This is a genomic window from Mesorhizobium sp. CAU 1732, assembly GCF_039888675.1.
Taxonomy (GTDB): domain Bacteria; phylum Pseudomonadota; class Alphaproteobacteria; order Rhizobiales; family Rhizobiaceae; genus Aerobium.
Window position 1 is genome coordinate 1 of the sequence record NZ_JBDQQR010000004.1, and the last position, 227,449, is coordinate 227,449.

Annotated in this window: 209 protein-coding genes and 15 pseudogenes (1 of these 224 cut by a window edge); 125 read left to right on the plus strand and 99 right to left on the minus strand. The window is 61.0% G+C overall.

Going from position 1 to position 227,449, the window contains the following annotated elements:
- Positions 1-263 (plus strand): annotated as a pseudogene (locus AAFN55_RS23755) (alpha/beta hydrolase); the annotation flags it as partial.
- A 79-nt stretch (positions 264-342) separates the two neighbouring features.
- Here AAFN55_RS23755 and AAFN55_RS23760 read toward each other — a convergent pair.
- Positions 343-996, minus strand: coding sequence for a glutathione S-transferase family protein (locus AAFN55_RS23760; protein WP_347801490.1), 654 nt, complete (start codon positions 994-996; stop codon positions 343-345).
- A gap of 222 nt (positions 997-1,218) precedes the next feature.
- Positions 1,219-2,103, minus strand: coding sequence for an NmrA family NAD(P)-binding protein (locus AAFN55_RS23765; protein ID WP_347801491.1), 885 nt, complete (start codon positions 2,101-2,103; stop codon positions 1,219-1,221).
- A gap of 87 nt (positions 2,104-2,190) precedes the next feature.
- Between AAFN55_RS23765 and AAFN55_RS23770 the strand changes: the two genes are divergently transcribed.
- Positions 2,191-3,123, plus strand: a complete 933-nt coding sequence (locus AAFN55_RS23770) for a LysR family transcriptional regulator (RefSeq protein ID WP_347801492.1) — start codon at positions 2,191-2,193, stop codon at positions 3,121-3,123.
- A gap of 403 nt (positions 3,124-3,526) precedes the next feature.
- Positions 3,527-4,609, plus strand: a complete 1,083-nt coding sequence (locus AAFN55_RS23775) for an NAD(P)-binding domain-containing protein (RefSeq protein WP_347801845.1) — start codon at positions 3,527-3,529, stop codon at positions 4,607-4,609.
- 339 nt (positions 4,610-4,948) lie between these two features.
- On the opposite strand, the pseudogene AAFN55_RS23780 reads toward AAFN55_RS23775, so the two are convergent.
- Positions 4,949-5,176: pseudogene (locus tag AAFN55_RS23780) on the minus strand (tyrosine-type recombinase/integrase); the annotation flags it as partial.
- Positions 5,177-5,915: 739 nt separating this feature from the next.
- The gene (locus tag AAFN55_RS23785) at positions 5,916-6,068 is read right to left on the minus strand and encodes a hypothetical protein (protein ID WP_347801493.1); all 153 of its coding nucleotides are present in this window, start codon (positions 6,066-6,068) and stop codon (positions 5,916-5,918) included.
- An 869-nt stretch (positions 6,069-6,937) separates the two neighbouring features.
- Here AAFN55_RS23785 and AAFN55_RS23790 point away from each other — a divergent pair.
- Positions 6,938-7,357 (plus strand): outer membrane beta-barrel protein, encoded by a 420-nt coding sequence (locus tag AAFN55_RS23790; protein WP_347801494.1) that lies wholly within the window; start codon positions 6,938-6,940, stop codon positions 7,355-7,357.
- 803 nt (positions 7,358-8,160) lie between these two features.
- On the opposite strand, the gene AAFN55_RS23795 is transcribed toward AAFN55_RS23790, so the two are convergent.
- On the minus strand, positions 8,161-8,583 hold the full coding sequence (locus AAFN55_RS23795) for a DUF983 domain-containing protein (RefSeq protein WP_347801495.1): 423 nt from the start codon (positions 8,581-8,583) through the stop codon (positions 8,161-8,163).
- Positions 8,584-8,739: 156 nt separating this feature from the next.
- On the opposite strand from AAFN55_RS23795, the pseudogene AAFN55_RS23800 reads away from it, so the two are divergent.
- A pseudogene (locus AAFN55_RS23800) lies at positions 8,740-8,931 on the plus strand (hypothetical protein); the annotation flags it as partial.
- 608 nt (positions 8,932-9,539) lie between these two features.
- Here the strand turns inward: AAFN55_RS23800 and AAFN55_RS23805 are convergent.
- The 6 genes from AAFN55_RS23805 to AAFN55_RS23830 form a co-directional block, all read right to left on the minus strand.
- A complete protein-coding gene (locus AAFN55_RS23805; RefSeq protein WP_347801496.1) occupies positions 9,540-9,839 on the minus strand; it encodes a hypothetical protein in 300 nt (99 codons plus the stop codon).
- Between the two features lie 177 nt (positions 9,840-10,016).
- Complete coding sequence (locus AAFN55_RS23810) at positions 10,017-10,583, minus strand: HdeD family acid-resistance protein (RefSeq protein ID WP_347801497.1); 567 nt, start codon at positions 10,581-10,583, stop codon at positions 10,017-10,019.
- A 110-nt stretch (positions 10,584-10,693) separates the two neighbouring features.
- Entirely contained in the window at positions 10,694-11,026 is a 333-nt protein-coding gene (locus tag AAFN55_RS23815; protein ID WP_347801498.1) for a hypothetical protein, read from the minus strand.
- Positions 11,027-11,049: 23 nt separating this feature from the next.
- Positions 11,050-11,760, minus strand: a complete 711-nt coding sequence (locus AAFN55_RS23820) for a L,D-transpeptidase (protein WP_347801499.1) — start codon at positions 11,758-11,760, stop codon at positions 11,050-11,052.
- Positions 11,745-12,713, minus strand: a complete 969-nt coding sequence (locus tag AAFN55_RS23825) for a glycine betaine ABC transporter substrate-binding protein (protein ID WP_347801500.1) — start codon at positions 12,711-12,713, stop codon at positions 11,745-11,747. The genes AAFN55_RS23820 and AAFN55_RS23825 overlap by 16 nt, the downstream gene beginning before the upstream one ends.
- Positions 12,714-13,133: 420 nt before the next feature.
- Positions 13,134-13,640, minus strand: coding sequence for a hypothetical protein (locus AAFN55_RS23830; protein WP_347801501.1), 507 nt, complete (start codon positions 13,638-13,640; stop codon positions 13,134-13,136).
- Positions 13,641-13,800: 160 nt separating this feature from the next.
- Between AAFN55_RS23830 and AAFN55_RS23835 the strand changes: the two genes are divergently transcribed.
- A complete protein-coding gene (locus AAFN55_RS23835; RefSeq protein ID WP_347801502.1) occupies positions 13,801-14,547 on the plus strand; it encodes an META domain-containing protein in 747 nt (248 codons plus the stop codon).
- A 23-nt stretch (positions 14,548-14,570) separates the two neighbouring features.
- Here the strand turns inward: AAFN55_RS23835 and AAFN55_RS23840 are convergent, their stop codons facing one another.
- The 3 genes from AAFN55_RS23840 to AAFN55_RS23850 form a co-directional block, all read right to left on the minus strand.
- On the minus strand, positions 14,571-15,458 hold the full coding sequence (locus tag AAFN55_RS23840) for an alpha/beta fold hydrolase (RefSeq protein ID WP_347801503.1): 888 nt from the start codon (positions 15,456-15,458) through the stop codon (positions 14,571-14,573).
- Between the two features lie 31 nt (positions 15,459-15,489).
- A complete protein-coding gene (locus AAFN55_RS23845; RefSeq protein WP_347801504.1) occupies positions 15,490-16,932 on the minus strand; it encodes an amidohydrolase family protein in 1,443 nt (480 codons plus the stop codon).
- Between the two features lie 86 nt (positions 16,933-17,018).
- Positions 17,019-18,209, minus strand: a complete 1,191-nt coding sequence (locus tag AAFN55_RS23850) for a succinylglutamate desuccinylase/aspartoacylase family protein (protein WP_347801505.1) — start codon at positions 18,207-18,209, stop codon at positions 17,019-17,021.
- Positions 18,210-18,411: 202 nt separating this feature from the next.
- Here AAFN55_RS23850 and AAFN55_RS23855 point away from each other — a divergent pair, with 202 nt between their 5' ends.
- The 6 genes from AAFN55_RS23855 (at position 18,412) to AAFN55_RS23880 (ending at position 25,744) form a co-directional block, all read left to right on the plus strand.
- On the plus strand, positions 18,412-19,842 hold the full coding sequence (locus AAFN55_RS23855) for a basic amino acid/polyamine antiporter (protein ID WP_347801506.1): 1,431 nt from the start codon (positions 18,412-18,414) through the stop codon (positions 19,840-19,842).
- Between the two features lie 225 nt (positions 19,843-20,067).
- Complete coding sequence (locus AAFN55_RS23860) at positions 20,068-21,501, plus strand: basic amino acid/polyamine antiporter (protein WP_347801507.1); 1,434 nt, start codon at positions 20,068-20,070, stop codon at positions 21,499-21,501.
- Positions 21,502-21,519: 18 nt separating this feature from the next.
- Complete coding sequence (gene arcA, locus AAFN55_RS23865; RefSeq protein ID WP_347801508.1) at positions 21,520-22,764, plus strand: arginine deiminase; 1,245 nt, start codon at positions 21,520-21,522, stop codon at positions 22,762-22,764.
- Positions 22,765-23,249: 485 nt separating this feature from the next.
- Positions 23,250-24,188, plus strand: a complete 939-nt coding sequence (locus AAFN55_RS23870; RefSeq protein WP_347801509.1) for an alpha/beta hydrolase — start codon at positions 23,250-23,252, stop codon at positions 24,186-24,188.
- A gap of 59 nt (positions 24,189-24,247) precedes the next feature.
- Positions 24,248-24,532: a YMGG-like glycine zipper-containing protein gene (locus AAFN55_RS23875; protein WP_347801510.1), complete on the plus strand. Its 285-nt coding sequence runs from the start codon at positions 24,248-24,250 to the stop codon at positions 24,530-24,532.
- Positions 24,533-24,703: 171 nt separating this feature from the next.
- Positions 24,704-25,744, plus strand: a complete 1,041-nt coding sequence (locus tag AAFN55_RS23880) for an AI-2E family transporter (RefSeq protein ID WP_347801511.1) — start codon at positions 24,704-24,706, stop codon at positions 25,742-25,744.
- Between the two features lie 16 nt (positions 25,745-25,760).
- Here AAFN55_RS23880 and AAFN55_RS23885 read toward each other — a convergent pair whose 3' ends face one another.
- From AAFN55_RS23885 to AAFN55_RS23900, 4 genes are all read right to left on the minus strand, one after another.
- Entirely contained in the window at positions 25,761-26,099 is a 339-nt protein-coding gene (locus AAFN55_RS23885) for a hypothetical protein (protein ID WP_347801512.1), read from the minus strand.
- A 107-nt stretch (positions 26,100-26,206) separates the two neighbouring features.
- Entirely contained in the window at positions 26,207-26,728 is a 522-nt protein-coding gene (locus AAFN55_RS23890) for a DUF1269 domain-containing protein (protein ID WP_347801513.1), read from the minus strand.
- Positions 26,729-26,848: 120 nt separating this feature from the next.
- On the minus strand, positions 26,849-28,492 hold the full coding sequence (locus AAFN55_RS23895) for an alpha/beta-hydrolase family protein (RefSeq protein WP_347801514.1): 1,644 nt from the start codon (positions 28,490-28,492) through the stop codon (positions 26,849-26,851).
- 51 nt (positions 28,493-28,543) lie between these two features.
- Positions 28,544-28,846, minus strand: a complete 303-nt coding sequence (locus tag AAFN55_RS23900) for a hypothetical protein (RefSeq protein WP_347801515.1) — start codon at positions 28,844-28,846, stop codon at positions 28,544-28,546.
- A 334-nt stretch (positions 28,847-29,180) separates the two neighbouring features.
- On the opposite strand from AAFN55_RS23900, the gene AAFN55_RS23905 reads away from it, so the two are divergent.
- The 3 genes from AAFN55_RS23905 (at position 29,181) to AAFN55_RS23915 (ending at position 32,712) form a co-directional block, all read left to right on the plus strand.
- Positions 29,181-30,272 (plus strand): helix-turn-helix domain-containing protein, encoded by a 1,092-nt coding sequence (locus tag AAFN55_RS23905; protein ID WP_347801516.1) that lies wholly within the window; start codon positions 29,181-29,183, stop codon positions 30,270-30,272.
- A gap of 323 nt (positions 30,273-30,595) precedes the next feature.
- Positions 30,596-31,666 (plus strand): AraC family transcriptional regulator, encoded by a 1,071-nt coding sequence (locus tag AAFN55_RS23910; RefSeq protein ID WP_347801517.1) that lies wholly within the window; start codon positions 30,596-30,598, stop codon positions 31,664-31,666.
- An 8-nt stretch (positions 31,667-31,674) separates the two neighbouring features.
- Positions 31,675-32,712, plus strand: coding sequence for a helix-turn-helix domain-containing protein (locus AAFN55_RS23915; RefSeq protein ID WP_347801518.1), 1,038 nt, complete (start codon positions 31,675-31,677; stop codon positions 32,710-32,712).
- Between the two features lie 52 nt (positions 32,713-32,764).
- On the opposite strand, the pseudogene AAFN55_RS23920 reads toward AAFN55_RS23915, so the two are convergent.
- The 5 genes and pseudogenes from AAFN55_RS23920 to AAFN55_RS23940 form a co-directional block, all read right to left on the minus strand.
- A pseudogene (locus AAFN55_RS23920) lies at positions 32,765-33,265 on the minus strand (conjugal transfer protein TrbE); the annotation flags it as partial.
- 6 nt (positions 33,266-33,271) lie between these two features.
- A pseudogene (locus AAFN55_RS23925) lies at positions 33,272-33,513 on the minus strand (conjugal transfer protein TrbD).
- Positions 33,506-33,856, minus strand: coding sequence for a TrbC/VirB2 family protein (locus AAFN55_RS23930; protein WP_347801846.1), 351 nt, complete (start codon positions 33,854-33,856; stop codon positions 33,506-33,508). The pseudogene AAFN55_RS23925 and the gene AAFN55_RS23930 overlap by 8 nt, the downstream one beginning before the upstream one ends.
- Before the next feature lie 35 nt (positions 33,857-33,891).
- Entirely contained in the window at positions 33,892-34,242 is a 351-nt protein-coding gene (locus AAFN55_RS23935) for an ATPase, T2SS/T4P/T4SS family (protein ID WP_347801519.1), read from the minus strand.
- 73 nt (positions 34,243-34,315) lie between these two features.
- Positions 34,316-34,681, minus strand: a complete 366-nt coding sequence (locus tag AAFN55_RS23940) for an ATPase, T2SS/T4P/T4SS family (protein ID WP_347801520.1) — start codon at positions 34,679-34,681, stop codon at positions 34,316-34,318.
- On the opposite strand from AAFN55_RS23940, the gene AAFN55_RS23945 reads away from it, so the two are divergent.
- The 4 genes from AAFN55_RS23945 (at position 34,637) to repC (AAFN55_RS23960) (ending at position 39,065) form a co-directional block, all read left to right on the plus strand.
- Positions 34,637-34,996, plus strand: a complete 360-nt coding sequence (locus tag AAFN55_RS23945; RefSeq protein WP_347801862.1) for a hypothetical protein — start codon at positions 34,637-34,639, stop codon at positions 34,994-34,996. The two genes, AAFN55_RS23940 and AAFN55_RS23945, sit on opposite strands and share 45 nt — an antisense overlap.
- Positions 34,997-35,295: 299 nt before the next feature.
- The gene (gene repA / locus AAFN55_RS23950) at positions 35,296-36,498 is read left to right on the plus strand and encodes a plasmid partitioning protein RepA (protein ID WP_347801847.1); all 1,203 of its coding nucleotides are present in this window, start codon (positions 35,296-35,298) and stop codon (positions 36,496-36,498) included.
- A gap of 79 nt (positions 36,499-36,577) precedes the next feature.
- Entirely contained in the window at positions 36,578-37,561 is a 984-nt protein-coding gene (gene repB / locus AAFN55_RS23955) for a plasmid partitioning protein RepB (RefSeq protein WP_347801521.1), read from the plus strand.
- 172 nt (positions 37,562-37,733) lie between these two features.
- The gene (repC, locus tag AAFN55_RS23960; protein WP_347801522.1) at positions 37,734-39,065 is read left to right on the plus strand and encodes a plasmid replication protein RepC; all 1,332 of its coding nucleotides are present in this window, start codon (positions 37,734-37,736) and stop codon (positions 39,063-39,065) included.
- Between the two features lie 215 nt (positions 39,066-39,280).
- On the opposite strand, the gene AAFN55_RS23965 is transcribed toward repC (AAFN55_RS23960), so the two are convergent.
- The 3 genes from AAFN55_RS23965 to AAFN55_RS23975 all read right to left on the minus strand — a co-directional run bounded on the left by AAFN55_RS23965 (position 39,281) and on the right by AAFN55_RS23975 (position 41,206).
- The gene (locus AAFN55_RS23965; protein WP_347801523.1) at positions 39,281-39,760 is read right to left on the minus strand and encodes a PIN domain-containing protein; all 480 of its coding nucleotides are present in this window, start codon (positions 39,758-39,760) and stop codon (positions 39,281-39,283) included.
- Complete coding sequence (locus AAFN55_RS23970; RefSeq protein WP_347801524.1) at positions 39,757-40,005, minus strand: type II toxin-antitoxin system Phd/YefM family antitoxin; 249 nt, start codon at positions 40,003-40,005, stop codon at positions 39,757-39,759. Before AAFN55_RS23970 ends, AAFN55_RS23965 begins: the two co-directional genes overlap by 4 nt.
- A gap of 112 nt (positions 40,006-40,117) precedes the next feature.
- Positions 40,118-41,206 carry a tyrosine-type recombinase/integrase gene (locus tag AAFN55_RS23975; RefSeq protein ID WP_347801848.1) on the minus strand — a complete coding sequence of 363 codons (1,089 nt, stop codon included), beginning with the start codon at positions 41,204-41,206 and terminating at the stop codon, positions 40,118-40,120.
- Positions 41,207-41,332: 126 nt separating this feature from the next.
- Between AAFN55_RS23975 and AAFN55_RS23980 the strand changes: the two genes are divergently transcribed.
- Both AAFN55_RS23980 and AAFN55_RS23985 read left to right on the plus strand, forming a co-directional pair.
- Complete coding sequence (locus AAFN55_RS23980; protein ID WP_347801525.1) at positions 41,333-42,286, plus strand: DUF1403 family protein; 954 nt, start codon at positions 41,333-41,335, stop codon at positions 42,284-42,286.
- Between the two features lie 2 nt (positions 42,287-42,288).
- Entirely contained in the window at positions 42,289-42,957 is a 669-nt protein-coding gene (locus tag AAFN55_RS23985) for an SMC-Scp complex subunit ScpB (RefSeq protein ID WP_347801526.1), read from the plus strand.
- Positions 42,958-43,024: 67 nt separating this feature from the next.
- Here the strand turns inward: AAFN55_RS23985 and AAFN55_RS23990 are convergent, their stop codons facing one another.
- Together AAFN55_RS23990 and istA are read right to left on the minus strand one after the other, a co-directional pair.
- Positions 43,025-45,115: a hypothetical protein gene (locus tag AAFN55_RS23990; RefSeq protein WP_347801527.1), complete on the minus strand. Its 2,091-nt coding sequence runs from the start codon at positions 45,113-45,115 to the stop codon at positions 43,025-43,027.
- A 428-nt stretch (positions 45,116-45,543) separates the two neighbouring features.
- Positions 45,544-47,064: an IS21 family transposase gene (gene istA / locus AAFN55_RS23995; protein ID WP_347801528.1), complete on the minus strand. Its 1,521-nt coding sequence runs from the start codon at positions 47,062-47,064 to the stop codon at positions 45,544-45,546.
- 112 nt (positions 47,065-47,176) lie between these two features.
- Here istA and AAFN55_RS24000 point away from each other — a divergent pair.
- Positions 47,177-47,638 (plus strand): annotated as a pseudogene (locus AAFN55_RS24000) (IS630 family transposase); the annotation flags it as partial.
- On the opposite strand, the gene AAFN55_RS24005 reads toward AAFN55_RS24000, so the two are convergent.
- Together AAFN55_RS24005 and AAFN55_RS24010 are read right to left on the minus strand one after the other, a co-directional pair.
- The gene (locus tag AAFN55_RS24005) at positions 47,589-48,203 is read right to left on the minus strand and encodes a hypothetical protein (RefSeq protein WP_347801529.1); all 615 of its coding nucleotides are present in this window, start codon (positions 48,201-48,203) and stop codon (positions 47,589-47,591) included. The pseudogene AAFN55_RS24000 and the gene AAFN55_RS24005 sit on opposite strands and share 50 nt — an antisense overlap.
- 13 nt (positions 48,204-48,216) lie before the next feature.
- Positions 48,217-48,471, minus strand: coding sequence for a hypothetical protein (locus AAFN55_RS24010; protein ID WP_347801530.1), 255 nt, complete (start codon positions 48,469-48,471; stop codon positions 48,217-48,219).
- Between the two features lie 102 nt (positions 48,472-48,573).
- On the opposite strand from AAFN55_RS24010, the gene AAFN55_RS24015 reads away from it, so the two are divergent.
- On the plus strand, positions 48,574-48,840 hold the full coding sequence (locus tag AAFN55_RS24015; RefSeq protein WP_347801849.1) for a DUF6118 family protein: 267 nt from the start codon (positions 48,574-48,576) through the stop codon (positions 48,838-48,840).
- A gap of 16 nt (positions 48,841-48,856) precedes the next feature.
- Here the strand turns inward: AAFN55_RS24015 and AAFN55_RS24020 are convergent, their stop codons facing one another.
- Positions 48,857-49,327, minus strand: a complete 471-nt coding sequence (locus tag AAFN55_RS24020; RefSeq protein ID WP_347801531.1) for a hypothetical protein — start codon at positions 49,325-49,327, stop codon at positions 48,857-48,859.
- A complete protein-coding gene (locus AAFN55_RS24025) occupies positions 49,306-53,952 on the minus strand; it encodes an RHS repeat-associated core domain-containing protein (RefSeq protein ID WP_347801532.1) in 4,647 nt (1,548 codons plus the stop codon). The genes AAFN55_RS24020 and AAFN55_RS24025 overlap by 22 nt, the downstream gene beginning before the upstream one ends.
- Positions 53,953-54,751: 799 nt before the next feature.
- Between AAFN55_RS24025 and AAFN55_RS24030 the strand changes: the two are divergent.
- The 7 genes and pseudogenes from AAFN55_RS24030 to AAFN55_RS24060 all read left to right on the plus strand — a co-directional run.
- A pseudogene (locus tag AAFN55_RS24030) lies at positions 54,752-55,627 on the plus strand (ATP-binding protein); the annotation flags it as partial.
- Positions 55,624-56,310, plus strand: a complete 687-nt coding sequence (locus tag AAFN55_RS24035) for a response regulator (RefSeq protein ID WP_347801533.1) — start codon at positions 55,624-55,626, stop codon at positions 56,308-56,310. The pseudogene AAFN55_RS24030 and the gene AAFN55_RS24035, both read left to right, overlap by 4 nt.
- A gap of 389 nt (positions 56,311-56,699) precedes the next feature.
- Positions 56,700-57,230 carry a sigma-70 family RNA polymerase sigma factor gene (locus AAFN55_RS24040; protein WP_347801534.1) on the plus strand — a complete coding sequence of 177 codons (531 nt, stop codon included), beginning with the start codon at positions 56,700-56,702 and terminating at the stop codon, positions 57,228-57,230.
- Positions 57,227-58,000 (plus strand): anti-sigma factor, encoded by a 774-nt coding sequence (locus tag AAFN55_RS24045; RefSeq protein ID WP_347801535.1) that lies wholly within the window; start codon positions 57,227-57,229, stop codon positions 57,998-58,000. Before AAFN55_RS24040 ends, AAFN55_RS24045 begins: the two co-directional genes overlap by 4 nt.
- A gap of 23 nt (positions 58,001-58,023) precedes the next feature.
- Entirely contained in the window at positions 58,024-58,740 is a 717-nt protein-coding gene (locus AAFN55_RS24050; RefSeq protein WP_347801536.1) for a Bax inhibitor-1/YccA family protein, read from the plus strand.
- Between the two features lie 35 nt (positions 58,741-58,775).
- On the plus strand, positions 58,776-59,342 hold the full coding sequence (locus AAFN55_RS24055) for a DUF2076 family protein (RefSeq protein ID WP_347801537.1): 567 nt from the start codon (positions 58,776-58,778) through the stop codon (positions 59,340-59,342).
- Positions 59,343-59,444: 102 nt separating this feature from the next.
- Positions 59,445-61,004, plus strand: a complete 1,560-nt coding sequence (locus AAFN55_RS24060; protein ID WP_347801538.1) for a TerC family protein — start codon at positions 59,445-59,447, stop codon at positions 61,002-61,004.
- Positions 61,005-61,112: 108 nt separating this feature from the next.
- Here AAFN55_RS24060 and AAFN55_RS24065 read toward each other — a convergent pair whose 3' ends face one another.
- The 6 genes from AAFN55_RS24065 to AAFN55_RS24090 form a co-directional block, all read right to left on the minus strand.
- Positions 61,113-62,900 carry an adenine deaminase C-terminal domain-containing protein gene (locus AAFN55_RS24065; protein WP_347801539.1) on the minus strand — a complete coding sequence of 596 codons (1,788 nt, stop codon included), beginning with the start codon at positions 62,898-62,900 and terminating at the stop codon, positions 61,113-61,115.
- A 15-nt stretch (positions 62,901-62,915) separates the two neighbouring features.
- Positions 62,916-63,926, minus strand: coding sequence for an ABC transporter ATP-binding protein (locus AAFN55_RS24070; RefSeq protein WP_347801540.1), 1,011 nt, complete (start codon positions 63,924-63,926; stop codon positions 62,916-62,918).
- The gene (locus tag AAFN55_RS24075) at positions 63,926-64,936 is read right to left on the minus strand and encodes an ABC transporter ATP-binding protein (protein ID WP_347801541.1); all 1,011 of its coding nucleotides are present in this window, start codon (positions 64,934-64,936) and stop codon (positions 63,926-63,928) included. Before AAFN55_RS24075 ends, AAFN55_RS24070 begins: the two co-directional genes overlap by 1 nt.
- Positions 64,933-65,835, minus strand: coding sequence for an ABC transporter permease (locus tag AAFN55_RS24080; RefSeq protein WP_347801542.1), 903 nt, complete (start codon positions 65,833-65,835; stop codon positions 64,933-64,935). The genes AAFN55_RS24075 and AAFN55_RS24080 overlap by 4 nt, the downstream gene beginning before the upstream one ends.
- On the minus strand, positions 65,832-66,812 hold the full coding sequence (locus AAFN55_RS24085) for an ABC transporter permease (RefSeq protein WP_347801543.1): 981 nt from the start codon (positions 66,810-66,812) through the stop codon (positions 65,832-65,834). Before AAFN55_RS24085 ends, AAFN55_RS24080 begins: the two co-directional genes overlap by 4 nt.
- Before the next feature lie 89 nt (positions 66,813-66,901).
- Positions 66,902-68,473, minus strand: coding sequence for an ABC transporter substrate-binding protein (locus AAFN55_RS24090; RefSeq protein WP_347801544.1), 1,572 nt, complete (start codon positions 68,471-68,473; stop codon positions 66,902-66,904).
- 320 nt (positions 68,474-68,793) lie between these two features.
- On the opposite strand from AAFN55_RS24090, the gene AAFN55_RS24095 reads away from it, so the two are divergent.
- Complete coding sequence (locus tag AAFN55_RS24095; RefSeq protein ID WP_347801545.1) at positions 68,794-69,471, plus strand: GntR family transcriptional regulator; 678 nt, start codon at positions 68,794-68,796, stop codon at positions 69,469-69,471.
- Between the two features lie 45 nt (positions 69,472-69,516).
- Here AAFN55_RS24095 and AAFN55_RS24100 read toward each other — a convergent pair whose 3' ends face one another.
- The 18 genes from AAFN55_RS24100 to phnD all read right to left on the minus strand — a co-directional run bounded on the left by AAFN55_RS24100 (position 69,517) and on the right by phnD (position 88,227).
- Positions 69,517-69,900: a cupin domain-containing protein gene (locus tag AAFN55_RS24100; protein ID WP_347801546.1), complete on the minus strand. Its 384-nt coding sequence runs from the start codon at positions 69,898-69,900 to the stop codon at positions 69,517-69,519.
- Between the two features lie 2 nt (positions 69,901-69,902).
- Positions 69,903-70,958 (minus strand): Gfo/Idh/MocA family oxidoreductase, encoded by a 1,056-nt coding sequence (locus AAFN55_RS24105; protein WP_347801547.1) that lies wholly within the window; start codon positions 70,956-70,958, stop codon positions 69,903-69,905.
- Positions 70,958-71,830 carry a TIM barrel protein gene (locus AAFN55_RS24110; RefSeq protein WP_347801548.1) on the minus strand — a complete coding sequence of 291 codons (873 nt, stop codon included), beginning with the start codon at positions 71,828-71,830 and terminating at the stop codon, positions 70,958-70,960. The genes AAFN55_RS24105 and AAFN55_RS24110 overlap by 1 nt, the downstream gene beginning before the upstream one ends.
- A gap of 30 nt (positions 71,831-71,860) precedes the next feature.
- The gene (locus AAFN55_RS24115) at positions 71,861-72,688 is read right to left on the minus strand and encodes a phosphoenolpyruvate hydrolase family protein (protein ID WP_347801549.1); all 828 of its coding nucleotides are present in this window, start codon (positions 72,686-72,688) and stop codon (positions 71,861-71,863) included.
- On the minus strand, positions 72,678-73,925 hold the full coding sequence (locus AAFN55_RS24120; RefSeq protein WP_347801550.1) for a Tm-1-like ATP-binding domain-containing protein: 1,248 nt from the start codon (positions 73,923-73,925) through the stop codon (positions 72,678-72,680). The genes AAFN55_RS24115 and AAFN55_RS24120 overlap by 11 nt, the downstream gene beginning before the upstream one ends.
- A gap of 22 nt (positions 73,926-73,947) precedes the next feature.
- The gene (locus AAFN55_RS24125) at positions 73,948-74,799 is read right to left on the minus strand and encodes a QueT transporter family protein (protein WP_347801551.1); all 852 of its coding nucleotides are present in this window, start codon (positions 74,797-74,799) and stop codon (positions 73,948-73,950) included.
- A 42-nt stretch (positions 74,800-74,841) separates the two neighbouring features.
- Entirely contained in the window at positions 74,842-75,621 is a 780-nt protein-coding gene (locus AAFN55_RS24130; protein WP_347801552.1) for an energy-coupling factor transporter transmembrane component T, read from the minus strand.
- Positions 75,618-77,348, minus strand: a complete 1,731-nt coding sequence (locus AAFN55_RS24135) for an energy-coupling factor transporter ATPase (RefSeq protein ID WP_347801553.1) — start codon at positions 77,346-77,348, stop codon at positions 75,618-75,620. Before AAFN55_RS24135 ends, AAFN55_RS24130 begins: the two co-directional genes overlap by 4 nt.
- A 114-nt stretch (positions 77,349-77,462) precedes the next feature.
- Positions 77,463-78,302, minus strand: a complete 840-nt coding sequence (locus AAFN55_RS24140; RefSeq protein WP_347801554.1) for an enoyl-CoA hydratase/isomerase family protein — start codon at positions 78,300-78,302, stop codon at positions 77,463-77,465.
- On the minus strand, positions 78,299-80,212 hold the full coding sequence (locus AAFN55_RS24145) for an AMP-binding protein (protein WP_347801555.1): 1,914 nt from the start codon (positions 80,210-80,212) through the stop codon (positions 78,299-78,301). The genes AAFN55_RS24140 and AAFN55_RS24145 overlap by 4 nt, the downstream gene beginning before the upstream one ends.
- The gene (locus AAFN55_RS24150; protein ID WP_347801556.1) at positions 80,124-80,990 is read right to left on the minus strand and encodes a TIM barrel protein; all 867 of its coding nucleotides are present in this window, start codon (positions 80,988-80,990) and stop codon (positions 80,124-80,126) included. The genes AAFN55_RS24145 and AAFN55_RS24150 overlap by 89 nt, the downstream gene beginning before the upstream one ends.
- Positions 80,991-81,026: 36 nt before the next feature.
- Positions 81,027-81,869, minus strand: a complete 843-nt coding sequence (locus AAFN55_RS24155) for an ABC transporter permease (RefSeq protein ID WP_347801557.1) — start codon at positions 81,867-81,869, stop codon at positions 81,027-81,029.
- Positions 81,869-82,678 carry an ABC transporter ATP-binding protein gene (locus AAFN55_RS24160; RefSeq protein ID WP_347801558.1) on the minus strand — a complete coding sequence of 270 codons (810 nt, stop codon included), beginning with the start codon at positions 82,676-82,678 and terminating at the stop codon, positions 81,869-81,871. Before AAFN55_RS24160 ends, AAFN55_RS24155 begins: the two co-directional genes overlap by 1 nt.
- A 7-nt stretch (positions 82,679-82,685) precedes the next feature.
- Positions 82,686-83,714, minus strand: a complete 1,029-nt coding sequence (locus AAFN55_RS24165; protein ID WP_347801559.1) for an ABC transporter substrate-binding protein — start codon at positions 83,712-83,714, stop codon at positions 82,686-82,688.
- A gap of 1,030 nt (positions 83,715-84,744) precedes the next feature.
- The gene (phnE, locus tag AAFN55_RS24170; protein ID WP_347801560.1) at positions 84,745-85,563 is read right to left on the minus strand and encodes a phosphonate ABC transporter, permease protein PhnE; all 819 of its coding nucleotides are present in this window, start codon (positions 85,561-85,563) and stop codon (positions 84,745-84,747) included.
- Positions 85,563-86,366: a phosphonate ABC transporter, permease protein PhnE gene (phnE, locus tag AAFN55_RS24175; protein WP_347801561.1), complete on the minus strand. Its 804-nt coding sequence runs from the start codon at positions 86,364-86,366 to the stop codon at positions 85,563-85,565. The genes phnE (AAFN55_RS24170) and phnE (AAFN55_RS24175) overlap by 1 nt, the downstream gene beginning before the upstream one ends.
- The gene (phnC, locus tag AAFN55_RS24180; RefSeq protein WP_347801850.1) at positions 86,366-87,193 is read right to left on the minus strand and encodes a phosphonate ABC transporter ATP-binding protein; all 828 of its coding nucleotides are present in this window, start codon (positions 87,191-87,193) and stop codon (positions 86,366-86,368) included. Before phnC ends, phnE (AAFN55_RS24175) begins: the two co-directional genes overlap by 1 nt.
- Positions 87,194-87,270: 77 nt before the next feature.
- Complete coding sequence (gene phnD, locus AAFN55_RS24185) at positions 87,271-88,227, minus strand: phosphate/phosphite/phosphonate ABC transporter substrate-binding protein (RefSeq protein ID WP_347801562.1); 957 nt, start codon at positions 88,225-88,227, stop codon at positions 87,271-87,273.
- Positions 88,228-88,382: 155 nt separating this feature from the next.
- Here phnD and AAFN55_RS24190 point away from each other — a divergent pair.
- Positions 88,383-88,463 (plus strand): annotated as a pseudogene (locus AAFN55_RS24190) (conjugal transfer protein TraH); the annotation flags it as partial.
- A 496-nt stretch (positions 88,464-88,959) separates the two neighbouring features.
- On the opposite strand, the gene AAFN55_RS24195 reads toward AAFN55_RS24190, so the two are convergent.
- The 3 genes from AAFN55_RS24195 to AAFN55_RS24205 all read right to left on the minus strand — a co-directional run bounded on the left by AAFN55_RS24195 (position 88,960) and on the right by AAFN55_RS24205 (position 95,127).
- A complete protein-coding gene (locus AAFN55_RS24195) occupies positions 88,960-94,038 on the minus strand; it encodes an autotransporter domain-containing protein (protein ID WP_347801563.1) in 5,079 nt (1,692 codons plus the stop codon).
- 355 nt (positions 94,039-94,393) lie between these two features.
- The gene (locus AAFN55_RS24200) at positions 94,394-94,585 is read right to left on the minus strand and encodes a hypothetical protein (RefSeq protein ID WP_347801564.1); all 192 of its coding nucleotides are present in this window, start codon (positions 94,583-94,585) and stop codon (positions 94,394-94,396) included.
- 86 nt (positions 94,586-94,671) lie between these two features.
- Entirely contained in the window at positions 94,672-95,127 is a 456-nt protein-coding gene (locus tag AAFN55_RS24205; RefSeq protein ID WP_347801565.1) for an SRPBCC domain-containing protein, read from the minus strand.
- A gap of 180 nt (positions 95,128-95,307) precedes the next feature.
- On the opposite strand from AAFN55_RS24205, the gene AAFN55_RS24210 reads away from it, so the two are divergent.
- The 4 genes from AAFN55_RS24210 to AAFN55_RS24225 all read left to right on the plus strand — a co-directional run bounded on the left by AAFN55_RS24210 (position 95,308) and on the right by AAFN55_RS24225 (position 97,964).
- A complete protein-coding gene (locus tag AAFN55_RS24210; RefSeq protein ID WP_347801566.1) occupies positions 95,308-96,249 on the plus strand; it encodes a helix-turn-helix domain-containing protein in 942 nt (313 codons plus the stop codon).
- Positions 96,250-96,359: 110 nt separating this feature from the next.
- Positions 96,360-96,980 (plus strand): glutathione S-transferase N-terminal domain-containing protein, encoded by a 621-nt coding sequence (locus tag AAFN55_RS24215; protein WP_347801567.1) that lies wholly within the window; start codon positions 96,360-96,362, stop codon positions 96,978-96,980.
- Between the two features lie 58 nt (positions 96,981-97,038).
- A complete protein-coding gene (locus tag AAFN55_RS24220; protein ID WP_347801568.1) occupies positions 97,039-97,413 on the plus strand; it encodes a hypothetical protein in 375 nt (124 codons plus the stop codon).
- 11 nt (positions 97,414-97,424) lie between these two features.
- Positions 97,425-97,964 carry a VOC family protein gene (locus tag AAFN55_RS24225; RefSeq protein ID WP_347801569.1) on the plus strand — a complete coding sequence of 180 codons (540 nt, stop codon included), beginning with the start codon at positions 97,425-97,427 and terminating at the stop codon, positions 97,962-97,964.
- 224 nt (positions 97,965-98,188) lie between these two features.
- Here the strand turns inward: AAFN55_RS24225 and AAFN55_RS24230 are convergent, their stop codons facing one another.
- Positions 98,189-103,885, minus strand: coding sequence for a putative Ig domain-containing protein (locus tag AAFN55_RS24230; protein WP_347801570.1), 5,697 nt, complete (start codon positions 103,883-103,885; stop codon positions 98,189-98,191).
- Between the two features lie 230 nt (positions 103,886-104,115).
- Between AAFN55_RS24230 and AAFN55_RS24235 the strand changes: the two genes are divergently transcribed.
- Positions 104,116-104,946, plus strand: coding sequence for a hypothetical protein (locus tag AAFN55_RS24235; RefSeq protein ID WP_347801571.1), 831 nt, complete (start codon positions 104,116-104,118; stop codon positions 104,944-104,946).
- 103 nt (positions 104,947-105,049) lie between these two features.
- Here AAFN55_RS24235 and AAFN55_RS24240 read toward each other — a convergent pair whose 3' ends face one another.
- On the minus strand, positions 105,050-105,580 hold the full coding sequence (locus tag AAFN55_RS24240; protein ID WP_347801572.1) for a hypothetical protein: 531 nt from the start codon (positions 105,578-105,580) through the stop codon (positions 105,050-105,052).
- Between AAFN55_RS24240 and AAFN55_RS24245 the strand changes: the two genes are divergently transcribed.
- On the plus strand, positions 105,573-105,908 hold the full coding sequence (locus AAFN55_RS24245; RefSeq protein ID WP_347801573.1) for a molybdopterin cofactor-binding domain-containing protein: 336 nt from the start codon (positions 105,573-105,575) through the stop codon (positions 105,906-105,908). The two genes, AAFN55_RS24240 and AAFN55_RS24245, sit on opposite strands and share 8 nt — an antisense overlap.
- On the opposite strand, the pseudogene AAFN55_RS24250 reads toward AAFN55_RS24245, so the two are convergent.
- A pseudogene (locus AAFN55_RS24250) lies at positions 105,883-106,020 on the minus strand (IS6 family transposase); the annotation flags it as partial. The gene AAFN55_RS24245 and the pseudogene AAFN55_RS24250 sit on opposite strands and share 26 nt — an antisense overlap.
- A 457-nt stretch (positions 106,021-106,477) precedes the next feature.
- Here AAFN55_RS24250 and AAFN55_RS24255 point away from each other — a divergent pair.
- The 9 genes from AAFN55_RS24255 to AAFN55_RS24295 all read left to right on the plus strand — a co-directional run bounded on the left by AAFN55_RS24255 (position 106,478) and on the right by AAFN55_RS24295 (position 115,022).
- Positions 106,478-107,278, plus strand: coding sequence for an IclR family transcriptional regulator (locus AAFN55_RS24255; protein ID WP_347801574.1), 801 nt, complete (start codon positions 106,478-106,480; stop codon positions 107,276-107,278).
- Complete coding sequence (locus AAFN55_RS24260) at positions 107,275-108,999, plus strand: hypothetical protein (RefSeq protein ID WP_347801575.1); 1,725 nt, start codon at positions 107,275-107,277, stop codon at positions 108,997-108,999. Before AAFN55_RS24255 ends, AAFN55_RS24260 begins: the two co-directional genes overlap by 4 nt.
- A 14-nt stretch (positions 109,000-109,013) precedes the next feature.
- Complete coding sequence (locus tag AAFN55_RS24265) at positions 109,014-109,730, plus strand: hypothetical protein (RefSeq protein WP_347801576.1); 717 nt, start codon at positions 109,014-109,016, stop codon at positions 109,728-109,730.
- Entirely contained in the window at positions 109,727-110,701 is a 975-nt protein-coding gene (locus AAFN55_RS24270) for a membrane dipeptidase (RefSeq protein ID WP_347801577.1), read from the plus strand. The genes AAFN55_RS24265 and AAFN55_RS24270 overlap by 4 nt, the downstream gene beginning before the upstream one ends.
- 17 nt (positions 110,702-110,718) lie before the next feature.
- Entirely contained in the window at positions 110,719-111,771 is a 1,053-nt protein-coding gene (locus AAFN55_RS24275) for a polyamine ABC transporter substrate-binding protein (protein ID WP_347801578.1), read from the plus strand.
- A 104-nt stretch (positions 111,772-111,875) separates the two neighbouring features.
- Positions 111,876-112,724 carry an ABC transporter permease gene (locus AAFN55_RS24280; RefSeq protein WP_347801579.1) on the plus strand — a complete coding sequence of 283 codons (849 nt, stop codon included), beginning with the start codon at positions 111,876-111,878 and terminating at the stop codon, positions 112,722-112,724.
- 2 nt (positions 112,725-112,726) lie between these two features.
- Positions 112,727-113,518 (plus strand): ABC transporter permease, encoded by a 792-nt coding sequence (locus tag AAFN55_RS24285; RefSeq protein WP_347801580.1) that lies wholly within the window; start codon positions 112,727-112,729, stop codon positions 113,516-113,518.
- A 23-nt stretch (positions 113,519-113,541) separates the two neighbouring features.
- Positions 113,542-114,606 carry an ABC transporter ATP-binding protein gene (locus tag AAFN55_RS24290; RefSeq protein WP_347801581.1) on the plus strand — a complete coding sequence of 355 codons (1,065 nt, stop codon included), beginning with the start codon at positions 113,542-113,544 and terminating at the stop codon, positions 114,604-114,606.
- A gap of 44 nt (positions 114,607-114,650) precedes the next feature.
- Complete coding sequence (locus tag AAFN55_RS24295; protein WP_347801582.1) at positions 114,651-115,022, plus strand: RidA family protein; 372 nt, start codon at positions 114,651-114,653, stop codon at positions 115,020-115,022.
- A gap of 389 nt (positions 115,023-115,411) precedes the next feature.
- Here the strand turns inward: AAFN55_RS24295 and AAFN55_RS24300 are convergent, their stop codons facing one another.
- The 3 genes from AAFN55_RS24300 to AAFN55_RS24310 form a co-directional block, all read right to left on the minus strand.
- The gene (locus AAFN55_RS24300) at positions 115,412-115,714 is read right to left on the minus strand and encodes an aldehyde dehydrogenase family protein (RefSeq protein ID WP_347801583.1); all 303 of its coding nucleotides are present in this window, start codon (positions 115,712-115,714) and stop codon (positions 115,412-115,414) included.
- A 554-nt stretch (positions 115,715-116,268) separates the two neighbouring features.
- Positions 116,269-116,670 carry a type II toxin-antitoxin system VapC family toxin gene (locus AAFN55_RS24305; protein WP_347801584.1) on the minus strand — a complete coding sequence of 134 codons (402 nt, stop codon included), beginning with the start codon at positions 116,668-116,670 and terminating at the stop codon, positions 116,269-116,271.
- Positions 116,667-116,921 (minus strand): antitoxin, encoded by a 255-nt coding sequence (locus AAFN55_RS24310; protein ID WP_347801585.1) that lies wholly within the window; start codon positions 116,919-116,921, stop codon positions 116,667-116,669. The genes AAFN55_RS24305 and AAFN55_RS24310 overlap by 4 nt, the downstream gene beginning before the upstream one ends.
- A gap of 505 nt (positions 116,922-117,426) precedes the next feature.
- Here AAFN55_RS24310 and repC (AAFN55_RS24315) point away from each other — a divergent pair.
- From repC (AAFN55_RS24315) to AAFN55_RS24330, 4 genes and pseudogenes are all read left to right on the plus strand, one after another.
- Positions 117,427-117,717, plus strand: coding sequence for a replication initiation protein RepC (gene repC / locus AAFN55_RS24315; protein ID WP_347801586.1), 291 nt, complete (start codon positions 117,427-117,429; stop codon positions 117,715-117,717).
- A gap of 140 nt (positions 117,718-117,857) precedes the next feature.
- Positions 117,858-118,106 (plus strand): plasmid stabilization protein, encoded by a 249-nt coding sequence (locus tag AAFN55_RS24320; RefSeq protein ID WP_347801587.1) that lies wholly within the window; start codon positions 117,858-117,860, stop codon positions 118,104-118,106.
- On the plus strand, positions 118,103-118,516 hold the full coding sequence (locus AAFN55_RS24325) for a type II toxin-antitoxin system VapC family toxin (RefSeq protein WP_347801588.1): 414 nt from the start codon (positions 118,103-118,105) through the stop codon (positions 118,514-118,516). Before AAFN55_RS24320 ends, AAFN55_RS24325 begins: the two co-directional genes overlap by 4 nt.
- Before the next feature lie 470 nt (positions 118,517-118,986).
- Positions 118,987-120,149 (plus strand): annotated as a pseudogene (locus tag AAFN55_RS24330) (IS3 family transposase).
- Positions 120,150-120,167: 18 nt separating this feature from the next.
- On the opposite strand, the gene AAFN55_RS24335 reads toward AAFN55_RS24330, so the two are convergent.
- Complete coding sequence (locus AAFN55_RS24335; protein ID WP_347801589.1) at positions 120,168-120,380, minus strand: hypothetical protein; 213 nt, start codon at positions 120,378-120,380, stop codon at positions 120,168-120,170.
- Between the two features lie 694 nt (positions 120,381-121,074).
- Between AAFN55_RS24335 and AAFN55_RS24340 the strand changes: the two genes are divergently transcribed.
- Positions 121,075-121,254 carry a hypothetical protein gene (locus tag AAFN55_RS24340; RefSeq protein ID WP_347801590.1) on the plus strand — a complete coding sequence of 60 codons (180 nt, stop codon included), beginning with the start codon at positions 121,075-121,077 and terminating at the stop codon, positions 121,252-121,254.
- Between the two features lie 681 nt (positions 121,255-121,935).
- Here the strand turns inward: AAFN55_RS24340 and AAFN55_RS24345 are convergent.
- On the minus strand, positions 121,936-122,139 hold the full coding sequence (locus tag AAFN55_RS24345; protein WP_347801591.1) for a hypothetical protein: 204 nt from the start codon (positions 122,137-122,139) through the stop codon (positions 121,936-121,938).
- A gap of 7 nt (positions 122,140-122,146) precedes the next feature.
- A complete protein-coding gene (locus AAFN55_RS24350) occupies positions 122,147-122,368 on the minus strand; it encodes a hypothetical protein (protein WP_347801592.1) in 222 nt (73 codons plus the stop codon).
- Positions 122,369-122,551: 183 nt separating this feature from the next.
- Between AAFN55_RS24350 and AAFN55_RS24355 the strand changes: the two genes are divergently transcribed.
- Positions 122,552-122,806 carry a hypothetical protein gene (locus tag AAFN55_RS24355; RefSeq protein ID WP_347801593.1) on the plus strand — a complete coding sequence of 85 codons (255 nt, stop codon included), beginning with the start codon at positions 122,552-122,554 and terminating at the stop codon, positions 122,804-122,806.
- Here AAFN55_RS24355 and AAFN55_RS24360 read toward each other — a convergent pair.
- Positions 122,803-123,297 carry a PAS domain-containing protein gene (locus AAFN55_RS24360; protein WP_347801594.1) on the minus strand — a complete coding sequence of 165 codons (495 nt, stop codon included), beginning with the start codon at positions 123,295-123,297 and terminating at the stop codon, positions 122,803-122,805. The genes AAFN55_RS24355 and AAFN55_RS24360 overlap by 4 nt on opposite strands.
- A gap of 289 nt (positions 123,298-123,586) precedes the next feature.
- Positions 123,587-123,862: a hypothetical protein gene (locus tag AAFN55_RS24365; RefSeq protein ID WP_347801595.1), complete on the minus strand. Its 276-nt coding sequence runs from the start codon at positions 123,860-123,862 to the stop codon at positions 123,587-123,589.
- 862 nt (positions 123,863-124,724) lie between these two features.
- Between AAFN55_RS24365 and AAFN55_RS24370 the strand changes: the two genes are divergently transcribed.
- On the plus strand, positions 124,725-125,045 hold the full coding sequence (locus AAFN55_RS24370; protein ID WP_347801596.1) for a helix-turn-helix transcriptional regulator: 321 nt from the start codon (positions 124,725-124,727) through the stop codon (positions 125,043-125,045).
- Positions 125,023-126,264 (plus strand): HipA domain-containing protein, encoded by a 1,242-nt coding sequence (locus AAFN55_RS24375; protein ID WP_347801597.1) that lies wholly within the window; start codon positions 125,023-125,025, stop codon positions 126,262-126,264. Before AAFN55_RS24370 ends, AAFN55_RS24375 begins: the two co-directional genes overlap by 23 nt.
- A gap of 286 nt (positions 126,265-126,550) precedes the next feature.
- Here AAFN55_RS24375 and AAFN55_RS24380 read toward each other — a convergent pair whose 3' ends face one another.
- Positions 126,551-126,781: a helix-turn-helix domain-containing protein gene (locus AAFN55_RS24380; protein WP_347801598.1), complete on the minus strand. Its 231-nt coding sequence runs from the start codon at positions 126,779-126,781 to the stop codon at positions 126,551-126,553.
- Between the two features lie 434 nt (positions 126,782-127,215).
- On the opposite strand from AAFN55_RS24380, the gene AAFN55_RS24385 reads away from it, so the two are divergent.
- The 5 genes from AAFN55_RS24385 to AAFN55_RS24405 all read left to right on the plus strand — a co-directional run bounded on the left by AAFN55_RS24385 (position 127,216) and on the right by AAFN55_RS24405 (position 131,984).
- Positions 127,216-128,154, plus strand: a complete 939-nt coding sequence (locus AAFN55_RS24385; RefSeq protein WP_347801599.1) for an ABC transporter substrate-binding protein — start codon at positions 127,216-127,218, stop codon at positions 128,152-128,154.
- A gap of 68 nt (positions 128,155-128,222) precedes the next feature.
- On the plus strand, positions 128,223-129,704 hold the full coding sequence (locus AAFN55_RS24390; protein WP_347801600.1) for an amidase: 1,482 nt from the start codon (positions 128,223-128,225) through the stop codon (positions 129,702-129,704).
- The gene (locus tag AAFN55_RS24395; protein WP_347801601.1) at positions 129,701-130,474 is read left to right on the plus strand and encodes an ABC transporter ATP-binding protein; all 774 of its coding nucleotides are present in this window, start codon (positions 129,701-129,703) and stop codon (positions 130,472-130,474) included. The genes AAFN55_RS24390 and AAFN55_RS24395 overlap by 4 nt, the downstream gene beginning before the upstream one ends.
- Entirely contained in the window at positions 130,471-131,226 is a 756-nt protein-coding gene (locus AAFN55_RS24400) for an ABC transporter permease subunit (RefSeq protein ID WP_347801602.1), read from the plus strand. The genes AAFN55_RS24395 and AAFN55_RS24400 overlap by 4 nt, the downstream gene beginning before the upstream one ends.
- Positions 131,223-131,984 (plus strand): ABC transporter permease, encoded by a 762-nt coding sequence (locus AAFN55_RS24405; protein ID WP_347801603.1) that lies wholly within the window; start codon positions 131,223-131,225, stop codon positions 131,982-131,984. Before AAFN55_RS24400 ends, AAFN55_RS24405 begins: the two co-directional genes overlap by 4 nt.
- Positions 131,985-132,360: 376 nt before the next feature.
- On the opposite strand, the pseudogene AAFN55_RS24410 reads toward AAFN55_RS24405, so the two are convergent.
- Positions 132,361-133,423 (minus strand): annotated as a pseudogene (locus tag AAFN55_RS24410) (transketolase); the annotation flags it as partial.
- A gap of 34 nt (positions 133,424-133,457) precedes the next feature.
- Here AAFN55_RS24410 and AAFN55_RS24415 point away from each other — a divergent pair.
- Complete coding sequence (locus tag AAFN55_RS24415) at positions 133,458-133,985, plus strand: hypothetical protein (RefSeq protein WP_347801604.1); 528 nt, start codon at positions 133,458-133,460, stop codon at positions 133,983-133,985.
- A 159-nt stretch (positions 133,986-134,144) separates the two neighbouring features.
- Here the strand turns inward: AAFN55_RS24415 and AAFN55_RS24420 are convergent.
- A pseudogene (locus AAFN55_RS24420) lies at positions 134,145-134,225 on the minus strand (alcohol dehydrogenase); the annotation flags it as partial.
- A gap of 330 nt (positions 134,226-134,555) precedes the next feature.
- A pseudogene (locus AAFN55_RS24425) lies at positions 134,556-134,825 on the minus strand (DUF2269 family protein); the annotation flags it as partial.
- Between the two features lie 107 nt (positions 134,826-134,932).
- Here AAFN55_RS24425 and AAFN55_RS24430 point away from each other — a divergent pair.
- On the plus strand, positions 134,933-135,235 hold the full coding sequence (locus tag AAFN55_RS24430; RefSeq protein WP_347801605.1) for a BrnT family toxin: 303 nt from the start codon (positions 134,933-134,935) through the stop codon (positions 135,233-135,235).
- Positions 135,219-135,497, plus strand: a complete 279-nt coding sequence (locus tag AAFN55_RS24435) for a BrnA antitoxin family protein (RefSeq protein ID WP_347801606.1) — start codon at positions 135,219-135,221, stop codon at positions 135,495-135,497. The genes AAFN55_RS24430 and AAFN55_RS24435 overlap by 17 nt, the downstream gene beginning before the upstream one ends.
- Positions 135,498-135,653: 156 nt before the next feature.
- On the opposite strand, the gene AAFN55_RS24440 is transcribed toward AAFN55_RS24435, so the two are convergent.
- Positions 135,654-137,615, minus strand: a complete 1,962-nt coding sequence (locus AAFN55_RS24440) for a GGDEF and EAL domain-containing protein (protein WP_347801851.1) — start codon at positions 137,613-137,615, stop codon at positions 135,654-135,656.
- Between the two features lie 272 nt (positions 137,616-137,887).
- Between AAFN55_RS24440 and AAFN55_RS24445 the strand changes: the two genes are divergently transcribed.
- Positions 137,888-138,928 carry a class I SAM-dependent methyltransferase gene (locus AAFN55_RS24445; protein ID WP_347801607.1) on the plus strand — a complete coding sequence of 347 codons (1,041 nt, stop codon included), beginning with the start codon at positions 137,888-137,890 and terminating at the stop codon, positions 138,926-138,928.
- A gap of 185 nt (positions 138,929-139,113) precedes the next feature.
- On the opposite strand, the gene AAFN55_RS24450 is transcribed toward AAFN55_RS24445, so the two are convergent.
- Entirely contained in the window at positions 139,114-140,244 is a 1,131-nt protein-coding gene (locus tag AAFN55_RS24450) for a Fic family protein (protein ID WP_347801608.1), read from the minus strand.
- A gap of 346 nt (positions 140,245-140,590) precedes the next feature.
- On the opposite strand from AAFN55_RS24450, the gene AAFN55_RS24455 reads away from it, so the two are divergent.
- The gene (locus AAFN55_RS24455) at positions 140,591-141,598 is read left to right on the plus strand and encodes an NADP-dependent oxidoreductase (protein ID WP_347801609.1); all 1,008 of its coding nucleotides are present in this window, start codon (positions 140,591-140,593) and stop codon (positions 141,596-141,598) included.
- Between the two features lie 20 nt (positions 141,599-141,618).
- On the opposite strand, the gene AAFN55_RS24460 is transcribed toward AAFN55_RS24455, so the two are convergent.
- Both AAFN55_RS24460 and AAFN55_RS24465 read right to left on the minus strand, forming a co-directional pair.
- Complete coding sequence (locus AAFN55_RS24460; protein WP_347801610.1) at positions 141,619-142,488, minus strand: hypothetical protein; 870 nt, start codon at positions 142,486-142,488, stop codon at positions 141,619-141,621.
- On the minus strand, positions 142,485-143,903 hold the full coding sequence (locus tag AAFN55_RS24465; RefSeq protein ID WP_347801611.1) for an FAD-linked oxidase C-terminal domain-containing protein: 1,419 nt from the start codon (positions 143,901-143,903) through the stop codon (positions 142,485-142,487). Before AAFN55_RS24465 ends, AAFN55_RS24460 begins: the two co-directional genes overlap by 4 nt.
- An 88-nt stretch (positions 143,904-143,991) precedes the next feature.
- Here AAFN55_RS24465 and AAFN55_RS24470 point away from each other — a divergent pair, with 88 nt between their 5' ends.
- From AAFN55_RS24470 to AAFN55_RS24510, 9 genes are all read left to right on the plus strand, one after another.
- Positions 143,992-144,459 (plus strand): MaoC/PaaZ C-terminal domain-containing protein, encoded by a 468-nt coding sequence (locus AAFN55_RS24470; protein ID WP_347801612.1) that lies wholly within the window; start codon positions 143,992-143,994, stop codon positions 144,457-144,459.
- Positions 144,456-145,238 carry a 3-ketoacyl-ACP reductase gene (locus tag AAFN55_RS24475; RefSeq protein WP_347801613.1) on the plus strand — a complete coding sequence of 261 codons (783 nt, stop codon included), beginning with the start codon at positions 144,456-144,458 and terminating at the stop codon, positions 145,236-145,238. Before AAFN55_RS24470 ends, AAFN55_RS24475 begins: the two co-directional genes overlap by 4 nt.
- 64 nt (positions 145,239-145,302) lie before the next feature.
- Positions 145,303-146,076, plus strand: a complete 774-nt coding sequence (locus AAFN55_RS24480; protein WP_347801614.1) for an SDR family NAD(P)-dependent oxidoreductase — start codon at positions 145,303-145,305, stop codon at positions 146,074-146,076.
- Positions 146,077-146,203: 127 nt separating this feature from the next.
- The gene (locus AAFN55_RS24485) at positions 146,204-147,058 is read left to right on the plus strand and encodes a branched-chain amino acid ABC transporter permease (RefSeq protein WP_347801615.1); all 855 of its coding nucleotides are present in this window, start codon (positions 146,204-146,206) and stop codon (positions 147,056-147,058) included.
- Positions 147,058-148,035: a branched-chain amino acid ABC transporter permease gene (locus tag AAFN55_RS24490; protein WP_347801616.1), complete on the plus strand. Its 978-nt coding sequence runs from the start codon at positions 147,058-147,060 to the stop codon at positions 148,033-148,035. The genes AAFN55_RS24485 and AAFN55_RS24490 overlap by 1 nt, the downstream gene beginning before the upstream one ends.
- Positions 148,032-148,793 carry an ABC transporter ATP-binding protein gene (locus AAFN55_RS24495; protein ID WP_347801617.1) on the plus strand — a complete coding sequence of 254 codons (762 nt, stop codon included), beginning with the start codon at positions 148,032-148,034 and terminating at the stop codon, positions 148,791-148,793. Before AAFN55_RS24490 ends, AAFN55_RS24495 begins: the two co-directional genes overlap by 4 nt.
- Positions 148,790-149,551 (plus strand): ABC transporter ATP-binding protein, encoded by a 762-nt coding sequence (locus tag AAFN55_RS24500; RefSeq protein WP_347801618.1) that lies wholly within the window; start codon positions 148,790-148,792, stop codon positions 149,549-149,551. The genes AAFN55_RS24495 and AAFN55_RS24500 overlap by 4 nt, the downstream gene beginning before the upstream one ends.
- Positions 149,552-149,588: 37 nt before the next feature.
- On the plus strand, positions 149,589-150,734 hold the full coding sequence (locus AAFN55_RS24505) for an ABC transporter substrate-binding protein (RefSeq protein WP_347801619.1): 1,146 nt from the start codon (positions 149,589-149,591) through the stop codon (positions 150,732-150,734).
- Between the two features lie 49 nt (positions 150,735-150,783).
- Positions 150,784-152,448, plus strand: a complete 1,665-nt coding sequence (locus AAFN55_RS24510; RefSeq protein ID WP_347801620.1) for an AMP-binding protein — start codon at positions 150,784-150,786, stop codon at positions 152,446-152,448.
- A 15-nt stretch (positions 152,449-152,463) separates the two neighbouring features.
- Here the strand turns inward: AAFN55_RS24510 and AAFN55_RS24515 are convergent, their stop codons facing one another.
- From AAFN55_RS24515 to AAFN55_RS24525, 3 genes are all read right to left on the minus strand, one after another.
- A complete protein-coding gene (locus AAFN55_RS24515) occupies positions 152,464-153,060 on the minus strand; it encodes a TetR/AcrR family transcriptional regulator (protein ID WP_347801621.1) in 597 nt (198 codons plus the stop codon).
- Between the two features lie 101 nt (positions 153,061-153,161).
- Positions 153,162-154,115: a dihydrodipicolinate synthase family protein gene (locus tag AAFN55_RS24520; RefSeq protein ID WP_347801622.1), complete on the minus strand. Its 954-nt coding sequence runs from the start codon at positions 154,113-154,115 to the stop codon at positions 153,162-153,164.
- Positions 154,116-154,127: 12 nt separating this feature from the next.
- Positions 154,128-154,415 (minus strand): DUF1330 domain-containing protein, encoded by a 288-nt coding sequence (locus AAFN55_RS24525; RefSeq protein WP_347801623.1) that lies wholly within the window; start codon positions 154,413-154,415, stop codon positions 154,128-154,130.
- 128 nt (positions 154,416-154,543) lie between these two features.
- On the opposite strand from AAFN55_RS24525, the gene AAFN55_RS24530 reads away from it, so the two are divergent.
- The 4 genes from AAFN55_RS24530 to AAFN55_RS24545 all read left to right on the plus strand — a co-directional run bounded on the left by AAFN55_RS24530 (position 154,544) and on the right by AAFN55_RS24545 (position 161,229).
- A complete protein-coding gene (locus AAFN55_RS24530) occupies positions 154,544-155,359 on the plus strand; it encodes an enoyl-CoA hydratase/isomerase family protein (RefSeq protein WP_347801624.1) in 816 nt (271 codons plus the stop codon).
- Positions 155,360-155,422: 63 nt separating this feature from the next.
- Complete coding sequence (locus tag AAFN55_RS24535; RefSeq protein ID WP_347801625.1) at positions 155,423-156,586, plus strand: acyl-CoA dehydrogenase family protein; 1,164 nt, start codon at positions 155,423-155,425, stop codon at positions 156,584-156,586.
- A 28-nt stretch (positions 156,587-156,614) separates the two neighbouring features.
- Positions 156,615-157,814, plus strand: a complete 1,200-nt coding sequence (locus AAFN55_RS24540; protein ID WP_347801626.1) for a CoA transferase — start codon at positions 156,615-156,617, stop codon at positions 157,812-157,814.
- A 13-nt stretch (positions 157,815-157,827) separates the two neighbouring features.
- Positions 157,828-161,229 (plus strand): indolepyruvate ferredoxin oxidoreductase family protein, encoded by a 3,402-nt coding sequence (locus AAFN55_RS24545; RefSeq protein ID WP_347801627.1) that lies wholly within the window; start codon positions 157,828-157,830, stop codon positions 161,227-161,229.
- 637 nt (positions 161,230-161,866) lie between these two features.
- Here AAFN55_RS24545 and AAFN55_RS24550 read toward each other — a convergent pair.
- The 3 genes from AAFN55_RS24550 to AAFN55_RS24560 are packed head-to-tail and all read right to left on the minus strand — an operon-like array spanning position 161,867 to position 164,743.
- Positions 161,867-162,271 (minus strand): response regulator, encoded by a 405-nt coding sequence (locus AAFN55_RS24550; RefSeq protein ID WP_347801628.1) that lies wholly within the window; start codon positions 162,269-162,271, stop codon positions 161,867-161,869.
- Positions 162,268-163,296 carry a sensor histidine kinase gene (locus tag AAFN55_RS24555; protein WP_347801629.1) on the minus strand — a complete coding sequence of 343 codons (1,029 nt, stop codon included), beginning with the start codon at positions 163,294-163,296 and terminating at the stop codon, positions 162,268-162,270. The genes AAFN55_RS24550 and AAFN55_RS24555 overlap by 4 nt, the downstream gene beginning before the upstream one ends.
- 7 nt (positions 163,297-163,303) lie before the next feature.
- Positions 163,304-164,743, minus strand: coding sequence for an ATPase domain-containing protein (locus AAFN55_RS24560; protein WP_347801630.1), 1,440 nt, complete (start codon positions 164,741-164,743; stop codon positions 163,304-163,306).
- A gap of 200 nt (positions 164,744-164,943) precedes the next feature.
- Here AAFN55_RS24560 and AAFN55_RS24565 point away from each other — a divergent pair, with 200 nt between their 5' ends.
- A complete protein-coding gene (locus AAFN55_RS24565; protein WP_347801631.1) occupies positions 164,944-165,981 on the plus strand; it encodes a hypothetical protein in 1,038 nt (345 codons plus the stop codon).
- A gap of 123 nt (positions 165,982-166,104) precedes the next feature.
- Here AAFN55_RS24565 and AAFN55_RS24570 read toward each other — a convergent pair whose 3' ends face one another.
- A complete protein-coding gene (locus AAFN55_RS24570) occupies positions 166,105-166,350 on the minus strand; it encodes a WGR domain-containing protein (RefSeq protein WP_347801632.1) in 246 nt (81 codons plus the stop codon).
- A gap of 467 nt (positions 166,351-166,817) precedes the next feature.
- Here AAFN55_RS24570 and AAFN55_RS24575 point away from each other — a divergent pair, with 467 nt between their 5' ends.
- From AAFN55_RS24575 to AAFN55_RS24650, 16 genes are all read left to right on the plus strand, one after another.
- The gene (locus AAFN55_RS24575; RefSeq protein ID WP_347801633.1) at positions 166,818-167,360 is read left to right on the plus strand and encodes a TRAP transporter small permease; all 543 of its coding nucleotides are present in this window, start codon (positions 166,818-166,820) and stop codon (positions 167,358-167,360) included.
- The gene (locus AAFN55_RS24580; protein ID WP_347801634.1) at positions 167,357-168,637 is read left to right on the plus strand and encodes a TRAP transporter large permease; all 1,281 of its coding nucleotides are present in this window, start codon (positions 167,357-167,359) and stop codon (positions 168,635-168,637) included. Before AAFN55_RS24575 ends, AAFN55_RS24580 begins: the two co-directional genes overlap by 4 nt.
- A 51-nt stretch (positions 168,638-168,688) precedes the next feature.
- Positions 168,689-169,651: a TRAP transporter substrate-binding protein gene (locus tag AAFN55_RS24585; protein ID WP_347801635.1), complete on the plus strand. Its 963-nt coding sequence runs from the start codon at positions 168,689-168,691 to the stop codon at positions 169,649-169,651.
- A gap of 60 nt (positions 169,652-169,711) precedes the next feature.
- Positions 169,712-170,665, plus strand: coding sequence for a DUF6282 family protein (locus AAFN55_RS24590; protein WP_347801636.1), 954 nt, complete (start codon positions 169,712-169,714; stop codon positions 170,663-170,665).
- The gene (locus tag AAFN55_RS24595) at positions 170,662-171,420 is read left to right on the plus strand and encodes an aldolase/citrate lyase family protein (RefSeq protein ID WP_347801637.1); all 759 of its coding nucleotides are present in this window, start codon (positions 170,662-170,664) and stop codon (positions 171,418-171,420) included. Before AAFN55_RS24590 ends, AAFN55_RS24595 begins: the two co-directional genes overlap by 4 nt.
- Positions 171,417-171,830: a DUF3830 family protein gene (locus tag AAFN55_RS24600; RefSeq protein ID WP_347801638.1), complete on the plus strand. Its 414-nt coding sequence runs from the start codon at positions 171,417-171,419 to the stop codon at positions 171,828-171,830. The genes AAFN55_RS24595 and AAFN55_RS24600 overlap by 4 nt, the downstream gene beginning before the upstream one ends.
- A 24-nt stretch (positions 171,831-171,854) precedes the next feature.
- Positions 171,855-173,264: a dihydropyrimidinase gene (gene hydA / locus AAFN55_RS24605; RefSeq protein ID WP_347801639.1), complete on the plus strand. Its 1,410-nt coding sequence runs from the start codon at positions 171,855-171,857 to the stop codon at positions 173,262-173,264.
- Between the two features lie 113 nt (positions 173,265-173,377).
- On the plus strand, positions 173,378-174,577 hold the full coding sequence (locus AAFN55_RS24610; protein WP_347801640.1) for a CaiB/BaiF CoA-transferase family protein: 1,200 nt from the start codon (positions 173,378-173,380) through the stop codon (positions 174,575-174,577).
- On the plus strand, positions 174,574-175,791 hold the full coding sequence (locus AAFN55_RS24615; protein WP_347801641.1) for a CaiB/BaiF CoA-transferase family protein: 1,218 nt from the start codon (positions 174,574-174,576) through the stop codon (positions 175,789-175,791). Before AAFN55_RS24610 ends, AAFN55_RS24615 begins: the two co-directional genes overlap by 4 nt.
- 3 nt (positions 175,792-175,794) lie before the next feature.
- Positions 175,795-176,958, plus strand: coding sequence for an acyl-CoA dehydrogenase family protein (locus AAFN55_RS24620; RefSeq protein WP_347801642.1), 1,164 nt, complete (start codon positions 175,795-175,797; stop codon positions 176,956-176,958).
- Positions 176,959-176,974: 16 nt separating this feature from the next.
- Entirely contained in the window at positions 176,975-177,388 is a 414-nt protein-coding gene (locus AAFN55_RS24625; RefSeq protein ID WP_347801643.1) for a hotdog domain-containing protein, read from the plus strand.
- A gap of 3 nt (positions 177,389-177,391) precedes the next feature.
- Entirely contained in the window at positions 177,392-177,823 is a 432-nt protein-coding gene (locus tag AAFN55_RS24630; RefSeq protein ID WP_347801644.1) for a MaoC family dehydratase, read from the plus strand.
- A 5-nt stretch (positions 177,824-177,828) separates the two neighbouring features.
- Entirely contained in the window at positions 177,829-178,755 is a 927-nt protein-coding gene (locus AAFN55_RS24635) for a dihydrodipicolinate synthase family protein (RefSeq protein WP_347801645.1), read from the plus strand.
- A 19-nt stretch (positions 178,756-178,774) separates the two neighbouring features.
- A complete protein-coding gene (locus AAFN55_RS24640) occupies positions 178,775-179,722 on the plus strand; it encodes a dihydrodipicolinate synthase family protein (protein WP_347801646.1) in 948 nt (315 codons plus the stop codon).
- Positions 179,722-180,024 (plus strand): hypothetical protein, encoded by a 303-nt coding sequence (locus tag AAFN55_RS24645; RefSeq protein ID WP_347801647.1) that lies wholly within the window; start codon positions 179,722-179,724, stop codon positions 180,022-180,024. The genes AAFN55_RS24640 and AAFN55_RS24645 overlap by 1 nt, the downstream gene beginning before the upstream one ends.
- Positions 180,025-180,103: 79 nt before the next feature.
- A complete protein-coding gene (locus tag AAFN55_RS24650; RefSeq protein ID WP_347801648.1) occupies positions 180,104-181,030 on the plus strand; it encodes a LysR substrate-binding domain-containing protein in 927 nt (308 codons plus the stop codon).
- 417 nt (positions 181,031-181,447) lie between these two features.
- On the opposite strand, the gene AAFN55_RS24655 is transcribed toward AAFN55_RS24650, so the two are convergent.
- The 5 genes from AAFN55_RS24655 to AAFN55_RS24675 all read right to left on the minus strand — a co-directional run bounded on the left by AAFN55_RS24655 (position 181,448) and on the right by AAFN55_RS24675 (position 187,434).
- The gene (locus AAFN55_RS24655; RefSeq protein WP_347801649.1) at positions 181,448-182,050 is read right to left on the minus strand and encodes a sarcosine oxidase subunit gamma family protein; all 603 of its coding nucleotides are present in this window, start codon (positions 182,048-182,050) and stop codon (positions 181,448-181,450) included.
- Positions 182,043-185,012: a sarcosine oxidase subunit alpha family protein gene (locus AAFN55_RS24660; protein WP_347801650.1), complete on the minus strand. Its 2,970-nt coding sequence runs from the start codon at positions 185,010-185,012 to the stop codon at positions 182,043-182,045. Before AAFN55_RS24660 ends, AAFN55_RS24655 begins: the two co-directional genes overlap by 8 nt.
- Positions 185,009-185,302, minus strand: coding sequence for a sarcosine oxidase subunit delta (locus tag AAFN55_RS24665; RefSeq protein WP_347801651.1), 294 nt, complete (start codon positions 185,300-185,302; stop codon positions 185,009-185,011). Before AAFN55_RS24665 ends, AAFN55_RS24660 begins: the two co-directional genes overlap by 4 nt.
- 12 nt (positions 185,303-185,314) lie before the next feature.
- The gene (locus AAFN55_RS24670; RefSeq protein ID WP_347801652.1) at positions 185,315-186,571 is read right to left on the minus strand and encodes a sarcosine oxidase subunit beta family protein; all 1,257 of its coding nucleotides are present in this window, start codon (positions 186,569-186,571) and stop codon (positions 185,315-185,317) included.
- A gap of 233 nt (positions 186,572-186,804) precedes the next feature.
- The gene (locus AAFN55_RS24675; RefSeq protein WP_347801653.1) at positions 186,805-187,434 is read right to left on the minus strand and encodes a TetR/AcrR family transcriptional regulator; all 630 of its coding nucleotides are present in this window, start codon (positions 187,432-187,434) and stop codon (positions 186,805-186,807) included.
- A gap of 494 nt (positions 187,435-187,928) precedes the next feature.
- Here AAFN55_RS24675 and AAFN55_RS24680 point away from each other — a divergent pair, with 494 nt between their 5' ends.
- From AAFN55_RS24680 to AAFN55_RS24715, 8 genes are all read left to right on the plus strand, one after another.
- Positions 187,929-189,623, plus strand: coding sequence for an ABC transporter substrate-binding protein (locus AAFN55_RS24680; protein ID WP_347801654.1), 1,695 nt, complete (start codon positions 187,929-187,931; stop codon positions 189,621-189,623).
- Positions 189,624-189,733: 110 nt separating this feature from the next.
- Positions 189,734-190,705 (plus strand): ABC transporter permease, encoded by a 972-nt coding sequence (locus tag AAFN55_RS24685; protein ID WP_347801655.1) that lies wholly within the window; start codon positions 189,734-189,736, stop codon positions 190,703-190,705.
- Positions 190,705-191,625 (plus strand): ABC transporter permease, encoded by a 921-nt coding sequence (locus tag AAFN55_RS24690; protein WP_347801852.1) that lies wholly within the window; start codon positions 190,705-190,707, stop codon positions 191,623-191,625. Before AAFN55_RS24685 ends, AAFN55_RS24690 begins: the two co-directional genes overlap by 1 nt.
- A 55-nt stretch (positions 191,626-191,680) precedes the next feature.
- Positions 191,681-192,616, plus strand: coding sequence for an ABC transporter ATP-binding protein (locus AAFN55_RS24695; RefSeq protein ID WP_347801853.1), 936 nt, complete (start codon positions 191,681-191,683; stop codon positions 192,614-192,616).
- The gene (locus AAFN55_RS24700) at positions 192,613-193,614 is read left to right on the plus strand and encodes an oligopeptide/dipeptide ABC transporter ATP-binding protein (protein WP_347801656.1); all 1,002 of its coding nucleotides are present in this window, start codon (positions 192,613-192,615) and stop codon (positions 193,612-193,614) included. The genes AAFN55_RS24695 and AAFN55_RS24700 overlap by 4 nt, the downstream gene beginning before the upstream one ends.
- Positions 193,615-193,770: 156 nt before the next feature.
- Complete coding sequence (locus AAFN55_RS24705) at positions 193,771-194,997, plus strand: amidohydrolase family protein (protein ID WP_347801657.1); 1,227 nt, start codon at positions 193,771-193,773, stop codon at positions 194,995-194,997.
- An 86-nt stretch (positions 194,998-195,083) separates the two neighbouring features.
- Positions 195,084-196,328 (plus strand): amidohydrolase family protein, encoded by a 1,245-nt coding sequence (locus AAFN55_RS24710; protein ID WP_347801658.1) that lies wholly within the window; start codon positions 195,084-195,086, stop codon positions 196,326-196,328.
- A 309-nt stretch (positions 196,329-196,637) separates the two neighbouring features.
- Positions 196,638-196,817, plus strand: coding sequence for a hypothetical protein (locus AAFN55_RS24715; RefSeq protein WP_347801659.1), 180 nt, complete (start codon positions 196,638-196,640; stop codon positions 196,815-196,817).
- Between the two features lie 351 nt (positions 196,818-197,168).
- On the opposite strand, the gene AAFN55_RS24720 is transcribed toward AAFN55_RS24715, so the two are convergent.
- Positions 197,169-197,342 carry an LPXTG cell wall anchor domain-containing protein gene (locus AAFN55_RS24720; protein ID WP_347801660.1) on the minus strand — a complete coding sequence of 58 codons (174 nt, stop codon included), beginning with the start codon at positions 197,340-197,342 and terminating at the stop codon, positions 197,169-197,171.
- A gap of 717 nt (positions 197,343-198,059) precedes the next feature.
- Between AAFN55_RS24720 and AAFN55_RS24725 the strand changes: the two genes are divergently transcribed.
- The 14 genes from AAFN55_RS24725 (at position 198,060) to AAFN55_RS24790 (ending at position 211,771) form a co-directional block, all read left to right on the plus strand.
- Positions 198,060-198,422, plus strand: coding sequence for a metalloregulator ArsR/SmtB family transcription factor (locus AAFN55_RS24725; protein WP_347801661.1), 363 nt, complete (start codon positions 198,060-198,062; stop codon positions 198,420-198,422).
- Positions 198,415-198,957 carry an arsenate reductase ArsC gene (locus AAFN55_RS24730; protein ID WP_347801662.1) on the plus strand — a complete coding sequence of 181 codons (543 nt, stop codon included), beginning with the start codon at positions 198,415-198,417 and terminating at the stop codon, positions 198,955-198,957. The genes AAFN55_RS24725 and AAFN55_RS24730 overlap by 8 nt, the downstream gene beginning before the upstream one ends.
- Before the next feature lie 7 nt (positions 198,958-198,964).
- The gene (gene arsC, locus AAFN55_RS24735; RefSeq protein ID WP_347801663.1) at positions 198,965-199,390 is read left to right on the plus strand and encodes an arsenate reductase (glutaredoxin); all 426 of its coding nucleotides are present in this window, start codon (positions 198,965-198,967) and stop codon (positions 199,388-199,390) included.
- A gap of 37 nt (positions 199,391-199,427) precedes the next feature.
- Positions 199,428-200,516 carry an ACR3 family arsenite efflux transporter gene (gene arsB, locus AAFN55_RS24740; protein WP_347801664.1) on the plus strand — a complete coding sequence of 363 codons (1,089 nt, stop codon included), beginning with the start codon at positions 199,428-199,430 and terminating at the stop codon, positions 200,514-200,516.
- 2 nt (positions 200,517-200,518) lie between these two features.
- Positions 200,519-201,229, plus strand: a complete 711-nt coding sequence (gene arsH, locus AAFN55_RS24745; RefSeq protein WP_347801854.1) for an arsenical resistance protein ArsH — start codon at positions 200,519-200,521, stop codon at positions 201,227-201,229.
- A complete protein-coding gene (locus tag AAFN55_RS24750; protein WP_347801665.1) occupies positions 201,229-202,446 on the plus strand; it encodes an MFS transporter in 1,218 nt (405 codons plus the stop codon). The genes arsH and AAFN55_RS24750 overlap by 1 nt, the downstream gene beginning before the upstream one ends.
- A gap of 253 nt (positions 202,447-202,699) precedes the next feature.
- On the plus strand, positions 202,700-203,569 hold the full coding sequence (locus AAFN55_RS24755; protein WP_347801666.1) for a LysR family transcriptional regulator: 870 nt from the start codon (positions 202,700-202,702) through the stop codon (positions 203,567-203,569).
- 225 nt (positions 203,570-203,794) lie between these two features.
- Positions 203,795-204,847 (plus strand): MaoC family dehydratase N-terminal domain-containing protein, encoded by a 1,053-nt coding sequence (locus tag AAFN55_RS24760; protein ID WP_347801667.1) that lies wholly within the window; start codon positions 203,795-203,797, stop codon positions 204,845-204,847.
- 2 nt (positions 204,848-204,849) lie between these two features.
- Positions 204,850-205,887 carry an adenosine deaminase gene (locus tag AAFN55_RS24765; RefSeq protein WP_347801668.1) on the plus strand — a complete coding sequence of 346 codons (1,038 nt, stop codon included), beginning with the start codon at positions 204,850-204,852 and terminating at the stop codon, positions 205,885-205,887.
- Between the two features lie 30 nt (positions 205,888-205,917).
- On the plus strand, positions 205,918-208,110 hold the full coding sequence (locus tag AAFN55_RS24770) for an acetate--CoA ligase family protein (protein WP_347801669.1): 2,193 nt from the start codon (positions 205,918-205,920) through the stop codon (positions 208,108-208,110).
- The gene (locus AAFN55_RS24775; protein WP_347801670.1) at positions 208,107-208,928 is read left to right on the plus strand and encodes an enoyl-CoA hydratase/isomerase family protein; all 822 of its coding nucleotides are present in this window, start codon (positions 208,107-208,109) and stop codon (positions 208,926-208,928) included. The genes AAFN55_RS24770 and AAFN55_RS24775 overlap by 4 nt, the downstream gene beginning before the upstream one ends.
- Positions 208,928-209,782 carry an ABC transporter permease gene (locus tag AAFN55_RS24780; RefSeq protein WP_347801671.1) on the plus strand — a complete coding sequence of 285 codons (855 nt, stop codon included), beginning with the start codon at positions 208,928-208,930 and terminating at the stop codon, positions 209,780-209,782. The genes AAFN55_RS24775 and AAFN55_RS24780 overlap by 1 nt, the downstream gene beginning before the upstream one ends.
- Positions 209,783-209,815: 33 nt before the next feature.
- The gene (locus AAFN55_RS24785; protein WP_347801672.1) at positions 209,816-210,898 is read left to right on the plus strand and encodes an ABC transporter substrate-binding protein; all 1,083 of its coding nucleotides are present in this window, start codon (positions 209,816-209,818) and stop codon (positions 210,896-210,898) included.
- A gap of 63 nt (positions 210,899-210,961) precedes the next feature.
- The gene (locus tag AAFN55_RS24790) at positions 210,962-211,771 is read left to right on the plus strand and encodes an ABC transporter ATP-binding protein (RefSeq protein WP_347801673.1); all 810 of its coding nucleotides are present in this window, start codon (positions 210,962-210,964) and stop codon (positions 211,769-211,771) included.
- A 302-nt stretch (positions 211,772-212,073) separates the two neighbouring features.
- Here the strand turns inward: AAFN55_RS24790 and AAFN55_RS24795 are convergent, their stop codons facing one another.
- From AAFN55_RS24795 to AAFN55_RS24805, 3 genes and pseudogenes are all read right to left on the minus strand, one after another.
- Positions 212,074-212,283, minus strand: coding sequence for a hypothetical protein (locus AAFN55_RS24795; protein ID WP_347801674.1), 210 nt, complete (start codon positions 212,281-212,283; stop codon positions 212,074-212,076).
- 238 nt (positions 212,284-212,521) lie between these two features.
- Positions 212,522-212,880, minus strand: a pseudogene (locus AAFN55_RS24800) (integrase); the annotation flags it as partial.
- Between the two features lie 2 nt (positions 212,881-212,882).
- Positions 212,883-213,206 (minus strand): annotated as a pseudogene (locus tag AAFN55_RS24805) (type II toxin-antitoxin system HipA family toxin); the annotation flags it as partial.
- Between the two features lie 195 nt (positions 213,207-213,401).
- Here AAFN55_RS24805 and AAFN55_RS24810 point away from each other — a divergent pair.
- Both AAFN55_RS24810 and AAFN55_RS24815 read left to right on the plus strand, forming a co-directional pair.
- Positions 213,402-215,372, plus strand: a complete 1,971-nt coding sequence (locus tag AAFN55_RS24810; RefSeq protein WP_347801675.1) for an FAD/NAD(P)-binding protein — start codon at positions 213,402-213,404, stop codon at positions 215,370-215,372.
- A 33-nt stretch (positions 215,373-215,405) separates the two neighbouring features.
- Positions 215,406-215,900 carry a hypothetical protein gene (locus AAFN55_RS24815; RefSeq protein WP_347801676.1) on the plus strand — a complete coding sequence of 165 codons (495 nt, stop codon included), beginning with the start codon at positions 215,406-215,408 and terminating at the stop codon, positions 215,898-215,900.
- Positions 215,901-216,142: 242 nt separating this feature from the next.
- Here AAFN55_RS24815 and AAFN55_RS24820 read toward each other — a convergent pair whose 3' ends face one another.
- The 3 genes from AAFN55_RS24820 to AAFN55_RS24830 all read right to left on the minus strand — a co-directional run bounded on the left by AAFN55_RS24820 (position 216,143) and on the right by AAFN55_RS24830 (position 219,238).
- The gene (locus tag AAFN55_RS24820) at positions 216,143-217,597 is read right to left on the minus strand and encodes an NAD-dependent succinate-semialdehyde dehydrogenase (protein WP_347801677.1); all 1,455 of its coding nucleotides are present in this window, start codon (positions 217,595-217,597) and stop codon (positions 216,143-216,145) included.
- 401 nt (positions 217,598-217,998) lie between these two features.
- Positions 217,999-218,490: a winged helix-turn-helix transcriptional regulator gene (locus AAFN55_RS24825; protein ID WP_347801678.1), complete on the minus strand. Its 492-nt coding sequence runs from the start codon at positions 218,488-218,490 to the stop codon at positions 217,999-218,001.
- Between the two features lie 25 nt (positions 218,491-218,515).
- On the minus strand, positions 218,516-219,238 hold the full coding sequence (locus AAFN55_RS24830; RefSeq protein WP_347801679.1) for a haloacid dehalogenase type II: 723 nt from the start codon (positions 219,236-219,238) through the stop codon (positions 218,516-218,518).
- Positions 219,239-219,611: 373 nt separating this feature from the next.
- Here AAFN55_RS24830 and gabT point away from each other — a divergent pair, with 373 nt between their 5' ends.
- Complete coding sequence (gene gabT, locus AAFN55_RS24835) at positions 219,612-220,892, plus strand: 4-aminobutyrate--2-oxoglutarate transaminase (protein WP_347801680.1); 1,281 nt, start codon at positions 219,612-219,614, stop codon at positions 220,890-220,892.
- Positions 220,893-221,498: 606 nt separating this feature from the next.
- Positions 221,499-221,693 (plus strand): hypothetical protein, encoded by a 195-nt coding sequence (locus AAFN55_RS24840; RefSeq protein WP_347801681.1) that lies wholly within the window; start codon positions 221,499-221,501, stop codon positions 221,691-221,693.
- A 328-nt stretch (positions 221,694-222,021) separates the two neighbouring features.
- Here the strand turns inward: AAFN55_RS24840 and AAFN55_RS24845 are convergent, their stop codons facing one another.
- Both AAFN55_RS24845 and AAFN55_RS24850 read right to left on the minus strand, forming a co-directional pair.
- Positions 222,022-222,705 carry a GntR family transcriptional regulator gene (locus AAFN55_RS24845; RefSeq protein ID WP_347801682.1) on the minus strand — a complete coding sequence of 228 codons (684 nt, stop codon included), beginning with the start codon at positions 222,703-222,705 and terminating at the stop codon, positions 222,022-222,024.
- A gap of 64 nt (positions 222,706-222,769) precedes the next feature.
- Positions 222,770-223,474 (minus strand): GntR family transcriptional regulator, encoded by a 705-nt coding sequence (locus AAFN55_RS24850; protein ID WP_347801683.1) that lies wholly within the window; start codon positions 223,472-223,474, stop codon positions 222,770-222,772.
- 147 nt (positions 223,475-223,621) lie between these two features.
- Here AAFN55_RS24850 and AAFN55_RS24855 point away from each other — a divergent pair, with 147 nt between their 5' ends.
- The 4 genes from AAFN55_RS24855 to araD form a co-directional block, all read left to right on the plus strand.
- The gene (locus tag AAFN55_RS24855) at positions 223,622-224,584 is read left to right on the plus strand and encodes a tripartite tricarboxylate transporter substrate binding protein (protein ID WP_347801684.1); all 963 of its coding nucleotides are present in this window, start codon (positions 223,622-223,624) and stop codon (positions 224,582-224,584) included.
- 67 nt (positions 224,585-224,651) lie between these two features.
- Positions 224,652-225,191, plus strand: a complete 540-nt coding sequence (locus AAFN55_RS24860) for a tripartite tricarboxylate transporter TctB family protein (RefSeq protein ID WP_347801685.1) — start codon at positions 224,652-224,654, stop codon at positions 225,189-225,191.
- A 15-nt stretch (positions 225,192-225,206) separates the two neighbouring features.
- A complete protein-coding gene (locus AAFN55_RS24865) occupies positions 225,207-226,712 on the plus strand; it encodes a tripartite tricarboxylate transporter permease (protein ID WP_347801686.1) in 1,506 nt (501 codons plus the stop codon).
- A gap of 52 nt (positions 226,713-226,764) precedes the next feature.
- Positions 226,765-227,449 carry the start of an L-arabinonate dehydratase gene (gene araD / locus AAFN55_RS24870; RefSeq protein ID WP_347801687.1) on the plus strand. 1,058 nt of this gene lie beyond the right edge of the window, so only the first 685 of its 1,743 coding nucleotides appear in the window; it begins with the start codon at positions 226,765-226,767; its stop codon lies off the right edge, out of view.

Sequence of the window (227,449 nt, forward strand, 5' to 3'; positions counted from 1 at the left end):
CCGATTACAGCTCTCACGCAGCCAGCTTCCCAGCCTGCAAAGCGTACCATCGCGACCATCAGCCTCGCGCGCTGCTGCTTTGGGGACGTCACGACCCCTATTACGATATCGCGGAGGTTGACGCATATGCTCGGAATCTCGAGCGGATCGACATGCATGTCTTCGACGGCACTCATCTGCTGCTGGAGACACATCACGAGGAATGCGCACGCATGATGCGCAATTTCATCGCCGATGTGACACGCGAGGAAGAAGTATCCTAGGTCCGCTTCTCATAAATTTCTGAGCGAAGCCGACCGTCGCCTTCTCACCCCGTTTTCGCCGTTTGCTCGTAGCGAATTCTCAGGCACCGGTTGGCTTGCTGGCGAAAACCGCCAATTGATCATCGAAGGCTCGCTTGTAGGCGGGCCGTGCTTGGCCACGGGCCATATAGGTCGACAGGTTTGGATAGTCCTCTAGTATGCCCTTTCCTTCCAGCCTGCGCAGTACCATCACCATCATGAGGTCACCGGCACTGAATCCGTTGTCGAGCCATTCGCCGTCGCCCAGCCGGATCGAAAGATCGTCCAGCCGGTTGCGGACCCGATTGTCCAGGAGCGGCAGGCGCGCCTCGTACCAGGTCTTGTCGCGCTCGAGATAAGATACCTGTTCCCGCTCGACGATCGGCGGTTCCACGGTGTTGAGCGCGGCGAACATCCATGCGATCGCGCGCATCCGGGCATTCGCATCGTCCGGCAGCAGGCCGACATGGTGCTCGGCGATATGCAGGATGATCGCGCCGGACTCGAACAGGGCGAGATCGCCCTCCTCATAAGTCGGGATCTGTCCGAAAGGATGAAGCCTGCGATGCGCGGGCTCCTTCATCGCGGAGAACGATACAAGGCGAACATCGTAGGCCTGGCCCACTTCTTCCAGTGCCCAACGAACCCGCATGTCGCGCGCGAGTCCCCGGCCTTGATCGGGAGAGCTTTCAAAGGCGGTGATGGCGGGGCGCATTCGAGGACTCCGGGTTGGTGGTGATGGGCCCATTTAGCTTGGCCGTCGCAGTTATGACGAACGGTGCCGGAAGAAGCCGACACGGTGCCGAAGAGTTTCCGGCGGCTGCTGGCCGAGAGGCTCGGCCCCGTCAGCAGATTGGCCGGAGCCCAACGGCCTGGAGACGGATTGCGGCAGGCAGCCAGAACGGCCGCCCGCCAGATTGGGCCACACGCGTGTCAATCATTGTCGATTCTGGCTTGCCTGGACGTTTTCGACAATACGTGCGACGCCCGTTTCCAGCGAGGTCGTGCCGCGCCTGTACTCGGCGGTGCCCTCGCGGGCGATGCGCCCGCTGGCAAGGCCGTCATACATGCCCAAGAGCGCCTCGGCGACTTGGGCTGGAACGCCGGCTTCGGCATAGACGTTGGCACGCTCCGGGCCGGGAATGAAGGCCGGCATGACCGGGCGGCCGAGCACCGTGGCGAACGCGTCTGCAACCTCGCGCGCGCTCCAGTCGTCCGGCCCGCCCAGTTCGATCACCCGTTTGCCGATCCACTCCTCGCCCAGAAGCGCTGCCGCCGTGCGGCCGACATCGATAGTGCTGACCATCGGAATCTTGAGGTCGGGATAGATGAAAGTCGGAAGGACGCCTTCGCCCAACGCCGCATCGGCCACCTCGCTCCAGGTCTCGACATAATAGCCGGGACGCAGAAAGGCGATCGCAGGGGCTGCATCGGCAAGCAAGGTCTCCATGCGGTGCAGCGTGGAGATGACGCCCGTTCCCGATGCGTGTTGCGCGCCGACGGAGGAAAGGACGATGGCCTTGCGCAGACCGGCATGCCGTGCGCCCTGAGCAAGCGCCGTGCCGATCATCTCGGTGCTGCGATAGGGATCGCCCGAGATCGGCGGCGGGTTGATGAGGAACGCGCCCGATGCGCCCTCCAGCGCAGCCGCAACGGTGTCTGCGTCTTCCATATCGGCGATGGCAACGTCGGCACCGCGTGCCCGCCACGCCTCGGCATGCTCGGCGCGGCGCAGCACCACACGCACGCGCCTGCCGCCTTCCAGCAAAGCCTTTGCGGTTTCGCCACCGGCGCGTCCATTCGCTCCGAATATGACATCCATGATCCTATCTCCTCTCGTTGTGATGATCGCGGTCGAAAGATAAGCGAGGCCATTCTATGCTTGAAATGCATGTGTTATATATTCAGTATGCGCCAGGTGAATTTACGTGCTGTCGATCTTAATCTTCTCACCGTGCTAGACGCGCTTCTCGAAGAGTGCAGCGTCACGCGCGCTGCCGTTCGTCTCGGCATGAGCCAGCCGGCCGTCAGCCGTGCGCTTGCGCGTTTGCGATCGCTGTTCGACGACGCGCTGCTGGTCGACGGACCGGGCGGCTATCTGTTGAGCGAACGTGCCGAGCAGATCGTACCGGTTCTGCGCCGGGCATTGGCGGGCATCGGCAACATGCTGGACGCTCCGGCCTTCGATCCGGCCACCGCGACAGGACGCCTGCGCCTGTCGACGCCGGACCTTTATGCCGCCGTCATCGGTCCCCCTCTGCTTGCCCATATCGGCCGAGAAGCCCCCGGACTGAATCTCGACATCGTCGCGCCGGGGCCGGCGATTATCGGTGACCTGGAAGAAGGCACGCTCGAAGCGGTGATCGGCGTCATCGACGATGCCCCGGCAGGAATACAGCGTCGCGGACTGTTCGACGACGGATATGTGACGCTTCTGCGGGCGGGACATCCGGCGGCCGATGATGCATTGACGCTGGGGCGTTTCCTCGAACTCGATCATATCGCGATCAGTGTCACCGGCGTTGGATCGACCCCGGTCGACGACGTTCTCGCCATGACCCGGCACAAAAGGCGCGTGAAGGTGACGGTGCCGAACTTCCTCGCGGCGGTCGAGATCGCGGCGCAATCCGACCTCGTGATGACCCTGCCGGAGAGCCTGGCTCGCATGGCTGCCGGGGTGAACCGCTTCGTCATGCGAACGCCGCCGGCCGATCCGGGCCGTTTTACGCTCAGCATGCTCTGGCACGCCCGTCATCAGGCCTCGCCGCGCCATGTCTGGCTGCGCGACGCGATCGTCCATGCTGCCGCTCAGGTGGAGCGAAAAGTCCCAAGTGGCGATTAGCGCAAGTCGGACGCATTGCCAGATAGCACTCGTTCTAAGATGCCATTTAAGAGGGCTACAGCGTAAACATAGTTCTCTGTATCGTCCGATCACCGCACCCCCCATCGGGTGAGATAGTAAGCCGCCGATTCTACGCTACAGCCGATATATCTTGAGCGCAGCGACGACGGCTTGCGACCCCGTTGCGGCCGTACCTGACGACGCAGCTGACCGGAAACAGGCCATTGATCGAGCTACAGTCTAGGCTGCCATGGCCAATGCGGATAAAGTTGGCTGAAAGCGATGTGTCATGCAGGTTAAGGCCGTATGACGCCCCTACAACATCTGCCAACGATTGGCTTGTCACAACGTATCCGGCCAATTTAAGGATTGCTCCTTGTCAACGGACGCTCCCCGTCACGCCATGGTGGCGGTCAAAGTCGACATTGCCGTCATCGGTGCCGGCCAGGCGGGGCTCTCTTCGGCATATCATCTCCGTCGGATCGGTCTCGAACCGGACCTGGATTTTGTGGTTTTCGACCAGGCGGCGGGCCCGGGTGGCGCTTGGCAGTTTCGCTGGCCCTCGCTGACGCTGGCGACCGTCAACCGGGTTCACGATCTTCCCGGTCTCAAGCTGGAGGAAGTCATCGAAGTTGCCCCCTCTGAGCAAGTCCAAGCCTCGGTTGCGGTGCCGCAATATTACCAGGCCTATGAGAAAGCCTTTGACCTGCGCATCCATCGCCCGGTGAAGGTCAAGGTCGTCTGCGACCGGGGAGAGCGGCTGCGTGTCGAGACCGATGCGGGCCTCTTTTCCGTGCGGGGAATCATTAACGCGACCGGAACCTGGACAACGCCCTACATCCCCGACATTCCCGGAAAGAACAGGTTCGCCGGAAGGCAGCTTCACACGAGGGACTACCGAACCGCTGAGGAGTTCAGGGGCAAGCATGTGGTGGTGGTCGGTGCCGGCATTTCTGCCCTCCAACTTCTCGACGAGACTTCCCGAGTCACGACCACGACATGGGTCACCCGCCGCGAGCCTGAGTTCCACAAAGGTCCGTTTACGCCGGAAGTGGGACGCGCAGCCGTTGCCTTGGTTGAAGAGCGTGTCAGGCAGGGCCTTCCTCCGACGTCGGTCGTATCGGTTACAGGTATTCCCATAACGCCGACCATCGAAGAGATGCGCCGGCGCGGCGTCCTGAACAGACGTCCGATGTTCACAAAGATCACGGAGAGCGGTGTGCGATGGGAAGACGGGAGCGAGGTCGCGGCCGACGTCATTCTATGGTGTACGGGGTTCCGCAGCTCGCTCGATCACCTTGCTCCATTGCAGTTTCGGGAAGAAGGCGGCGGTATCATCATGACTGGACGTCTGGCGACGCAGGTTGAAAAGGACCCTCGCATCCACCTGGTCGGTTACGGCCCGTCCTCATCGACGATCGGGGCAAACCGTGCGGGTGCAGCAGCGGCTCGCGAACTGGCCACATTACTGAAGCTGCCTTCGTAGCCCGTCCATTTCCAATGCTGTCGTCGCGCTGTATGGCCGAGATGAGGGCGCGTTGCGGTTGGAGTGCGTCGGCGACCTGAATGGCCGCTTTCCCAACTTCGGCGCCCAGAATCGGTCAGGCAGGAAGCCACCCCGATCTTGCCGCTCGTGGCGATCTAATCGGTCGCGCCTGAGCTGCGCGGTAGGTTTGACCCCATCTCCGCCATTTGCGGAAACGCAGCGGCTCCCTCAAAGCGGACACGCTTCGGCCAAGCTACTTTAGGTCGAGGTGTCAGAAAGCGGACGTTCATCGTTTGCCTGAAGGAGACGAAAGCCAACCGTTACGCTTCGGTTGCGGATGCCTTCGCGCCACCACAGCCGCAGCAGTTCCAGGAGCTGCGGCGAGAGCATTGCGTTGCGGTCCTTTCGGTCCTTGCCCTGCTCGACACGGAGCAGCATGTGGGTAGAGTCGACGTCATCGACCTTGAGGGGCGCGACCTCGGACACACGCAGGCCTGCGCCATAAGCAACGCCGAGCGCGGCCTTGTACTTGAGGCCCGGTGCGGCTTCGAGCAGTCGCGCCGCTTCCGTCGACCACGCTCCGTTCAAAGGCTGTCTATACTAAGCCATCTCAGGCTCCGGCGCCGCTCCCGCGAAGCGGGTTCGTGCTAGGGGCGCGCAAAGCAGCTATTCGAAGCCCCTCAAGCTGCTTCGCGAAGTCGTCGGGCGGAATAGTACATCTCGATCATGCGAAGAGAGGTGCGCGTGTTGATGTCTCGACTGTGAACGTCGGCTCTCTACGCAGCTACCAAGGCCCATAACGTTGCGACCATACGCACCGATCCTAGTGCATGTAGTAATGCACAAAACGTGCAACCTTACCGCGTAACCATGTTGCCACGGCAACAACGATCCCGAACGCACGAAAAACCGCCGGATGAGGTCGCGGAGGGCGTCGTGGCGCACATGCACTTGATGAAGCCGCCTGTCCCTCAACAAGGCCCGCACACGTGAAAGGCCGAGCTCCTAAAAGCAAAAAGCCTCGCCAGCCGAAGCCAGCGTCAACTCTGATCGGGGAGACGCCACCTGTCGGTGAGGGCCGACCTGGCGCCTCGTAGATCCGTGAGTGCTATCTGAATACCGCGAGTAACCTCATGGACGTCCTGCTCTCTGAAGCGAAGCACAAGGTCGCGTGCCGTTACCAGCAGAACTTCAATGTCGTCCAGTTTGGCCAGTTCGTCGCGATGGTATCTCGGCATGTTCGACTCCTTAGTCGTCGCGAGGAACCGCGCCGCGTGAGGAAATGTTCCTAAGCTATAACCAGGCATCAGCGGCCGGGCTTCATCCTGCGGAGCAATTCGGCCGGTTCCCTTACGCCGTTCTGGAAGAGGGAGATAAGTACGGCGGCACGATCTCCCACGTCGTGGGGCGTGTCCGTGTCGGATGCAAGTGCTGCAAGCACCTGTTCGAGCATAGCCATATCAGCGTCGTCCAAGACGCCTGTGGCTCTGGAGTGTATAGGCATGTAGGCCCCTGCAGTCATACATGCTTAAGTGCTTTGATTCACGATTTGCACGTGTCAACGCAAAAAAAGAACCCGCTACCTTTCAGCAGCGGGCAATCATTTTCCCAGTTCCTGCAAACATAAAGTCGTCCGCATCATCCACTTGAATGATGAACCAGCGCTTCCAGATGGTTACTGTTTAGCCCACATTCAGAGGCGAGGTGCAGCATGAACGTGACGGTAATACCGGCCAAGCGGCCAGGCAAATGCAGGCAGATTTTTTCGGAGATGTTAGATCGAGATGACATCACGGCGACAGAAGACGGACTCTCCATCTCGATAGTGGCGGACGGGTTGCATTCGGATGGTTCGACCTTTCGATATCAGCTAAACTTCAGCCGCCACGAGGTCACCTTGTTGGGACGAATCTGTTTCTTCGAGAGTGCGATCGAGAATATGGTTCCAGCGACGTCCCGGTGATTTCGAACCTCAAAGGCGGGAAGTAGACCCGCACCGTCCAGTTCAGATGGCGCTCGATTAAATTGGAGAGGTATTCAGGATCGACCGGATACTGCGCCGGTCCGGATGTGGCCACCCTCGGCATCGGAGTGGTGCGTTGGTAGACCTTGCGGCCTACCAGAAGTTCCAGGCCGGTTGTGAAGCTCGGGATCGAATGCCGCTCCCACTCGCTATCCCGGGACCAACGCCGCGTCGTCACGGGGCAGATGCGTCTGCGGAACACCTCGAACCCGACACCGTCCCACCATGCTCGATGGCTGAGACCAACGCGCGCGCCCTGATGGCAGTTCGGTTCCTGGGTGTTTGGCGCCGTCGCGGACATCGCCATGACCGGTATCGATAACTCCATCTCCGCAGGCATCGCCGGCGTTGGAACTGTGTCGGCTGAGTCCCAGCTTGACTACCTCGGCACCGTCCGCGCACGTGCAGGCTATGCCTTCGACCGCGCTCTGATCTATGCTCACGGTGGTTGGGCGTACGGAAAGACCGAGCAGACGCTTTCGCTGACCGACGAGTTCACCGGTGCTACGGACTCGATTTCGTCCAGCACTTCGCGCAGCGGGTGGACCGTGGGCGCGGGCGTTGAATTCGCAGTGACCGAAATGATCTCAGTCGGCACCGAATATGCTTACACAGATCTCGGGGGCAAGGATGTGTTCGCCGACGAACTCGCAGGTGCCGGCGCGTATGTGAGCGAAGATGTGCGCTTCCACACGGTCAAGGCCGCTTTGAACTTCCGCTTCTAATACCTCTGAGCCAAAACTCGGATCTCAAGGCCGGGCGCAATCCCGGTCTTGCACTCCAAGGTTACAAGAGCCACCCCACATAGACCGCGGCGGACCAATCGATTAGCGACGCTTCAGTGATGATGGCTTCGGCCGTCAAGGCGTCCGACCGTGCCGCGATAATTTTTTGTGTGGGATGATGGGAGCGGAGGTCGATGATCGTCGGACCAGAGCCCACACGCCACACGGCGACATTTGAAGAAGGGCCCGCGGCTGACCGGCCCTTCCCTCGGGCGCCCAGGTCTCTTTGCATTGACCGGTTAGCATCCAGACGTCGCCGACCGTTCTCGCGGTTGAAGGATCGAAATGCTCATTCACAACCGACGTACAGAGGGTCTGCGAACTGTTGGATGATGCCGCTATCAGGCCCGCCCCGGTTGACACTGACAGCCGGGAACTGCTGCGACCGGCGTTCTTTGGCCGACTACCCCCGCTCGACATCACGGAACATTTTGCCGAAGCGCCTGTTTGATCGAGGCTGTCGCGGCGTTCCTTTCGTAAGTCCGCAACAGTAAGGTCGGCGTTCCCTCCATGCCATGGCGCCGGCCTTATTGCTGCGCGCGGCGGAACCTCCAACCTCAGTCTGACGTTCAGGCGGCGCTGTCACGGCGAATCCCTGGACTTCGACGCCATCGCCGGTGCCCATTTAGAGCCCTTGGGTACCAGCCTTCTCGTGCAACACCGGCGTAATTGGAACTTTCAGATGGGGTCCACGTTCGCAGGTCTCTGTCGCTGAGGCGCGCGTAGGCAGATCAGCCGCTGCCTCAATCTTCGGATGCCCTGCGAGACGCGACTTTGTTTGCGTGCCACTCCCTATCGATCGATCCTTCTTCCGCCTTGTGAAAATATTGAGAACAGACAAGCCACCCCTTGAGAGGGCGCAGCAACGCCATGCAGCACAGTATCGTCAGCGGCACGGTCGTGATGACATGGACCCACAAGGGCAGTCCGAAACTTGTCTGGAACCAGGCGCCAAAGGCGAGTGCGGGGACAGCTGCGATGGTCATTGCGAAGAATGCCGGTCCATCGGCAGGATCTGCAAACGAGTAGTCCAAGCCGCATACCTCGCACCGAGGCGCGAGCTTTAGAAATCCATCAAATAAATGGCCCTGTTGACACTGGGGGCAGCGCCCCTGAATGCCCGTCAACATCGGGTTGTCGGTCGGCACATGAACTTGGTCCTGCATAGCCGTTCTCCTTCAAAGTGAGAATGGCGACTGCATCGGCACGTTCCAATGTGGCATTTCATCGTGCGACCATTTGGTTGCTGAACTCTTGTCCCCTTGGGCGGGAACATTCGAGGCCGGTGCAGGTAAGGGGTCATAGCAACCGAGGACACAAGCATGGAATCGAAAACCCCGGAAGACGGCAAGCCAGGAACAACCGATCAATCGCCCAGATGGGAAGGGCCGGAAGAGAGCCGACCCCGCGGATACCTACCAGCCACCGATGATCCGGTGACTGATCCAGGCGCTGACGGCGAGACCCTGCAAAACCCCGATCGCAAGAATGTCAGCGACGCGCTGGCGACACGAAACGAAGAGCAGGCGAAATCAGCGCCCCGCGATACAGAGTTTGCCGGGCACCCCGACTTCTCGCAGGATGCTGGGGCCAACAAACCACCGCGCGGCATTGGGAATAGCGAGCCTGTCGATGATGACGAAGAAAAAACCAGACACTCAGAGGGCGTGAACAAGCCTACTGACGGTCAGGAACATCCATCAACCCAACAGGCAAGCGGTGCAGGGCCAGCATTGGCGCGGCATTCCAAAGATGCGTAGACCGAAATGGGCGATGCCTCGATGATCCCCACCGGGCGTCGGTGCCCTCATGATCTTTGTCGCGGCCGGCATCGCTGCGGCATTTGTTCTGTTCCGAAGCCGATCATTGTCTCCACCACCCGCCAAAAACGACGAAGCAGATCAGCGCAAGAAGGAGCCCTATGCCGTCTTCTGTCCGAACGATTTCGCAGCCTTTGGCCATGAGCCGTGAAAGTCGACCGTCAAGGTGCCGGCCGGTCGTGCGAACGCGTGCATATCCAATGCGTGCCATGTGTCGCCTCAGGGTCAAAACTGAGGCTACAGCGTCACAAATGGTCGGCGTCAACTCTTATGTTACGGCGCGCGGCGTCACCTTTGGTGCGTCACGTGCGGGTATACCGTGATGTTTCGATCGAGCGGACTTGAGTGCCAGCCAGCCTGTGTGAAAGACCCTCAGCGAGCGCTGCTTGCGCGCTTCGCGGCATAGAGGGTACTGAAGCGGATTGAAGCGCGGAGTTGGGCAGGCCGCTGATACCATCGATCGTCACAATATCAGGACGAGCTGATTGCCTGAGGATCGGGAGGACGCCTTGCGTGAGCAGGAAGGTTCCGGTGACGGCCGCGTTGATGACCGACATCACCTGCTCGTTGGAATGATCCTGGTCCGAGGCCTCCAGCCACATCGCACCGTTGTTGACCAGGACGTCGATGCACGGCCATCGGCGCGCAAAAGCTCCATGGCCGAGGACACGGATTTCGGTTCCGCCAAATCAATTTGTACGATAGGCACATCCATTCCGTGGATCGTACCCGCCGTTGTGGAATGTCTTGACTCCATTCCTAGGGGTAGCGGCCCCGGTTTACCCCTGAGCTGTGCCTCGCCTGAAACCGATCCCGTATGTGATGTAGGACAGCCCCTGCATCATGAGGTCGACGGCGAGGAAAATGCCAAGCACCCACAAGCTGTTGATCGGCCAGCGCAGCATAATGACCAGGCCTACTACAAGCGTCACCACGCCGCCGGCGACGATCCAGCCCCAGCCGCTCGACCCGCGCTGCGTTAAGCCAGCAAATATACGCACCGCGCCCGCAGCGATGAGACTCACTGCTATCATGAGTGTGAGAATTGCCGTTGCAAACATCGGATTGTAGAAAGTAAGGACGCCTGCGGCAGCATAAAGGATGCCTGTCAGCAGCCACAGGGCAAAGCCGCCCCAGGTCCTGACGCCGAAAGCATGCACGATCTCGCCGATGCCACCCACGATCATCATCGCGCCGACCATCAGCACGCTGGCGAAAGTTGCAGTCAGCAGATTCGCCGACGCAAAGAGCCCCGCGCCGAGCACGACCACGCCGAGCACGACAAACCACAGTGATCTCTTACCCGCATGTCCCATACTCTCCGAAGTTTCCGACACCTGTGTCATGTTATCACCGCCGTCCGATCTTTCTTGTTGCTGGTCATTTTCATTCTGCCTGGAAAGCGACCTCGCCGGTTTTGGAGCCGCTACAACTCGACGTCCTCGGCGCCTGGTGTTCACCCGGTTCCTTGCTGCATCGACAGGACGTTGCCCCCGGCGTCGATAATGCAGGTCCTCGTAGAACCCGCGACGTTGAGGTCCACCTGGTAGGTTGTCGCGTCGATCCTGCGGGATGTCACGGGCAGCACATTTCCACCGCCACCACCCGCCGCGGCGGTGGCGCAAAGCAGTTGAATATCCGCGGGCGCAGTGTCCGCTGCCGTTCGCGCCATATGGTCCGGCGCTGGAGTGCTGGTGCTGCACGCGCCCAGCACCGTGGCGAGGGATAGCACGCCTGCACCAACAGCCCATCTCCCGAAGCGGCAACCACGGCGTTTTCGCATGTTCATCTGTTGCCTCTTCTCCATCACAGCTAAAGGCCCCTGTAGAGCGCCGCGCCCTGCATCAGGACGATGACCTTGGCGCCGACCTTGACGCGGGAATGCAGGTCGATGACGTCGTCGTTGACCATGCGGATGCAACCGGAAGAGACGCTCAGCCCCATCGTCCATGGCTCCGGCGTTCCGTGAATGCGGTAGATCGTGTCCTGATCGCCTTCGTAGAGGTAGAGGGCGCGCGCGCCGAGCGGATTGTCCGGCCCGCCGGGCTGGCCGCCGGCCCACTTTCTTGCATTGGGATCGCGGGCCACCATCTCTGCCGGCGGCGTCCATCGCGGCCATTCGGCGGTGCGGCCGACACGGACGATCCCGGCCCAGCCGAACCCCTCCCTGCCGACACCGATGCCGTATCGTATGGCTTGCTGCCCCGGCTGGACGAGGTAGAGGAAGTGCTGGTTCCCGTCGATGATGATCGTGCCCGGATCCTCTGCCGTCCTGAACGTCACGATTTGCCGCCGGAACGGCTCAGGGACTTGCTGGTGCTGACGATAATACTGGTATGCCCTGGTACGATCGTACTCGATCCAACTGCGTGTTTTTGGGTCGTAGACCTGCGTCTGCGCAGCCGCCTGTCCGGGCAGCAGATAGAACCCCAAGGCCAGCGTGAAGGCCAGCGCGCTGCGGGTAGTCCTGTGTCGGCGTTCCCGAGATAACGCGGTCAGATCACCGCTCACGGCTTTGCCCATGCTTCTACCCGCTCCGCGTTCCGCGCCACCCATTCTTCGGCAAATTCCTGCGGGCCTCGCCTCTCTACCTGAAGGGCGTAACTCATCGCGATCGCTTCATCCGGCTCGAAGGTAACCCGTTCCAGAAATGCGGCTATCCTCGGATGCCTTGCGCGCAGCGATGTGGCATAGGCGATATGGTAGTTGGCTGAATCCCAACCCACCGGCGCGCTCGACTTCGACAGCCACGCCGGATCGTCGGACGGCAGCACGATGTTCCATTTGGCGGGATCGTATAGCGGCTCTGTCAGCCTGACGATATCATGCAGCTCGAACACGGCATGTGGCGCATAGCACGCGAAAACCAGCGGCTGGTCAGTTGCCTGCGCGGCATCCACCGCCGCCATGCCTACGTCTTCGGGCATTTCAAGCAGCATGAGGTCCTTTGAATATCCGTAGCTGTTGGCGCGAACCCGTTCGATGCCGGTCGACGACCATGTCTGCGCGCCGATCCACATCTCGCCGCGGCCGTCGCCGTCCGTATCCAGAGCCGCCGTTTTCTGCGGATCGTTGAGATCGGATATATCCTTGATGCCGTATGTGTCGGCAGCAACACGGGTTGCACAGATGCCCTGCCATGCCGGAACGCCCATCGGGCTGATCGCGACCGTTCCGGCATCCGTCACGTAGCGCGTCACGAGATTGTCGAGGTTCGGCAGCCAAACCTCGGGATGAATGTCGACCTTGCCAGAATCCAGCCCCGCGAACGCGATCAGGGTGCCCATCTCAACCGCATCGGCCGCAACCCCGAATTCCTTGTCGATTGCCACTTTCAGTATGTGCGCGGTTGCCCGCCCCGACGACCAGTTGGGCATGGCTATGACAAGATCAGCAGCTTGTGCACCAGTATCAGTGAACGGAGACAGGGACACAGCGAATGCGACTGGACAAAGCAACCGCAAGATATGTCCCATCAGCAAGCTCCCCACGCTACAAGCACTCAATTGAATCAGGAATTTATCTTTCCTCCCCCGAGTTTAGTTGTGCGGCAAGCAAAGTCATTGACCTACAGTCCCGCATATTGGCAGTGCGTCCGAAATTCCTGAGCGTGAACCTCTCTGCGGCATCGTCAGTCCGTCGCTTGACCCTCGTCTGCAACAACTGCTCCGGAACGCTGGCGGGGTAGTATGGTCGAGGGTACCGGGAAAGATCGACGTCTCCACAAGAGGGACAGCTCGCCGAGGGCAAAACCCCGGGCGAGCGCATTGCCGCGACCCGCGGAGCAATGTAGCAGAAGGCGTGCTATTGCACCGGATAGAACGAGGGAGCCATACTGCGCGGCTGTGCCGAGAGCTTTCCAACACCTCAAAAGCGATAGAAGCAAGCGCTCTCGCTCAACCGCCGGTGCATGCGGTCGGCACGGCTCTGCCAACGCCCCACGATAGTCGCCCCTGTACAATAGTCAGCGTCAGACGACCGTTTGAAAAGGTCGTTCCTTCTGCCCCCATGGAGGATAGTTCGACTGCGATCGCGTCGTTGACAGATACCGACGCGCGATCGCCGAGGAGTTGCACTGCCAGACGCGTGCCGTCCTTGCACACGTAATTGCTGACGGGATAGGGGTTGCCCGCGCCGATAGACACGCCAGATGCGGAATGACCGAAACTTGTGAGCATCAGGGTGGTGATTGCCGCGATCGATAGTTTTCTCAGCACGATGATCCTCCAAACTGGCGCATTAGCGTAGATGAAACGCAGAAATACGTCTTCTCCGTAGCGCTCTGATATTTCGACCTTGAACCAACCTCGATAGATTCCGTTGGAACGAAGGAGGCGTATTGCACCGGTCAGAATCAGCGAGGAGATGTGGGAAGAATATTGCGTCCATGCCGAACTTATCAATGTGCCACGCGTCCCGAGACATGGACACCGGTTTATTTTTGCTCGATCGACCTGTGCTTTATCAAACTCGCTGTAGATTATCGGCCGAATAACCGCCCTATGCATTATCCCGACGGTGTCGGGCCAAAGTCCGAAAACGATCACTGGAGACGGGACCGCAATGGTGAATTTCGCAGGCCGGTTCGCTTGGCTGGTCAACTTTCATCGGGCGGCCGGGGTTGCTGTTTCTTTGTCGCTTGCAGGTCTGGCGACCATCGACGAGACCGAGGCCGCAACGTTGACCGCTCGCGGCAACGAACCGGCTTGGCATGTCGAGATCTCAGAGACAGCGATCACGTTTCGTGAGTTGAACGGCGAGAACTTTAAGATCGAGCCGGTGCCACAGGCTACAACGCCATCGCGCGGCATAACCATCTATTCGGCGACGGTCGACGGGCAACCTTTCTCGCTCACGATAGAAGACAAGATATGCGCGGACACCATGACCGGGATGCCCCACCCGAAGGCCGCTGCGATGGTTCTCGGCACCCGGTCGCTGTCGGGCTGCGCCGGCGAGCCGGCGTTTCTCCTTCATGGCGGCTGGAGTATCGAGGAGATCAACGGATCGACGATCGTCACGGAATCCGAGCCGTCGCTGGTCTTCGATCCGGACGGAAACATTAACGGCAACACATCCTGCAACAGGTTCCTCGGAAAGTTCACCCTCACCGGCGAGGGACTGACGATCTCGGAAACAGGCGCCTCTATGATGATGTGTGATCAACCGTTGATGGAGCAGGAACGAAGCTTGCTTGTCGCGTTGCAAGCGGTTCGTCGCTTCGAGGTCGTTGCTGCGGAGCGTGTCCACCTGCTTGGCGACGACAGCCGGACACTTGTGAGCATCCGCCGATTAGTAGCCAGCCCTTGACCGCCAAGCTGCGGTCCCGCTCGTCAACGCAGCATCGCCGCCAAGAGCTTACCCGCCGACAACACCGTCAACCCATGGTCGAATGCCCCCGTTTCGAGGAAGTTGAAAGTCTCCACGACCGCGACCGGGTTATTCATAATGAATGTATGGGTCGCATGCAGCACGATGTGATCATCCGCACCCTCAAGCCTAGTCGATTGAACCGTGACCTTTCCGTCATTGGGGCCGGACAGGATCGAGTTAAATACCGGGTTGACGGAGATGTCGCCGGCGATGATCCCGAGCGGATAGTCTGGCCCCGGCAGCGTTTTCGGCATCGCGTCCGCTTCGGTGCCGAGTTCCAGTCCGGCCGGTCCGTTGATCCACCTGAAAGGCGGCAGATCGCCAAACACATCGACGATCTCGGAACCTCCGTTGGGTGGAGCGAGCATCACCACCCTGCCCATCTGCCCCGGTCTGTCGCGAGCTAACCAGTACCGCAACAGAATTCCACCCATCGAGTGCGTCACGAAATGCACCTTGCGCGGCCCGCAGTCCTCGATCGCGCCGCCCACATAGTCGGCGAGATTCGCGATACTGGCTGTTGTCGAAGGATATGAGACGTTGACGACCTCGAAGCCTCGCCCCGTCAACGTCTTCTCTATGAGCCAGAACGAGCCGCTGCCACGAGCCAGTCCGTGCAGGAGCACGACACATTGACCGCCCCCCGGTTGACTAACCTGTGCCCAGGCGGGCTCCATCAAGAACTGCGTCGCAAACATGACCGCCGCCATGCCGGAGACCGCCCAGCGAAACTTACGCCACATCACGGCTGCGGGAATCGCCTGGCGCATCGAAGCCGGCGACAGCTCCCGCCACCCGCCACGGGAAATGACTTTGCAGCTTCCGCAAAGCCGGGCGTGGAAGGCCATGCGAACTGAAACACGGGTTTCCGTGGCGCCTTCACAGAGTGTTCTTGTGCAGCCGCCCATCCTTCATGATCACTACGAAGTTGTTCTGCGGATCCTCCAGCAAGCCGATATCGTCGAGCGGGTTGCCGCCGACGACAAGAAGGTCGGCAAACGCTCCCGCCTCGATTACGCCCAGCTTGCCCGGATAAGGATTGCGGAGGTTGGAAAGAGCCAGCAACTCGGCATTGCCCGAAGTCGCCATCTGGAGAGCCTCGGCATTGCTATACCAGTTCGCCAGATGCGTGAGCATGACATTCTGGCGTAGCGCCAGTTCCTGTGAGAAAAGCACGTCGGATCCCCAGGCTGTCTTGACCCCGTGCTTGCGGGCAAGGTCGTACAGCCGCGGCGTCCCGACGAATATCTGCTGGGCGCGCTCGACGCCCGGTCCGGTTTGCGAACCGGCATCCTCCATCGTCAGGAAGGGTTGTGTGCTGAGCCATGCGCCCCGTTCCGCCATAAGCACGGCGGTTTCCTCGTCGATGAGATGGGCATGCTCTATGCAGGCTACGCCGGCATGCAAAGCGCGCTGCACGGCGCGCGAGGAATAGGCGTGCACCGCAACGTAGGTGTTCCAATCCTGCGCGACCTCAACGCCTGCCCGCAGATCATCCTCGCTGAACGCCACCATGTCCAAGGGGCTGCGCGGCGACGATACGCCGCCGCCGCCGACAAGCTTTATCTGCGACGCGCCTTGAAGCAGTTGCTCGCGAACCCGCAACTTCAACTCGTCGATTCCGTCCACGATCGCGGACCCGCCCAGCAATTCGCCATCGCTGAGCCTTCCGCCGTCGCGCGGAATGTCGCCCGGCAAACGTAGGTCGGCGTGCCCTCCGGATGTCGTGATCATCGCGCCTGACGGATAGATGCGGGGACCGTCGATTATTCCGGTGTCGATAGCCTGTTTGAACGAGAAAACCGGCCCGCCGAGGTCGCGGATAGTGGTAAAGCCCCTCATCAGCGTCCGTTCAGCCTCGGCTGTGGACATGGCATAGATGATGCCGGGGTCACCGCTCACCAGAACGTTGATCGGGACCGCAGCGAAGATGGTGTGCCAGTGCATGTCGATCAGGCCAGGCATGACGACGCCATTGCCGCATGAGATGACGGTGGCGTCGGCGGGCGCGGGCGCATTGGTCAGGTCAATGTCGGCAATCCTGTTGTCCTCGACCAGGATCTGTGCGCCGTCCTTCAGTCCGCCGGACTTGCCGTCGAAAAGTCGTGCCTCGCGAAACAGGATCTTTGATGGCCGGGGGGTGGTTTGTGCGGACGAAGGTTTGACCAGGGCGCCTGTGATAGCGGCCGCTCCGATACCGGACAGAAAACCACGCCTCGACAGGTTGTCCAGACGGCGAGCAGCCTTCAGAAAATCGGGGTTAGAACAGCCGCAGCCGTTGCCATGAACAAGATGACCGTATTTTGCGCCAAGCCGTAACATGGTTCACCTTTTCCTTTAAATGGGCTGCGGGACGATCCAGAGACTGATCCGGCTTGTCCGGCCGTCGCAACAAGGCGGCCGGTCGCTCACTCAACCAGAACATCACCACCGACCGGATCTGCGCTGTCGAAGAGGATGAATACGATCGGCGTTCCCGGCTCCGCCGTCGCGTCCGTCCGCCTGGCTCCGACCTCGCCGGCACGATCGGCGGTATATTCGGCGACGACTTCCCCGAACGTGTTCGTCTGGACGGCAACCTTCTGGCCTGCGGTGACCTTCTCGTTGAGCTCGACCACGAGTTCGACAAAACCGCCCTGGGTGGCGATGATCGGAAACAAACCGTCGGCGACGAAGACCTCCGTATCCTTTCCGGTTCGGCCTATCGGGCCAGGAATGATGCCATGGTGCTTGAGGACATTCATCGTGCCTTCGACGAACCGGTCGATCATCTCATAGTCGAAGATGCGTGGATTGCCGATCTCAGGCGTCAGGGCGGGGATGCCGGCATCGATGAGCGCGTTGGCGAGCAGGCCGGGATAGGCCGGATTGTCGAAAATCTGGTCGATCGGAAAGAGCTCCGCCATCGCCCGCACTTCGGGCAAATCCATCCGCGCCAGATGGAAGGCCGTCGCGTCCATGCCGGTGGCAGCGGTGTGGAAATCCAATGCATAGTCGAGGTTAGGCCGCAGGAGCCTGTTGAAGACGAGGCCGGCATGCCGCGTCGGCGCGTCTGGAGCGTTCTCATTGCCGGGGAAGGCTCGGTTAATGTCGATGAGATCGATGCCGCGGCCCGAATTGGCCCACCTGCGGCCCATGCTCTCTATCGCCGGACGCGACAGGTCGAAAACCGCGACAACCGTCCCGGACATGGAAGCAGGATCGAGCGCCTTCATGACCATTTGCAGGGTGCGAATGGAACTCATCTCGTCGCCGTGCACGCCGCTGATCAGTCCCAGCCTCTTGCCGGGAGCTGCCCCCTTGGCGACCATGACGGACACATACCAGTGCTGGCCGCCCGGCATCTGCACGCCACGGAAATAGAAGCTGTGCGTCTTTCCCGGCTCCAGATCCGATACGTCCAGCGCGCTGATGACCTGCTTGCCGTCAATGATGTCGCCTGTGTAGACCGTCTCGTTCCCTCCGGCGTCTGCCGAACCTGACGATGTTGTCTGTGCGTTGGCTGATCCGCCGAGGAGCGCGACCGCGGCACCCGCAGTCGATGCCGATGCGATCATGAAGCTCCGGCGATCGAGCCCTGTCTCATTTATTGCCGTCATCACTGGACCCCATCGTCAGCTAGATCTGCCACCACGTCAGAGAGCAAAAAGCAGCAAATCCTCCCGGCAGCAACAGAGAAGCCATGGCGCCCCGGATATTGGGACGGAACGAATAGCAATGGGATTAGTGGCCAATCCCAAAGGTGCGAAGCACCCGATAAACCAGGAGTAATCGAGCTGCTGATTTCTGATGAGAATATCGATGAGAACCACCGTTCAAGCGAGTTTTTCGGTCTGGACCTTGATGGCGATGGTCGTAGGTTCCATGGTCGGTGCCGGTATCTTTTCACTCCCGCAAGCGTTTGGACGAGCTACGGGCCCCTTCGGCGCGATCATCGCGTGGTCAATCGCCGGCGTGGGCATGTTGATGCTCGCCTTCGTTTTCCAATCGTTGTCGCGTCGTCGGCCGGATCTCGACGCCGGCATCTATGCCTATGCCAAAGCTGGCTTCGGCGACTATCCCGGCTTCCTCTCGGCTCTGGGCTATTGGTCTGCAGCCTTGTTGGGCAACGTTTCGTATTTCCTGCTTATCAAGTCTACACTCGGCTTGTTCTTTCCAGTCTTCGGTGACGGCAACACGATACCCGCAGTGGCGACCTCCTCGATCCTGCTCTGGTCCATGCATTTCATTATCCTGCGCGGCATCAGGGAAGCGGCTATCGTCAACACCATCGTCACCGTCGCGAAGATCATCCCAATCCTGCTGTTCATCGTGTTCGTGGCCATCGGATTCGAGGCCGACCTGTTTGCAGAGAGCTTTTGGGGAGGCCAGGAAGCCACCTTTAGCGCCATCGCCAGCCAGGTGCGCGCCACCATGCTGGTGACCGTGTTCGTGTTCGTCGGCATCGAAGGCGCCAGCGTCTATTCGCGCTATGCCCGAAACCGAGCTGATATCGGCATAGCCACCATTGTCGGCTTTATAGGCGTCCTAGGGCTGATGGTGGCGATTACTCTGCTGTCGTATGGCGTTCTCGCCCGCGCCGACCTGGCAGATCTCAGAAACCCGTCGATGGCGGGGGTACTGGAGGCGGTCGTCGGTCCCTGGGGTGCCCTGTTCGTCGCCGCCGGCCTGATCATTTCGGTGGCAGGCGCGTATTTGTCCTGGGTTCTGCTCGCGGCCGAGATTCTCTACTCGGCGTCCAAATCCGAAACCATGCCACGGTTCCTGTCAAAGGAGAACCGCAACGGCGTACCAGCGAATGCCCTCTGGCTCACCAACATCGTCGTCCAGGCCTTTCTGATAGTCACACCGTTCGCGCAATACGCTTTCACGCTCGCGCTGGAGCTGACCAGCTCGATGATCCTTGTGCCGTATCTACTCGTGGCGGCCTACGCGTTCAAGCTGGCATGGTCTGGGGAAACATATGCCGACGATATCCGGAATCGACGTGGAGAATTCATCCGGGCTGGCATCGCTCTGATCTATACCGCCGGTCTGATCTACGCGGCTGGCGCGAAGCATCTGCTTCTTTCGGCCGCCATATATGGACCAGGCACGATCCTCTATTTCATCGCGCGCCGCGAACAGAACAAGACTGTTTTCACCTTCCCGGAGATGGCGCTGTTCGCGATCGCCGCGATCGGCGCAGGTGCCGCGATCTTGGGCATCGTCTACGGCAGCCTCAGCATCTGAGCCGCAATATCCTTCCTACACCCTGGGGAGAATTGCGCGTCGCGTTTTGTTTCTCCCCCGAACGGCCGATAGCCCGAGCCGTGCCCGCGACATTTGAACGGATTGCACAGTCATGGGATTCTGTACCGGTCACTGCATCTCGCAATCAGCGTTATAGTAATCTCCGAGACGATTGCTCAAGACCATAATTTTATTCAGGAAATAGCGTCGAAAGGCGGAGGGAACATGGCATCGAAAACTACCCAGAAACTGTCGCTGTTCGCTCTTACCAGCATGGTCGTGGGCTCGATGGTAGGCGCGGGAATCTTCAACCTTCCCGGCCGGTTCGGCGCCGCCACCGGTCCTTTCGGCGCGATCATCGCGTGGGCCATAGCCGGAACCGGCATGTATATGCTGGCGCGCGTCTTTCAGGCGCTCGCACAGAAGCGGCCCGACATCGACTCCGGCGTCTTCGCCTATGCCAAGGCCGGCTTCGGCAACTACATGGGGTTCCTTTCGGCCTTTGGATACTGGCTCGGGAGCTGTCTGGGCAACGTCTTCTACTGGGTTCTGATCGGATCGACCCTGGGCCGCTTCTTTCCTGGCATTTTCGGGGATGGCAGCAGCGCCATTGCAATCGTCGTGTCGCTGATCGGCATCTGGGCCTTCCACTTCCTGATTCTGCGCGGTGTCGAACAGGCAACGTTCATCAATACGATCGTCACCATCGCCAAGATTGTTCCGATCCTTGTCTTCATCCTTGTGCTGTTCTTCTACTTCAATGCCAGCCAGTTCGGCGAGAATTTCTTCGGTGGTGCTGATATGCCGCCAAAGACGCTGTTCGCGCAGGTGCGTGACACCATGCTGATCACCGTGTTCGTATTCCTCGGCATCGAAGGCGCGAGCGTCTATTCGCGCTTCGCCAAGGAGCGCTCCGACGTCGGCAAAGCGACGATCCTGGGTTTTGTCGGCGTCACCGGCCTGATGGTGGCGGTCACATTGCTACCCTACGCGGCCCTTCCGCAATCGGCGATCGCCGCCGTCCAACAGCCCTCGCTCGCCACGGTGTTGGAAGCCGTTGCCGGGCACTGGGGCGCTGTTTTCATCTCCATCGGTGTGCTCGTCTCGGTGCTGGGCGCCTATCTCGCCTGGTCGCTGATTTGTGCCGAAGTTCTTTTCGCAGCGGCGAAGTCGGAGGACATGCCGAGATTATTCGCGGCGCAGAATGGAAACAAGGTCCCGGCTAACGCCTTGTGGCTGACGAACATCGTCGTGTCGCTGTTTATCATCTCGACCTATTGGTCTCGCGACGCCTTCAACTTCATGCTCGATATGACGAGCGTCACGGCGCTGCTGCCGTATCTGCTTGTCGCCGGCTATGGAATCCTGCTGGCCCGGAGCGGGGTCGGCTACGAGACCACACCGGGGGAACGCGGCCGCGATCAGGTTTTTGCGTGGATAGCGGCCATCTACACGATCTTCATGTTCTTCGCCGCCGGGCTCAAATACGTCCTGCTTGTCGCCGTTCTCTTCGTTCCAGGAACGATCCTCTACGTCTGGGCGCGGCGGGAGCAGAAATTGCAATTGTTTACGATGCCCGAGCTCGTTGTCTTCGCGGTCACTGTTATCGCCGGACTGATCGGTTTTTACGGCCTGGTGACTGGCCTCATCACACCTTAAACGAAAGGCAAAGACGTCATGACACAAGACATCCCGTTCGGCGTTCATTCCGAGGTTGGCCAGTTGCGCAAAGTCATGGTGTGTGCGCCCGGCAGAGCCCACCAGCGACTAACCCCGAGCAATTGTGACGCCCTCTTGTTCGACGACGTGCTGTGGGTCGACAACGCGAGGCGCGACCATTTCGACTTCATGACCAAGATGCGTGATCGCGGCGTCGAGGTGGTTGAAATGCACAACCTGCTGGCTGAAACCGTTGCGCTTCCTGAGGCCAGGAAGTGGATTCTGGACAATCAAATCGTGCCGAACCAGATCGGGCTCGATCTGCTCGACGAGGTCCGCTCCTATCTCGAGGGACTTTCCAACCGCGAACTGGCCGAAACGTTGATCGGGGGTCTCTCGACCTACGAGTTTCCCGAGGCTATTGGGGGCGAACAGTTAGCGCTGATCCGCGACGCGGCGGGCGTCAACGAGTATTTGCTGCCGCCGCTGCCGAACACGCTCTACACTCGAGACACCACCTGCTGGATCTATGGCGGCGTGACGCTCAACTCGCTCTACTGGCCGGCCCGGCACGAAGAGACGATCCTCACCACAGCGATCTACAAATTCCACCCCGACTTCGCCGGCAAGGTCAATGTCTGGTGGGGCGACCCGACTGAGGACTGGGGGCTCGCCACGTTCGAAGGCGGCGACGTCATGCCGATCGGCAAGGGCAACGTGCTTATCGGCATGAGCGAACGGACGTCGCGCCAGGCCATCAGCCAGGTCGCGGCGGCCCTGTTCGAGAAGGGCGCGGCCGAACGCGTAATCGTCGCGGCGATGCCCAAATTGCGCGCCGCGATGCACCTCGACACCGTCTTCACCTTCGCCGATCGCGACTGCGTGCTGCTCTATCCCGATATCGTCAATGGCATTGATGCCTTCTCCTACCGCCCGGACGGCAATGGCGGCGTCGAACTGCATCAGGACAAGGGTACCTTCATCGAGACTGTACGCGATGCGCTTGGCCTCAAGAAGATGCGCGTGGTCGAGACAGGCGGCAACGACTACATGCGCGAGCGAACCCAGTGGGACAGTGGCGCCAATCTCGTCTGCGCCTCGCCAGGCGTTGTCTTCGCCTACGACCGCAACACTTACACCAACACGCTGCTGCGCAAGGAAGGCATTGAAGTCATCACGATCACCGGAGCGGAACTCGGGCGCGGCCGTGGCGGCGGCCACTGCATGACCTGCCCGATCATCCGCGATGCAGTCGACTACTGATCCTGTCCGGCGAGCGCCGCCGCCCGGCTCAATCGTTGTCGCATGACCGCACCCGCACATGCGCGGATCGGAAACCCGATCGGTTCGTCTCGTCTTTCAAACGGCAGGGGGATCCCTGCCTCGTCAGTTGGACGTGACCGGTTTGGAGGGCTGCGCGAAGGCTTTTTCGCGCGCTGCCATCGGGGGTGGCAGGTCGAATGATATGCTCACTAAGATGTTTGGCCGATCCTGGCGGCTGGCCTGGCGGCTTGCGCGTCGGCCTCGTCCGGTCTCCTGCGGCCCGTGCCTCCTGCCGGGCGCCGACAAGGTGGTCATGCTCGTTGCGACGACGCGCGGCCCGGACGAGAATCCGCGTCTCCTCTTCGGAAGGGGAACGGGGCGCTGACGCCTCTTACAGCCGCATCCTCGTGTCGATCTCTCGCGACACGGAGGTCGGCACGCTCCAGCTTCCGCGCACGCTCTCCGCCGACCCGGCTACGAGTTTCGTGGTCAATTCCGTTAGTCCGGTTTCTCGGGCCGATGTCTTCAAAGCGTTTCAGACGAGCAAGCCGGGAAAGCGGCAGGCCTTCGTCTTCGTGCACGGATATAACACGCCCTTCGACAGGGCTGTGTTCCGGTTCGCGCAACTGTCGATGCCAACGCCGTGCCAATCCTATTCTCCTGGCCGTCGCGTGGGCGCCTGCTCGATGGGGTTAAAACGCCCGCGGATCACATTGTTCGTTTCACAAAACGACAGGGCCCTTCGATTGTCCCGTTTGATCGCACGCGGTGGTACCCGGCTGGGTGCGATCGCCTTGTCACGGGAGGAGTATCGGCGTCAGCTTGTAGGCTTGTCAGACGTAACTGTCCTGGATCTCAGCGCCTTAAGCTCAGGCGACCGTATCGATCATGCGCTTTATGCCAACAGTCCGGCCGCCGTTCGGCTGATCGGCGATCGCCTTCTCCATGGCCAGGTATTCGATGACTGGGCCGCCGCAGATGCCGGGATGGCGCTCGACGCCATGGGGTCGGCGGGGATCATGAGCAACACGACGACGACCTTGCTTGTCATACCCATAGGAATGAAGGCCGCCGAGAGTATGGATATCTCCCCTCACCCTGTGCTGAAGAGTCTCTGCATCGCGGGTGCTGCGGCGTTCCTGACGCCAATCGCGACGACATGCAACATGCTCGTGATGGGCCCCGGGGATACATATTCGGTGACTACTGGAAGCTTGGACTGCCGCTCACAATCTGGTTCTCCGTTGTCGCGGTATTTTTCGTGCCGCTCGTCTGCGGTTCAGACTTCGCCGGACCACGATCGTTGGAAGCAGGCCGAGAGGCTGTGCGAGGAATTTTTCCTGCCCCAATCGGCAATGACAATGGTTTACATGGGACCTGCGGCACAGTTTTTGGACGCTCCGCCGATTGCAATAACTCTCTAAATCATAAAAACTCTCTAAGAATACAATATCTTACGCTTTTGCACTTTGGAGATAACAAGATGCGCAAATTTGTCCTCGCTGCTGGCGCGTGCACCCTACTCGTTGCCGGATGCACCTCGACCGAACAGCGCGTGGCCGGCACGGCCGCGATTGGAGCAGGCACGGGTGCGGTCATCGGCGGCCTCGCGGGAGGTAGCCGTGGCGCGCTTGTCGGGGCGGCAGTCGGTGGGGGGACTGGCGCCGTTGTCGGCGCCGCGACTGCCCAACGTGAATGCGCGGCACGCGACCGCTGGGGAAACCCGGTCCGTGACAACAGAGGGCGGCCGGTCATGGTCCGCTGCTGACAGACAAGCTGAAGTGCCGGCGAGAGCAGATGTCCCGACCCGGCACTTCGCCAGTTAAAAAGAAGGTTGTTAGGTATCCATCCGGCAATCACAACCTGTGCGATCAAGCGTGATTGCGAATCTTCAGTTGTTGAGGCTGTGGGGTGTGCTTCCGGTTCGGAAAGATTGTCGATGGCGTCACCAAAGGTTCTCGTACCTCTCTGGATCATGGCATTCGTCGCCCTTGTGTGGGTGCTTCAATCCGCTGCGGCGGTGATCGCACCTGTCGCCAGCGCTTTTTTCATCATAGCGATTGCCTGGCCTCTGCAATGTGGCCTTCAACGGTTTCTCCCGAAACTGGCCGCATTGGCCATCACGGTTTTTATCATAGCCTTCGCTTTCCTGGCATTCGCATCAATTACGAGTTGGGGCTTCGGCCGCGTCATCCGTTCGACGGTGGCGGACATCGGTCGCTTTCAGTTGCTCTACAGTCAGGTTGCCGCTTGGCTCGAAGGTCATGGCATCGAAATTGGAGGGCTGTGGGCGGAGCATGTCAATGCGGGTTCGATCCTGCGAACGCTCCAGAGCGTCACCCAGCGCCTGAACACCATGTTTTCGTTCTGGGTCGTGGTGATTGTCTACGTGTTGTTGGGTCTTTTGGACACGGAAACTGTCGGCAGAAACGCCCGTAAGGCGCTGAGCCCAGGGGCCGCCGCCGTATTAATCGACGGAAGCGCCATCACGGCCTCCAAATTGCGCCATTACATGCTGGTAAGGTCATTGATGAGCCTGGCGACAGGCCTAATGGTATGGGCGCTGGCAACCGCATTCGGCTTGCGATTCGCGGCCGAATGGGGCGCTATTGCGTTCGCGCTGAACTACATACCTTTCATCGGTCCGTTCATTGCGACGCTTCTGCCCACCATATATGCCCTTGCGCAATTCGGATCGCCGCAATCAGCCCTGCTGATTTTCGCCGGCCTCAATGTCATTCAGTTCATCATCGGCAGCTATATAGAGCCACGCGTCGCCGGCTATGCGCTGGCGATCACCCCATTCATCGTGTTGTTCTCGGTATTCTTCTGGGCGTTCATATGGGGTGCTTTCGGCGCCTTCATAGGCGTGCCGATCACCATCGCGATCCTGACTTATTGCGCGCAAGCGCCGTCGACCCGATGGATCGCCACGTTGCTGGGTTCTCCAGCTCCGTATTCTGAAGGGCAGCAAAGCTAACGATCCGCGGTGGTCGCTAGGAGCGCATCGCCCGATACGCAAAGCTGACGAGGCCGATCAAAACCGCGCCCCCGATCAGGCCCGCCACCCCGGCGCCGAACAGAATTTCGAGCGTGAGGCCGCTCGTGGCATACGATGCGGCATCGAGAATGCTTCCCACATAGCCGACAAAGTGGCCAAGCCCCGGAATCTGAGCGGCCAGCAGCGCCAAGACTATTCCGCCAACGGCACCGATCATCGCGATCGTTGTTCGCGGCAGATCAGTTGCGTGGCTTAGCCTGCCGACCGCCACGGCGCTTGCCGCGCCTACAACAGATTCTATCACAAGCACCAGAACGATCTCGACGCCGTTCATCTCACTAGCCTTGCCCAGCAGAAGATGAGGGTTCTTGCATGCTCTTCGCCCAAACGGCTTTGGCAGCGAAGAGGCATCCGGCGCGCCATCACGAACTGGCGCTCGCGCTATTCAGCAGGCGCTGCATCGGGTTCCGAAACGGCAGAAACACGCTGAAGTGCGTCCCGCAGGACTTGCTCCTTGGTTTCGTCAAGCGACGTCCTGAGTACATGACCGCCAAAGCCCTGGATTTCTTTCAGCACCTTGTCGGCGGTCATATTCTGTATGAGCACGAACAGCGCCGCGTTGCCGGGCTGGAGGTTGTTCGACAGATCCCGCATGAACTGGTCGTTGACGCCGACATCGGCCAAAGCGCCGCCGAGCGCACCGGATGCGGCGCCTACGGCCATGCCTATCAGAGGGTTCAGGAACAGGACTCCGACCAGCAAGCCCCAGAAGCTGCCCGATACGGCGCCGGATGCCGTCGTGTTCATAAGTTGATTGAGCTTGACCTTTCCGGTTTCGGTCTTCGTGGCAATTACCGCATCGCCGATTGTGATCAGGTATTCCTTCTGCAACTCCAGCAGCCGCTGACGGACCTCTTCGGCCTTCTGTTCGTCTGGATAAACGATGGCAATCAAGTCGGACATATGAACTCCTGAGCCGGGGCCTTTTCAACGACCCGAATTTACACGGCGATACGCATAATAAAATGAGACCGGAGTCCTGTGGATGTGCGTTGGGTGTCAATTTTCTGACAGGCGCCGGCCTTATCGACCGCTGCGATGAATGAGGTGTTCCTTGAGGCGTGCAACACGATCGGCGGCCCAGCCTTCCGGAGCAGTGACGTCGAGCCATGCGTCGACGTAGTGCTCTGGCGCAAAGACATGGCCGTATCCCATCGGGGCGGAATTTGCGACAGCCATGTCGAAAGCCAGTTGGAGCATTGTCACCACCGGAAACCATCGCAGTTGAGGTGAGACATCCGGCCCGCGCGGCGCGTACATCCAGACGGGGCGCCGATAGGCGTCCCGGTAGTCGAAGAAGGTGATGGCGTCGCTTGCATATTGCAGGTAGACGATGCGCACCGGTCCCCATGGCGCATCCGCAGGGACGCTCGAGCCGTTCTGGTTCATGAACCGGAACATCGATCCGTCGCCGAACCGCGGGAGCCACACTGGCGTCCCCAAATTTCTCGCCTCGGTTATCTGCCTCCAGACGCTGCTTTCAAAAGGCGGGCCGCTCCAAACGGCGCCCTGAATTGGGTCGCCTATGATTTCGAAGAAGTTCGCCGAGCGCTCCGAATTCATCGCACCAAGGCTGAGCCCATGAAGGTACAGCTTAGGGCGATGGTTCTTCGGAAGGCTTGTCCAGTAAGCGTATACGACGGAAAACAGCGCTCGTGCCGCTTCCGCTCCATAATCCGGTTCGATAATGAGAGATAGCGGGCTGGACAGATAAGAATACTGCATGGCCACGCTAGCCACATCGCCGTCGTGAAGATATTCGAGCGAGTCAATCGCGGACGGGTCCACCCAACCCGTTCCTGTCGGCGTGATCACGACCAGTATTGAACGATCGAAGCCGCCGACCCTTTTCAGTTCCTCGAGCGCCAGCTTGGCTCGCTGCCCGGCAGTCTCGCCCGCAGGGAGCCCGGCGTAGACCCGGATTGGAGAAAGTGCCGGCTTTTCGGTCAAAGCCCCGATCTGGGCTGCCGTCGGTCCGCTCGCAATAAACCGACGGCCTGTGCGACCGAGTTCATTCCATGAGAGCAGCGAAGCAGAGCTGCCCGTTACAAACGGCTCTGCCGGGCGTTCCTGCTCCGGTTCGAAAAGCCCGTCGAGCTCGGCATAAGTGGAATCGATCGCATGCAACGCGGTTTGCAAGAGGAAGCCGTTCGCGACCGTCCAGAACAGCACGATAGCGGCTGAAATCCCAATCACTCGTGCAACACGCGGCGGCATGAAACTTTCGGCGAGGTGCGACAACCGACGGACCACAATCGTGAAGAGGCGCGCAAGGAGTATGAGTGCGAGGAAGGAGACGATGGCAATCAGACATATCTCGATCGAATGCGCTCTCGTGACTGGCGCAAGTCCCATCATTGCGCGGATAGAGTTCTGCCATGCGCTCGACTGCCATAGAAATCCTGTGGCTATAGCGGTGCATATAAAGGCGGCCGAAATCTTGATTGCCCTGAGATATCGATCGCGCGGCTCCGGCAACTCCATGTATCGCCACAACCAGCGCCACGCGACACCGATGCCATAACCAGCAGCAAAGCATGCTCCCGAGAGCGCACCTTGAACCAGATATGTCCTAGGAATGAGGCTGGGCGTGAGCGAGGCGGCAAAAAACAGCGTGCCCAGCACGAGGCCGCCGGCAGAAAGAGACCTCAAGAACCGTCGAGGCATGTTAGCTGGACCGCCATGTTGTGATGCGAACTCCGCAGTGAGCGCATGCTATCAGCGGATGCGGCGGAAATCGACAACCCTGCCGGTTCGTGAACTGAGGGCCACCTCGAAATGCCCGGTGCCTCGACGCGCGTGATAGATGAAGAAGCGGCCACGGCAATCGATACGCCGAACGTTGCGCAAGCCACGATTTTGAAGCAGCCGCTGGCCTTGGGCACACGTGATCGCTCTGCCTCGATTGAGGTTGGAGCCAACCATTATGTCGACGGTGGCGGCGGGAGCCGGCGATGGTGCCACCAGCGGTATAGCGAGGCTGATCGCGATGCCAAAGACAAGTGTGTGCAGCTTACGCATATATTCCTCTACCTGGCTCCAGCGAGGCCTAATTTCAATAGGGCATCAGCCTCCTGGGCGAATGTCGTGTCAAGAAGCCATGAAGGGACTCTGCGGAATTTGGGACGGATGGCTTAGTCTGTGGATGCGGAGCCTGCCATGAAGGCAACCGGGTACGTTCCGCCATTACCGGCGAAGGAGATCTCAACGCTTTGTTAAGTACGTCATCTTTCTGAGTACGGTGCCGGCTGTCATGCTGTATATTGGGCTTGAACTACGGATGGAGGAAGGGCCCGGTCCGGCAAAGTGATCGCGTCCGGGATTTCTCAGGTAGGACACTCTGTGGGGCTCACGGATGTTCGAGGCACCAAATTGGTACGCGCGTAAATACAACTCCGTCGTGGCCCGCACTCTCGAGTCCGATCCCGATGCAGAATTCCGTATCCAGCAGATCGGTACGCAGCGCCATACATCGCGTCTGGTGACCATCGACTATAGCGACGCGTTCGTCCTCGACTTGCGGGACAAGGGTGGTATCGCGATGTCGGGAGCGATTAATGACGATGCGTTGACTGCGGTATTTCTTTGGGGAGAAAGTACCACTTTCAACGGGGAACGGAGCGAGATTCCGAGGTTGCGGGTCCTGGGTCCGGGAACGGCATTCAACCTAGAGATGCGCGGTCGCTATCGCCTCATGCGGATCGGTTTGCGTGGCTCCGCATTCGCTTCGTTGCGGACAGAATCCGCTTCTCACCAGAACCGGCCAAGCTGGTTGAGCCCAGGGATACACGAGCAGCGCCTGCCCCCGACAAAGGAACTGGAACTTCAGCAGAAGCTGCTTCGGACAGTCGCGTTCGCGGAAGCCGCCGCACAGCGCGCATGCGACCTTAGTGCAAGCTTAGGGGTTGCGGCGAACGAGGCGGGCGCTGCGCTCGCGCTGGTGCTCTCCGGCACCGCAGAGCTGCCCGCCCCTAACCTCGGTTCTGTCGATCGGCGCAATATCGTTGATGCCACGCTCACCATCCTCGAGGCAAACCCGCGCAATCCGGTATCGGTCAGTGCTATCTGCGGAATGCTGGGCATCAGCGAGCGGACGTTGGAGCGTGCCTTTCAGGAGCGTCTGGGAGTAAATCCTCGTGCCTACGAGCGGGAGCGCCGACTCCGGGCGGCGCACGGCCTCGTCCTTTTGGAAGGCGATCGGCTCTCGATTACCGACATCGCGATGAGCTTCGGCTTCTGGCATCTGGGCCGCTTCGCCGGAGCCTATGCGGCGCTCTTCGGATGCTCGCCGAGCGAGACACGGCGGCGTATCTGGGGCGCGCCGCAGGAAGAAGGACATTTCCGCTTGATCGCTGCCACGAACGGCGACCTTAAGCCTGTTTCCCAGCAGATCCGCGCCGGTACCGATCTCACTGGCAGCCATTTGGTCGTGTCGGAAAGTGGATAGCGATTGACTAGGCTTCAGGGGATTCTGACCGAGAGATAGGTCGAATCCAACGGCAGATGATCACCGCTGATACGCACAAGCGGAGAGTCAGAGTTCGGCCGGGCATGCCGGGAGAACAGAATAGTGCTCGATCAACATCTAGGCGCAGCCGCCATATTGGCCCGGAGCGGGGGTGGCCCGGTCATCCTGACTGCACGAAGCTCGAATGTTGGACCTGGAAGTCGGTCGGAGCCGAAAAGAAGCTTCCGACAGATAGTTGGAAGCGCACGATGTCATGATCGCTCGATATCGGTCTTCCCGACACGGGCGGGATAGGAACCGCCATGGACGCGCGGATACGCTCAGCCGGCATTCCCTCAAATCCATTCGCCGATCAGCCTCTCCGTTGTGCCATCGACATGAGCACTTCGTCGGTACAGGCCAGAGAACAATTCGACCTTTTCCGGAGCTGGCACGAGGGGGTTTTCAACCTCCAGCTTCTAAAGGCTGCCCAAGCTTCATTTCAGTTCCGCCAGCGGATATGGCAACTGGGCGATCTGACGCTGCTCTCCGCCAAATGTCCCGGCCCTGGCTACGTTATTAGATGGGAGCATCGAAAGAGGCCGCTTGTGAACCATTTGATGCTGCTTGTGCCGTTCAAAAGGTCTGCTGGTGGCACGATGCTGGCGGGAAAACCGGTTTTTAGTTGCCTGGCACTGCCTGAGGTCGGGTCGGGCAGCTACGATCTTGTCGTCGCGCTCTTTCTACCGCTCCCCCCGCAGGCAACCGATCCGCTAGGACTCAAAGTCGGTGATGCTGCATTGAGCTTCCTCGCGGACTACCTGCTCATGCTATATCGCTCTCTTCCCCATCTTAGAGATGGAGATATACCGCACATCGTCACGGCGACGAAAAGCCTTATTGCTGCGGCCCTTAGACCTTCCAACGACCCCCTATCGGCGGCAGAGGGGCCGATAGCTGCAGTTATCACCGCACGTATTGCCCGAATCTTCATGGAGAGGCTTGCAGACCGTGATTTGACGCCAGACAAGCTCTGCCGCGCGGTAGGCGTCTCACGGTCCCAGCTCTATCGAATATTCGAGCCGGCGGGAGGGGTTTCCAATTATATCCGTCGCAAGCGGCTGCTCAAGACGCACGACGCTCTGGCGGACAGTTCGAACAGCCGAACGATCTCCAGCATTGCCCAGGAATGGGGATTTGCCGATGCCTCGACCTACAGCCGGATGTTCAAATCGGAATTCGGGATGTCTCCCAAGGAGGCGCGCGAACTCGGTTGGCAGGGCATCGGGCACTCCGCCTGGCTGAGTGCAGATCAGCCGGTGAAAGATGTCGGTAGCCTGTGCAATCTTCTGATCAACAATTCCCTTGGGTTATCACTGTCTTCCAAGCGATGAGTCGTCTCATGCAGGATAATGCACAAACCGAGGAAGCAGCCAACGGGATCGGGGCCGCCGGGCCGCTGCGTTGTACCATCGATATCGATACCTCGTCGGCGCCGCCCGCCGAACAGTTCGATCTTTTCCAAAGTTGGCATTCGAGCCTTGCCGACGTCGAATTGCTTTGCGAGGAGTTCGATTCATTCCCCGCGCGGGAACGGGTGTGGCAACTGGGCAGCCTCGCCCTCGCTTTCATTGAATATCCCGGAACCGGCTATCGCCGGCGCTGTAGCAGCAAGAAGAACCCGGTCCTGGATCATTGGGTACTGTCCATACCGCACACAATCCCGCCGGAAGGCGGGCCGGCTCGGACAGGGCAATTGCGCTGGCACTGCCTAGCGGCAGCGCATCAGGATGAAGCCGAGGACGACGGCGTGCTTTGCCTTTTCTTTCCACGGAATTTCGCGTTTTCGCAGCCATTCACGCTCGACATCCGCCCGGAGATGGCGGCATTCCTCACCGATTACGTGCTGCTGTTGCACGGCTCCTTCCCTAACCGCGCCGAGAACGATGTGCCGTACATGGCATCCGCAACCACCAATCTGCTCGCCGCTTGCATCAAGCCATCCCGGGATTACTTTTTCGTGGCCCAAGGCCCGATCGATGCGGTCATCATGGCCCGCGCCAAGAAACTCGTCGCAGCAAGACTTGCTGACCGGGATCTGACCCCCGACAAGCTCTGTCAGGAACTTGGCATTTCACGCTCACGCCTCTATCGGATTTTCGAGCCGGTGGGAGGCGTGTCGCACTATATTCGGCGCCAGCGGCTGCTTAAGACGAGGGATGCTCTGGGTGACAGCACCGACGGAAGCCCGATCGCGAGCATCGCCGAAAGATGGGGCTTCATGGACCCTTCAACCTACAGCCGGACATTCAAAAAGGAATTTGGCATTTCACCCAAGGATGCACGCGCAGCCGGCTGGCTTGGCATCAACGATACATCTTCCGCGGGGCGACCGCACGATGTTCCAGTTTCGCTAAGCAGCATTCTGATGAACAGCTAGTTAGTCAATCGCCAATGCTAACCGCCATTCCGGCCACCTCGGCGTCGTGAGCATCGCGGATCGAGGTCCGGAAACTGCCCAGCACGGTATCGGCGTAGTCCGTGCCGTGGCTTTCATCGTCCGAATAGATGTAGCGGACCAGACCCGCCCGGCGCCGCTCCGGCGGCCGATAGGTGAGGATCAGCGCATGCTCGCTTGCGTAATGCCCCCTCTCCCGCTCGAAATGATCTCTGCGCTCTTTGTCGACCGCGCGCGTGACCGGATCGGGGAAGCGACACTCCTCCTCAGGCGGATAGGCGGTGCTTGGAACACGCACCGCCTCTACCTGGATCATCCAGCCAGAGCCGAGCCGCGCAAATATCGAGTTGACCTGTCGGACGACGTCGTTGCGTTCGAGATTGGTCGAGCTCTCGCTGTCCGGGCCGGCAAAATACCAGCCCGCCAACAGGCTCCCGTCCTTGAGCAACATGATGCCGTTGTCGACCACGCCGGCATAGGGAAGCAGGTCGGAAAATGAAGGACCCGCGTGGCGGAAGGAGCGAAGCGCGACCATACGTGCTCACACCTTTCGCCATGGCGTCGATGTCGGGCGATAGATCGGCCGGTAGCGGATGTGTCGGATATAGACTTTCCGCATCAGCGGATCTGCCTGGCCATCAAGCGCAGCGCTACCGATCCAGATATCACCGCAGCCAGGCCGCTCAGCAGTACCAATTCGCGATCCGCGCCCATCAGCAGGTTGGGCCGCGACAGGGCGCGCTGATTCATCGAGACGGCAAGAGGGGATGACGTCTCAGCCATGTCCCCTCCCCTCCTCCACAATTGAAGGTGTCGACGGGAGCGTGGCTTCTATGTTGCCGATCGATGCGCCCGACGCTTCGAACAACCCTGCAATACGGGTCGCGCCGAGCAGGATGCCGGCTACCAGCACCACATACATAAGCCGGCGCGCGAAGTCGTTGAGTTCGCCGCCGAAGATCAGCATGCCTCCGGCAACCGCGACGGCCGCCAAGGCGATGAACCCGGCCACCGGCCCGGTAATCGACTGCTGGATCTGCTGCAGCGGACCTTCCCCGGGCAAGCCACCTCCGCCACCCGCGACAGCGGGTTGGCTCGCCATCAAAACGAAGCAAACCGTAATCAGTGCGGTTGGCCCAGCACATTACGCGACATGAGGATTCACTCTTCCTGTATGACCCGCTCGATCTGATGTTCGCCATCGGCGAATCGCTCGACGTCGACGATGTCGCGCACGATGCGGCCATGGCCAGGCGGTGTGCGCTCGATCGAGACGACCAGATCGATTGCTTCGCCAATCACCTCGCGCATCGGCTGCTGGCTGACTTCTGGGGTCAGTTGCTCCAAACGGCGCAACGCCGACTTCGCATTGTTGGCGTGGATGGTGGTGAGCCCACCCGGATGTCCGGTATTCCATTCTTGATGAGCGTGAGCGCGGCGCCGTCGCGGACCTCCCCGACGACAATCCGGTCGGGGACGAAGGCGCATGGTCGATTTGAGAAGCCTGGCCATGTCGACACACTTGGAGGTGTGCAGCGCTACAGCGTTCTCGGCTGAGCACTGAGTTCGGCGGTATCCTCAAGGATCACCAGCCTCTGGTCTGTCGCCTCGTGTGCGATTTCCTGCAAGATCGCATTGGCAAGTGTGATCTTACCGGACCCGTTCCGCCGGAGACGACGATGTTGAAGCGGGACGAGACCGCATTTTGTATTGTACGCGCCTGCTCAGCGGTCATGATCCCGTCGCGGACATAGTCGGCAAGTGGAATGAGCCGGGACGCTCGCCGGCGGATCTTGACGGCTGGAGCGGCGACGACCGGAGGCAAAAGACCCTCAAACCGGTAGCCGTCGATCGGCAACTCGCCTGATACGATCGGTCGGTCGTCGTCGACCTCGGAGCCTAGAGCGTGAGCGACACTGCCGATGATGATCTCGGCCGCGCCCGATGTCATGGTCCCCGCAGAAATGATCCCTTATCCGAGCCGCTCGATGAACAGTCGACCGTCTGGGTTGAGCATGATCTCCACCACGCTCGTGTCGGCAAGCGCGGCGTAAATCTCTTTTCCGAACGACACTTCGAGTTTGCGCACGAGGCGACGTTGGAGCGACGGTCAGCCATCGCCCGCGCCGACCCGAACCGCTGCCGTTCGCACTGTACAAATCCGTGGAAGCTTGGCTCCCATAATCGTTTCGAGATCCCCTGGAAGAATGGAGGGAACATTTCAGCGAGGGCGGTTATCGTCACCTTATCGAATCTGACAGGGTGAGTCGGGTCTGACCCACACACGAGCGAGAGGTCGATGGGCGAAAAGAGCCATGCGGACGCCTGCACCCTGTCAAAACTGATAGGTACCAGGGGAAGCATGAAAACCAAGATAGCTTTGCTAACCATTTGAAAACGTTAGCGCTCGCCCTAGGATCTGGCTGGACGGTGCGAAAGTTGTCCACGCCGATTGAGATGCTGCTAACCAAAAAGAACTTGCGGGGCCAAAGGAATCGCCCATAGTAATCACGCTTTCTCGTTCGATGGGTGGGGAAAAGCGTTATTCAAAGAGTGGCTAGGGCAATTGTGACGCAAGTTACCGGCACAGACCTCGATTTTGACGAGGAGATTCTTGAGCAAGGGGAGTTGATCTCCGACAAGCTCAATATGCTCCGTCTGGAGCAGTATGCTCCGGACGGGGAGAAGGGATTACGCCTTTTTTCGCTCGGAGAGGTCGCTGAGTTTCTTGGCGTCACGCAAAACCACATCAAGAAACTGCACCTGGAGGGCAAAGGTCCCGCGCCACAAGTTTCTGCCTCAGGACGGCGATCCTATACGGCAGAACAGATGCTCGAGCTTCGACAGTTCCTCGACAAACACGGTCGTACGGACATCAGGCGCTATGTCCCTCGGCGCCGTGCCGGCGAGGAGCTGCAGGTGGTGTCGATCGTGAACTTCAAAGGTGGCAGCGGCAAGACGACGACTGCTGCGCATCTGGCGCAATTTCTCGCGCTCACCGGGCATCGAGTTCTCGCGATTGATCTCGACCCCCAGGCATCGCTCTCGGCACTCCACGGGATTCAGCCCGAGCTCGACAAGAACCCCTCACTCTTCGAAGCGATACGCTACGACGACAAGCGGCGCTCCATCAAGGAGATCATTCAGCCCACGAATTTCCCCGGCCTTGATATCGTTCCCGCGAATCTGGAGCTGCAGGAGTATGAATACGAGACCCCGTTAGCCGCTATCAACAAAAGCTCCCCTGAGGGGCGACTGTTCTTTACGCGCATCTCTCAGGCCCTCAGGGAGGTGGAAGACCGATACGACGTCGTTGTGATCGATTGCCCTCCTCAACTGGGGTATCTGACGTTAACCGCTCTCACCGCTTCAACATCGGTCCTTATCACTGTCCATCCTCAGATGCTGGATGTGATGTCCATGAGCCAGTTCCTGTTGATGCTCGGTGGAATCCTTCAGTCGATTAAGGGCGCGGGTGCCAGAGTGCGTTTGAAATGGTTCCGCTATCTGGTCACACGCTATGAACCAACAGATGGGCCGCAGTCTCAGATGGTAGGCTTCATGCAGGCGATGTTCGGGAAACGTGTCCTCGAAAACCAGATGCTGAAGTCCACGGCGGTTTCTGACGCTGGGATTACCAAACAGACACTCTATGAAGTGGAGCGCAGTCAATTCACACGCACCACCTACGATCGCGCCATCGAGTCACTCAACGCCGTCAACGCCGAGATTGTGTCGCTGATCCATAAGGCGTGGGGGCGGAAATGAGGACGGTTTTGACAGCCGTGCAAAACGGCAAAAAAACGAGAGAGGGCAAGCGCTTAGCGGCAGAAAGAGGGAGGCACCCATGGCTCGTAAACATCTGCTGACCTCAATTGGTGCAATGCCGTCCGAAGCGCGAGCACCGAAGCCCGCGGAAAGTCGGGCCGACTATGCCCGCAAGGGTGCGTCCCGATTGATGACCCAGTCGCTCGACGAAATAGCCGAGAACTCGATGCGGATTCTCGAAGGAGATGCAATTGTCTCGCTCGATCCGGACGTCCTCGACGAGTCTCCATTTTCGGACCGCGCCGGAGACGATCCCGATTTTCCGCAGTTCGTTGAAGCGATCCGGAAGGCGGGACAGTCCTCCCCTATTCTCGTTCGGCCGCACCCAGATCAGCCTGGGCGCTTCATCATTGTTTTCGGGCATCGGCGCACAAGGGCGGCGCGGCACCTCGGGATCAAAGTTCGCGCTGTCGTTAAGCCTCTCAATGACCTTGAGGAGCAGATCATCGCTCAAGGTCATGAGAACAACGCACGCCTGAACCAGACGTTCATCGAGAAGGCATTGTTCGCGAACCGCCTGCATCAGGCGGGCATTGGCAAGGACATCATCAAGGAGTCGCTCACAATCGATGACACGCTGCTGTCGCGGATGCTCTCTGTTGTCGAGCATGTCCCAGGCGATGTGCTCGATGCGCTCGTGCCGGCCACCGGCATTGGGCGAGATCGCTGGGAGGAACTCAAGAAGCTTGTTTTGAACCCGGAGATGGCAACGGGCGCGAGCGAAATCGTGCGGTCCGAAGAGTTCAAAGCGGAGCCGGTTGAAACGCGTTTTTCATCTCTCTGCGCATCGCTCAAGCAGCCAAAGAAGCGCAAGGCTATAGCTTCGACACCACAGCGACGAGAATGGTCTCTGGCCGGGAAAGCCGTGAAGGTGGCCGCAAAAGGTAGCGCTAGAGCCTTTACGCTCGAGCTGAAAGCAAAAGACGCACCAAAGTTCGGCGACTTCCTCTCCACCAACCTGGAGAGGCTGTACCAGGAGTTTTTGGAGTCAGAAGGAAACTAGACAAGGAGCAATCGCAAAAGAAAAAGGCCCCCGAAATGTGATCCGGAAGCCCTTCTCGAGTTTGAACACCTAGAGAATCGCATTTCCCCGAATCACAGTCAAGAGTCCTATAGGGACCGAAACGTCGATTTCGACGGGCTGGCTTCTTTTGCCTAGCGATAGGTGAAAGACAATGCAGGCACATACCACAACGACGCCCTTTGGGCGGCGACCGGTGTCGCTCGATCAGATTTTAAACCAAGCCGTGGCACGCGAGATGCCAAAGGATGCCGTCGTCCAGAAGTGGCAGGTGTTCCAGCATATCCGCGAAGCGAAGGATCTCCTGGGCGCCACCGATCGATCGCTGGCGATCCTCAACGCGCTCCTGTCCTTCCATCGTGAGACAGAGCTGTCGGCCGCAGGCGATCTGATCGTCTGGCCCTCAAACGAACTTCTCTCGGCCCGGGCAAACGGCATGCCGCCCACTACGCTGCGCCGCCACCTTGGTGTGCTCGTCGACTGCGGCCTGATCATTCGTAGGGATAGCCCGAATGGGAAGAGATATGCACGCAAAGGACAAGGTGGGCAGATCGAACAAGCCTTCGGTTTCGATCTGTCTCCGATCGTCGCACGCGCTGAAGAGTTCAAGGATCTTGCCAACACAGTGCAGACCGAGAAAAAGGCGTTTCGCGTCGCCAAGGAGCGTTTGACCATCTTGCGCCGGGACGTCGTCAAGATGATCGACGCTGGCATAGAGGAGAAAGTGCCTGCTAACTGGGGCAGGGTGCAGCAAGCCTACCAGGCGATCCTTGGACGTCTCCCTAGGACAGCCCCCCGTCAACTCGTCGAGGCGCTCTGCGACGAACTTCAGGACCTTTGGGCCGATATCCGCGATGCATTGGAATCTTTTGCGAAATCACAGAATCCGGCCGCCAATGAGTCCCATTCTGGTCGCCACATACAGAATTCAAACACAGAACCTACATCTGAATCTAACGAGGGCTTTCGAGAAAACAAAGAAGCGGGCGGCAGCGTCGCGGACACTCATAACGTCCGGAGCCTGCCGAGGCGGGATCTTCCACTGGGGATCGTGTTGGATGCATGTCCGGACCTGCACGAGTTGGCGAAGGGGGGCGCGATCCGAAACTGGCGCGATCTGCTGGCAACGACGGAAACCGCCCGGCCGATGCTGGGCATTAGTCCCAGCGCGTGGGCCGAAGCGCTTGAAGTGTTGGGTGAGCGCGACGCGGCCATCACTTTGGCGTCGATTTACCAGAGAAGCGGCCAGATTAACAACGCCGGCGGCTATCTACGGAGCCTGACGCAACGGGCGCGTGACGGGAAGTTCTCAACCTGGCCGATGGTGATGGCTTTGCTGCGGGCAAAGCTCGATGAGGGGAAATTGACGCGCTCGTCCGAACGCGAAATGGAAGCGGAGCACGCCGGCGATATCGGAGGCAGCGGCGCGGGGCTTCAGGTTTCAGCGGCGCTCTTGCGGAGCCTCGGAAAGGACGCGCAAAAGTGAGGTCTGGGTAAACAAGCTGGCCGTGCGAACGCCGGCGTTGGAAGCCGCAAATTGCCGGGATTGGTTCAGGTCCCTCGTACACGGGAGGGGCGCCAAAAAATGATGAAGAATCAATTCGGAGTAGGTGAGGGGCTGCAGCGCTTTTGCTGTCGATTTCTCAATGTGGTCGGGCGACAGCTGCGAACTCGCTGCTTGAGGGCTGCCGCGTAGAATCTTCAGCCCTCACAATGGAATCGGCTTTTCAGGGCCGCGACTGATTGGTCGGCAAGGTGTGCGACAATCGCCTCGCGAGCGGATGGCAGGGGAGGGGTGAAGTGACGTCGCAGCCTCAAACCGGCGCGTGCAGTTCCAGCGATGAGCGCGTCGGCCATCCCGGGATTATGCCCGGCCGAAACCGCCGCAGCTTCGAGCTGGCCGGAGATCGCGGAGACTGCCGCATCGATAGGAAGAATGCGATCCTCATAAGTGGAAACGAGACCGTCCATCCAACGCCGCAAATCTCTCGCCTTTGCCGTGGCACCCCTACGGTCAAGCAAGGTGATGCCGCGTTCGATCTCGTGAACCGTCACGACCGACAGAAAGAGCTCCGTCTTTGCATCGGCCTCATCGAGCCAGGAAAGAAACCTTACCGACGCCTCGCCCTGTGTCGGTGACAGCAGGGAAACGACATTGGTGTCGAGGATGTAACCGCTCAAAGGTCAACATCCCGCGCGGGGGATTGATTACGCTCAAACTCGCCGCCCGGAAACTGTTTCAAATAAGAGGCAAAGCTTGGACGTGCGGGCTTGAGTGTCCGTTGCGCGATCTCGGCCGCCGCAAATGGTACGAGAGCCGCGACCGGCTTGCCATGCCGCGTGATGGTCACGAACTCGCCCCGGATCGCTTGATCGACATAGGTCGAGAGCCCGGCCTTGGCGTCTTTTAGACTCACAGTTGACATTGGGTACACCGCAAAAGTGGTCACATGTGACCATATAGGAGTGTTCGGATTGAAGACGTGAACTCCAGCCATAGAATTCAGCCCTAAAGATCAGCTGGGGGCAGGGGAGGGGTCAGAGCCCCGACGCCTTGGTGAGGTTGGTCCGGAACCGATCGCGCCGGCGCTGATACTTGCGCGTCATCTCGGCCGAAGCGTGACCGAGCTGCTTTTGCACGTAGCGCTCCTCGATTTCGGCCGAGGAGGCGAGGCCGGCGCGCAGCGAGTGCCCGGCAAACAGCAGTACACGCTCTTCCTCCGGAAGATCGGACCGGACCCCGGCAGCCAGCACGGTCTGCTTGACCAGGCGAGCGACGTGCTTGCTGGACAGCCGCTCGACGTCGACAGTCTTGTTATCCTTGAATACACGGCGGAAGAGGGGGCCGCGCGCGATGCGACCGAAGCGGATCCAGGTCTCGAGCGCTGAGACAGGACAGGTGTGGTCGGAAGCGCCGCGGCCGACCTCGACCTCACGCCAGCCGGTTTTGCCGCGTAGCGTCACCAGCACGCCCTGATCGTGATAGATCTCGATCCAGCCGGCACCTTCGCTGTGATCATCGCGGACGACATCGAGGCCAACGATCTCGGAACGGCGCAGACCGCCGGCAAAGCCGAGCAGCAGGATGGCCCGGTCGCGCAAGCCCCTCAGATCGTGGCCGAGCGTGCTGACCATCGCCTTGACGTCGTCGCCGAGGACGGCCTCTTTCTGGCGGGGCGGTCTGGCGTGCTTGCGGCGGATGCCAGCGAGCACCGTGGCGATATGACGGTCGTCACGGTCCATGGGTTGGCCGCGCTGGGTGAAATTCCAGGCCAGACCGGAGAGACGCCGCTCGATCGTCGCGACCGACAGGGCAGGGAGCCCGTATTTCGGATCGCCAGCGGCGCAGGCGCTGATATAGAGGCCGATGACCTGACTGGAGGGCGGCATCGCCTCGAACCCTTCACGGCGGCACCAGGAGGTGAAATGCCGCCAGTCGCCGGCATAAGCCTCGCGGGTGTTTTCCGAGCTGGCGGCCTCGGCGTAGGCGGTCGCCGTCTCGACGAGGGCTTCGAGCCGCGCGCGGGGAGAGATGGTACCCATTTCCATGACCAGGTCGACGACGTCGGGGAGATCATCGGCACTCGAAACGTCGATTTTGGGGGTGTTTCCCGGGGAATTGTGCATGGTTTTGGAATCTATCAAGGTACGTCCAATAATGGAAGCTTATTGGACATAGGACGAGCACGACAGGCGCGGCGGTTTTTGTCGTCGACACTGGCACAAAGCGCCGCAGCGTGATACCGGTTTGGGATGAAGTCGGCCGCTGATTTGTTTCCCAACGACCTGCTTGGCGTGCCAAAGGTGCCGGCGTGGACGAGGCCGCACGGCGACATTCATCGCGATGTCGACGCGAGCTATCTGGCCGGGGCAGCGTTGAATTCGCTGGATATTCTGGTGCGCAGCGAGCCGGTCTGGGCTGGCGTATGGCGGCAGCGGTTGGCCCTGAAGTCCGCGGCGGCGGCGATGCGCCTGCACGGGCGGACGGAAGAGGAATCGGCGCTCCGCGACGCGCAGCTGTTTCGTGCCGCCGGCTATGATCCGGGACCTGCCGGAAAGGTGTTGTTGGCCTGGCGGCGACTTGCGGGCCGATCGACGACCTTGGACGAAGAAATTGTGCGATCCATCGCCGAACTGCTCGATCTCAAATGGGACGATGCCCTAGCTGAGGTCGTCGCCAATGCCGAGGATTTGGCATCGTCGTCCCGGCCGGCGCCTCTCGTGGCGGTCGAGCTTGCGGCCGGGCTCTATCGGGCGCGGCCCGATGCCGAGCTGCTGGCGTTATGGTTGGCTGATGCGATGCTGGCGAGAAGATTTCGCTGGACGGTAGCAGTGCCACTGCTCGTCGGGCAGGTGGCGTCGTCGCAGTTCAAGACCGGCGAGCCGCGCTGGCGAATCCGGCCGGATGGAGAAGGTTGGGGCAGGGCGGTGCTGCTCGCCTATTCGCAAGCGGCGGCCGAGGCCTGCGATCTCGCCGCCGATCTCGCCAGGCGGGCATCACGCCTCCTCGATGTCGCTCCGAAGCTTCGGGCCAAGGGCTCGGCCGAGGTCGTCAAACTGCTGCTCGATGACGATGCACTGCCAGCCTCGTGGTCGAGCACGAAACTGTCGGCGCGCGGGGCACGTCGGCTGTTCGAGCGGCTGCACGAGCTGCGCGCGGTGCGCGAGCTCGGCGGCCGGCCAACCTTCCGGCTCTACGGGTTGTGACGATGGCCAGGCGCGCGAAGCAATCCCAAAGCCTGGCTTTCGATCCAGAGCTCGCCGAGCTGCCGCCCGAAATCCGCTGGCGGGAATGGATGAACCGCATCGAGGCGGTGCTGTTCGCCGCACCGCAAGCGGTCGAGCGCCTGGCTCTGGCGCGCATCGTTGGCCGCCAGGCCAGTATCGATCTGCTCATTGACGACATCCGCGCCGAGCTTAAGGGCAAGCCCTATGATCTCGTCAGCGTTGCCGGCGGCTGGCAGCTGCGTACGCGGCCGGCCTATGCCGACGCGATCAACGCCTCGATGGTCTTGCCCGAGCGCCATATCGACTTTACCCAGACCGAGCTCATGGTGCTGGTGTCGATCGCCTATCATCAGCCGATCACGCGGGCAGGTGTGTCCGACATCATCGGCCGCGAGGCTACGCGCGACACCATTGCGGCGCTACGCGACAAGAACATGATCGCAGCCGGGCCGCGCAGTCCGACGCCGGGTGCGCCCTTCACCTACGTGACGACCAAGCGTTTCCTGGAGCATTTTGGGCTGGAGACGCTGCGCGTCCTGCCGGAGCTCGAAGCACTTCAGGATGCCGGCTTGCTGGCGGAGGGAGGGGGCGGGTCAGAACACAGGGTGTTTCCCGAGACCCTCGCTGGAGCGCCGGATGGGGTCGAGTAAGACCTTTCGCCTTAGAAGCCTGCGCTCACCAGACCTTGTCCCGAGGATTGGTCAAGTTGTGGACCGGTCACTTTCCGTGTAGGCCGCGTCGTGATGGGACGGTACGCGGTTGCATACGAGTTTTGAAGATCGCATCAACCTGGCGCGAGTGTTCGGCTAGCTTCGCATCTTCCTTCCACTTCCCCGCTAGGGGAAGCAGCGCGTCCACTGGTGCATTGGTTGCGTTGCTGTCCACGATGACATACCAGCGATCGCGCTTTTGATCGTATTTGTGCTTTTGGCCGATGGCCTCGGCGGCCGACCGACTGCTTCGGCTTAGATTACGGCAAGCGACATAAGTCAGACCGCCGGATTCCGTCGGAATAGAAAATGCCTTTAGTTGCTTGCCGGCTGCGACCTCGCCGCGGGTCGCTTCTATCGCCTTGGCGATGTCTGTGAGTGCTGCATAGGAGAAATCACAAAGCTCAATCACCACAGCCGCCAAAGGCGGCGGTGCAGTCTTCAGGCTCTTGAAGATTTCCGAGATAAACGGGATCTCCAGACGCTCGAGAATACTGACGGGTCGTTCTGGTCTGATGCCTACATCTTGGGGCGCCATAAAATCATCAACGATCGCGGCGAAATCCCGATCAAGCATCATGCCATCGTATTCCGGATCCACGGCGAGCTTATATTTTAGGTGATAGCCAAGAAAAATATACTCGCTGTCCGAGTGAATCTTGTCGAACGTATCTGAGCGGCATTTCAAATAATAGAGAAACTCGATCGGACTTGGCAGTATGCGCGTTGCACAATCGAGCACGCCTAGGTCCCATATCACAGGTGCAATCGTCTCGCTCCGCTTCAGCATGATGTTGGACAAAAAGGTCGCAGCGGGAAAAGCATCACCAAGAATGACTGCTGGGAAGGTCCGGACCGTCGGCGCGAACGTGAGCGTCTTGCCGCTCTTCGTCTTGCATTCCGCCCCTGCTTGAACCAGTTCTGCGAATTCATAGGCTTGGCGATACGGATCCTGAACCGCGCCCTGAAAATCGGCGGCAAGCGCTTCCTCGTCACCCGCCCTCGCCTTCAATGTGACCCGTTTGGACTTGGCCTGGACGATGATCACGAACTCACCATAGGCGACCAACACATCGGCCTCGCCCGCAGTCTTCTTCTTGCTGGGCTGGATCGACACGTTTTCGTGGACGTTGTCTGTGCCGAATACGGACCGCAAGAGATTGGCGGCCGTGCGCTCGACGAAGGCACCCCTATGTTCCGCCGCGGTGTTGCGATACTCCTTATCGGCAATCATCCAGTAGAACGGGCTTTCATAGATGCTTTCGAAAAGCCGGTAGGTATTCGGCGCGTAAAGGTGCTCGCCGAGATCGATCAGCGGTGCGAGATTGGCCTGGTTGACGAGGAAAGGACCGGTAAAGCCGAGATTGGCGCCCGTGACCGGCGTCGCAAATTTCGCGACAAAGGCGTTGCTCTTGTTGCTCCCGAATTTCCCGGCGAGCTCGCTTTTCGCAACGAGCAGACTGTTGGTCAGGTCCCCCTTGGTGATCTCCGCTCGTTCCGACTTCATAGCTACGGTCGCCGTCATCTGCCGCGAAGTCCGGTCCATGATGTAACGGGCGATTTCGACCATCGGTCGCGTCGACAGACCGCTATTCCGGATCAGCCATTCGAAATCGGCGCGATATCTGTCACGGCCGAAGCGTGCGAGCTGATGAAGATAGAAGCTGTCTGCGCCATAGTAGATCGCCTCGCGCGCGGCGACACCGAGCTTGCGTTCGAAGTCGGAAGGATCGTCGAGATTGGGGCGGGCATCCTCTATCAAACGATCGTGGAATTCCCGCAGCAGCGCATCTGCTCTGGCCGCGAAATCGTTGTCCTGAACAACAACCGCGTGCGTGCGGTCGGATGCAGATTGCACCATGAGCCCCATCAGCAGCATGAATTCGTTGTTGTTCAGCTTGGTCGGTGACCAGCGCTTTTCGCGATCATCTGCGACGGTGCCCGCCTTTACATCGATGGCGACGATCCAGTCCCGATAGAAGAGGGAGGAAAGCTCGTGCAGAGCGCCGTCGCTCTGCGCTAGATCTCGCAGATCGCTAAAAATGCTGTCCAGATCGCGCGGGTCTGGTCGCCTCATCTCGCCGGCTATCTCATTCATCGCGTCGGTACCCTCCCGTCCGTGCCTTCAATCAAGGCTTTAGCAAAATTAGACAGGATTAGCCCCTCCCGGCTCTGTGCCGGATCAGGCAGGTTGACGATGACACAGAAACTAAAGAAGGAGATTGACGAACGACGCGCGGTAGTCATGCGCCTAATCCACGCGGGATTTGCACATTTTCAGCTATGAACCAACATCCCACCTTATTGGGCGCGAGAGTTGCTGGAGTGCGCAGATTATCTATAGTTGAGCGTGCGTGGGTTGCCTGATTTCCAGGGGGAGGGGTATGGCTTCGGCTACAACGGCGCAGCTTGTCTTTATAAATATCGGCTGGATGGTGAACTATGCCGGCCCGTCCCCGGCGGATCCGACGCTCGGAAACTTCGGACACTTGAAGACGCACAGCGTCGGACATGAGGCGTGGAACTTCAAATTGCTGCGCGGGAAAGCCTACGGATATGTGCCCCGTAGCGCACGAATCCGACTGGAGCGACCGGCTCATGGGCAAGCCGAAGCGCATCCGGGATTTGCAGGGTTGCAGCGGGAGCCGGGTCACGGCTTCGAGCCAGAATATTGATGATCACCGAGGCGGAGCAGACGCCGTGATCGAGCGCTTCCTGACAGGCAGCCTCCACGGCCGTGAGGCCATCCCCTGGAACACAGCCGAGGATGGCGACCGTCTGTCGATCACCGTCATCGACGCTCTTCAACCGTTTGCGGACCTTCTCCATCGCGGCTGGCAGAACCCATTCCCGGAACGGAGCCCCATTGCGCAAAGCGCCGGGTTTGCGAGCCAGGACAGGCACATAGTGCCAAGGATCATAGACGGTGTCGCCACGGCCAAAGCTGCGTCGATGTTCGGCGACCGTTACCCCGTCCTGCTTGATGACGATATGATCAGCATAGGCATGGACTTCGACGGGCCGGCCGACGGTAGTCGACAGGACAGAGTATTTGTTGTTGTCGAAGCGGACCGTGCAGGTCTTCGATACCGACGCCGGCACGCAATGGAACCCGTCAAACGGACCGACATAGCGCACGAGGCTGTCGCGTTCGGCTTCGAACATCTGCCAGACTGTCTGCGCTGTCTGTTCAGGATGGCCGTGAGCCTTGGCATAGGCAACGCATTTATCGAGTAGCCAGACATTCAGTTCTTCCAGGCTTTTGACCCTGAGACGCGGTGTGAAGAAGCGCTCGCGCACGAGGCCCACCTGGTTCTCGACCTGGCCCTTCTCCCAGCCGGATGCAGGGGTGCAGGCGACCGGATGAACGAGGTAGTGGCTGCACATTTGCAGAAAGCGTCGATTGTATAGCCGTTCCTTGCCGACGAAGACTGCCTCCACCGCCGTCTTCATATTGTCGTAGATGCCACGCGTGCAGGTGCCTCGGAAGAACGCAAAAGCCTTGTCGTGTGCGTCGAACACCATCTCCTGGCTCTCGCGCATATAGGCTCTCGCGAACATCATCCGGCTGTGGCAGAGCCGGACGTGGGCCACCTTGACCGTCGTCGTCACCCCTTGGATCAGGACAATCTCGTGGCTCCAGTCGAACTGATAGGCCTCACCGGGTGCGTAGTAGAGCGGCACGTAGGCCTCGGCCATGACAGCGCCCCTGTCCTTTGACCAGCCCTTCGCATAGCGCCGAATTGCGTCGTAGCTGCCGTCGTAACCGAGTGCCCGAAGCTCCTCGTAAATCCGGATCAGCGTCAACCGCTCCCGAGACGGCTTGCCTTCGTTGGCCGACAGAAAGCGTTCGATCTCGCCTTTCCAGGCTCCGGTCTTCGGCAACGGCTGGCGTTCCCGCTCATAAGAGAAGTCCGTCTCATCGGAACGCAGTATCTTGCGGACCGTGTTGCGGGACACATGCAGCTCCCGGACGATCTTCTTCACCGACCAGCCCTGCACATGGAAGGCTCGGCGAACACGCGCAATCGTATCCACTCGCTTCAACTCCCCCTCCATCCGCCATCAAAAGACGGATGGTCAGACGAAACAGGAGGGGGGTCAAAATTGGACGCCGGTCACCCCGCCAGAGGGGTCAATATTCCACGCCGAAACACAGGCCAGACGCGGCACGCGGCCCCGCCAGCCGGCCGACCAGCGATACAGGAGCGCATATCTGTTCGGCGCGATCTGTCCGGCGCGTGGGGTCGGCGCCGCTCTCGCGTTGCCCTTTGCCGACACCGAGGCCATGCAGCTCCATATCGACGAAATCAGCGGCCACGTCGAAAAGGGCGCGCATGCCATGCTCGTCATGGATCGTGCCGGTTGGCACACTACCGCCAACCTCAGGATGCCGAACAACATCACGCCGATCTTCCTACCATCGCAGGCGCCGGAGCTGAACCCGGTTGAGATCGTCTGGCAATACCTGCGCCAGAACTGGCTCTCGAACAGCGTCTTCGATAGCTACGACGCCATAATCGATGCCGCGTGCGAGGCCTGGCAGAAACTGCTCGCCACTCCCGAAACAATCACATCAATCGGAATGCGTGAATGGGCACATGTCGGTCAAACCCAATGACTCTTGGTAGTACGCCACGCTGGAATGCATCTTCGAGAGCGCGATAGATACGCTCCCGGTGCACCCTTCCCCTTTCGTCGGACTGGCTGAGGACGAATGTCGACAGCACAAAAACGTCGGAAACCGCTTCGCCTACGATGCGTTCGAAGCGCTCCAAGTGTTGAGATGACCCGACGACCAATTGGTCAAAAGCGAAAGTCGTCTCCATCGAAACAGGGCCTAAAGGCTCGGCATTCGACGCCCGAGGCAGAACCGCCGTCCGGAGAGTCTCAGTCATCGCCGCTACCAGATCGGTGCTTGCCCCTTCCGGAATCTCTCCCGCCTTGAAAGCGTCGAGGTTGATTTCCAGGAACTTCTTCTCCATCACCGAACTGGTCGTCCGGACGCCGCGTAGCCATTCCCCTGGGCGTAGAGACTCGGAAACGAAATGGCTGACCCGCTGCGCCATCGTCTCGTCGGTCTCCGGCAACTCGCCGATTGGGAACGCAACGGCGTGTCCTTCATGGTCGAACCCGTGCGTGGGAACAATGGTGACATCCTTCCGTCGAAAGACGGAATGCCCCACCTTTTCTAACACTTCAGCGGGCTGAATCGAGCCCCATCTGCCAAAAGTCCGCTTCCAGCCGCGAAGCCTCGCCGAGCAGCGCGGCCAGTTTCGTGAACCGTCTGTCCGTCATGGTGCGTTCGGCGAGATCGTCGAGCTGCCGCCGTGGGCCGCCTGCGACACCCTGATAGGCTTCGCCTGCACATTCGCCGATCCACTCCCGATACGGATCATCGCCCAGGGCGTGTAGAGACGCAGGCCGAAGCACGGCGCAAAGCCAAACGTACAATTTCGCACTGATCTTGTTCTGACCCTAACTCCTTGAGATTTATATTGCTAACGGGGTCAACGCCGCTTCACACGCAGGATTTGTGCATGTGGTTCGGGTGGCATTGGCCTGCTCGCCGGCGTGCTCTTGCCGCGTATCCTGCCGTTCGCGGCCGACGCGCATGTTACGGCGATCGTCATGGGTCAGGATCGATGGAACGCCGGCGTCACAATGATGCGGACGGTCGACCCCGAAGGTTGGCGCGGCGTGGTCGATTCCTCGCAGCTCGTGCGCGACAACGCCGAGCCGATTGGCCAATGTGTCGAGGCAGCGCGCACGGCCGGCCAAGATCAGCGTTGCACGATGATCGTGAACGCCCCGGCGCGTTAAAAAATGATATCAAATATTACCAACTAACATGGTCAATCTTCTTTCTATAATTATACTGCACGGCTACTGCGCTAAAGTTGCATTTAGAAAACGATATATTATGGATTTCTCCAATTATATTATCGGTCAATTCGCTAACAATACATGTGTCAAAATTATTAACTACGGTGTGAAGACCTATTAATAGAAATTCATTATTTACCTCAATGTAGCTATGTCCGGTCAATTTATCCTTTCTAACATCATATCCAATAATTGGATAGCAGTTACCCCATTCGTTAGAGCGTTCGATAGCCATTTTTACAATTCCGCTGTACAAACCTGATGATATTGCGTCCCATTCATCATATATGTCAGGCTCAATCCATTTTATGCCGACTCGGCTTGCTATTGGAGCGACGGCCTGTAGTGCCTCGCGGAAAGAGGTTATTAGATTTTGGATAGAAATACTGCTTCTATCGCATTCTACTGGTTCAGTTTTTTCCATAATTCTAATTCCTGCGGCGTAGCAGGCCTCTTTGGACCAAAGCCAACACCGGGGGTTACATCCTTTGCGCGGTCTGGTGTGATATCAGCAACCACGTTCCCGTTCTTGTCGGTTACGAAAATGCGGCCTCCTGTTCCTTTTATTGCGCTGTTTGGCGGCCCTTTCAGGTCTTTTACTCGTCCACCACTACGGCCGCCGCCTTGTGTCGGGACATCGGGACGAGGGGTAGTCTCCGGCTGGGGATCGCCATCGCTATTTCCTTCAGTATTCAGGATGTTTGGCGGGAATGGCGGATTAAGGGCTCCAGGCGGAACGGGGCAATATGCTGGTGGTTCATTGGGGGCGGGAGGAGTGAGAGGTCCCGATGGAAAGGGCGCAGGTTCGAGAGGCCCCCACAGCAATGGTGGCAGGATGCGGGGTCCTAAGATGCGCAACGCAGGTCCCAAAAATGAAAACGGAGACAGGCCCTCCCGGTCCGTATTCATCAGCGGGCTATTGAGCGCATATACCCACCTGCTGGGGCCGTCCGGCATGCCGAGCGGATCGGGCTGGAGGTATCGACCTGTCGCGGGGTCATAATGCCGATGCCAGTTGTAATGCAGCCCGGATTCCAGCTGGAACCATTGCCCTGGAAACCGATAGTCCAAGCTGGCAGGCCCGGTGAGTGAATGAACCCCGCCGAAGGGAAGGTAGGTCGCTTCCCACACCTTGGCTTTCGCGTCGTCTGTCAACATGACAGGTCGGCCGAGATGGTCGGCATGAACGTGGTAGATCGCGGGTGAAGTGCCGCTATGATCGACCACCGCGAGCGGCCGCTCCTCCAGCCAGATATACTCACGCAGTACAGCACCGGCGGCGTCGTATTCGGCGATGATGTTGCCGTCGAGATCGTGCACGAAGTGCAGCGTTGTCGAGCTGCCCGCAAGCGTGCGCGTGGTCAGTCTCGACAGATAGTCATAGCCGTAGGTGCCTTCCGTGGTGGAATTGACGTCCACCCCCGCGAGCTGGCCGGCGTGGTTGTAGGTGAACGCCTTCGTGGTCGATGCCGGGATATTGTTTTCCGCGATGATGTTGCCGGCGGCATCGGAGGTGAACTCGCGCGTCAGAACGCTGTCGGTGGTTTCCTGAGCAAGCCGGTTGGAGTCCACGGGTATCCCGAAATTCTGGGCCGTCGTCGTGGCACCGTCGTAGAGGATGCGGTGGGTGATATTGCCCGTACCGTCGACGTAGAAAGTCAGGTCGCCCCAAGAGCCGCTCGCGTTCTGTAGAAAGCCGTTCTCTGTGTACCAGAAGGACTGGCTTTTCAGCGGATCGAGGTTGTCGGTGATCGAGGTGAGGTTGCGGTCATCGACATAGCCGAAAGAGTGACTGATATATTCGAGGGGAGCGGCCTCGTCAGCGACGATCCATGACGTGATCCTCCCGTCAAGGTCGAAGATGCGCCAGTCGGTGAGTTCGTTGCCGTGCAGCAGACCTTGCCGAGGCCCGAAGGGCGTGTAGCTGATCCACCATGCCAATCCCTCGGAAGATTCCGATGAGGAAGCTTGAGTATGCACGCTCTCAATGCTGCCGTTGGCGTCTCTACCGAACGTCACGATGCGCCCGGACGGATAGACCAACTCGACAAGATCGCTGGCATCGTTCCATTCGAATTCAAACGCGTAGTTCTGTACGCCGACCACTTTTTCTTGCTTGATGACGTGCCCGAGGGCGTCATAGATGTAAGAAATCGTCCCAACAGCATCGGTAACGCCCGTCAGACGGCCGATCCCTGAATTCCCGCCGGCCGTTGAGTCATAGGTGTATTCGATATTCAGCGCGGATTGGCCGGGATAGCTGACCTCCAGGAGGCGCCCGGCGGCATCGTAATCATACTCCGTCACGACGCTCCGGGCATCGGTCCTCTCAGTGACTTGTCCCTTTTCATTCCGATAGAGGACCGTGGCGCCGATATCGTTGCTCTGTTCCTGGATTGCCTCTCCCCAGCCGTTTCGGACATAGCTGGTGGTCACGTCATGAGGATCTGTGGTGGCAATCGCGTCGTCCGTGGCGCCATACGCCCAGGTCGTCTCGTCGTCGCGCTCGTCGGTGAATGAGACGATGCGATTGAGGCTGTCATAGGCAATGCCAACGGCATTGGTGTTCGGATCGGATACTGAAGTGAGATTGTTAACCTTGTCGTAGCCGTAGGCCCACACCGCCGGGCCGACGCCGATCACCTCCATTAACCTCCCCAATTCATCGAATGTGTTCTGCCGGCGGAAGATCAGGCTCGTGCTGGCTTCCTTGAACTCCTGCAGCGTGTTGTTGCCCATCGCGTCATAAGCGTAAACGATCGTCTCATCGAAGTTGTCGGTGATCTTCTCGACGCGGTTGTTGCCATCGTACTCGACTCCAAGAAAAGAGCCGTCGGGATCGGTGATCTTTGAGATGTTTCCGGCAAGATCGTACTCGACCAGGGTGACCGCTTCGATGCCTGCCGGATCGGCAGCGATCTCAGTCACACGGCCGAGAGCGTCGTATTGAAGATCGATGGCGATGCCATTGGCGTTCTCGATCGAGGTCGGATTGCCGCGATCGTTAATGGAAAGCACAGTCGTAACGTGCCCGACCTCGTTCGTGTAGGTGGCGAGATAACCGTCAGCATCATAAGTGTAAGACATCGTGTCGCCGCTCCCCGGCAACGGTCCATCGACGCTCGCTACCAACCCGCCCGTCGTATAGGTGTAGGTCCAGGTTCGGGTCTGTCCGTTTGTCGAATAGGGCACGGTGTGCGTTGTCGTGTCGGTCTCCGTCAGGGTGACCAACTGGCCCGAACCGTTGTAGGTACGCGTGGTCGTCAGTCCCGGCTGCACGATTGTAATCGGCACGTTCCATGTTGTGTGCCAGGTGATCGTGGTTTCCCGCTCTTCAGGAGTTCCAACGCCTTCGACGATAGTGGTCGGTCGGCCGCGATCATCGCGAGTGTATTGTGTGATTCTGCCTTCCTCATCGACTGTCTCGTCAACGAAACCATCGACACCATAGGCAACTTCCGCTTCGCTCGCCGGGCAGTTGGGAGTGGCCTCACCGTCGATCGTGACGAGCCGAATGTCGGATGCGCTCGATCCAACGCGCTCGAAGCTGTAGACGGTTTCGCGGCCGAGCGGGTTAGTCACGCGCCTCGTGATAAGCGAGCCGGACGCGCCGTACTCGATGGTATATTCGTTTTCGCCATCAGCCCCTTGAGTAAGGATTGCCCGACCGAGATCATCATACTCATAGGTGGCAATCCGAACATTGCGATGGTCGACAACGCCAGTCACCGCGAAGGTGTAGTCGGAATTCTCGTATAAATACGTGGTGGAATCGACCTCTGTGGAATTGCCGTCAAGGATCGACGCGCCAGTGAGGCGCTCGATCCTGCCCGTTGATGGCGGCGTGACGACCGGCGCAGGATCGTACTGATATTCGACGCTACTGCCGTCCGGGAAGGTGATCGAACGAACGGCCTCTGGAACGGGATCGGTGTTGGCCACTCCCGTCACGAAGGTGATGTAGAAGTCGTACCAGGTGAAACTTGCTGTCCTGCCGAACGTGTCTTCGATCTTGTCCAGCGATCCATCCGCGTTATAGGTCAGGGTCCATTCATAACCGTCGCGCCGGGCGATTTCGGTCGGTCGCCCGATACGGTAGCCCTGTGACGCAGCATTTACCTTGGAAAAGGTCTCAAGGGTCCATTTACGGTCATCTGGGCCAGTGACGATCCACTGGGTGGAGCTGTCATAAATATCCGTAAGCGCTGTTGGCAGGGGCCCGACGAACTCCAACTGATAGTCGTGCGATACCGCGCCACTCGCAGTTCTTGGCTCGAAGTCGCCACTTGTGTTCAGGATGAAATCGTATCCGGAGCCATCCGGCGCGACGATTGTAACATTGCCAGTCGGAGACGATGCCAGAGAACCCGAGAAAGTACCCAACTGCGCTTCCATGGCGAAATCGAACTGCCATCCGCGAGCAAGGCCGAGTGGATAGTCGCGGTAGCTGGTCGTGGCACCTACCGGGATGCTGCGGTAGTTTCGGCCGATCCGGAAGCGGCCATCCGCGCTCTCATAATCCAAGGCAGACATCACCTTGGCACCGGTGCCGAGGATGACCGGATTATTAGTTGTATCGTTTGAGTTGCCGCCGTTGTTGTAGCATACAGGTGGTCGCTCTGGGCGGAGGTCCTCTGGTTTGACGCAGCGCCCGATCGCTGTGCGCGTGTACCCGGATTCGCAGGAGAAAGAGACTGCAGCGGGTAAGACAGTCCAGCAATTCAGCAGTCCGCCTCCGGTCTCTTGCCGGCACAGATATTGGAAGCTGGTCCAACTGCATTCCTGGCTCGTCCACGAATTTCCGTACGGAAATGCTCCAATGAACCGGCTGTAGCCGTTATTCATACCCGCCCATTCCCACTGGGCACGACAGGCCTCTTCAGCCGATGGGTAGTAGACTCCATCCCAGCGCCATCCGAGCACCCCTTCGCCTTCCGCCTGAGCGGAAACCGGTGAAATTACAGCCACTGAAAGAGACGCAAGCGATACTAATAGCTTACGATTAGGCAATTTTAGATACGACTTAATTACCGAGAGAATACCGGTCATCTTGCAGCCTCCCTGACAAAAGACGGTATTTAATTTTGATATCAATGATAGATGTCTACTGTACTGGTACAGTGACCTCATTGCATAATGTCTGTCAACCGTGTTGAAACAATTTTGGCGGCTAAGGATACTAGCGCTCGGGATTCCTAGCACTACTTTGGCATGAACATGGCTTTCGGCGAATGTAGTGAGCGGAAACATCGAGGACATTGGAGCGGTGGTGATTGGGCAAAGCGTTCAATGATTGCTTACCGGACCGCTGGCAAGCTGGGCTGAGGCGGCGGTCCGGCGACCTCTTTTAAGGTCAGCGTGGAAGAAAGCGCAAAGGGTCATCAGGTTGTGCATTTGATGGAGATCAGCGGCCAGGCGCGACACGCTGGAAGACCAATCGCCGAAGTAGGTTTGCTGCTTGAGAGCCAAGGCGCGGTCAATTGGTACAATCCCCAAAAGGGACTTGGCTTCACTGCAATCGATAGCGGCGAGAAGGATGTCTTGTCCGTGCCGCGGCGCTGAACCGCTCAGGACTCAGCATGCTGGCGGAGGGACAAAGGAGTTCGTCGGGCAGGGCAGGAAAGGCCAGGAAGTCCGGAGCATTCGCCTCGTTAGACGGCGGAGTACCAGACGGGTTTTGAGATCATGCAAAGCGGAAACAGCGGCAAGATCGTCCTCGATTGGAACTCGTGACTGTCTTTTTTGGAGGTTGTTCAAAGGCAAACGCGTGAGGCTCTAGGAAAGCGCGGCTGGCGTTCTCCATCAAGTGCCAGCGGTCGGCCACCTGGATCGCCTTCGGCAGTGCCTGCCGATGCTGGCGCCGCACGGCATCGTCGGCGTGCTGGGCATCGACGTCAGTGGCGGCGCGCTCGATACAGCGGCCGAGCACACCCTGTTGGCGATCCTCGATCAGGCGGTCGTTGCCATCGACCGCTCGCGCCTGTCCAGGGAAAGCCTGGAAAAGAACGCGGCGCTGGAAGGCGGGCGTTTTCGCTCCGCGCTGCTGGCGTCGGTGTCGCATGATCTGAAGACACCGCTCGCCACCATCACGGGCGCCGTCACCAGCCTGCGCCAGCTCGGCGAGCGCATGAGCGCCAAGAGCCGCGACGACCTGCTGATCTCGATCGAGGAGGAGAGCGGCCGGCTGACCCGTTTCCTCGCCAACCTGCTCGACATGACGCGCATAGATTCGAAAACCGTCGAAGCGCGCCGCGACTGGGTCGATGTCGCCGATGTCGTGCGCTCCGCCGTCGACCAGGCGCGCAAGACGTTTCCGGGACTGAGCGTCGACATCAAGCTGGCCGATACGCTGCCATTGATCCGCGGCGACAGCGTGCTGCTCGGGCAGGTGCTGTTCAACCTGATCGACAATGCGCGCAAGTTTGGTGGGCCGGAGCCGGTGACGATCTACGCGCGGGTGGAGAAGGATGCGGTGATGATCTCGGTCGTCGATCTTGGCAAGGGAATCGCGGGCAAGGACTTGGAGCGGATCTTCGAGAAATTCTTCCGCCGCGCCCGCAGCGACGGTCGCGCCCCTGGCACCGGCCTAGGGCTAGCCATAGCGAAGGGTTTCGTCGAGGCGCTGGGCGGCTCGATCCGCGCGGAGAGCCCTGCGGTGAAGCGGCGCGGCACGCGCCTGGTCCTGCGCTTCCCCATCGAGCCGCAGCCCGAGCAGCCCAAATGACCGGCCCGCGCATCCTCGTCGTTGACGACGAGCCGCAGATCCAGCGGTTTTTGCGGCCCGCCCTGACGGCGGCGGGATATGAGGTCATCGAAGCGGCCGACGGCGCGACCGCGTTGAAGCTGCTTGCGACCGCCGCTCCGGATCTGGTGATCCTCGACCTCGGCCTGCCCGACATGGACGGGAAGGAGGTTGTCCGCAATCTGCGCGGCTGGAGTCCTGTGCCGGTGATCGTCCTCTCCGCGCGTGACCGCGAGACCGAGAAGATCGAGGCGCTGGATCTTGGCGCTGACGACTATATCGAGAAGCCCTTCGGTATCGGCGAGTTGACCGCGCGGATTCGCACCGCCCTTCGGCACCGGACGACCAGTGAAGGCGGCGAGACGCGGATTTCGGTCGACGGCCTCGCGATCGACGTGGTGAAACGGCGGATCACCCGGGACGGGGTGCCGGTCCACTTGACGCCGAAAGAATATGATCTGGTGCTGCTGCTGGCCAAGTATGCCGACCGAGTCGTCACCCACCGCACGCTGCTGACGAATGTTTGGGGACCGGCCCACGCCGACGACCTGCACTATCTGCGGGTCTTCATCGGGCAGGTGAGGTCGAAGATCGAACGCGACCCCACCGATCCCAGGATTATCCGTACGGAACCTGGCGTCGGCTACCGCTTTGCGACCCAGTGACCGCACGCGATCTCGACGGCAGACTTCGGACTTGCAGGACGTCTGGCAGAAGTGTTGTTGGCCGCCTCAAGGTCAGATCACGTCGATACCCGTGCCGCTCTGAAGGTCGGTTTCTGACAATCCAAGCCTCGAAACCGTCAGTCAGCAAACGTGAATATCCGGTGGGGACGGAAGGCGACCAACGCTCTGCCAGAGTAAGGTCGCCGAATATCACCTGGAGGTCAGCATGCAAGCCAACACCACAAAAGCCCCTGCCGAGCTCCTGAGGAGTGCGGTGCGACGCGGGATCGTCGAACCGGAAACCGCGTCATCACGGACCGGGAACAGATGTGTGGCAAAAAACGTGAACCCCTGGGGATGAAAATCCGACGCGGCTCCGTATAAGTGTCATGAACCCCCGGACATCCCGTTTCGACGTGCTCAGCCAGATTGGCGCGCTGCGGCGCTATGCGCGGTCGCTGACGCGTGATGCGTCGGATGCGGAGGATCTCGTGCATGATGCGCTCGTGCGCGCGTATGAGAAGCGTGCGACTTTCCGCGCTGGCGGCAACATACGCGCTTGGCTCCTGTCGATCCTGCACAACACGTTCGTCGACGGTGTCCGCAGCCGCAGGTCGGAGGCCGTTCGAGTCGCCGAGAGCGGCCGTCTTGCCGAAAGCGCCTTACCGGCGTCCCAGGACCATTCGGTTCGCCTGTCACAGGTACGCAACGCTTTCCTCGGACTTCCCGAGGAGCAGCGCGCCGGGCTCCACCTCGTGGCGATCGAAGGCCTGTCCTACCAAGAGGCAGCGAACACGCTCGGCATCCCGCTCGGCACCCTAATGTCGCGAATCGGGCGCGCCCGCGCCGCCTTGCGCGAGATGGAAGACGGCATGCCAGCGAAGGGCAGCCATCTCAGGATTGTGGGAGGTCCGGAATGAACGCAATCACCGATCCCATCACCGATGCCGATCTGGACAGCTATGTGGATGACCAGCTCCACGTCGCCCGCCGCATCGAAGTGGAGTCCTATCTGGCCGCTCGGCCGGTGACAGCCGCGCGCGTCATGGCAGATCTGCGCAACCGCGACGAGCTTCGGCTGGCGCTTGCAGGTACCGCCGCCGCGTTCCGACCCTCGATCGCTGACGCAGCCCGCCGGTTGGAGCGTGGCTTGTCGCGGGGGCGGGTGATCGGCTTGCTTCAGCGCGCCGCGGCTGTCGCCGTGTTCGTCTCGGCCGGCTGGCTGGCCAACGAGGCGGTCGGACCGCTCGGCATCAGCGAAGTCGTCGCATCGGCTCCTCCGCCGCCTTACGTCGAGGACGCGATGCGCGCCCATGGTACCAGCGTCCTGCGCGCGTCGATGGTATCACAGCCCGAGGTCAGCGACTACGATCCGGAGGAGATCCGCTCCGCGACCGCCATCGTCATGCCCGCTTTGCCCGGCGACTGGACGGTTAGGGACGTACAGATCTATCCGTCGCGCTTTGGACCGAGCGTCGAGATGGCGATCGAGACACGCGACATGGGGCTGTTGTCGCTCTTCGCGGTTAGGCCAGGAATGTTCGACGTGGTGCAGCCAACGCTTGCACCGGCCAGCGGCGTTTCGTCCGTCTACTTCCAGATAGGCGACGTCGCCTACGCGCTCGTCACGACCGGCGATGTCGAGGAACTCGACCGCATGGCCGACCGGCTCGCCGCAACCCTTTACTGATCCGCCAAACTAGGAGAACCGGGATGAACACCCCCAGCTATGGATATCGCGCGGGCTTCGGCCAGCAGAGCGCAGCACTTTTCGACGAAGGCCTGCGCCAGCACATGCTGCGCGTCTACAACTACATGGCGCTCGGCCTGGTGATGACGGGTGTCGTCGCGTTCACGGTCGCGTCCGTACCCGCACTCTACGTGCCGATCTTCTCGACCCCGCTGAAATGGGTCGTGATGCTCGCGCCGCTTGCCTTCGTCCTGTTGTTCTCGTTCCGCATCCAGTCGATGTCGGCGTCAGGCGCACAAGCGATGTTCTGGGCCTTCTGCGCGGTGATGGGCCTGTCGCTCGCCTCGGTGTTCCTGGTCTTCACCGGCACGTCGATCGCCCGGACATTCTTCATCGCCGCGACCATGTTCGCCGCGACCAGCCTTTACGGCTACACGACGAAAAGCGACCTGACGAAGTTTTCGTCCTTCCTGATCATGGGCCTGATCGGTGTCGTGATCGCCAGCGTGGTGAATTTATTCATTGGCTCGACCGCGTTGCAGTTCGCGATCTCGGTGATCGGCATCCTGGTCTTCCTCGGCCTGACCGCCTGGGACACGCAGACGATCAAGGAGCAGTATGCCGAGAATATCGACCAGGAATCCCGGCAAAAGATGGCCGTGTGGGGAGCGTTTTCGCTCTACCTGAATTTCATCAATATCTTCCAGCTGCTGCTCAATTTCACAGGCGAGCGCGAGTAGCGCGAACACGGTCGGGGCAGAAGAAGGATAATCTCATGGACAGGAACGACAGTCAGGCAATCGAGCAGCTTTTCGGCAAGCTCGCCGCCGTCGAGCAGCAGTCGGCACCGCGTGACGCGGAAGCCGAGACCTTCATCCGCGAGCGCGTCGCACGGCAACCGGGCGCGCCCTATTACATGGCGCAGACGATCGTCGTTCAGGAGCAGGCGCTGGAAGCGGCCCAAGCCCGCATCGAACAGCTTGAAGCGCAGACCGCGGAGGCTCCCCGCCAATCGGGAGGCCTGTTCGGCGGGCTCTTCGGCGACAGCCGGCCGCCCGCGCGCTCGGGCTCGGTTCCGCGCGTCGGACGGCCGGGCGGAGCCGCGCCACAGCAGCCGGTCCCTGCGGGCGCCCAGGCGCAGCGCGGCGGTGGCGGCTTTCTGGCGGGTGCCGCCCAGACAGCGATGGGCGTCGCCGGCGGCCTTCTGCTCGGCAATGCCATTGCCGGCATGCTGGGCGGTGGGGGCGAGGCGCAGGCTGCCGATGCCGGCGCGGATGATCCGCAGGTCGAGGATGCAGGGTTCGACGGTGGCGGCGTCGATTTCGGCGATATGGACTTCTGATCCTGCCAGACTGGGGGCCGCGCAGATGCGGCCCTTTCGATCTTTTACGAGACCTAACCAGCGAAGGCGGCAACCGAACCCGGTTTGCCCGATACCCAAAAGATGCTCTTTGAATGGATGGCCGACCCGGCCGCGTGGGCGGGGCTTGCGACCCTGATCGTACTCGAGATTGTTCTCGGCATCGACAATTTGGTCTTCATCGCGATCCTGGCCGACAAGCTGCCGCCGCATCAGCGCGAGAAGGCCCGTCTCATCGGCCTGTCGCTCGCGCTCATCATGCGCCTTGGCCTGCTGGCGTCGATCGCGTGGATCGTGACGCTCACCGCGCCGCTCTTCACACTGTTCTCCTTCGACTTCTCTGGACGCGATCTGATCCTGATTTTCGGCGGCGTGTTCCTCCTGTTCAAGGGAACCATGGAACTGCACGAGCGGCTCGAAGGGTCGATGGCCAAGAAGGAGGGCAAGGTCGCGCATGCGGTGTTCTGGCAGGTCATCGTCCAGATCGTCGTGCTCGACGCGGTGTTCTCGCTCGACAGCGTCATTACGGCCGTCGGCATGGTGGAGCATCTCTCGGTCATGATGATCGCGGTGATCATCGCGATCGGCGTGATGATGGTTTCGTCGAAGCCGCTGATGGCCTTCGTTTCGAAACACCCGACGGTGGTCATCCTGTGTCTCGGCTTCCTGATGATGATCGGCTTCTCGCTGATCATCGAGGGCTTCGGCTTCCACATCCCCAAGGGCTACCTCTACGCGGCGATCGGCTTCTCGGTGCTGATCGAGGCGTTCAACCAGGTCGCGCGACGCAACAAGGAAAAGCTGGTCACCACAGGCGATCTGCGCGACCGCACCGCCGATGCGGTCCTGCGGCTGCTGGGCGGCAAGCGCGGTGACATCGAGCTTGGCGAGACGGCGGACGCCATCGCGGAACGCGCGGAGGAGCAGGCGCTTTTCGCACCGGAGGAAAAGGAGATGATCCAGGGTGTTCTCGCTTTGGCGAACCGCCCCGCAGTCTCGATCATGACGCCGCGAACCGAGATCGACTGGCTCGATCTGGACGACGACCACGAGGTTCTGAAAGCCAAGATCCTCGATCTCGGCAATTCGCGCTTCTTGCTGGCCCGCGGCAGTCTCGATCAGTTCGTCGGTGTGGCTTTGGCCAAGGACCTTTTGCGGGACCTGCTTCAGGAAGGGCGCATCAATCTGGACACGTCGCTGCGTCAGCCGCTGGTGGTGCATGAGAGCGTCAGCGTCCTGCGCCTGATGGAGCAGTTGCGCAAATCGCCCGTGCAGATGGCGGTCGTCGTGGACGAATACGGCTCGCTGGAAGGCATTGCGACACCCACCGACATTCTGGAAGCCATCGCCGGCGATTTCCCCGACGAGGACGAGGAAGCGCTTGTGGCCCTTCAGTCCGAAGACGGGTCGTGGCTGGTCGATGGCTGGATCGACATTCGCAAGGCATCGAACCTTCTGGATGCCGATCTGGTCGATGAAACGAACCGCTATTCGACGCTGGCAGGTTACATTCTGTGGCGGCTCGGCCATTTGCCTCAGGCAGGCGAGAAGGTCGCCGCCGGAAGCCTGGAGTTCGAAGTGGTATCGATGAACGAGCGCAATATCGACAAGGTCAGGGTCCGCAGTTTGGCGGAGGCTGGATGACGATGTCAACTTGGCGCCTGCGTGCAGCTCCTGACCAATGAAATGGGTATTGACGCAAACCCTCCTTAAGACATCCCTCGGGCGACGGGGGATATGCCCGTCATACGTTCAATCCGGTTGAATCCACCCGTTGCCAAACGTTTCGCCTGTGGAGCCGTCGGTGACGCCCATATCGGTAACGTGAGGCCCTGGATTGCAGGCAAGGCTTGCGCCGAAGATCGATTTGAATGCCCTGCGCGGCGGTTGCCAGTCGGCTGCCTGCTCGGTGGCCCGGCGGACCAGACGCAATTCATCGGCAACCTCCGGCGCGGGTTTTTCCGAAAGCAGGCCGCACACAGGCAAGGCCATGGAGGCCGTCACCTGACCGTCCAGCGCCACGGCAACGCCGCCGCCGGTTTCGATCAGCCGGTTCGCCGCTAGGGCCATCGCCTCCCGATCGCGGCCATAGACGACAAGATTGTGGCTGTCATGGGAGACCGTCGTGGCGATCGCGCCCCTCCAGTGACCCCAGTTTTGAAGAAGGCCCAGTCCAGGCGTGGATGGTGCCTTGCCATGGCGGTGAATGACGGCCATCAGCAGCCCATCGTCGGCCAGACCCGCAATACCGTTCTCGATGGTGAGTTCGGCTTCGCCCCACTCAGTGAAGCGCGGCGTATGGACCGTTCGGAAGCGGGCCTTGCCGGACGCGTCGCCTTGTATGCGTAATTCGAAGTCCTGCGGCGTCAACCTGTCGATATGAACCGTGTCCGTCGGCGCTGCACGGCTGTCCGGCCTGATGTCCACGACCATCCGGCCCTTCGCCGCGACATGGGAGCCCGACGCAATAACGTCACCGATGGTGAGCGTGTCGAAATCATCGAAAATGACGATGTCGGCGCGCCTGCCCGGAGCGACCAGCCCAAGATCACGCCGCGCGATGCGCTGGGCCGCGTTCAGTGTCGCGGCCCGGACGGCCTCGAGCGGCGGCAAACCATAGCGTATCAGGCGCCGCAAGACGTCGATCATGCCGCCAACCTCGACGAGATCATCTGGGAACACGTCGTCGGTGCAGATCGTCAGCGTCTGTGGAACGTGCGGCAGAGACAGCAGCGTCTCTACCGCCGCGGGCAGGATGTGGTCGTGCGAGCCTCGAAGTTCTACGGTGAACCCAGCCTGGAGCTTTGCAAGCAGGTCTTCGCCGGATTCGATCTCATGATCGGATTCGATGCCCGCCGCGGCGAATGCCTGAAGATCTGCGCCTGCAAGGTCGCGGGCATGGCCACACACGAGCTTGCCGCTCGCAAGGCCTTCCTCCACGATACCGGTCATGCGGGCGCTGCGCTCAATGACGCCGCGCATGTCCATGATCTCAGCGACGCCGAAAATTCCCGGCCATGAAAGCATCTCGCGCATCTCGGCTGCATCGAACTCAGCACCGGACCGCTCGATACCCGGCGCGGACGGCACGCTGGACGGCGCCAGGACGAGAATGCGCAGCGGCAGATCGCGGCTGGCTTCGATCGCCCAGCGCACGCCGTCGAGCCCCAGCACGTTGCCGACCTCGTGGGGATCCCAGCAGATCGTCGTCGTGCCTTGCGGAACAACTGTTTCGGCATAGCGGCGGGGTGTGATCATCGAGCTTTCGATGTGCAGGTGCGTATCGATCAAACCGGGCGCGACCACTTTTCCGGTCGCATCGATACGACGCGACGCGTCAGCGCGCGTCCCGCTCTCATGGACGCTGCCGATCAATGGCCCGACCACGCCGACATCCGCACGGCGCAACACGCCAGTCGCCACATCTGCGACATGCCCGCCGGTGATGAGAAGATCGAACGGCTCCTGGCCACGCGCTGCGCGGACCGCGCGATCACGCAGCAGCCTGTTATTGAGGTCCGCGGACGGATGGTGGGTCATTTTTGATAGTCCTCGTCAAACACGGTGGCACGCCACGGCAACGTCATCGCCGATGCGTCGGTACTCAGGTGCTGAGGTGTGGCAGACATCGATCGCTGCTGGACAGCGCCCCCGGAACCGGCAACCGATCGACGGATCGGGCGACGATGCAGTCTCCCGGATCATCGACGGTTCCGATCGTTCGCGCGCACGGGGGTCGGCAACCGGCGTCGCGGCGACAAGCGCCTGCGTGTAGGGATGGAGCGGCCGTTTGATAACGGTCGTGGCCGGGCCTTCCTCGACGATGGCGCCGCGGTACATGACGAGCACCCGATCTGCCAGGCTGCGCACCACGCCGAGATCATGCGTGATGAACAGATATGCGACGGAAGCCTCGCGCTGGAGGTCGCGCATCAGCGAAAGAACCTTGGCGCGTACCGAGACGTCCAGCGCAGAAACGGGCTCGTCTGCGACGATCAATGTGGGGTCGGACGCCATGGCTCGCGCCAGGCCCACCCGCTGACGCTGTCCACCGGACAATTCATGCGGAAGACGATCCTGGAAAAGGGCCGGCGACAAGCCGACCCGGTCGAGTAGCTCGGCTGCACGGGCGCGTGCCGTGTTGCGCGGCAATCCGCAATTGTACAAAAGCGGCACCTGGATGCTCTGCAGGATCGTTCGGCGAGGATTGAGCGAAGCGCCGGAATCCTGAAACACCGCCTGGACATCGCGCCGGAACGTCGTCCGTTCGGCACGGGTAAAGTTCACTATATCCCGATCGCGATACCGCACGGCTCCATCATCCGCGTCGAGCAGGCCCAGCATGATGCGTCCGAGCGTGGATTTTCCGCTGCCGCTCTCGCCGACCAGAGCTACGAATTCACCCCGATTGATCGTCACGTCGACATTGTCGACGGCGCGGTTCACCACTTTGGGCCTCATCAGTCCCAACCCACTGCCGCTGAATGCCTTGGTGACCGCGCGGAGTTCAGCCAGCGGTGCTGCTGGCGCTTCGATATCGGGCACGGCATTTTCCTGTGATGCCATCATGCCAGCTCCCAGTTCCGCCATGCATCTCCGGCAGCCACATCGTCAGAAAGCCAGCAGGCGTCGGCGCTGCCGTTCTCGCGCACCATCAAAGCCGGTTCCCGGACGGTGCAGGGCTCGGCACGCGCGATAGGACAGCGCGGGTTGAAACGGCAACCAGATGGCCAGGCGCGGGGATTCGGCACTCTGCCGGGGATGGAGAACAGCGGCTCGGACCTGTCCGAAAACGGCAGCGTGCTTTTCATCAGCCCTTGCGTATAGGGATGACGCGGCGCGTCGAAGATGGAAAAGACATCGGCGCTCTCGACCATGCGTCCCGCATACATGACGTAGACCCTGTCGCAGCTCTCCGCGATCACGCCCAGATCGTGGGTGATCAAGAGAAGGCTGAGCCCCAGTTCGTCACGCAGTCTGATGAGGAGCCGCAGGATGCCCGCCTGAACCGTGACATCCAGCGCGGTTGTCGGTTCGTCGGCGATCAGCAGCGAGGGGTTCATGGCCAGGGCGGCCGCGATCAGAACGCGCTGCCGCATCCCACCGGACAGTTCGTGCGGATATTGCCGCGCCACCACTGCCGGATTCGGCAGCTCGGTCAGTTCCAGAAGCTCCCTGATCCGCGCATCGACGCCTTGCGTCTGGCCGTGAGCACGCAGGGTCTGGCCGATCTGGTGCCCGACACGCATCAGCGGGTCGAGAAAGCTCGACGGATCCTGGAAAATCATGCCGATCTCACGGCCGCGCAGATCACGGCGGCGATCGGTCGTCATGCTCCGGATATCGGTTCCTGCGAAGAGAATCTTCCCCGATGCGATGCGAATGGTGCGCGAGGGAAACAGGTCGAGGATCGAGAACGCGGTCATGGATTTGCCGCACCCGGATTCTCCGACGACGCCGACGATCTCGCCTCGCCCGACGGTAAAGGAGATGTCGTCGACGACGCGCAGGGGCGCGTCTCTCGAACCGAGTTCGACGCTTAGGTTTCGGACATCAAGCAACAGGTCGGGCGTCATGATCCATCCCTCAGCTTCGGGTTGAGGGCATCGTTCAATCCGTCACTGATCATGTTGAAGGAGAGGACGACGATAGCTATGGCGAGACCGGGGAAAAGTGACATCCACCACGCAAGGCGCAGATATTCCTGTGCCTGGTTGAGCATGGTTCCCCAGGATGGCATGTTCGGATCGCCGATCCCGAAAAAGCTCAGGCCGGCCTCGAGCAGGATCGCGGACGCGATCGCGAGGCCGGTCATCACGATGATCGTGGCGGCGACATTGGGCAGGATTTCACGGAATATGATTGCTCGCGAGCCCATGCCGGCGACGCGCGCCGCATCCACGAAGGTGGACTCGCGCAACGTCAGCACCGACGAACGCACGACGCGCGCTGTCTGCGGCCACGACAGAAAGCCGATGACCAGTACCAGCTTGAACAGGCCGGCACCGAACAGCGCCACGATGATCAGCGCGACGACGAAGCGCGGCAGGGTCTGGAAAAATTCGGAGACACGCATCAGCACCGCATCGGTCCAGCCACCGAAATAGCCGCTCAGTGCGCCGACGAGGACGCCGATGGTGAGTGCGCTCAGCGCCGCGAGCACGCCCACCGTCAAAGACACGCGCGCGCCATAGGCGAGCTGCGCCCAGATATCGCGCCCGAGATGATCGGTGCCCAGCCAGTGTCCGGCTGAAAGCGGCGGCAGCAGAGCGTCGGTGCCGCCGACATTGGGATCGTAGATGCTGATCCATGGCGCAAGGATGGCGACGCCGACCACCAGAACGATGGTCCAAAATGCGACGAGCGACCGTCTGGACCGGGCGAAACGTCTGACGAAAGCACGCCACGGATCGACCGCGACGACGAGACCCTCGCGATCGAGGGCGGACGGCGTATCGGGGGCAGGGGCTGTCATCGATACTGGATCCTGGGATCTATCAACCTGTAGACGATGTCGGTGACGAAGTTGGCCACGATCACGGTGCAGGAGATCAGCAGCAGGATGCCGATCATCACCGGATAGTCGCGCGCCGCTATGGACGTGTAGAGGAGGCGGCCGATTCCGGGCCATCCGAAGACCGTCTCGATGAGTGCCGCGCCAGCCAGCACGAAGCCCAGATTGTAGCCGATCACCGTGACGACAGGCGCGGCTGCGTTGCGCAGTGCGTGGACGTACAGAACTGTCCGTTCGCGCGCCCCACGCGCCCGCGCCGCCAGAATGTAGTCGGAACTTATGACTTCGATCAGGCTCGTGCGCGTCATCCTGGAAATCAGGGCGATGTAGCGGAACGACAGGGCAAACGCCGGGAGGGTCAGATAGTGCGCCTGGCTCAACAAGCCTGCGAGCCCCTCGGTCGGCGCCCGGAGCGAACCTGCGCCTTGCGACGGAAACCAGCCGAGCCCGACCGCAAAGACGAGGATGAGGAATTGCCCAAGCCAGAATTCGGGGATCGAATCGCCGGCGACGACGAAGCCCTGGATCGCGCCATCCGTCCTGTTGCCGTGATTGCGCGCCGCGATGGCGCCGAGCACGACGCCCACCACGCTGGCAAGCACCAGGGCCGTAAGGGTAAGCTTCAGGGTGGCGCCGAGCCGGTCGAGCACCAGATCCAGAACCGGCTGACGGTTGGTGAACGAAAAGCCGAGATTTCCCTGCAGCACTTGACCGACATAGATGACTAGTCGCTCCAGGAACGGTCGGTCGAGACCGAATTCGCGGCGAATTTCCTCGATATATTCAGGCGGCGCGGGATAGTCCCCGATCAGCACATTGATCGGATCGCCGGGCGCGAATTGAATGAGTGTGAAGTTGAACACCACGACCAGCAACAGGAGCGGGATCGCGAGGAAGACCCGCCTGATTGTGAAAGCAGCAAAGGAAGCGGACTTCATGGCCTGCAGCCGTCATGAGCGTTCAAGCGTGGCCTCCCCAATTCCGCTGTCGCATGCATGTTGCTGCTTCTTGGACGACCACTCCACGATCACTGTTTTACCCACACGTCGCCCCAGCGGGCCCGCGCGTCGATGGAGGTGAAGAGCCCCTGCAGCGATGGAGCGGCGAGATCGGCGCCTTGCCCTTCGAAAAGATTCAGGGACGGCAATTCCTGATCGAGGATGAGCTGTACGTCGCGATAGATTTCGCCGCGCTTTTCGCGGTCGAGTTCGGCGGTCGCTTCGTTGAGCAGTTCATCGACCTTGGGATTGGAGTAACCCGATCCGTTCGTGTTGATCGCGTTCTCGGTGTTGGTGAGATAGAGCCGATGGTAACCGATGGCCGGGTCGCCGCTGGAAAAATACGACAGGATCGCCATGTCGAAGTCACGCCGCTCATAAATACGCTGGACCAGAACTGTATTCTCGACAGGTTCCAGAATCGGCTGGAGCCCGACCGCCACCAATCCCTCGCGAATGAGCTGCGCCGTGGTTACGAGTTGCGGACGCGTTGCTTCGTAAAGCACGCGGACCTCGGTGCCGGGCTCGATTCCCGCCTCGGCCAGCAACTCCTTCGCCTTTTCAGGATCGAGGGGATAGAGCGTCGAATAGTTGACCTCTTCATTGAGCATCCAGCGGAAGCCATCGCTGAAAGCGCCGATCCCCGGCCGCCCGAAGCGGTTCATCACCTGCATTGCCATGCGTGAACGGTCGAGAGCGAAGGCCATGGCCTGGCGGGCTTCCTGCTTGTCGAACACGGGGCCGTTGAGGTTCATCATCGCGAGGTAGAAGGCCGGCAGGCTGCCGCCTTCGCGCACGGTGAATTGCCCGCTGTCCATCAGGCGCGGCAGGTCAGTCTTGGGAAGATAGTAGTCGGCTGCGAAATCGACCTCACCGGTCTCCATCGCGGCAACGCGCCCGGCAGGCTGGGGAATGATTTGATAGATGATGCGATCGAGATAGGGTTTCGGCGCATCCCAATAGTCGGGATTTCGGTCGAGCGTGATGCTCAGGCCGCGTTCCCACCCGGAAAACACGAATGGTCCCGTGCCGATAGGCCGGTCGTTGGCCGGGTTCGTCCTGATATCGGTGCCGGCATAGATGTGCTCGGGGATGATGGGCGCATCCATCACTGACAACTGCGTCAGGAATGGCGCATAAGGCTGTTTCAGCTTGAATATGACGGTGTTGTCGTCGGGAGCCTCGACTTGCAATTCCACACGGCGGATCATGTTCGCGGCACGCGGGTGGTATTGCGACAAAGCCTCGTCGAAGGTGAATTTGACGTCGGCGCTGGTCAGGTTCTCACCGTCATGCCACTTGACGCCGTCGCGCAGTGTAAACGTATAGGTTTGTCCGTCGCCGGAAATCGTCCACTCGGACGCGAGAGCCGGCTGAGGCATGGATTCACCGTCGAGCCAGACTAGACCTTCGTAGATCTTGGCCTTCACGTCTTCCGCTCCGTAACGTCCGCCTTCGGCGCCACTCAGCGAATCCGGGTCTGCGTCGAGGGCCATGATGACAGTGCCGCCGGGCGTGGGTTCCGCCGATTGCGCGCCAGCGTGGATGCAAGTCGCGGAAAGGACGGAGAGTGCCAGGAGGCTGCGGACCGATTTGAACATGGTAATTCTGTTCCCATTTTTGCCGGCGACAGCGCCGGAAACCGACATCAGGCGAAAGATGCCCAACCGCATCGCAGGTGGTCGCTTGCGCGCTGTTCCCTTTTCTTTTTATTTGGTATACCAAACACCAACCGAGAAGTAGGGTCAAGCGACTGAATGTAAAATCGTTCGGCCAAGCGCCAAAGACAGTCCTGCGCCGTAGTCTTCTGGGCTCATGGAGCGGTTGCAGCGCGCAACCATGACGGGCAAGATACATTCGGGCGTCTGGTATATTGTGTCCCTCTCGGTTATGGCTAAGCCTCAAATATGGAAATGCACAAATGACAGGCATCGATCACAACGCGATCGACATGACGATCCCCACTCAGACGATCAACCAGAGAGCATATGATCGTCTCTGCGGCCTTATTCTTTCCGGCCATCTCGGCTTCGGCGAGCGCCTCGACGAGCGCGTGCTCGCCGAACGCATGAAGATCAGCCGAACGCCAATCCGCGAGGCGATAGGCCGCCTCGCCACCGAAGGGATTGTTGAACGGCGGCCCTATCAGGGGAACTTCGTCCGCACCTTCACTTCCGAGCAGATCAAGGATCTGTATGAGGTTAGGATCGAATTGGAGAGCCTCGCTGTCCATCTTGCGGTGGCCCGTGCGACGCCTGCCGACGTTGACGAACTCGCTGATACGATCCGGCGGTGTCACGCCGCTTTCGACGCCGACGACCGGATCGCGTTCGAAAAGCTCGATCAGGAGTTTCACGAATCCATCGCCCGGTTTTCACGCAACGAGACGCTGATCGATTGTCTTGAGAATTTGCGTCTCCAGGTTCAGTTGGCCCGCCACTACGCCAATGATGCGCCCGACCTGCCGCAACGCACGATCGGCGAGCGCAACGCGGTTCTCCAGGCTTTCAGGGACAAGGATGGGGAGGCGGGGGCACGTCATATGCGCGAGCATATCGAGCATGCTCGCGCCGCGGTATCGACGCAGTTGCCGGAGTAAAAAAGGCGCCGTCCTCGGGGAACGGCGCCTTGATCGTGTCGGATATCAGGCGACTTCGCCCCCGGTTTCCATCGACACCGTGTCGCGATAGGCGCTTGAAAAGCAGATTCCCAGTTCCGCCACTTCGTCTCCGATATTTCGTGCGTTGTGGACGATACCGGGGGGGACGGTTATGGAGTCACCCTGCTGCATCTCGATCTCTTCGTTCTCCCAGGTATGGACGATGCGGCCGCGCACGACGGTGAGGACTTCCTCGCAATTGGGATGATAGTGACGGCCATTGGCCTTGCCAGGGTCGATGTAGCAAATCCCGACGGTGAGATTTTCCGAGTTCTTCCGATCCGCCGAAACCTGCCAGACCAGTTTCCCCCACGACGTGATATCCACATCGTGGTTCGACCACCGGCTTACCTTGTCTTCAATGCTCATTGTCAGATGTCCTGTTTGATAGAGACGCTGTCGCCCGCGGACAGAAGCGCGGCTTCGTACACACGGGTGAGTTTCAGCGCGAAGGCGAGTGAGCCGATCGTGGCGGGGCGCCCATCGAGGATCGAGTCGCAGAAATGCTGCAACTCGCCATGAAGACCCTGCGTGAAGACGGCTTTGTTTTCGAGGGTGTTCAGCCCGTCCTGCGCTTCCCAGACGATCGCACCGCCGGTCAGGCCGGGAGGCGCGAAGGAGGTCCCCGTCGCATATTTGAAATCGATGCCACGCTGGTAGCTGATGCGGCGCGAGTTCTCGATTTCGATCGATTGGGAATTGGCATAGATCGTGTAGCGCTCGAAGGGCTGAAACATGGGAGCGCCCTGGGCAAGATGCAGGTTGCTGACGGCGCCGCTCGTATGTTCGATGATCAGCGCTCCGCCCCCATGGCGACCACGGTGTGTGGTAACGCTCGCCACGTCGCCTCCGAGTTCCAGAAAGACCGCAAGCGGATGGCAGCCATTCGCAAGCCAGTTCGTCGCTTCGCGGTCGTCGAGAACCTTGCGTCCGTTCTCCGGAATGGACATCGGATACATGCCGACGATGCTGCGTAGCGGTCCGACGTCGTCCATGGCCAGCAATTCGACAGCCTTGCGCACCGCGGGCATGAAGGCTTTCTTGTATCCCACAACACAGACCCGATCGCCTTGGGCTGCGATCATCGTCTCGACCTCTTCCGCGACCATGGCGGCAGGCTTCTCCATCCAGACGTGCAGGCCCGCCTTGAAGGCGTCCACAGTCAAGGATGGATGCATCTGCGGGGAAACGCACAGGATGACGGCCTCGATATCCGCCTTCTCATACATCTCCTGAGCCGACGTGTAGCTCGACGTCGCGCCGTACTGCTTTGCGGTCTGCGCAGCGCGATCCGCATCGATGTCGGCGACAGCGACGAGTTCCAGAGGCAGATAGGTGAGGGTAGGGAAAATGTTGCGGTAGCTGTGCGAACCCGCGCCGACGATGCCGACACGGATGCGGCGCTGGGCATCTCTCTGATAGTCCATTATTCGACTCCGGGTACCTGGCTGCGAAGAAAATCGATGTCACGCTTGACGACGGTCGAGTAGTCGTAGTCCGGCTTGTTCTCGCCATGCTGCGTGGGGTTTATGCAGATCACCGGCGAGACACCGTCGGCGACGACCCGCTTGGTGATCTCGACGACCGGCCAGTGCGCGTCTTCCAGGGCGACGTTCCAGCGCAGCGCCTTGCTGTCGCCTTCGTGCTGGCCGCCTTTAACGTGGTAATATTGGATCAGCGGCTTCAGCGTTTCGTAAACCTCGACCGTCGGGAACACGCCCGTTGCCCACTGGTTCTGGACATCCCATGTCAGCGCCACGCTGTCTGAGCGATCGAGCTCCGCGAAGAACTCGACCATTTCGTCGGCTTGCGACAGCATGCATTTGAACGCTTCGTTCTCGATGGTCGGTCGCAATCCCGCATCGACGACGCGGTCGATCGCCTCGCGATAGACGTCGAATACCCAAGGATATTTGCTCTTGATGAGCTCGATGGAGTTTTCGCCTTCCTGACGCGAAGGGAGCTGCGCCGCGATGAGACGGAGCACCGTCGGCTGGAAAATCTTCCCCAGCTCGATCAGATGGGTGAGTTTGCCGAGGTGCTTCTCGCGGAAGAGTGCCTCGCCTTTTTCCACCTCTTCAAAGAACGTGCTGGTCGACATGCAGAAGACGTCGAGACCATTCTTGTCGATGGCCTCCTTGGCGCGTTTCGCGGTCTCGATGTCGAGCGCGGCGACCCAGTTGCCGTAGATGCCGTCACGCAGATCCAGCCAATGCAGGCCCCAGTCGCGATGGATTTGCAGGGCGCGATCGAAATCGGGATCCGCCATCGAATTCAGTATCGTCAATTGACTGGTCACTAAACTTCCTTTCCTTAATCGAACTCTTTGTCAGGCGAACGTAACCGCCTTGAATTCCCTCATGTTCTCGGTGATGGCGATCTCGGTCGGCAGGCGCTCCATGCTCGACGCGCCGAAAAAGCCGACAACGCCCTTCGTCCGCTGCAGCACGAAGGCTGAATCGGCAGGCGAGGCGATCGGGCCGCCATGGCAAAGGACGATCACATCATCGCGCACCGCATGTGCGGCGTCCCGGATCGCCTGTACGCGCTCGACGGATTCCTCAAGCGTCAGCGCCGTGTGCGCGCCGATCGAACCGGACGTCGTCAATCCCATATGGGCGACGATCACGTCGGCGCCCGCCCTGGTCATGGCGACCGCCTGATCAGGGTCGAAGACATAGGGCGAGGTCATCAGCCCGACCTGGTGCGCCATCGCGATCATCTCGATCTCGAGATCGAAGCCCATGCCGGTCTCCTCCAGGTTCTGACGGAACGTCCCGTCGATCAGGCCGACCGTCGGAAAATTCTGGACGCCCGTGAAACCGGCGTCAGCGATCTGCCGCAGAAACACGGGCATGCGCCGGAACGGGTCGGTGCCGCAGACGCCTGCGAGAACCGGCGTGTCCTTGACGATGGTCAGCACCTCGCCAGCCATCTCCATGACGATCGCATTGGCGTCGCCGTAAGGCATCAACCCTGCAAGCGATCCACGCCCAGCCATCCGGTAGCGGCCGGAATTGTAGATGATGATGAGGTCGGCGCCGCCTGCCTCCGCACATTTTGCGGAAAGGCCCGTTCCGGCACCCGCGCCCACGATGGGTCGCTTCTCGGCGATCTGCCGGCGCAGCCGACCGAGCGCGGTATTTCTATCGACCATTCTTGCTTCCTTCCAATGTCTTGATGGCGACTACCTCCTCCAGCGCATCGACGAGGGCGTCGGCAAAGGCTGGATCGTTGATGTCCATGTCGTATTCGCGAAGCGTGACTTCAGGCGCCAGATTGTCCTTCAGCGCTCCGATCAGGGCGGCGTCCGCCGCCGGATCGTGGAACGGCTGCCCCTCGGTCGCGATCAGCGAGATGCCTTTCAGAGGAACGAGCACGATCCGTGGGCCGCTGCCGTCCGAAAGCCGTTGGGCAAGCCGTTTGCCAAGTTCGGCACATTCCTGCGGCGTGGTGCGCATCAAGGTGATCGACGCATTGTGCTTGTAGAGATTACGGTCGCGAAACTTGTTGGGAACCGTGTCCCAGCCGCCGAAATTGACCATGTCGAGAGCGCCCAGGCTGACGACCTGCGGCACCCCAGCCTTTGCCGCTGCGGTCAGCCGGTCAGGCCCCGCGGAAAAGACGCCGCCGACAAGTTCGTCGGCCAGTTCCGTCGTCGTCACGTCGAGCACCGCCGTCAGCAAGTCGGCCGCGACGAGCGCCTCCATCGACTGACCTCCGGTTCCAGTGGCGTGGAAGACGAGGACTTCATAGCCCTTCTCTTCCAGCCGCTCGCGCGCTCTTTGCACGCACGGTGTCGTCACGCCGAACATGGTCGCGCCGATCAATGACTTTTGCTCGCCATCCTCCTGCTCGCCTTCATGATCCTGCGCAACCATGCCGGCGATGGCGCCGGCGGCATTGTCGAGGATGCGGCGGGAGATCTTGTTGATGCCGGCGATGTCCACCACCGAATACATCATGGTGATATCGGTCGCGCCAACATAGTCGCGCGTGTCACCCGACGCGACGGTCGAGACCATGAGTTTTGGCACGCCGACGGGCAGGCCGCGCATTGCCGCGGTGATCAACGTCGTACCGCCCGTTCCACCCAGACCCAGAATGCCGTCGAGCTTGCCGGCTTCATGAAGTCCGCGAATGATCTCCGTCGCTCCCTTGCTCATGATTTCGACGGCGGCACCCCGGTCGTTTCCCGCGATAAGCGCCGCGACATCACCACCTCCGGCCTTGGCGACTGCACCCCGTTCCACGTCGGGATCGAAGGGCGGCCGGCCCAGTACCCCGGCGTCGATAAGTGTCGTATCGATCCCCCGGCGCGACAATGCGCGCCGGAGAAAGTCGTATTCCACGCCCTTGGTATCAAGCGTACCCAGCAGGACTACATTGGGCATGTTCTTCTCCTCCATTTCCAATTCAGGCAGAGTTCGGGCGCGGCATTGCCGGTGCCGCATTCGCTGCCAGTCGATCCTCATGCTGCGCCGCCTCGATCTGGTTACGCGCACCGATCATGATGGCGCCCAGGATCTGGAGGATGATGAACGGTAAGGGGAGGAACCGGACGATCGGATCGCCGACATTCAGACCGGACATGAACAGCGACCAGAACAGCGCCGCGCCACCGCCCAGCGAACCGATGACGAGGAAGATCAGGCCGAGCTTAGGCATGAAGCCAGCCGAGACTTCCTCCGGCTTCATGATGTCGGTCCACAGCAGGCCCCACTTCTTGATCCGCGGCTGCAGAATCTTCAGAACGAAGGGGCCTCCGATGACTGGTGCCACGAGGTTGCTGATCAGGACGGCGGTCGCATAGGCATGCGGCGGCGCCAGCCGCAGCAGGAGGCAGACCCACCAGGTCAGCATCACGACAGTGCCGAACGCCTTCAGGACGGCGATGGTCTCGAAGCGAACCAGCTTTTGGAAGGAGTTCAGCGAGACATCCAGATCATTGGCCGGGCTCAGGACGCTCCACAGCTTGTAGGCCATGAACGCGGTCATGAAGTTCGAAACGAAGCCGCCGACAGCACCCGGGCTGAGGGTGCCGAAGAAATCGCCGATCAGATTGCCGATCGCCGCGCCCCAGGCGCCGGCGGGACCGAACATCAGTCCCAGCGCGATCGGCAGGACCCCGGCGATGCGGAACGAGACGTGGCCCGGAATAATTGGAATGCTTTGGAATGGGATCAGTACCGCCGCGTAGATCGCCGCGCAGAGTGCGGTCAGCACGATCATGTTCGTGTGACGCCACATTGTGAAGACTTCGGTCATTTCAATTGTCCCCTGTTTCGACTTTTTGATTTTGTATTGACGCTACCCATAGAAACCCTCGAGCCCTCCCAGGCCCGAGAAACGAAGCCAGAAAGCAATCGCCAGTACGAGCACGCTGACGGCGACAGTCACCGCATCGATCCGGCCAAAGCGCGGATTGAGGAAGAACGTGCGTTCGCCACCGGCGTTGAAGCCCTTCGATTCAAGCGCCATGGCGAAGATCTGTGTCGACCGGATGGACGACACGAAGATCGGAATGACGATCGGCGTGAACTTGCGGATGCGGGCGAATATGCTTCCCGAATCGACGTCGTGGCCGCGCGATCGCTGGGCCTGCGTGATGACCAATGCCGTGCCCAGGATCGTCGGCACGAGCCTCAGCGCGGTCGAGACCGCGAAGCTGATGCGGTAGGGCACTCCGAAGCGCACCAGAGCCAGCGCGATCTCCTCGTTGGAGGTAGTCGACAGGAAGACGAGACCGGCGATGATGAGGATGTTCAGTCTGAACGCCACGGACAGGCCGTAGAGGAGGCTTTCGCGCTCGACGATCCAGAAAAGCGGAGTCTCTCCGGGCGTCGAAACCGCGAACAAAGCTGCGGTAACCACCGCGATGATGACAAGGAGTTTCCAGAGGCGGCGAACATTCGCCCAGGCACCCGCGAGCGTGACGACGATCAGTTCGACGACGAGCACGCCGAACGTATAGACCGGATCGTCGAAGGCGAAGGCCAGGATGAAGCTGACCAGCAGGAGGATCACCTTCGTGCGCGGATCGAGACGGTGCATGAAGGTGTCGCGGTCGAGATAGAGGTAGACGTTCATCGCGCCGCTCCTCCCTCGGTCACCGCACGCATTTCCTCCACCGTCAGCACCGTGTGCCCCAGCCGATTGCCAAGCGAGACGATCGGGGGTGGACGCAGCGCCACGTCACTTAGGTCATGCTCCTGGGCGAAGACCTCTCGCGTCGCCCCGTCCTTGACGAGGCAGCCATCCTTCATGACCAGGACGCGATGGGCGAACTCGCACACCACCCACATGGCGTGGGTGACGATGATGATGGTCGAACCGGCCTCGTTGAGGCCCTTGATCATTTCCATCATTCCACGCTGCTCGTGATAGTCGAGGCCTGTCGTGGGCTCGTCGAGGATCAGAACCTCTGGCCGTATCGCCAGCACCGAGGCCACCGCGACCCGCTGGCGCTGCCCCTTGGTGAGCGCAAACGGGTCCTCGGCCTCGAACCCTTCGAGCCCCACGGAACGCAGCGCCTCGGTGACCCGCTCGGCGATGACGTCTTCGGCGAATTTGCGCTTGCGCAGGCCGAAGGCGATCTCGTCGAAGACCGTATCGGAAAATATCTGATGGTCCGGGTTCTGGAAGACGTAGCCGATGTGGGCGCCAAGCTCGAGCACGCTCGACGTGGCGGTATCGAGCCCGACAACGGCTACCTTCCCCTGTGACGGTCGAAGCAGGCCGTTCAGATGCTTGATCATCGTTGTCTTGCCGGAGCCGTTCTGACCAAGGACGGCGATGAACTCGCCGCGACGGATCGTGCAGGAGACGTCCTTTACCGCCACAAGGCCCGTATCGTAGCGATGCGACAATCCGGCGATCTCGACCACCGGCTCGCCATAGCTCTCCTGGCGGACATGCTCGAGCGTCAGACGTGCGCCCAGACGCGCAGCGTCGATTCGCAGGCTGCCCTTTTCGTATTCCGCCACGCCTGCCTCTACCGTCAGCGGCCGATCATCGGCTTCATAACCGAGACTTGAAAACAGATCCGGGATTTGCAGGGGCATCGCCCGGATGCGGCGGAACAGCTCGACCTTGCGCAGCACCTGCTCGGCAGGCCCGTCTTCAAGCACGCGACCGTCGCACATCAGGATCACGCGCGTCGCCATGAGTGCTTCCGGCGTTTCGTGCTCGACCACGACAAGCGTGACATTCTGGCTGCACAGCTTGTTGGCGATCTCGAACACTTCCTGCTTGCCGACAGGATCCAGGTCGGTGGTAGGCTCGTCGAGGCAGATGACGGAAGGGCTGGAAGCCAGCACGGAGGCGATGGCGAGACGCTGCTTCTGTCCGCCGGACAGCGTGGCGGGCTGGCGCTTCTCGAAGCCGGTCAGATGCACCTCATCGAGAGACTTGACCACCCGCCGCCTGATCTCGGCGCGGTCCATGCCGAAGTTCTCGGGAGCGAACGCCACCTCCAGCGTCACGTTGGTGGAAAAGAGCTGCGCCTCGAAATCCTGAAAGACCATGCCGACATGGCGCGCCATTGCGCCGACCGTGCTCTCAAGGGTCGAATTGCCGGCAATTTGAACGGTCCCATGCATCTGTCCGCGCGTCAGGTGTGGAATAAGGCCATTGAACGTCTGGCACAGCGTGCTCTTCCCGGCTCCCGACGGTCCCATGATGACCACGAACTCACCCGGTCTGATATCCAGCGTCAGATCATCGAGCGCCAGCTCGGCAGCGCCCCGATAACTGAAACTCAGATTGCTGATGCGGACAGCAACCTCCGGGTCGGGTTGCACTGCGTTTCCAGTCATGAAGCCTCCCAAAATCGTCGCGGCTAGTTCCCGTCATCTTATCGTTGGAAATATTGTATACCAGATACAACATAATGCAAATCCCATGATCCCGATTTCCCGGGAAAAATGAAATCAGCCTTTCCGGGTTTCGGTGGCCTGGGCGCGATCGAGATCTGCAAAAGGCTCTTCGCGGATTTTCAGGAACTGCGAGAGCGGCATTTCCTTCAGCATCCGCATCCAACGCCGCCCCTCATTGGTGGCGTGGAGTGTCGCGGTCGTCTCGCGATTGAAGTCGAAGGAGGTCTGGAACCCTGCGGCAAGCTGCTGATGGTTGAGCGCGGCCTTGGCGAATTTGATTGCCGGCAACGGCATGCGGGCCAATTTTCTCGCGAGCGCTTCCGTCACCCGCTTGAGGTCCTGGGCGGGCACGACGCTGTTCACGAGATGGATGCGATGAGCCTCCCGCGCATCGATCAGATCGCCCGTGTACATAAGCATGCGCGTGTGACGCATGGGCACCAGCCACGGCATCGCAAGCGAAGGCGGCGCAGATGCATGGCGCACTTCGGGTTCGCCAAAGCGCGCATCCTCGGCCGCGACCGCCAGATCACAGCACATCATCAACTCCAGCCCGCCCGCCAGCGCATACCCGTTTACGGCGGCGACGATGGGTATCGGTGCCTGCCAGATCGTCAGGAGCCTCTCGCAATTGGCGGCAATGTTGTCGCGCCAACCTTCCACGTCGAGTTCGAAATCGTCGGAATTGAGATCGTAGCCCGTGGTGAATGCGCGTCCGGACCCCGTGATGATCAGCGCATTGATGGCGGGATCGGCGACCGCCCGGCGGACAGCCGCATCCAGTTCATCGAGCAATTCGCCATCCATGGCGTTGAGCTTGTCCGGCCGGTTGAGCGTGATCGTGGCGAAGGCGTCGGTCGCATCGCGCTCGAACAGGATCGTGTTGTAGGTCATGGGGCTTTCCTGCGGTCTTGGGTGAGATCGATGACGCCGGTCCGCACCGGATCGGCGAAGAGGTCTGCTACGAGCGGCGTACGGTTCTGCAGCGCGAGCCGCATGTTTGCCTGCCCTTTGTCGTTGATTTCGCCCAGGGCCGGAGACAGAGGGCGGGCGTCGCAGATCGCCCGGGCTATCCGCGTGGTCGATGCGGGGGATGCCGCGTTGTGAGCGCGCAGCCCGCTGGTGATCCGGGTGAGCGCGGCAGAATCGTGCGATCCCATCACCACCAGTCCGAGGCGGTCGCCATCGGTGGTGACGAGGATGTCGGTGACGGCGTCCCCGAGGCGAGCCAGGAGTGCCAGGCGCAGCGGGCCGACCGAGACCCAGCTTCCATTCGAAAGCTTGAAATCATCCGCGACGCGCCCGTCGAAGATCAGCGAGATCACCGGGTCGCCACGGCGCGTCAGTTTCATCGCATCGCCCGTCCGAAAATAGCCCTGCGCATCAAACGCCGCCGTCGTCCGCTCGGGGTCCTTCCAGTAGCCCGGTGTCACGTTGGCTCCGCGGACGCGCAGTTCTGTCTTGTCGCCTTCGGGCACTAGCCGCAGATCGAGGCCGGGAAGCGGGAGACCGACGAGGTGCGGGTGGTCTATCTCGAAATGAACGAGGGAAACGGTCGAGCCTGTCTCGGTGGAGCCGTAGCCGGACACCAGCGCGACAGGGTGCGGTCGCGCGTCGTTAACCTCTGCGACGAGTTTCCGCAGCCGGTTCCAGATGTGCGGGCTAAGCCCCGCGCCGGCGAAGAAGATGACCCGCAGCCGCTCAAAGAAGCGGGCGCGAAACTGCGCGTCGCTTTCCAGCATTCCGACGATCGCGGCCAGACCTTTGGGCACGTTGAGATGAACGGTCGGCGCGATGTCGATGATGTTGCGGACGGTGCGCGCCACGCCCTGCGGGTCGGCGGGGTGTCCGTTGTCGATGTGGTAGGTCCCACCGTGCCAGATCGCCTTGTGGAGATTGTCGTTGCCGCCGAAGGTGTGGTGCCATGGCAGCCAGTCGAGGATCACCGGCGGGCCCTCGGTCAGCCACGGCCACACAAGCTCGTAGCCGATCTGGTTGGCGGAGATCATCCTGTGGGTGACCATCACCATCTTGGGCATTCCGGTGGAACCGGATGTCAGAAATATTGCGGCGAGGTCATCGAGGCCGATCGCCCGTTCGGCGACCGGCAGTCTCGACAGCCCGGTTTTCGCAAGAGCATCGAAGGACGGCGTGCCGAACACGCGGGTCTCGACCTCAGCAGCCCAAAGATCGGGCGAACAGCCATCGAGGCATGCTCGGGAAAGAACCAGAAGGCCCGGCCGCACGACACCGGCGATCTGTTTCAGCCGTTCGTGTGCGCCATGTCGAAAAAGGGCCGGTGAGAGGGGCACGAAAGGGACGCCGGCACGCAACGCAGCAAACCGCAACAGCGCCTGATCGACAGATGGTTCCCCGCCAATCAACAGGGGTCGGTCAGCGCCGAGCCCAAGACTCAGCAGCCCCTCGGCGATTGCTCCCGTCCTTTCCCAGGCTTGGCCGTAGGCAACACTGTTCCAGCCACTCGGCGAACGCTCGGCGATCATCGGATGGGCCGGGCGGCTTGAAGCCCATACGCGCATGCGAGCAGTCAGCAACTCAACATGATCGGGAAACGGGATCGGCGAGCGCAGTCCGATCTCACCATCGCTGAGGTGGCGGATGTCGAGGGCTGGGGGTGCGAACCCTGGAAGTCGGGACGGCAGGGCCCTTATGTCGTCCTGCCGTTCACCGACGCGTTGTGGCCATGTCCTCACGTTACGAGAGGCCGGTGACGCGGGCGCGCAGGAAATCGAGATCGCGCTTGGCGACGGCCCCGTAGTCGTAGCCGTCGACATAGTCGCCATGTTGCGGTGGGTTGAGGCAGATCACCGGCGAGACACCGTCGGCGACTACCTGCCGGGTGATCTCGACCACCGGCCAGCTCGCCTCCTCAAGGGCAACGTTCCACGCCAGCGTGCGGCCGTCATCGCCGGCCCGCCCGCCCTTGGCGTGATAGTAGCGCATCAGCGGCTTCAAGCGGTTATAGACTTCGAGCGATGGAAAGACACCGTTTGCCCAATGATTCTGGACGTCCCAGGTCAGGCCGACGTCTTTGCGGTCAAGCCGATTGAAGAAGTCGTGGAATTCGTCCGGGTCGGCGAGGAAGCAACCCTTCGCCTCGTTCTCGATGGTTGGCTGGAACCCGGCGTCGGCGATGCGATCGACCGCCTCGCGATACACATCGATGACCCATGGGTGACGATCGGAGATCGTCTCCATCGAACTGCGGCCGTCTTCGCGGCCACTCATCGACGCCGCCAGAACACGGATGATCTTCGGCTGGATGATGCGGGCCGCGGGAAGGATAGTCTGCAACTGCTCCAGATGGCGCTCGCGGAAATGCGCCTCGCCGTTTTCGATGTCATCGAGGAAGATGGCCGTCGAGAAGCAGTAGACCTTGAGCCCTGCCGCATCGATCTCGGCTTTCGCCTGCCGCGACTCCTCTTCGCTCAGGGCGAACAGCCGCTTTCCATAGATGGCGTCACGCAGGTCGAGCCATTCGATATTCCATTCGACATGCTTGCGCAGCGATGCCGTGAAGTCCTGATCGGCCATCGAACTCAGCATGGTTAGTTGCGACATCGGTTGTCTCCATTGACGGGCATTGATGAATGGGAGCTATTGGTTGGCGCGGTCGTTCCACTTGAGGAAGTGGCGTTCGAACAGGCTGACCACGCCGAAGAAGGCGGCCGAGAAGGTCGCCCCGACGATGATAGTCGCGTAGAGCAGGACGGAATCGTAGTTGTAGGTCGCCTCGATGATGAGCGCGCCTATGCCGCGCGTGCTGCCGATCCATTCCGCCACGATTGAGCCGATCACCGCTGACGGCGCCGTGATCTTCAAGGCCGCGAAGAGGTACGGCATCGCGTTTTTTAGCCGCAGCTTGGTGAACACCTCCCGCTCGGAGGCCGAGAGGATACGCATCAGCTCGAGTTGCTGGCTGGATACCGCGCGCAGGCCGCGCGTCATGTTCACCAGCGTCGGAAAGAAGCATATCAACGCGGCGATCGCGACCTTCGGCTCCATTCCATTCCCAAGGAGAAGCACGAGTATCGGTGCTTTGGCGACCGTCGGCACGGTGTTCATCATCACGGCGAGCGGAAAGAAAGCCTCCTCGGCAGTCGGGCGATAGACGAAGGTCGTTGCAACCGCGACGGCGGCGAGATTGCCGATCACATAACCGGCCAGCGCCTGCAACGCGGTTGGAGCGAGGTTCTCCATGAACATCGGAAAACGGGACCAGAGCGTGGCAAAGACTGCGCTCGGAGCCGGCGCGATGAAGTTCGGCACCTCGAAATATCGTACTCCCGCCTCCCAGATCAGCACCAGCACAAGGATGGTGACGACGGGCAGGACACGGCGGCGCATGGTCAGGCGGCGTGCTCTCGCACGGAAAAGATCGGCCGCCTGATCGTCGGATTCGAAAGCGGCTTGCGAGGGGCTTTGGGCTATATCGCTCATCAGCAGGTTTCCAGCACCTTGCGCAGATAGGCTGCGTGCTTGACGAATTGCGGCGTTTCCTTCGACGCCGCGTTGCGGGGCTCGGGAAGGTCGAGCGTCACCCGCTCGCGCGTCCTGCCCGGCCTCGCGGTGAGCAGAAGAACCTCACGGCCGAGAAAGGTCGCTTCGTAGATCGAGTGTGTCACGAAGACGACGGTCATCCCGGTCTGCTCCCATATCCGCAGCAACTCCTCGTTCAGCCGGTCGCGTGTTATCTCGTCCAGCGCGCCGAACGGCTCATCCATCAACAGAAGTTTCGGATCGCCGACGAGCGCACGCGCGATCGAGACGCGCTGGCGCATGCCGCCCGAAAGCTCGTGCGGATAGGATCCTTCCCAGCCGGCGAGGCCAACCATTTCGAGCAGTTCGCGGGGCGACCTTCCGGGACGACGGGCACCACCTCCAACTTCCAGCGGCAGCGACACGTTTTCCAGCACGGTCCGCCAGGGCAGAAGCGCGGAATCCTGAAACACGAAGCCGATGTCCCGGCCCTGACGGGCGGCGGATGGCGGTGCGCCCAGAACTTTGACAGACCCCGTATTGGGCTCGATCAAATCCGCCATCACTCTTAGCAGGGTCGACTTTCCGCAACCCGACGGACCGAGCAAGACCATGAAGCCGCCGTCTGCGATCTCGAGATTGATGTTGTCGAGGGCCGTCACCGTGCCGCGTTCCGTGGTGAAGCGGACGGAAACGCCGGCAATCTCGACTGCCTTGGCCGTCTCTGGTTGGGCGACGGGGCGAACGTCCTTTCTCGAAGCAGGCTGCATGGCCATTCTAGCCGAGCTTCGGACGAGCGTCCGCGGTCGCGTCCAGCACCGATGTGGTGATGATGTCGTCCAGGGCCGGCGTACCGGCCGTGAATTGGCCCAGGGAATCGTAGAGATCGATCTGCGACTGCCAGACCTCGGGATCGAAAGTGCCCCAGCCGTGCTCGCGGGTCCTGGCGTCGAACATGTAGTCCATGAGAAGCGGCATCGCGAGGAGTTCGTCCTCCCGCACTCCGCGCGAGTTCATCTCCAGATAGGTCTCGATCGCCGCGTCGCGATGTTCGTAAACATAGGCCCAGCCGCGCGCGACGGCGCGTACGAAGCGTGCGACCGTCTCGGGCCGGCGCTCCAGCGTGTTCAGATTGACGTAGTTCACGGATGCGTAGAGCTGCACCCCGCTGTCCCACAGCCGCAGGCTTTCGACGTCGCCGAGCTTGGAAATGGCCGTCGCCTGTGTGGCCCAGTTCGTGACCACGTCCACTTGACCGGTCATCAAGGGCGTCATGTCCGCGCCGATCGTGACGATCTCGACCTGATCCTCGGGAATGTCGTTCACCTTGAGGAGCGCGGATACGAGGATACGGCCCGTCTGGTTGACGCCGATCTTCTTGCCGACCATATCCTGCGGCGTCTTCACCGGGTTCTCGGCGCGCGAATAGAAGGTGTAGGGGTGCTCCTGAAGCTGTGAAAGCACGGCTTTCACCGGAATCTTCTGCGAGACCGCCGTCATCAGATTGGGGCTGGACGAGACGATGCCCATATCCGCCTGGCCAGCCGCAACGATTGCTATGCCATCCATGCTGGGGCCTCCCGGCAGCGTGTTCACCACCAGGCGCTCCTCTTCGAAATAGCCCAGCTTTTCGGCCATCATCTGGCCCATCTGGTTGTTGTTCAGAAGGAACGAGAGCTGAAAGTTGACGGTTTCGGTGGCGTCCTGCGTGCGGCCACGCGTGGTGATCAGCGTCGGCGCGGCGAGGCCCGCGGCAGCAACAAGGCCCGCTTTCAGGACGGATCGACGTTCAAGAGTCAATGGCATGCCGTTCTCCCTTCAGCACCACTTTGATCGACCGCGCAGAATATGCGGTATTTGGTATACCAACACATACGGACGCGCTTCGTCAAGCGCTTGACGCAGGGTAATCGCCAAGCGGATAGTTAAAGCGGCTGTCTTGATCTTCCCAATGTGTCTCAGCAGGGCGTCATGCCTGGAGTGGAGGGCCAGGAAGCGAGTTTCAAGATGAGGTTGGTGCGAGTAAGATTTTCAACTTTCGGCTTCCCCGCAGAGCGTTGCTCCGCAAAAATGACGTCAGCGCCCATCTCGATTTTGTTGCACAACGGTGATACACACGCCGCTTGAACCGCGGCCATGAGCTATTGATTTTGCAAGGTTTTTTCTGCGATCTGCCCCGTCCTCGCCTTGGCGCGGGTGCGGTTGTCGCTCATCGTGTCGGTGAGCCAGTTGACGAGCCCCGCGCCGGAATGATCGGCCATCACAAATGTTGCCCTCAATCTAGATTTCGACCCTGACCAAGAAGCTTGGCACGGCCCTGTATGTAATCCAGTTCCTTCAAACAGTCGTCGGGCGCTACGAGCAGGTCGGTGCAGAACTACGGATTGCGACAGCCGCTTTCGGGATCCTAGGCAGCTAACAGCTACGACCGAATGGGGACGTGATTGTTGAATCGATCCCGACGCGCGGCTGGAGAGTCGGGTCAACCGTCGGGCTGTTACAACACGATATTCTACGTGCTGCGAGCCGGCTGCCTATGGCGGCAATTGCCGAGAGAGTTTCCAGTTGGAACGCAGTCTATTACTATTCCGATCTGGTAACGCACCGGCGTCTGGGTTCGCCTGGGTCGAAAGCGTCACATTCTGGTCGACATACTGGGCCTGCCGCTCGCCAATCGCGTCGAGAGGCTGCCGATGTTTCGAATCGGCGCGCCGGAGCTCGACTGACCGCCGGACTGCAGACGATCTTTCCGCGATTACCACCGTCATCGCCGGTACCGGGTATGAGAGCGAGAAACTCGCCAGCGCCCTGCCAGAACAGTAAGGTTGGCGACCGCCTAGATTATTGCGCGCCTGATCCTCCCGGACACCCATTCCGAGACGACGACGGTCGCGAGGATCACTGCGAAGATCACCGTGATTTCCGACCATGCCAACCGCGCCAGTGACGATTCGAGCTGCACGCCGATGCCACCTGCGCCGACAAGCCCGAGGATGGTGGATTCGCGGATGTTGATGTCCCACCGGAAGACAGAGATGCCCGCAAAGGCCGGCATGATCTGCGGCACGATGGCGTAGTCCATCACCTGCATGCTCGACGCTCCCGTCGCGCGCACCGCTTCGACCTGGCTGTGATCCACCTCCTCGATCGCTTCATAGAGCAGCTTGCCGATGAAGCCGATGGAGCGCAACGCGATCGCTATAATGCCGGCCAGCAGTCCCGGTCCGATGATCGCGACCAGCAGCAGTGCCCAGATCAGCGAGTTGATAGAACGCGAGGCTACGATGACGAACAGCGCCAGCGGACGCGCGATCGTGCGGCTCGGCGTAGTACTGCTTGCGGCGAGAAACGCCACAGGAACGGCAATCGCGATGCCGAGCAACGTGCCCAGCGTGGCGATGTTCAGCGTATCCCACAGCGGCGCCCACAGGCGGTCGAGATAGGACCAGCGTGGCGGCCAGGCGCGTGACAAAAGATCCGCCGCCTGCCGCGGCGCATCCTCTACGAAGACCCACACCGTGTTGCGGTTCATCACCTGCCAGCACAGGACCGTCGCGACGACCAGCACGAGCGATCCGCCCCAGATGGCCCATTGCCGGCCGGTCGTCCTGCGCGTCCAGACCTGCCGGCCTTGATCGATCGTGGTGACCGGCATCACTGCACCCATCTGCGAAGCTGGCTGGAGACGTATTCGGAGACCATCACGATCCCAATGATGAGGATCAGGATGGCGCCGGCCGTGTCGTATTCGTAGCGATCCATCGCCGTGTTGAGCGTCGCACCGATGCCGCCTGCCCCGACAATGCCGATCACCGCGCTCTCGCGAAAATTGATGTCGAGGCGGTAGACGCTGAGGCCGATGAGGCGGGGCATGATCTGCGGCTGGATGCCGTAGTTCAGCACCTGCCACCAGCCCGCACCCGTCGCCCGCACGGCTTCGGCCTGCGCGGGGTCGATATCTTCGATCTCTTCGGCCAGCAGCTTGGCCAGAAAGCCGATCGTCGCGAAGGCGAGTGTGAGGAACCCCGCGAACGGCCCGAAGCCGAACATCGCGACAAACAGGATCGCCACGATGATCTCCTGAAAGGAGCGCGACAACGCGATGATCGCACGGCAGACCGCATAGACCGGCACCGGCGCGATGTTGCGCGCCGCACCGATACCGATCGGGATCGAGATCAGCACACCCGCGACCGTCGAGGTCAGCGACATCGTCAGGCTTTCCACCATGCCCTGCCAGATGTCGCGGCTGCGCGTGGTGAAGTCCGGGGTGAGAAAACCCTGGACGAAACGCAAGCCGCGCTCCAACCCCTCATAGATGCGGACCCAGTTGACCTCGATGCTGGAGATCGCCAGCACGAGATAGACGAGGATCACGCCGTAGAGCGCATAACGCAGCTTCGGGTCGGCGATAAGCAGTGGCGGGCGTCGCCAGCGCCGCGGAACGACGGCTGCCATCAGACCATGCCCGCCATGCGCTCGCGCGCCGACTCGAAAGCCGCCACCTGCTCGGGCTCGTCGTCGCTGGTGTTCGTTCCCGCCTTCCAGTCTTCCTCGCCGTAGATGCGTGTCAGTGCCGCATCGTCCAGCAATCCGGGTTCCGCGTCGAACACGACTTCGCCGGCCCGCAAGCCGATGATGCGATCGACGAACATGCGAGCCAGCGCTACGTCATGGATGTTGATGATCGCGGGAAGGCCGCGCTCGCGGCAGATTTCTAGGATCAGCCGCATGATCTGGCGCGACGTCTTGGGGTCGAGCGAGGCGGTCGGCTCATCGACCAGCAGAAGCTCCGGGTCCTGTTCAAGAGCCCGCGCAATGCCGACTCGCTGGCGCTGCCCGCCCGACAGGGCGTCCGCCCGCTTGTCGGCATGATCACCCAGGCCGACCCGGTCGAGCAGCGAAAACGCCTTGTCGACATCGGCCTGCGGGAAACGCCGCAGGAAGGAGCGCCAGAACGGCACGTAGCCCAGCCTGCCCGACAGAACGTTCTCCATCACCGTCAGGCGCTCGACCAGCGCATATTCCTGGAAGATCATGCCAATGCGCCGTCTCGACCGGCGCAGTTCGCCGCCGCCGGCACTCGTCAGGTTGCGATCGTTCAGAACCACGCTGCCCGATGTCGGCTCGACCAGCCGGTTCACACAGCGGATCAGTGTCGATTTTCCCGCACCCGACGGCCCGATCAGGCCGACGACCTGGCCACCAGCCACTTCGAAGGACACGCTCTTCAAGGCGTGATCACCGGTCTTGTAGCGTTTCGCGAGCCTCTCGATCCGCAGCATCGCCAGCCCTTTCCCGAAAATAGTGTCGAGCGGCCCGGCGAAGCCGGACCGCCCGCAAAGTGTCACGTGATGAAATGCTACTGGCAGTCGTAGGAGACGCCCGTCGCTTCATCGATCTGGCGGATGACCGACCAATGATCCTTGAAGCTGATCGGGATGAACTTCTCCTGCGGCGGCTCCGAGGTCTGGAATTCCTCGAGCAGCTTCGAGCCTTCCCAGTCGAAGGAGAAGAATGCTTCCTGGATTTTGTCCTGGAGCTCGGGCGTCAGATTGTAGACGACGCCGTAACCGGTGGTTGGAAAGGTTTCCGACTTGTAGATCGAGACGAGCTGGTCGGCCTTCACGACATCGCGTGCTAGCATGCGATTCAGGACCGAATTGGCGATCGAGGCGGCGGGATAGTCCTTGTTGGCGACGCCGAGGATCGAATTGTCATGCTTGCCCGAGAACACCGGTTCGAAATCGGTGTTGGCGGCCATGTTGAACTCGGCCTGCAGGATCGCGGACGGCGCCTTGAAGCCCGAATTGGACGTCTCCGACGTGAAGGCCAGCTTCTTGCCCTTGATGTCCTCGACCTTCTCGATGCCCGAACCCGGATAGGTGACGATTTCCATCTCGTAGCCGAAAGCGTCGCCGTCGTTGGCGGCCATCATAGCGAAGGGACGGAACCCAGCGCAGGCAACCGCGAGCGGATTGCCGCCCGTGTTGAAGCCCGCGATGTGAAGACGTCCGGCGCGCATCGCCTCGATCTGCGCGGCGTTGGACTGCACGGGGAAGAACTGTACGCCCTTGCCTGTCACGTCCTTCAGGTGATCGAGAAAGCCCGCCCAGACTTCCGCATAAACCGCGGGATCCTCAACCGGCGTATAGGCGAAGACGAGCGTTTCCGGGTCGATCTGCTGTGCCGCATCGGTCGGGATGTCGGCGATCATGTCGCCATCGGCGTCCTGATAACGGCTGTCCAGTTTGAACTCGGCATAGGCCGGAAACACGAACGCTGCCGAAAGTGCCAGCGCGGCGATGATCTTTTTCATGGTCGCTCCTGAGATATGAAATCCACAGGGCGCGCATAGCCGCCGCGCATATAGGTTTTATGACAAATGCGCTGCGCGGGGCTACTGAGCGTGATCCGACGCTGGCATTCCGAAGCGACCCGATTTGAAGCTCGATTTGGTGGCCCCCCCAGCGCACGGCAATGTTTGCCAAGGTCTTCAGGATCGTTACGAAATGGTATGGCAATTCCACGAGCAAAGTTGTTTTCCCGCAGATTTGCAGCAGTGCGGGGTGAGAACGAATGTCAGTTCCTCATCCTTCAACGGCCGGTAGCCATGGGCGAAGCCGACACAGCCGTAGCTGGGGAAAGCGGGAATGCCGCATCTGGATGCTTGGCATGCCAATCAGGACCAGGCTCCTTCATCATACGGCAACTGTCCGCTCCGGACCTCTCCCGTACGGTTATTGCTATTTGACCGAACCCCAGCCACCTGTTGGCTGATTGTATGCTTGGTAGATGGCTGGATCGGACATTGGCGCTCTCCAGACTGGTTCTGTTGATATGTTCCGCGGGATGTGGGAGCGCGATGCGGCATCCAATCGTGAGATGCAGAACCGATGGTAAACCGTCGGACCGAGGCGTCGCCGGCAAGCGCTGCGGCGAGGAAGCTGGCCTTGAGCTCGTTGTTCTTCCATATGGGCGCGTCGAGCGAATCGGCAGCTTCGGCGAAGATATCAACTTCAAGACGTCTGCGTGGCAGGTCTAGTCACTCTCAGAAGTTGACTGCGAGCGTCGCCTTGAATCCGTGATCGGATGCGCCACCGGCGAGTTGTCCAGTATAGGACAGGCCGAGTGTGGCATCGGGAGTGAGATTGAGGTCAAGCCCTGTCTCGATGACCGCGCTGTTCCGGGCGATCGGAACGCCGGCGATGGAAAAGGCGTCTCCGGCAGAGAGGGCATGGGTGCTATTGGGGGTGATGTCACCCAAGGCGTGACGCCAGCCGACCATGCCCTTGACCGTCGCACCCACGGTTCCGAGCGTAATGGCGTGTTCGGCGCGTAGGCCGAGCGTAGTGAAGGTGGTACTGGTGGTTTGGTTGACACTTGAGAGAGCCGCTGCGCCACCAGTTTCGGTGAAGCCATCGGTACGAAGGCTGACATGGGAGAGATTGGCGAAGGGCTCGAAACGGGTATCGCGAGCCTCAAAACCATAGCCCAGTTCGCCGAATGCCTGGAAAGTGCCAGCATTGTATCCGGCCGTAAGGCTATCGGTCAGACCGGGGATCGAGACCGAGCGATGGGTCTCGATGTCGTGCCATGTGTAGGCTGCACCCGTACGGAAGGCGACATTGCCCCATTCCGTTCCGCCATAAATGCCCAGATGATAATTGTCGCTCGATCCCGACGAAGCACGATCGTCGGCTTTGAAGCTGGAATGGCTATAGCCGGTCAATATACCCACGCGCCAATTTCCGACAAGACCGTCAGTGCCGATCAGCAGACCGCCGGTCAAACGGTCCAGGCTTGCGGCGTTGCCGTCGCTGTCGGTTGAGCCCCAAGAACCAAAGCCATGGCTCCAGAAGACTGGACCGGCATGATCGGCAGCGACCAGCATGGGCGTGTCTCCCGGACCGTAAGCCAGCACCGGCGCATAGGACGCGCCTGCTGTTGCAAACGCTGCGCGGATACGATCATTGGCGGCGTTGCGAATGACGCGGCTGTCTTCGATCAGCGCTGTATTTATGGATGCGTGTATCTCGCCTGACACCGCATCGAAGCTGGCGCGGATGAGATCGTCATCGTCGGCAAACTGGGCGATGGCGTCATAGACCGCGTGACCGGCAGCAAGGCCGATGCTCTCGATCCCCTCAGCCGCAGCGATCTGGTTGCGGGTCTGTGCGGCGGAAGCAAAGTCGCGTTCATTGCGCGACAGTTCCAGATCGACTGTGCCGGCTCCATAGTCGTAGACGAGCTGTGGCGTCAGGAAGGCGAAGTTCGAGGTGACGTCTTCGAACGCGCCTGACAATGTACCATCAGCCGACACAATCGTATGGGTTGAGCGGATATCGTAATTGCCGTTCGCGCCGATATGGGCGACTGCCCCGCCATTGAGCGTGGCGTTGCCGGTCACCGTCACCAGATCGCTTTCGCTGCCTTCCGGGTTGACCTCGACGACAAGGTGCGAGCCAGCCTCGAAGACAAGATTTCCATCGACCGTCAGCGTGCCGATCGAGTTGCCGGGCGAAAGCGTGCCGCCCGAAGCGACCGTCACCAGCGAGCGCGTGCCCGAACCGACGGTGCCAGAGCCGCCGAGCGTGCCACCAGCGAGCACATCGAGCGAGCCGCCAAGCGTGCCATTGCCAGCCGCGTCGCCCACCAGTAGCGTTCCTGCCTTGATGGCAGTGCTACCGGCAAAACCGGAACTATCGCCGGTCAGAAGCACCGTTCCCTCCCCATCGAGCGAGAACTGGCCGTTCCCCGAGATCTCCCCATGATAGGCAGCAGTGCCGCTATCGACGAAAGCGAAAGACGTCCCGGCTCCGCCAAGTTCCACATCGCCGCCGAACCGCGTCGCTTCCGTCGCTAGCCCGCCGTCCGCGATCGTCCAGTCGAGCGTTGAGACGCCGTCGAGCGTCAACGTACCCACACCTTGCTTGACCATCACCCCGTCAGTGCCATTGAGACCGACGATGTCGCCATCAAAGCTGGCGTCGGAGTCCTGATCGAACACGATCGTTGCCGCATTGGCGATGTCGCCCGAGATCGAGGCGGCCTCGCCGATCAGCGTTCCAGCCTCGACAAAACTATTGCCGTAGGCGTTCCGGCCCGACAGTGACAGCGAGCCATCACCGCGCTTGACGAGATTGCCCGGCCCAATAATGTCTTGTGACAGCGTGAAGGTGTTGCCCGCATCGGCAATGTCGAACCCGCCGCCCCCTTCTTCCATAGTGATGGCTCTGGCAGTCGATGTGTAGCCGGCTCCAGTCACACGCAGCGTGCCGCCATTGAAGGCCAACTCGCCCGATGCCGCACCAAGACTAGCATCCGAAGACACGGAAACGGCGCCGCCCAGGAGCTGCGTGCCGCCATGATAGGTATTATTGCCTTCGAGAACGAGCATGCCACCCTGTGTCTTGGTGAGGCCGTCCGCTCCGGTGATTGTCGTGGCAATTTCGGCTGTTTCGCCGGCCAGCACGCGGATCTCGGCATTGCCGTCGATATTGCCCGAACCATTCACCACGAGGGAGCCGGGACCTTCCAGCCGATAACCGCCATCGACAAATTGAAGACCTTTGAAGCTTTGAGCGCCAGCGACCGTGACAGTGCCGCCGCCAAAACCTCCGGGCTCATTCCTGAACACGGCATGATTGCCTGCCCAGGAGACTGGAACGGCGCTGCCGCCATTCAGCCATTGCGTGTTCGTCGCATTCCAAGTGCCGTCTCCGCCCTGCCAGTGCTGGAGCGTGTCGTCGCCAGGGGAAGCCACGAACAGGTCGATATTGCCACCACCGGCCTGGATTTCATAAGCGGCTGGCGCGGCAAGCCCTGGCGTGGTTCCGACCGTCAAGCCCGATCCAGACAGGTCGCCGCCATAGATCATCAGACGATAGTAGCCAAATCCCGCCACGCCATCGGCAGCGTCGTCACTTTGAGCAAGATTCAGCGTACCGTTGAGGGTGAGATCGCCGGCGACGGAGATGCTGTCACTCATGCCGGGAGAGCTAGAGGTCGCACCCGGACTGCCAAGTTCGTAGTTAAGGAGTGATCCCGCGGACAGGATAAGATCGCCGCTGATATTCAGCGTCCCGATCGAATTGCCAGGAGCAAGACTGCCGCCATCGGCAACCGTCGTCGTGCCGATAGTGCCTGATCCACCAAGCGTCGCGCCAGCGTTCACCGTCATTGTCCCGCCGAGGGTACCGTCAACCAGGACCGTGCCACCATGAACAGTGGTGTCGCCCGAGAAGCTCGAGCTATCGCCGATAAATATGGTGTTGCCAGCATAATGATTGAGGAACCCGGCACTGCCGCTGAGTTTGGTATCGAACGTGTAGGCGCTATCGGTGTGATTGAAGTTGAGGCTGGCGGCGTCTGTGTAAAACTGGATATGGGAAGCGGTCAGTGTCCCCGTTGCGACTGCATCTGTGGCGTCGACCGATGCGGCCCCGATATTGAGACTAGCAGAACCGGAGGTGTTCCCCACGCCTAACCAAACCGCCCCTGCATTCACAGTGCCGCCGTTCGATACGGTAACCGCCCCAGTGGACCCGTCTCCGAATCCGGCAACGACCAGCGGGCCGGCGATATCTGCGGTCGATCCCGCACCATCCACCAGGAGTACTCCAGACCCCAGTTGACCGTAATTGCCACCGCCGACGTTCATGAAAGTGGCCGAAGAAAGATGACCCCCGCCAAGGACGGACAATATTCCCTCACCACCAAAACCAACGGTTATGTCTGCCACCTCCAGGCTCGATCCACTACCGGTGACACGAACTTCGCCCCGAGACCCCGCAGCATCGCCGACATGAACCTTGTTGGCCGTCGATAGCGTACCGGCATTGGTCACGACCAGAGTGGCGTCATCGCCGGCGTTCTGACCGATCGTGCTTTGGCTAAGCGCGGAAGGGCGCTCAAGTGTGCCACCATCGATAATCAGGGCGCCGTCATGCACGGTGAAATCCCCGCCCAGAAGACCAGTCACGGTCAGCGTGCCGTTCGAAACTGTCGTGCCACCAGTGTGGGAGGCCGTTCCAGCCAGAGTTAGCGCACCGCCAGCCAGAGACAGACCCAGGCTGCCGGTTCCGCCGTCGTTGATCATGCCGGAAAATTTGGTCGGCCCGATATGAGAAGTATCCACCGTTAAGGTGCTGTCAGTGCTTCCGCCATTGGTAATCAAGCCGCTACCAGGCGTTTCACTGACAATAGCGCCGATGGTGGTGCTGTAGCCATTCAGGCGGAGCGTACCGCCCGTTCCGCCAGATATGTTGTCAAAACGAAAATCAGTTGTCGTCGTCAGCGCGTCGTCGGCGAGGAGGTTCAGCGAGCTGTCTTGATAGAACCGCTGCGTACCACCGCTGACAGCGCCGGAAACCGAGGCATTAAGGATGCTGTTGTCGTGGAAAGTTTGGTATCCGCCGCTGATAGCGTCGTTGGCCGAGGCGTCAAAAACGCTGCTGCCGTAGAAGTCTTGGGCTCCGCCGCTGACAGCTCCAATTGCCGACGCATCGAGTCTGCTGTCGGCATAGAAGAATTGAGTTCCGCCGCTGACGGCATCGGCGGCTGAAGCGTTGAGCACGCTGAGGCCGGCGAAAGACTGAATTCCGCCACTGACGGCATTGGCGGCCGATGCATTAAGGGTACTGGTGTTCCAGAAAGACTGGACTCCCCCGCTGATGGCGTTTGCCGCGGAAACTTTGAGCATGTTGGCGTTGTTGAAGGTCTGGTTGCCACCACTTATGGCATTCGCGGCTGAAGCGTTGAGCACGCTGTTGTCATAAAATTGCTGGGATCCGTCGCTGAGCGCATATGCAGTCGAGGCGTTAAGCATACTGGAGTCCCGGAACGTCTGGGTTCCACCGGTAATGGCGTTCGTCGCCGACGCGTTCAGTTCGCTGGTGTCGAAGAAGTACTGCGTTCCGCCACTGACGGCGTCTCCCGCGGAAGCGTCAAGCGTGCTGGAATCGTAAAATTGCTGGAATCCGCTTGAAAAAGGGCCGCTCGTCGTCTCTGTGCCGGTAAAAGCCTGGCCGAAGGCGGGCAAGGGCATAGTGGTGATGACAATGAGCGGGAGCGCTTGTCCAGTTCGCCCAGTGCCACCGAACGACCTGATAATACCGGAAGCTCTCATGGCCTTCTCCCCGCTCTCGGCCCTTAGAAACGTTCGGCTGATTGCTTGGATGCCAGCACACAAGGGTTCTTTTAGTACTATCGCTTTTTTGCCATACTGAACTGCCCAGTCAACTGAAGATTCCGTTGAGGGCTGGCTAAAAACTACTGCGTGCCGCCAACCGACCAGCTAAACCGGGACGGGAGGCATCAACGTTGCGTCCGAGGCTTTGCTTCCGGCCACATCAAGGAAACATCCGCAGCATCGAGCGAGCAGTTCGGCTGAAGCGGCTGGTAAACGGTATGGGCCAGCAGATCGCCCACTATCGGGAGCGCCGGCCTGGCGAACTTAAAACAATCCACTCGGCCTTTCAGGATCAATGAAACCGGAGAACGACGATAGCTGCAACCTCCTCGGGAAAAGGCGTGCCGTAGGTCATCGCCACCGCGCGGCCCATCGAGTGGCCGACGAGGACGGTCTTTCCAATCGCAGCGGGCCTACCGCAATTGTGGATCGCGAGCGCCTGCGAATCGGACGTGCCCGATAGGGGAACCCATACTACAGCCATTGACCGGCGCGGTCGAAGGCGAACACCTCGTATGTGCGTCAACGCCGGCAGCCGATTGGCCGATTGTTTCGTGCGGTTTCGCTTACTTAGTGGCCGCCGCCCAGGTATCGTCCCAGTGCTTCGAGCATGCCTTCCCAGCCGGAGCGATGGCCCGCAACGTCATCCTGGCCATCAAAATAGAGGCCTTGCTCCACAAGACTCATCCGTGTTCCGTGATCCGCTTCCTCGAATGTGACGGCGACCGTGCCGGCAAAGGTGAGCCGGCCGTCGCTGCTGAGAGACGTTGAATACACAATCCGCCTCCCAGCTTCGATTTCGAGGTAACGGTTCTCGTTGACATACTGCTGACCACCTATCGCCCCGAAGCGGCAGACATCCGTTTCTCCAACGGCAAACCGAAACTGGTCGAAATTCAGCTCCCAGCCCTCTCCCGGATCGCTCCATACCCGCTGGGCTTCCTCACTAGACCAGGCTGCGAAAACGGTATCCACCGGTCCGGCGAAATCCTTCGTGAGATCGATCGTTCCTTCGATAACGCTCATGTTCCGGTCCTTCCGTTCCAGTGTTTCAGATGGAACGACATTGGACCGGATCGACTGCTGAATTTAGCGGCAGACTCGACGGCTTCGGGGCATTTGTGCCAGATTTCGATGATGCCGATACGCCCGCGTCCTACAGAACCGCTTCGTGTTTCGATCCTCAGCCTGCCGGAAAGCGGGACGATGGCGGCCTTCGGCCTGCACGAGGTTCTCGGCGATACAGGGACAAATGACGAGGCGCTGTCCCGGCCGCTTCATCCGGCGTTGGTGGCGTACCATCGCCGACCATTCCGATCCAGCACCGGGTTGCGCGTGACGCCCGAAGGGGACCTGACCGGCGACTGTGCCGACGTCGTCATCGTCTGCGACATTCACCTGAACCGCGGCGAGACGCCTGAAGGACGATGGCGCGACGAGATCGCATGGGTACGCCGTCACATTGACCATGGAGCCGTGGTTTGCGCGACCTGCAGCGGTTCCGTGCTGCTTGCCGAAGCCGGCCTGCTGGATGGCGCCGAGGCCGCGTCGCACTGGTCCATGGCCGACCTGTTCCGCGACCGCTATCCAAGCGTCAGGTTCAGGCCGGAGCGGATCTTGTGCGACAGCGGCCGCGGTGGCCGGTTGATCACCACAGGCGGCGCGTCTTCGTGGCAGGATCTCGCGCTCTATCTGATCGGACGCTTCTGTGGTGCGGAGGAAGCGGCTCGCGTCGCACGCCTTTTCCTGCTCGGCGACCGCGGTTATGGTCAGTTACCGTTCGCTTCCATGGCGCGCCCGCGCCAGCATAGCGATGCCGTCATCTCGAAGATCCAGGCGTGGCTGGTCGATAACTACGCAACGACCAATCCGGTTTCCGTGATGGTCGGCCGGTCCGGTCTGTCGGAGCGCAGCTTCAAGCGTCGTTTCTCCGCAGCCACGGGGTATACGCCCGTCGAATATGTCCAGGCGCTGAGGATCGAGGAAGCCAAGCAGATGCTCGAGACAGAGAACTTGGCCATAGAGGACGTCTCCGCCGCGGTCGGTTATGAAGATCCGACATTCTTCCGCAAGCTGTTCAAGCGCCGCACGGGCGTAACGCCGGCGCAGTACCGCCAGCACAACCGCATTCGCGGCCTCTCCGCTTGATGGCCGTTTTGCCCCGAAAGCGGCGGAACTGCCTCTAACGCCATCGGGCCTGGTTTGTCACCGTCTTGGAGCGAAGGGCGCATGGCGCCCGGCTTCAACGGAGGCAAGCCATGGACTTCTACCACACCCCGACAAGCTGTTCGCAGGCCACGCATATCCTGCTGCGCGAGGCGAAGCTCGATTTCCGGCCGCACAAGGTCGATATCTTCAGCCGCACCCTGGAGGACGGCTCCGACTACACGCAGGTCAATCCGAATGGGTACGTGCCAGCGCTTGTGCTCGACGACGACATGTTGCTGACCGAGAACGTGGCAATCATCGACTGGATCGCCGGCCAGTCGCCGGCCCTTCTTCCTGACGGGAAGCTCGGACGAACCCGGCATTTGCAAATGCTCGCGTTCCTCTCGACGGAAGTGCACAAGCCGTTCATCCCGCTCTTCTTCCTTGAAGACGAGGCAGAGCAGGCCCGCTTGCGCGAGATTCTGGCCCAGCGCTTCTCCTGGATGGCCTCGAAGATGGAGGGCGATTACCTGTTCGGCTGCCGTTTCACCGGTGCGGACGCATTTCTCTACGTCATGCTCCGCTGGGCAGCGATGGTCGGGCTCGAAACCCCGCGCCGCTTCGAGGCATTTGTCGAGGCCGTCGAATGCCGCGGCTCCGTGAAAGCCGTTCTCGCGGCGGAGGGACTCCAGCCGCTTTGCGCCGCCGCGTCGCCATTACCTGCAACGTAATCGATCTGCGTCCCGAACCGGCGTCATATCCCGCCATATTCGAACACGGAGTGCCGCAATGACGATCAACAAAATCCTCGCTTTCGATGCTCTCACCTGCGCCCTGATGGCAATTGTCCTGGCGCTTTCGGCGGGCGCGCTGGCGCCGCTGCTGTCCCTGCCGCGCGATCTTCTCTTCTATGCGGGCTGCGTGCTGTTCCCGATCGCCATTTTCATGGCGGTCCTGGCGCGCCAAGACCGACCCTGGGCTGCCGGCGTGTGGCTGGTTATCGCGGGCAATGCCGCATGGGGGCTGGCCAGCCTCGCCGTCCTGTTGCTGACGGCCCCGAACATGCTGGGCGCCGGCTTTCTGGTGGCCCAGGCTTTGGTCGTGGCTGTGCTGGCCTTAGCCGAATTCAAGGCTGTTGGCCGCCCCGCGGCGGGCATGGCGTAGGCGACGACGAGATGTACAGCACCCTTCCTCGCCGGATATTTCTGGCAGCCGGCCTCGGCCTGTTCGTCGCTCGCCCTGCGCTCGGCCAGACACAAACGCACGCGAACCACGGAGTACCCGCAATGAAGATCCGCGACCTCTATCCGCTCATCACGACCCCGGCGCTCGCCGAGGCACGAGACTTCTATGTCACCCATTTCGGCTTCCAGGTGGCGTTCGAAGCCACCTGGTTCGTTTACCTCACCGGTTCGGGCGAGGACGGAACATGCGGGGCCACCCTGGCTTTCATGCACCCTGATCACCCGTCCAATCCTCCCGGTCCCGAAACCTTCAACGGCCTCGGCATGATCCTCACGGTCGAGACCAGCGATGCGGCAGCCTTGTTCGAGAGCCTGCAACGCGGCGGTGCGCCGATTGTTCATCCGCTGACCGACGAGGATTGGGGACAGCGCCGCTTCATGACGCGGGACCCCGCCGGCGTCCTGGTCGATGTGGTCGAGCAGATCGAACCAGCAGCCGGATTCTGGGATCCATATATGGTCCAGGATTGATTGACTGGCCCCGTCCCCCATATGTTTTTATAAGAGATGTCGCGAGTTGGGTGATTTCTTTGAGAACGCCACCGACCGAGGGTTTCCGGGCGAAGGAGCTTGGCAAGGTCGCGAATATCAGAACCCGAACATCGCGCCTTGCTCTCCGACGTTGCGGTGAGGAATACATCGAACAATTCAAGCTAGGCTTGAACGATCTCGCGCTCGCGAAGTAGCCGGTTTGTTCAGAACCGCACTCCAAGCTTGGCGCCAAGCGCGTGATCCTGGTTGTTTGAACCGCCGATGCTGGTGCGGTAGTCGAAGCCGAGATTCCAGTCGTTGTTGAACTGGAAGTCGAGCGAGAGGCCGAGCGTGACGTGGTCGCGGGCATCCGTATCGACCTCCACCGAATAGGGCAGGCCGCCCAGGTCGGAGTAGCCGAGGCTTGCGCGCGAAGATCCCTCGAAGTCGTGAGTGTACTCCGCCCGAACGCTCGGCGTCAGCGTGCCCCAATCCATCTGAAAGGCGTAGTTGGCCCGGATGCCGAGCACACCCGATAGGGTATCGATTGTCTGGTCGCCATAGGTGAGGCCAAAGGTTCCACCACCGGTCTCTGAGAAGCCGTCGAGCCAGGACCGCGAGAACTCAACCCGGCCATAGGGTGAGATCAGCCAGACCTCGTCGCGGAATTCATAGGCGGCCGTCAGCGAGCCGAAGAGTTGGGTGCCGTCACGGCTACCGGTCGCAAAGTCGCCATTTGCCGTGACATAGCGAGTGGAATCGAAGTTTATCCAGCTTCCTCCGATCAGGGCATCGATGAACAGATTGTCGGTCGGCTTATAGCTGCCATAGATCGCGCCACTATAGGCATCAGCTTCATTTGCGGTGCCGTTCTGGCCGATATCGGTGCGATCACGCCCGTAGCCGACACCGAAGCCCCCGATGACCTGTTCGGAGAAGCGATAGTCGAGGCCGCCCGAAACTCCGACCATGGTGTGCTGGAGATCCAGGCCACTATTGTCGCGCTCGCCGAAGTTGACAAAACCGCCCGACCAAATCGCGAACAGGCCGAGGTCCGGGCCGGCGAAGGACGAGTTCGATGAAGCTAGTCCCGCCGTGCCTCCAGCAGCGGGCCGGCTCCTGTCCGGCCCATAAGCGAGGACGCCCGGCATTGTGGCTGCTGCGCCGGCTCGGCCAGGACGCGCATTGAGTGCCGCGCCATGGCTGGCAGCGATCATCTGGTCGATCTGTTGCTGGGCAAAGTTCGAGGGGTTGGTCTGCGTGAAGCCGAGACGCACGTCCATGCTGGAGGCGCGGCGCTCGTCTTCATTGTGCAACTGCTCCAAACGGCGATGGAAGTTGATTATCTGGTTCTGCGCAAAGCGCCGGGCGGTGTCCGCCTGCGCATTGAGCAGACCGATCACTTCCGGATCCCGCGAAGGATCTGGTCGGATGATGACGGCGCGCGTCACCGTCACCGTATAGGTGCGGATGGTCGTTCCATCTTCGGCGGTTACAACAATCTGCACCGGATTGGGACCAACCGAGAGGGTGATCGGTTGACTGGCGGTGCCGGAGGTGATCGGCAGGCCATTGACGGTGATCGCGGCATTGGCATCGGCAGCCGTGGGCGTCACAGTAATCGTCTCGACCTCATTGCCGACGCTGGCGGTGTAGGACATCGTGCCTGCATTGAAGCCGGGCTGGAGAGAGCCGGCACCCGGCAGGAGGCCCGCCAGTTCGGCATTGGTGGAAGCCGGCGCAGCCCGGATGTCGAGCGTGTAGACGGCCGAGCCGGTGGCGCCGTTGGCGTCGGTGGCGGTGACGGTGAAGCTGGCGCCGCCGGCAGCCGTCGGCGTGCCCGAGAGCGTGCCGTCGGCCGTAAGCGTCAACCCGGCGGGAAGGGTGCCGGCCGTGAGCGCATAGCTGTAGGGCGATGCGCCCCCGCTCGCGGCGAGCGTCTGATTGTAGGCGGCGCCAATGGTCGCGCCCGGCAGCGCCCCAGCGGCGGGAGTGAGGTCAATGACAGCCGGCGCTGCGCGGTTGACCGTGATTGTGTAGGTCTGCGTGGTCGAGCCGTCCTGGGCGGTAACCACCACGACAATGGTTGTGACGCCGACGTTGAGTACGATCGCCGGGCTGGCGGTGCCCGAGGCGATGGTCTGACCATTGACAGCGATGGTCGCGGAGGGATCGGCGGCCGTTGGCGTCAGGGCGAGCGTCTCCACGCTGTTGGCGACCGCCAGCGTATAGGCGAGCGTGCCGGCGCTGAAGGCTGGCGACAGCGCGCTGATGCTCGGCGCCAGCCCCGACAGTTGAACGTTGGTTGAGCCGCCGCGCGTCCAGGGAGCCCCGGAGGTGAAGGCGGTGGCGAGGCTGTTCCCATTCCTATCGATGATGCTGCCCCCAGCGCCGACATCGAGGCGCAGCGAGCCGATGCCTGATAGTCCGGTGATCGACACTCTGTAGGTGATGTTGTTGTTGGTGGAGAGGCCCGAGATGGTCCCCGTCGCAGAGCCCGTGGTGGACAGGACCAGGTCCGATGCGGAGAAGCCGGTGACAGGCTCGGAGAACACCACTTCGAATGTCACCGACGTGGCGTCTGGGGCGGGACTGCCGGCAACGGCGGTTGAAAGCACGGTCGGCGCGGCGGCATCGATGATGGCGAGCGTATAGGCGGCTGAGCCCGTCGCGCCGATGGCATCGGTGGCGGTGACAATGAAGCTGGCGGTACCGGCATCGGTGGGCGTGCCCGACAGCGTGCCGTCAGCCGCAAGCGTCAGTCCCGCGGGGAGTGTTCCGGCAGTGATGGCGTAGCTGTAGGGTGCGGCACCGCCTGCGGCGGCCAGCATCTGGCTATAGGCCGTGCTCGCGGTGGCCGCCGGCAGCGCGCCAGCGGCGGGAGTGAACGCGAAGGTCGGGGCGGTGACGGTGATCGTCACCGTCGCAGCCAGGCTGGTGCCGAACGCATTGGTCGCTGTGTAAGTGAAGCTGTCGGTCCCCGAGAAACCAGCGTTGGACGTGTAGGTGATCGTCATGCCCGAGGCCGTTGCCGTGCCATGTGCGGCCGGGGTCGCGACAGCCACAGAGTCGGGCGTGCCGCCGGTGATGTTCAAGCTGATCGGATTGGCTGAACTGTTGGCTTTGACGGTCTCTGAAGCGGCGCCGGCGATCGGCGGTCCTGCGACGGAAAGCGTGTAGTCCTGCACCAGCGTTTCATTTGAGACACTCGTGAACTGGAGCGAGAAGCTGTACTCTCCCCCTTCTTGAGGGGTGCCCCCAATCATCACACGGGACCCGGTGACGCTCGCCGCCAGACCAGGCGGCAAGCGGCCGGAGGCTACAGTTATCGCGGTGATGCCCCCTGAGTCGGATGAAAAGCGGACTCCATAATTTGTGCCAACCATGCCGCCGGGCAACGTGCCAGACGACGGATTGACGGCGAATGCTGCACCGCTCTGCCGAACAAAAATGGTGTTCTCCAGCGAAGAATAAGTCGCACCATCAGCGTCAGTCAGAGTGACCTTGAAGGTGTAGACACCAAAGGTTGTCGGCGTGCCCGCGATCACGCCGGTTGCGGGATCAAGGGTCAGCCCGTTCGGCAAGACACCTGAGGAGATGCCATAGCTATAAGGTGTAGCGCCCCCCGACCCGATGAAGGTCAGGCTGTAGGGCATGCCCACCGTTGCACTCGGCATTCTTCCAGCGGTTGGCGAGAGCCCAAGCGTCGCATCAATGTGCAGGACGAAGGTGTTCGACCCGGCGGCCAGATGGGCGTCCGTGGCGGTGACAACAACATTGAAAGAGCCTGCGCTCGAAGGCGTTCCCGAGATTGCGCCACTGGCCGCATCGAGGATCAGGCCCGTTGGCAGCCCGGTCGCCGAATAGGTGTAGGGCGCAGTTCCCCCCGAAGCAGTTATGAGCGCGGAATAGGGAGCTCCGACCTGAGCGTTTCGGAGACTGGCCGGCGCCAGGGTGATCGTGGATGGCGCCACAGACATGCTGTAGGTCCGAGATCCGTTGATCGGGGTGCCGCCGGTGGAGTCCTGCGCAAAAACCACGAAGTGGATCATGCCCTCTTGCCGGGGCGTTCCCGAGATCAATCCATCCGGCCCGAGCGATAACCCCTCGGGCAGCGCGCCATAGAGGAGCGTGAATGTGTAAGGTGCGGTCCCACCGGTCGCCGATAATGCATGCGAATATGCCTGTCCCAGGATCGCATCTGGCACGGTTGGGGAGAGGCTCAGGCCGCCAGCGGCGATCACCAGCGAATAAACGGACGAGCCGGCATTGCTCGGGTCCACGGTGTCGGTCGCGGTAATGGTGAAGTTGAAGGCGGAAGCGACAGTCGGCATGCCCGAGAGAATACCGGTGGCGGGGTTCAGACTCAGTCCAGGGGGCAAATCGCCTGAGAGCGCATAGGTGTAATTGCCGCTGCCGCCCGAAGCAGTGAAAGACTGGCTGTAGGCGGTGCCGGCCCGGCCGCCGGGCAACGCACCGGACGACGGATCAACGGTGACTGCTGTACCGCTCTCCCGAACAGTTATGACGTAGGCGACCGTAGCCGTCGCGTTATTGGCATCGATCAGGGTGATATCGAAGGGATAAAGACCAGAGGTTATCGGGGTGCCCGCGATCGCGCCGGTTGCGGGATCAAGGGTCAAACCGTCCGGCAAGGCACCTGCGGAGAGGGAGTAGCTGTAGGGTGTAGCGCCTCCCGACCCGTTGATGGTCAGGCTATAGGGCGTGCCAACCGTTGCGCTTGGCATTGCGCCAGCGGGCGGAGAGACCGCAAGCGCCGCATCAACATGCAGGACGAAGCTATTCGACCCGCTGCTCAGATGAGCATCCGTGGCGGTGACAACAACATTGAAAGAGCCTGCGCTCGAAGGCGTTCCCGAGATTGCGCCACTGGCCGCATCGAGGATCAGGCCCGTTGGCAGCCCGGTCGCCGAATAGGTGTAGGGCGCAGTTCCCCCCGAAGCAGTTATGAGCGCGGAATAGGGAGCTCCGACCTGAGCGTTTCGGAGACTGGCCGGCGCCAGGGTGATCGTGGGTGGCGCCACAGACATGCTGTAGGTCCGAGATCCGTTGATCGGGGTGCCGCCGGTGGAGTCCTGCGCAAAAACCACGAAGTGGATCATGCCCTCTTGCCGGGGCGCTCCCGAGATCAATCCATCCGGCCCGAGCGATAACCCCTCGGGCAGCGCGCCATAGAGGAGCGTGAATGTGTAAGGTGCGGTCCCACCGGTCGCCGATAATGCATGCGAATATGCCTGCCCCAGGATTGCATCTGGCACGGTGGGAGAGAGGCTCAGGCTGGCTGGGGCGATCGTCAGAGAGTACGGAAATGATGCCACGTAGGGACCATCACCGATCGTCGAGTCCGTGACAATTACCGAGAACGTGTAGGACCCTGGCGAAAAAGGTGTTCCCGTCAGCAATCCGGTCGGCTCCATGGTGATGCCAGGCGGCAAGGTGCCGGAAACCGAAAAGCTGTAGGGCACGGTACCACCGAAGGCCGAAAGGCTCTGCGAATAGGCCGAACCCACGGTGCCCTCCGGAAGGCCGCTGGGGGACGCGAAAATGGTGGGTGGCCTAACGCTCAGCGTGTAGCCCCGCGTGTCGGAGGCGCCCACCGAGTCGGAGGCAAATACGCTGAAACTGAATATACCGCCTTCGGTTGGCGTCCCGGCGATCATCTCGTTGGCAAAGGTCATTCCCGCTGGGAGTCGGCCGGCAAGGGTGACGTGATAGGGCGCGGTTCCGCCCAGGATGAAAAATGACTGAGAATAGGGGGCGCCAACGGCCGCATCGGGAAGGCTGAAGGGTGCCAGGGTAACCTGTGCCCAGGCGGGGGCGACCAAGAGTGATGCGGCAATGAACAGGCCGACGAGACGGACAAGGACGCCTCGCGTGAGGGCAAACGCGCCGCCGGCCAACCGCGAAAATCCGGAAGGCCCTGCCTGCCCGCCCGATTTCGGACGGTCCGATGCCTGGGCTTGTGCCCCTGGGTTTGCTGAGGTCGTCAATCGCCTGCCTGATCTCGTAACGCGCTGAGGACAAGTTCCCCCTGGTTGATTGTTCTGGCCGGAAGGCTAAAGTGCAGCCACCCCAAACTTTGCCTGTTTTATCGATGAGGACTATGCCTTTAGGCGGAACCGCAAATGGCATGGACGCCCTGGCGATCAGGGCCGATGGTCGCTTTCACCAGGCCGTCGTCGACTATTGTGAGACGATGATCGAGCCTGCACCGGCTGGTTGGCCTGTGCGCAAGCTGCTTAATCAACTGGAGCGGTATTATTCAGCCTATATGCTGATCGGGCAGTATTACGGATGGCGCAACCATGGCGCTTCAGTGCCGAACCTGTCGCGACTGCAGGCGATCGCCGGGCAAAGCCCGCGCCAGACTGCGAGCTATTGTTTAACACTGCAGACACGTAAGCTTGTGTACATTGAGACGCTGGCAACCGACAGGCGACAAAAAATCCTCAGGCCCTCGGACAGCCTCGTTAGTGAGGTCGGACGATCATGCGCTGCGTTCGTCGCGTCGTATGACGCCATTGCGGGGAGCGCTTTGGCGTGTCCGGTCGCGCAAGAAGCGGACGTGCTGGGCGAGATGATCTATCTCTCGGCAGCACGCGTGCGCAGGTCTGGCACTGTGATCGCCGTATTTCCGAGGGTCCTGGCGCTATCGGGCTATGACTGCGGATATCCGATGTTGGTGGCCCTGATCCTGGCTCACTACCGGCTTAGATCAGGCAAAGAAGTGTTTTCGCTCACACACAGTGCGTTAGCGGAACGCTTCCAGATATCGGAATCCCATGTGGGCAACGTGCTTGGCTACATGCGTCAAGTGGGGGCGTTCGTACCGGCACGCGGACGAGATGATGACATCGTAGCGGAAGCGTTTGTCGAAGAGTTTGAGCGCTGGTGTGCAGCGGAGATGGCTCACTATGCCGACCTCGCCGCAAAGTCGGTGGCCGTAGAAGCCGGCGTCTAACAATTGGGGGCGCGGATGGTTTAGAACCTGACGATCAATAAGCGCTCAAGATGGGCTCGTTCGTTTGGTCTGCCCCCTGAAAAGCGGTCCTCCCTGAAGTAGGCTATTGAGCCGTAGAGAGGATTTTGGAATGCCAGAAGAAGCACAAACCCGAGGAGATCGGCGCGAAACTACGCCAGGTCGACCCGCTTCCTGTCGAGGAACACCAGAAGCAGCCCGAGTTCGGTTCCCTCAATCCGAAATCGAAACGATTTCGATCAATCAGCGCCCGTACCACATGCGCCGGAGCAGTCCGTCCCGGCGAATGAAATGGTGATAGAGAGCCGCGCCAACATGGGCAAGCAGCAGCGCGACCAGGAGGCCGCGCCGAGACCATGCGAATACGCGGCGGGTATTGAAGGAAGTTCGGCAGCTCTGTGTCCGCGCCGCTGAAGATGATCGGTCCCGCGCCACTGAGAACGATCATGCCGATGCCGCTGGCGACCATTCCAAGGATGACGATGTAGAGGGCGATGTGGACACCGCGCGCCAGCCGCTCTTGCCATGGCGGCGATCCTTTCACCGGCTCGGGCTTTCGGTCGAAGAAGCGCCGCGCAACCTTGCCCGCGCCGCCGATCACGAAGATATTGCTCATTGACCGGTCTTCTTTTCCAGAAAGGCGGCCAGAACATTCTGGACCTGCCACTGGCGCAACGATCGCCATCCATGAAGATGGCCGGGTGGTCGTGCAGGTGCCGCGCACGGAGATGGGGCAGGGCATCCATACCGGCCTTGCCATGGTGGTGGCCGAGGAACTGGACATCCCCTTTGACGAACGCATCAGCGTGGAGTTTCCCACCGAACCGCTGCCGGCCTATTCCAGCTTGTCCAGATCCCCCCGGAAACACTGCCAGAACCATAGCATATTTCAGGTCCAAACAGGATTTTTTACAGGTCGTGGATTGTCGAATGATCAACGCTGATCCCGCGCTCGGCCATCATTTCCTTCAAGTCCCGCGGGCTCAGATTATGGGCCAGATACCAGCGCAGGCTCAGCAGGATGACGGAGTGGCCGAAATGGCGGACTTTGAACATCAAACGAGCGCTACTCAATGAGCGTCGTCATGCACGAAGCCTCAATACCGAAAAGTTTACGACTGAGCCGGCCGCGGCGCCAGCGGCGACGTCAAGGGCGGTGCCCCTGATATGGCTCGCGTTCTCCGACATGAGAAACAGAGCGGCGTTGGCGATTTTCTCCCGCTCGACCCACGGTACGCCTTGCCGGGGTAAAAGCATTGGCGTGCGATTGGGCGCCCCGATGTCAAATTGAGGGCCCAATGTCCCGCACCTCTTGCATGCCATGCGCGCCGCCGAAGCGGTCAGGATCGCGTGTTGTCTGATCCTTATGAAGCGCATCTGTATCAATATATTGGCCGGAAATCACCCGAAACACCCCGCTTGCGCACAATCATATCAAAAAAATATCGCGTGCGTTTCCAAACGGATGCGACGAAACACGGCGCGGGCCCGGAGCGCTGGACATTGCCGCCGCTTGACTCATCGGACGATCGAAAGGAACATATTCATTATGGATACGGTATATTTAGATAGAATACACAACCAAACCGGCGTCAGAACCCTCAGTACGGTTCTCAAGACGATGGCCGTGCTCGATGTCCTGGCCGACAGCCCGCGCGGCATGAAGCTGCCGGAGGTGGCCGCCGCCATGCAGTTGTCGAGGCCCACCGCCTACCAGCGCCTGCTGACGCTGATACAGGCCGGCTGGGTCGAGCAGGACAAGGACATGCGCTATCGCCTGTCGATGCACTCGTGCCGCCTTGCCGCCGCAGCCCTCGAACATGCCGACCTCGGCGCACGCGCCAATGCTGTTCTCGAAGCGCTGGTTCAGAAGGTTCAGGAGACCGCCTCGCTTGCGGTGCTGGACCGTGGCCTGCCCTGTATCGTGGCGCGCGTCGAATCCGAAAGCCTGCTGCGCGCCGAGCAGAAGATCGGCACCACCATGTCGCTGGAAGGTTCGGCCTCCGGGCGCGTGTTGACGGCGTTTGCCGATGGCATGACGCTGGCGCGGCTGCGCGACAGCGGCGAGCCTCTCGCCGCGGAAGAGACCCTCGCGGCCACCCGCGCCGATGGCTACGCGGTCTCCAGCGGCTACACCCACACCGGCGTCATCGCCATCGCCGCGCCAATCTTCGACCTCAACGAGCGCTGCGTCGCGACGCTTTCGCTGGTCATGCCGCAGACCCGTTACCAGCTAGAAACCTTCAGGGCTCCGCTCATCGAGGCCGCAGAGGCGATCACTCGCATCCAACAGGGAAAACATCCGCATCCATGACCGCGACAGCAGAATTTCCGGTTTCGGGCAGCGCAGTTCCCGCGCCACGCCCCGGCTCGATCCTGATGACGCCCGCGCGCCTCGCGGCTATCCAGCCGAGCCGCGTCAGCGGCGCGCGTGCCTTCATGAACAAGATGGTTCGCGAGCGCTGGGATATTTCCGTCCAGCGTTTCGACATTGATAAGAGCGCCGCCGGCACCTTCGTCTATTCCATCAAGTCGCCTGACTGCGAATTCTCCTTCATCGGCTTTTCCTTCCCGCCCAGCCGCACCGCGCGCACCGGCCGCATCATCGGCCGCGCGTGGGACATGATGGGCACGCTCAACGAAGGCCCCGCGACGGAAGCCGACATCGAGTCCGCCCGCGTCGAACTGCCCAAGCTCTACAGCGGCCGCGCCACGCCCAATGCGCTGATCTGGTGCCGCTCCAACCGCTCGATGCGCGTGTTCGACCAGACGCTTGCAGCCCTCGCCGACGGCAACCAGCCAGAAATCTCCGCTTTGTCGGAAGTTTGCTACCTCATGCGCAACACCGGGCTCGATGGTAACGGCACGTTCGGCACGCGTTCCTTCCCGTCCCTCGGCGCCGATCATCCGCTTGGCGGCGTGTTGCAGGCGCAGCTTTTGACCGCCTATCTGATGCGCGAATATTCGTGCGATCTGGTCGAGCACCTTGCCAGTCTCAAATCCGACAAGGCGGTGAAGATCGACCCGACCACGCGCCGTTTCCTCGGTGTCGGCAATGGCTCGGCACTTGGCCTGATCTTCTTCATCCAGAAGCATCCGCGCCTCATCAATGCGCTGCTCACCGCGCGTGAGAACGCCATCGCCAAGGCGCGCGCCCTGGCGGTCGAAAAAGGCGACGACCGAGTCGCACAGCTCCTCGAGCTTGTGCAACGCGCTATCGTTTTCCGCCAGCAGGACAAGATGGTCTACGAGGCTTTCACCTCGAGCCAGCAGATTGCAGCAGACCTCCAACAGGTCGCGCAAGCCCTCGATGCGTTGCGCCAGACGGGCCTCGTCAACGGAGAGCGCGCCAGCTATCCGCTTGACGCACTGGCCCAGCACTTCGACGACACCTTAAGTCCGGAAGCCGGCGAGATCTTCCTGTCGCTGCTGGTCGAACTGGTGCCTGACATGGTCGATGACGCGATCCGGGCCATCGACGCGCCCGACGAGTTCACCGTTCAGGCGTCCGAGAAAGCCTGCGACCTGCTCACCCTCGTGCGTCGTGACTATGGCTGGGCGCTCGAGGCCGACATGGCTCATCCCCACGCCTATCGTTATGTCTGGTACAAGTCGGAGACCGCCGAGGAACCCCGCCGCGGGGCGCGCGACGAGGTGCCGGATGCGCTCGATCTCGGGCTCGACATCTGCGGTGGCGTCCAAAAACTCGCCGCGGATCTCGAAGCCTCGCCTGCCGATCTCACGCTCGCGCGCTTCCTCATGAAGCACCCGCAGCATCGCCATCTGGTTGCCCGTATCCAGAGCTTGCGCGGCCTCACCTATCACACGCCCCACGCTAACATTAACGCAGAGGCGTTCGTGCCCATCGACCTCGTGCGCCTGATGAATGTCGGCATCCATGGCATCGACAAGACGCGCGACTTCCTCAACCGCAATCTGCGTGGCGTGCTCTATCACGGCGCGCCGACGCCGCAGGACATCCGCGCCGGCTACACCGGCACCTGGTTCTACCCGGCCGAACCAGCCACCGCATGACGGACGACAAGACCATGACGACGCTTAGAATCATGCCGCGCGAGATGCGGCTCATGTCCGAACGCATCCTGTCGCTTACGGCGTTGCCTAAGGGCTTCTTCACGGCGGTGATCGACCATGTCATGTATTCGCAGAAGCTCGCGTTCGGCGGCTTCGCGATGCTCGAAACCCGCTTCGACGTGCTTGCCAAGGCAGACCCGGCGAAGATTGCCATCGCCAGCGAAACCGCCGGAACGCTCGAACTCGACGCCGCAGGCGAACATGCCTGGTTCGTGGTGCCGACGCTGCTCGACCTTGCCGGCGAGTTCGTCGCCCGCTTCGGCGAAGCCCGCATCACCGTTGCAAACGCCCTCGATCCGGCAGAGCTGAAGATCGCGCAAGCGCTGGCCGGCCGCACCGGCCTTGCCCTCACCGTGCGCGAAGGCGACGCGCCCGTTTTCACCGCGACCGCACAGCCGCTCACCGGCATCGTGGCGCAGGATGATCCGACGCTGTGGGCGCTGCTCTGCGACGGCGTTCAGATCGACGCCGAACTCTGGTGGCGTACCTATCACCACGCCAAGAAGGCGCTGGCCGCCGACACGGTCGTGTCGCGCCGCCATGCTGGTCCGATGATCGTCAACGAGGACGGCACCGTCATCGGCCGCAAGGACAATGACGACGAGACCGACATCTCGTTCCTCGCCGCGCCCGGCGCACAGAACACTCAGGGAGAAAACGCGAAGCCATGATCATCGACGGTTTACAGTGTGGTCATTTCGACCGAGAGGCGTTCCAATCGCTCAAGAAGGCTGGCGTGGGCGGCGTGGTCGTCACCTGCGGCTTCTGGGAGGGCGCGCTTGAATCGCTGGATTCGCTCGGCAAGTGGCGCGACCTCGTGCGCGAGAACGCCGACGTCGCCGAGATCGGCACCACCGCCAAGGACATCGCCCGCATCGGTGCGGAGGGCAAGGTCGCCGTCGTCCTCGGCTTCCAGAACGCGAACCTGTTCGAAGGCCGCATCCGTCTGGTCGAGATGTTCGCCGAGCTCGGCGTCCGCGTCGTCCAACTCACCTACAACAACCAGAACGAGCTTGGCGGTTCCTGCTACGAGGACGAGGATTCGGGCCTCGCCCGCTACGGCAAGCAGGTCATCCTTGAGATGAACCGCGCCGGCATCCTCGTCGATTGCAGCCATGTCGGCGATCGCACGACGCTCGATGCCATCAAGGTTTCGGAAAAGCCGATCGCCGTTACCCACGCCAATGCGCGCTCGCTGTTCAACCACAAGCGCAACAAGTCCGACGCCGTCATCAAGGCTCTGGGCGAGACCGGCGGCGTCATCGGCTGCGCGGCCTACCGCAACATCACCGGCGACGAGTACTGCAAGACCATCGAGGCGTGGTGCACCATGGTCGCCCGCACCGTGGACATCGCCGGCATCGATACCGTCGCCATCGGCACCGACCGCAGCCACAACTTCACCGCGCCCGACTATGCGTGGATGCGTCAGGGCCGCTGGACCCGCGGCGTCGAATACGGCGCAAGCGCTGCCGGCAAGCCGCTTAAGGCGCCGCCGCCGGACTGGTTCCAGACCGTCGAGGACATGAACGTGATCCCCAGAGGGCTGCGTGCCGTCGGCTTCTCGGAAGAGGAAGTCGACAAGATCACTCACAAGAACTGGCTGCGTCTCTACGAAGCCACGTTCGGCACCTCATCTTAAAAGAGGAGAACTGGGAAATGACGAAATTCACGATCAAGTCGCCATGCTTCATGGCACCGAACCGCCGCACCTTTCTGAAGGGCGTCGGTATCGCTGCGGCTTCCACGCTGGCAGCGCCCTACGTCGCTCGCGCACAGGACAATGTGATCTACATCAACACCTGGGGTGGCCCCTGGGAAGAAGCGGCACGCGCCAACCTGTTCGACCCGTTCACCGCCGCAACCGGCGTCGAGATCCGCACCGTTTCGCCGGTGTCGTTCGCAAAGCTCGCGCAGCAGGTCAACACCGGCGTCTACGAATTCGACATCACGACGCTCGGCGGGGCAGAACTCGTCCGCGCCAACTCGGCCGGCATCATCGAGGAGCTTGAAGCACCCTACGCGGGGGGCCTTTACCAGAACGGCATCGGCTCGCACGCCTTCGCTACCGTCATGGCATGGCGCACTGACAAGTTCAGCGAACCCCCGCAGAGCTGGGCCGATTTCTGGGATGTGGAGCGCTTCCCCGGCCCGCGTTCCCTCCAACGCTATCCCGCCCGCGTCCTGCCGCTGGCGCTGCTCGCCGATGGCGTTGCGGTCGAAAACCTCTACCCACTCGACCTCGACCGCGCGTTTGCCAAGCTCGACGAGATCAAGGACCACATCCGCGTCTGGTGGACGGCCGGCGCGCAGTCGACACAGATCCTGCGTGACGGCGAAGTCGACATGATCGGCATCTGGCATGGCCGCTTCTTCGAAGCCGAAGACGCCGACGCGCCGGTCGCCATGACCTGGAACCAGGGCGAAATCGACAGCGCCTACTGGGTCGTCGCCAAGGACTCGCCGAACATCGAGCGCGCGAAGGACTTCATCGCCTTCGCAACCAGCCCCGAGCCGCTGGCAAACTTCGTCAAAGCTGCCGATTATGGCCCGCTCAACCCGGCTGCCGGCGCGTTCATTTCGGAAGAGGAAGGCAAGCGCATGCCGACCTCGGAAGAAAACAGCAAGCTGGTCTTCACGCAGGACATCGCCAATCTCGGCGGCGACATCGAAGAGATCGCACAGCGCTTCGAGGAGTGGGTCGCAAGCTGATCCCTCCAGCCTGAAAGCCTCCCAAGGCTGGCCGCCGCGCCCTTCCCTTCTTTCCAGGTTGGGCGCGGCGGCTCACATTGTGAACCTGAAACCGGGAAACGGCGATGACGACCGGCCTCTCAAATCTCACGCAGAAGACGAACCTGTGGCCGTGGCTTCTGCTCACGCCGCTGGCGCTGTTCCTCACCGTCTTCTTCGTCGTGCCTTTGCTCGACGTGGCGATCATGAGCTTCACCCACCCGCGCCCGACGCTCGCCAATTACGAGCGTGCGCTGACCGGTGCGCTCTACCAGCGCGTCTTCATCAACACGTTCCTGACGGCAGGCTTCGTCACTTTATGCTGTCTGCTTGTCGGTTACCCGCTCGCCTATCTGATGTCGATCGGCAGCCAGCGCACCGCGATGCTGATCCTGCTTCTCGTGACGATGAGCTTCTGGACCAGCTTCCTCGTGCGCACCTATGCGTGGATGGTGCTGCTGGGTAACAATGGCCCGCTGATCTGGCTGATCCATACGATGGGCTTCGAGCAGACTCCGCAGCTTCTGTTCACGCGATTTTCCTCGACGCTTGCGATGGTCCACATCCTCGCGCCCTACATGATCATGAACATCTACTCGGTCATGCGGAAGATCGACCCGACGTTGATCCGCTCGGCGGAAAGTCTCGGCGCGCGCGGCTCGTCCTTGTTCCGGCACGTCTATCTGCCGCTGACCGCGCCCGGCATCGCCAATGGCTGCGTGCTCGTCTTCGTCATCTGCCTCGGCTTCTACGTCACGCCGGTTCTGCTCGGCAGCCCGCGCGAACAGATGATCACCGGCCTCATCGGCACGCAGGTGGACGAGTTCCTCGCCTTCGGCATGGGCTCCGCGCTGGCAATGGTGCTTCTGTTCGTCACCCTCGTGATCCTCGCGATCTACCACCGCCGCTTCGGTCTCGATAAGCTCTGGGGTTAGCCATGAACACTTTCATGAAATGGCTGGGCATCGCGGTCGTAATCTTCATCGCCGCGCCGCTTGTCATCGTCGTGCCGATGTCGTTCTCCACGGCACGCTCGTTGCAGTTCCCGCCACCCGGTTACTGGTTCGGCTACTACGAAGCCTACTTCTCCGATCCGCGCTGGCTGGTCCCGACCTGGAACAGCATCATCATCGCAACGGCAACGATGGTTCTGACCATGCTGCTGGTGGTCCCTGCGACCTTCGCGCTGGTGCGTCACCGCTTTCGTGGCCGCTCCATTGCCGACATCATGATGCTGATGCCGCTTGCAGTGCCGTCCATTGTCATGGCGATCGGCTACTATTCCTATTTCGGCCAGCTCGGCATCGTGCACACTCATCTCGGCGTCATCCTCGCCCACACCAGCCTTGCGGTTCCGATCGCCTTTCTGGTTCTGTCGGCAAACCTGAAGGGCTTCGACCGCACGCTGGAGCGCGCGGCCCTCAGCCTAGGCGCCAGCCCGACGCAGACCTTCATCCACGTCACGCTGCCGATCCTGCGCCCTGGCCTGATCATCAGTGCCCTATTTGCCTTCGTGCAGTCGTTCGATGAAACGGTCGTGGCGATCTTCATCTCCGGGCGCGGTGCCGAGACGCTGCCGCGCAAGATGTTCGACAGCATCCGGCAGGAAGCCGATCCGGTCATCGCGGTCATCTCGACGCTGCTGTTCGTCGCGGTCTTCATCGGCCTGACCGCCCCGCTGGCACTCGCCGCCATCCGCAAACGCCGGGACCGTGCGTGCCCCGCCTGAAACCGCCATTCACGGGAAAACCCATGAGCTACCTCGTACTCAACGGAATAACCAAGACCTACGGCCAGTTCTTCGCGCTGGAGGAAGTGAACCTCGGTATCGGCAAGGGCGAGTTCGTCACCTTCCTCGGCCCCTCCGGATCGGGCAAGACCACGACGCTGATGATCATCGCCGGCTTCGAGAAGGCCACCGCCGGCACGGTCGACATCGAAGGCCGCTCGTTGCATGGCCTCGCGCCGCACCAGCGCAACATCGGCATCGTCTTCCAGAATTACGGCCTGTTCCCGCACAAGACGGCGGCGGAAAACGTCTGGTTCCCGCTCCAGATGCGCGGCACCAAGCGCGGACCTGGCCTGAAGAAGGGCGAGGAGATGCTGGAACTGGTCGGCCTCAAGGACTTCGGCCATCGCTATCCGAAGGAGCTTTCGGGCGGTCAGCAGCAGCGGGTGGCGCTGGCGCGCGCGCTCGTCTTCGAGCCGTCTCTTCTGCTTCTCGACGAACCGCTCGGCGCGCTCGACAAGAACCTGCGCGAGCAGATGCAGATCGAGATCAAGCGCATCCAGCGCGCGCTGGGTGTGACGACGATCTTCGTCACCCACGACCAGACCGAGGCGATGTCGATGTCCGACCGCATCGTGGTGTTCGAGAAGGGCCGCATCCAGCAGGTCGCGACCCCGCTCGACATCTACCACAAGCCCGAGACCCGCTTCGTTGCTGGCTTCATCGGCGAGAGCAATCTCATCGACGCCGCCGTCACCGACCCCGCCGCCCGCAAGGCGAGCAGCGAGCACCTCGGTGAGGTCGAATACGCACAGTCGGAGCACGCGGTCGAAAAGGGCAAGCCAGTCACACTGATGATCCGCCCCGAGCACATCCGCCTGTCACGCAATCCGATCGAAGGCCGCCACAATGCGCGCATGAAGGTCGAGACCATTGTCAACTACGGCGACAACGCCCTCGTCATCGGCCGTGTCGGCACCCAGCCCATGCGCGTCCGTGTGCTCGGCGCCGATGTCGTCATCATCAAGGAAGCCGAAGATTGCTGCATCAGCTGGAAGCCTGAATCGATGTATCAGATAGCGAAGTGACAGCGCGCGCGAACACCCCCGTCACCGATCGAGGAGAAATAACCATGAACACCGTCACCGACCTGATCGAGCGCTTCGGCATCGGCAAGCGCGGCAGTTCTGCCGTCACCCACAACGGCACTGGCTATTTTGCCGTCACGCCACAGGCTCCGTATGACGGCTCGCTGAGTGCTGCCGATCAGGCGCGTCAGCTTCTCGACAAGGCTGACCTGCGCCTCGCCGAGATCGGCAGCGGCAAGGACAGGCTGCTGTTCGTCGCGATCATCCTGCCCGATATGGCGAACTACGGCGAGATGAACGCCGTGTGGGATGAGTGGGTCGCCGGCATCGCCCCACCCGCGCGCGCGTGCTTCAGCGGCGCGCTCGCCAGCCCCTACATGAAGGTCGAGATGATCATGGTCTGCGCGACGAACTGACAGGATAAGCCGCCCTGATAGACTGATCTCGGCAAGCGTCCGGCACGGGCCGGGAAGCATCGGCGCTCCAGCGGCAGCCTACGTGCACCACCACCGCTCCTCGTCTTGAAGCTCAAGCAGCAGGTCTTGAGCACACGCTCGGCTGCGTTCGCAGGCTGTCCAGCCGGAACTCCAGCGTGATCACGCTCTCCAAAGCGGTAGCGTGTGGAGACACGATGACGTCGATAACCGGCAGGTAGCACAAGCCGCATCGCACGCTGACCAGTCTCTCGCGTACTGAGCCTCCTTAGACAAAGGAGAAATCGAGTTCATTCCTGCTTCCACGGCACCCGCTCTCGATGCTGGAACCCGAAGGTGGAGGCAATCACTGCCTGCGATCGTGAGAACAGCTAGTCGGTGACGCCGATCACTGCTTTCACTTCTAGAAATTCCTCCAGGCCGTAGATTCCGAACTCGCTGCCATTGCCGGACTGCTTGTAACCACCAAAGGGCAGGTCGGGTGTCGCCGCCGTGCTGTTGCTGGCGTCAACATTGCTGACGCCGGATGCAAAACTGTGGACCCTGGACAAGCGTCTCTCCGTTCTGGCGGGAGAGTTCGATGTCGATTTCCGGTGGGCAGCGAGTTCGAAGCTGCTTGCTTCATGAATGACGACCACGACGGCCGGAGATCGGCGATGGCCAGAGGCGGCCATTTACGGGGGCGCAGGTAAGCGTGATTGCGCACGCCGGCCATCAACCTCCTGCCGGCAAGCGACGTCGGATCCGACTTTTCGCCGCGCGTTCGATCCAGGCCGCGTGGGCTGTGGGACGAGGTGATGGTCTCGGATCTCAAGTACTTCGACGGGTCCACGTGCGTTAGCGATGTCGGCATAATCTTTCCGTCGACCGAGTGCGGATCATGTCGCAACTAAGCCGGTGGACTTCGCAAAGGTCATGACGGGTTGGCAGCGCTGGTGAAGAATGAACCGCGCAAGGATCCATTCACCGGACGGACTTCGTCGTTGAAGCTGATTTACTGAGAGGGCAGGGGCATGGTGATGGCCTACAAGTGGCTTGAAGAACACACCTTCGCGGGGCCCGGCATTAAAGGACGGCTTGATAATACTGGGCCATGCTGAGTCCGAAGCGCTGTCTGCAGACCTCGACTGGCCGCGCGTCCGTGCTGTTAAAACGAGAGCCCCGGAGGTTATCGAGTTGCGGCGCCGATCACTGCATGACGACGGGGCCTTGTTTGGTGGGATGAACGTCACACCAGCCAGTTCTCCACGTCTAATGTGTCGATGCGGTTGAATTCTCCAACATTGGCGGTCACCAGAGTTGTGCTAAGCACGCACGCATGCGCGGCGATCAATAGATCGTTGTGGCCGATAGGTTTCCCCATTCTTTCGAGCTCGGCACGGATAGCACCATACTTTATGTCGGCCGCAGCTTCGAGCGGAAGCACCGGAATGACTGCAAGCACTTCTTCTACGCGCTCCTGAAGCTTGGCAGAGCCTTTCTTGGCACAACCATATCGCAGTTCGGACGCTACGATGATGCTGGTGCAGACGTTTTCATCGCCAACTATTTGCAGTCGTTGCATCGCTTGGCCTGCAGGATTGCGCACCATATCGCTGATAATGTTCGTGTCGAGCAGATAACGCTTCAAAAGATCTCCTCCGGCTCGGCCGGCTTGTCCTCGATCTCCAGAAAGTTCTCATCGAGCGGGCTCCACTTGGCAAGCAATTCCAGCAGCCCGGTACTCTGGGGGACCGGTTCGATAATGAGCTTGTCGCCCTCTCGACTGATCAACGCTCGCTCGCCTGGAAGTTCGAACTCGACCGGGATGCGGACGGCTTGGCTTCGGTTGTTACGAAAGAGGCGAACTTCCTTGGTAGTTGGTTGCTGTGGCTGGGCCATGGTTGGTTACTCTCATCAAGTGTATATGCTTGTATATGCCAAAATGGTCAGTGACGCAGCGTGGCAGCTGATTGACGTTTCACGGTCGGCGTCGGCGTAGAGATGGCCCGACGAGAAGTAGTTGTTTATGAGGGCGCTCTTCTGTTCCCATGCCCGAAGCTGACACGACGGACTATGGCGCCCTGGTCGCTGCCTACCGTCATGCCGGTGACAACTTCAAGCTTGGCGTCTCTCGGACGACCTGCGCGACCTGACGCTTGATGACGAGGGCGTCTTCCTGAACGTGGTCGGCAAGTTCTGATGGTCGCAACCCTCGGCTAGGGCGGAGGGTTTCTTCTTCATAAATGCGCGTGTGCCCGAACATGGCCTGGCTGGTGAAAGATGGCGGCGGCGAAATCCGGCAATGGCGGGATTTCTTGGCGGCGGCGGAAGTGGCCCGGCTGACATTGGGAGTCACCCCAGCGCCTGAGAGGAAGCGCGCATCGCTCTGGGCGAAACCCGCGCCGTGATCACGATTGCCGCGATTTACCAGAGGGTCGATCAGATCAAAAGCGCCGGTGGTTATCTGCGCAATCTGACCGACAAGGCTAAAACCGGGAAGTTCTCGGTGTGGCCGATGGTCATGGCGCTGCTGCGTGTGAAACTCGATGCCTCGAAGGCTGCCGGAGGTGGAGCAGGGGAGGGCGCTATGGATCTTGAAGCGGCTGGGAAGGTCGTGCGCACCGGGCGGCGGCTTGAGATCAGCGATACCCTGCGGCGCAGTCTCGATAAGCGCCAGACCCGTGCTCCTGAATGATCTGATCGCATCTGCTCATGACTGCATGCCCGAGCCGCTTCGTTCTACAGTCGATCGGAGCCGAATACACGAAGCCATCAATAGCCATCTTGATGGCTTGGAACGTAAAGTCTATATTTGAAGGGAGAAGGAGATGTCCCATGGCCGAACCACAACTCTCTGTCCGAAGCTCCAAGGCGCGTGATCTCGCTCACCGGCTGGCCCGGCGCGAGAACCGTTCGATCGCCGATATTGTCGAGCGAGCGCTCGAATCCTATGAGGTTCGCGAAGCGGGTCGCGAGCCGGCATCCACGTTCTATACCCGACTGGTGGCCCACTCCGGCACAGACCTAGATCTCGACGCGGTTATTCGCGAGCATCGTCGTCCTCATGAGGGCGTCGATCTTTGATCTTTCTCGATACCAACGTGATTTCCGAGACGCTGAAAAGAGCTCCCCACGAAGCGGTGCTGGCTTGGCTGGTGCGGCATGATGCCGAGATTGCCCTGCCGACGGTGGCAATCGCTGAAATTGCCTTTGGCATCCAGAAGATACGACCCGATCAGCGTGCCGAACGCCTCGAACAGGGGCTTTCGGATTGGCGTCGCCGTTTTGCCGGCCGGATCTTTGGGTTAACCGAAGAAGCGGCGTTAGGTTATGGGGAGATCATGGGGACTGCCATTCGCCGAGGCCGCGCAATGTCTGCCCCTGACGGCATGATAGCAGCGATCGCTCGCGTCAACGGTGGGCGCCTGGCTACCCGTAACCTTTCAGACTTCACGACAGTAGGCCTTGATCTGATATCTCCGTGGGATTTCTGACGCGCCGAGGGCGCCCAGGAGGGCAAGTGTCAGGGCAGGGGAGGGCTTTTCCTAGACCTCGATGCGACCACGATGCCGCTGATATTTCGGGTCAGCTCGGCGGAATGCGGTTTCGAAGAGGGTTTCCAGGCGTGCTGGCGTCGGCGAGGAAGCCCACGCGAGCGATGATGTCCGTCAGATTACCGTCTTGGTTGCCATTGGCCGTGTCGCCGATTTGGACGTGGTTTCCGGAGGATTTTGCGTAGTTTGAAAGCCTGCCGAAAGCGCGCCCGATAATGCAATTATCGGACGTTGTGGCTGCTCGACAGGCGCGGCGGTTTTTGCGCGGAACGATTGCCAAAAGCGCCGTAATGATTCATCGCCAGAAATCTTCCTCCCGCCACCAGGAGCCGCTCGGCGACGACTGGTCTGCCCCCTGAAAAGTGGTCCTCCCTGAAGTGGGCTGTTGAGCCGTTGGAGAGGACGTTGGAATGCCCCAGAAGAAGCACAGGCCCGAAGAGATCGTCGCGAAGCTGCGCCAGGTCGACGTGCTGTTGTCGCAAGGCCGATCAGTTGGCGAAGCGGTTCGCTCGATCAGCGTGACGCAGTTCACGTATTACCGGTGGCGAAAGGAATTTGGTGGCCTGAAGGGCGACCAGGTGAAGCGCCTCAAGGAGCTCGAGAAAGAGAACGACCGATTGCGCAAGGCGGTGTCGGACCTGACGCTCGAGAAGCTGATCCTGAAAGAGGCCGCCTCGGGAAACTACTAAGCCCCGCCCGCCGCCGCCGTTGCATCGACCATGTCATGGCGAAGTTCTCCGTCTCGGAGCGCTTTGCCTGCAAGGTGCTCGGCCAGCATCGCTCGACCCAGCGCAAGAAGCGCACAGGCAGGCCGGATGAAGAAGCGTTGACCGTTGATATCATCCGTCTTGCCTCACGCTATGGCCGCTATGGCTATCGTCGGATCGCGGCGATGCTGCGGTCCGAGGGCTAGACGGTGAACGCCAAGCGCGTCGAGCGTATCTGGCGGCGGGAGGGGCTGAAGGTTCCCCAGAAGCAACCGAAGAAGGGCCGCCTCTGGCTGAATGACGGATCGTGCGTCCGGCTTCGACCTGAGCACCATGTCTGGTCCTATGACTTCGTCGAGGGCCGAACGCACAATGGCAGGAAGTTCCGCATGCTCAACATCATCGACGAGTTCACCCGGGAATGCCTGGCAATCCGCATCGATCGCAAGCTCAACTCGACCGACGTCATCGACGCCCTGTCGGACCTGTTCATCCTGCGTGGTGTGCCCGGCCATGTTCGATCGGATATTGGTCCCGAGTTCGTTGCAAAAGCAGTGCGCGAATGGATCGTAGCTGTCGGCGCAAAGACTGCGTTCATCGAACCGGGAAGCCCTTGGGAGAACGGCTACTGCGAGAGCTTTAACTCGAAGCTGCGCGACGAACTGCTCAATGGTGAGATCTTCTACAGCCTGGCCGAGGCGAAGGTCATCATCGAGGCATGGCGGCGATACTATAACACCGAGCGGCCACACTCGTCGCTCGGATACAAACCACCGGCACCGGAGGCCATTCTCTGGCCTGCACCACACGGGGGATCAACTCCATCATCGGCCGTCCAGATGGCTGTTAAACCCGTCATGCATTAAGACTGAAACCGGACCACCTTATGGGGTCAGACCAAGCATCGCTATGACCTTATGGCATTCGCTTTCGTCGAGAATTTCCGCCCGGACGAGTTCACGTGCATGGGCGCGCGAGCCGGCAACGTCGAATTTGACGAGACGAAGGTGGCTTGCATCCGAGCGCGAATAGCGGGTGAGCGTGGGGTCGGGTGCGGATCTGAAGCGCCCTCCCCAAAGAGCTGTGGCCTGATCCATGACTTCACTCCCTGTTGTTCGCGTTATAGTGGCTTTTGCTGCGACAACAGGAAAATGAAAACATTTCCGAGCCATATTCGGCTTTGGAATTGGCCCGAGTGAAGCAGGGTCGCGCGCAGCACACGCGACGCATCTGCATTATGTGCCTCTGCAAAAATCGAGTTCGAAAGCGATGCCGAATTCGACTCCGACGACTGATCTCAGGACCGGAAACACCGTCAAATAGGCTGCGCAAACCGATTCCAGACGCGCAATAGTCCCGCAGACCGTGCGGCAACTCGTCTGGTGGCGAGCGATAGGTTTGAACATGGGGAATTCCGCGCGCGACGCCATGCATGCGCATATCAAGGGATCGTACGACCGGCTGTTCGAAGGTCCGATCTAGCCTATCCCGGCCTCAGCCTCTATCTGGAGCGAATCCTTGCTATACTCGGCGTCCGCGATGCAGTTCGCATCGTCACAGAATTGTGAGCTTTAGCCGGCGTGTTGGTCGCGGCCGAACTTTGATTCGAGCAGATAGACATATCCCACGACATGGTATGGCGCACGGGCGCCTCTAGGACGGGCCAGCACGCTGCAGCCCGCCAGCGGGCGAGTGCATCTGGCGACCGCCCACGCGCCAAAATATTTCGTCCTTTTTTATTCACCCCTCCTGAACCTCATCGATAATCGTGATGAAACGCAGGAGGTTCGAATGTCTTTGGAAGTCGCCGTCATCATCGCCTTCGCCGTCACGGTGGGAACAGCAGCAATGGGCGCTTGGCTAGCAGCCGGTGGAAACAGCGTGTCACGTCGCGTCGCTGTCGATCGGCTCACGCAGATCGCGTTGCTCGCTGCGACAACGCTCTTTGCCTTATTGGCAGCAACGGGTTGAGGAATGCGTTAGGCTCTCTCCCCAACCGGGGAGGTGCCGACGCCGCCCCATCGAGAGGCAGGATGCCATTCTGCCTCTCGATGTTCCGGACACAGCAACCGCATCACGCGATTACCCTCGGTATGGTGTCCCAATTTTTTGTTGGCCGTTCGTTGGTGATCTGGGCCGGCGCGGTAGATTAAAGTATGACCACTGATCGCCGTGGCCATTTTGTCAGATCGGAGTGATTAACGGCGCCAAATATCTGCGGGCCGCCGCCAACCGCACCTCCGGTGCGAGATGCCCCGTAGGTCCGGCTCACCGTGTCGCTGTTCCTGTGCCCGAGTTGCTCCGCCACCACGATCAAGCGGTCGGTCAATTGATCTTCCAAGTGGATAGCCTTTTTTTGTCTCGTCCTGATCATGAACTGCTCGGCGAACCAGGCGACGTTCGGGGCATTCGGACGCAGTAGTAAGTGTCCGCTTCATGAACCAGCAGGAAAGATGCTGACGGTTCACTGGCTAACACGCCCTGGAAAGCTGATCTCTTCGCCTCCAAAGCTTGCTCGTCAAAAACTTGCAACGTGTTGCCGCGGCCGAAAGCCACGCTTGTCGATGTGGGCGGAGCAATACCTTGCTCGATGATTTGAAAATCCTTGGTGGCTAACACCGACACACCTCAACAGAACGTTATCGACGCCGGCTAATGAACTCGATCTTGCTCAAACGCCTTCAAGAGCCGAGCCCTTGTCGCCTCGGAGAGCAGCACGCTCGACTTTGCCATCAAGTCGGCGATCAGCATGAGGCAGCGCTCGTAATCGTCGTCCATCAGTGCACGATTGACCTCGATGCGAAGACGCACCGCATCCTCACGGGCTCGCCGTTCCTCGACGTCGTCGTCTAACATTGAAGGCTCATGCCGCCAGATGTCCACGCCGTTTCGAACTCGCGTGCACTCTTCTCAATTGGTCGCAGGTTTCGATGTAAGCCATCTCGAGAAAGTAAGCCCTGATCGAGTCACGTCGCGCCTGAGCCATCTGAAGAAGCTCATTTAAAATTTCTGCCGAATAGGTCAGCTCTTCCGCGGCCGTGAGAACGACCTTCTTCGGCTGTTGTTTTTGAATCTGCGTTGACATTGGAAGCCCCACCCAATCTCTGTTGCCTAGTCCGATGATTGCAAAGAAGAGTTAAAAATGGTTAACGCATCGTTACATCGAATATGATGCAACGAGTTGTATTCATCGCTTCTTGTCCTTTTTCTCAATCGCTGGCACATTGCGCCCGGTGAGAATCGGCGAGATCGGTGGAGAAGCAGCAGGATGGACGAGCAGACGAAGTCCATTCCTCTCAGGATCATCATGAAATCTCTCGACGATGTTTCCGACGGTCTGGATGGACGCGGACACGAGCCCGCGATGATTCGAGAAGCCGTTAAACGCGCATCTGCTACACTTGTGGAGTGCTACGGTGCGGGCGCTGTGGAGCGCGCACGGCAGCTTTTGAAGTCCGCAGAAGACCCGTTGTTTGCGAAAATGGTTTTAGCCGAACTAGAGCGCAACCAGCGAGCCACCTAGTTATTGCGGATGACGGTGTCCAGTTCGGCAACGACGTCGTCGAGCACATATCCTTGCGCAGGGTCAGTGGCCCAGCTTCGTGCCTTTTTCACCAGGAGGCGCATCTGATTAAGCTTTTCACTTCGGCCGTCGCTGATCTCGTTCAGATCTACAATCCAGCCAGGAAAATAGAGCGGCTTGCCACCTGGCGCTTTGAAGCAGTGGCCGGAGGCAACGATCTCGCGCCATTCATTCCCGCTGGTTCGCACCCTGTAGTGCTCATGAAACCTGCCGCCAGTTGATGCCGCCACGTTGATCGCATCCTTGGCGCGCGCATAGTCGCCGGGATGTATCGCAGATAGGTATGCGTTGATCGATATGCCGTCCGCCACGACTTGTGGCTCAAGCCCAAAATACCGGGCCAATGTAGCATCGCCGTAAACGGTATCCTGCTCGACAGCCCACATCCACAGGCCAATTGGTGTTCGACCATTTCCGAGTCTGTATGCCATTTCAAATTCCCCGCCACTGAGGGGAGCATAAAATCATATGAATATTAGTAAAGGCGCAATCGGCGGTTTTTTGGTAAAATCCAGAATAGAATAGTTATTTATTATGGCGCCATATCAATTATATCTCTATATTTTTCAAAAGATAAGCGGCAGAAAATATATTATGTGAATTTATTTGGCTGAACCAGAAGTTATACTTAGGCGCAATGGTTCATCTCTTCTAGACTCGGCGAGCGTAGAATCATTGCCCGATCTAACGACGGCACCCGTGAAATCAGCGTGAAACCACTTAGGATGTCGCGAGGAGCGCCGCAAGAATCGCGGCAATGGTCATCGCCGCGCCTGCAACCGCCCAAGCGGCAGCGGACTGGACGATGATCGTGGGCTCCACGGGTGCAGGGCTGTAGTCTAATTTTGCGTCATGCGGGAATGGGGCAGTGTCCGCTTCGAGCCGTGCCAAAGTGATGTGATCGACCGTGCCGCTGTTTGCATCGAACGAGGCTATATGCGCTTGAGCAAGCCTCTCCAGGCCGAGCGCGACGTCTTCAGTCTTCCATCCATTCATTCTCAGCTGCAACACGAGCGCGTCATAGGTCGGCGTCAGCGCCTCATCGATCGCAGCGTCTCTGTCCGGATGATCCAGCGTCGTCGTCGTCGTCCTTATGCTCGCCTCAGAACCAAGCAGTTGGCCAACCGCGAAAAGGCACGAAGCGTCCCTTCGTCATATCGCGGAGCAAATCCAACATCGTCCCTTTACTCTGACCTACCACTAGCGAACAAAAACGCAACTTATAAGGTCGTCTTCATCAAGCACCTGTTCTGCGACGATGTATGGCGGCCATCATACCAGCACTTCGCGGCAGCATCCTCTTGCGAACGATTTCATGCTCCAGCGGCGAGTTGGCCTAACTTCTCGGGGAACGTGATCTCTCCCGCAGTTACCTTCATACGCTGCTCGCTTGGATTCGAGATGTGAATGTTCTCGGGCCGGATCATCGCCTCGATGGCAGATGTGCCGTCCAGTAAGGATCGTGGCTCGAACTGCAGACGCGTGTGACTCGGAAGCCCCACGACAGGCTGGCCGCCATTTGGCCCAGCCGCATGTGGGATTGCTTGTTCGGCATGAGCTCGCGGGCGTGCCAGCGCGGCAGAACCGGCACGCCCGTTCTCATTTCGGACGTTGCGACTGGGGAGGGACGATCAGAACACACTGTGCGTTTCCACGAACGACCCGGTCGCGTCGGTTCTAAGAGTTCAGTTCGTAAAGGGCGGTACAGGACAGTTGTAGAGACCGTCGCGGCGAATGACCCCCAAACAGATCTCTGTCGGCATCAATGATCTATTTGAGGATCATTTTCTTGCTATATGTCGTAGGTCGTGATATGCATCCGGATCAATTCGCTCGAAATGATCCGTAAGGGTATGTTATGGAGGCGCAGGCAGAAACTCCGCGGATGATTGGCGGCCATTTTCGGCGGGCGCGGTTGGCGGCGCGGCTGACTCAGGAAGAGGTCGCCGATCTGGCAGGCATATCGCGTCCACGCTACCGCGACATCGAAACAGGAGTGGCAGCGGCGCGCGCCACAACATTGGTGAATGTCGCAAGGGCGCTTGGGCTGGAGATGATGTTGATCCCACAGGCCATGGTACCTGCCATCGAGGCACTGTTGCGACCTGAGGCCGAGGACGATCGGCCGGCGTTCCTTCCGCAACCGGAGAGCGACGATGACAGCCGCTCGCACCGCTGAGACCATTCCATCGCTGGGCGTGTTCCTAAACAGCCTGAAGGTCGGCACGATCGTCAGGACACCGGGCGACTTCAACGCCTTCAGCTTCGAGCCAGATTATCGCGTGACAGGAGGTTGTCCGATTCTGAGTCTGTCCTTCCGTGCGGCGACGGGTGGATTGCGCAAGGATCCGCGTCCTGTCGCGGGGGCGTTGCCAGCGTTCTTTGCCAATCTGCTGCCGGAGGATAAGCTGCGCGAGGCGATGGAAAAGCACCACGCCGGTCATGTCCGTCCGGGGAATGATTTCGATCTGCTCGCTGCTCTTGGAGCAGATCTACCAGGCGCGGTGCGGGTACTGCCCAGTAACGGCGATCCGATTACCACGACGGCTGCGCCCCAAGGCAAGCCAAAAGCGCGCTTCTCGCTGGCAGGCGTTCAGATGAAGCTGTCAGTGATGAAGAACACCGGTAAGGGTGGCGGGTTGACCCTGCCGCTCGGCGATGACGAAGGCCAATATATTGCCAAGTTCCCTTCCACGGCCTTTCCGGGCGTGTCGGAGAACGAGTTCGCGAACCTCGCTCTTGCCGAGGCCATCGGCATGGACGTGCCCGAGCGGGAATTGGTAAGCCCGGACCAGTTCGAGGGCATCCCCCAGGAATTCGAGCCCCTGGCCGAAGGTCTGGTTCTGCTGGTTCGTCGCTTCGACCGCGAAACAGGCGGGCAGCGGATCCATATTGAGGATTTTGCACAGGTGTTCAGCATCTATCCCGCACGCAAATATGAGGGTGCGGCCTATCACGACATTGCTTCAGTGCTGAACGTGGCGATCTCACCAATTGCGGCTCTTGAATTCGTCCGGCGGCTGACCCTGTCTGTGGTCATGGGCAACGGCGACATGCACCTCAAAAACTGGTCGCTGATCTACCCAGGGGAGGGGAAGACGCCCGCCCTTGCGCCGATCTATGACGTGCTATCGACCGTCCCCTACATTCCTGCCGATGGTCTGGCGCTGTCGTTGGGTGGCGAACGGTCGTTCAAGGCGCTGACAGCCGCACGATGGAGGGCATTCGCCAGCCGGGCGCGGCTTCCCGAGCCGGCAGTTCTGAAAGCCGTCGCCGAGACGGTGAAGCGCATTGATGCCCATTGGTGGACTCTGCCCGAACGGGAGGTCGTGCCGCTCACCGTGCTGGAGCGGATCGACGCTCATGTGAAGGCCATGATGCCGATCCTGATAGCTTGACGGATTTAAGGCCTCGGTGGACATGGCGGCTTTCTTGCCGCGGCTAATGTTTTTGGGTGGTCGAGAAAGCTGACAATTCGTCATCTCACTACGACGGAGCAGCGGTCGTACCAACCCCCCTGAAAATGCTGAACTTCCGGACTGTAGGGGCTATGCGTGAGTCCGAATTCCCGAAGGGTACCGCGCAGAGATAGTTCCAAGTGCCGGATTTTGCGCCATTATTCGGAAATATGGGAGACGGTAGTGCCGCGCGTCGGGAGCGGTTTTTCGTGCCCGACCGTGATAATCACGCCCGATCACCCATGTGTTCAGTGAGTTGTTTGGACGCACTGCACTGCACCCTATTCTTTTCGTCCCATGCATCAAGCTCGTCCACTGGATAGAGCACCGCTTTGCCGACTTTGACGAACGACGGACCAAGACGCATGGCGCGCCAATTTCGAAGCGTCCCAGCCGAAATACCGCCGCGGTAGCGTTCAACCACTTCGTCAGTCGTAAGATATTTGCTGTCTGCCACTACCGCCTCCATCCGCCGCGACGGCTAAGGCCGTTACGCCGCGTCTTGCGTTGATCATGCGGTAGTCTGTCGAGGTTCGCTCCGGGGCTTTGTTTCACGCGCCCGAGCCTGGTACCTCACGCTTCCGCATGGACATACATGCAGCGCAATTCGGCGCGACGAAAGATGTCAGAGGCAGGTGTCGCAAAAACGGATACCGTAGAGGCCACTTGGGCGGGGTTGACTGCGCCGCCTTTCGACGACGGTGCTAGGTGCCGGACAGGTGCTACGCCACGACGGTATCACCATCGATCGCGGTTGACCGCTTCAATTTGTGATCTCAGTTCGCTCGGCTATTCCTTTAACGACGCACCCAGCCCACCTCCAACAGATGGCGTTTGACAAACAGCAGGGTCCCTTATATCCATGTTCCTGATATTAGGGGAGGAGAACCCATGTCTTACATGCTTCGTGGACTTCTTGTCGGTGCAGGCGTCGCCTTTGGCGCCGCCTCCGCATATGCCGATCCGATCCGGATCAACTTTGTTCCGACGACGGATGGGCTAACGCTCTATGTCGCCGCTGACCAGGGAATGTTCGAGGAGCGCGGGCTTGAGGTCGAACTGGCGCCGGCACCCAATCCCAGCGTCATGATCAGTGCGCTTGCCGCCGGATCCTCCGACATCGGTCACACGGTGGTCATCCCTGTGCTTGCTGCTTCGCAGGCAGGCATTGAACTTTCCATCGTGGCCGGCGCTTCCGGCTTTCCGAGTGTCAGTCCGCCGACTGTTGGCGTGATCGCGAAAGAAGGCAGCGACATCCAGTCGCCCAGGGACCTTGAAGGCAAGCCCATCGGTGTCGTTGGTCTGGAATCGTATCATCAGGTCATGGTTCAGCGTTGGATGGAAGAGAACGGTGCCGACTATTCATCTGTCCGCTTCGTCGAAATGGCCTTCCCGCAGATGCAGAACCTGCTGAACAGCGGCAATGTCGATGCCGTGGTGGCAGTTGATCCCTTCTACTCGCGCATGATCAACGAAGGCATCGGCTACACTTTCGGTGACTTTGTGGAGACCATGCCAGATGGTGTTCCGATCGTCGCCTTCGTCTCGCTGCGCGAGTGGGCGGAAGCCAACCCCGACAAGGTAACCGCCTTCCGCGAGGCGCTGAGCGAGGCGAACGAATTCATCCAGGCGAACGAGGACGAAGCACGGCGCAGCCTGGCCAAGTGGACCAACCTTCCCGAGCCTGTCGTGGCGACAGCGCGGTGGGGCAGTTATTATGCAGAGATTACCGAAGAAGGCGTCGGCTACTGGGTTGATCTGATGCGCGATCAGGGTTTGATCGGCGGCAGCATCGAGGCCGCGGACCTGATCCCTTCGGTGTTCCAGTAAAGCATCCAGCATCTCTGCGGCCGGCAGTCCGGTCCGCACACAGAACTCGCGCACAAGCTGAAGAAGCCATGAATCTCTACAGTTCGGCAAGTGAGCTGGCCCGTGCCGTACGCGCTCGCAAAATTGGCGCCCAGGAATTGCTTGATGCCTATCTTGTGCGTGTCGACAAGTTGAACCCTGAGCTGAATGCCATCGTGGTGCGCGTTGATGACGAGGCGCGCAAAGCGGCACGTGATGCCGAGAAGGCGGTCGCATCGGGCGATGCGCTGGGTCCCTTTCACGGCGTCCCGATGACCGTGAAGGAATCATTCAGTCTCGCTGGCACGCCCACGACCTATGGTTTGCCGCCCTTCAGGGACAACATTGCAGGTGAGGATGCCCTCGCGGTGAGGCGCCTGAAGACGGCCGGTGCCATTGTTTTCGGCAAAACCAACGTTCCGCCTGCGCTTGCCGACGCGCAAAGCGCAAACCCGATCTACGGGCGCACCAACAATCCCTGGGCGCTCGACAGGACGCCGGGGGGCTCGTCAGGCGGCTCGGCTGCCGCCCTTGCAGCGGGACTAACGGCGCTCGAACTCGGGAGCGATATCGCATCATCGCTGCGCAACCCGGCACATTATTGCGGTGTCTACGCCCACAAGCCGACCTACGGCCTCTGCTCGTCGGAAGGTCACTGGCTGCGTAGACGTCACGCGCTAGGTGACATCTCGGTTATCGGCCCAATGGCTCGGAGCGCCGAAGATCTGGAGACGGCTTTCGCCGTCATTGCCGATCACAGCCAAGGGCCGTCCGGGGCAACGATCCGGCCGCATGAAGTATCGATGGCATCTTTGCGTGGGCTGAAGGTCGCGGTTGTAACGAACGATGACTACGCGCCGGTCGATCGCTGCATTGAAAACGAGATATCGAAGCTTGCAGCTTTCCTTTGCGAGGAAGGCGCCGAGGTGGCGATCGACGCGCGGCCAGACCTCGAGAGCCAACGCGTTCACCTTGTCTACGAACTTCTGATGCGCGCGGCTATCTCGCAGGAAATCTCGGATGAGGAGGTCGCTGCCTTCGAAGCGGAGAAGCTCGACGACACACGGCCCACGAGCCAGCTTCGCTCGATATTCCTCGACGGCGTCAGCATGAGCCATCGCGCTTGGCTCAGGCTAAACGAAGAGCGCCAAGCCATGTACCACAAATGGCATGAATTCTTCACCGGATACGACGTGCTCCTGTCTCCCGTGCTCGCCACTCCCGCTTTCCCCCATGACGATCGGATCCCCGCCTGGCGCACTTTGACGGTGAACGGCGTGGAGACTGAGTTCGGGCGCCAGCTCTTTTGGGCTGGCTACACCGGCGCCTTCTACCTGCCGAGCACCGCTGTACCCATCGGGCTTTCCGATGGTGGCCTGCCGATCGGCATCCAGATCGTTGGTGATCGGCTCGATGATCTCAAATGCCTGCGGTTTGCCAGACTGCTGGAAGAGCGCTATCGCGCCTTCCAGTCGCCTCCCGGTTATCCACCGGAGTTGGCGACATTCAATCGGGAAGGGGCGAAGGGTTGAACGCGTTGCTGAGCTTTGAAGAGTCGGGCGTGACGTTCGGGGCAAAGCAAGTCCTGTCCGGCATCGACCTCGAGATCGCCGAAGGCGAATTTGTCTGTGTTGTGGGCGCTTCGGGTTGCGGCAAGACCACCATGCTTCGCCTCTTCGCCGGTCTTCTCGCGCCGACGCGGGGCAGGGTGTGCTATGATGGCAAGCCGTTGCTCGGGCCACGCCCTGAGATCGCGATCGTCTTTCAGGACTACGGCAAGGCGCTTCTGCCGTGGCGAACCGTATATGGAAATGTCGAGCTTGTGCTCGAGACTGCCGCCACGCCGCGCCGCGAGCGTCCGGCCATGATAGCGCATCTTCTGGATCTCATGGGTCTTTCTGACGACGGGGACAAGTTCCCCTCAGAGCTATCCGGTGGCATGCAGCAGCGGGTCCAGATAGCGCGTAGTCTGGCTCAAAAGCCGCAGGTGCTGTTGATGGACGAACCGTTCGGCGCGCTGGATGCGATGACCCGGCAAGGTCTCCAGGATGAACTGCAGCGCCTGATGATGAAGCAGCGCATGACCGTGTTCTTCGTCACGCACGACCTGGAGGAGGCGATCTATTTGGCCGACCGCGTCATCGCGTTACGTCGCAATCCCGGCCGGATAGGCAAGGTATTCGACATCAAGATCGCCCGTCCACGCGATCAGGTGGCGACCCTCGAGGATCCGGAATTCCTGCGAATCCGCCGCGAACTCTACGATTTCATCAAGGACGCTGAGCTCGAGCCGTCAGCATGAACTGGCGTGGCGCTATCTTACCCGTCAGCCTCATCGCGGCGGCTCAGCTCACGGCCTGGACCCGGGGGGTGGAGAGCGATGCCTTGGCGAGTCCGGGGCAGATATCGCTGGCGGCGCTGAGAGCCCTCGCCGACGGCTCACTTCTCACGGCCACGATTGAGACGCTGGCAGCGGCTCTGGCCGGGCTGGCGCTTGGCGGAGGGATCGGCGTGCTTTTCGGTATCTTCCTCGGATTGTGGCCATTGCTCAACCGTTTGATGGTCGTGTCGATCGAACTGGTGAGACCGGTACCCTCCGTTGCGATTATTCCGCTTTTCATGCTCGTCTTCGGCCTCGGTTTCCGTCTCGAGATCGCCGTCGTTGCTTTCAGCGTCCTTTGGACGGTGCTCGTCTTGACCCGCAGCGCAGTCGCCAATATCGAGCCGCGGCTGATCGAAGTTGCGTGCGTGTTGGGATTGAGCCCCATCCAGACGATTTGGAAGATTGTGCTGCCCTCTGCGCTTCCCCGCATCTTCGTGGCGCTGCGGCTGGCGGCAACGGTATCGCTGATCGTGGCGGTTACAGTCGAGGTGGCGGTCAACCCGCTAGGGCTCGGCTACGGAATGCAGATCGCCCAGCAAGCGCTAAGACCCGAGATCATGTTTGCCTATCTGATCTGGCTCATTCTCGTCGGCTGGACGTTCAACTTCGTGCTGCTGCGCCTTGAAGGCGGCGTCCTTCGCCGCCTCAATTACACGAGGAACACAAGATGAACCGGCGCGATTTGTCTCTCGGGCTGGGGAGTATCGCCGTTACGGCAATTCTTGTCGTGATATGGCATCTCGTCGCAGCGAACCGTCTCGTTGCCCCCGTTTTTTTGCCCGCGCCGGGAGCCGCGTTCGATGCGCTGATGCGGGGCTTTGAAACCGGCCGGTTGTCCTCGTCAACTTACTCGACTATTGAGCGGATTTTTCTCGGCTGGCTGCTCGCTTCTGTCCTCGGCATCGCGCTGGGCGCCTGGATAGGGTTGTCCAGCTTTGCCAGAACCTATGTGACGCCCACTCTGGAACTCCTGCGCCCGCTTCCTGCCTCGGCGGCAATTCCCGTTGCGATCACCTTTTTCGGCCTCTCTGATACGATGGTGCTGGTCTCCGTCGGCTTCGGCGCGTTGTGGCCGATGCTACTTGGGACGGCCTACGGAGTGGCTGCGGTCGATGTCAGACTGGTCGAGGTCAGCCGCGTGATGAGGCTTAGCAGATGGCACTATCTGCGCATGATCGCGCTGCCGAACGCAATGCCTGACATATTAGCGGGCATGCGCGTTGGTCTCGTCGTTGCGCTGATCATCACCGTCGTGGGCGAGATGCTGACGAGCCGGCCCGGGCTAGGACAGTTCGTGATGCTGGCCGCGCGCAGCTTTCGCTCCGCCGACCTTTATGCCGGGATCATCCTGCTCGGGTTGATCGGTCTGGTTTCAGCACTGGCGCTGGCGCAGCTTGAGGCCAGGCTGCTGCGCTGGCGGGGTCGATAAAGTCTGCATCGCGAGTCGACTTACCGCGTAGCAGAAGTAGTGCGCCGCGATCTCGTGTGGTGAGGGCGGACTCGTCAGAACTGGAATGAGCGAGATCTCCGCCTTTGTGCAAGGGCAGCATATTTATCTTATGCGTATACACGCAAAAGTAGCAAATGCCGCAAGACCCAGCATTTGGAATGCCGGATGCCAACGTGCCCGGAGGTTTGGAAATACGTGGCTCAGTCGCCGTCAAAGCCGGAGAGGGACTGAGCTTTGGCGATGTTCGAAAAAGGACCCAAGGGCTCGCGTTTCCTACCATCGCCTGAATACCGGCCGCTCATCGTCATGCACCTAGCAAAGGTCCGCGAGGGATCGTCCGGCCTTGGCGATATGGTTATCGCAAGCAAATATTGCGGATGGGTCTTTCTGACGACAAACTTTCAGCCGCAGCGACAATGCCGGGCGCGTCAATCTGATAATGGCGGTAGAGGTCGGCGATAGTGCCGGTCTGCCCGAAATGCTCTACGCCGAGCGATCGAGTGCGATGACCAACCACTGAACCCAGCCATGCGAGAGTGGCTGGATGGCCGTCGATGACGGTGACGATGCCGCAATGTGCCGGCAGTCTTGAAAGCAGTCGCTCGATATGGCTACGTGCATTGCCCGCACCGGCTTCACGCGCGCGTTGCGCAGTGCTCCAGCCAGCATTAAGCCGATCGGCGGATGTTATCGCGAGGAGACCGACATCGCGGCGATCTTCTCCCATCATTTCCACCGCCTCGATTGCTTCGGGCGCGACTGCGCCGGTGTATGCCACGATCACTTGCGGGTTCGGACCTGGTTCACGCATCCAGTAAGCGCCGTTGATGATGTCGGCTTCGAGGTGTGGAGGGATTTCGCGCTTCGGCTGTTCGACGCTGCGTGTCGACAGGCGCAAATACACCGAGCCGCCAGTGGAGTCGCGCAGCCAAGTCGAGCTATGGGGCAGGGGCTCACCGGCACGCTGCATGTATTCGAACGCCCATCGCATTAATATCGCGAGTTCGTCGACGAAGGCGGGCTCGAAGCTGGCAAGGCCATCTTGCGCCATGCCGATCAACGGTGTTGCAATCGATTGATGTGCGCCGCCTTCCGGTGCCAGGGTGATACCGGAAGGTGTCGCGACGATCATAAAACGCGCATCCTGATAGCAGGCGTAATTGAGTGCATCGAGGCCTCGCTTGATGAAAGGGTCGTATAGTGTTCCTACCGGTACCGCTCGCCGAACGAAGGGATGCGTTCGGCCTTGAACAGGTCGGCGGTCGTCTCTTTCGAGAAGAGGCCTCGCCGATTGACCCATGCCCCGAGATTTGTCGAGACGGTAACGTCCGCTCGGTGGTGACGGTGCGTTTGGCGAACTCATTATCGCACTTGGCAATCTCGTGCATGACAAGGCCGAAGCCTTGCTGGGGCGACATCACCGATTGGGGGCCGAGCTCGAGTTTGTCAGGCATGGATGTCCGCACTGTGGTCTCGGGTCATGTGCACATGACCGCGAGCGGGACCTACCGCGGCATCCCGTTCAGCAATTTCGCCGGCAATCCTTATTCGATCGAGCCGACGCTTCAAAGCCCATCCGGTAACCTTCGCAGATCGCTCGTCCCTGCGTTCCCTCTCGGGACACCGCCCACGTCACCTGATTGGAACGTGGGGGGAGACATCGAAATCGGCGTAACCGGTCCCGGTGCACTGAGCATCGAGGGCGGCGGCACGGTTACCACGACAGTTGGCGTTCTCGGTCTCACTTCGGCCTCCACCGGAACGGCGATGGTGACCGATCCTGGCTCCACCTGGTCGAACAGCGACGTTCTCATTGTCGGCGTTCAAGGCTCCGGCACGCTGATCATCGAGGAAGGCGGCGCAGTTAGTAATACTGATGCCTACATCGGTCATGCCTCGGTTGCGGGCACAGCGACGGTCACCGGTGCCGGGTCCGTCTGGGCGAACAGCGAAGCATGGACACTTTCCGGCAGACCGTAGAGAGACTTCGGCTTTGGAATAGCCGCATCCTGGGAAGTCTCACGTTTGTTTCTCTCGTCTTGGCCGGGACATTTTGCTGATTCCGGCTCATGCCGGTTGTCACGGTTCATAGACATCACTGTTCCTCCAGTTTGAATGGTAGAAGCGGGCATGTTACGGCTAAATCACCACCTTGATGCAGCCGTCCGTCTTGTCGCGAAAAGCCTTGTAAAGGTCAGGGCCGTCCTCCAGCGAGGCGCGCGGTAAGGGTCGCGCGGCCGAGACACTGGCGAGGTGGAACTGACGGTCATGGCGCTTCGTTCGACTTCAAATGTCGGCGCTCGCTTGCCGGCGACGCGACTGTGTCAAGTATTCCGGCCGGTTCACGTGCTTCGACTCCACGCCTTGGCGGATACTCCAGCAACAAAGGTACGATGTCGTCGACGGCACCCGGCCCGGGCGACCGATGCCGTCTTCCGAAGAACCTAGCCCACAGCCGCTGCAGCATGTTCGCACTCCCGGATAAGCGGGCGTCAAACCGGCGTCCGGCATAATTGTTCCTTGCCTCCTCACTGGGCTACTAGTCGGCACTTAGCCGAACCAGTCGATCCCCGGGCGCGTGATCATCAACCAGAAGATCGCAAGCACCGCTGCAAAAGCGGGAAAGCGGAAGATGAACCAAATGCGAAAGAGGAGGTTGTATCGCTCAGGCAACGCAATGTTTGCCGCAACTGCCGCGTTTGCGAGCCGACGCATCTCCATCTGGATCCAAACGACGGGCAGCCAGAACAGGCCCGTAACGATGTACAGCAGGATCGAAAGAACGATCCATCCTTCCCCCAGAGAGTAGCCGGCATGCCAGCAGGGCGACGCCGGTGAGCGCAAGCGCCGGCGGCTAGGTCGATCTGCGAGTGGACTTTCCTCTCTTCCTCCCTTGCAAGTTTTGTATATGCTGACAATATACAATCATGATTGCGTGGGACAGAATCGTTGGCTTCGACTGGGACGACGGCAACGCGCGCAAGAGCGCCGACAAGCACGATGTCAGCCAGATCGAAGCCGAGCAGGTGTTCGTCAACGAACCCCTGCTGACGGTTCCCGACGTGAAGCACAGCAGCGCCGAGCGGCGCATCCATGCCCTCGGGCGCACCGATGACGGGAGGCTGCTGCACATCACCTTCACGCTTCGGGAAGATGGGAAGAAACTGCGGGTGATTTCAGCCCGCGATATGAGCCGCAAGGAGCGGAGCTATTATGAACAGGGCATCTGACACGATACCGAAGTTCGCGAGCGAGGCTGAGGAACGGGCTTTCTGGGAAAGCCATGACTCCAGCCAGCACATCGATTGGAGCAAGGCCGAAAAGGTGCGGCTGCCGAATCTGAAGCCTTCGTCAACATCAATTTCGCTGCGATTGCCCAATACGCTTCTGGAGCGGATCAAGGTTGCGGCTGGCAAGCGTGATGTCCCGTATCAATCGCTTATCAAGGTCTGGCTTGCCGAGAAGCTCGATACGACCGGTCCGCAACGCTGACCGTAACATGTGAAAAGAGCCGCGTGCTTGGCAGATCTCCGCGATGGGGTTCCGTCCGTTCCTTGCTTCAAAATGACACGTTCTGCGCCAGCCTTGGAGACTGGCTAGCGCGGAGCATTCCACTTCTGGCCGGTCTCGTTTTTTTTAATAGTTACATCATTTCAAATGCGCTTCCGCAGTCGCTGGCGGTGCGAGGTGAAGCTGGTCGTGGCTCTCAGGCCGGCCGAGGTGATAGCCCTGCGCCATGTCGATGCCGAGACGTCTCAGAAGCGAAAGCTGCTCGGCCGTCTCGACCCCTTCGACGAGGATGGTATGCCCGCGATTTCGTATCAGGCGTACGATATCTTGAAACATGTCGTAGCCGCGTTCCGTCTCGCAATCGTGCAGGAAGGAACGATCGATCTTGACCGTATCGAAATCGATCCGCCTTAGCCATGACAGGCCCGCAAAGCCCGTTCCGAAGTCGTCGAGCCAAATATCGATGCCAAGGAGCTTCAGGTCGGAAATGCACCGCAGCACCTCAGGGTGGAACTCCATTTCCAACCCTTCGGTGATTTCAAAGGCGAGCCGGCTACCGGGCACGCCTGTCTCGCCCAGTATTGTCGCTACCGAGGCTGCGAAGCCCGGCATCTTCAATTGTACCGGCGAGACGTTGATGCTGACGATTCGCACGAGATCGTTGGCGACGATTTCTCGGCAGGCCGATCGGATCGCCCAGCGGCCGAGCTCGAGAATCGTGCCGGTCCGCTCGGCGACCGGAATAAATAGGGTCGGCGGTACGGCCGTGCCATCGAGCGTCTTCAGCCGCATCAACGTCTCGAGCGCGACTATGCGTCCGCTGCTCACATCGAGTATCGGCTGATATACGAGGGAGATGAGGTCGCGCTCGACCGCGATCTTGAGAAGGGCGGCGATATTGTCGCTTTCGTCGCTGCTCTGCGGGTCGCTCGGGTCGAACAGGTAGCTGCAATTGCGGCCGTTCGCCTTGGCGAGATAGAGAGCCCGATCAGCTTCGTGGATGATACGCTCGAGTTTGGCGTCGGTGTGCGCGCGTGAAATTGCCGCGCCGATACTGACGGTAACGGTGTCGATGCCGTCGCGTCGCTGTTGATGGCGAAGCGCACGTTCTTGCACGGCCAGCCGCAATTCTTCCGCCTGGGCCAGCGAATCCTCGGGCGAGGTGAGCAGCGCCAGCACGATGAACTCTTCGCCGCCGTAACGACCGAGCGTTGCGCCGGGCCGGATCGTCTCCCGCAGCGCCTCTGCCACTTCGATCAGGCAGGCGTCGCCCTCCTGGTGCCCGTAGCAGTCGTTGAAGCGCTTGAAGAAATCAACGTCGATCAGCATGGCGACGAAAGCTTGCCCATGCTGCTCCCAACCCGTCCACAGCGTACGCAGGCGGTCGTTGATCGCGCGGCGATTGTCGAGTCCCGTCAGGGGATCGGTGCGCGACAGCCGCAGCAGTTCCTTGCCGCGTTCGGCCGCTGCTGCTTGCTGGTTACGCGCTTCGAGTTCGTTGACGAAGACGTTGAAGCGCTCGTGATTGAGCCGCCAGTTCACATAAGACGTGAACAGGAAGCAGGAGACGTAGAAGACCCCGAAGGAGAGCTGATACGCCGGGCTTTCCGAAAAATAGCCGAGGATGACAAACAGCGAGGCCGCCAGCATCAGGCCGGAAACCAGCAATGAAAACCCGAACCGGAAGCTGAAGAAAAGATTGGCGCTCATCATGAAGATCGCGCCGAAGACGACATAGTGCGCGATGACGTCGGTCTCGCTCGTCGTGATCGCCGTAAACAGCCAGCCGAAATAGGCGACGACGAGAGCCGTAGCGCAGGTGACATCCATGCGCGCCGCCGAAACGTTGGTCCGAAACTCGTATTCGACAAGGACGAGCGTCGCCAGCCCGACCACAATGCGCACCGCTATGGTCAAGGCGGCGACGTCCGAGATCAGGATTGCATCGGTGATCGCAAAGCTGACATAGACCACAACCGCGACCCAAAGCCCATGCCGGATGGCCCGACGGCGAAGCTCTTCGCGGTCGATGTGGTAAAGCTTCTTCAAGCGCACCAGCGACGGGTCTGCAGAGCGCTTCTGCAAATCGCCAGCGAGCATATTGGGCCTTACCTTGCTCATGCGTCTTTCACCGCCCGCCATGGCTCCATTGCGGCGACACCGCATGGCACATGCGGCTCACAGAGCACGCGTGTTGAGGCAATCTTCGCGGCAGCACCAAAATATTCGGTTAAGGCGACTATCCCCCGCGTCGACGACGTTAGAAATTCGTTTAAGAAAATCAACAAAATTAAATTAAACAAGTTACAAATATTGCGGATGCGTCAGGTGGCGCATAGTGTTCCCGAACACGCGCCATTGAGTGGAGTTAAATGCAAGATAGACCAGTCTTCGACGGGGAAAGCCTCATCACGTCACAAGCCGTCGCGGCTGATATCGCCGCCCGGTATCCAAGCGATCAGCAAGAACGTCCCACCGATGCGATGGCTGAACTCGCGCTTGTCCTGCACACCGCGCGTCTGCGCTTCGAACAAGGCAAGGACCCGGTGCAGACGATGCGCTGGACGGTGGATGCGCTGCACAAGTTGCGTCGCCGGGTGGCCCCCGCCATCTGGCGCGAATTGATCCCGGTAGCGCAGCACCATCCGGTTGCGGACTACTTTCATCAGGACCCGTTCACGCGCTGGTCTTTCGAAAAGCCACGCGGCTATTCCGGAGACGCACAACTCCTCGATTTCATTTACCAACACGAGAGCGCACTGCAGTCTGCGGCCGACTCGACGCCGATCGGCAGCGCGCTCTATGACTACAGCAAGTACTATCCGTCTTGCGTGGCGGTTCGAGAACGCCGCGACAACCTCGCGCGGATGGTCGACCAGGTGGCCGCGGCGCGCGGGGGCGATGCTGAAATCCTGGCAATCGCATCGGGCCACCTCCGCGAAGCAGAACATTCTGTCGCGCTCAGAAGCGGTCAGATCAAGCGATGGGTTGCGCTCGACCAGGACCCGATGAGCGTCGGTTCCGTGGCCCGCGATTTCGTCGGCACGCCGGTCGATGCGATCGACGGATCGGTTCGCGGCCTCCTGACGGACGCCTACAAGCTTGGAACGTTCGACTTTATCTATGCTGCCGGACTCTACGACTATCTGACCGACCGCGTCGCCATTCGGCTGACGCGCCGTTGCATGGAAATGCTGAAGCCGGGCGGCACGATGCTGTTCGCCAATTTCTCGCCTGAAGTGACCGATGACGGTTACATGGAAACCTTCATGGACTGGACTCTGCTTTTGCGCTCCGAAGCGCAGATGTGGAAAATCATCAACGGCACGGTCGATCGCAACGCGGTCGACGCCGAAGTGTTCTTCGGCGAGAACCGCAACATTGTGTATGCCACGATCACGACGCCCGCATGAAATCTAATGGTGCATCCAGATGGATGCACTGAAACTCTTCGACTTCGACTTGAGGGCAAGTGCGGCCCGTTCGAGGAGGTTGCCTGTTATCGGGTCTGAAAAGTGGCCTGCGGTTTTCGGCTTATTCCGATGCTCAAACAAAGAGATAGATCGCCACTCGTGCGTCCGCAAGGATGCACGGCGATCTAGTTTTGCTGCACCACCTCGAAGCGGTCAGCAAGATTCAGAAAATACCGAGTGTGCCGGCGTTCGCCGATTCTTGTCAGAGCCTTTTTGGCAACGAGGTCCTGCAAATCCCTGGTTGCGGTGGCCCGCGACGTCTTGGTGATGGCGATATAGTTCTCGGCGCTGAGGCCACCTTTGAAGCCATCAATGCCTTCCCGGAACATGCGGGCGATCATCTTCTCCTGGCGCTCGTTGAACTGGCCGCGAAAACGCTCATAGAACTTCGCCTTAGCAACGGAAAACTCCACCCGCGTGAGCGTGACACGCTGCGCCTCCAGAATGGTTTCCGCAAAGTAGACGAGCCAGTCGGTGATCTTGTTATCCCGACTGCTGATTTCCAGCATCCGGTAATAGGTCTTGCGGTGGCGCTCAATCGTCCAGGCAAGTGAGATCAGGCTTGGCTCACCAAGATTTTGCGCGAGCGCCTTCTCCGAGAGAGCGCGGCCGATACGGCCATTGCCATCCTCGAAGGGATGGATGGATTCGAAATAGAGGTGCGCTATGCCGGCGCGGGTCAGGGCCGGCAAAGATACTTTTCCTTTCGGTGACGTATCGTTGAACCAGGTGATGAACGTATCCATCTCCGACCTGACGCGACTCGATGGCGGCGCTTCGAAATGCACCCTGGGTTCGTCCAGCCTGTTCGAGACGATCTGCATTGCATCGGCGTGCTCGCGGTAACGGCCGACCACCTCGACGCGACGTTCCCCCGTCATCAGCATCTTGTGCCAGTTGAACAGGGTTCTATCACTGAACGGATCGAAAAAATGGAGGTAGACATCCGCCATCATTTCGGCGATGCCGCGTTCCGCGGGCGGGATACGTTTGCCGTCGTTCCCGAGCCCGAGTTGCTGACGAAGGGATGACTGAACGCTGTCGCGATTCAGATACTCGCCTTCGATCGCGGATGTCTTGAGGGCTTCCTCGCTGATAAGATCAATGCGAAGCTGGTCCCGTTCATCGGGGCTGACGTGGCGGAATACACCAAGGAATTCGCCAGAGCGCAGCAGGAATTCGCGCTCCAGCGGTTCCAACGCCTGCGTATCATAGCTAAAATGCGGCCAGTCGGGCTGTTCCCAGTTCCACGTCATGAGCTATAGAGCGCCTTTCTATAGCTCATGATAGCGCATCACCATGAGTTATAGAAATGAAATCTATGCCTTAGCCGCCAAGAAATCCGCTTTGCTGAGGCAGCGAGCCGGACGAAGGAGCCAAGGTCGCGCTGTTCCTGCTCTCGGATCGTTCCAACGTTGCTCACGGGCGCAGGACTTCTGGCTGACCTTTGGCGGTGAGGGTGAATCGCAGCAATCTCCCGTCTTCGGGCCGATAGCCTCAATGCTTATGGCCAAGCAAGAGGACAGCGCATTCTTGATAGTGGTTGCAAATTGACTTTCATGCAAGTAAGCACTGCGCGATCCTTAGTTGTCGGAGATGATCATGAATAGGCAGTGGCAGCTTGCGCGGCGGCCCGTGGGCGATCCGTCTTCCGGCGATTTCCGGCTGGTTGAAACGGCAGTTCCCGAGCTTGCCGCATCCGGCTCGGTGCTTCTGCACAATCGCTATCTCTCGCTCGATCCCTATATGCGCTGGCGGATGAACGATGCGAAATCCTATGCGCCGCCGGTTGCCATCGGTGACGTGATGGTTGGTGCCACGATCGCGGAAGTCGTCCAATCGAATGATTCCGGTTTCGAGCCCGGCACGCTCGTGCTCGCCGGCGGAGGATGGCAGGACTACGCGGTTGCGAAGGCGGCGACGCTGCGCGCGATCGACACGTCGGTCGCCGATGCGCCCGCTTTCCTGAGTGTGCTCGGAAGTCCCGGCTTCACCGCCTATGCGGGCCTGATGAAGATCGGGATGCCGAAAGCCGGCGAGACAGTCGTTGTCGGGGCCGCCACCGGGCCGGTCGGATCGATGGTCGGCCAACTGGCCAAGCGCCTCGGATGCAGGACCGTCGCGATCGCCGGCGGGGGGGAGAAGTGCAAGCTTGCGATCGAGCATTTCGGTTTCGATGCGGCGGTCGATCACCGCGACCCTGATCTCGCCGCAGCACTTGCGACGGCGTGCCCGAATGGCATCGACGTCTATTTCGAGAATATCGGCGGGCGCGTCCTCGACACCGTCGTGCCGCTCCTGAACGACTTCGCGCGCGTGCCGGTCTGCGGGCTCGTGTCGCAATACAGCGACGAGGGGAGCTATCCGGACGAAACCCGTCTCGCCTTGCTGATGCGCGACGTTCTGGTGAAGCGTTTGACGCTGCGTGGCTTCATCGTCACGGATTTCGCGCAGTATCGCGACGAGTTCATCGAGCTTGCCGCTCCGCTCGTCGCCAAGGGTGAGATCGCGCGGCTCGAAGATGTGGTGGATGGACTTGAGAACGCACCCGATGCGTTTCTCGGCCTTCTCAAGGGCCGGAACCGGGGCAAGCTCGTCATCAAGCTCTGACCGGCGGCTAGCTCCGCGCTTCAGCGGTGGATGACCACATCGTCGGCCGGCGTCGCGCGCGCGTCCAGCAGGAAATCGCAGACGGCCGATATCTGCGCATCGAGCATCTCGCGACCGTAGACGGTGACGCATCCGCTCTCCTCGGCAACCTTCAGGAGCCGAGTGCGGTCGGGGTCCATGATCGCGTCCATGACCGCGATGTGCGCCGGGATGCGATCCAGTTCCAAGGGCATGCGCGTCTCGTCCAGCATGCCGACGGGTGACGCGTTGACCAGAACGTCGACCGCATCGAGATTGGGCAGGCCTTCCGAGACGATCGTCCGGGGAAACGCCGCGCGAAGTTTTGCCACGATGTCTGCGCTGCGCGTCGCGTCGGGCTCGTGGATGTACAGAATTGCTGGTTCCTGCCGGGCGATCGCGCCGGCGATCGCGGCACCCGCACCGCCGGCTCCCAGAAGCAGAATGCGTTTGCCCGACAGGGTGACGCCGCGCTTCAGTAAGGCCGACACGCAGCCCGCGCCATCGAACATCTCGCCGATCCACTGGTCGTCCAGGGATCGCGCGAGAACCGACACGCCATCGCTGAACTTGGCAAGCGGCCCGACGCGCTCCAGATGGCGGCGCGTGCGACCCTTGTGCGGCACGGTGATGACGAGGCCGTCCAGGTTTTCGAGTTTCAGCAGTTGCGGAAAGACGGCGTCGAAATCGTCGGGCTTGACGTGCAGTGGAAGGAGGATCGCGTTGATGCCGCGTCGGCGCAGCTCGAAGGTGACGGTTTCCGGCGACCTGACCTGTTCGATCGGATGGCCGAGGATGCCGTAAAGACGCGTGTGGCCATCGACGAAATCCACAGAACCGGCGCGCTGCGGCCTTGGGGTTATGATGTTCATGCCTCGGCCTCGAGCATTTTTCCTGGGTTCATGATGTCATGCGGGTCGATGGCGCGCTTGATGGTGCGCATAAGCTCCATCGTCTCGTCGCCATGTTCGCGGCGCAGATATTTGCGCTTTTCCTGGCCGATCCCGTGTTCGCCCGAACAGGTCCCGTCCATTGCGATGGCGCGTTCGACCATGCGCCCGACGAAGGCCTTCACCGTTTCGATCTCGCCCGCATCGCTCATGTCCACCAAGGGCTGGACGTGGAAATTCCCGTCGCCGACATGGCCGACGATCGGGGCTATCAGCCCGAGTTCGGTGATTTCGCGCTTCGTCTCCTCGACGCAGTCGGCAAGCCGCGAGATCGGCACGCAAACGTCTGTCGGTATTGGCCTCGCTCCCGGCCGCAGCCCAAGGCATGCCCAGTACGCATCGTGCCGCGCTTTCCAGAGAGCGGTGCGCTCTTCCAGTTTTTCGGACCATGCGAAGGGCCCGCCGCCGAACGCCTCGGCGATTTCGCCGAAGCGTTCGGACTGTTCGGCGACGCCGGCGGGCGTGCCGTGGAACTCGACCAGGAGCAGGGGGCTTTCCGCTAGGCCGAGCCCGGAATAACGATTGACGGCCTGCACCGTCAGCTCGTCCAGCAACTCGATGCGGGCGACCGGGATCGCGCTCTGGATCGTCGCGATGACCGCGTCGCATGCGCTGCGCACCGTCGGGAAAGCGCAGGTTCCCCCCACCACGGCTTCGGGAATCGGAGAGAGGCGAAGGACAAGCTCGGTGATGATGCCGAGCGTGCCTTCCGAGCCGACGAAGAGCCGTGTCAGATCGTAGCCCGCCGAGGATTTGCGGGCGCGCCGCGCGGTCCGAGCGATCTCGCCATTCGGCAGCACCGCCGTCAGCGCGACGACATTGTCGCGCATCGTTCCGTAGCGCACGGCGTTCGTGCCCGACGCGCGCGTTGCGGCCATGCCGCCGAGGGATGCGTCCGCGCCAGGATCGATTGGAAAGAACAGGCCGGTGTCGCGCAGATGCTCGTTCAGGGTCAGGCGGGTGACGCCGGGCTGGACGCGACAGTCCATGTCCTCGGCGTTGACCTCCACGATGGCATTCATGCGCGAGAGGTCGATCGATATACCGCCTTCCGGCGCATTGACGTGGCCCTCGAAGGACGAGCCCGCGCCGAAGGCGATCATCGGCACCCGATGGGCGCCGCAGATCCGCGCGATCTGCGCAACCTCTTCGGTCGAGTCTGGAAAGACCACCGCGTCGGGCAACTGGCTTACCATCCATGTCAACTGGCTGGAGTGCTGCCGGCGGACGGCCTCCGCCGTCGACAGCCGATCGCCGAACGAAGCCGCGAGTTCCGCTATCGCATCCGCGTAACCAAGGTCGCGCTGATGCTTCGCCTGATGTGTCGTCGTGTCCATCCGTGCTCCTCCACATCTTCCTCATATCGCATATTGACCTACATGCAAGTCAGGTTTATGCAGCCTTGGTCATTCGGGAGGAGAGACGATGCAGGACGCTGACTTTCACGTCGCCATTGGCGACACGGTGAGCTTTTCGAAGACCGTCAGCGAGAGCGACGTCTATCTGTTTGCGGGCATCACGGGAGACCTCTCGGATGTGCACTGTAATGAAGAGTTCATGAGCAAATCGGCCTTCGGCCGCCGCATCGCCCACGGCGTGCTGTCGATGGGGCTGATGTCCACGGCATCGACGCTGATGTTCACGCCGCACGTCAAAAAATATGTCGGCTACACGCCGGTGTCCCAAGGTTACGATCGCGTGCGCTTCATGGGGCCTGTGTTCTTCGGCGACACGGTCACGATCACCTACACGATCGCCAAGCTGGAGGGAGACCGCCGCCGTGTCCTGTCGGAGGTGACTGCCACCAACCAGCGCGGCGAGACGGTGGCCGGCGCGACGCACATCATGCGCTGGGTGCCGGTCGAAGCGCCCGCCAGGGAAGCCGCGCAATGACGGGGGCGCGCAGGATAGCACTGGTCACCGGAGGCAGACGCGGCATCGGCCGAGCCATCGCCTATGCGCTGGCCGACCGAGGTTTCGATGTCGTCATCAACGATCTCGAACGCGATGCATCTGCGGACGAAACGCTGGCCGGCATCGCGGAGCGGGGCGGCAAGGGCGCCTTCGTCACCGGCAGCGTTTCCGATATCGATGATCATGAACGGATCGTCTCCGAAGCGTGGGACGCGTTGGGGCCGATCGCGTGCCTCGTCAACAATGCGGGCGTGCAGACCGCCTATCGCGGCGACATGCTGGACGTTCCCGTCGAGAGCTTCGACCGCCTGATATCGGTGAATTTGCGTGGTTCCTATTTTCTCACGCAGCGGATCGCCAAGCGGATGATCGCGCAGCCGGTTACTGAACCGACGCGGCCGGATCGATCCGTCATCTTCATCTCGTCGGGCAACGCCGTCATCGCGACACAGGCCCAGGCCGACTACTGCATCTCGAAGTCGGGGATCGCGATGATGGCAACGCTCTACGCGCTGCGTCTGGCGGAGTACGGCATCGCCGTTCACGAGGTGCGGCCCGGCATCATCAAGACGGACATGACGGCGGACGTCTTCGAGAAGTACGACAACTGGGCGCGGTCCGGCGGGTTTCCGCTGGCACGCTGGGGCGAGCCGGAGGACGTCGGCAATACAGTCGGCGTGTTGGCTGCGGGGCTTCTGCCGTACTCGACCGGACACGCCTTCCATGTGGATGGCGGCATTCATATCAGGCGCACATAGGCGGCCCTAGCCGATCCCGTTCGCTTGGCTGCGAAGGATCGGCGCAGCTATGCCAGGAGGAAGAATGTACGGACTTGAAGGCCGGCGCGCGGTCGTGACCGGCGCAGCATACGGGATCGGACTGGCCATTGCATCGCGATTGGTCAAGGAAGGGTGCGCTGTCGCCCTTTGGGATATCGACGCGGCGAGCCTCGAGGCGGCGAGGGCAGACCTCGCGCGACAGGGCGCGCTGGTGACGACGCATCTGGTCGACGTGTCGGATCTCGGGCAGACGTCCCGGGCGCTCGATGCCACGATATCAGACTGGGGAGCAGCCCCCGACATCTTCGTGAACAATGCCGGCATCGGGCAGGTCGCGTCGATCCTCGACGCAACGCCGGAGGATTTCGAGCGCACGATGCAGGTCAATGTGCGCGGCACCTTCAATTGCTGCCATCTCGTCGCCCCGTTAATGTGCGATCGCGGCAACGGCAACATTGTCAACGTGGCGTCGTGGTTCGGGAAGTCGGGACGGCCGATGTCGCTCGCCTATTGCGCATCGAAATTCGCGATCATTGGCATGACCCAGTCGATGGGGCTCGACCTCGCCAAGACCGGTGTGCGCGTTAATGCCGTTTGCCCGGGCACGATCGCCGACACCCGCATGCGCGAGCAGGCGGACGAGGCGGCGCTCTCGAAAGGCCTGCTGCCTGCCGCGGACCGCGAGCACCTGATACCGCTGGGGCGGCTCGGGAAACCCGAGGATGTCGCGCGCGTCGTCGCTTTTCTGGTTTCGGAGGAGGCCGGTTATATGACGGGTCAATCAATCAATGTTACCGGCGGGTTGTGGATGAACTAGTCCGTCGCTCACGCATGGCGTCGCGGCGGGTCTTGACATAAGATGGCGTTTCGCACTTACTGACGTGTAAGTATGCAGATCATGCATCGACACGTGTTCGCAGCGAAACGGACACCGGGAGGAAATCGTGTTCGAACTGACGGAATACCTCATTCGAGGAGCGCTGCTTGGCGTCACCTACGGGCTTCTGGCCTTCCCGGTGAGCCTTCTTTTCTCGACGACCGGCTCGGTTGACGTCGCACTTGGCGCTTATGCCGTTTTGGCCGCCGCCGTCATGTTCGTGGTCGGCGGGCCAACGGGCGTCGTGCTGGCAATCGGCGCCGCGGTGTTCGCCTCGATGATCGTCGGCGTCATCTCCATGCGCCTGAACCGCCCCGGCGCGGTCGAGCATGTGATCGCGGTGCTCGGAACGTTCGGTCTCGCGACCTTCATCGAATCCTTCATCCTGACGTTCTTCGGCACGAGCCCGATGATCAGGCAGCCCTTCGCCACCTTCTGGGACATCGGCGGTATTCGCATCAGCCCGCAAATGGGCATCAACCTGGTCGTGTGTCTCGCCATCCTCTCGATCCTGTTCGTCGTCCTCCAGAAGACGCCGTTCGGCCGATCGATGCGGGCAAGCGCGGTCAACCCCATCGGGGCGGCGCTCAACGGCATTCCCGTGAAGCAGATCTGGTTCTCGACCTATGTGCTGGGCGGCCTGCTTGCTGGCGTTGCGGGCGTGCTCATCCTCTTCACGACCGGGGCCGACTACAGCACGGCCTTCACATTGACCATCTGGGGCTTCGGCTCGGCGATCATCTTCGGCATGCGCAGCCCGCTGCGCGGCTTTGCCGGTGGCCTGATCATCGGCATCGTCCAGGCGCTCAGCTCCGGCTACCTGCCCGGCGGCCTCGCCACCGGCGCGCCACTGGTCTTCATCTTCATCATTCTGTCGCTCGGCCGGATGAACCAGATTTCCGCAACGGGAGGGCGCGTCTGATGCGCAAGACACTACTGTCCCGCATGATGCCGGCACTCGTGCTGCTTGCCATCATTGTCGCGCTGACGCCCATCATCGGCGGCAGCCCCTTCTGGCTTGACAACTCCGTCCTCGTGGCGATCTTCGCGCTGCTCGCGCTCTCGGTCGGTATGGCCTACGGGCAGGCCGGTATCCTGTCGATGGCACCGGCGGCGTTCGGGGCGATCGGCGCGTTCGCGACGTCGATCATCACGGTGCGCTACGGACTGTCGCCGCTGGTCGGGCTGGTGCTTGCGCTGATCCTGCCGATGCTGCTCGCTTATCCGATGGCCCGCGCGATCACGCGGCTTTCGCCGTTGCCGCTCTCCATCGCAACCCTGCTCCTGAGCCTCGTTCTGGAGCTTGCAATCCGCGAGGGCGGCGACTTCACCGGCGGCTATATCGGCATCTCGGGCATCCCGACGCTCTGGTTCGCGGAAAGCCTCTTTTCGATGCACGTCCTGAGCTGGTTGCTCGTGATCGGCGTCATCGTGCTCTACGCCAACCTGACGGATTCGGCGATCGGCCGCGCGGTCAAGACCGCCCAACACGACCCGCTCCGCGCCACGGCCGACGGTGTGAACGTTCCGGCACTGCTCGCCGTCTACTTCGCGCTCTCGGCGTCGGTCGCCGGCCTGGCAGGCTGGCTCTATGCGCATCATCTGACCTATATGGGGCCGGATTCCATGACCATGCACGTGTCCATCCGCATCGTGTTGATGGCGGTCATCGGCGGGGCGTCCACCTTCCTCGGGCCGGTGCTCGGCGCGGCATTCCTGACGCTCATCACGCTCTATCTGCCGGCTGCGGAAACGCAGGGCATGATCTTCGGCGCGGTCCTGATCTTCGTCCTGCTGGTCGCCCCGAACGGCGTTCTGGGCACCAACTGGAAGAAGCTCCTTACACCCGCAGCAAAGCGCACGGAGCGACCTGCCGAAGCGCGTGGAGGTGTCGCATGACCATCGAAGTCAACGACGTCACGGTTCGCTTCGGCGGCGTCACGGCCCTCAAGGACGCGTCGCTGACGCTCGAAAAAGGGCGCATTCTGTCGATCGTCGGGCCGAACGGCTCCGGCAAGAGTACGATGTTCAACGCGATCACCGGGATGGTGAAGCCGACCGCCGGAACCGTGAAGGTGGACGGCGAGCGCATCGACGGGCTTCCCGCCTATCGCCGCATTGCGCTGGGTCTCGCGCGAACATTCCAGACGCCGCGCTTCGACCCGAAAGTGACCGTCGAGGAGGCCATCATGTGCGGCTTCTATCCGGTGCACAAAGCGAGCATCTTCGGGTCCATGCTGCGCAGTCCCTATGCTGCCGGCGAGGAAGAGCGCTTCCGCAGCCGGTGTGACGAGATCCTCTCCGATTTGCGCCTCTCGGACTATCGGTCGCTTCAGATGAGCGAGCTTCCGATGGGCCGTGTCCGTCTCGTGGAAGTGGCGCGCGCGGTCGCCAACGAGCCCAAATACATCCTGCTGGACGAGCCGGCGGCGGGTCTGGCGCGTGATGAGCAGCGGATGCTCGCCTACGAAGTCCGGCGGCTGGCAGAACGCGGCGTGGGCGTGCTTCTCGTCGAGCACAATTTCAATCTCATTCGGGAACTCGCCGAGCATGTCGTCGTCCTCAAGGACGGCAGTGTCCTGCTTGAGGGAACGCCCGAGGAGATCGCCAAGGACCGTGCCTTCGTTGAAGTCTATCTGGGGAGCGCCGGTCGATGACAGCCATGAGCAAGGTGGTGGATTTCGAGACGGATACGCGGCCGGTCGTCATGTCCTGCAAGGGCATATCGGCGCGCTACAGCCGCATCACGGTGGTGTCGGGTGTCGATCTGACGCTGCGGGCCGGCGAGATGCTGGCGGTGCTCGGTCCCAACGGAGCCGGGAAGAGCAGCATGCTCGGCTCGATCGCGGGCATCGTCAATGGTGGCGGCGACGTGATCGTCCGGGAGCGGAGCATCGGCAAGATGAGCGCGCATGCCAAGGCGGCCAACGGCATCGCCTTCGTGCCGGAGCAGCGTGGCAACATCTTCCCGACCATGTCCGTCCGCGAGAACATCGATGTCGGCCTACGGCTCCTGCCGCAGCAGGCGCGCGAGGAACAGCGCGAGTTCATTCTCAGCCTGTTCCCGATCCTGAAGCAGCGCGACCAGGCCATGGCCGGGGTGCTGTCGGGCGGCGAGCAGCAGATGCTGGCCATCGGGCTTGCGCTCGGCCGCAATCCCGATGTGCTCATCCTCGACGAACCGAGCCAGGGGCTGGCGCCGGCGGTGTTCGACATCCTCGAACGCGCCTTCGACATCCTGAAGTCGCGCGGCCTGGCATTGCTGCTGGCCGAGCAGAACGTTCCCTTCGCCGGCCGCGTCGCCGATCGCTACGTGATCCTGTCATACGGCCAGATCGTGCGCAGCGGCGGCAAGGAGGAACTTGAGAATCCGGAGGAGCTCGCGGACGCCTTCATGGGCACAGCGAACGGATAACGCCGCCTCGTCGGCATTGAAACCAAGGGAGAGTTGAATGAAGCGTATCCTACTCAGCGCATTGGCGGGCACCATGTCCGTCGCGATGCTGGCCTCCGGCGCGTTCGCGCAGGACGTTATCAAGGTCGGTGGTATCTTTTCGGTGACGGGTCCGGCCGCACCGTTCGGCGTGCCGGAGCGCGACATCGTCGAGATTCTGGCCGACAATCTCAACGAGCAGGGCGGTGTCGACGGCAAGAAGATCGAGATCATCTTCTGCGACGACCAGACCAACCCGACCGAATCCGCCCGCTGCGCGACGAAGCTGATCAGGCAGGATGGCGTCGTGGCCATCATCGGCTCGACGATCGGAACCGGCACGCTCGCGCTGATGCCCGTGGCGCAGCGCTCGCAGGTACCTGTGCTGGCGCCAGTCGGCACGATCAGCGTCACCGACAAGTCTCATGCCTTCTGGCCTTGGGTTTTCCGCATCGCACCGACCGACAAGGTCATCCTGTCCGGCATCATGGAGCGCGGCGTCTTCGGCCCCGGCCACAAGCGCTTCGCCGTGATGTACCAGGAAGACGCCTATGGCGAGGCCGGCATGCAGTATGCCCGCCAGCTCTCTGAGGAGCATGACATTGAAGTCGTCGCTGCCGTCGCGGCACCGCTCAACGCGATCGACCTGACGGCGGCCGCGACGAACATCCGCAACGCCAATCCGGATGTGATCCTGCTCCAGACATCCGCGCCCGCGCTGGGCGCCGCCTTTGTCCGCGCAGCCAAGCAGGTCGGCATCGAAGCGCCCATCGTCGGCTCGGGCTCGCTCAACCAGAAGCCGTTCATCGATGCCGCGGGCGACGCGGGCGAAGGTGTCCAGGTCGTCTCGATGGGCAACTGGAACGATCCGTCCGACAAGCAGAAGCAGCTCGGCGAGGTTCTTGCCGCGGCAGGCAAGGAGCCGAAGGGCTATGGCGAGCTTCTGGCCTCCACGGGCTTCATGGCGCTTGCAGAAGCGGTCCGCCGCATCGACGGAGACGTGACGGGTGCCGCCATTCGGGACGCGCTCGAGACGATCTGCGACTTCGACGGCACCTATATCGACGGCAAGCTCTGCTATTCGGACGAGCAGCACGAAGGCATCTCCGAAGACTCGCTGATCACGGTCGAGATCCGCGACGGCGCGTTCGTCACCGTGAAATGACAACGCAGGACGGGGCCGGCAAAACCGGCCCCGTCCGCCTGGATACCCGATGCAGCAAAGTTCCGCGTTCCGGCCTCCATTCGATCCATCGCAGTGGTCGCTCGACAGGGTTCTCGAGTGGCGGGTCCGGCTCACGCCGGACGCGCCATTTCTGGTTTTCGGCGATGAAGCGCCGATTGGCTTCGCCGCACACGCGGCACGGGTGGCGGGGCTGGCGCGGACCCTGCGCCACGCAGGGTTGCAAAAGGGAGACCGGATCGCGCTTCTGGCCGGCAATTCGACCGATCACATAGCCGTCTGGTTTGCCGCAAACCTGCTCGGCGCGGCCGATGCGCCGATCAATCCATCCTTTTCCGGGCGGACGCTCGAACAGGCGCTCGCACTCGTCGATGCGCGGATGATCGTGGCGGACGGCTCGCTTCTGCCTGTACTTGCGCGGTGTTCGCTTCAGTCGCTGAACCTTCAGCGGGTGTTCTGGATCGGAGCTGACCCAGAGACGGTACCGGACTTCGGTCCGATCATCTGCGAACGCCTTGTCGAAACCGTAGGCGGCGAAGACGTTGCGGCGTCGCTGTCGCCCGGCGACATCGCCTCGATCCTCTCGACTTCCGGCACGACGGGGCCGTCGAAGGGCGTCATGGTCACCCATGCGCAAGCCTATCTGACGGCGTTGCAGACGGTCGAAGGGCTGTGGGTCGAAAGCAGCGACGTCTATTATTGCGCCCATCCTCTCTTTCACATGTCGCCGCGCTTCTGCGCGATCTATGCCGCACTCCTGACCGGCGCGACCGTCCATCTTGATGCGCGCTTCACCGCATCCACATGGATCGACCGGATCAGGCAGACGGGTGCGACCGTCACCATCGGCCACGGCCCCCTGCTGGAGATGATCCATGCCGAGCCGGAGCGTGCCGACGATGCCCATACCAGGCTGACGCGTGTCGGAACCTCGCCTTTCCCCAAACACATCGCGCATGATTTCGAGCGGCGTTTTGGCGTGAAGGGTATCGAGACGTGGGGCATGACGGAGATCAACATTCCCTGCTGGCATCCCCGGGACGAGCCGTTGCGTCCGGGCTCTTGCGGCAAGATCCGCGAGGAATGGTACGAGTTTCAGGTCGTGGATCCGCAGACGGATGCCGAAGTGCCGTTCGGGACCATTGGCGAATTCGTGGTCAGGCCGAAACTTCCCTGGATCGTCAGCCCCGGCTATCTCAGCAATGCGGAGGCAACGCTGCGCGCTTGGCGGAATCTCTGGTTCCACACCGGCGACAGCGGCTACAGGGACGCGGAGGGCTGGGTCTGGTTCGCGGACCGGCTGGGCGATCGCATCCGCAGGCGTGCTGAAAACATTTCCTCCTACGACATCGAGGCGGCGGCCAATGCCCATCCATCGGTGCAGGAGAGTGCCGCGATCGGCGTGCCGTCGGAGTTCGCATCGGACGACGACATCAAGCTTTGCGTGTTGTGCCGGACGGGCGCGAGCCAAGACCCGCTGGACTTGCTCGCCCATCTGGCCCGCGAACTTCCGCACCACATGGTGCCGCGCTACATCGAATATCTCGACGAGATGCCACGCACACCGACGCAGAAGATCAGGAAGTCCGCTTTGCGCGCGGCTGGGCTGACCGATGCGACGTGGGATCGCAAGGCGGCAGGCGTGGACCTGCGGGCGCTGGTCGAGCAGCAGGCGGAAGTCCGGTACGGGCGGTAAGCCGCCGCAGCGGTCCTATTTGGTTCCGTAGGCGCGTTCGATGGTCGACAATGTCGCCTCCCAAAGATCGGCCAGCCTGCCGAAATTGCCGTGGTCGCGCGTCACGGAGCCGGCATAGTGGATGATGTTGACGAGCTGGATGACGAGCTGCTCCTGCGGCGCATCGGCAACCAGTTCGCCGGACTGGACAGCGCCGCGCACGCCGACCCGCACCAGCGTCTCGAACTCCCGCGTCACGTCCTGAAGCTTGGCGCGCATCTTGGGCGTCAGCGCGTCGCTGTCTGAGCGCAGCCGGATCATTAGGCTCCACGGCTCGCCCTTGTCCGAATTCGGATTGTAGTGCTGGTAGCGCTCGCGCGACATGCGGACGATCGCGTCGACCTTCTCGCGAAGCGTCATCGTCGCGTCGGTCCAGATGTCGCGATACCGGTCGAGCGTGCGGTTCGCATAATCTTCCAGAACCTCTTCGATCAGCCCGTCCTTGCTGCCGAAATGGTAATGAAGGTTCGCGCGCGTGGTGTTCAATATCTCGGAAATCTGGCGAAAGCTCACGCCACGATAGCCGTGCTTGACCAGAAGTTCCTCGGCGACAAGCCTGATGCGATTACGCATGTCGGGACCGCGACGTGTTTTCCATAAGCATTTGAATCGCTTCCACTAAGTCACGGTCCCACTTTTTCAGCTTTTGCGCTTTCGCGCAATCGTCACCGCACTCACGCGGCCTGCGTCAGCGCGCCCTCGTTCTCGATCCGCGCCGCCTTGAGGGCCTGGCGAATCTTCTCGATTTCGGCCTCGCTCAGTTTTTGCAGAGGCGGGCGCACGGCGGCGCTCGGCAGCCTCCCCAGAATCACCTGAGCTTCCTTCATCCGGTTATGCATATCCACGCCTGGCGTGCTGTAGAAGGCGTGCGTCGTGGGATAGATGCGCGCCGCGATTTCCTTTGCCTTGGCGAGGTCGTCCGCCTTGACCGCCTCGAAGAGCGCGACCTGCAAGTCCGCAATGGTGCTGCCCGCGCCTGATAGGAGCCCGTTGCACCCGGTCACGAGCGAGGACAGAAGCCAGGCGCTGTGCGTCGACAGCACATGGAAGGGGCGGGTGTCGGATTGCAGTTCGCGCACCGTCAGCTCGTGGCGGGCGGGGTCTCCGCATCCGTCCTTCATCGCGCGAACCGTGGGAACTTCCTCGATCAGGCGCGACAACACGTCGTGCGAATAGGTGAGCGGCGTGTTGACCGGGAACTGGAAGATGATCAGCGGCAGCTCGGTGACGTCGGCGATGCGCTTGTAGTGGTCGATGATCATCTCCGGGCGCGAGCCCAGGATGAAGACGTTCGACGGAAAGACGAGCAAAGCGGACGCCTGTTTGGCATGGGCCATGCGGGCGATCCGGACCGCTTCCGCTGCGCTGTCGGCGTAGATGCCGTTGACCAAAGGCAAGCGGTCGCCGACCTCCTCGAGCGCGAGATCGAGCAGCATTTCCTGCTCCTCGAAGGTGCAGGACGACACCTCCGACGCATGGCCGTTGACGGTGATGGCCGAGATGCCCCGAACGGAGCCCACGTCGTTGATGTGCTTGCGATAGCTCTTCTTGTCGATCGACAGATCGTCGTGAAGCGGCAGGAGACAGGCGGGAATGACACCTGAGCAGTCATAGGTCTGGCGTGGCATTGGGGTGTCCTCTCAAACGCCTTCGAGGGCGGTGATCTGGGCGATGGCCGCGCCGTCGCGTGCTTCGCGGGCCTTCAGATAAAGCGGTGAATCATAGAAGCGGCGCACGGTATCGACGGAGTCGAATTCGACGACGACGTAGCGGTTTGGGTCGCCATCGCCCTCGATCGTGTTCGGCTCGGCGCCGCGCACGAGGTAACGGCCGCCAAAGGCCTCGATCGCCTCCTTGGCAAGCGGTTTGTAGGATTCGTACTTCGCCGGGTCGGTGACCTGGATCTTTGCGACGACGATTGCGGGCATGCGATTTCACTCCTCCTCGACAGGCGCAGGCACGGGTTCGCCGACAACCGGCACCGGAGATGCTGCGCACAAAAACTTATTGACGTGCAAGTCAGTCTAAGTCAAGTTCCGTGCTAGGAGGACCCTTCATGACCGACCAGAAAATCCGGGTAGAGATCCGCGATCGCGTGGCGACGCTGTTCCTGAGCAATCCGCCGATGAACGTGGTGACGCTCGGGCTGACACGACAGATGAATGCCGCGTTGGCGGAACTCGCGGACAATCCCGAAGTTGGCGCGCTCGTGCTGACGGGGGAGGGCGACCGGGCGTTCTGTGCCGGGTCGGACATCAAGGAGTTTCCGGGGCTGGTCGCCGAACGCGCGATCGTCTCGAAGAAGCTCGGATACGAAAACGAGACCTACGGAAAGGTCGCGAATTTCCCAAAGCCCACCGTTGCCGCTATCGAGCGCCTTGCGCTGGGCGGCGGCCTGGAGCTCGCGGCAGGGTGCGATCTGGTCGTCGTGTCGGAAGACGTCCGGCTGGGTCTGCCGGAAGTGCTCCTGGGCGGGTTTCCGGGAAGCGGCGGCACCATTCGCGTGACGCGCCGCATCGGTCTCGGGCGTGCGAACGAGATGATGCTTCTGGGGGACATGATCGATGCGCGCACCGCGCTCGACTGGGGGCTGGCCAACCGCATCGCACCGAAAGGCGAGACGCTGACGATGGCGCGGGAGCTGGGTGCACGCCTCGCAAAGGGGCCGGCACAAGCCGCCTACGCCTGTAAGCAGGCGCTTCGGCTGGCCTGCGATCTGCCCGAGGACGAGGCGATCCGCCAGACGCTCGCGCTCAGCGAGGGGTTGTCGCGGACCAACGACTTTGCCGAGGGCGTCGGCGCCTTCATCGGCAAGAGGCAGGCGGCGTTTTCGGACCGCCTCGACCCGTCGGCCTTCGAGCCCGCTGCCTGACGCGTACCGGTTTTCGCGACATCGAATGAAATTCGCCCTTCGCAAGGGCAAGGGAGGAATGCAGTGATCGATTTTTCAGTACCCGGCGAAACCCAGATGGTTCTGGATTCGGTTCGGCGCTTCATCAAGGAAGAACTGGCTCCGCACGAGGCCGAAGTCGAAGAGATCCAGCAGGTACGTCCGGAGCTGGCGCGCGCGCTGCGTGACAAAGCCAAGGCGCTCGGCCTGTTTGCGATGGGCATGCCCGAGGATGTCGGTGGCGGCGGGTTGAGCGCGGTCGACATGTGCCTGTGCGAAGAGGAGTTCGGTTTCACCAAGGACGCGCTGGTGCGGCGCGCCTTCGGCGCCATCCCCGGATCGCTGGTCAATTGCGTCGGAGAGCAGCGCGAGAAGTACCTGTTTCCGGCAGTGCAGGGCGACATCAACATCGCGCTCGGCATGACCGAGCCGAATGCGGGTTCGGATGCCGCCGGCATCAAGACGAGCGCGCGCCGCGACGGCGACGATTTCATCCTCAACGGGTCGAAACATTTCATCAGCGATGCCGACGTGGCCGACGCCTTCATCATCACGGCCGTCACCGACCCGTCCAAGGGCGCGAAGGGCATCAGCGCGTTCCTGATCGACAAAGGTACGCCGGGCTTCACGGTCGGTCGGGTGCAATACATGATGGGCCTGCGCGCCACCAACCATAGCGAACTCGTGTTCGAGGATGTCCGCTTGCCCAAAGCGCAGTTGCTCGGGGCGGAGGGGACGGGGCTGTTCCAGGCGCTCTCCACCATCAACAAGGTGCGGCTCGGCATGGTGGGCGGCCGCAGCGTCGGCATGGCGCGCAAGCTGATGCAGATGTCGATCGACTACGCCAACGAGCGCAAGCAGTTCGGGCAGAAGATCGGCGATTTCCAGATGGTACAGGCCATGCTCGCCGACATGGCGACGGAGATCTTCGCCGCGCGGATGATGGTTTTGAACGCCGCATGGGAGACGGATCAGGGCATGGACCCGCGCGAGAAGGTCTCGATGGTCAAATACTACGCTTCCGAGATGCTGGGGCGCGTGGCCGACAAGGCCGTCCAGATATTCGGAGGCATGGGCTACTGCCGCGAGATGCCGCTGGAGCAACTGTATCGGGACGCGCGCGTCTACCGCATCTTCGACGGTGCATCCGACATTCACCGCGTGGTGATCGCACGCAGCCTGCTCAAGAACGGCCGCCAGTCGCTTTAGATCAAGCTGCGCCAAGGGAGGGCATTTGATGCTCCGAAAAATGAAAGTGCTCGGCTTCACGCATTTCGTGCAGGGGCCTGCGGCTGCGCAGTATCTCGCGGACATGGGTGCCGACGTCGTCAAGATCGAGCCGCTGAACGGCGCATTCGAGCGGGGATACGGTGCGGATTCCGTCTTCGTCGACGGGTTGAGCGCCAGCTTCTTTTCCGTCAATCGCAACAAGAAATCGATCTCGGTCGATCTGAAGAGCGCGCGCGGCAAGGAAGTGATCCATTCGCTTCTGAAGGATGCCGATGTCGTGCTGGAGAATTATCGTGGCGGCGTGCTCGACCGGCTCGGTTTCGGCTATGAGGCGGTCAAGGCCATCAAGCCCGACATCATCTACGCATCCGCTTCGGGCTGGGGCTCGTCGGGCCCGATGGCCGAAGCGCCGGGGCAGGACCTTCTGGTGCAGGCGCGTTGCGGCCTCGCATCCATCACCGGCGATCTCGAGACGTCGCCGACCGTGCCCGGCGTGCCGATCGTCGATCAGCATGGCGCGTCGTTGATGGCGATGGCGATCTGCGCGGCCTACATCAAGAAGCTGACGACAGGCGAAGGCACGCGGATCGAATCCAACCTGCTGAATGCGGGGCTCGACCTGCAATGCGAATCCATGGCCGCGTATTATTCCGGCAAGCGGACGGCAGACCGGTTCCGCCGCGATCCGCGTCTTGCATCCTGGTTCCTGCCTGCACCGTACGGCATCTTCAAGCTCGCGGACTGCCATGCGGTCATCAGCCTGGGCGGCGATATCGACAAGTTCGCCGGAGCGATCGGCCATCGCGACCTGATCGCGCTGGCGGGCGACCGGATGGGCAACCGCGACGCCTTCATGAAGGTGCTCGGCGAAGAGTTGGCCGGCTGGTCCTTCGACCGCCTGCATGAGGCATTGGCACCGCACGGCCTCTGGTACGAGCGCGTGCAGGATTATGACACGATCCGGCAGGATCCGCAGGTGCTGCACAATCGCTGTTTCCAGGAATTCAAGGTGGGAAGCGAAACCGCCACCGTGCTCGCCCACCCGGTTCGCTACGATGGTGACGTCCCGCCCTTGCGCCGGATGCCGCAGGAACTCGGCGCCGACACGCGCGAGGTTCTGACGGATGCGGGCTGGAGCGCCGACGCCATCGAGGCGCTGGTTCGCGAGGGCGCAGTCAACCCCGGCACAAAACGCCAGGCGGCGTGAGCGAAGGACGGCCATGAACATCGCATTGCGCGACGTCTCCCTGAAGGACCGCTACACGCAGGTCACAGGCACCCTGTTCCTCAGTGGAACGCAGGCGCTGGTGCGCCTGCTCATCGTGCAGCGCGAGCGGGACAAGAAGGCCGGTCTCAACACGGCCGGGTTCGTTTCGGGCTATCGTGGCTCTCCGCTCGGCGGCTTCGACATGGAGTTGTGGAAGTCACGCGACATCCTCAAGGCGTCGTCGGTCGTCTTCCAGCCCGGCGTCAACGAGGACCTCGCCGCCACCTCCGTCTGGGGCACGCAGCAGATCGACAGCCTGCCGGGCAAGACCGTCGATGGCGTCTTTGCCATGTGGTACGGCAAGGGTCCGGGCGTCGACCGCTCCGGCGATCCCTTCAAACACGGCAACTATGCCGGAACGACCGAGCATGGAGGCGTGCTGGTCGTCTTCGGCGACGACCATCCCGGCAAATCGTCGACGGTGGCGCATCAGAGCGAGCAGGCGCTCGCGGCCAATCTCATACCGGTTCTGTACCCGGCCAATGTGCAGGAAATCCTCGAATACGGTCTCCATGGATGGGCGCTGTCGCGTCACACAGGTCTCTGGGTCGGCCTGAAAACCGTCAACGAAACGGTCGAGACGACGGCGACGGTCGATATCTCCGACGACGATCCCCGGATCATGCAGCCCAACGCGTCGGAGAGCGGCGTCGATATCAGGCCGCAGCCGGATTACGGCCCGCAGCGCGACGAGTCGGTCGTGATCCGCCATCGACTGCCGCGCGTGCACGAGTTCGCGCGCGCCAACCGCATCGATGAGCGGCGTCTCGGCGCAAGCGGCGCGCGGCTGGGCCTCGTCACCGCCGGCAAGGCCTATACGGACCTGACCGACGCGCTGGCGATGCTGGAGATCGATGAGCAGCGCGCGGCGGCGCTTGGCCTCTCCGTCTACAAGATCGGGCTTGTCTGGCCGATCGAGCCCACCGGCCTCAAGGCGTTCGCGGAGGGATGCGAAGAACTCTTCTTCGTCGAGGAGAAACGCGCCTTCATCGAGGATCAGGCGGCACGCGTGCTTTTCAATGAAGCGACGCGTCCGCGCATCACCGGCAAATACGATCCGGATGGCTCGATGCTGATGCCGCAGGACGTCCAACTCGATCCGGCGACCATCGCGCGCGCGCTGGTGGGGCGCCTTTCGGCGCTGGGGCTGGCCGACGACGCGTTGCATGCCGCGTTGGCGAAAGCGACGGGCACGGCACCCGCGCAGCCTTCGGCCGACCAGCCCAGACGCTTGCCGTATTTCTGCTCCGGCTGCCCGCACAACACGTCCACGAAAGTGCCGGAAGGCTCGGTCGCGATGTCGGGCATCGGGTGTCATTCCATGGCGATGTGGATGAACCGCGACACGCTGAAGCCGGTCCAGATGGGCGCGGAAGGCGCGAACTGGATTGGCCTGTCCCATTTCACGAAGACGGGCCATGTCTTCCAGAATCTGGGCGACGGCACCTATTCGCATTCGGGGCTTCTGGCCATTCGTGCGGCGGTCCTGTCCGGTGTCAACATCACCTACAAGATCCTCGCGAATGACGCCGTCGCCATGACGGGCGGGCAGCCTATCGAAGGCGCGTTGACGACCGAGCAGATCGTGCGGCAGGTGCTCGCCGAGGACGTGGAGCGCGTGGTCGTCGTGACCGACGATCTCGACCGCACGGCGATTGCGATCGGCGGCGTCGATGTCCTGGATCGCCGGCAGTTGCAGCGTGTCCAGAAGGACCTTGCTCAAACGAAGGGAACGACGGTTCTCGTCTATGAACAGGTCTGCGCCGCGGAAAAGCGGCGGCGCCGCAAACGCAACCTCATGCCCGACCCGGCCACCCGCGTCTTCATCAACGAAGACGTCTGCGAAGGCTGCGGCGATTGCTCCGTCCAGTCAAATTGCGTCAGCATCCTCCCAAAAGAGACCGAGTTCGGCCGCAAGCGCAGGATCGATCAGTCCTCGTGCAACAAGGACTATTCCTGCGTCGAGGGCTTCTGTCCCTCCTTCGTGACGGTGGAGGGCGGGCGCCCCCGGAAGAATGCCGGCGCGATCGACCGGCAGCGTCTCGCGTCCATCCCGGAAAACGACGCCCCGGATTTCGATCAGTGCAACGTACTGATCACCGGCGTTGGCGGCACGGGCGTCGTGACGATCGGCAGCGTGTTGGCCATGGCCGCCAACCTGATCGGAAAGGGCGCCAACAGCTACAACATGACCGGCCTCGCCCAGAAGGGCGGCGCGGTCTTCAGCCATCTGCGCATCGCATCCTCCCCCGATGCGCTCACCGGATCCGTGGTCGCGCCTGCGAGCGCGGATCTGGTGCTTGGCTGCGATCTTGTGACGGCGGCGAGCGCGGATGGGCTGAAGGCCTGTTCGCCGTCACGGACACGCGCGCTTCTCTCCTCGACGCCGGCCCCGACCGCCGCCTTCCAGGCCGATCGCGATTACCGCATCGATGACGAGAAGCTTGTCGCGAAGATCGGCTCGACGACTGCCGAAACCATCACCATAGAAGCCGACCAGATCGCCGAGCGTCTGCTGGGCGACAAGATCGGCGCGAACATGTTCATGGTCGGCTACGCCTATCAGAAGGGCTGGCTGCCGCTGCCCATGGCCGCGCTTCGCAAGGCGATCGAATTGAACGGCGCGTCCGTCCAGTTTAATCTCGATGCACTGGATCTCGGCCGGCTGGCGGCCATCGATCCGGAATCCGTCGCGGGTGCCGAGCGGATTGAGCCGCGTCTGGATACCGTCGATGCGATCGTCGCCCACCGCACGGCTCATCTTGCGCGCTACCAGAATGCGGCATGGGCCAAACGCTACCAGGCGCTCGTCGCGCGGGTCGGCGAGGCGGAGCAGAGCGTGGCGCACGGGTCCGACGCACTCACCAAGGCGGTTGCGACCAACCTCGCGAAGCTGATGTCCTACAAGGACGAATACGAGGTCGCCCGGCTCTATGCCGACACGGCCTGGAAGGCGCGTCTCGACGGCACGCTCGAAGGGTACGGCAAGGTCTCGCTCTGGCTCGCGCCGCCCTTGCTCGCGCGTGTGGACGAGACGACGGGCCGTCCGAAGAAGATCAAATTCGGTCCCTGGATTTTCCCGGCGATGCGCCTGATGTCACGGTTCAAGGGTCTTCGCGGAACGTGGCTCGACCCGTTCGGTCGTACTCTCGAACGCAAGCACGAGCGCGCGCTGATCGCCGAATATGAGCGCGATCTGGAAACAATCCTGTCCCGGTTGCGTCCGGACAATCTGGAGGCCGCGATCGACCGCGCGTCCGTTCCGGATGCGATCCGTGGGTTCGGTCCGGTCAAGGAAGCCGCTATCGGCGTTGCCAAAGTGCGACGGGAAAAGCTGATGGAGCAGTTCTTGTAAAAGGAGCTGATGGGAGTTGGCACCCGAAAATTGCCGGGCATTCATGGTGGCATCATTGGTTCGTAGGAGTCCACGACTGCATGCCTCTATGATGATTGGGCCCTGAGCAGCGAACGCCGCGTCGAGCACCCCATCGATCCCTTCCGGTCAGAAGACGCTGTAGCCGTTGCCGCCCATATGCCCAATGGAAACCGCTTCCTGGCCGAAGGTCCGGCAGTTTTCGCCCGCGAACATCTGAGCGGCCCGCCGCCTATCCGAATTTCCGCGCGGACCTGCATCATCTGGCCGCCGTCTGCTCGACTGTGGCGATCTCCTGGGCTTTCGTTCTCCTGTTCGAGATTCCGACCTGGGGCGAGGCGTCGGGAATGACCTTAATCGCGGTGGCGGGCATTCTCATCGTTCGAGACGGACATCGGCAGTCCGGATGAAGCTGATCGGCGGGAATGACGGCTTTCCTTCGTCCAACCGAAACCAGGCAGACTCTAGGCCCGGTGGCCTATCCGGGGATGCTGCAACTCCTCGATAATACGGATCAGTCGAGGCCTTCCTAAGAAAGCGCGACCTGAGGAACCGAAGCATTCAAACCCCAGTGCGCCGGGATGGATTGCTACTTTTCTCTCAGCCGTCACCAGGGAGGCTATGCTCCCAGATAGCTTCTGAGCATTTCGAGCTTTTCCGCCAGATCATTTTCCAGCACGGGTTTGGAAACCGTTCCCAACACAACTCCGGAGTTTTCGGCGGCAACGTCGGTCTGCCCGGTGACAAAGATGCTGGCAACACCGCGCTCCTTCAGCCAAGCGGCCGCATCGGGCCCGGTGCGGCCGTCGGCGAGATCTATATCGATCAGCGCGGCATCGATCTCGAATGTATCGAACTGCGCCGTCAACTCGGCAAAGCTACTTGCCGAGCCTGCAAAAACGTGGCCCAAATCCTCGATCATCGCTTCGATGTGGAAAACGATGAGAGGGTTATCCTCAAGGTAGAAGACGCGGAGCGGAGTAAGCGACGAAGTCATATCTGCATAGGCCTCGTGGATTTTCATCGGAATCGGGAAAGCGGGCCCGCCACGATGCAGCGCAGTCCATTTGGGTCGAAGATGATTTCGGGAGGAGATCCAAAAATGCCCCGCAGAGCCGATCGGATATATCGCGTCCCGTAGCCGGGCTTCGATGGTTCTGCCACCAGTGGGCCGCCGGTTTCGATCCACCTGATCGTCAGCGCGGGCTCGCTTTCCGAGTCAACATCCCATTTTAAATGCACTCTGCCGCCCGGAACCGACAGTGCGCCGTATTTTAGGGCGTTCGTGGCCAGTTCGTGGAGGCATAGCGCGATCGTGGTGCCAGGGTCCCGCCCAACCTGGATTGACGGTCCTTCGGCGATGATGCGATCCTCGCCATCGCCGCAATATGGCGAGCATGTCCGCTTGATGATGTCGGCGAGATCCGCCGTTTCGCCCCCAGCCTCGAAGACGGCGGAATGCACGGCCGACAAGGCGTCGAGTCTTCCCGAAAAGTCGTCAACAAGCTTTTCGGTCGTGGTCGATGTTCGTTGCGTCATCCTGAAAATGGCCGTCACGCTCGCAAGGATATTCTTGACACGGTGGTTGAGTTCCCGGCGCAGTTCGGTCTCGCGTTCAATGTGATCCCTCACGTCGCGCTGACGCAGCCGTGAAAGCAATGCCGACTGGATGCCGCTCAGCAATTCCAGTGTCCCGACTGGCCGCTGGTAAAAGATTTGACGCGTGCGCGGCCATACGGAGCTGAGTTCTGTTCGCATTCTCGCCTGCGGCGCTGCGCGATCGAGAAGGACGATGATAGGCATCTCCGACCAATCCGGTTGTTCGGCGAGATGTTTCGCGATGATGGCCAAAACTGCCTCATTGAGTGCTTCATGTGTGACAACGAGCACCCCCGGTGTCTCGTTAAGACGAGAAGCAAGCTCCTCGGATCCGGCGGCCAGCCTCACCGTCACCTCATGTTCATCAAGGAGCGTCCGCAGATACTCGGCGTCCCTGCGATAGGGTGCCAGGATCAATACCCAATCCAATGTGCCGTCGACACCAGGCACCGTTAGCTCACGCCTCCGGCAGGGGGTTGTAAGCGACAACCGAAACGCCGGAGCTTTGGATGAAGAGCTCGCGAACGTCGAGATCGTGCGGGCCATGCCTCTTCTTCACGACCGTAATGCTGCGCCGCAGGCGCTCTCCATGTTCGATGATGCGGAGCAGTAGCACCGTATCGCCCAGGAAACTCACATCGACGTCGATGCCCACGTCCTCGCCGAGAAGGCCATGCTGCGCCACAATCAGCATGGTCAACACGCCGGCGCGGGCGAGATATTTGAGCAGCGACTGAATATCGCGAACCGCCTTCTCGCGATGCGGCAGCGAATTAAGATAGCCGGTAAAGCTGTCGATCACGACCACCCGGACCTTCTCGCTGCTGACGGCCTGCTGAACGATCTGACCGAACTCGCCCGGAGAGATTTCATTGGGATTGAAGTCGCGGATGATGAGCTGGCCGTCCTCATGGAACTGCCTCAAATCCATACCCAAGCCCTCGGATCGACGGAAGAAGGTTTCGATCCGTTCCTCGAACAGGAACAAGGCAACGCTTTCGCCGCGCTTCAGCGCCGCTGTCGCGTAGAGTGAGGCCATGGTCGATTTGCCCGTGCCGGCCTGGCCGATCACGAGCGTTGTCGTTCCTGACTCCTGTCCACCCCCGAACATTTTGTCGAGTTCGTCGACGCCTGATTTGATCAGCTGTGGCTTGACAGTTTCGGCAGCGGCACCCGGAATGAGCCGCGGGAAAACAACCACGCCTTCGCCCTCGTGGATCGCCATGTCGTGATAGCCGTCGGCGACGGGAACGCCGCGCATCTTGCTGACCTCGATGCGGCGGCGGATCGAGCCATATTCCTCGAGCGATTTGTCGAGGCAGATCACTCCGTGAGCGATACCTTCAACCTCCTCGCCTGCGTTCTGGGCGTTGCGAACCTTTGTGTCGAGGAGCAGAGCCACGACATTTCTCTTGGCAAGGAATGCCTTGAAGGCGATCAGTTCGCGACGAAAGCGCGGCGTGTCGCCGGTGATCAGTCGGATTTCGAGCAGTGAATCGTACACCAAGCGGCTTGGCTTGTGCTCCTCGATCGCGTCCTCGATCGCCTTGCGTGTTTCATCCAGCCGAAGCTCGGCCGTTTGAAAAATCGTCTGGTCTGCGGCGCCGTTAACCGCATCAGAAGCTGAAAGCTCCTCGACGCGGATGCCTTCCAGCGTCCAGCTGTGCGAGAAGGCAATCGCTTCGAGCTCGTCCCTCGTCTGGGAAAGGCTGACATAGATGCAACGCTCCCCGGCCTCCACACCGGCACGGAGGAACTGAAGCGCGGCAGTTGTCTTGCCGGACCCTGGCTCACCTTGGAGAATGTAAAGGTTGGAGGCTGGCAAACCGCCTCTGAGAATTTCGTCGAGTCCCCCGATTCCGGAACTCACGACTGCCTGCTTTTTGCCCCCAGCCACATGCGCCTCTTGGTTTAACCTGCATCAACTTGATCAATGAACGCATAGCTTCGCATTTCGTGCCATTGTCACCGCGCGAAATTGAAACTCGCAAGCGTCGCCATGGCGCGACAATGGCGATGATGATGATGGCAACGCCGATGACGAGATCAACGATCGGCCACGCTGTCCGCAAAAATGGGGTGGAGAGACAGGCCGGCATGCGACTCCTGCGAGACCTCTTTCGGCGCAAGCGACCAGTGTTGCCGGCGAGTGTTTCTTGGCTCGACGGGCCTGCCCCTGCTGAGGTGCTGTTTCTGGCTGACGGCACCAACCCCATCCACCGTCTGCTCGACGACTGGCGGCTGCCTCGGCATGAGACGCGGGCGGATGTGGCGGCGCGCGTCGGCGTATCGCCTGATCCGATCTATCATTGGGATGCGCTTGTGTTCCGGGAAGCTTTGCTCCTGCCCGGCGCGATGCAGCCCTGGACTGCCAGCGCCCACGATCGCATCCCGCCGCAATTTCCGATCAGCCGCTTCTCGGGCCTGGTCTGGTTCGAGGACGACGCTCATACAAACGTTCGTCGCGCCGCTGACTTCCTGACGGCCTCGCTCGGTCCCGCACCAATCGGGAAGCACTGGAATACGCTGGTTGCCACGTGGCGTTCCGGGCTGGCAGAGATTTCGCTAATTGCCTGGCCATCGCAATGGCAATCAAACAGACTTCCCAATCCGGCTGAGGACCGCGATCGCCGGCTGTGCTCGGCCTGCCATGTTCGAGTCGTTACCGGGTTCTGTCTTTCCTTGAGCGCGCAGGAGAAGACTTGGGTGCGTGGTTTTCGGCCGCTCAGGTTTGACGGTGAGGTGGGCGCCGCCCGCATGGCGAGGGCCGGAACCATGGCGCCGTCGGAGACGCAGCTCGAATACGCGCGCAATCCCGAACACCTTGTCGATGACCGGCAAGCCGAACTCGGCTTGTCCGCGGATGGACAGGCATTGATCGTGGTCTCGGACCAGCTCTTTGTTATCGCTTGTGACGCCGTTCTGCGTTTGGAGGTGGCGCGCCTGACGCCCGCCAAGGGCGGAGGCGGTTCGACGCTCTACGCGCGCTGCCGTTCGGAGGCTCCGGACATGGAGGGGCAATCCGTGTTTCTGGCACAATCTTCCAATCCCGACGGCCTGAATGCGTTCGCCCGCGATCTGGGTGTTCGACTTGGCTGCCCTGTCGAAGTCGGCCCCTACTATTCGGACTGCTGAAGCCTTGCGGAAGGCCCGCTTCCCAAGGCGTACACATTAGGCACTTTCACGTACACGTCAGCCATTCCCATCGCTCGTTCACGAAGCGCTGTGTGCGGGGCGATGCCCTTCGGGCGACGTGGCTCAGACATCCCTGTAACCGCGCCGCCGTTTCGTGCGCGCGAGACGTGTGAATGCTCCGTCCGCGTTCTCCGGCCGATCGAACGTCTCCATCATGGATTGGCCATTCGTCCCGATCCGGCCCCAGTTGCGTATCAGCGAAACGTCACCGAACAACGTCGGCTGGATCACGAGTGAATAGAACCGGCGCATGTTCTGCTCCGGGTCAATACGTTCCAGATGAACCGGATCGATTGTTTCGTTTTGCATGTTTGGAATCTCGCTTCCTGCGGAAGCAGCGTCCAACGACTTATTTGAATCGCTTGGCAGTGAAGGATTCATGCTGGTGATGGGTCATGCGCGCTAACTCTGTCGCGCGCTGCGAAAGCTTCCCTTGCCATGGCATGGCTTTGTCACGCTCCGCGCACGAAAGCCTCGCTTGCGGTTCTCAGATAATGGGGGCGTAAAAAAAGTTCAGCCGAGAAGCTCCCACTGACGATCTCAGCACAACCCATCTATTAGTAAAATAGATACCTACGGCATAAAAAATCATAGAAAATGGTAGTTTTGCTCGCTGAATGTGCTGGTACACTCTCATGCTTAGACGAGGGCGAACTAACAAGGCGGCCCCGTTATCCAGCCAAAAACCCAGCCCTTCCAGGAAGCCGGGGTGCAAAAACCAGGAGCCGTCAAGGGGGCGGCAACGAATGGGAAAACCTGACACCGACAGACTATCGGTGCTCGGCGACCATGCCGAGTATCGCGTCATTACAAGAGCGCTTGCGCTGTCACTGACTGCCTTGCGGCGGGTCGTTGATGCCGCCGCAATCTTCCTGCTAGGCGCGATGACGGTGCTGGTGCTTTCGCAGGTGCTTGGGCGCTATGTCTTCAATTACGCGATCTCCTGGTCTGAGGAGAGCGCGACCTTCGCGCAGGTGTGGTTGGTCATGCTGGGCGCCGGCATAGCGATGCGCAATCGTCAACATGTCGGCATCGACGTTGTTATTTCCAGATGTCCAGTGGCGCTACAGCGGATTGTCAAGGCTGGCGGTTTCGCTCTCGCAGCCTGGTTCCTGGTTGTCGTCATCATCGGCTCGATGAGCATGCTGACGATCGGCATGATGGTGAAGTCGCCGGCCCTGCAGCTTCCACTCGCCATTCCCTACATGGCGTTGCCGATCGGTATGGCCTACTTCCTGCTCGAGCTCGCGATCGCGACCCTGCCCGAAGTTTTCGATCCCAACCGCGCGCCCGGCGCAACGGCAGGAGATTTCCAGTGAGCTTCGCGTTCGGCGGCTTCGTACTGCTTATCTTCTCGGGGTTACCCATCGTTTTCGCGCTTGGCGTCGCGGGTCTGCTCGCCATCGTAATGCTGACGGACGTGCCCACGACCATTGTCGCCCAGCGCGTGTTCGGCGGCGTGAATTCCTTTTCCCTGATGGCAATCCCGTTCTTCGTGACAGCCGGGATTCTGATGGCCGAGGGTGGCATCGCGCGGCGCTTCGTGGATCTTGCGTCCGCGCTCGTTGGCTGGATCACAGGCAGCCTTTACATGATCGCGATTGTCACCAGCACGGGCCTGGCGGCGATTTCCGGCTCCGGTTCAGCGGACACCGCCGCGGTTGGTTCGATCTTGTCTCCAGAGATGCGCCGGCGCGGCTACGATCTCGATCTCGGGGCATCAATTATAGCGGCCGGTGGCGCGCTTGCGCCGATCCTGCCGCCCAGCATCATCATGGTGGTGATCGCCATCACGTCCAATCTGTCGATCGGCGCGATGTTTCTTGGTGGCATCGTCCCTGGCCTCATGATCGCTATCGGCCTGGCGATCGCCTGTTTCATCGTCGCAAAGCGCGGCGGACCGGTCTATCGCGACAGCGAGCCTTTTTCGCTTTCCCGTCTCGGCCGTGCATTTGTCGCTGCAATTCCAGGGCTGACTTTGCCTGTCGTCATCATCGGCGGCATCGTCGGCGGCGTCTTTACAGCGACCGAGGCGTCCAGTGTGGCTGTAATACTGACGCTAGTGATCTCACTCTTGGTCTACCGCGAATTGAAGCTGAAGGATCTGGCGCCACTCCTCATAAAGGCGATCAGTCTTTCAGCGGCGGTTCTCATTATCGTCGCCACCGCCAGCGTCTTCTCGTGGATCATCGCCACCCTTGGCGTTCCGCATCTGCTCGATACCTGGTTCCGCGGTGTGACTGAATCACCCGTAGTGTTCCTGTTGATCGTCAACCTGTTCCTGCTGGTCGTCGGCATGTTCATGGAGAGCATTTCCGCGATTCTGATCGTGCTGCCAGTGCTGATGCCGATCGCCCAGAGCTATGGCATCGATCCCGTCCAGTTTGGCGTCATGACAGGTCTGAACCTTGCGATCGGTCTGATCACGCCGCCTTACGGCATCTGCCTCTTCGTTGCGTCCATGGTTGCCGGGCGCAAGGTGGAGCAGGTGGTCACCAAGGTTTGGATACCGCTGATCCCGATGCTGTTCGTCCTGGCGCTGACGGCCTACGTCCCGGCCGTCGTGCTCACACTTCCAAGAGCCTTCTTCCCGTAAGGCCAAAGCATACCGACAAGTCTGCAATCACAAAAAAAGGGGAATACTGAAATGAAGAAATTCCTGTTTGCCGCGCTCGCTTCCATAGCGGCGGCAACCTGCCAGCCTGCCTTCGCGCAGGAGATCATCATCAAGGCCGGCCATACCAACGTCACCGACTCGATCCAGGACAAGGCCTTGCAGAAACTGCGCGAGCTCGTCGAGGACAAGACCGGCGGCAAGGCCACCATCGAGATTTTCCCGAACGGCCAGATCGGTGACGAGGGCCAACTCGTCGAAGGCACCTTGCTGGGCACGGTCCAGATGGCGATGACCTCCAACTCCTTGCTGTCCAACTTCGTGAGCGAACTGCGCGTTCTCGACATGCCATTCCTGTTCCCGGACGTGGAAACGCTGAGCGTGGCGCTGCAAGGCCCGGCTAAGGAGAAGTTGCGTGCGTCCGCCGCCGCGGCGGGCTTCCGCCTCATCGGCTCCTATTCCTCCGGTATCCGGCACCTGATGACCAAGAAGGACATCAATGAGATCGGCGATCTGGAGAATCTGAAGATCCGCACCATGCAGCAGCCGATGCATATCGAGGCGTTCCGCGCCTATGGCGCAAACCCCACCCCGATGGCCTATTCGGAACTCTACGGCGCTATGCAGTCGGGCATCGTCGACGGCGCGGAGGGCGCGACGTCCGACTACCGCGGGCAACGCTTCTACGAGGTCGCCAGCCACTTCTCGCTGGTGGGCTGGCTCAACCTGACGGCTCACATCTTCATGAGCGAGGCGACGTTCTCTGCGCTCCCGGCTGAGGTGCAGACTGCCCTTCTCGAAGCGGGTGAGGAATCCGCCGTCTGGCAGCACCAGTATGTGATCGAGCAGGAACAGCCGTTGCTGGCCGAATTGCGCGAAGAAGGGGTCTCCATAGTCGAGCCCGACACCACCGCCTTCCGCGATGCATCGCTGCCTCTCTACGATAAGTTCCTCGAGACCGAATCCCAGCGCGAACTGTTCGAACTGTTGCAGTAGGAGCGTCGGAGGCGGGGATCCTCCCGATCGCCGCCTCTCCCATTTTCCGGAGGAAACGTCGTGTTGCAGGAAGCCGTACCCGCGGCGGCCCGATCCGTGCCGGGCATGGGTCTGATCGTCGGAGCCGTCGACAGCCATGTCCACTGCTGTCCGCATATAAACCAGCGCACCGTCACCCTGTTCGACGCGGTCAGGCAGGCTTCCGCCGCGCGCATGACCGGACTTGGCCTGATGGATGTATTCGCCAACACCTCCGGTCTTGCCGCGCTCGCGAATCTCGAACTCGCCCATCTCGGCGTCGATGTTTTCGGCGGCGTTATTCTGGAGCCCTACGCCGGCGGTCTCTCACCGCGGGTGGTCCAGACCGCGCTCGGCATGGGATACGGTTCCGGTGGAGCGCGGTTCGTCTCGCTGCCCTGCCATCACACCGCTTTCGTGGCGCGCTCCGAGCGGCGCAGCCCCGCTTATGTTGAGACGTGTCTTTCCATTCCCGGAAGCGGCCCCCTGGGCGACCCTCTGCCCGAAATCATCGACTTATGCGTCGAGGCCGATGCGGTGTTCAATCTCGGGCATCTTTCCGGCCCGGAAATGGTTCGCGTTGCAGAACTGGCGGCCGCCCGAGGTTGCCGGAGCATGATAGCCCCCGCCGGTTATCTGACGCCGGATGAAGCGGAGGCGCTCGTGGCAACAGGCGCGGCGCTCGAATATTCGTTCTTCGTCTTCTCGCATGCGACGTCCATCGGACAGACGATGATCGATGCGGAACGGCATCGTTTCCCGCGCGCCGATTTCGATATGGCGACCGATATCGTCCGTCAGGTCGGCCCGCGCAATGTGATCATTTCCAGCGACAGCGGCGCGTTCGTCCTGCCGTCACCGGTCGAGGCGTTCCGCTGCTTTATCGCGATGTGGCAATCGAGCGGCTTCGACGCCGCAGCGCTCAAAACGATGAGTGCCGACAATCCCGCTCGCCTGTTCAAGGTTCGCCACGCATCCGACGGTGAGCGGCCATGACGGCTGAGATCGGCATCGCGGCCTGCGTGTTTCGCAGCGTCGAGATCCTCGCGGTCACCCGTCATGCGGGTTTCGATTTTTTGATCGCGGACATGGAACATGGAGCGATGTCTCTCGCCGAAGCCGCGTCGTTGTGCGTGGCCGGGCGCGAGGCGGGTTTCCCCGTCTATGTCCGCGTGCCCCGTTCTTCGTCCGATGACCTGACGCGGGCAGCCGACTGCGGTGCGCAGGCAATCATCGTGCCGCATGTCGACAGTGTCGAGGAGGCACGGCTGATTGTCGACAAATTGCGCTTTCCGCCGAGGGGCAACCGGTCCTTACCAAGCCCGGTGGCCTCGTCCGGGTTCAAGCCGGTGCCGGCACGCGATCTGATTGCCGGAGCGGAAGCCGGATTTCGCCTCTTTGCCATGGTCGAAAGCGCGCAGGCGCTTCACGATGTGGAGGCGATGGCCGCGCTCGACGGGCTCGACGGGCTGGTCATCGGTTCGCAGGACCTTGCGCAGGCGCTCGGCCATACAGGCGACCTTACTCACCCGGACGTGACCGCCGCGTTCGCTCGGGTGGCGAATGCGGCACGCGCGTCCGCAAAGGTGTTCGGCCTTATGGGCGTGCCCAAGGATCTGCTGGCTTCGCACGCCTTCGCGCTCGATGCCGGACTGATTGTCGTTACCAATGAAATCAATCTTCTGTTCGAGGCCGCCGAACAACGCGTCGCCGAGATCAGACATCTTATGGAAAGCGTAGACAGCCGATGACGAAGCTAAAGATCACCGTTGGCGGGGAGATGTTCGACGCGCGCCTGGAAGTGGAAAAAGCGCCGGCCACGTGCGCATCCTTTCTGTCGCAATTGCCCTTTATCGACCGCGCCATCCATGTGCGCTGGAGCGGGGAGGGGGTCTGGATTCCGCTCGGTGACCGCCAGTTTGATATCGGCTTCGAAAATGCGACCAGCTATCCGTCGCCGGGCGAGATCATCCTCTATCCTGGCGGCGTGAGCGAGACGGAAATTCTGCTCGCCTATGGCCGGGTCAATTTTGCCTCGATGGCCGGGCAGCTTGCCGGCAATCACTTTCTTACCATCACCGAGGGTCATGACCGGCTCCACGCCATGGGGCGGCGCGTGCTGTGGGAAGGCGCGCAGCCGATTTCCTTCGAGGTCGTCTAACCGGAATCGACAGGAGAAGCCAAAATGTCCGAACTCGATCTCGCCATCCGTGGCGGCACCATCGTTACGGCAAGCGACATGTACAAGGCCGATGTCGGCATCGCGGGCGGCCGGATCGTTGCGATTTCCGGCGAGCTGAAGGGCGCCCGTGAAGAGGTCGACGCCTCGGGCCTGTGGGTGCTTCCAGGCGGCATCGACAGCCATGTGCATGTTGCTCAGGATTCGGGGCCAGGCATCATGATGGCCGATGATTTCGCGTCCGCGACGGCGTCCGCCGCCGCCGGGGGCAATACGACCATCATGCCGTTCGCACTTCAAAAACGCGGCGAGTCGCTGCGCCAGTCGGTCGAGGACTACCGCAAGCTCGCCGAAGGCAATTGCGTCATCGACACGAGCTTCCATCTCATTATTTCCGATCCGACGCCTGCCGTGCTTGGGCAGGAACTGCCGGCGCTGGTCAAGGATGGATACACCTCGTTCAAGGTGTTCATGACCTATGACGACCTCGTTCTCGACGATGCGCAGCTCCTGTCGGTTTTCGCGGTCGCGCGGCGCGAGCGGGCGTTGGTGATGGTGCATTGCGAGGGCTACGACGCGATCCGCTTTCTTGCCGAAAAACTCGAACAGGCCGGCAATACGGCTCCGTACTACCATGCCGTATCACGTCCGCAGGTCGTCGAGCGCGAAGCGGCGCACCGCGCGATCAGCCATGCCGAACTGATCGACGTGCCGATCATGATCGTGCACGTTTCCGGTCGCGAGGCGATGGAGCAGGTTCGCTGGGCCCAGCAACGCGGCATGAAGGTTTATGCCGAAACCTGCCCGCAATACATCACGCTGACGGCGGAGGATTTGAACGGGTTGAACATGGAGGGCGCCAAATATGTGTGCTCCCCGCCGCCGCGTGACACGGACAGCCAGGCGGCGATCTGGGAAGGCATCACGCAAGGCGTCTTTCAAACGTTCTCTTCGGATCACTGCCCCTTTCGCTATGAATCGAGCGAAGGAAAGCTCAACGCGAAGGCCCGGACGTCGTTTCGCTGGGTGCCAAACGGCATTCCCGGCGTCGAGACGCGCCTGCCGATCCTGTTTTCCGAGGGCGTGTCGAAGGGGCGGATCACGCCGCAGAAGTTCGTCGAACTGTCTGCCACCAATCACGCAAAGATGTATGGGCTCTACCCACGCAAGGGATCGATCGGCATCGGTTTCGACGCCGACATCGCGCTGTGGGACCCAACGCGCGCGGAAATATTGCGGCAGGACATCCTCCACCACGGCGCGGACTACACCCCCTGGGAGGGATTCGAGGTGACGGGTTGGCCGGTCGCAACCTTCGTACGCGGCGTGCTGGTCTATGAAGATGGCAAGGTCGTCGGCAAGCCGGGACACGGACGGGTGCTTGAAAGAGGCATCAGCGCATTCACTGCACGATGAGGCGCCATAACTATTTTATCTATCGATAGATGAGCCGCTCAATATCATCAATCTCGATACTACTGCCGCGAAACCGAGCTTGTTAGGATCGCGGCGAATAGGGACATGCCGCCATGGACGCGCTTCGGGACATCAAAGTCCTCAGTTTCAACCACTTCCTCGCCGGTCCTGCCGCAGCGCAACTTCTCGGCGATCTGGGCGCGGATGTCGTCACCATCGAACCGTTGGAGGGCGCTTTTCAGCGCAACTGGGCCGTGGCTGGACATTTTGTTGACGGCCAGAGCGTCAATCATTTGTCGACAGGGCGCAACAAACGAAGCCTCTCGGTCAACCTGAAGAGCGAGCAGGGCCGCTCGATCGTTGAGCGACTGATCGCCGCGGCGGACGTGGTGATGGAGAATTTTCGGCCTGGTGCGATGGCGCGGCTCGGCTTCGATCCCGAGCGCCTTTTGCGGGACTATCCTAGGCTGATCTACGCTGCGGCAAGCGGCTTTGGTGCTGACGGGCCATTTGCGCAGCGGCCGGGGCAGGACTTGCTGCTTCAGGCGATGTCGGGTCTGGCAGCCCATACCGGTCGTGCCGATGGGCCGCCCGTTCCGGTCGGCTCCGTGGTCATCGACCAGCATGCGGCGGCTCTCTACGCCATGGGGATCGTGTCGACGCTGTTCCGCCGCGAGCGGACAGGCAAGGGCGGGCGGGTCGACGTCAGCTTGCTCCAGGCGGCTGTCGACCTGCAAGGCGAGTCGATCACGGCATGGCTGAACGGCGCGCCGAGGCAGGGACCGCGCGGGCCTGCCGGCGTTGCCTCGTGGTTCAGCGCCGGCGGCTATGGCGTGCATCAGGCGATCGACGGCTTTGTCGCCGTCTCGATGAGCACGCCCGCCAATCTCGGCAGGGCGCTCGGCGTCGCCGCGCTTGGGGAAATTTCGGAAAACGAGGCATTCGTGCGTCGTGAGGATATCACGGCGCACGTTGCGACCGCGATCGCTTCGCTGAGCGTGGCGGAAGCGGTCGCACGGCTCGATGCGTGCGACATCTGGAACGCGGTCGTCGAGGACTACGACACGCTGATGGAAAACCCGCAACTGAAGCATCTTGGAGCATTCCCCACCGTCGATGGCGCAACGGGTGCGCCGATTACGCTCGTCGCCCACCCGGTGCGCTATGACGGCGAGGCGCCACAGGTGCGCCATGTGCCGCAGCCGCTCGGCGCGCAGACGCGGGACATTCTTGGCGAGGCCGGCTTCTCGGCCGACGAGATCGATGGATTTCTCGCCGCCGGCACCATCCGTCAGGCGGAGCAAGGCGGATGAAGATCGGCATGCGCATCGTCAGCTTCTGCCATTATCTGCAGGGTCCGGCCGCAACGCAGTATCTCGCCGACATGGGCGCAGACGTCATCAAGATCGAGCCGCTCGGCGGCGCGTTCGAGCGCAAATGGTCGGGCGGAAAATCCAGCGTCGGCGGTGTCAGTGCCTTCCTTCTGTCGGCCAACCGAAACAAGCGCAGCCTCGCCATCGACCTCAAACACCCCGGCTCGCGGCCGGTGATGGATCGTCTGATCGGCGGAGCGGACGTCATCCTCGAAAATTTCCGGCCGGGCGTCCTCGACAGGCTGGGCTATGGCTACGAGGCCGTGAGGGCGAAGAAGCCCGACATCATCTATGCTTCCGCGACGGGGCTGGGGGCCAACGGCCCCGACGCGAACAGGCCGGGGCAGGACCTGCTCATGCAGGCGCGGTCAGGTCTTGTCGCGGCCACCGGCTCGAGCCAGGCTGGCCCGACCATCACGGGTGCGGCCGTCGTCGACCAGCACGGAGCCGCGCTTCTGGCGATGGGGGTTCTGTCGGCCTATGTGCGGAAGCTTCAGACGGGAGAGGGCACCCGCGTCGAGGCGAGCCTGTTCCAGGCGGGCATCGATCTCCAAAGCGAAGCGCTGACCATGTATTTCGCCCGCGCCGACAAGGGGTCCGACCCGATGCCGCGCGGCCGCAATGTCGGCAGTTGGTATCATGATGCGCCTTATGGCTCCTACAGGCTCGCCGATTGCCACATCGTCCTCTCGATGAACGATCCGGCGGCACTTGCCGAGGCTCTGGACAGCGACGTCCTGCGTGCGCTTGCCACCGTCGACCGCTACGCGGAGCGCGAGCGCTACGCGCAGGCAATGGCGACCGAACTTGCCCGCCACACCTTCGCCGATCTGCAAGACCGGTTCGACCGTGAGGGCATCTGGTTCGAGCGGGTCCAGTCCTATGACGAGCTCGCGGAAGACCGGCAGGCGCGGCACATCGGCGCTTTCACCGAGATCGACGTCAACGGCGAGACGGCGCGGCTGGTCGCCCATCCGCTTCGTTACGACGGTAAGGCGCCGAAGGTCCGCGCGATGCCGTTTGAACCTGGCTGCGACAGCAGAGCGGTTCTGGAGGAACTGGACTTTGCCGCGAGTGAGATCGATCGCTTCGTCACCGACGGCATCGTCGGGGTGCCGTCGGGTAACAACGATAACGAAAGCAAGCAGGATTAGGTCATGAATCTGGTTACGATCGATGACGAGACGCGCATGGTGGTCGAGACGATCCGCCGCTTCATCATCGAAAAGGTGCAGCCGCTGGAAGCGGAGGTCGAGGAACTCGCCTCTATTCCGGCCGACACGTTGGCGGCGCTGAAGCAAGAGGCGATCGCGCTCGGCCTTTACGCACTCAACATGCCCGAGGACGTCGGGGGCGGCGGTCTCAGCAACGTCGCGATGTGCCTTGTCGAGGAGCAACTTGGCCAGACGTCCGACGCGCTGATCCGCCGTATCTTCGGACAAGTCTATCCGATGCTCATGGCCTGCACCCCGCAGCAGCGCGAGAAATACCTGCTGCCGACCGTGAAGGGCGACAAGATCTGCGCGATGGCGATCACCGAGCCGGGCGCGGGCTCCGACGCCGCGTCGATCTCCACGACGGCGAAGCTCGAAAACGGCGAGTGGGTGCTCAACGGCACCAAGCACTTCATCAGCGACGGCGACATAGCCGACTACGTCATCGTCATGGCGCTCAACGACGCGGAGAAGCGTGCGCGCGGTGGCATCACCCTGTTCCTGCTCGACCGGGATACGCCGGGTTTTCACGTCGCCCGCAAGCAGGCGATGATGGGTCATCGCGGCTACGGTCATGCGGAACTCGTCTTCACCGACTGCCGCATCCCCGAAGACGCGGTGCTGGGGGAGGTCGGTAACGGCTTCAAGCTGATCATGCAGAGCGTGTCGGGCATCCGGCTCGGCCACATCGGCGCGCGCTGTACCGGCATGTCGCAGCGTGTCGTCGAGATGATGCGGCAGCACGCCGCCACCAGGAAGCAGTTCGGCAAGCCCATCGGCGACTACCAGATGATCCAGCAGATGATCGCGGATTCGGCAATCGACATCTATGCGTGCCGGTCCATGGTGCTCGACTGCGCGGCCGATATCGATCGCGGGCTCGATCCTCGAGACAAGGTGTCGATGATCAAGGTCTTCGCCTCCGAGATGCTCGGCAGGGTCGCCGACCGTGGCATTCAGGTGTTCGGTGGCTACGGCTTTACCAAGGAACTGCCGCTGGAGCGGATCTATCGCGATGCGCGCGTCACCCGCATCTACGACGGCACGTCGGAAATCCATCGCATGCTGATTGCGCGAAACGTCATCCGCAACGGCCTGACGCTTTAGCACGGAGACACCGATCATGACTGTGAAGAACGCATTCGTCCCTGCAAACGTCGGCGACAAGGTGACGTTCAAGAAGACGCTGACTGTTGCCGAACAGGCGATGTTCACGGGTATCAGCGGCAATCTCGGCGGCGTTTATGTCGACCGTTCGAAGGCGAAGGAAGCCGGGCTTGCCGACATGGCGATCTTCGAACTCGTCGCCGCGTCGCTGCTGTCCACCTGCCTGTCGCGTCTCGCCGGCCCAACCTATCGCATCGCTTCGTTTTCGATCGATTTCGCCGCATCCATGACGGTGGGTACGACGGTCGCAGCAACGGCGCAGCTTTCCGAAACTGGAGCGGGCGGTCAAAGCTACGACCTGTTGCTCGAAGCCGACGGTACGACTCTGTCGACGGGTAAGGCCGTGCTCGTGCCGATCGTCGCGAGGTAGGCCATGTACGACGTTATCCTATTCGCCGACCTTTCCGTCGGAGATCGGGTCTCCGTATCCAAGACCGTCACCGAGGCGGACGGGTCGCTTTACATTGCCGCGACTGGCGATTTCGGTCCTGTCCACATCGACGAAGATTATGCGGGATCGACCCGGTTCGGCCAGCGGCTTGCGCCCGGAATCATGGTTGCGGGCTTATGCACCAGCGTGCTGACCGCGGAACTGGCCGGCGTGCTCGGCGTGTCAATCGAGGACAGCTTCTGGTTTACCGGCCCGGTCTTTTACGGCGATACCATCACGATCGACGTGTGGATCTCGGAAAAGCACGAGGACACACGGACGCTGGTCTGGGAGGCGTCCGCTACCAACGAGGAAGGCCGCGAGGTGCTCAAGGCGCGCGCGACCCTGAAATATCCACGTCCAAAACCACAATGAGTTCAATGAAGAAATCTGATTTAGCCGGCGTAACCGTCGCCACCGTACTGCCGTTCGACGAGACGGGAGCGATCGACTGGGCAAGTTACGAGCGCCTGATCGACTATTGTGGGCGCTCGCCCGCCATCGCCGCGATCTTCGTCAACGGTCATGCCGGCGAGGCGACGTCGCTTTCGGTTGAGGAACGCTCCGAAGTCATTCGCCGCACGCGTGCGCTGATCGGTAAGGACAAGCCGCTCATGGCGGGCGTGATACCGCATGGCGTCGAGGACGCCGTGGCGCAGGCAAGGTCCGCGCAGGCGGACGGCGCCGACTGCTATGTCGTGTTCCCCCCGGCTGCATTGGGCGGTGGGGCTGCCGCTACCGACGCCCCGCTTGCCTATTTCGAAGCGGTGACGTCCCGCGTCGATATTCCGGCATCGGTGTTCCAGTTTTCGTTGGCGTCCGGTTTTGGCTACTCCACAAGCGTTCTGGCGCAACTCGCCGCTCTGCCGAAGATCGTCGCAGTCAAGGAGGGCAGCAACACCATGCTGGCCTATGAGGAAAACCTGAGGGCGCTGCGCAATGGCGCTCCCGATGTTGCGATGCTTCCGTCCAACTACGACTGGTTCCTGGCGCAGCTTGCGGTGGGCGCGGACGGCCTGCTTTCCGGGCTCGCAAGCCTAACTCCGGACTGGCTCGGCGATCTCTGGAACGCGTCGCAGTCGCTTGATCTTACCGCAATGCGTGCCGCCAACGACCGTCTCCATCCGATCGTTCGGACCATCTACGGGGCACAGCCGGTCGTTGACATGCACAGTCGCATCAAGGTCGCGCTTCAGGAAATCGGAATCATTGCCAACGCGAGGCCGCGCCTGCCGCTCGTTCCCGTCAGGCCGGAGGTTGACAAAGCGGTGCGCGACGCCGTGCGGGCGAGCGGCCTGAAAGCCTGATACTGAGCCAGAGGGAAATATGATCGTGAAAGAGATTCCGGCGCACCCGTTTGGCGGCGTCTATGCTGCAACGATATGTCCGATGACCGACAAAGGTCAGATACAAGACGACAATTTGGCGTCACACCTGTCAAAGGTAGTGAACACCGAAGGCATCGCGGGTCTTCTCGTCAACGGCCATGCAGGCGAGAATTATGCTCTCGATCGCGCCGAGCTCGCCAGCGTCGTGCGGGCCGCGCGAACCGTGTCGGGGGATCGGAAGGTCGTGGCCGGCATCAATGCCGAGCGCGCGGATGTCGCCGCGGCGATGGCGGAAGATGCCGCAAAGGCCGGTGCGCACGCGGTGATGGTGTTTCCGCCGTTCTCATGGGCGCTTGGTGCCGACGACCGTGTGGTCCTCGCCCATCATCGCGTCGTTGCCGAAGCGAGCGGCCTGCCGCTTTTTCTGTTCCAGGGGTCGGTAAATTCCGGAAAGACTGCGTACCAACCGGACGTGCTGGCGCGACTTCTCGAAATTGACAGTGTCGTCGGCATCAAGGAGGGCAGTTGGGAAACCTCCGCCTATGAGGCGACGCGGCGCCTCACCAAACGCCTGCGTCCCGATGTCGGTGTCATGGCTTCCGGCGACGAGCATCTCTTTCCGTGCTTCGCGATCGGCAGCGAGGGGAGCCTGGTGAGCCTCGCCGCAATCGTTCCGGAAATGATCGTTGCACTGGAGAGGGCCGTTGCCGCCGGCGATATGGCTGCAGGACGCGACATGCACGAGCGGCTCTACCAACTTGCCAGGATCGTCTACGGCTCGCCGGGCCATCTCGCGACGCTGCGTCTCAAAACCTGCCTCGTGCTGCTTGGCCACCAGCCCAACGCCGTGTCGCGTTCGAGCATCAGTCAGTTGTCGGGCGAGGAGGTTAGCCTTTTGCGGCAGGCGCTCGAAGTTGCCGGCGTGCTGGAGAGGAAAGCCGCCTGATGGCAATGACCCATATTGTCATGGTCGACATAGACCCGGAGGACGAAGTCGCGTTCAACGAATGGTATGACACGGTCCATCTGCCCGACATTCTCGCCTGCCCTGGTTGGTTGTCCGCCAGTCGGCACCGCTGTCTGGAGGGCGGGCCGAGTTATGTCGCCGTCTATCAAATAAGTGGTGCGGAGGCCTACGACACGCCAGCGTTCCACGCAATTAAAGGGTTCGGTCCGTTCGAAGGCAAGGTGAAGAATTTCTGGCGCCTGCGGCTTGCGCCGATCGACCACGACGCTGCGGCCGGCTGAGCGGCGCATCAGGTCTTCGCACTCGGTATTTTTAATCCGCGCGGTATAGACTGGCTCGGACGAATCCGGAGCGACCGACTTGAACCTTCGCCAACTCGAAATTTTCAGCGCGGTCATGCGCTATCACACGACGATTGCCGCCGCTGAGGCCCTGTCGATGTCGCAGTCGGCAGTGTCGAATGCCATCAAGCATGTCGAATCCCAACTCGGCTTCCAGCTCTTTGAGCGGGTCAGCAACAGGCTCGTCCCTACCGAGGAAGCCAAGATACTGCTGGAGGAAGCTGAGCCTCTATTCTTACATCAGCAGGCGGTGAACCAGCGTGCGGCCGACTTGCGCGCTGGGAGGATCGGACGCATCCGTATCGCTGCTACCGCCGAGTTGTCGGAATCGATCCTGCCAGCGGTGATGGCGCAGTTCATGAACCAGCATCCCAATGTTTATCTCTCGCTGGATACGCGGCCCCTGAACAGCGTGCTGGACGCGGTCGAGAGCGGACTGGCCGATGTCGGCTTCGGCATGGAGGCTCATGAACGCCACGGCCTGACGCTAAGGCCGATCGCAGACCTGACAACAGTGTGCGTCTGTCAACGGACGAGCGATCTGGCGTCGCTGCCGTTCATCACGCCGAATGACTTGCGCGGCCACAAGCTGATTGCACCGCAGATGAGCAACGGCATCGGCGTTATCATCGCCGAAGCGTTCTCGAAGGCGGCGGCCCCGTACATGCCCGCCGTCGAGGTTCGCTTTCTCAATGTCGCCGCGCGGCTGGTACAGGAGAACTGGGGCGTGGCCATCCTTGATGAGATGACGGTATCATCCGGGCGATACGACGATCTCGCTATCCGCCACATGCAGCCCAAGATGCGCCTGTCCCTGTCGGCAATGCTGCCGCGCCAGCGTATCCCCTCGCGCCTATCTTCGGCTTTCATCGCCATGTTTCAGAATCAAACGCATCGCGTCTTGAGCGAGTTGCAGACCCGGATTGGGGTTTCGTCTGGGAGTTGAATATGATCGCGCTTTGGACGACCGTGACCTCCGCGCCCAGATAGGCAAGTGTCATGGCCGTGAAAGGGCAGTGCCGATTCCCTGGATTTCGATGACCCTTGACGCCTTCGAGCACATCCTGCCTCACTGGAAACGAGGCGGGCGTCTTCTTTGGATTCGCCGGGCAGTTAAGGCAGATTTATCATGGTGATCGAATGGGGAAGATCGAGTTCCCTGCAAATCGAGCGCGCGGTTCCTTGCGAACAAGCGATCTTCGCCCTGCATGATCACGGGCTGCCTCCATTCACGAAGATCCTGGTCAAGCGCGGGGAGAGACATCCGGCACCTGATAGCATGTGGTGGCACAACGCGATGTCCCTGCCGCGTGTCCTGTAGCCGCGGTGGTGCGTTCCGAACGGCTGTACAGCCGGCGGTCTGCTATGACATCGGCGCCAAGAGAATTTGACCGTCTCTCCGCGTCTCTGCGTCTCCCTCAAGCGCTGGGTCGCGGCGGAACTCCTCGGCGGATACCTTCAGCCATTGCACGACGTGGTCCCAAACGCTGACGTCGAAGTAGATTCGATAGCCGGAGCCGGAAATGCGGTGCAGAAGCACGTGGATTTGGCTGAGCAATGATCGCTTTGCCTGGCCTACGCGAAAGACCGTTGGATGTAGATCGAGGCTGCATCCCTTGGCAATCAGATCGGCTGACCGCCTACCGTCGATTTCGACTGCGCGCCACGCGTCAGTGACGTCGGCGACATGAAACAACATGCCTCGACAGGCGTCGTCGATCCTTGCCGCAATGTCGAGTTCGGTATCGGCGGCGCGGATGAGCCATTGGTTGGGTGCCAGCCACAAAATCTCACGGTCCCCGCTGGTGGAGGCATTCGGTACCTCCGGCAGAGGAGCGCCGAGTACACTTTCCAACCGCTGACGCTGCTGCTGGTCGATCCGCCTCGCTCTCAGCAAAGAGAGCTGGTGGCGTGAAGGTTCATCAATCGCCAACTGGGGGTAGCGCAGAACTGACCTGTCAGTCATGGATACGCTCTCCTTGAGGATCGTAAGCTGCCAGCGGAGCGATGCGGGCGTGGAACTGGCCTTGCGGGGTAATGGCGATCACGTCTTTTTCGGTCGTCTCCCGGCCTCCTCGAACCATGCCCAGCGAAACACCGCGCATGAGCGTGGGGCTGAAGCCGGACGACGTGACGAAACCGACGGATTCACGGGGGCCTGAGCCTCGCAGCGACAGTTGCGCGCCCAGCGGAAGCGGTCGGCCGTCGACGGGCTCCAGGCCCACCAGTTGCAACCGGTCCAATCGTTGGTTTTGCGGCAGAAGCAGAGAGCGCCGTCCGACGAAATCCGACTTCCGCTTCAACACGTGATCCCATCCGACATCGATCGGGTTGGTTGTGCCATCCGTGTCGCTTCCGACGTGGAGGTATCCCTTCTCCAGCCGAAGCCGAAGGTAGGTCTCGATTCCGACCGGCGCGATGCCGTGGGGCTGCCCCGCGCCGATCAGTCTTTCCCACAGTTTCGGCGCGAGCGACCATGGAACGTTCACTTCGTAGGTCACTTCGCCCGTAAAGCTGACCCTCGATACGCGCGCGTGAATGCCGCCGACGGTCCCCTCCCGGAAGCTCATATGCGGGAAATCCTGCGGCCCCAGCGGGATGTCGGTGCCGGTTTCGCGCAGAACGGTGCGCGCCATTGGCCCGCTCAGCGAAAGTACCGCCCAGGCAGTCGTCACCGGCGCGATCAGAACGTCCAGTTCGGGCCATTCGCATTGCAGCCATTCTTCGAGCCAGGCGGCAATGCGCTCCGCGCCGCCACTGGTCGTGCCCACGATGAAATGATCGTCGGCGAGACGTGCAGCCACGCCGTCGTCGATGATCACTCCGAGTTCGTTGAGCATCAGGCCGTAGCGGATGGAGCCGATGCGCAGGGTCGACATCGTGTTGGCGTAGATGCGGTCGAGGAACGTTGCCGCGTCGGGACCTTTGACCTCTATCTTGCCCAGCGGCGAAGCATCGAAGAGGCTGACGCCCTCGCGCACGATCAACGCTTCCCGATGCACGGCCGTTTCAAGCGTTTCTCCAGGGCGCGGATAGCAGGCGGGGCGCTGCCATCCGCCATAATCCTCCATCATCGCTCCGGCGGCGACGTTCCAGTCATGAAGGGACGTGCGGCGTATCGGCCGAAACAGCTCGGCACGGGTGCTGCCGGCAAGCGCGCCGAAGCTGACCGGCGTGAACGGGAAGCGGTATCTCGTCGTGCCGACCTCCGGGACATCGCGGCCGGTCAGCGCCGCCATGATCGCCAGACCGTTGACGTTCGACGTCTTTCCCTGGTCCGTGCCCATTCCAAGCGTGGTGTAGCGCTTGAGGTGTTCGACGGATATGAAGTTCTCGCGTGCAGCCAGCTCGATATCATCGACCGTCACGTCGTTCTGGAAATCTACGAATGCCTTTCCGCGCCCGTTGGCGACCTGCCAGAACGCTTCGATGCCTGGTGCGTCTCCCGTCGACTGCGGCGGCTGCACCCGTGTCGTGTCTGGCGTGAAGCCGATATCCGCCGCTGCTCGTAGACCGGCATCGTGCGCTTCCGCCAGGGACGCTGCGATGCCCATCCTGCCCGCTGCGGCGCCGACGGAACAAACGTGTCGAGGAGACTCCAGCGGCTTCAACAATGCCTGGTCGGCATCGTAGGCCAGCTTTCCGCCCGCCTGGCAAAAAAGATGCACCGTTGGATTGTACCCGCCGGAGACAGCCAGGAGATCGCATGAGAGGGTGTGCGACCGGCCGTCGTTTTGGCGAACGCGCACCGAGCGGAGGCAGCGCCCGCCTTTCGTCTCGACGATTTCGGCGCCCCGAAAGACCGGGATGCCGTTTTCTCGCGCGGCTTCGATGAGGTGGTGCGGCGGCGCAGTGCGCGTATCGACGATGGCGGCAACCACCCCGCCGGCACGGGCCAATGCAGCGCCCGTCGCGTAAGCGTCGTCATTGTTGGTGAAGATCACCGCGCGCTCGCCGGGGCGAACGGCATAGCGTTCGATATATTGCCTCACCGCAGAGGCAAGCATCACGCCCGGCCGGTCGTTTCCGGCGAACACGAGGGGCCGCTCGAGGGCTCCGGTCGCCAGGATCACCGTCTTGGCGCGCACGCTCCAAAGCCGCTGGCGAGGCGTTCCGGGGAGAGGCCCACCGGCAGGCTCCGTCGGATTCTCGACGAGGACGACGGCGTTGTGATCGAAATATCCGACCGCCGCGGTTCGCGTCAGAATGCGTGCCTCGGGCCGGATTTCGAGATAGCGCCGGCAATCGGCGATCCAGGACCTTGCATCGACGCCGTCGATCGGCACCGGATCCCACAGCAGCCTTCCTCCGAGATGGCTGTCCTGCTCGACCAGGAGCATACGGCAGCCCGTAGCGGCCGCCGCTCGTGCAGCGGCCAGGCCTCCAGCACCGCCCCCCACGACGAGCACGTCGCAATGGTCGTACCGCGTTTCGTAGCGATCGGGATCGGCCTGCCGCGGCGCTTGACCCAAGCCGGCCGCCCGGCGGATCGCCCATTCGAAGACGTGCCAGCCCGGCCACATGAACGTCTTGTAGTAGAAGCCTGCGGGAAGGAAACGAGAGAAGAGGCTGTTGATCGCTCCGACGTCGAAGGACGCGTTCGGCCATGAGTTGACCGACCGCGCGCAGAGCCCTTCATGGAGGTCGATCTCGGTCGCCCGCAGATTGGGAGTGCTTTCGCTACCCTCGCCAAGCTGCACGAGCGCGTTTGGTTCCTCGCAGCCGACCCCGATGATCCCCCGCGGCCGATGATACTTGAAGGAGCGGCCGACCAGAGCAACGCCATTGGCAAGAAGCGCCGAGGCGAGCGTGTCGCCGACGAAACCCTGATGGCGCTTTCCGTTGAAACTGAAACTGACCGGCCGGTCACGCAGGATCATTCCGCCGTCGGGAAGTCGTCGGCTGGCGCCTCGATGCGATTTTGTCATGGCTGCTTTCCCGACGGGGAATGACCGGAGGCTTCTCCCATCCGGTAGATCTCGACGATTTCGTGCGAGACCGTATCGCGGGCGACATTGAACCATTGCCCGCAGCCCGCTTCGTGGACCCATCTTTCACGATGAAGCCCCTTGGGGTTTCGGCGATTGAAGAGGTAGTCCGCCCAGTCTTCGTCGCTGGGGGACTCATCCAGCGTGGGTCGCCGGATGTGGCTTTCGCCGCCCCACCGGAACTCGATCTCGTCGCGGGGGCCGCACCACGGGCAGGCAATCAGCAGCATCGGGTCGATCCCTCAGTGTGCAATTCCCGAGGCGGCTGCCTCGTCGATCAGAGCGCCAGTCTTGAAGCGCCCCAGATTGAATGGTGCCGCGACAGGATGCGGCTTCCCGGTGGCGATGTGGTGCGCGAGCGTCCAGCCGCCGACGGGGATCGCCTTGAAGCCGCCCGTGCCCCACCCGCAGTTGATATAAAGGCCGGGCACCGGAGTCTCGCCGATCACCGGGCTTGAATCGGGCATCACGTCCACGATCCCGGCCCAGTGGCGCAGGAGCCGCACGCGGCGAAAGCGCGGATATTGCTCGGCGACGGCTCCGATGACGTCGCGAATGACCGGCGCGTTTCCGCGCTGTGCATAGGAGGAATAGCGATCAAGGCCCCCGCCTATGACGAGACCGCCTTTGTCGGATTGGCTGATATACATGCCGGTCGCCAGCGAAAGCACGACCGTGTCGAGCGCGGGTTTGAGCGGTTCGGAAACGAACGCCTGCAGGGCGTAGCTCGTCACGGGAAGCCGAAATCCGGCCATATCGGCGAGCACGCTGGAATGCCCGGCGACGGCCATGCCGAGCTTGTCCGCCATGATCGGGCCCGCAGAGGTTTCGACCCCGACCACGGATGATCCATCGGCTGCGTGAATGAAGCCGGTCACCTCGCATCCTTCTATGATGTCGACGCCCAGGGAACTCGCCGCACGCGCATATCCCCAGACGACAGCGTCGTGTCTGGCGGTGCCGGCTCTCGGCTGCACAAAACCCCCATGCACGGGAAAGCGCGCGGCAGGTGAGACATCGAGCGCGGGAACGCGGCTTGCAATCTCGGAAACGCCGATCAGGTCGGTGTCGACCCCGTTCCGCCGCATGGCTCCGACCCAGCGAGCAGCGAGTTCCATGTCGTGACGGCTATGCGCCGTCACGACCATTCCTCGCTGGCTGAACATGATGTTGTAGTTGATCTCGCGGGCGAGCTGCTCGTACAGCCGAAGAGAAAAGTCGTAGAGCTCGGCGCTTTCGCGGTAGTAGTAATTCGAGCGGATCACCGTGGTGTTTCGCCCCGAATTACCCCCGCCTATCCAGCCTTTTTCGATCACTGCGACGTTGGTGATGCCGTGGTTCTTGGCGAGATAATATGCGGTGGCCAGGCCGTGGCCCCCGCCTCCGATCAAGATGACATCATACCTGGACTTGGGTGCGGCCGAGCGCCAGACCGGCGCCCACCCGCGGTGCCCTCGAAGCCCCTGCAGAACCAAGTTCAGGCCAGAATAACGGATCATACCCGTGCGCTTCGTCCGCGAATGAAACTACGATAGTCCCTAACATACAGTACAGAACTGTATTGGCAATGCGAAAAACATCGTGGTCGCTACGACTGCCAAGATGTCCGGATGAGCGCAAAGGCGGCCGCGGGCGACGCAGCGAACCCTGACGGTGCCGTAGCTAATTTGACCTCTGCCCTGAAGCTCCGTGGCGACGTCGAATGTGCGCCGCTCGCCAATGTGGGCGCATCTCACAGAAGCTGTAGAGCTTTTTGCAGATCACCGCGGCTGCCCATCAGAATCTCAAGGTAATAGGGCAAAAGTTCACGGCGCCGCGCTTTGGATTCGTGAACATCAAGCGCGTAATATCCGATCTGATGGTAATAGGTGACCCTTGCTCGTACCATGGCTTCCGTTCCCTCGTAGCCCATGTCTTGGAAGACCTTTTCCAACTGGCTCATTCGGAACGCGTCGATCGACATTATCCTCTTGGTAACCGACGGGGAACTCCGAGCCCAGTCGCGGACCGCGGCGTCAAAGGCTGGATCGAAATCGTTTTCGTCCAGCCAGATACGAACCATATCAGCGAACTTCTGGACGGCGTCTACATCGGTGCGCTGCGCCACTTCCTCGAATGGCTTGGTGTTCTGCGACTCCCAAAGTTCGAGAAGCGCGCCAAGCAACTCGGCACGACTTTTGAAGTGCCAATAGAAGCTGCCCCGCGTGATCTTCAGCCGATTTGAAATGAGGTCGACTTTCACTGCGTGCACGCCGCCGCTGATGAGTGCGTCTCGAGCCGCCATGATCCAATCGGTTCGCGAGAGACGCTCGGGTGTACGATGCTCCCCACCGGACATTCGCTTTGCAGCGACTTTATTCAACGCCGTTCTCCATCTGGCCGGTCCACCGCCAAATCACCCGCCTGAACGATCGAGCAAAATTATCTGAAGGCAATTACGATTCACGCGAAATACGTGCTTTTACAATTATGCCGCCTCTTGTCGACAAAGGGCACGGCGCCTGGATTGTCATCGCAGACTTGTATTATCTTGCCGGTCTCGGCCCTTGTCGGCTTCATGTCTCGCTCTGCGGGATTCGAAGATCAATCAATCGATTTCGATGAAGCAGCAAAATACCGAAGTGCAGGAAGCCATATTCTGCGCATCTTTTTTCGCGGCGTAAACCCCATCGCCGACATTGACGCTGTGGCGCCAGAAGCAAAGGCAGCCGGTGTTATGCGGAGGCGTGCCCGCACCACTCTGACATCTCAAGCTACGCCGCGCTCGTAGCCGGCGCCGATTGAACGATCCCTATCTGTTGCCCAAATGGGTGCCTGCGTCGGGCGGCGTTTCCAGGGGCTGGACGTCCGGGTTGGATGACGCAATGGACCGTATCGTTGCCGCAGTCGCCCATCGTCTTCCTGTCAAAGCGTGCGTTGACACACCCAAACAATACAGTAATGTATGGTAGATGCCGGCTTGCATCCTCTAAGGGGAAAGATACGGAAATGAAAACCTTATCCATTCTCGCCGCCGCCGTTTTGCTGGCTGGCGCAGCATCCGCTCAATCTCAGGAACTCGTTGTCGGCAGCCAGGGCGATCCGTCGCTCGACCCGCATTACATGTATATCGGCACCAACGTGGCCTTCTGGAGGCACACCTACGGCAGCCTGACGATGCATGACGAGGAGGGGCACGCAGGACCAAGTCTGGCTGAATCCTATGAATTGATTGACGATCATACTTGGGAGTTCCGGCTTCGGGACGATGTGAAGCTCGAAGACGGCTCGATGCTGTCCGCCGCCGACGTCGTCTACTCGCTCAATCGCGTGAAGTCGCTCCCCGGCAACCCGAGCCCCTACACGGTTCGCCTCGAGTCCATCACGGATTTCGAGGCGGTAGATCCCTTGACCGTGCGCATAACGACCGACACCCCGAACCCGTACGTTCCCGACAATCTCAGTCAGGTTGCCATTTTGCCGCAGAAGGCAACCGAAGGTAAATCGACCGGCGACTTCACGTCGGAAGGTGGAATTGGCGAGTATGGCCCCTATCGGGTCAGCAGCTTTTCCCCCGGCGACCGCCTCGTGCTCGAGCGCAACGAAGATTATTGGGGTGAGCAGCCCTATTGGGAGCGCGTCACGTTTCGCATCATGCCGAATGATGCCTCGCGCGTCGCTGCATTGCTTGCCGGTGACGTCGACCTGATCGATTTTGTGCCGCCGAGCGACGTCAAAAGATTGCGCGAGAATACCGACATTACCGTGCATGACGGCCCCAGCACCCGCATGATGGTCCTGCTGTTGAACTTCCTCGATGGGCAGGTCGGAGGCATCACCGGCGCGGATGGAAGGCCGATTGATCAGAATCCTCTGAGGGACCTGCGTGTTCGGCAGGCTCTGTCGAAGGCGATCGACAGGAACGCGCTCGTCGAACGCATCATGGACGGCGCGGCTGACGCCGCGACCCAGATCGCGATGCCTGGCATGGAGGGCTACGATCCCGACCGGGAGGCAGAGGTCGCAGATACGCAGGGCGCCAGGGCGTTGCTTGCCGAGGCCGGCTATCCGGACGGCTTTGGTATCAGCGTTGCATGCTCCAACAATCGCTATCCAAACGATGCCCGTGTCTGTCAGGCCGTGGGGCAGATGCTGGCTCGTGCCGGACTCCAGCCTAAGGTCGAGACGCAGCCCATGAGCGTTATGATGACGGCAATGCAAGGTGACGACTTCGCCATAGGCATGCTCGGTCTCGGCGCCCAGGGAACGCGTCCCCAGACCCTGGGGCACATCGTGCATTCGGTCGACCGTGAGGCCGGTCGCGGCGGCTACAATTTCGGCGACTACTCGAACCCTGAACTGGATAAGATCATCGACGATGCCGTCGTGACCCTCGACCGGGATTCGCGGGACGAACTCATGCGCGACGCCGTCAATCGCACTGCGGAAGAGGTTGTGGTTATCCCGCTGTACTTCCAGAGGGTGCTGACGGCGAGCCGATCGAAGCTGACATATACGACGGATCCGATGGAAGAGACCCTCACCTGGCGCGCGAAACCCGCATCTGAATGAGGTGCCGGAAGCTCGCACCGCCGCGCGGCGATCTCGCGGCGGTGCAGCCATACGGCACTTGAGTGCTACGGTGGTCGCTACCGCCACGTCTCATCCCAGCGAGGGTAAGGATGGTCTCCTATCTTCTACGAAGACTCCTACAGGCCGCCTTGGTCATGCTGGTGATGTCGGCGCTCGTGTTTGTCGGCGTATTCGCGATCGGGAATCCTGTCGATATCCTGATCAGCCCGCAAGCGACTGCGATCGAACGCGAGAACGCGATCCGGGCTCTGGGCCTCGATCTGCCGATCTGGCAGCAGTATTTGAGTTTCCTGGGCAATCTGCTGCAAGGCGACGTCGGGCGCTCTTTCGTATTCAATGTATCGGCCTTGAAGCTCATCCTGGAGCGCGTGCCCGCTACGCTGGAACTTGCGCTCGCTTCCACCCTTCTCGCTCTCGCAGCCGGCATTCCGCTCGGGCTCTATGCCGGCCTTGCACCGAAATCGCGGGTCTCGACCTCAATAATGGCAGGTTCCATCCTCGGCTTCTCGCTGCCCAGCTTCTGGGTCGGCATCGTCCTGATCATGCTGTTTTCCGTTCATTTCGGCTGGCTGCCCTCGGGTGGCCGCGGTGAAACGGCATACTGGCTGGGCGCGCGCTGGTCGTTCCTGACCGTCGATGGTCTCGCCCATATGGCCATGCCGGTGCTGAACCTCGCCCTGTTCCAGATCAGCATGGTGATCCGGCTAACGCGGGCCGGGGTGCGCGAGGTGATCCTGTCGGATTACGTGAAGTTCGCTCGGGCAAAAGGGTTGACGGAATCGCGTATCATATTCGTCCACGTCCTGAAGAATATCATGATCCCTGTCATCACGGTTGTGGGGCTTAATCTGGGAACCGTGATAGCTTTCGCTGTCGTGACGGAGACTATTTTCTCCTGGCCGGGGATGGGTAAACTCATCATCGATAGTATAAACGTCCTGGATCGCCCGGTGATCGTGGCATATCTCATGCTCATGGTGCTGATGTTCGTCGTTATAAACCTGCTCGTCGACCTGGCTTACATGGTGCTCGATCCTCGTGTGCGTCTGGAAAGCAGGTGATGGCCGCAACTTTGGACAGTCCGACGCCTGAAATTCACAAGCGCAGGGAGCAGACGCCTTTTCGTCGCTTCGCGTCCGAATTCCTCGCCAGCAGATTGGCGGTATTGGGGCTTTTCGTTTTGAGCGTGGTGGGGCTGATCGCCATATTTGCCCCGTGGCTGGCGCCGCAGAACCCGTACGATCTGGCGCAACTCGATATCCTGGATGGGATGCTGGAGCCCACTACAGTGGGTGGCGGCGGTTACACCTACTGGCTCGGGACCGACGAGCAGGGCCGCGATATGCTGTCGGCAATCATCTATGGTCTGCGGATCAGCCTGTTCGTCGGTGTGGGCTCCGCGATCCTGGCCTTTGCCATTGGAGCCACCCTCGGCCTCGTGGCCGCATATTTCGGCGGCAAGGTCGACGCGGCCATCATGAGATGGGTCGATCTCCAGCTCTCATTTCCCGCGATACTCGTGGCGCTGCTGATATTGTCCCTCCTCGGGCGTGGCGTGCTGAACGTCATGTTGGCGCTGGTGATCGTGGAATGGGCGTATTATGCGCGCACCGCACGGGCCGCAGCCCTCGTCGAACGCGGCCGCGAGTATATCGAGGCGGCCCAGTGTCTGGCTCTGCCGACAAACAGGATCGTATTTCGACATCTGCTGCCGAACTGTCTTCCTCCGCTGATCGTCATCGGAACCATGCAGGTAGCCAGCGCGATTGCGCTCGAGGCGACGCTTTCCTTCCTGGGCCTCGGCGTTCCCGTCACGGAGCCATCGCTCGGGCTGCTTATTTCAAACGGGTATCAGTACATGCTCTCCGGCAACTATTGGATCAGCTTCTATCCGGGCGTCGCGCTGCTCGTCACCATCGTCGCAATCAATCTGGTGGGCGATCACTTGCGTGATATCCTCAACCCTCGTCTCAAGAGCTAGATTCGTGACGGCGCCCATAACTCTCGAGGTGCGGGACCTGAGCACGCATTTCCGTATGTCGGCCGGGACGATCAAGGCCGTCGACGGCGTGTCTCTTTCCGTGCCGCGCGGCAAGGTCCTCGGCCTGGTGGGCGAAAGCGGGTCCGGAAAGACCGTAACGGGCTTTTCCATCATGAGGCTGATAGAAGCGCCGGGTTTCATCGCCGGCGGCAGCATCCTGTTCCAGGGGACCGACCTTGCCCGTATTTCGGACGAGGAGATGCGTCACCTGCGGGGCAATCGCATCGCGATGATCTTCCAAGATCCGATGATGACGCTCAATCCGGTCCTGCGCATCGACACGCAGATGGTGGAGACGATTCGCGCACACGAAAAGACCAGCCGTGAGGAAGCGCTTCGGCGCGCTCGCGACGCCCTGGGGATGGTGGGCATACCCAGCCCCGAAGAACGGCTGAGAGCGTATCCGCATCAGTTTTCCGGGGGTATGCGCCAGCGTGTCGCCATAGCCATAGCCATGCTGCACCGACCGGACCTGATCATCGCGGACGAGCCTACCACTGCTCTCGACGTGACGATCCAGGGGCAGATTCTCGCCGAGGTGCAGAAGTTGACGCGTCAGTTCGGCACCAGCCTGATCTGGATCAGCCATGACCTTTCCGTGGTCGCGGCTCTCGCGGACGAGATCGCCGTGATGTATGCGGGCAGGCTGGTGGAACAGGGAGACGTGAGCGAGGTGCTCGACCGCCCGCTGCACCCGTACGCGAAAGGCCTGATCGACAGCGTGCCGAGCCGCAACAAGCGTGGCGCGCCGCTAAGCCAGATTCAGGGTATGACGCCGTCACTCGCTAGTCTGCCAGTCGGTTGCTCATTTCGTACCCGCTGCCCGCGAGCGGCCGAAATCTGTACGCAGGTTCCACTGACGCGCGAATGGCTGCCTGGCCATACGGCGCGCTGCCATCGCCCTCACCACCCGACGGAGGATCTGGCATGAGCGCGGCTCCCATGGTCGAAATCATAGGCGTTTCCAAACGCTTCTCGAAGGCGCCGAGCCTCGGCAACCGCATCGTCCGACGTTTCGGCGGATCCGAGCCGCGCACGACGGTCCATGCCATCGACGGCGTCGACCTCAAGATCGCCAGAGGGCAGGTTCTCGGGCTGGTGGGAGAGTCCGGTTGCGGAAAATCGACGCTCGGACGGATCGTTGCCGGTATCATGCCCCCTTCCGAGGGAGAAGTGCGCTGGCAGGGCGGCGGCGAGCGCCCTGCCCATGCGGAGGCCCGCAGGGCGAAGCTCGCCATCCAGATGATTTTTCAGGATCCGATGTCGTCGCTCAATCCCCGCATGCGCGTGGCCGACATCGTCGGCGAAGCGCCCCTGGTCCACGGCCTTGTCGCCAGGCGGAACATCGATGCCTATGTCGATGAGCAGCTTGTCCGCGCAGGGCTCGATCCGGCATACAAGAAGCGCTATCCGCATCAGTTCTCGGGCGGACAGCGCCAGAGAATCAGCATTGCCCGGGCGCTGGCCGTGCAGCCGGAATTTCTGGTGTGCGATGAATCGGTTGCGGCGCTCGACGTGTCGATCCAGGCTCAGGTGATCAACCTGTTCATGCAATTGCGTGAAGAGCTCAACCTCACCTATCTATTCATCAGCCACGATCTGGGCGTGGTCGAGCATCTCAGCGATCGCGTCGCGGTCATGTATCTGGGACGGATCATCGAGGAAGCGCCTGTCGAAGAGATTTTCGCGAAGGCCAACCATCCCTATACGCAGTCCCTGCTGGCCGCCGTGCCGAGGGTCGAGAATCGAAAGTCTTCCTTCGCGACCGTGAAGGGGGAAATACCGTCGCCCCTCAACCCGCCGGCCGGCTGCCATTTCCACCCCCGCTGCCCGCATGCCTTCGCACGATGCAGAAGCGAACGCCCGGCCATCAGGCAGATCGCTCCCGATCACTTCAGTGCATGTCATCTCAATGACGGGTCGGTCTGAATTGGTTCGGCTTCAGCGGCCACAACCGTTCGAGTCCGGCTTTGGCAGATCATATCCAATGCCGTCCTAAATGGAGACGGCACGCGCTCAATACAGAACTGTATTGTACAGCGGTTTTCCGCGTGTTATTTCGCTGGAAGGTTCCGGGAGAGAGAAATGATCATTTTCGAGAATGCGCGTGTTTTCAATGGCATTGCGGCTGAACCGATGGAGGGTGCGACCGTCGTCGTCGAGAGCGGCACGATCAAAGAGGTATCGGACCGCCGGTTCGGTGGTTCCGGAGAGCGCATTGATCTCGTCGGCCGCACGCTGATGCCCGGTCTCATCGACCTGCACACGCACCCTTGGATTACCGAACTGAATTTGGGCCGCGTCAGCCGGCAACGAACGGAGTATCTCGCGCTGCATCTGGCCGGGACGCTCCGCGGCAGCCTCGATCGCGGCTTCACGACGCTTCGCGACGCCGGCGGCACCGATCCGAGCTACTGCGCCGCGATAGACAAGGGGTTCATTCCCGCGCCGCGCCTGTTTCCGTCCGGTCGGATGATGTCGCAGACCGGCGGACATACGGACTGGCGGGACGCGAACGAAGCCGACCGGGCCAATGTGAGCGATGATGGCATGTCCCGCTTCACCGCTCTTGTCGACGGGCCCGATGCGATGCGCCGGGCGGTGCGGGAAGAGCTGCGGCGCGGCGCGACCCAGATCAAGCTGATGCTGTCCGGAGGCGTGGCGTCGCCAACCGATCCGCTGGAGCGCGTGCAGTTCTCGGACGAGGAGATCAGGGTCGCGGTGGAGGAGGTGACGAGGCGCGGTACCTATTGCTTCGCGCATTGCCATCCCCTGAACTCGATCCGCAAGGCCCTCGAAATGGGTATCCGAACAATCGAGCATGCGACGTTCATCGATGATGAAACGGCGCGTGACGTGGCCGCTTCACCCGACACCTACGTCGTTCCGACGCTTGCGGTCGTCAGTGTCTTGACCACGGAAGGGCGTGCGCTCGGTCTCCCCGATGCCAGTCTGAAGAAGCTCGAGGGCTTGTACGACGTATCGATGGGCAGCCTCGAGATCATGAAGCGTGCGGGCGTCAAGATGGGCTACGGAACCGATTTGCTCGGCTCCAGCCAGGACCAGCAGCTCCTGGAGTTCGAACTCAGGGCGGACGTTCTCTCCGCGCATGAAATTCTGGTCTCGGCCACGAGCCTGGCGGCTGAAATTCTCGGTCAGGAGGGTCGGCTGGGCGTCGTAGCTCCAGACGCGGTCGCCGACTTGATCGTGGTCGATGGCGATCCGCTCGCAAATGTCAGGATCATGAACCAGGGCGGCCGGAACATTCCGATGGTGATGAAAGCCGGCGAATTCCACCGGCGTCAGAACTGACGCGTTCGCGCGTGCTGCGGATTACGCGACGTCGCTGCTTCGTCGCGGCGGACTTGGAGTGAAACCGAATTTCTTGGAGGCGTCCGATGTTGGCTTTCACCAATGCAAGGATTTTCGACGGCATCAACAACAAGCTCGTCAACGCGAACGTCATCGTTGACGGCGACCGGATCAAGTCGGTCAGCGAAGCGCCGGTAGCGGAAAATGTTGAGGTCATCGATTGCGGTGGCAGGGTGTTGATGCCCGGGCTGATCGATGCCCACATCCACGCCTACTTCTACGACCTCAACGTCAACCGGATGCAGCATCTCCCCGTGACGATGTACGCTCATCATGCCGCAAACATGCTGGGCGACATGCTCGACCGCGGATTCACGAGCGTGCGGGACACGGGCGGCGCCGACTACGGTCTCTGGCTTGCGATCAGGGACGGGCTGATCAAAGCGCCACGGCTCTTTTATTGCGAGAAGGCGCTGAGTCAGACCGGCGGCCATGCCGACATACGGCACCAGCACCATCATCACCCGCATGATGACCATGTCGTCATGTGCGGGTGCTGCTTCGTCAATCCGCTGGGCGTGGTCGTGGACGGCGTCGACGCGGTTCGCAGGGTGGTGCGCGAACAACTCCGCCGCGGCGCGTCCTTCATCAAGTTCTGCGGGTCCGGCGGGGTATCGACGACGTCGGATCCGCTCGACAGCATCCAGTTTTCGGACAGCGAGGTACGTGCCATCGTCGAGGAGGTCGAGAACCACCTCGTCTACTGCACCGCTCACATTCATCCCGACCGCGCCCTGAAGCGGGCGATCAATCTTGGGGTCCACTGCATCGAGCACGGTACGCTGATCGAGCCGGACACGGCGCGCATGGCTGCCGACAAAGGCACCTTCATCGTGCCGACTCTCGCCGTCATCGCGGGACTTTCCGAACACGGGGAGGAGTTCGGCTATCCGCGCGAATCCCTCGACAAGCTCGCACGCGTCAAGGACGAGGCCATCGACCGCCTGCGCCATATGAAGAGCGCCGGCGTGCAACTGGGCTTCGGAACCGACCTGATCGGCGCCATCCAGCCGATGCAGTGCATCGAGTTCGGCCTGCGCTCGTCGGTGTTCTCGAATTTCGAGATCCTGCACCAGGCGACGGGAATGAATGCCAGGATTATCGGCGCGCAAGGTGAAATCGGCCAGATCGTGGAAGGCGCATACGCCGACATTCTGGTCGTGGATGGCAACCCCCTCGAGGACCTGAAACTCATGGAAGACGACGGCGCGCGCATTCCGATCGTGATGAAGGGCGGGAATTTTCACCGCAACAGGCTGGTAGCCGCGTGACAGAAGAAGCGCGTAATAGGCTCTGACCTTCAGGCATCGGAAATCTATCTGTTCAGCGAGCGACGCGATCGAGTTCGAGTTTTCCGGGCCAACTTTCCACCTGCCGCCCATCGCACTGTGCGATTCCACCCCGCATCTCTCCAGGACGGGTCAGATAGTCTGATACCCGCCAACTGAGATCGATCCGTAAGGGAGCATCAAGGGCCGGCTCGCTATCGGCCCTTCGCTTTGATCGCCTCTGTGTCTTTTGACGTTGACGACCGAAGTTCCGCAGGCGACGTTGACCGTTTTCGCTTGGAGGGATGCGAGATGCAGCTTCACAATCGAGGAGTCGAATTGGTGGTTGAGTTGCTGGATGCGGCTGACCACGTTGAGGTGGTGGACCACGCCGAGCTTCGAAAGCTATTGCGCGAGGCCGCCCAGGTGATGGGCGACTTGCTCGCCAGGGATCATCCCGATGAGGTAGCCACTGCGGCGCCCCCGGAATGACAACTGGTAGTCCGGCGTCATCTCCGGAACCCCTGGTGCTGGCCCGCGGTTTTTCTCGAAAGCGGTTCGGACCGCATTCGCGTGAGAAATCCGACACATCCCGGAACATTCTGCCCAGTCGGCGGTTGAGCCGACGGGTCGTCTTGTTCTTCCCACGCCCCAATGCCCGTGAACGGGCGGCCCCCAAATATTATCCCTGCTATGGCCAGTCGTGTTCCCCTCGATGCTGGCCACCTTTTTATCCGGGTCAATCCACCTCCGGCAGCTCCGCGTAAAGTCCTCGACAGTGGAGGCTTCGCGATCACCTTCCATCATCGTGTCGAGTTCGGCATAGGCGTAGACGTCGACCGACTAGTCTTGATTGGGCGCTCTGGTTTCGTCGTAGAGGTCTTCGACAGCCTTCCTTTGCTCAACCCGTTCGGGTGGGGTCAAACGACGCCGTTTCATCAAGGCATAAGCGAGTGCCGCTCCGATGAGCAGGGGGCCGCCGACCAATATGAAAAGCCAAAGGTTGTTCTCGGTCATGGTTCTTCGTCCCTGATGGACAAGGTGAACGCGATCACCGCCAATTTGCTCCACTCCCGCCCTGCTGCCGAAAGGTCGCGAGCCGCCTTTTGCGTTGACACGTGCGGATCGGGAACTAAAGCGCTTAAGCATGTATGACTGGGGGGGGCCGAAATGCCTATACGCTCCAGAGCCACAGGCCTCTTGGATGACGCCGACATGACGGCGCTTGAAAAGGTGCTTGCTGAATTGTCATCCGACAGCGACACGCGAGATGAAGTGGACAACCGGGCCGCTCGGCTGATTGCGCTTTTCCAGTCTGGCAATAGGGAGCCTAGTGAGTTGCTCCGGAGGATGACGTCACAGAAGTGATTCCGACGAGTTCGGAACCTTTCCACGCGCGACACGCCTCCTTGCGACGACCAAGGAGTCGATTATGCCGAGATATCATCGCGACGAACTGGCCAAGCTGGACGATATCGAGGTTCTGCTTTTGACCGCGCGCGACCGTGTGCTTCGCTTCAGAGAGCAGAACGTGCATGAGGAGCCAGCGCCATGCTCAGTGCAAGCCTGCGGCGGGCATCGGCCATGAGCGAGTAAGCGCCTTGCCGGCATGGGCTTCCAAAACGATCGCCCCGAGCGAGGCGTGATCGGGAAATTTCGTGATCAAGGGGCTGGTGTGAAAAGTCATGTCGGTGTATCCAATAACTCAACAATTCTTGAGAAGTTGAGATTTCCATGGACGAGAAACAAGCCCTTTCCGCGTTCGCGGCCCTCTCTCAGGAAACTCGGCTGCGCATCGTGCGCCTGCTGGTGACGGCTGGCCCTGAAGGGATGCCGGCAGGTGCGATCGGGGAAGCGATGGACGGTGCGTCGTCGTCGCGCATGTCCTTCCATCTGAGTCACCTTGAACAATCCGGCTTGGTCGCGTCGCGCCGCGATGGCCGCTCGATCATCTACAGTGCCGCCTATCCGGCGCTGTCCGGCCTGATTGAGTTTCTCATGCGCGACTGCTGCCAGGGGCATCCCGAAGTCTGCACCCCGGCTGTCGCCGCTCTCGCCGCCTGTTGTGTTCCCACCAAGGATAACGCTCATGCCTGACACCACCACGCCCGAACGCATCTTCAATGTCCTGTTCCTCTGCACCGGGAATTCGGCCCGCTCTATCCTGGCCGAAAGCATCCTGAACAAGGATGGCGTGGGCCGCTTCCGCGCCTACTCGGCCGGAAGCCAGCCCAAGGGAGCAATCAATCCGCTCGCCATCACGACTCTGGCGAGCTTCGACTATCTCGCCGACGGTCTGCGTTCGAAGGCATGGGACGAATTTGCGGCCCCTGATGCCCCGGTCATGGATTTCGTGTTCACCGTCTGCGACAACGCCGCCGGCGAAGCCTGTCCCGTCTGGCCGGGCCAGCCGATGACGGCACATTGGGGGATCGAAGACCCCGCCGCCGTCGAGGGCAGCGAAATCGAGCGCAAGGCGGCCTTCGTCACCGCGTTTCGCTATCTGAAGAACCGCATCGCGATCTTTACCGCGCTTCCCTTCGCCAGCCTCGACAAGTCCAGCCTTCGGACCAAGCTGGTCGAAATCGGTCAGAGCGAAGGGGCGACGTCGTCCCGCGACAGCGCGGCGTGAGGCAGCAATGGACGTCATCATCTACCACAACCCCGATTGCGGCACCTCGCGCAACACGCTCGGCCTGATCCGCAATGCTGGCCTTGAGCCGCATGTCATCGAATATCTCAAGACGCCGCCGTCCCGCACGCTGCTCGTCCAACTCATCGCGCGCATGGGCATCTCCGTGCGCGACCTCATCCGAGAGAAGGGTACCCCCTACGCAGAGCTCGGCCTGAACGATCCGAGCCTGAGCGATGAACGCTTGCTCGACGCGATGCTGGAGCATCCCATACTCATCAATCGTCCGATCGTCGTCAGCCCCGAGGGCGTGCGCCTCTGCCGCCCTTCGGAAGCCGTGCTCGACCTGCTGCCCCCGCAACGGGGCGCATTCGTGAAGGAAGATGGCGAGCGCCTCATTGACGAACACGGGCGGCGCGTCGCTTCCGCCTGACTTTCAGCCTCAGCAAGCCTGCGATCGGAGATTACTCATGGCTTCCCTCAAGCCAGCGTCCCGCCTTGGTTTCCTCGACCGCTATCTGACGGTGTGGATTTTCGCCGCGATGGCGCTTGGCGTCCTGCTTGGCACGATATTCACCGGCCTGCCGGACGCTCTCAACGCCATGTCGGTCGGCACAACCAACATACCGATCGCCATCGGCCTGATCCTGATGATGTATCCGCCGCTCGCCAAGGTTCGCTACGAAGAGCTTCACCAGGTCTTTTCCGACAAGCGGGTGCTGATCCTCTCGCTGGTGCAGAACTGGATCATCGGCCCGACGCTGATGTTTGCCCTCGCCGTGATCTTTCTGCGCGACCACCCGGAATATATGACAGGGCTGATCCTGATCGGACTCGCCCGCTGCATCGCCATGGTGCTGGTCTGGAACCAGCTCGCGCGTGGCGACAATCAGTATGTCGCCGGTCTGGTCGCCTTCAACTCGATCTTCCAGATACTGTTCTTCTCGACCTATGCGTGGTTCTTCCTCAACGTCCTGCCGCCTCTCTTCGGCCTTGAGGGCAGCGTGATCGACGTGGGCTTCTGGACCATCACGGAGGCCGTGTTGATCTATCTCGGCATTCCATTTCTCGCCGGATACCTGACGCGCCGCATCCTCGTCGCCCGCAAGGGAAATGATTGGTATGAGCACGAATTTCTGCCGCGCATCAGCCCGATAACGCTGGCCGCACTGCTTTTCACCATCGTTGCCATGTTCAGCCTCAAGGGGGCGGATGTGGTGGCGCTGCCGCTCGATGCCCTGCGCATCGCCGTTCCGCTGGCGCTTTACTTCGTCATCCAGTTCCTCATCAGCTTCGCCATGGGACGGCTGATCGAGGCGGACTATCCGCGCACCACCGCCATCGCCTTTACAGCGGCGGGCAACAATTTCGAGCTGGCCATCGCGGTCGCCATCGCGGCTTTTGGTCTCGCGTCGCCGGTCGCCTTCGCAGCCGTGATCGGCCCGCTCGTGGAAGTGCCCGCGCTGATCCTGCTCGTCCATGTCGCGCTAAGGCTGGGCGCGAGGTGGTTTCCCGAAACGAAAGCACCTGTTGCCATAGAGGCGGAGGCAAAGCCGTGACGATTGCGAACCTTCCCAATGTGGTCCGCGCTGCGCTCGACAAGCCGTCGGTCGAGCGCCTGCGAGCGACGCCTTCCAATCATCCACCGCGCATTCTGCTGCTCTACGGCTCACTGCGCGAACGCTCTTACAGCAGGCTGCTCACCCTCGAAGCCGAACGGCTGCTCAACCATTTCGGGGCGGAAACCCGCGTGTTCGACCCGCACGGGCTGCCGCTACCCGATGGTGCACCCGTCGATCATCCGAAGGTGCAGGAACTTCGGGAACTGTCGCAATGGTCAGAAGGGCAGGTTTGGACCAGCCCCGAACGCCATGGCGCCATGAGCGGAATCATCAAGGCGCAAATCGATTGGATACCGCTGGCGATCGGCGCAGTTCGCCCAACGCAAGGCCGCACCTTGGCCGTGATGCAGGTCTCCGGCGGCTCGCAAAGTTTCAACGCCGTCAATCAACTCCGCGTCCTTGGCCGCTGGATGCGGATGATCACCATCCCCAACCAGTCCTCGGTCGCCAAGGCATATCAGGAGTTCGACGAAGCGGGCCGAATGAAGCCCTCATCCTATTATGACCGGGTTGTCGATGTGATGGAGGAGATGGTGAAGTTCACGCTCCTGACCCGCGACATCGCACCTTACCTCACGGATCGCTACAGCGAGCGCAAGGAAACGGCCGATAAGCTGGAAGAGCGGATGGCGCTCAAGCGCGTCCGTTGATGACAAACCTGCCGGCGCATACGGGTTTGTCATCGGGGCCCAGAAAGTGGCCCATCATCTCCGCGCTCGGCGTCGTGCAGATATTCGCATGGGGCAGCTCCTATTACCTGTTGGCTGTTCTTGCCGCTCCGATCGCGAGCGATACGGGCTGGCCACTTTCGTGGATCGTCGGCGCGCTCTCCATCGGCCTGCTGGCAGCCGGCATCGTTTCCCCACGCGTGGGCGACGCCATCGGCCAGCATGGCGGGCGGCCCGTCCTGGCAACGGGTTGCCTGCTGCTCGCTGCCGGTCTCGTCATCCTTGCGGCCGCGACAACCCTATGGGTGTTCGTTGTCGGATGGATCGTGCTCGGTATCGGAATGGGCGCCGGCCTCTACGACGCGGCTTTCGCCACGCTCGGCGGCTATTATGGCCGTTCCGCCCGATCCGCCATCACGACCCTGACCCTGTGGGGCGGCTTCGCAAGCACGGTCTGCTGGCCGCTATCGGCCTTGTTTCTGGAGTGTTTGGGATGGCGTGGGGCCTGCCTGGCCTATGCCGGCATCCATCTCACGATCTGTCTGCCGCTCGTGCTGCTGGTCCTTCCGCGCAACGGCAAGCCCAGGCCCATCAGCGGGAAAGGCGAGACACCGCGCATCGAACTGGGCGGTCCTGAGCGCCGGGCCTATCTGATCATGATGGCAATCGTGGTGGTGGCTGGACTGGGCATGACCATCATATCTGTGCATCTGTTGACCCTGTTGCAGCAACACGGGCTGTCGCTGGCCGAAGCCGTGGCACTCGGCGCGCTGATCGGCCCCGCGCAGGTCGCCGGCCGGATTGGTGAAATGGCGAGTGGAGGGAGGCATCATCCGTTCTGGACGCTCGCGGCCGCTTCCGTTCTGAGCGCGGCGGGGATGATAATGCTCGCGGCGGGCTTTCCCATCATCGGCCTGTCGCTCATCCTCTACGGAGCCGGCAACGGCATCTTCTCGATCGCCAAGGGCGCTCTTCCGCTCGCCCTGTTCGGCCCCTCCCGCTATGCGCCGATCTTGGGACGGCTCGCCCGGCCCAGTCTCGTCGCCCAGGCTATCGGCCCGACAGTGGGCGCGATCCTGCTTTCGGTTGCGGGCACCGATCAGACCCTTGTGGCGTTGGCTGCTCTCACAGTCGCCAACCTGGCACTCGTCATACTGCTTTGGGGGGCGGTCAAAGGAAACTCAATTGCGCAGGAATGAAGGCCATCTCGCTCCATGGGGACGAGGACAGTCGCTTCAAGCCATGAACGCCAATGAGGACGGCTAATAGCGACGATGGCAATAGGGGGCAGACCAGATTGAAACCACCTTCTCGCCAATACGCCGTGCTTTACGATACAGCCAAACGGATCGTATCGCTTCCTGTAGGCCCAGCTTGAAGAATGGTTATGATCGGAGACCATGAGTTTTAAGGAGCATCGTCATTCCGATCTTTTCACGTTTTGCGCGGTACGTGGACGCAGTGGCCAAGCGCGGGTCCATACGCAGTGCTGCCGAATGGCTGCGGATTGCGCCTTCGGCTGTAGATCGTCAGATACTTCTTGCGGAAAAAGAATTGGGCGTTGCGCTGTTCGACCGCGTTCCCCAAGGGCTGAGGTTGACTTCCGCCGGCGAGCATCTCGTATACAGCCTGCGTCGATGGCAGCGTGAGTTCGACACCCTTCGTGTCGAGATCGATAACATTCAGGGCCTCCAGAGCGGCAAGATCACCCTGGCGGTTGCGGAAGCGATGGGCAACGACCTGATGGCCGCGTTGCTGCAGGAATTCCACCAGCTCTATCCCAAGGTGACGATAACGATCCACGTCGTCGGAGCTGGAGGGGTGCGCGAGATGGTGCTGAGCGGACATGCCGACCTTGGCCTTACCTACATGCCTACCGCCTACCGGGTTATGCGCGTCGAACATTCAATCGCGCTCACGCCCGGCCTTGTGGTGTTGGCCACCCACGAACTCGCGTCGCGGAGCGAGATACGGTTGAGGGATTGTCGGGAACTGCCGCTTATACTTCCGGATGAGACCTTGCGTATCAGGGGCAGCCTCGATGCCGCACTGGCCGCGAACGGCGTCACGCTTCAGGCTATAGCTACCTCCAACAACTTCGGACTCATGAAGGCGATGGTTGCCAGCGGACTTGGTGCAGCCGTTCTGACCCGTGCGGAGGTGCTGTCGGAAATTCGGTCCGGGGTGATGCGATTTATCCCGTTTTCCGACTCTGAACTCGTGAAGCTCTCCCTATCCCTGGTGACACCGTCGCACCCGTCGTCCGCAACGCTGAAGCTCTCCAGAGCCATTGTGGTGGCGATGGACGAGATGGCTGGGTAGGACGTTCTAAAAAAAAGCACGGGCTTAGCGAAATTTGGATATGGAAATGCCGGTTTAGCGCGTCTTATCGTGCACCCATAAGAACCGGGAACCAAAAAACAGGCCGATACCAATGAGCGCTCCATAGAAGGGCGTGTGGATATCGGAGACCAATGGCAGGAAATCCCATCGAAGCTGATTTAACGCAACGCCATTAGTGGCGCGGCGAACGGAGAAGTATGTCTCGTGCCAGAAACGACGCTCGACCTATCAGAATTCATGACATACGTCGGCAGGGACGTGCCCCAGCCCGAACAGTTCAATTATGACGTCACGCGCGACGCTATCCGTCATTTTGCCTATGCAGTTCCCGACACCAATGCTGTCTACCTTGACGAGGAATTTGGACGAACAACCCGCTGGGGAACCATCATCGCTCCGCCGGGCTACCTTTATGCCCACGGCTCACCAGCCTGGCTGGGTAAGTATCCCGGTATTCGAGACAAGAATGGCAAGGAGCTCTCCAACGCAGACAATGCCACGGAGGAATGGGAATTCTATAAGCCGGTTCGTCCCGGGGACGTGATTTTGTCTCATGGCACGATCGAAAACGCCGTGGTGAAGCACTCGCGCAAGCTTGGAGAGTGTGTGCTCATCAAGGAGGGCATGCGTTTCACCAACCAACGCGGAGAGCTCGTTGCCAAGCTGTCATCCTACAGCTTTCGCTTCGATGGGGCGGCAACTTCGGCGAAGGGAGGAGTCGGCCAATCCTACCCTCCATTGGAGAAAGACCAGTTTACCCGCAACGTCGCCACGCCTCCGCTTTTGCCGGGGACCCAGCCCACTCCCGAGCGTCGCTACGACACGCCGCGCTTCTTCGAAGACGTCAGTGTGGGTGATGAACTGGACACCTGGGAATACGGTCCGATCATGGCGTTCGACATCGGGCGCTTCAATGCGACGACCATCGGAACCGGTTATGACCGGATCGGTCGAACCGGTCACATTCCTGATGGGTTTGCTCCCGGGGTTCTGCGGATCCAGTGGTTTGGCGCGCTTCTGTCGCGCTGGGGCGGTCCAGGCAGCTGGGTGACAAGGATTTCACAGCGCAATGAAGAATGGGTGCTCGTCGGCTTCAAGATCATCTGCGGCGGGACGGTAACGGCAAAGCGCGAAGTCGAAGGCCGGCGGCTTGTCGATGTTGATATCTGGTGCCGAAGCGAACTCGGCTTTCAGACCAACAGCGGCACGGCACAGATCGAGCTTGAAAGCCGCGAGAGCGTGACAAGGAGCCGGTAGGTATGACGGGTCAGTCTCTCATTCAAAAGCTGCCGAAGACCGAGCTTCACCTTCACGTCGAAGGGTCGATCGAACCGCAACAGGTGATCGAGTTCGCGCGCCGCAATCAGGTGGATTTTCCATATGCCACGGTGGAAGAGCTGATTGCGATCTATGAGTTCGAAAATCTTGCCGGGTTCGGGCAGGTCTACAGGACCAATTCGACTGTCCTGCTGACGCGACAGGATTTCTATGAACTGACGGTCGCCTACATGCGCCGGGTGCGCCTGGACAATGTGCGTCACGTCGAGATCGCGTTTGCGCCGCAAGGTGCTTCGTCGCGTGGTGTGTCGCCCGAGATGGCGCTGGAGGCGGTGTTGGATGGTTTCGAAGCCACCGCTGCCGAGCTCGGGATGACCGGCGGGATAATCGTCGGCTGCCAGCGCAATCGCGGCCTCGACGACGGTCTGAAAATGTTGGAGCAGGTTCGCCCGTACCGAGACCGGATCATGGCCTTGGGGCTCGCGAGCATGGAAGTCGGGTATCCGCCGCGGCTGTTCGAGCGCCTGTTCAACGAAGCGCGGGAATGGGGCTGGAAGACAGTGGCTCACGCCGGCGAGGAGGGACCGCCGGAATACATCTGGGAAGCGCTGGACATCCTCAAAGTAGACCGCATCGATCATGGCGTTCGCTGCGACGAAGATCCACGACTGATGGCCCGCTTGGCGGAAGAACAGGTCCCGCTGACCGTCTGTCCACTGTCGAACGTCTACCTCAAGGTGTTTCCGTCGATCGATAAACACAACATTGCGCGGCTGTTACGCGCAGGCCTCCTGGTGACGATCAATTCCGATGATCCTCCCTACTTTGGCGGCTATGTGAACGAGAACTTCGCGCAGTGTCAGACGGCTCTCGGTCTGACCGACGAAGAGATCGTCCAACTGGCACGAAACAGCTTCATCGGCTCGTTCCTCGATGAGGATGCCAGGCAAGGGTATCTCGCGGAAATCGAGGCCGTTGTGGCCGCTGAACTCAACCCGATTGCTGAAATGAACGCCTGAACGCTCGTGAGCGTTGGCAGGAGAAATACATTGAACGCACCTATCAGACACGACGGGGCAATAGCTGCTCACCTCTCCGACGCGGGTTGGAAGGCTTTATCGAAGCCGAATTCGATAGCGCTTGTCGGCGCCAGCGGACGGGCCAGCAGCGTAAGCTTCACCTCGCGCTTTTTGCAGACCAACCAGGACCTTGGATATGAAGGGGAGATCTATCTGATCAATCCCAACAGGCAGGAAATCCTGGGCCGCAAATGCTGGCCTGACCTCGCTTCGCTGCCGACTGTTCCTGACGTCGTCATCATCAATCTGCCGGACGAAAAGGTTCTCCCCGCCGTACATGAAGCGATCGCGAAAGGGTCCAAGGCCCTCATGATCCACTCCGGTGGATTTGGTGAACGCGGTGAAGCCGGGCTTATGCGCGAGGCGGAACTCAAGGACGCTTGCGCACGTGCGCAGGTGGCGGCTTTGGGGCCGAATTGCCTTGGCATGATGAACCTCAACACGAGAGTATCGCTGTCGAGCTTCAGGGCGTCTGCAGACCACAAGGCCGGGCCGATTGCGCTTATCAGCCAGAGCGGGTCCGTTGCGAGCATTCTCATGCACGTCGCTGCACGTCACGGAATTTCATTCGTGGCCAGCACCGGAAACGAGGCTGTCACCTCGACAGAGGATTTGATCGAGCGGGCCGTGGATGATCCCGAGACGCGGTTGATCGTGTGTTTCGTGGAGGCACTGCGCCAACCACGCCGCTTATTCGGATTGGCGGAACGTGCGCGCATCGCAGGCAAGGCAATCGTGGTGCTCAAAGCAGGCCTCACCGAAAAGGGCGGGGAAGTATCCCGCGGCCACACAGGCGCTTTGGCGGGGTCGGGCGCTGTCTACCGACAGGCATTCGAGCAGGCCGGTGTCGTGTTGGTCGAAGATTTTGACGAGCTTGCCCAGACGGTGGAACTGCTTATGGCATTTCAGGATTTGCCGAGCGGTGCACGCGTGGGCATGCTTGGAACGTCCGGCGGCGAACTCGGAAACATCACCGACATGTGCGAGACGTTGGAAATCGAGCTTCCAGAGCTCGCCCCGGACACAATCGTCGCCCTGCAGAAATGGCTTGTTCTGCCCGAAGATGTCGAGCCGAGAAATCCGGTCGATGCAGGCACGGGATTCAATTTTTCCGGGACCTATGAAGATCGCATGCGCGGCGCAATCCGCGCCGTTGCATCCGATCCGTCCATTGACATCGTGGTGGTGGTCCAGGGCTTCCACAAGGAAGGTGAGGACCTGCGTCTTTCGCTCAACCGCGAGATCATGGGTGCTGCTGCCAAGGAAGCGTTGTCTGGAACGAAACCAGTGGTGGCAATCGCGTGTCAGTCGGGACGGTTCGATGACGGGGTCATGGCCGAAATTCGGGCGGCTGGCGTGCCGGCTCTTCAGGGCGCACGTGAAGGATTGAGAGCACTGTCGCATCTGTCAAAGCTGCGGGTCGCTCGCGCTCGTCCCGTTCTGGAACCGCGTGCTGCTGAGTTGTCAGTCACTGTCCCAGCCCATTGGGACAACGGGCTCGTTTCGCAAGGAGCTTTGTTTTCATTGCTCTCCGATGCAGGGCTCCGTGTTACCAGGAACGCGACCGCGAGATCGCCCGAAGAGGCTGCCGGGATTGCCGCGAAGCTTGGCGGTTCGGTCGTGATGAAGATCGACACGCCGCGCGTGATTCACAAGAGCGATATCGGCGGTGTTGCGCTGGATGTTACGGCACAGACCGCAAGCGAAGTCTTTCAAAGGCTGGAAACATCGGTCAGTCCCAAGATCGGGTCGGTTGAAGGTGAGGGCGTTTTCGTTGCCGATCAGCTGAAAGCCGGGATCGAATTCTACGTGGGTGCAAAACAGGACGCGACATTTGGTGCTGTCGTCGTTGTCGGTATCGGTGGACGGTTGCTTGAAATCATGGGGCAGACCGCGTTGCTCGTGGCGCCGTTTGACCGTGCCGCGGCAAGAGATGCGATCCGCAGGAGCGGGGCGGAGAAATTTCTCCGCGGGTATCGTGGCGGGCCGGTGGCAGACCTGGATGCGTTGAGCGATCTGATCTGCAAGGTGGGTCAGATAGCCATCGCCCTGGGCGACACGTTTGAAGTGCTCGACCTCAACCCGGTGATCATTACCCATGAGATCCCTGGCGGATGCATCGCGGATGCTCGCCTGATCCTTCAGAAAGGAAGCAAGACATGACCGACTATTCGCTCATCTCCTTTGAGGTGGAGGCGGAGGTGGCGCATCTCACCCTGCGCCGGCCCAAGAAACTGAATGCAATAACCGATCAGATGAATATCGAGTTGTTCGATGCGTTGAACCGGATCTCCGAGACGCCGGCGATAAAGATCGTGGTCATAACCGGTGAAGGCCGGGCGTTTTCGGCCGGGTACGATGTCGGCGAAGGCGAAGACATGCCGGCGCGCACGCCGGCATACTGGCGACACCACTTTCATCTCGCGTTCCGCACATTGCGCCGCATCTGGTCGCTTCCGCAGCCGGTAATCGCGAAAGTGAATGGAGCATGCCTTGGCGGAGGTATGGCGTTGGCGATGGCGAGCGACCTCGTTTACGCTTCCGAGGGCGCGTTCTTCGGTGATCCCGAGATCAAGTTCGGCGGCGGCGGCAACATGTTTCCGGTGCTGCAGTGGATCATCGGCATGAAGAAGCTCAACGAGCTCGTCCTGACCGGCCGTAACGTCCAAGCTCCCGAGGCCCTATCGCTCGGGATGATCAATGAAATGCTTTCAGCAGACCAGCTTGACGCGCGTGTGGCCCAGATCACACGCCATATGTGCCTGCTTCCAGATGGCACACTGGTGAAGAACAAGGCCAGTGCACACCGTTGGTATGAAGAGATGGGCATCGGCCCGACGATACGCTCCAACGAGGATGCATCGGTGCTGGGCCTGAGCACCGGTGGCGAAACGGAATTCACCCGCATCTCAAAGGCGGATGGCGTATCCGCTGCGCTTCGTTGGCAAAAATCACGCTTCCAGGACGTCGGAGCATTCTGATGAGCGAGGCACAAACGGATACACGCCCTCCTGGTCAGATCTCGGTCACCCGAAGTGAGAACCTGTTTTCGTCGAAGTACGCACGCGAAATCGGACGCTTCCTCGCCTGGTTTGCCAGCGCAGTCATGTTGGTATGGTTCTGGCAGTGGTACGTCACGCGGTTCAACGTTTCGTCGGCTGTTTTCCCCGCGCCCTTCGCTGTGTGGGATTCGCTTTATGTGAACCTGGCCGACGGGACGTTTCTGCGTGACCTCAAGGTTACGATGACGGAGGTTTTGATCGGCTTTTTCGGCGGCAGTTCCGTAGGCTTTTTGCTGGCGTTGCTGATTTCGGAGTTCCGCCACGTCAGAACCATTCTGTATCCGTACGTGATTGCCTTTCAGGGCGTGCCGAAGACGGCGCTGGCTCCCATGTTTCTGATCTGGTTCGGCTTCGGCATCGAGTCGAAAGTGGCGCTGGTGATTTCCACCGTCTTCTTTCCCGTTCTGATCAACACTCTTTCGGGACTGGAGCGCACCGATCCGGATCAGCTGGACATGCTGCGCGCCTATTGCGGACGGCGCTGGCGGGTGTTCCTGCGCGTAAAGTTGCCAAGCGCAATGCCGCCGCTGTTCGCCGGGCTGGAACTGGCGATCGTCCTGGCGATCGTCGTCGCGGTTGTCTCCGAATTCCTCGGGTCTGTCGGAGGGCTTGGCTATCGGATTCTGACCTTCAACACGAACCTGGATATGGCCGGGCAATTTGCTGCGCTGATCCTGCTTTCGCTTACCGGTTTCCTTTTGCATGCCATCGTGAAGGGCATCGGGGATCGCGTTGTTTTCTGGGGGCGGGCCAAAGAAGGCAGCACCATCTGATCCACCGTCAAAATTCAAAAAAAGGGGAATTTCATGAAACGCGTATGGACGAAGTTTGTTGGCGGCACCGTCGCCACGGCACTCCTCTTCGCATTTGGCACAGTTGCGAGCGCCCAGGAGCTCAAAAAAGTCACCTACGCGGTAGCGACCGCGGACCTTAACGTCGGATACCCGTTTGCCACGCTGGCCAAACATCTCGGGTACTTCGAGGAAGAAGGGTTGGATGTCGAGATCGTGCCCGGCCAGTCTTCAGCGGCTACCGCACAGTTGCTGCTGACGGGGCGCGCTAATGTCGGAGTGGCGCAGCCGGATCCGATCATGATCCAGCGAGCCAACGCGAACATCCCTCTCGTCTCATTTTATCCGGTGAGCCGTCGTGGGACGAACGTATTCATCGTGAAGCCGGATTCGCCGATTCAGGAATTGGCCGACATCAAAGGCAAGACGGTCGGTGTGGGCGATCTCGGCAGTGGCTCCGTGAACTACTTGCGTGCTCGGCTCGCGAGGATCGGGCTTTCTGTGAACGACGTCAATCTTCTAGCGACGGGCTACGGTACCCCTGGTTATGAGGCTCTCAAGAATGACGTCGTCGACATGGCGATGAGCTTTACCGGCGGCGTCGCCCGCATGACAGTCGCAGGATATCCGGTTCGGGTCCTGCCGCGGCCGGAAGCGGAAGAGGATCAGTATAGCTATAACCTCTTCGCAACTGAGGAATACATTGCCGCCAATCCGGACGTCATCAAGGGTATCGGGCGCGCGACGGCCAAGGCTGGCATCTTTCTGAAGCACAATCCCGAGGCTGCGGTCCGGGCATTTTGGGCCTATTCGCCGGATCGTGCTCCGAAAGATCTGAATGATGCGGCGGCGATGGAGCGTGACCTCGCGATCCTCGAAGCACAAAGGCGCGACATGGCCGTCGACAAGTTGCCTGACGACTTTGCGTGGGGAAGCCATGACGTTGCCGTCCTCGACAAGATCCAGAAATACCTGATCGAGGTCGAGCAGATCAAGGAAGCCAAGGATCCGTCGGTCTATTTCACGAATGAATTTGCAGCCGACTACGTGGACTTCGATATCGAGGCGATCGCCTCACAGGCAAAAGCCGCCAAGTGATGATCGATGCGGAGGAGCGGCTCGACAACAGCCGCTCCATCCTGCAATCGTTGGAGAAGAGCGATGAAAATTCAGTCTGACGCCGTTTCCTTCCAGAGCACCGGACGTACGTTTCGCACACGCGAGGGCGCGCTTCTGACTGCGCTTGAAACAGTCAATTTCGAGGTGGGCGCGGGTGAATTCGTGTCGTTGCTCGGCCCCAGCGGATGCGGCAAAACCACACTTTTGCGAATGGCGGCCGGGTTGCTCGAGCCGAGTTGGGGCAAAGTGGTCGTCGGCGGTCGTCCAGTCACCGCGCCCAGACCAGACTTTGGCGTGGTCTTTCAGCAGCCATTGCTTCTGCCCTGGCTCACCGTGTTCAAGAATGTGCTTTTGCCTGTTGATGTGCAGGGACGGAAAGTCAGCGACTATCACCAGCGCGCACTCGAACTTGTCGAGATGGTAGGCCTCAAAGGGTTTGAAAAACGGCTTCCTTCAGAATTGTCTGGCGGTATGCAGCAGCGCGTCGCGCTTGCTCGTGGCCTGATTCACGATCCTAAACTTTTGCTGATGGATGAGCCGTTCGCCGCGCTCGATGCGATGACGCGCGAAAACATGAACATTGAGCTGCAACGCATCTGGGCAGCCAATCGCAAGACCGTTCTGTTCGTGACGCACGGCATTCCTGAAGCCGTCTTCCTGAGCGATCGCGTCGTCGTCATGAGCGCAAGGCCGGGGAGGATCGTCAAGATCGTCGACATCCCGTTCCCGCGATTGCGTGAGCCCAGCCTGCTTGGAACGGCGGAGTTTGCCGAAGTCGTGGCCGAGATACGCGCGGTGTTTGACGAGGCTCATGCCCCTAATGCCCCTCATGCCTCACAGGCCGCTGCATAGCGTTTTCGGCGAGGTTTGCGTTGCGGAGAAAAATGGAAGGGCAGCGGATATCAGCGTGCGCTGCCCTTTTTCCTATGTTGCGTGAACACAGCACTTCACTCTCGTCTGGTTGATCCGAGAATTCTTGTTGTGACCAATGGCGGAAGCCTGCGGCATCATAGGTCAGAATGCCTCCACGAAGTAGACGAGGCTGAAGCGATGATATAGATGAAAACACCACTTACCGCAGAGGACACGATACGGGCATGGGGGGTGCTATCGCCACGCGCGACATTTAAGCCGTCATGGCCTGTTACCAGGGCTCATTCGTCGCCTGCGAGACCGTCGAATGCCTCAATCAGCGCATCGACGATCGCTTGGCCAAGCGCCCGTGCCGCCTCACCGATTTGGACTTCGTTTCCGTTGCGGGCCGCAGTGGCAAGTTGGGAACCCTGATCCGTCAGGATCGCATTCGACCTGTCGATTGCCCATTGCGCAAAATCGTTCCGGCTGTCGATAATTCTGGTTTCCATGGCTGCGCTCCCCGCGTTTAGGATTTGTTTGGCGAGTTCGGGCCAGGGTCAAGGGGGCGCGATGGATATTGTGTTCGCGCCGCAAACACCCCCTACATCCTTGGAGCATCGAGCCTCGCTGGGCAAGCAGCCGTCCACTTCGTGTAGACGGGAATCCTCCGTCAAGCAAACTCCCACTGCTACGCACTGAACAAAGGCAGGGGGGAGGGCTTTGGGCGCCGCAACAACCTCGTCCGCCTTGGCGGGTCATCTCGGCCGAGGCGTGGCCGAGCTGCTTTTGCACGTAGCGCTCGTCGACTTCCGCCGAGGATGCAAGGCCGGCCCGCAGCGATTGTCCGGCAAACCTGCCGCCGCGCTCGCCCTCGGCCAGATCGCCGCGAACGCCGGCCGCGAGCGCCGTGCGCTTGACGAGGCGGGCGACTCCCGGTCGTTCAGCCGCTCCGCGCCCGGTTTTTTGTCCTGTCCGGTCACCCTGCGGAACAGCAGTCCATGTCCGATGCGGCCAAGGGTCATCCAGGCCTCGACCGCGACGACCGGGCAGGTCGCGTCGGAGGAGCCGCGCCCGATCTCGACCTCGCGCCACCCGGTCTTGCCGCGACCGCGTCTCCGCTGGCGATCAGCGTATCCCGCGCGGCGCGATAAGCATCTTGCAGCGGGCCGTGGCCTTTGAGGCTTTCAACGGCATAGGTGTTAAGAAATTGGCGTCCGGCAAACAGCTTTCGGTCGACAGCGCTAAGCTCTGCTACACCGCACACGGCCTGCCAATTTTTCGCGATTGTCGCGATCTGGTTTTCGATCAGCGCAACTGCTTCGGCCTCTTTGAGGTGGTAATCTGGCGCTGCCGCGAGGCACGCTGCGATCGTGCTGGCACGAGTGTCACCCTTGATCAGCATTGCCTGTGTGGCTTCACCGCCGGTGCGGCCGCCTGATCCACCTTTTCCGGTCGGTCGCCGCAACAAATAGCTGAGCTTTGAGGGGCGGCGGCTGATTTGGAATAATGCCGGCAAAATGCGGCGGACTGCCGCAGGCTATGGCAAACAGGGGCCTCATCTTGGAATAATCGATCGTTTCCCTTTGGTAACATGCACGGCGCATCTGCAGCCAAAAGGGGAATCATCATGAATCGTGAGGATAAGGATCTGGGGATGGCCACGACCATCACCCGGCGAAATTTCATTCAGGGCGTCGCCGTTGCCGCGGCGTCGTCGTCGATGCTGGCGTCCGGTGGATCCGCCCACGCGTCGGCTTCGTCTCCCGCGACCGGTGAGACCTATCCGCCGATGCGGACCGGGATGCGTGGCATGCATCCCGGCTCGTTCGAGGCGGCGCACGACCTTCGCGACGGCGCGACGTTCGGTGCGCCCGAGAACACGGATGAACTTTACGATCTGGTCGTTGTCGGTGGCGGGCTCAGCGGCCTGGCGTCCGCCCACTTCTTTCGCAAGCGGTTCGGGAACGACGCCAAGATCCTCATCATCGATAATCATGACGATTTCGGCGGGCACGCGAAGCGAAACGAATTCGAACATGAGGGCAAGATTCTCATGGCGAACGGAGGGTCGTCCTACCTCGTCGGCCCGTCCTATTGGACCAACGAGGCGAAAACCGTCCTGTCGGATCTCGGGATCGCCAAGGGTCACGAGGCTGACCGGGTCGACCGCGACCTCTATAAAGGCCTGGGGATGGCCCCCTCGACGTTCTTCCGTGGCGACGTTTATGGCGAGGACCGCCTTGTAGCAGGCGGGACGCCGCAGAATCCGACAGAGGAATTTCTCGCCAGAACCCCGTTCCCGGATCAGGTCGGGCAGGATTTGATGCGCCTGATCCACGGTTCGGTCGACTACCTTCCGGGCATGTCGACGGATGAGAAGATCGCCAAGCTGCGGTCGATCAGCTACCGGGATTACCTTCTGGACGTCGCGAAGGTTCATCCCGATGTCGTGCCGATCATCGGCGGTGTCTGGTGCCTGGGGCCGGATATGGGGAGCGCCTGGTTCGCATTCTTCCGCCGCCGTCCGGGATTTGACGGGCTCGGGCTGGAACGTCCGTGGGGCTCGCCGGAGGCTGAAGAGATCACGTCGGACGATTACAGCCTTCCGGCAGGAAACAGCGACGTTGCCAGACTGCTGGTGCGGGCTCTCATTCCTGAGGCTTTGCCGGAGGGCGGTCCAACCGACGTGCAGACGCAGCGCGTCGATTACCGGACGCTGGATCGCGATGGTGCGAAGGTAAGGATCAGGCTCAGCAGCATCGTCGTGAAGGTCGAGCCGTCAGGGAAGGACCGCGCCATTTTCCGTCCCGACGACGGCGAGATAGGGGTCACCTACATCAATGACGGGAAGCTGAAGCGCGTGCGCGGCAACAATGTCGTTCTCGCATGTATGAACAACGTCATCCCCCACATCCTTCCCGAGCTCCCGCAGCCACAGAAGGACGCGCTCCACCAGGCGGTCCGCGCCGCCAACCAGATGACGAACGTGTTGTTCCGCAACTGGGAGCCGTTCGAGCAACTGAAAACCAACAGCGTCACCTTCCCAAGCACTTTCTACGGACGCATGGCGTTGACGAGTCCACGCTATTTTGGCGACCTGACGCCTTCCACAGACCCGTCGCAGCCCATCGTCGTCTCGTTTAACACGGGCATCAATTCAGGCATCGCCTCCAACCCGTTCATGGTCGAGGGATTGCTCGGCGAGGGCGTCCCTCCGCCAGGCACCCATATGGACGACCAGTTCAGAATGATCCGTTTCGGTCTTCTCGACGCACCGTTCGAAACGTTCGAGCGTCACGTTCGCGAGCAATCCGTCGCTGCATTGTCCGGCACGTCGTTCGACCCGGCTCGCGACATCCTCGCAATCACCGTCAATAGATGGCCGCACGGTTTCACTACCGGCCGGAATACGCTGTTCGCCCAGGACCGGGAAGCGGAGGAATCGCCGACCATCCTGGCGCGACGGCCCTTCGGACGTATCACCATCGCCAATGCGGATGCGGGGGGTGTCAGCACCGCCGGAACCGCGATTGACCAGGCTTTTCGGGCCATACGCGAGCTCGAACAGAGCAGCTTCGGATTCTACGAGCAAATCTGAGGCATCCGCTATCAGCGAAAGAGGGAAATCGACATGTTGAAGACTTCAATTGCCATCGTCGCCATTGCGGCGGCCCACCTGTTGCCGGCAGGCTTCGCGCATGCCAGCGACGAAGGGTACCGCGACGCGCGCGAATTGATCGCCAAGGAGTTTCTTGGTGTTTGGGAGGCCGATCTCGATCAATCGAGCTTCGAGGGCAACGCTCCGCTGCGGGCGCTCAGGACGTTCCAGTTCACCGAGGAAGGCAAAGTGCTCGTCACGTTCATGACGTGGCCGTCCAACGGCAATTTCTCGATGGGGCACTGGGCCGCGCAGACCGACGGAACACCGGGGATCGAGTACCACATACGGGCCGGGTCGATACCGTACAACACAATAGAACTCACGGCGACCGACGAGCGTTCGCTTGACCTTCGCGTATTGCGGCATGGCGAGGAATCTCTCGCCGCCACGTATGAGCTCTCGGAAGATGGCGAGACATTGAACTATTCGTACGGTCAGACCACGATTGTCTACAACAAGCTGTAATCGATCGCCTCGAAACGAAGACGCCGACCTGCAAACCGGTCGGCGTCTTTTCGTGGACGTCAGGTCCGCCCGGCAGCTATCGCATCGCTAGCGCGACAATGAGCACCGCCCCAAAAACAGCGATGCAATAGATCACCGCCAGCAACGTGTCGGTCGGTCCCGGCTTCCGGAGTGATCGGGTGGGTTCGATCCGACGCTCCATTGCGCGCTCCCGTGTGGACCTTTGGCGGGACACTAACCCGTCAGCCGACATTCGCGAAATGAAGCGTCTTCATTTCAAGGAACTCGTTGATGCCGTGACGCGATCCCTCACGGCCCAGTCCGGATTCCTTGACGCCGCCGAATGGGGCGACTTCGGTTGAGACCGAACCCGAATTAATGCCGACCATGCCGAATTCCAGCTCGTCTGAAACCTTGAAACAGCGGCCCATGTCGCGCGTGTAGATATAGGCAGCGAGACCGAAGGGGGTGTCGTTCGCCATGGCGACCGCTTCGTCGTCGGAGGCGAACCGGAAGATCGGGGCGACGGGCCCGAACGTCTCTTCGCGCGCAACGGCCATGTCGGGTGTAGCGCCCATCAGTACGGTCGGGTCGAAGTAGAGGCCGCCGCGCGCTTTGCCACCCGTCAGCACCTTTGCCCCTTTGGCCAGCGCGTCCTCGATGTGCCGCTGGATCTTGGCGATGGCCGCTTCGTTGATCATGGGCCCGATCTCCGTATCCGCTTCGCGCCCGTCGCCGACGACCAAGGCGGCCGCACGTTGCGTGAGTTTGACGGCAAAATCGTCCGCGACGTCTTCATGGACGAGGATCCTGTTGGCGCAGACGCATGTCTGTCCGCCATTGCGGAACTTGCTGGTCATGACCCCTTCGATCGCCTGATCGAGGTCGGCGTCGGCGAAGATGATAAACGGCGCGTTTCCGCCCAGTTCGAGACCCACTTTTTTCACTGTCCCGGCGCATTGCTGCATCAAGAGCTTGCCGACCGCGGTCGACCCGGTGAATGTGAGCTTCCTCACCGCGTCGCTCCGGGTCATCGCTTCGCCGATCGCCGCCGGCTTGCCGGTGACGACGTTGACGACGCCTTTCGGGATTCCGGCCCGCTCCGCGAGCAGAGCCAGGGCCAGCGCGGAGTATGGCGTGAGTTCGGACGGCTTGATGACGATGGTGCAGCCAGCGGCGAGGGCGGGCGCGGCTTTGCGGGTGATCATCGCGGTGGGGAAGTTCCACGGCGTTATTGCTGCGACGACACCTATCGGTTGCTTCTGCACCAAAATCCGCTTGTCGGCTGTCGCAGCCGGGATGGTCTCGCCGTAGACGCGTTTGGCCTCCTCGGCGAACCATTTGATAAAGGAAGCGCCGTAGGCGATCTCGCCGCGCGACTCGTGCAATGGCTTGCCTTGTTCAGCGGTCATGATCGCGGCGAGGTCGTCCTGATGTTGCAGCAGGAGGTCGTGCCATGCGTGCAGGAGCGTGGCACGCTGCGCCGCCGGCACTGTCCGCCACGTCTTGAACGCCTCGGCGGCGGCCGCGATCGCTCGCTCCGTTTCGACCGCGCCGCTGTTCGGCACCGTACCGATAACGTCGCCGCTTGCCGGGTTGACGACCTCGATCGTCGAGCCGTCGTCTGCGGGAACCCATCCCCCGGCAATGGTATTCGTTTCGATGAATAAGGTCTGATCCCGCAACGTCAAAGCCATGTCGCTTCAAATCTCCATGTTCGCTCCGAAGGATCGCGCTTTGATCGCCGCAGATTATGCCGAACATCGGAGGTCCGCGTTGCAACGATCCGTTTCAAGCCACCGAAACGGTGTCGTATGCCGCGCGTGCGACATATTTTGCGCGGACCTCGAACATCAGGGAGCAGAGCTTTGTCCGAAAACACGATTGCCTATGGCGAAGTTTCGAAGGTGGCGATACATGTCGGCCGCGTCGTCAACCTGGCGCCGCGGAACATCGCTGGCTTCCAGTCGGAAGTGCTGATCCTAGGGCAGCGAGCGCCCCGGACGAGGTCATGATCCTGTCGCCGCTCGGCGAGACCGTCGTCGGCAACCGGGTGTTTTAGACCAAGTCTGCTTGCGACAGACCGGCCGCCGGTCGTTCACTCCGAGCCGAGCAGAAACTTCAACGGAACGTGTTCCCGCTGGATTATCGTCTTGATGACGACATAACTGAAGTACTTCTCCACGCCGATGTTCCGTTCGAGAATTCCTTCCATCATTTCCTGATAGGCGCTGATGGAGGGGATGAGAAACTTCAGCAGGTAATCATAACCACCACTCACCAGGTGGCACTCCTGCAGAGCCTCGTACCGTCGGATTTCCGCTTCGAACTTGATGAAGTCGTTGCGCTTGTGATCGTCGAGCGTGACCTCGGTGAACACTGTCATGTGGTCGACGAGTTTGGCCATGTTCAACGTCGCGTTGAAGCTCGATATGTATCCCGATCTCTCGAGCCTCTTGACGCGCGCCAGGCACGGGCTGGGGGACAGCCCGACCGCGTCGGCGAGTTCGACGTTGCTGATTCTGGAGTTGCCCTGAAGCTGAGCCAAAATGTTGATGTCGATCCTGTCCAGCTTAGGCATCCCAACCATTTTGACTTGTTCCTCTTGAATTCGCTTATGCGCGAAGCGTCTCCTGATGAGCTTTCACCAGTTCGGCCATGCTGTTAAAGCGAAAATCGTAACGAGGCATTTCACCGGGGTCCATCGTCGCGCCGAAGCCTGTCTGCTCATGGCGGCGATAAATCCAGCAGGATTTCAGTCCGTGCCTGTTGGCGGGCGCATGGTCGTGGAACATGCTCTCGGCGGTGTGCAGGATTTCCTGGCGCTCTACGCCGATCGTGCGCAGTTTCTGAAGCATGTACTCGAAGTTGCGGTCCGACGGCTTGTACGAGCCGCAGTCCTCGGCGGTATAGACCGCGTCGAATTCGACGCCGAGCTTTTGCTTACTCGCCTCGAAGCTGCGGTTGTCGACGTTCGAAAGGATCACCAGCTTGAAATGCTTCTTGAGATACTGCAGCGCGCCCGCCGAGTCGCTGAACGCGGGCCAGTCCTTGATGGACCTGCCATATGCAGCACACTCATCCTCGGTGGCGCTTACCCCCCATTCCTCCGCCAGCCGCTTGTATACGATCGACAGCAGTTCGCTGTAGTTCTTGGCAGGCGTCTGCGCTTGCTGGCTTGATTCGTGGCGGGCGTGCGCCTCGAGCACGGTATCGCGATCGAGTTGCCGGTCGACCCGCGACGTCAAAGGCTTCAATCCCTCGAACATCCCCGATTCCCAGTCGATCAGGGTGCCGTAACAATCGAAGGTAAGCGCCTTGAAGTCTGTGAGTTTCATTGCCGTATCCTTTTGTCCGGGCGAGGGCCCGTTTTGCCCATAGGAACCGCTCCGTTTCCGGCAGCCCGCCAAAGTTGAGCGGAGCGAATTCCAATTTCGATGGCAGCGATCATATCGATTGTGACGATAAAGTCGCATCGATTGGACGTCGATCAGGCATATCCCGTGCCGTTCAGCGGGCCACCGCGGCATTTTATGCCGGATGGCGGATGCGGTGTCTGAGGCCTCCGGTTGCAGTCTCTACGTGGCAGTGGGTGCCAATTCGCGCACAGAATACAGCCCGATCTGCTGATGAGGGGAGCGATACGAGCGATACTTCCGTGAGGGCGGACGTAGCTTGATGGCATACCAACCCGACATCTGAGGTGCTGAAATGACTGCGAATCCAAGCGGCGGCGAACACCTGCTGGCAATGAGGGAAAGGAACGTTCCGCGCGGGATTTTGACCGCGCATCCGGTGGTGGTCGACAGGGGCGCCGCCGGCGTCGTCTGGGACGTGACAGGAAAGCGCTATCTCGATTTCGTCGGCGGCATTGGTGTCCTGAACGTCGGCCACAACCATCCGAAAGTCGTCGCTGCCGTTCGCGCCCAGCTCGAATCGATCTCGCACATGGCCTTCCAGGTCGCAGCCTATGGCGTCTACATTTCGCTGGCCGAACGGCTGAACCGTCTCATCGGGGGCACCGAAGCCTATAAGACGGTGTTTTTGACCACCGGTGCGGAGGCGGTGGAGAACGCGATCAAGATCGCAAGGAGCCACACGGGGCGGCCGGGCGTCATAGCGTTCCGGGGCGGCTTCCACGGGCGCACCCTACTCGGTGTCACCCTGACCGGCTTCGCGCAGCCTTACAAACAGAATTTCGGCCCGTTTCCGGGCGAAATTTATCACGCGGATTATCCGGACGAATTCCGTGGCGTGTCGGTGCAGGCCGCACTCGATTCCGTCAACACCCTGCTGGCGACTGAAATCGCGCCCGACCGCGTCGCCGCGATCATCGTCGAGCCCGTCCAGGGAGACGGAGGGTTTCTGCCGGCACCCGACGCCTTCATGCAGGGGCTGCGTGAACTCGCGGATCGCCATGGCATTGTGTTGATTATGGACGAAATCCAGACCGGCTTCGGCCGGACCGGCAAGATGTTCGGCTTCGAGCACTCCGGAGTCCGGCCGGATCTGGTCACGGTTGCGAAAAGCCTGGCTGGTGGATTCCCCTTGTCAGGCGTCGTCGGGCGGTCGGATATCATGGACGCGCCGACGCCGGGCGGACTTGGCGGTACGTACGGCGGCAACGCCGTTGCATGCGCGGCCGCGCATGCCGTTCTGGATGTCTTCCAGCAAGACGATCTGTGCGACCGGGCCGAACGGCTGGGTCGCGAATTGCGACGGGCGCTGCTCGACATGCAGGCGAAGCACGACGGGATCGGCGATGTTCGCGGCCGCGGCTTCATGCAGGCGATCGAGTTCGTCGTTTCGGGGGGCAAAGAACCCGACCCGGACCGCGCGCAACGCGTCGTCGACCGGGCACGCGAGGGCGGTCTGTTGATCATCAAATGCGGCGTCCACCGCAATGTGGTGCGATTCCTCGCACCACTCGTCATATCCGACGAAGAATTAAGCGAAGCGATTAAAATCCTCGATCTCGCGCTCGTTGATTGATGCGTGAGTGAGCCCGAATAGGCCTCGGTATAAGAGCGGCCCGGCTTTGTCGTGGATCAAGTTGGCCGATGCCAATCGGGGCTGGATCGCCTGGAGAATGGACTGCGTAGGCTTGTGCATATCGGCATGGCTACGCGCTTCAGCTATGTCCGGCGTCGATGCGGCGAGGCGGTTTTTAGTGTCGCCACTCTTCGTGAATGCTGGGCTTTTGGTACCCGCGATCGAGACGATCGAACGGATCGACTGTGCCGCTCGCGCCATTGCGGGTGACGGCACAGAAGAGCGCTGATGAAGGAGGTTTACTCGTCCATCTCGCCAAGTCGCACAATTTACTGGATAATTTTTTTTGCAGTGCAGCGTGAATGCAACAAATCAAATGTGTGGGTGGCGATCACCGGCAATTGAGGAGTCCAGCTTGCTTAACTCTAGCAATGTGGCTTTGCCCGTCCTGGCTGCCGATCTGCCGCCATTCATGTCCGTAGAGCCCAATTAGCCACCGGAAGCGTATACCGTCTACCCGGCGCTTTCCGTGCCGTTTCCAGTCGCTCAACTTCCCCCATGGTTGCACCGCAGACTGTTGTGATCTTGCCGGTGACTGGACTTGAAATGCTCACCGATTTTCAGAACGAAACCCAGTTTCCCCGAGATCCCGATGTGATCGTGGTCGGTGCCGGCGCGGTCGACCTTGCATTGGCGGTTGATTTGGCCCGGGCCGGCAAACGGGCTCTGCTGTTCGAAGCAGGCAATCACGACCTGACGGATGATAGCCAGGCGTTCTTTGCAAGCCGTCTCCACGGGTAACGACATGAAGGGGGCTGCATCAGGGCCGGTTCCGAACCCTCGGCGGCACGACGACGGCATGGGGAGGGCAACTCGTGCCCCTCGATCCCATCGTTCTCGAAAGTTGCGACTGGGGGTGTCCGACTGTGGCTGGCCGATCAACCGTAGGGAACTCGACGCTGCCTACGAACTCGCCTTCGACGTCGTCGGCATGCACAAACGTATCCATGATGGCTCCGTCTGGAAGCGGCTGAGGGTGCTGAAGGTGAACCCGCTGGTCGGCAACACATCCAGGAGTGAATCTTGGTTGACGTCATTTGGCGGCGACACAACCGTTTGCTAGGCATTCTTAGACACCCCGGTTGCGGAAGTAGGCAGGCATTTTGTCTTGAAGATCCTGTGCAATGGCTATGGACTGGGACAGGTGCCCGGTGAGGGCGTCGGCTGCGCCTTCGGGGTCTGCGGCCTTGAGGCGGTCGACGATCCGGCGATGGTCGGACAGGATTTGTATCACCTTGTCGCCAACCGGAAGGTGAAGTGCCCGGATCCGATCGATGTGCATGCTTTCGCGGCGTATCACGGCGTGGAGGCGCATCATGCCCGCGGAGACGAACAGCTCCCGGTGGAATTTCTGGTCAAGCGTGGCGAAGGCCGTCAAATTCGACCCTGCGTGCTGTTCCTGTAGAGCCACGATGTTCTCCAGCGCGGCTATGAGGAGCGGATCGGGACGCTTCGCCAATTGCACCACGATCGCGCGCTCGACGGAATTGCGCAGGAAATGCGCTTCGCGGGCCTGATCCAGATCGATCAGGCTGACGATGGTTCGTGATTGCGGGACCATTTCGACAAGCCCGTCTTCCTGGAGCTTGAGCAGCATGTCGCGAACCGGCGTGGAACTGACCCCGTAATAGTCCTGCAACGCCTTGCGGGAAAGGATGCTGCCGGGCGCCAATTCGAGTGACACGATACGCTGCCGCATCTGCACGCTGAGTTCGAGCGCGGCGTGATGCGGCGAAGCAGTCCCGAATGGCATCAAAACACTCCGCGTCCACATGGCCGACTTCCGTGCTAGCGGAATAGCCGGCGAAACGCACCTGTCATTTCGGGCTATTCCGGATTGACACACGACCGCGCCCGTCGGGAATCCTGAAGAGCTCGGGACGCAGCTCTTCCAACTGGCTCATATAGGCGATCGCTCCCGAAATATGGGTGCGCAGCATCGCTTCGGCGGCCTCGGCATCGCGCCGCTCCAGGGCATCCAGTATAGCTTCATGCTGCTCGATAAGCAGAGGAATCTTTCCTTTCTGCGGGGCTTGCAGATGCCGCACGCGGTCGAGATGGGCTTTCTTGGTGTGGATGATCGACCAGACACCGCTCAACCCGGCGAGTTCGAAAATCAATCGGTGGAACTGGTCATCGAGCGGCAGGAATGCGGAGAATTCCTCTCGCGCGAGCAGAAGACGCTGTTCGAGCACCACGGCGCGCAGGCTGGACAGGTCGATGAAGGGACCACTGCACAAAAGGCGCAGGGCCGCCGGTTCGAGATTGTTGCGCAGGAAATGCGCCTCTCGAACCGCCGCCGGATCGAGCGGCGCTACAAACGTGGCGAATTGCGGGGCCACCACCACCAGCCCGCTTTGCACAAGCAGCAGGATCGCCTCGCGCAGCGGCGTACGACTGACGCCGAACTGTTCGCAGATGGATTTTTCGGGGAGAACGGTACCCGGCAAAAGCTCGACATCGACGATCTGCCGGCGCAGTTCGTCATAAATCTCGTCCGTCAAGGTGCGGCGTCTGGCCATTTGCTATCCGTCGTTCGTCATCCGGCAATATCTCGACTTCGCACGATTTGACAGATCGGCGTAGCGGGGAGGTTGTCAAGGATGCACAAATATATTAGTGCATCTCTGGCGTGCTCAGCAAGCGCGCGCTTCAGGGAGGAGAGATTTATGAAGGCAATCACACTGGCTATGTCCGCCTCGCTTGTGGCGATGCTGTCCGGTTCGGCAATGGCGCAGGCCGAATGGCCGGCGCGTACGATCAATGTCATCATCGGGGCGAGCCCCGGCGGCGACACCGACTTCAATGCCCGTGCTTTCGCCCGCTATTTCGAGCAGGTGACGGGCTCGCCGATGGTCATCACGAACATGCCGGGCGGTGGCGCTACAATCGCGACCTCGGCGGTGCGCGACGCGGAAACGGACGGCTATACGATGCTGTTCGGGCACACCGGCCACATGATCGTCACAGAGGTTTCGGGCCTGGCCGACTATGGCATCGGGGATTTCGAAATCTGCTGCATTCCGGCTGTTGATCAGGGCGCCGTCTTCGTGACCAGCGAGCAATCCGGCATCGCCAGCGTTGCCGACCTTCTCGCAAAGACCCAGGAAGATCCGGACGCCGTGATCTACGGCACCGAGCTGGGCGGCTACTCGCATCTCCAGGGCCTGCTGTTCACGCAGGAAACCGGGGCGCAGATGCGCATCGTCGATACGGGTTCGGCAGCCGAGAAGATCGCCTCCCTGCTGGGCGGCCGCATCCATGTCGGCGGCATCGCCTACGGTGCGGTGCAGGATTATCACACGTCGGGCGCCATGAACGTGCTCGGCCAGCCCAATGAGGAGCGCAACCCGCTTCTCGGCGATATTCCGACCTTCGTCGAGCAGGACATCAAGTTCGTGATGAACAACCCCTACATCATCGCGTTTCCGAAAGGCACTGATCAGGCCATCGTCGACCGCATGGACGAGATTGCGGCCGAGATCGCGGAGATCCCTGAATACGCCAGGGATCTCGAGCAGGGCTTCCGCCAGCCGGTAGCCTACTACAGCCGCGCCGAAGCCCAGGAGCGTCTGGGGGAACTCCGCGAGAACTACATGCAGTATCGCGAAGCGTTGCAGTCCGCGCGCTGATTCTCGCTGGAAGACAATGGACGCGCATGGTCATGCGCGTCCTCACCTAGACCAATCGGAGCGACCAATGTCCGAGACCCGCACCAAGGGAATCGTCGTCGGCGCATGCATGCTGGCGGCAGGCATTGCCTATTTCTACGTGACGACCGGGCTTCCGCGCCGCGGCGCGATTGACGCAGCCTTCTTTCCCTACGCGCTGGCGATCCTCATGATCGTGCTGGGGTTGCTGCAGGTCATGGCCTCCTGGAGGCGGTCGCCCGAGCCGGCCGACGCAGCCTCGCAAGACGAGATAGCGAAAGCGACGCTCGCGGCCGACTCGGAAGACCCGGACATTCCCGAGGGCGCAAAGCCCGACTATCTCAGCGTTGTGGTCAGTCTTTGCCTGATCGCCGGGTTCACCGCCCTGATGCGCCCGCTCAGCTTCCCGGTTGCGGCGGCGCTGTACCTGTTCCTGCAATTCTCGATCCTGAGTCCCGCCGGCAAGCCTGTTCCGCATGTTCTGCATGCAGTGCTCGCGGTGTTGATCGCGACGTTCGTCTTCCTGCTGTTCCGGTACGGTTTCGGCCTCATGCTGCCGGCCGGTCCGCTAACGCCTTACCTCCGCTGAGGGAGTTGAAACACGATGGATCTCTTTCTCATCGGTCTGAGCAACGTCTTTGCTCCGCACGTCTTCCTTCTCATCACGCTGGGTGTGGTCGTCGGGATCATCTTCGGCGCAATTCCGGGGTTGACCGCCGTCATGGCGATCGCGCTGTGCCTGCCGATGACCTACGGTCTAGGCCCCGCGGAAGGCATGGCGCTTCTGGTGGCGCTTTTTGTCGGCGCGACGTCGGGCGGCCTCATCTCCGCCATCCTGTTGAAAATCCCAGGTACGCCGTCCTCCATCGCGACCACCTTCGATGGCGGCCCGATGATGGAGAAGGGCGAGGGCGCGAAGGCGCTTGGAATCGGCATAGTCTTTTCCTTCATCGGCACCGTGCTTTCCATTGGTGCGTTGATGTTCATTGCCCCATCGCTGGCACGTGTCGCCCTTTCCTTCGGTCCTCATGAATATTTCGCGATTGCGATCTTCTCCCTGACATTGATTGCGACCTTGTCGACGGGATCGATGGTGAAGGGGATATTTTCCGGCGTCGTCGGCTTTGCGGTCTCGACCGTGGGCATTGCGCCGGTCGATGCGACCAGGCGGTTTACGTTTGACGTCGTGGAACTGAATGCGGGCTTTTCCATCCTGACCGTTCTGGTCGGCATGTTTGCCATTGCCGAGGTGATCAAGGTCGCGGAGGCCGGCCGCGCAGGACACAATATGACTGTGACGGCCCCGGTGATGAAGGGTATCCGCGGCTTTGGCTTCTCCATGAAGGAGTTCGTCGGCCAGTTGCCGAATGCGTTTCGCTCTTCCTTTATTGGTATTGGTATCGGCATCCTGCCGGGGATCGGTGCGGGCACGTCCAATATCCTCGCCTATATCGTTGCCCGAAACCGTTCCAAGACGCCCGAGCAATTCGGCAAGGGGTCGATCGAGGGTGTCGTTGCGCCGGAGACGGCGAACAATGCCGGAATCGGCGGTGCGATGATCCCGCTGCTGACTCTGGGAATTCCCGGAGATGCTGTAACTGCCATCCTTCTGGGTGGGCTGATGATTCACGGCATTCAGCCGGGACCGATGCTGTTCATCACTCAGGGGCCGCTGGTCTACACGATCTTTGCCGCGCTCTTGGTATCGGCGTTCCTGATGCTGATTATCGAGTTCTATGGCCTGAGAGTCTTCGTGAAGCTTCTGGCTATCCCCAGGCACATCCTCCTGCCGGTTATTCTGGTCCTGTGCGCGGTCGGCGCTTTCGGGTTGTCCAATCGCGTCTTCGATGTCTGGACGGTTCTGGGCTTTGGGGTCGTCGGCTATGCCTTTGTCAAAGGCGGCATTCCCACGGCGCCGTTTATCATCGGCTTCATTCTGGGTCCGATGGCCGAAACCAATTTCCGCCGGGCTCTACAGCTTTCGCAGGGCGACTTCACCGGTTTCATGACGAACCCGATATCGGGCGCATTTCTCGGTTTGGCATTGCTGTCGATCGGTTGGCAGATTTGGTCCGGCGTGCGTTCCGCGCGCGCCTCGCCGCGCCTTTGAAGCAAGCCGCTTTTTCTTTGTAATCATACGCATGCCAGCCCATGGAGGCACAATGGCGAACCTGAAAAGAAAAACACCTGAAACCCTGCGCTCGGCGCGCTGGTTCGCACCCGACGATCTGCGCAGCTTCGGCCATCGCTCGCGCATGATGCAACTGGGGTATTCGGAAGAAGAGTTCATGGGAAAGCCGGTCATCGGCATTCTCAACACCTGGTCCGAACTCAACAGTTGCCACTCCCATTTCCGCGAGCGGGCCAAGGATGTGCGGCGCGGGGTCCAGATGGCGGGGGGCTTTCCCGTCGAAATACCGTCCCTGTCCGTGGACGAGAGTTTCACCAAACCGACCTCGATGCTCTATCGCAATTTGCTGGCGATGGAGACAGAAGAGACTATCCGGTCTCACCCGCTTGACGGTGTCGTCCTCATGGGCGGTTGCGACAAGACCACTCCCGGCCTCGTCATGGGCGCGATTACCGTCGGCGTTCCGATGATCTATCTCCCTGCCGGTCCGATGCTGCGCGGCAACTATGCCGGGCAGCATCTTGGGTCGGGGTCGGATGCCTGGAAATACTGGGATGAGCGACGCGCTGGTAACATTTCCGATGCGGAATGGACCGGCGTCCAGGGCGGTATCGCGCGTTCGGCAGGCGTATGCATGACCATGGGCACGGCCAGCACCATGACGGCGATTGCCGATGCGATGGGGCTGACGCTGCCGGGCGCCTCATCCATACCCG

What these genes read in the sequence shown, in the direction of transcription:
- AAFN55_RS24685 (WP_347801655.1), top strand. Translation starts at nt 189,734, where the DNA reads ATGGTCTCCTATCTTCTACGAAGACTCCTACAGGCCGCCTTGGTCATG.
- AAFN55_RS24270 (WP_347801577.1), top strand. Translation starts at nt 109,727, where the DNA reads ATGATCATCGACGGTTTACAGTGTGGTCATTTCGACCGAGAGGCGTTC.
- AAFN55_RS24810 (WP_347801675.1), top strand. Translation starts at nt 213,402, where the DNA reads ATGAATCGTGAGGATAAGGATCTGGGGATGGCCACGACCATCACCCGG.
- AAFN55_RS24275 (WP_347801578.1), top strand. Translation starts at nt 110,719, where the DNA reads ATGACGAAATTCACGATCAAGTCGCCATGCTTCATGGCACCGAACCGC.
- AAFN55_RS24060 (WP_347801538.1), top strand. Translation starts at nt 59,445, where the DNA reads ATGCTCTTTGAATGGATGGCCGACCCGGCCGCGTGGGCGGGGCTTGCG.
- AAFN55_RS24460 (WP_347801610.1), bottom strand. Translation starts at nt 142,488, where the DNA reads ATGAACATCATAACCCCAAGGCCGCAGCGCGCCGGTTCTGTGGATTTC.
- AAFN55_RS24205 (WP_347801565.1), bottom strand. Translation starts at nt 95,127, where the DNA reads ATGAGCGTTATCGAAGGAACGATCGATCTCACGAAGGATTTCGCCGGA.
- AAFN55_RS24405 (WP_347801603.1), top strand. Translation starts at nt 131,223, where the DNA reads ATGAACCGGCGCGATTTGTCTCTCGGGCTGGGGAGTATCGCCGTTACG.
- AAFN55_RS24690 (WP_347801852.1), top strand. Translation starts at nt 190,705, where the DNA reads ATGGCCGCAACTTTGGACAGTCCGACGCCTGAAATTCACAAGCGCAGG.
- AAFN55_RS24080 (WP_347801542.1), bottom strand. Translation starts at nt 65,835, where the DNA reads ATGACAGCCCCTGCCCCCGATACGCCGTCCGCCCTCGATCGCGAGGGT.
- AAFN55_RS24585 (WP_347801635.1), top strand. Translation starts at nt 168,689, where the DNA reads ATGAAGAAATTCCTGTTTGCCGCGCTCGCTTCCATAGCGGCGGCAACC.
- AAFN55_RS24665 (WP_347801651.1), bottom strand. Translation starts at nt 185,302, where the DNA reads ATGCTGCTGATTGCCTGCCCGTGGTGCGGCCCCCGCGACGAGATCGAG.
- AAFN55_RS23895 (WP_347801514.1), bottom strand. Translation starts at nt 28,492, where the DNA reads ATGCCTCGACGGTTCTTGAGGTCTCTTTCTGCCGGCGGCCTCGTGCTG.
- AAFN55_RS24455 (WP_347801609.1), top strand. Translation starts at nt 140,591, where the DNA reads ATGAATAGGCAGTGGCAGCTTGCGCGGCGGCCCGTGGGCGATCCGTCT.
- AAFN55_RS23885 (WP_347801512.1), bottom strand. Translation starts at nt 26,099, where the DNA reads ATGAACGGCGTCGAGATCGTTCTGGTGCTTGTGATAGAATCTGTTGTA.
- AAFN55_RS24140 (WP_347801554.1), bottom strand. Translation starts at nt 78,302, where the DNA reads ATGACCTACAACACGATCCTGTTCGAGCGCGATGCGACCGACGCCTTC.
- AAFN55_RS24450 (WP_347801608.1), bottom strand. Translation starts at nt 140,244, where the DNA reads ATGACGTGGAACTGGGAACAGCCCGACTGGCCGCATTTTAGCTATGAT.
- AAFN55_RS24290 (WP_347801581.1), top strand. Translation starts at nt 113,542, where the DNA reads ATGAGCTACCTCGTACTCAACGGAATAACCAAGACCTACGGCCAGTTC.
- AAFN55_RS23795 (WP_347801495.1), bottom strand. Translation starts at nt 8,583, where the DNA reads ATGCAGGACCAAGTTCATGTGCCGACCGACAACCCGATGTTGACGGGC.
- AAFN55_RS24710 (WP_347801658.1), top strand. Translation starts at nt 195,084, where the DNA reads ATGTTGGCTTTCACCAATGCAAGGATTTTCGACGGCATCAACAACAAG.
- AAFN55_RS24715 (WP_347801659.1), top strand. Translation starts at nt 196,638, where the DNA reads ATGCAGCTTCACAATCGAGGAGTCGAATTGGTGGTTGAGTTGCTGGAT.
- AAFN55_RS24320 (WP_347801587.1), top strand. Translation starts at nt 117,858, where the DNA reads ATGGCCGAACCACAACTCTCTGTCCGAAGCTCCAAGGCGCGTGATCTC.
- AAFN55_RS24310 (WP_347801585.1), bottom strand. Translation starts at nt 116,921, where the DNA reads ATGGCCCAGCCACAGCAACCAACTACCAAGGAAGTTCGCCTCTTTCGT.
- AAFN55_RS23980 (WP_347801525.1), top strand. Translation starts at nt 41,333, where the DNA reads ATGAAGTCGGCCGCTGATTTGTTTCCCAACGACCTGCTTGGCGTGCCA.
- AAFN55_RS23835 (WP_347801502.1), top strand. Translation starts at nt 13,801, where the DNA reads ATGGTGAATTTCGCAGGCCGGTTCGCTTGGCTGGTCAACTTTCATCGG.
- gabT (WP_347801680.1), top strand. Translation starts at nt 219,612, where the DNA reads ATGACTGCGAATCCAAGCGGCGGCGAACACCTGCTGGCAATGAGGGAA.
- AAFN55_RS24670 (WP_347801652.1), bottom strand. Translation starts at nt 186,571, where the DNA reads ATGATCCGTTATTCTGGCCTGAACTTGGTTCTGCAGGGGCTTCGAGGG.
- AAFN55_RS24220 (WP_347801568.1), top strand. Translation starts at nt 97,039, where the DNA reads ATGACGATCAACAAAATCCTCGCTTTCGATGCTCTCACCTGCGCCCTG.
- AAFN55_RS24440 (WP_347801851.1), bottom strand. Translation starts at nt 137,615, where the DNA reads ATGCTCGCTGGCGATTTGCAGAAGCGCTCTGCAGACCCGTCGCTGGTG.
- AAFN55_RS24855 (WP_347801684.1), top strand. Translation starts at nt 223,622, where the DNA reads ATGAAGGCAATCACACTGGCTATGTCCGCCTCGCTTGTGGCGATGCTG.
- AAFN55_RS24645 (WP_347801647.1), top strand. Translation starts at nt 179,722, where the DNA reads ATGGCAATGACCCATATTGTCATGGTCGACATAGACCCGGAGGACGAA.
- AAFN55_RS23900 (WP_347801515.1), bottom strand. Translation starts at nt 28,846, where the DNA reads ATGCGTAAGCTGCACACACTTGTCTTTGGCATCGCGATCAGCCTCGCT.
- AAFN55_RS23805 (WP_347801496.1), bottom strand. Translation starts at nt 9,839, where the DNA reads ATGTGGCTGGAGGCCTCGGACCAGGATCATTCCAACGAGCAGGTGATG.
- hydA (WP_347801639.1), top strand. Translation starts at nt 171,855, where the DNA reads ATGTCCGAACTCGATCTCGCCATCCGTGGCGGCACCATCGTTACGGCA.
- AAFN55_RS24430 (WP_347801605.1), top strand. Translation starts at nt 134,933, where the DNA reads ATGATTGCGTGGGACAGAATCGTTGGCTTCGACTGGGACGACGGCAAC.
- AAFN55_RS24655 (WP_347801649.1), bottom strand. Translation starts at nt 182,050, where the DNA reads ATGACTGACAGGTCAGTTCTGCGCTACCCCCAGTTGGCGATTGATGAA.
- AAFN55_RS24620 (WP_347801642.1), top strand. Translation starts at nt 175,795, where the DNA reads ATGAATCTGGTTACGATCGATGACGAGACGCGCATGGTGGTCGAGACG.
- repB (WP_347801521.1), top strand. Translation starts at nt 36,578, where the DNA reads ATGGCTCGTAAACATCTGCTGACCTCAATTGGTGCAATGCCGTCCGAA.
- AAFN55_RS24505 (WP_347801619.1), top strand. Translation starts at nt 149,589, where the DNA reads ATGAAGCGTATCCTACTCAGCGCATTGGCGGGCACCATGTCCGTCGCG.
- AAFN55_RS24050 (WP_347801536.1), top strand. Translation starts at nt 58,024, where the DNA reads ATGAACACCCCCAGCTATGGATATCGCGCGGGCTTCGGCCAGCAGAGC.
- AAFN55_RS24500 (WP_347801618.1), top strand. Translation starts at nt 148,790, where the DNA reads ATGACAGCCATGAGCAAGGTGGTGGATTTCGAGACGGATACGCGGCCG.
- AAFN55_RS24350 (WP_347801592.1), bottom strand. Translation starts at nt 122,368, where the DNA reads ATGTCAACGCAGATTCAAAAACAACAGCCGAAGAAGGTCGTTCTCACG.
- AAFN55_RS23855 (WP_347801506.1), top strand. Translation starts at nt 18,412, where the DNA reads ATGAGAACCACCGTTCAAGCGAGTTTTTCGGTCTGGACCTTGATGGCG.
- AAFN55_RS24470 (WP_347801612.1), top strand. Translation starts at nt 143,992, where the DNA reads ATGCAGGACGCTGACTTTCACGTCGCCATTGGCGACACGGTGAGCTTT.
- AAFN55_RS24195 (WP_347801563.1), bottom strand. Translation starts at nt 94,038, where the DNA reads ATGAGAGCTTCCGGTATTATCAGGTCGTTCGGTGGCACTGGGCGAACT.
- AAFN55_RS24135 (WP_347801553.1), bottom strand. Translation starts at nt 77,348, where the DNA reads ATGACTGGAAACGCAGTGCAACCCGACCCGGAGGTTGCTGTCCGCATC.
- AAFN55_RS24640 (WP_347801646.1), top strand. Translation starts at nt 178,775, where the DNA reads ATGATCGTGAAAGAGATTCCGGCGCACCCGTTTGGCGGCGTCTATGCT.
- AAFN55_RS24215 (WP_347801567.1), top strand. Translation starts at nt 96,360, where the DNA reads ATGGACTTCTACCACACCCCGACAAGCTGTTCGCAGGCCACGCATATC.
- AAFN55_RS24265 (WP_347801576.1), top strand. Translation starts at nt 109,014, where the DNA reads ATGACGACGCTTAGAATCATGCCGCGCGAGATGCGGCTCATGTCCGAA.
- AAFN55_RS24165 (WP_347801559.1), bottom strand. Translation starts at nt 83,714, where the DNA reads ATGCCATTGACTCTTGAACGTCGATCCGTCCTGAAAGCGGGCCTTGTT.
- AAFN55_RS23970 (WP_347801524.1), bottom strand. Translation starts at nt 40,005, where the DNA reads ATGTCAACTGTGAGTCTAAAAGACGCCAAGGCCGGGCTCTCGACCTAT.
- AAFN55_RS24020 (WP_347801531.1), bottom strand. Translation starts at nt 49,327, where the DNA reads ATGGAAAAAACTGAACCAGTAGAATGCGATAGAAGCAGTATTTCTATC.
- AAFN55_RS24240 (WP_347801572.1), bottom strand. Translation starts at nt 105,580, where the DNA reads ATGAGCAATATCTTCGTGATCGGCGGCGCGGGCAAGGTTGCGCGGCGC.
- AAFN55_RS24480 (WP_347801614.1), top strand. Translation starts at nt 145,303, where the DNA reads ATGTACGGACTTGAAGGCCGGCGCGCGGTCGTGACCGGCGCAGCATAC.
- AAFN55_RS24465 (WP_347801611.1), bottom strand. Translation starts at nt 143,903, where the DNA reads ATGGACACGACGACACATCAGGCGAAGCATCAGCGCGACCTTGGTTAC.
- AAFN55_RS24795 (WP_347801674.1), bottom strand. Translation starts at nt 212,283, where the DNA reads ATGGAAACCAGAATTATCGACAGCCGGAACGATTTTGCGCAATGGGCA.
- AAFN55_RS24510 (WP_347801620.1), top strand. Translation starts at nt 150,784, where the DNA reads ATGCAGCAAAGTTCCGCGTTCCGGCCTCCATTCGATCCATCGCAGTGG.
- AAFN55_RS24845 (WP_347801682.1), bottom strand. Translation starts at nt 222,705, where the DNA reads ATGCCATTCGGGACTGCTTCGCCGCATCACGCCGCGCTCGAACTCAGC.
- AAFN55_RS24340 (WP_347801590.1), top strand. Translation starts at nt 121,075, where the DNA reads ATGTCTTTGGAAGTCGCCGTCATCATCGCCTTCGCCGTCACGGTGGGA.
- AAFN55_RS23880 (WP_347801511.1), top strand. Translation starts at nt 24,704, where the DNA reads ATGGCGTCACCAAAGGTTCTCGTACCTCTCTGGATCATGGCATTCGTC.
- AAFN55_RS24600 (WP_347801638.1), top strand. Translation starts at nt 171,417, where the DNA reads ATGACGAAGCTAAAGATCACCGTTGGCGGGGAGATGTTCGACGCGCGC.
- AAFN55_RS24105 (WP_347801547.1), bottom strand. Translation starts at nt 70,958, where the DNA reads ATGGACTATCAGAGAGATGCCCAGCGCCGCATCCGTGTCGGCATCGTC.
- AAFN55_RS23765 (WP_347801491.1), bottom strand. Translation starts at nt 2,103, where the DNA reads ATGGATGTCATATTCGGAGCGAATGGACGCGCCGGTGGCGAAACCGCA.
- AAFN55_RS24550 (WP_347801628.1), bottom strand. Translation starts at nt 162,271, where the DNA reads ATGAAAATCCACGAGGCCTATGCAGATATGACTTCGTCGCTTACTCCG.
- AAFN55_RS24595 (WP_347801637.1), top strand. Translation starts at nt 170,662, where the DNA reads ATGACGGCTGAGATCGGCATCGCGGCCTGCGTGTTTCGCAGCGTCGAG.
- AAFN55_RS24385 (WP_347801599.1), top strand. Translation starts at nt 127,216, where the DNA reads ATGTCTTACATGCTTCGTGGACTTCTTGTCGGTGCAGGCGTCGCCTTT.
- AAFN55_RS24700 (WP_347801656.1), top strand. Translation starts at nt 192,613, where the DNA reads ATGAGCGCGGCTCCCATGGTCGAAATCATAGGCGTTTCCAAACGCTTC.
- AAFN55_RS24150 (WP_347801556.1), bottom strand. Translation starts at nt 80,990, where the DNA reads ATGTCGCAACTAACCATGCTGAGTTCGATGGCCGATCAGGACTTCACG.
- AAFN55_RS23785 (WP_347801493.1), bottom strand. Translation starts at nt 6,068, where the DNA reads ATGGCTATGCTCGAACAGGTGCTTGCAGCACTTGCATCCGACACGGAC.
- AAFN55_RS24160 (WP_347801558.1), bottom strand. Translation starts at nt 82,678, where the DNA reads ATGCAGCCTGCTTCGAGAAAGGACGTTCGCCCCGTCGCCCAACCAGAG.
- AAFN55_RS23775 (WP_347801845.1), top strand. Translation starts at nt 3,527, where the DNA reads ATGGTGGCGGTCAAAGTCGACATTGCCGTCATCGGTGCCGGCCAGGCG.
- AAFN55_RS24530 (WP_347801624.1), top strand. Translation starts at nt 154,544, where the DNA reads ATGACCGACCAGAAAATCCGGGTAGAGATCCGCGATCGCGTGGCGACG.
- AAFN55_RS24615 (WP_347801641.1), top strand. Translation starts at nt 174,574, where the DNA reads ATGAAGATCGGCATGCGCATCGTCAGCTTCTGCCATTATCTGCAGGGT.
- AAFN55_RS24400 (WP_347801602.1), top strand. Translation starts at nt 130,471, where the DNA reads ATGAACTGGCGTGGCGCTATCTTACCCGTCAGCCTCATCGCGGCGGCT.
- AAFN55_RS24120 (WP_347801550.1), bottom strand. Translation starts at nt 73,925, where the DNA reads ATGCCCAATGTAGTCCTGCTGGGTACGCTTGATACCAAGGGCGTGGAA.
- AAFN55_RS24860 (WP_347801685.1), top strand. Translation starts at nt 224,652, where the DNA reads ATGTCCGAGACCCGCACCAAGGGAATCGTCGTCGGCGCATGCATGCTG.
- AAFN55_RS24495 (WP_347801617.1), top strand. Translation starts at nt 148,032, where the DNA reads ATGACCATCGAAGTCAACGACGTCACGGTTCGCTTCGGCGGCGTCACG.
- AAFN55_RS23905 (WP_347801516.1), top strand. Translation starts at nt 29,181, where the DNA reads ATGTTCGAGGCACCAAATTGGTACGCGCGTAAATACAACTCCGTCGTG.
- AAFN55_RS24115 (WP_347801549.1), bottom strand. Translation starts at nt 72,688, where the DNA reads ATGGTCGATAGAAATACCGCGCTCGGTCGGCTGCGCCGGCAGATCGCC.
- AAFN55_RS24280 (WP_347801579.1), top strand. Translation starts at nt 111,876, where the DNA reads ATGACGACCGGCCTCTCAAATCTCACGCAGAAGACGAACCTGTGGCCG.
- AAFN55_RS24695 (WP_347801853.1), top strand. Translation starts at nt 191,681, where the DNA reads ATGTCGGCCGGGACGATCAAGGCCGTCGACGGCGTGTCTCTTTCCGTG.
- AAFN55_RS23815 (WP_347801498.1), bottom strand. Translation starts at nt 11,026, where the DNA reads ATGAACATGCGAAAACGCCGTGGTTGCCGCTTCGGGAGATGGGCTGTT.
- AAFN55_RS24095 (WP_347801545.1), top strand. Translation starts at nt 68,794, where the DNA reads ATGACAGGCATCGATCACAACGCGATCGACATGACGATCCCCACTCAG.
- AAFN55_RS24085 (WP_347801543.1), bottom strand. Translation starts at nt 66,812, where the DNA reads ATGAAGTCCGCTTCCTTTGCTGCTTTCACAATCAGGCGGGTCTTCCTC.
- AAFN55_RS23860 (WP_347801507.1), top strand. Translation starts at nt 20,068, where the DNA reads ATGGCATCGAAAACTACCCAGAAACTGTCGCTGTTCGCTCTTACCAGC.
- AAFN55_RS24260 (WP_347801575.1), top strand. Translation starts at nt 107,275, where the DNA reads ATGACCGCGACAGCAGAATTTCCGGTTTCGGGCAGCGCAGTTCCCGCG.
- AAFN55_RS24850 (WP_347801683.1), bottom strand. Translation starts at nt 223,474, where the DNA reads ATGGCCAGACGCCGCACCTTGACGGACGAGATTTATGACGAACTGCGC.
- AAFN55_RS24730 (WP_347801662.1), top strand. Translation starts at nt 198,415, where the DNA reads ATGCCTGACACCACCACGCCCGAACGCATCTTCAATGTCCTGTTCCTC.
- AAFN55_RS23810 (WP_347801497.1), bottom strand. Translation starts at nt 10,583, where the DNA reads ATGACACAGGTGTCGGAAACTTCGGAGAGTATGGGACATGCGGGTAAG.
- AAFN55_RS24720 (WP_347801660.1), bottom strand. Translation starts at nt 197,342, where the DNA reads ATGACCGAGAACAACCTTTGGCTTTTCATATTGGTCGGCGGCCCCCTG.
- AAFN55_RS24570 (WP_347801632.1), bottom strand. Translation starts at nt 166,350, where the DNA reads ATGCAAAACGAAACAATCGATCCGGTTCATCTGGAACGTATTGACCCG.
- AAFN55_RS24475 (WP_347801613.1), top strand. Translation starts at nt 144,456, where the DNA reads ATGACGGGGGCGCGCAGGATAGCACTGGTCACCGGAGGCAGACGCGGC.
- AAFN55_RS24515 (WP_347801621.1), bottom strand. Translation starts at nt 153,060, where the DNA reads ATGCGTAATCGCATCAGGCTTGTCGCCGAGGAACTTCTGGTCAAGCAC.
- AAFN55_RS24660 (WP_347801650.1), bottom strand. Translation starts at nt 185,012, where the DNA reads ATGACAAAATCGCATCGAGGCGCCAGCCGACGACTTCCCGACGGCGGA.
- AAFN55_RS23990 (WP_347801527.1), bottom strand. Translation starts at nt 45,115, where the DNA reads ATGAATGAGATAGCCGGCGAGATGAGGCGACCAGACCCGCGCGATCTG.
- repC (WP_347801522.1), top strand. Translation starts at nt 37,734, where the DNA reads ATGCAGGCACATACCACAACGACGCCCTTTGGGCGGCGACCGGTGTCG.
- AAFN55_RS24225 (WP_347801569.1), top strand. Translation starts at nt 97,425, where the DNA reads ATGTACAGCACCCTTCCTCGCCGGATATTTCTGGCAGCCGGCCTCGGC.
- AAFN55_RS24830 (WP_347801679.1), bottom strand. Translation starts at nt 219,238, where the DNA reads ATGAAACTCACAGACTTCAAGGCGCTTACCTTCGATTGTTACGGCACC.
- AAFN55_RS24390 (WP_347801600.1), top strand. Translation starts at nt 128,223, where the DNA reads ATGAATCTCTACAGTTCGGCAAGTGAGCTGGCCCGTGCCGTACGCGCT.
- AAFN55_RS23845 (WP_347801504.1), bottom strand. Translation starts at nt 16,932, where the DNA reads ATGTTACGGCTTGGCGCAAAATACGGTCATCTTGTTCATGGCAACGGC.
- phnD (WP_347801562.1), bottom strand. Translation starts at nt 88,227, where the DNA reads ATGAAAAAGATCATCGCCGCGCTGGCACTTTCGGCAGCGTTCGTGTTT.
- AAFN55_RS24055 (WP_347801537.1), top strand. Translation starts at nt 58,776, where the DNA reads ATGGACAGGAACGACAGTCAGGCAATCGAGCAGCTTTTCGGCAAGCTC.
- AAFN55_RS23840 (WP_347801503.1), bottom strand. Translation starts at nt 15,458, where the DNA reads ATGGCCTTCCACGCCCGGCTTTGCGGAAGCTGCAAAGTCATTTCCCGT.
- AAFN55_RS24680 (WP_347801654.1), top strand. Translation starts at nt 187,929, where the DNA reads ATGACGCAATGGACCGTATCGTTGCCGCAGTCGCCCATCGTCTTCCTG.
- AAFN55_RS24610 (WP_347801640.1), top strand. Translation starts at nt 173,378, where the DNA reads ATGGACGCGCTTCGGGACATCAAAGTCCTCAGTTTCAACCACTTCCTC.
- AAFN55_RS24520 (WP_347801622.1), bottom strand. Translation starts at nt 154,115, where the DNA reads ATGCCACGCCAGACCTATGACTGCTCAGGTGTCATTCCCGCCTGTCTC.
- AAFN55_RS24635 (WP_347801645.1), top strand. Translation starts at nt 177,829, where the DNA reads ATGAAGAAATCTGATTTAGCCGGCGTAACCGTCGCCACCGTACTGCCG.
- AAFN55_RS24155 (WP_347801557.1), bottom strand. Translation starts at nt 81,869, where the DNA reads ATGAGCGATATAGCCCAAAGCCCCTCGCAAGCCGCTTTCGAATCCGAC.
- AAFN55_RS24090 (WP_347801544.1), bottom strand. Translation starts at nt 68,473, where the DNA reads ATGTTCAAATCGGTCCGCAGCCTCCTGGCACTCTCCGTCCTTTCCGCG.
- AAFN55_RS24625 (WP_347801643.1), top strand. Translation starts at nt 176,975, where the DNA reads ATGACTGTGAAGAACGCATTCGTCCCTGCAAACGTCGGCGACAAGGTG.
- AAFN55_RS24285 (WP_347801580.1), top strand. Translation starts at nt 112,727, where the DNA reads ATGAACACTTTCATGAAATGGCTGGGCATCGCGGTCGTAATCTTCATC.
- AAFN55_RS24775 (WP_347801670.1), top strand. Translation starts at nt 208,107, where the DNA reads ATGACCGACTATTCGCTCATCTCCTTTGAGGTGGAGGCGGAGGTGGCG.
- AAFN55_RS24565 (WP_347801631.1), top strand. Translation starts at nt 164,944, where the DNA reads ATGCGACTCCTGCGAGACCTCTTTCGGCGCAAGCGACCAGTGTTGCCG.
- AAFN55_RS24790 (WP_347801673.1), top strand. Translation starts at nt 210,962, where the DNA reads ATGAAAATTCAGTCTGACGCCGTTTCCTTCCAGAGCACCGGACGTACG.
- AAFN55_RS24705 (WP_347801657.1), top strand. Translation starts at nt 193,771, where the DNA reads ATGATCATTTTCGAGAATGCGCGTGTTTTCAATGGCATTGCGGCTGAA.
- arsB (WP_347801664.1), top strand. Translation starts at nt 199,428, where the DNA reads ATGGCTTCCCTCAAGCCAGCGTCCCGCCTTGGTTTCCTCGACCGCTAT.
- AAFN55_RS24630 (WP_347801644.1), top strand. Translation starts at nt 177,392, where the DNA reads ATGTACGACGTTATCCTATTCGCCGACCTTTCCGTCGGAGATCGGGTC.
- phnE (WP_347801561.1), bottom strand. Translation starts at nt 86,366, where the DNA reads ATGGCAGCCGTCGTTCCGCGGCGCTGGCGACGCCCGCCACTGCTTATC.
- AAFN55_RS23915 (WP_347801518.1), top strand. Translation starts at nt 31,675, where the DNA reads ATGCAGGATAATGCACAAACCGAGGAAGCAGCCAACGGGATCGGGGCC.
- AAFN55_RS24065 (WP_347801539.1), bottom strand. Translation starts at nt 62,900, where the DNA reads ATGACCCACCATCCGTCCGCGGACCTCAATAACAGGCTGCTGCGTGAT.
- AAFN55_RS24145 (WP_347801555.1), bottom strand. Translation starts at nt 80,212, where the DNA reads ATGGCGACTATGTCGACGGCTACGACTACGGGGCCGTCGCCAAGCGCG.
- AAFN55_RS24525 (WP_347801623.1), bottom strand. Translation starts at nt 154,415, where the DNA reads ATGCCCGCAATCGTCGTCGCAAAGATCCAGGTCACCGACCCGGCGAAG.
- AAFN55_RS23790 (WP_347801494.1), top strand. Translation starts at nt 6,938, where the DNA reads ATGACCGGTATCGATAACTCCATCTCCGCAGGCATCGCCGGCGTTGGA.
- AAFN55_RS24375 (WP_347801597.1), top strand. Translation starts at nt 125,023, where the DNA reads ATGACAGCCGCTCGCACCGCTGAGACCATTCCATCGCTGGGCGTGTTC.
- AAFN55_RS23875 (WP_347801510.1), top strand. Translation starts at nt 24,248, where the DNA reads ATGCGCAAATTTGTCCTCGCTGCTGGCGCGTGCACCCTACTCGTTGCC.
- AAFN55_RS24785 (WP_347801672.1), top strand. Translation starts at nt 209,816, where the DNA reads ATGAAACGCGTATGGACGAAGTTTGTTGGCGGCACCGTCGCCACGGCA.
- AAFN55_RS24865 (WP_347801686.1), top strand. Translation starts at nt 225,207, where the DNA reads ATGGATCTCTTTCTCATCGGTCTGAGCAACGTCTTTGCTCCGCACGTC.
- AAFN55_RS24335 (WP_347801589.1), bottom strand. Translation starts at nt 120,380, where the DNA reads ATGGATCAGGCCACAGCTCTTTGGGGAGGGCGCTTCAGATCCGCACCC.
- AAFN55_RS24815 (WP_347801676.1), top strand. Translation starts at nt 215,406, where the DNA reads ATGTTGAAGACTTCAATTGCCATCGTCGCCATTGCGGCGGCCCACCTG.
- AAFN55_RS23890 (WP_347801513.1), bottom strand. Translation starts at nt 26,728, where the DNA reads ATGTCCGACTTGATTGCCATCGTTTATCCAGACGAACAGAAGGCCGAA.
- AAFN55_RS24295 (WP_347801582.1), top strand. Translation starts at nt 114,651, where the DNA reads ATGAACACCGTCACCGACCTGATCGAGCGCTTCGGCATCGGCAAGCGC.
- AAFN55_RS24545 (WP_347801627.1), top strand. Translation starts at nt 157,828, where the DNA reads ATGAACATCGCATTGCGCGACGTCTCCCTGAAGGACCGCTACACGCAG.
- AAFN55_RS24045 (WP_347801535.1), top strand. Translation starts at nt 57,227, where the DNA reads ATGAACGCAATCACCGATCCCATCACCGATGCCGATCTGGACAGCTAT.
- AAFN55_RS24355 (WP_347801593.1), top strand. Translation starts at nt 122,552, where the DNA reads ATGGACGAGCAGACGAAGTCCATTCCTCTCAGGATCATCATGAAATCT.
- AAFN55_RS23825 (WP_347801500.1), bottom strand. Translation starts at nt 12,713, where the DNA reads ATGGGACATATCTTGCGGTTGCTTTGTCCAGTCGCATTCGCTGTGTCC.
- AAFN55_RS24445 (WP_347801607.1), top strand. Translation starts at nt 137,888, where the DNA reads ATGCAAGATAGACCAGTCTTCGACGGGGAAAGCCTCATCACGTCACAA.
- AAFN55_RS24075 (WP_347801541.1), bottom strand. Translation starts at nt 64,936, where the DNA reads ATGACGCCCGACCTGTTGCTTGATGTCCGAAACCTAAGCGTCGAACTC.
- arsC (WP_347801663.1), top strand. Translation starts at nt 198,965, where the DNA reads ATGGACGTCATCATCTACCACAACCCCGATTGCGGCACCTCGCGCAAC.
- AAFN55_RS24370 (WP_347801596.1), top strand. Translation starts at nt 124,725, where the DNA reads ATGGAGGCGCAGGCAGAAACTCCGCGGATGATTGGCGGCCATTTTCGG.
- AAFN55_RS24345 (WP_347801591.1), bottom strand. Translation starts at nt 122,139, where the DNA reads ATGTTAGACGACGACGTCGAGGAACGGCGAGCCCGTGAGGATGCGGTG.
- AAFN55_RS24300 (WP_347801583.1), bottom strand. Translation starts at nt 115,714, where the DNA reads ATGGCCGCCTCTGGCCATCGCCGATCTCCGGCCGTCGTGGTCGTCATT.
- arcA (WP_347801508.1), top strand. Translation starts at nt 21,520, where the DNA reads ATGACACAAGACATCCCGTTCGGCGTTCATTCCGAGGTTGGCCAGTTG.
- AAFN55_RS24130 (WP_347801552.1), bottom strand. Translation starts at nt 75,621, where the DNA reads ATGAACGTCTACCTCTATCTCGACCGCGACACCTTCATGCACCGTCTC.
- AAFN55_RS24435 (WP_347801606.1), top strand. Translation starts at nt 135,219, where the DNA reads ATGAACAGGGCATCTGACACGATACCGAAGTTCGCGAGCGAGGCTGAG.
- AAFN55_RS24490 (WP_347801616.1), top strand. Translation starts at nt 147,058, where the DNA reads ATGCGCAAGACACTACTGTCCCGCATGATGCCGGCACTCGTGCTGCTT.
- AAFN55_RS24415 (WP_347801604.1), top strand. Translation starts at nt 133,458, where the DNA reads ATGGATGTCCGCACTGTGGTCTCGGGTCATGTGCACATGACCGCGAGC.
- AAFN55_RS23935 (WP_347801519.1), bottom strand. Translation starts at nt 34,242, where the DNA reads ATGGCCAGGCTTCTCAAATCGACCATGCGCCTTCGTCCCCGACCGGAT.
- AAFN55_RS23760 (WP_347801490.1), bottom strand. Translation starts at nt 996, where the DNA reads ATGCGCCCCGCCATCACCGCCTTTGAAAGCTCTCCCGATCAAGGCCGG.
- AAFN55_RS23975 (WP_347801848.1), bottom strand. Translation starts at nt 41,206, where the DNA reads ATGCACAATTCCCCGGGAAACACCCCCAAAATCGACGTTTCGAGTGCC.
- phnE (WP_347801560.1), bottom strand. Translation starts at nt 85,563, where the DNA reads ATGCCGGTCACCACGATCGATCAAGGCCGGCAGGTCTGGACGCGCAGG.
- AAFN55_RS23770 (WP_347801492.1), top strand. Translation starts at nt 2,191, where the DNA reads ATGCGCCAGGTGAATTTACGTGCTGTCGATCTTAATCTTCTCACCGTG.
- AAFN55_RS24070 (WP_347801540.1), bottom strand. Translation starts at nt 63,926, where the DNA reads ATGGCATCACAGGAAAATGCCGTGCCCGATATCGAAGCGCCAGCAGCA.
- AAFN55_RS24235 (WP_347801571.1), top strand. Translation starts at nt 104,116, where the DNA reads ATGGACGCCCTGGCGATCAGGGCCGATGGTCGCTTTCACCAGGCCGTC.
- AAFN55_RS23910 (WP_347801517.1), top strand. Translation starts at nt 30,596, where the DNA reads ATGGACGCGCGGATACGCTCAGCCGGCATTCCCTCAAATCCATTCGCC.
- AAFN55_RS23985 (WP_347801526.1), top strand. Translation starts at nt 42,289, where the DNA reads ATGGCCAGGCGCGCGAAGCAATCCCAAAGCCTGGCTTTCGATCCAGAG.
- AAFN55_RS24125 (WP_347801551.1), bottom strand. Translation starts at nt 74,799, where the DNA reads ATGACCGAAGTCTTCACAATGTGGCGTCACACGAACATGATCGTGCTG.
- AAFN55_RS24840 (WP_347801681.1), top strand. Translation starts at nt 221,499, where the DNA reads ATGCTCACCGATTTTCAGAACGAAACCCAGTTTCCCCGAGATCCCGAT.
- AAFN55_RS24750 (WP_347801665.1), top strand. Translation starts at nt 201,229, where the DNA reads ATGACAAACCTGCCGGCGCATACGGGTTTGTCATCGGGGCCCAGAAAG.
- phnC (WP_347801850.1), bottom strand. Translation starts at nt 87,193, where the DNA reads ATGCTGCGGATCGAGAGGCTCGCGAAACGCTACAAGACCGGTGATCAC.
- AAFN55_RS24825 (WP_347801678.1), bottom strand. Translation starts at nt 218,490, where the DNA reads ATGGTTGGGATGCCTAAGCTGGACAGGATCGACATCAACATTTTGGCT.
- AAFN55_RS24040 (WP_347801534.1), top strand. Translation starts at nt 56,700, where the DNA reads ATGAACCCCCGGACATCCCGTTTCGACGTGCTCAGCCAGATTGGCGCG.
- AAFN55_RS24765 (WP_347801668.1), top strand. Translation starts at nt 204,850, where the DNA reads ATGACGGGTCAGTCTCTCATTCAAAAGCTGCCGAAGACCGAGCTTCAC.
- AAFN55_RS24725 (WP_347801661.1), top strand. Translation starts at nt 198,060, where the DNA reads ATGGACGAGAAACAAGCCCTTTCCGCGTTCGCGGCCCTCTCTCAGGAA.
- AAFN55_RS24210 (WP_347801566.1), top strand. Translation starts at nt 95,308, where the DNA reads ATGGCGGCCTTCGGCCTGCACGAGGTTCTCGGCGATACAGGGACAAAT.
- AAFN55_RS23940 (WP_347801520.1), bottom strand. Translation starts at nt 34,681, where the DNA reads ATGACATCGGGCGCGGCCGAGATCATCATCGGCAGTGTCGCTCACGCT.
- AAFN55_RS24100 (WP_347801546.1), bottom strand. Translation starts at nt 69,900, where the DNA reads ATGAGCATTGAAGACAAGGTAAGCCGGTGGTCGAACCACGATGTGGAT.
- AAFN55_RS24035 (WP_347801533.1), top strand. Translation starts at nt 55,624, where the DNA reads ATGACCGGCCCGCGCATCCTCGTCGTTGACGACGAGCCGCAGATCCAG.
- AAFN55_RS24360 (WP_347801594.1), bottom strand. Translation starts at nt 123,297, where the DNA reads ATGGCATACAGACTCGGAAATGGTCGAACACCAATTGGCCTGTGGATG.
- AAFN55_RS24540 (WP_347801626.1), top strand. Translation starts at nt 156,615, where the DNA reads ATGCTCCGAAAAATGAAAGTGCTCGGCTTCACGCATTTCGTGCAGGGG.
- AAFN55_RS24780 (WP_347801671.1), top strand. Translation starts at nt 208,928, where the DNA reads ATGAGCGAGGCACAAACGGATACACGCCCTCCTGGTCAGATCTCGGTC.
- AAFN55_RS24365 (WP_347801595.1), bottom strand. Translation starts at nt 123,862, where the DNA reads ATGAATGGATGGAAGACTGAAGACGTCGCGCTCGGCCTGGAGAGGCTT.
- AAFN55_RS24200 (WP_347801564.1), bottom strand. Translation starts at nt 94,585, where the DNA reads ATGGCTGTAGTATGGGTTCCCCTATCGGGCACGTCCGATTCGCAGGCG.
- AAFN55_RS24820 (WP_347801677.1), bottom strand. Translation starts at nt 217,597, where the DNA reads ATGGCTTTGACGTTGCGGGATCAGACCTTATTCATCGAAACGAATACC.
- AAFN55_RS24025 (WP_347801532.1), bottom strand. Translation starts at nt 53,952, where the DNA reads ATGACCGGTATTCTCTCGGTAATTAAGTCGTATCTAAAATTGCCTAAT.
- AAFN55_RS23820 (WP_347801499.1), bottom strand. Translation starts at nt 11,760, where the DNA reads ATGGGCAAAGCCGTGAGCGGTGATCTGACCGCGTTATCTCGGGAACGC.
- AAFN55_RS23850 (WP_347801505.1), bottom strand. Translation starts at nt 18,209, where the DNA reads ATGACGGCAATAAATGAGACAGGGCTCGATCGCCGGAGCTTCATGATC.